General features: G+C 33.3%; 219 protein-coding genes, 3 tRNA genes and 3 pseudogenes. 121 read left to right on the forward strand and 104 right to left on the reverse strand.

Going from position 1 to position 205,459, the window contains the following annotated elements; translation table 11 throughout:
* The 6 genes and pseudogenes from RVY88_RS06120 to RVY88_RS06145 form a co-directional block, all read right to left on the reverse strand.
* A pseudogene (locus tag RVY88_RS06120) lies at positions 1-730 on the reverse strand (chemotaxis protein); the annotation flags it as partial.
* A 342-nt stretch (positions 731-1,072) separates the two neighbouring features.
* Positions 1,073-2,410, reverse strand: a complete 1,338-nt coding sequence (locus RVY88_RS06125) for an anaerobic C4-dicarboxylate transporter (protein ID WP_002850723.1) — start codon at positions 2,408-2,410, stop codon at positions 1,073-1,075.
* A gap of 141 nt (positions 2,411-2,551) precedes the next feature.
* Positions 2,552-3,976 carry an aspartate ammonia-lyase gene (aspA, locus tag RVY88_RS06130; RefSeq protein WP_011732296.1) on the reverse strand — a complete coding sequence of 475 codons (1,425 nt, stop codon included), beginning with the start codon at positions 3,974-3,976 and terminating at the stop codon, positions 2,552-2,554.
* 251 nt (positions 3,977-4,227) lie between these two features.
* Positions 4,228-4,878 (reverse strand): potassium channel family protein, encoded by a 651-nt coding sequence (locus RVY88_RS06135; RefSeq protein ID WP_002850721.1) that lies wholly within the window; start codon positions 4,876-4,878, stop codon positions 4,228-4,230.
* Entirely contained in the window at positions 4,875-6,203 is a 1,329-nt protein-coding gene (locus RVY88_RS06140) for a TrkH family potassium uptake protein (protein WP_162167490.1), read from the reverse strand. The genes RVY88_RS06135 and RVY88_RS06140 overlap by 4 nt, the downstream gene beginning before the upstream one ends.
* The gene (locus RVY88_RS06145) at positions 6,204-7,214 is read right to left on the reverse strand and encodes an AI-2E family transporter (protein ID WP_002850719.1); all 1,011 of its coding nucleotides are present in this window, start codon (positions 7,212-7,214) and stop codon (positions 6,204-6,206) included.
* 147 nt (positions 7,215-7,361) lie between these two features.
* Here RVY88_RS06145 and RVY88_RS06150 point away from each other — a divergent pair, with 147 nt between their 5' ends.
* The 5 genes from RVY88_RS06150 (at position 7,362) to RVY88_RS06170 (ending at position 15,200) form a co-directional block, all read left to right on the forward strand.
* Positions 7,362-8,036, forward strand: a complete 675-nt coding sequence (locus tag RVY88_RS06150; RefSeq protein WP_162167491.1) for a hypothetical protein — start codon at positions 7,362-7,364, stop codon at positions 8,034-8,036.
* 90 nt (positions 8,037-8,126) lie between these two features.
* Positions 8,127-10,112: a motility associated factor glycosyltransferase family protein gene (locus RVY88_RS06155; protein WP_162167492.1), complete on the forward strand. Its 1,986-nt coding sequence runs from the start codon at positions 8,127-8,129 to the stop codon at positions 10,110-10,112.
* 13 nt (positions 10,113-10,125) lie between these two features.
* Positions 10,126-11,691: a class I SAM-dependent methyltransferase gene (locus tag RVY88_RS06160; protein ID WP_162167493.1), complete on the forward strand. Its 1,566-nt coding sequence runs from the start codon at positions 10,126-10,128 to the stop codon at positions 11,689-11,691.
* Positions 11,692-11,888: 197 nt separating this feature from the next.
* Positions 11,889-13,445: a flagellin B gene (locus tag RVY88_RS06165; RefSeq protein ID WP_162167494.1), complete on the forward strand. Its 1,557-nt coding sequence runs from the start codon at positions 11,889-11,891 to the stop codon at positions 13,443-13,445.
* Positions 13,446-13,643: 198 nt separating this feature from the next.
* Positions 13,644-15,200, forward strand: coding sequence for a flagellin B (locus RVY88_RS06170; protein ID WP_317051277.1), 1,557 nt, complete (start codon positions 13,644-13,646; stop codon positions 15,198-15,200).
* Positions 15,201-15,396: 196 nt separating this feature from the next.
* On the opposite strand, the gene pseH is transcribed toward RVY88_RS06170, so the two are convergent.
* The 52 genes from pseH to RVY88_RS06430 form a co-directional block, all read right to left on the reverse strand.
* On the reverse strand, positions 15,397-15,846 hold the full coding sequence (pseH, locus tag RVY88_RS06175; protein ID WP_162167496.1) for a UDP-4-amino-4,6-dideoxy-N-acetyl-beta-L-altrosamine N-acetyltransferase: 450 nt from the start codon (positions 15,844-15,846) through the stop codon (positions 15,397-15,399).
* A 34-nt stretch (positions 15,847-15,880) separates the two neighbouring features.
* Positions 15,881-16,876 carry a UDP-N-acetylglucosamine 4,6-dehydratase (inverting) gene (gene pseB / locus RVY88_RS06180; protein WP_002850705.1) on the reverse strand — a complete coding sequence of 332 codons (996 nt, stop codon included), beginning with the start codon at positions 16,874-16,876 and terminating at the stop codon, positions 15,881-15,883.
* A gap of 40 nt (positions 16,877-16,916) precedes the next feature.
* Entirely contained in the window at positions 16,917-17,660 is a 744-nt protein-coding gene (locus RVY88_RS06185) for a sugar phosphate nucleotidyltransferase (protein WP_002850702.1), read from the reverse strand.
* Entirely contained in the window at positions 17,657-18,241 is a 585-nt protein-coding gene (locus RVY88_RS06190; protein ID WP_002850700.1) for a gamma-glutamyl-gamma-aminobutyrate hydrolase family protein, read from the reverse strand. The genes RVY88_RS06185 and RVY88_RS06190 overlap by 4 nt, the downstream gene beginning before the upstream one ends.
* On the reverse strand, positions 18,238-20,502 hold the full coding sequence (locus tag RVY88_RS06195) for a PEP-utilizing enzyme (RefSeq protein ID WP_162167497.1): 2,265 nt from the start codon (positions 20,500-20,502) through the stop codon (positions 18,238-18,240). The genes RVY88_RS06190 and RVY88_RS06195 overlap by 4 nt, the downstream gene beginning before the upstream one ends.
* Positions 20,499-21,275: a class I SAM-dependent methyltransferase gene (locus RVY88_RS06200; RefSeq protein ID WP_011732288.1), complete on the reverse strand. Its 777-nt coding sequence runs from the start codon at positions 21,273-21,275 to the stop codon at positions 20,499-20,501. Before RVY88_RS06200 ends, RVY88_RS06195 begins: the two co-directional genes overlap by 4 nt.
* Before the next feature lie 125 nt (positions 21,276-21,400).
* Positions 21,401-22,162, reverse strand: coding sequence for a class I SAM-dependent methyltransferase (locus RVY88_RS06205; RefSeq protein ID WP_002850696.1), 762 nt, complete (start codon positions 22,160-22,162; stop codon positions 21,401-21,403).
* 22 nt (positions 22,163-22,184) lie between these two features.
* Positions 22,185-22,718 carry an adenylyl-sulfate kinase gene (locus RVY88_RS06210; RefSeq protein WP_274380338.1) on the reverse strand — a complete coding sequence of 178 codons (534 nt, stop codon included), beginning with the start codon at positions 22,716-22,718 and terminating at the stop codon, positions 22,185-22,187.
* A gap of 6 nt (positions 22,719-22,724) precedes the next feature.
* On the reverse strand, positions 22,725-23,954 hold the full coding sequence (locus RVY88_RS06215) for a hypothetical protein (RefSeq protein WP_317051278.1): 1,230 nt from the start codon (positions 23,952-23,954) through the stop codon (positions 22,725-22,727).
* Positions 23,929-24,096: a hypothetical protein gene (locus RVY88_RS06220; protein ID WP_011732286.1), complete on the reverse strand. Its 168-nt coding sequence runs from the start codon at positions 24,094-24,096 to the stop codon at positions 23,929-23,931. The genes RVY88_RS06215 and RVY88_RS06220 overlap by 26 nt, the downstream gene beginning before the upstream one ends.
* Before the next feature lie 88 nt (positions 24,097-24,184).
* Positions 24,185-25,603 carry a hypothetical protein gene (locus tag RVY88_RS06225; protein WP_162167498.1) on the reverse strand — a complete coding sequence of 473 codons (1,419 nt, stop codon included), beginning with the start codon at positions 25,601-25,603 and terminating at the stop codon, positions 24,185-24,187.
* Positions 25,600-25,749, reverse strand: coding sequence for a hypothetical protein (locus RVY88_RS06230; RefSeq protein ID WP_011732284.1), 150 nt, complete (start codon positions 25,747-25,749; stop codon positions 25,600-25,602). Before RVY88_RS06230 ends, RVY88_RS06225 begins: the two co-directional genes overlap by 4 nt.
* A gap of 10 nt (positions 25,750-25,759) precedes the next feature.
* Complete coding sequence (locus tag RVY88_RS06235; protein ID WP_065844036.1) at positions 25,760-27,157, reverse strand: hypothetical protein; 1,398 nt, start codon at positions 27,155-27,157, stop codon at positions 25,760-25,762.
* On the reverse strand, positions 27,154-28,599 hold the full coding sequence (locus RVY88_RS06240) for a hypothetical protein (RefSeq protein WP_162167499.1): 1,446 nt from the start codon (positions 28,597-28,599) through the stop codon (positions 27,154-27,156). The genes RVY88_RS06235 and RVY88_RS06240 overlap by 4 nt, the downstream gene beginning before the upstream one ends.
* Positions 28,592-29,980: a hypothetical protein gene (locus RVY88_RS06245; RefSeq protein WP_057040818.1), complete on the reverse strand. Its 1,389-nt coding sequence runs from the start codon at positions 29,978-29,980 to the stop codon at positions 28,592-28,594. The genes RVY88_RS06240 and RVY88_RS06245 overlap by 8 nt, the downstream gene beginning before the upstream one ends.
* Complete coding sequence (locus RVY88_RS06250) at positions 29,971-30,624, reverse strand: O-methyltransferase (protein ID WP_162167500.1); 654 nt, start codon at positions 30,622-30,624, stop codon at positions 29,971-29,973. The genes RVY88_RS06245 and RVY88_RS06250 overlap by 10 nt, the downstream gene beginning before the upstream one ends.
* Complete coding sequence (locus RVY88_RS06255) at positions 30,611-31,681, reverse strand: DUF354 domain-containing protein (RefSeq protein WP_038454205.1); 1,071 nt, start codon at positions 31,679-31,681, stop codon at positions 30,611-30,613. Before RVY88_RS06255 ends, RVY88_RS06250 begins: the two co-directional genes overlap by 14 nt.
* Positions 31,678-33,429 (reverse strand): asparagine synthase (glutamine-hydrolyzing), encoded by a 1,752-nt coding sequence (asnB, locus tag RVY88_RS06260; protein ID WP_057040817.1) that lies wholly within the window; start codon positions 33,427-33,429, stop codon positions 31,678-31,680. Before asnB (RVY88_RS06260) ends, RVY88_RS06255 begins: the two co-directional genes overlap by 4 nt.
* The gene (locus tag RVY88_RS06265) at positions 33,417-34,493 is read right to left on the reverse strand and encodes a glycosyltransferase (protein WP_038454200.1); all 1,077 of its coding nucleotides are present in this window, start codon (positions 34,491-34,493) and stop codon (positions 33,417-33,419) included. The genes asnB (RVY88_RS06260) and RVY88_RS06265 overlap by 13 nt, the downstream gene beginning before the upstream one ends.
* Positions 34,490-35,215 carry a methyltransferase domain-containing protein gene (locus RVY88_RS06270; RefSeq protein ID WP_002850681.1) on the reverse strand — a complete coding sequence of 242 codons (726 nt, stop codon included), beginning with the start codon at positions 35,213-35,215 and terminating at the stop codon, positions 34,490-34,492. Before RVY88_RS06270 ends, RVY88_RS06265 begins: the two co-directional genes overlap by 4 nt.
* Positions 35,215-36,669, reverse strand: a complete 1,455-nt coding sequence (locus RVY88_RS06275) for a hypothetical protein (RefSeq protein WP_162167501.1) — start codon at positions 36,667-36,669, stop codon at positions 35,215-35,217. The genes RVY88_RS06270 and RVY88_RS06275 overlap by 1 nt, the downstream gene beginning before the upstream one ends.
* On the reverse strand, positions 36,666-37,772 hold the full coding sequence (locus RVY88_RS06280) for a glycosyltransferase (protein ID WP_317051279.1): 1,107 nt from the start codon (positions 37,770-37,772) through the stop codon (positions 36,666-36,668). The genes RVY88_RS06275 and RVY88_RS06280 overlap by 4 nt, the downstream gene beginning before the upstream one ends.
* Positions 37,769-39,571, reverse strand: a complete 1,803-nt coding sequence (gene asnB, locus RVY88_RS06285) for an asparagine synthase (glutamine-hydrolyzing) (RefSeq protein WP_002850679.1) — start codon at positions 39,569-39,571, stop codon at positions 37,769-37,771. The genes RVY88_RS06280 and asnB (RVY88_RS06285) overlap by 4 nt, the downstream gene beginning before the upstream one ends.
* Complete coding sequence (locus tag RVY88_RS06290) at positions 39,564-39,980, reverse strand: hypothetical protein (protein WP_224727762.1); 417 nt, start codon at positions 39,978-39,980, stop codon at positions 39,564-39,566. The genes asnB (RVY88_RS06285) and RVY88_RS06290 overlap by 8 nt, the downstream gene beginning before the upstream one ends.
* On the reverse strand, positions 39,958-40,428 hold the full coding sequence (locus RVY88_RS06295; protein WP_011732274.1) for a class I SAM-dependent methyltransferase: 471 nt from the start codon (positions 40,426-40,428) through the stop codon (positions 39,958-39,960). Before RVY88_RS06295 ends, RVY88_RS06290 begins: the two co-directional genes overlap by 23 nt.
* Positions 40,425-41,645, reverse strand: coding sequence for a glycosyltransferase family 2 protein (locus RVY88_RS06300; RefSeq protein ID WP_162167503.1), 1,221 nt, complete (start codon positions 41,643-41,645; stop codon positions 40,425-40,427). Before RVY88_RS06300 ends, RVY88_RS06295 begins: the two co-directional genes overlap by 4 nt.
* Positions 41,646-42,545 (reverse strand): glycosyltransferase family 9 protein, encoded by a 900-nt coding sequence (locus RVY88_RS06305; protein WP_162167504.1) that lies wholly within the window; start codon positions 42,543-42,545, stop codon positions 41,646-41,648. It lies immediately after the preceding gene.
* A gap of 93 nt (positions 42,546-42,638) precedes the next feature.
* Entirely contained in the window at positions 42,639-43,634 is a 996-nt protein-coding gene (locus RVY88_RS06310) for a hypothetical protein (RefSeq protein WP_317051280.1), read from the reverse strand.
* Positions 43,606-43,968 carry a hypothetical protein gene (locus RVY88_RS06315; protein WP_057040812.1) on the reverse strand — a complete coding sequence of 121 codons (363 nt, stop codon included), beginning with the start codon at positions 43,966-43,968 and terminating at the stop codon, positions 43,606-43,608. The genes RVY88_RS06310 and RVY88_RS06315 overlap by 29 nt, the downstream gene beginning before the upstream one ends.
* A gap of 16 nt (positions 43,969-43,984) precedes the next feature.
* Positions 43,985-44,674, reverse strand: a complete 690-nt coding sequence (locus tag RVY88_RS06320) for a hypothetical protein (protein ID WP_317051281.1) — start codon at positions 44,672-44,674, stop codon at positions 43,985-43,987.
* A gap of 38 nt (positions 44,675-44,712) precedes the next feature.
* Positions 44,713-45,342: a hypothetical protein gene (locus RVY88_RS06325; RefSeq protein ID WP_317051282.1), complete on the reverse strand. Its 630-nt coding sequence runs from the start codon at positions 45,340-45,342 to the stop codon at positions 44,713-44,715.
* 28 nt (positions 45,343-45,370) lie between these two features.
* Complete coding sequence (locus tag RVY88_RS06330) at positions 45,371-46,105, reverse strand: TylF/MycF/NovP-related O-methyltransferase (protein ID WP_042960477.1); 735 nt, start codon at positions 46,103-46,105, stop codon at positions 45,371-45,373.
* 14 nt (positions 46,106-46,119) lie between these two features.
* The gene (locus tag RVY88_RS06335; protein WP_011732268.1) at positions 46,120-47,229 is read right to left on the reverse strand and encodes an FAD-dependent oxidoreductase; all 1,110 of its coding nucleotides are present in this window, start codon (positions 47,227-47,229) and stop codon (positions 46,120-46,122) included.
* Positions 47,230-48,294 carry a radical SAM protein gene (locus RVY88_RS06340; RefSeq protein WP_011732267.1) on the reverse strand — a complete coding sequence of 355 codons (1,065 nt, stop codon included), beginning with the start codon at positions 48,292-48,294 and terminating at the stop codon, positions 47,230-47,232.
* 3 nt (positions 48,295-48,297) lie between these two features.
* A complete protein-coding gene (locus RVY88_RS06345) occupies positions 48,298-48,984 on the reverse strand; it encodes an SDR family oxidoreductase (protein ID WP_011732266.1) in 687 nt (228 codons plus the stop codon).
* Positions 48,975-50,225: a class I SAM-dependent methyltransferase gene (locus RVY88_RS06350; RefSeq protein WP_162167625.1), complete on the reverse strand. Its 1,251-nt coding sequence runs from the start codon at positions 50,223-50,225 to the stop codon at positions 48,975-48,977. The genes RVY88_RS06345 and RVY88_RS06350 overlap by 10 nt, the downstream gene beginning before the upstream one ends.
* On the reverse strand, positions 50,219-50,692 hold the full coding sequence (locus RVY88_RS06355; RefSeq protein WP_080512725.1) for a WbuC family cupin fold metalloprotein: 474 nt from the start codon (positions 50,690-50,692) through the stop codon (positions 50,219-50,221). Before RVY88_RS06355 ends, RVY88_RS06350 begins: the two co-directional genes overlap by 7 nt.
* On the reverse strand, positions 50,613-51,182 hold the full coding sequence (locus tag RVY88_RS06360) for a sugar nucleotide-binding protein (RefSeq protein ID WP_116967916.1): 570 nt from the start codon (positions 51,180-51,182) through the stop codon (positions 50,613-50,615). Before RVY88_RS06360 ends, RVY88_RS06355 begins: the two co-directional genes overlap by 80 nt.
* Complete coding sequence (locus RVY88_RS06365) at positions 51,163-51,444, reverse strand: NAD-dependent epimerase/dehydratase family protein (RefSeq protein ID WP_011732263.1); 282 nt, start codon at positions 51,442-51,444, stop codon at positions 51,163-51,165. The genes RVY88_RS06360 and RVY88_RS06365 overlap by 20 nt, the downstream gene beginning before the upstream one ends.
* The gene (locus RVY88_RS06370) at positions 51,434-51,868 is read right to left on the reverse strand and encodes a hypothetical protein (RefSeq protein ID WP_052122007.1); all 435 of its coding nucleotides are present in this window, start codon (positions 51,866-51,868) and stop codon (positions 51,434-51,436) included. The genes RVY88_RS06365 and RVY88_RS06370 overlap by 11 nt, the downstream gene beginning before the upstream one ends.
* Complete coding sequence (locus RVY88_RS06375; protein WP_011732261.1) at positions 51,816-52,562, reverse strand: class I SAM-dependent methyltransferase; 747 nt, start codon at positions 52,560-52,562, stop codon at positions 51,816-51,818. Before RVY88_RS06375 ends, RVY88_RS06370 begins: the two co-directional genes overlap by 53 nt.
* Positions 52,562-53,626: a radical SAM protein gene (locus RVY88_RS06380; RefSeq protein ID WP_011732260.1), complete on the reverse strand. Its 1,065-nt coding sequence runs from the start codon at positions 53,624-53,626 to the stop codon at positions 52,562-52,564. The genes RVY88_RS06375 and RVY88_RS06380 overlap by 1 nt, the downstream gene beginning before the upstream one ends.
* Positions 53,623-54,687 carry a radical SAM/SPASM domain-containing protein gene (locus RVY88_RS06385; protein WP_011732259.1) on the reverse strand — a complete coding sequence of 355 codons (1,065 nt, stop codon included), beginning with the start codon at positions 54,685-54,687 and terminating at the stop codon, positions 53,623-53,625. The genes RVY88_RS06380 and RVY88_RS06385 overlap by 4 nt, the downstream gene beginning before the upstream one ends.
* On the reverse strand, positions 54,687-55,391 hold the full coding sequence (locus RVY88_RS06390; RefSeq protein WP_011732258.1) for an O-methyltransferase: 705 nt from the start codon (positions 55,389-55,391) through the stop codon (positions 54,687-54,689). The genes RVY88_RS06385 and RVY88_RS06390 overlap by 1 nt, the downstream gene beginning before the upstream one ends.
* Before the next feature lie 6 nt (positions 55,392-55,397).
* Positions 55,398-56,057 carry a class I SAM-dependent methyltransferase gene (locus tag RVY88_RS06395; RefSeq protein ID WP_011732257.1) on the reverse strand — a complete coding sequence of 220 codons (660 nt, stop codon included), beginning with the start codon at positions 56,055-56,057 and terminating at the stop codon, positions 55,398-55,400.
* Positions 56,054-56,920: a transketolase family protein gene (locus RVY88_RS06400; RefSeq protein ID WP_162167587.1), complete on the reverse strand. Its 867-nt coding sequence runs from the start codon at positions 56,918-56,920 to the stop codon at positions 56,054-56,056. Before RVY88_RS06400 ends, RVY88_RS06395 begins: the two co-directional genes overlap by 4 nt.
* Position 56,921: 1 nt before the next feature.
* On the reverse strand, positions 56,922-57,797 hold the full coding sequence (locus RVY88_RS06405; protein WP_011732255.1) for an FkbM family methyltransferase: 876 nt from the start codon (positions 57,795-57,797) through the stop codon (positions 56,922-56,924).
* Positions 57,794-58,552, reverse strand: coding sequence for a transketolase (locus RVY88_RS06410; protein WP_317051283.1), 759 nt, complete (start codon positions 58,550-58,552; stop codon positions 57,794-57,796). The genes RVY88_RS06405 and RVY88_RS06410 overlap by 4 nt, the downstream gene beginning before the upstream one ends.
* Before the next feature lie 8 nt (positions 58,553-58,560).
* The gene (locus RVY88_RS06415; RefSeq protein WP_011732253.1) at positions 58,561-59,631 is read right to left on the reverse strand and encodes a radical SAM protein; all 1,071 of its coding nucleotides are present in this window, start codon (positions 59,629-59,631) and stop codon (positions 58,561-58,563) included.
* A complete protein-coding gene (locus RVY88_RS06420) occupies positions 59,628-60,560 on the reverse strand; it encodes a radical SAM protein (RefSeq protein ID WP_002850638.1) in 933 nt (310 codons plus the stop codon). Before RVY88_RS06420 ends, RVY88_RS06415 begins: the two co-directional genes overlap by 4 nt.
* On the reverse strand, positions 60,548-62,770 hold the full coding sequence (locus tag RVY88_RS06425) for a hypothetical protein (RefSeq protein ID WP_011732252.1): 2,223 nt from the start codon (positions 62,768-62,770) through the stop codon (positions 60,548-60,550). The genes RVY88_RS06420 and RVY88_RS06425 overlap by 13 nt, the downstream gene beginning before the upstream one ends.
* Positions 62,771-62,838: 68 nt before the next feature.
* Positions 62,839-63,285, reverse strand: a complete 447-nt coding sequence (locus RVY88_RS06430) for a copper chaperone PCu(A)C (protein ID WP_002850636.1) — start codon at positions 63,283-63,285, stop codon at positions 62,839-62,841.
* A 125-nt stretch (positions 63,286-63,410) separates the two neighbouring features.
* Between RVY88_RS06430 and RVY88_RS06435 the strand changes: the two genes are divergently transcribed.
* The 3 genes from RVY88_RS06435 to RVY88_RS06445 are packed head-to-tail and all read left to right on the forward strand — an operon-like array spanning position 63,411 to position 65,658.
* A complete protein-coding gene (locus RVY88_RS06435; RefSeq protein WP_162167586.1) occupies positions 63,411-64,379 on the forward strand; it encodes a murein L,D-transpeptidase family protein in 969 nt (322 codons plus the stop codon).
* A gap of 12 nt (positions 64,380-64,391) precedes the next feature.
* Entirely contained in the window at positions 64,392-64,652 is a 261-nt protein-coding gene (gene cmeU / locus RVY88_RS06440) for a CmeU family protein (RefSeq protein ID WP_002850634.1), read from the forward strand.
* Complete coding sequence (locus RVY88_RS06445; RefSeq protein ID WP_011732250.1) at positions 64,645-65,658, forward strand: alanine racemase; 1,014 nt, start codon at positions 64,645-64,647, stop codon at positions 65,656-65,658. The genes cmeU and RVY88_RS06445 overlap by 8 nt, the downstream gene beginning before the upstream one ends.
* Positions 65,659-65,667: 9 nt before the next feature.
* Here RVY88_RS06445 and htpX read toward each other — a convergent pair whose 3' ends face one another.
* The 5 genes from htpX to ribA are packed head-to-tail and all read right to left on the reverse strand — an operon-like array spanning position 65,668 to position 68,152.
* The gene (gene htpX / locus RVY88_RS06450; protein ID WP_162167585.1) at positions 65,668-66,534 is read right to left on the reverse strand and encodes a zinc metalloprotease HtpX; all 867 of its coding nucleotides are present in this window, start codon (positions 66,532-66,534) and stop codon (positions 65,668-65,670) included.
* Positions 66,534-66,848: a hypothetical protein gene (locus RVY88_RS06455; protein ID WP_002850622.1), complete on the reverse strand. Its 315-nt coding sequence runs from the start codon at positions 66,846-66,848 to the stop codon at positions 66,534-66,536. The genes htpX and RVY88_RS06455 overlap by 1 nt, the downstream gene beginning before the upstream one ends.
* Complete coding sequence (locus RVY88_RS06460; protein WP_011732248.1) at positions 66,845-67,039, reverse strand: PP0621 family protein; 195 nt, start codon at positions 67,037-67,039, stop codon at positions 66,845-66,847. Before RVY88_RS06460 ends, RVY88_RS06455 begins: the two co-directional genes overlap by 4 nt.
* Positions 67,033-67,581 carry a 16S rRNA (guanine(527)-N(7))-methyltransferase RsmG gene (gene rsmG, locus RVY88_RS06465; protein WP_065844177.1) on the reverse strand — a complete coding sequence of 183 codons (549 nt, stop codon included), beginning with the start codon at positions 67,579-67,581 and terminating at the stop codon, positions 67,033-67,035. Before rsmG ends, RVY88_RS06460 begins: the two co-directional genes overlap by 7 nt.
* Positions 67,565-68,152, reverse strand: coding sequence for a GTP cyclohydrolase II (gene ribA, locus RVY88_RS06470; RefSeq protein ID WP_002850616.1), 588 nt, complete (start codon positions 68,150-68,152; stop codon positions 67,565-67,567). The genes rsmG and ribA overlap by 17 nt, the downstream gene beginning before the upstream one ends.
* A gap of 111 nt (positions 68,153-68,263) precedes the next feature.
* Between ribA and hemB the strand changes: the two genes are divergently transcribed.
* From hemB to RVY88_RS06510, 8 genes are read left to right on the forward strand one after another with little or no spacing between them, the layout of a single operon-like run.
* Entirely contained in the window at positions 68,264-69,241 is a 978-nt protein-coding gene (gene hemB, locus RVY88_RS06475) for a porphobilinogen synthase (protein WP_162167584.1), read from the forward strand.
* Positions 69,242-69,249: 8 nt separating this feature from the next.
* On the forward strand, positions 69,250-70,179 hold the full coding sequence (argF, locus tag RVY88_RS06480) for an ornithine carbamoyltransferase (RefSeq protein WP_162167583.1): 930 nt from the start codon (positions 69,250-69,252) through the stop codon (positions 70,177-70,179).
* Entirely contained in the window at positions 70,172-70,609 is a 438-nt protein-coding gene (locus tag RVY88_RS06485; RefSeq protein WP_038454159.1) for a DUF2603 domain-containing protein, read from the forward strand. The genes argF and RVY88_RS06485 overlap by 8 nt, the downstream gene beginning before the upstream one ends.
* Positions 70,609-71,970, forward strand: a complete 1,362-nt coding sequence (hemN, locus tag RVY88_RS06490; protein ID WP_162167582.1) for an oxygen-independent coproporphyrinogen III oxidase — start codon at positions 70,609-70,611, stop codon at positions 71,968-71,970. The genes RVY88_RS06485 and hemN overlap by 1 nt, the downstream gene beginning before the upstream one ends.
* 20 nt (positions 71,971-71,990) lie before the next feature.
* Complete coding sequence (locus tag RVY88_RS06495) at positions 71,991-72,494, forward strand: DUF5718 family protein (protein ID WP_251149095.1); 504 nt, start codon at positions 71,991-71,993, stop codon at positions 72,492-72,494.
* Positions 72,464-72,814, forward strand: coding sequence for a DUF5718 family protein (locus RVY88_RS06500; RefSeq protein WP_251149113.1), 351 nt, complete (start codon positions 72,464-72,466; stop codon positions 72,812-72,814). The genes RVY88_RS06495 and RVY88_RS06500 overlap by 31 nt, the downstream gene beginning before the upstream one ends.
* Complete coding sequence (locus RVY88_RS06505; RefSeq protein WP_162167581.1) at positions 72,811-73,557, forward strand: pyrroline-5-carboxylate reductase; 747 nt, start codon at positions 72,811-72,813, stop codon at positions 73,555-73,557. The genes RVY88_RS06500 and RVY88_RS06505 overlap by 4 nt, the downstream gene beginning before the upstream one ends.
* On the forward strand, positions 73,558-74,820 hold the full coding sequence (locus tag RVY88_RS06510) for a (Fe-S)-binding protein (protein WP_162167580.1): 1,263 nt from the start codon (positions 73,558-73,560) through the stop codon (positions 74,818-74,820).
* A 63-nt stretch (positions 74,821-74,883) separates the two neighbouring features.
* Here the strand turns inward: RVY88_RS06510 and pseC are convergent, their stop codons facing one another.
* Both pseC and dcd read right to left on the reverse strand, forming a co-directional pair.
* Positions 74,884-76,005, reverse strand: coding sequence for a UDP-4-amino-4,6-dideoxy-N-acetyl-beta-L-altrosamine transaminase (gene pseC / locus RVY88_RS06515; protein WP_024305414.1), 1,122 nt, complete (start codon positions 76,003-76,005; stop codon positions 74,884-74,886).
* A gap of 7 nt (positions 76,006-76,012) precedes the next feature.
* Positions 76,013-76,573, reverse strand: a complete 561-nt coding sequence (dcd, locus tag RVY88_RS06520) for a dCTP deaminase (protein ID WP_002850597.1) — start codon at positions 76,571-76,573, stop codon at positions 76,013-76,015.
* Between the two features lie 295 nt (positions 76,574-76,868).
* Between dcd and accB the strand changes: the two genes are divergently transcribed.
* Together accB and RVY88_RS06530 are read left to right on the forward strand one after the other, a co-directional pair.
* Entirely contained in the window at positions 76,869-77,321 is a 453-nt protein-coding gene (accB, locus tag RVY88_RS06525; protein WP_002850595.1) for an acetyl-CoA carboxylase biotin carboxyl carrier protein, read from the forward strand.
* On the forward strand, positions 77,318-78,655 hold the full coding sequence (locus tag RVY88_RS06530) for an acetyl-CoA carboxylase biotin carboxylase subunit (protein ID WP_002850590.1): 1,338 nt from the start codon (positions 77,318-77,320) through the stop codon (positions 78,653-78,655). Before accB ends, RVY88_RS06530 begins: the two co-directional genes overlap by 4 nt.
* A gap of 38 nt (positions 78,656-78,693) precedes the next feature.
* Here the strand turns inward: RVY88_RS06530 and RVY88_RS06535 are convergent, their stop codons facing one another.
* The gene (locus RVY88_RS06535) at positions 78,694-79,521 is read right to left on the reverse strand and encodes a peptidylprolyl isomerase (RefSeq protein WP_002850588.1); all 828 of its coding nucleotides are present in this window, start codon (positions 79,519-79,521) and stop codon (positions 78,694-78,696) included.
* Between the two features lie 73 nt (positions 79,522-79,594).
* Here RVY88_RS06535 and gltX point away from each other — a divergent pair, with 73 nt between their 5' ends.
* The 6 genes and pseudogenes from gltX (at position 79,595) to gdhA (ending at position 86,231) form a co-directional block, all read left to right on the forward strand.
* On the forward strand, positions 79,595-80,977 hold the full coding sequence (gltX, locus tag RVY88_RS06540) for a glutamate--tRNA ligase (protein ID WP_038454139.1): 1,383 nt from the start codon (positions 79,595-79,597) through the stop codon (positions 80,975-80,977).
* Between the two features lie 135 nt (positions 80,978-81,112).
* Positions 81,113-81,544, forward strand: coding sequence for a MarR family winged helix-turn-helix transcriptional regulator (locus RVY88_RS06545; RefSeq protein ID WP_002850584.1), 432 nt, complete (start codon positions 81,113-81,115; stop codon positions 81,542-81,544).
* A 249-nt stretch (positions 81,545-81,793) separates the two neighbouring features.
* Positions 81,794-83,041: a malic enzyme-like NAD(P)-binding protein gene (locus tag RVY88_RS06550; RefSeq protein WP_011732242.1), complete on the forward strand. Its 1,248-nt coding sequence runs from the start codon at positions 81,794-81,796 to the stop codon at positions 83,039-83,041.
* A gap of 397 nt (positions 83,042-83,438) precedes the next feature.
* Positions 83,439-84,068: a uracil phosphoribosyltransferase gene (upp, locus tag RVY88_RS06555; protein ID WP_162167296.1), complete on the forward strand. Its 630-nt coding sequence runs from the start codon at positions 83,439-83,441 to the stop codon at positions 84,066-84,068.
* 7 nt (positions 84,069-84,075) lie between these two features.
* Positions 84,076-84,759: an MqnA/MqnD/SBP family protein gene (locus tag RVY88_RS06560; RefSeq protein ID WP_162167297.1), complete on the forward strand. Its 684-nt coding sequence runs from the start codon at positions 84,076-84,078 to the stop codon at positions 84,757-84,759.
* Between the two features lie 107 nt (positions 84,760-84,866).
* Positions 84,867-86,231, forward strand: a pseudogene (gene gdhA / locus RVY88_RS06565) (NADP-specific glutamate dehydrogenase).
* A 54-nt stretch (positions 86,232-86,285) separates the two neighbouring features.
* Here the strand turns inward: gdhA and pseI are convergent.
* The 10 genes from pseI to selA form a co-directional block, all read right to left on the reverse strand.
* Positions 86,286-87,308: a pseudaminic acid synthase gene (gene pseI, locus RVY88_RS06570; protein ID WP_002850575.1), complete on the reverse strand. Its 1,023-nt coding sequence runs from the start codon at positions 87,306-87,308 to the stop codon at positions 86,286-86,288.
* Entirely contained in the window at positions 87,271-87,957 is a 687-nt protein-coding gene (locus tag RVY88_RS06575; RefSeq protein WP_011732241.1) for a class I SAM-dependent methyltransferase, read from the reverse strand. Before RVY88_RS06575 ends, pseI begins: the two co-directional genes overlap by 38 nt.
* Positions 87,958-87,966: 9 nt before the next feature.
* Positions 87,967-88,650 carry a class I SAM-dependent methyltransferase gene (locus tag RVY88_RS06580; protein WP_046037264.1) on the reverse strand — a complete coding sequence of 228 codons (684 nt, stop codon included), beginning with the start codon at positions 88,648-88,650 and terminating at the stop codon, positions 87,967-87,969.
* The gene (locus tag RVY88_RS06585; RefSeq protein ID WP_162167298.1) at positions 88,647-89,450 is read right to left on the reverse strand and encodes an acetyl-CoA carboxylase biotin carboxylase subunit family protein; all 804 of its coding nucleotides are present in this window, start codon (positions 89,448-89,450) and stop codon (positions 88,647-88,649) included. The genes RVY88_RS06580 and RVY88_RS06585 overlap by 4 nt, the downstream gene beginning before the upstream one ends.
* 10 nt (positions 89,451-89,460) lie before the next feature.
* Positions 89,461-89,850, reverse strand: coding sequence for a hypothetical protein (locus tag RVY88_RS06590; protein WP_025370390.1), 390 nt, complete (start codon positions 89,848-89,850; stop codon positions 89,461-89,463).
* Complete coding sequence (locus tag RVY88_RS06595) at positions 89,847-90,623, reverse strand: TIM barrel protein (protein ID WP_167497346.1); 777 nt, start codon at positions 90,621-90,623, stop codon at positions 89,847-89,849. Before RVY88_RS06595 ends, RVY88_RS06590 begins: the two co-directional genes overlap by 4 nt.
* Positions 90,613-91,290 carry a pseudaminic acid cytidylyltransferase gene (gene pseF, locus RVY88_RS06600; RefSeq protein WP_002850570.1) on the reverse strand — a complete coding sequence of 226 codons (678 nt, stop codon included), beginning with the start codon at positions 91,288-91,290 and terminating at the stop codon, positions 90,613-90,615. The genes RVY88_RS06595 and pseF overlap by 11 nt, the downstream gene beginning before the upstream one ends.
* Before the next feature lie 69 nt (positions 91,291-91,359).
* The gene (locus RVY88_RS06605; RefSeq protein ID WP_162167300.1) at positions 91,360-92,100 is read right to left on the reverse strand and encodes a thioredoxin fold domain-containing protein; all 741 of its coding nucleotides are present in this window, start codon (positions 92,098-92,100) and stop codon (positions 91,360-91,362) included.
* Between the two features lie 45 nt (positions 92,101-92,145).
* The gene (gene selB / locus RVY88_RS06610) at positions 92,146-93,951 is read right to left on the reverse strand and encodes a selenocysteine-specific translation elongation factor (protein WP_065843780.1); all 1,806 of its coding nucleotides are present in this window, start codon (positions 93,949-93,951) and stop codon (positions 92,146-92,148) included.
* A complete protein-coding gene (gene selA / locus RVY88_RS06615; protein ID WP_002850566.1) occupies positions 93,944-95,272 on the reverse strand; it encodes an L-seryl-tRNA(Sec) selenium transferase in 1,329 nt (442 codons plus the stop codon). The genes selB and selA overlap by 8 nt, the downstream gene beginning before the upstream one ends.
* A 131-nt stretch (positions 95,273-95,403) precedes the next feature.
* Between selA and RVY88_RS06620 the strand changes: the two genes are divergently transcribed.
* From RVY88_RS06620 to RVY88_RS06770, 31 genes are all read left to right on the forward strand, one after another.
* Entirely contained in the window at positions 95,404-97,065 is a 1,662-nt protein-coding gene (locus RVY88_RS06620) for a 4Fe-4S dicluster domain-containing protein (protein ID WP_065843779.1), read from the forward strand.
* Positions 97,062-97,739, forward strand: a complete 678-nt coding sequence (locus tag RVY88_RS06625) for a molecular chaperone TorD family protein (RefSeq protein WP_002850562.1) — start codon at positions 97,062-97,064, stop codon at positions 97,737-97,739. The genes RVY88_RS06620 and RVY88_RS06625 overlap by 4 nt, the downstream gene beginning before the upstream one ends.
* A 129-nt stretch (positions 97,740-97,868) precedes the next feature.
* The gene (locus RVY88_RS06630) at positions 97,869-98,072 is read left to right on the forward strand and encodes a twin-arginine translocation signal domain-containing protein (RefSeq protein ID WP_002850560.1); all 204 of its coding nucleotides are present in this window, start codon (positions 97,869-97,871) and stop codon (positions 98,070-98,072) included.
* A 10-nt stretch (positions 98,073-98,082) separates the two neighbouring features.
* Entirely contained in the window at positions 98,083-101,040 is a 2,958-nt protein-coding gene (locus tag RVY88_RS06635) for a formate dehydrogenase subunit alpha (protein WP_080512724.1), read from the forward strand.
* A gap of 14 nt (positions 101,041-101,054) precedes the next feature.
* Positions 101,055-101,609, forward strand: a complete 555-nt coding sequence (fdh3B, locus tag RVY88_RS06640) for a formate dehydrogenase FDH3 subunit beta (RefSeq protein ID WP_002850557.1) — start codon at positions 101,055-101,057, stop codon at positions 101,607-101,609.
* A 408-nt stretch (positions 101,610-102,017) separates the two neighbouring features.
* Complete coding sequence (locus RVY88_RS06645) at positions 102,018-103,052, forward strand: cytochrome-c peroxidase (RefSeq protein WP_038454119.1); 1,035 nt, start codon at positions 102,018-102,020, stop codon at positions 103,050-103,052.
* Positions 103,053-103,260: 208 nt separating this feature from the next.
* Positions 103,261-103,569 carry a 50S ribosomal protein L21 gene (gene rplU, locus RVY88_RS06650; RefSeq protein ID WP_010402549.1) on the forward strand — a complete coding sequence of 103 codons (309 nt, stop codon included), beginning with the start codon at positions 103,261-103,263 and terminating at the stop codon, positions 103,567-103,569.
* 10 nt (positions 103,570-103,579) lie between these two features.
* Positions 103,580-103,837: a 50S ribosomal protein L27 gene (gene rpmA / locus RVY88_RS06655; protein ID WP_002850554.1), complete on the forward strand. Its 258-nt coding sequence runs from the start codon at positions 103,580-103,582 to the stop codon at positions 103,835-103,837.
* 85 nt (positions 103,838-103,922) lie between these two features.
* Entirely contained in the window at positions 103,923-104,957 is a 1,035-nt protein-coding gene (obgE, locus tag RVY88_RS06660) for a GTPase ObgE (RefSeq protein ID WP_002850553.1), read from the forward strand.
* A gap of 165 nt (positions 104,958-105,122) precedes the next feature.
* Positions 105,123-105,887, forward strand: a complete 765-nt coding sequence (proB, locus tag RVY88_RS06665; protein ID WP_002850552.1) for a glutamate 5-kinase — start codon at positions 105,123-105,125, stop codon at positions 105,885-105,887.
* A complete protein-coding gene (gene fmt / locus RVY88_RS06670; protein ID WP_002850551.1) occupies positions 105,884-106,798 on the forward strand; it encodes a methionyl-tRNA formyltransferase in 915 nt (304 codons plus the stop codon). The genes proB and fmt overlap by 4 nt, the downstream gene beginning before the upstream one ends.
* Entirely contained in the window at positions 106,779-107,414 is a 636-nt protein-coding gene (locus RVY88_RS06675) for a biotin--[acetyl-CoA-carboxylase] ligase (protein ID WP_002850550.1), read from the forward strand. Before fmt ends, RVY88_RS06675 begins: the two co-directional genes overlap by 20 nt.
* The gene (locus RVY88_RS06680; RefSeq protein ID WP_002850548.1) at positions 107,411-108,193 is read left to right on the forward strand and encodes a ParA family protein; all 783 of its coding nucleotides are present in this window, start codon (positions 107,411-107,413) and stop codon (positions 108,191-108,193) included. The genes RVY88_RS06675 and RVY88_RS06680 overlap by 4 nt, the downstream gene beginning before the upstream one ends.
* Positions 108,194-108,195: 2 nt before the next feature.
* Positions 108,196-109,041 carry a ParB/RepB/Spo0J family partition protein gene (locus tag RVY88_RS06685; protein WP_162167302.1) on the forward strand — a complete coding sequence of 282 codons (846 nt, stop codon included), beginning with the start codon at positions 108,196-108,198 and terminating at the stop codon, positions 109,039-109,041.
* Between the two features lie 73 nt (positions 109,042-109,114).
* Positions 109,115-109,537 carry a FoF1 ATP synthase subunit B' gene (locus tag RVY88_RS06690; protein WP_002850545.1) on the forward strand — a complete coding sequence of 141 codons (423 nt, stop codon included), beginning with the start codon at positions 109,115-109,117 and terminating at the stop codon, positions 109,535-109,537.
* Positions 109,538-109,546: 9 nt separating this feature from the next.
* Entirely contained in the window at positions 109,547-110,065 is a 519-nt protein-coding gene (locus RVY88_RS06695) for a F0F1 ATP synthase subunit B (RefSeq protein ID WP_002850544.1), read from the forward strand.
* Positions 110,065-110,595 carry a F0F1 ATP synthase subunit delta gene (locus tag RVY88_RS06700; protein WP_162167304.1) on the forward strand — a complete coding sequence of 177 codons (531 nt, stop codon included), beginning with the start codon at positions 110,065-110,067 and terminating at the stop codon, positions 110,593-110,595. Before RVY88_RS06695 ends, RVY88_RS06700 begins: the two co-directional genes overlap by 1 nt.
* 14 nt (positions 110,596-110,609) lie before the next feature.
* A complete protein-coding gene (gene atpA / locus RVY88_RS06705; protein WP_162167305.1) occupies positions 110,610-112,127 on the forward strand; it encodes a F0F1 ATP synthase subunit alpha in 1,518 nt (505 codons plus the stop codon).
* 9 nt (positions 112,128-112,136) lie between these two features.
* Positions 112,137-113,024, forward strand: a complete 888-nt coding sequence (atpG, locus tag RVY88_RS06710) for an ATP synthase F1 subunit gamma (RefSeq protein ID WP_002850541.1) — start codon at positions 112,137-112,139, stop codon at positions 113,022-113,024.
* 17 nt (positions 113,025-113,041) lie between these two features.
* Positions 113,042-114,439, forward strand: a complete 1,398-nt coding sequence (gene atpD / locus RVY88_RS06715; protein ID WP_002850540.1) for a F0F1 ATP synthase subunit beta — start codon at positions 113,042-113,044, stop codon at positions 114,437-114,439.
* Between the two features lie 17 nt (positions 114,440-114,456).
* Entirely contained in the window at positions 114,457-114,846 is a 390-nt protein-coding gene (atpC, locus tag RVY88_RS06720) for an ATP synthase F1 subunit epsilon (RefSeq protein ID WP_002850539.1), read from the forward strand.
* Complete coding sequence (locus RVY88_RS06725; RefSeq protein ID WP_011732235.1) at positions 114,847-115,446, forward strand: MotA/TolQ/ExbB proton channel family protein; 600 nt, start codon at positions 114,847-114,849, stop codon at positions 115,444-115,446.
* The gene (locus RVY88_RS06730; RefSeq protein WP_002850537.1) at positions 115,433-115,825 is read left to right on the forward strand and encodes a biopolymer transporter ExbD; all 393 of its coding nucleotides are present in this window, start codon (positions 115,433-115,435) and stop codon (positions 115,823-115,825) included. Before RVY88_RS06725 ends, RVY88_RS06730 begins: the two co-directional genes overlap by 14 nt.
* Position 115,826: 1 nt before the next feature.
* Positions 115,827-116,639: a TonB C-terminal domain-containing protein gene (locus RVY88_RS06735; RefSeq protein WP_162167306.1), complete on the forward strand. Its 813-nt coding sequence runs from the start codon at positions 115,827-115,829 to the stop codon at positions 116,637-116,639.
* Positions 116,636-117,901: a Tol-Pal system protein TolB gene (tolB, locus tag RVY88_RS06740; protein ID WP_002850531.1), complete on the forward strand. Its 1,266-nt coding sequence runs from the start codon at positions 116,636-116,638 to the stop codon at positions 117,899-117,901. The genes RVY88_RS06735 and tolB overlap by 4 nt, the downstream gene beginning before the upstream one ends.
* An 86-nt stretch (positions 117,902-117,987) precedes the next feature.
* Positions 117,988-118,509, forward strand: coding sequence for an OmpA family protein (locus tag RVY88_RS06745; RefSeq protein ID WP_002850529.1), 522 nt, complete (start codon positions 117,988-117,990; stop codon positions 118,507-118,509).
* Positions 118,510-118,512: 3 nt separating this feature from the next.
* On the forward strand, positions 118,513-119,394 hold the full coding sequence (locus RVY88_RS06750) for a tetratricopeptide repeat protein (protein ID WP_162167307.1): 882 nt from the start codon (positions 118,513-118,515) through the stop codon (positions 119,392-119,394).
* A 20-nt stretch (positions 119,395-119,414) separates the two neighbouring features.
* Positions 119,415-119,987, forward strand: coding sequence for a peptidylprolyl isomerase (locus RVY88_RS06755; RefSeq protein ID WP_162167308.1), 573 nt, complete (start codon positions 119,415-119,417; stop codon positions 119,985-119,987).
* 8 nt (positions 119,988-119,995) lie between these two features.
* The gene (fabD, locus tag RVY88_RS06760) at positions 119,996-120,913 is read left to right on the forward strand and encodes an ACP S-malonyltransferase (protein ID WP_002850523.1); all 918 of its coding nucleotides are present in this window, start codon (positions 119,996-119,998) and stop codon (positions 120,911-120,913) included.
* The gene (locus RVY88_RS06765; RefSeq protein ID WP_162167309.1) at positions 120,910-121,596 is read left to right on the forward strand and encodes a 5'-methylthioadenosine/adenosylhomocysteine nucleosidase; all 687 of its coding nucleotides are present in this window, start codon (positions 120,910-120,912) and stop codon (positions 121,594-121,596) included. The genes fabD and RVY88_RS06765 overlap by 4 nt, the downstream gene beginning before the upstream one ends.
* Positions 121,593-122,345 (forward strand): ATP-binding protein, encoded by a 753-nt coding sequence (locus RVY88_RS06770; protein WP_002850519.1) that lies wholly within the window; start codon positions 121,593-121,595, stop codon positions 122,343-122,345. Before RVY88_RS06765 ends, RVY88_RS06770 begins: the two co-directional genes overlap by 4 nt.
* A 72-nt stretch (positions 122,346-122,417) precedes the next feature.
* Here RVY88_RS06770 and fliY read toward each other — a convergent pair whose 3' ends face one another.
* From fliY to aroQ, 9 genes are read right to left on the reverse strand one after another with little or no spacing between them, the layout of a single operon-like run.
* Positions 122,418-123,248 (reverse strand): flagellar motor switch protein FliY, encoded by an 831-nt coding sequence (fliY, locus tag RVY88_RS06775; protein WP_002850517.1) that lies wholly within the window; start codon positions 123,246-123,248, stop codon positions 122,418-122,420.
* Entirely contained in the window at positions 123,241-124,332 is a 1,092-nt protein-coding gene (gene fliM, locus RVY88_RS06780; RefSeq protein WP_002850515.1) for a flagellar motor switch protein FliM, read from the reverse strand. Before fliM ends, fliY begins: the two co-directional genes overlap by 8 nt.
* The gene (locus tag RVY88_RS06785) at positions 124,332-125,036 is read right to left on the reverse strand and encodes an RNA polymerase sigma factor FliA (RefSeq protein WP_002850513.1); all 705 of its coding nucleotides are present in this window, start codon (positions 125,034-125,036) and stop codon (positions 124,332-124,334) included. Before RVY88_RS06785 ends, fliM begins: the two co-directional genes overlap by 1 nt.
* Complete coding sequence (locus RVY88_RS06790) at positions 125,008-125,358, reverse strand: membrane protein (protein ID WP_002850511.1); 351 nt, start codon at positions 125,356-125,358, stop codon at positions 125,008-125,010. Before RVY88_RS06790 ends, RVY88_RS06785 begins: the two co-directional genes overlap by 29 nt.
* 13 nt (positions 125,359-125,371) lie before the next feature.
* Positions 125,372-126,235 (reverse strand): P-loop NTPase, encoded by an 864-nt coding sequence (locus RVY88_RS06795; RefSeq protein ID WP_011732233.1) that lies wholly within the window; start codon positions 126,233-126,235, stop codon positions 125,372-125,374.
* Entirely contained in the window at positions 126,219-127,526 is a 1,308-nt protein-coding gene (flhF, locus tag RVY88_RS06800) for a flagellar biosynthesis protein FlhF (RefSeq protein WP_010400968.1), read from the reverse strand. The genes RVY88_RS06795 and flhF overlap by 17 nt, the downstream gene beginning before the upstream one ends.
* Positions 127,526-128,017, reverse strand: coding sequence for a 2-amino-4-hydroxy-6-hydroxymethyldihydropteridine diphosphokinase (folK, locus tag RVY88_RS06805; protein WP_002850509.1), 492 nt, complete (start codon positions 128,015-128,017; stop codon positions 127,526-127,528). Before folK ends, flhF begins: the two co-directional genes overlap by 1 nt.
* 3 nt (positions 128,018-128,020) lie before the next feature.
* Positions 128,021-129,043, reverse strand: coding sequence for a M24 family metallopeptidase (locus RVY88_RS06810; protein ID WP_065844760.1), 1,023 nt, complete (start codon positions 129,041-129,043; stop codon positions 128,021-128,023).
* The gene (gene aroQ, locus RVY88_RS06815) at positions 129,036-129,503 is read right to left on the reverse strand and encodes a type II 3-dehydroquinate dehydratase (protein WP_161780550.1); all 468 of its coding nucleotides are present in this window, start codon (positions 129,501-129,503) and stop codon (positions 129,036-129,038) included. The genes RVY88_RS06810 and aroQ overlap by 8 nt, the downstream gene beginning before the upstream one ends.
* Before the next feature lie 100 nt (positions 129,504-129,603).
* Between aroQ and RVY88_RS06820 the strand changes: the two genes are divergently transcribed.
* Genes RVY88_RS06820 through RVY88_RS06830 form a run of 3 tightly spaced genes read left to right on the forward strand, consistent with a single transcriptional unit; the run spans position 129,604 to position 132,317 of the window.
* A complete protein-coding gene (locus RVY88_RS06820) occupies positions 129,604-130,824 on the forward strand; it encodes a metal-dependent hydrolase (RefSeq protein WP_002850503.1) in 1,221 nt (406 codons plus the stop codon).
* The gene (gene sppA, locus RVY88_RS06825) at positions 130,812-131,675 is read left to right on the forward strand and encodes a signal peptide peptidase SppA (protein ID WP_162167310.1); all 864 of its coding nucleotides are present in this window, start codon (positions 130,812-130,814) and stop codon (positions 131,673-131,675) included. Before RVY88_RS06820 ends, sppA begins: the two co-directional genes overlap by 13 nt.
* On the forward strand, positions 131,676-132,317 hold the full coding sequence (locus RVY88_RS06830; protein ID WP_162167311.1) for an MOSC domain-containing protein: 642 nt from the start codon (positions 131,676-131,678) through the stop codon (positions 132,315-132,317). It abuts the gene before it with no gap.
* 27 nt (positions 132,318-132,344) lie between these two features.
* On the opposite strand, the gene bamA is transcribed toward RVY88_RS06830, so the two are convergent.
* A complete protein-coding gene (gene bamA, locus RVY88_RS06835; protein ID WP_317051284.1) occupies positions 132,345-134,618 on the reverse strand; it encodes an outer membrane protein assembly factor BamA in 2,274 nt (757 codons plus the stop codon).
* Between the two features lie 172 nt (positions 134,619-134,790).
* On the opposite strand from bamA, the gene RVY88_RS06840 reads away from it, so the two are divergent.
* The 10 genes from RVY88_RS06840 (at position 134,791) to rimP (ending at position 143,853) form a co-directional block, all read left to right on the forward strand.
* A complete protein-coding gene (locus RVY88_RS06840; protein ID WP_002850498.1) occupies positions 134,791-135,621 on the forward strand; it encodes a prephenate dehydrogenase in 831 nt (276 codons plus the stop codon).
* Positions 135,622-135,681: 60 nt separating this feature from the next.
* Complete coding sequence (locus RVY88_RS06845; protein ID WP_002850497.1) at positions 135,682-137,052, forward strand: M23 family metallopeptidase; 1,371 nt, start codon at positions 135,682-135,684, stop codon at positions 137,050-137,052.
* 54 nt (positions 137,053-137,106) lie between these two features.
* Positions 137,107-138,009 (forward strand): PhzF family isomerase, encoded by a 903-nt coding sequence (locus RVY88_RS06850; RefSeq protein ID WP_162167312.1) that lies wholly within the window; start codon positions 137,107-137,109, stop codon positions 138,007-138,009.
* Between the two features lie 72 nt (positions 138,010-138,081).
* Positions 138,082-138,966: a UDP-3-O-acyl-N-acetylglucosamine deacetylase gene (lpxC, locus tag RVY88_RS06855; protein WP_002850494.1), complete on the forward strand. Its 885-nt coding sequence runs from the start codon at positions 138,082-138,084 to the stop codon at positions 138,964-138,966.
* Between the two features lie 38 nt (positions 138,967-139,004).
* The gene (locus tag RVY88_RS06860; protein ID WP_162167313.1) at positions 139,005-139,409 is read left to right on the forward strand and encodes a glycoprotease; all 405 of its coding nucleotides are present in this window, start codon (positions 139,005-139,007) and stop codon (positions 139,407-139,409) included.
* A gap of 8 nt (positions 139,410-139,417) precedes the next feature.
* Positions 139,418-140,299 carry a homoserine kinase gene (gene thrB, locus RVY88_RS06865; protein ID WP_011732230.1) on the forward strand — a complete coding sequence of 294 codons (882 nt, stop codon included), beginning with the start codon at positions 139,418-139,420 and terminating at the stop codon, positions 140,297-140,299.
* A gap of 24 nt (positions 140,300-140,323) precedes the next feature.
* A complete protein-coding gene (locus RVY88_RS06870) occupies positions 140,324-140,566 on the forward strand; it encodes a DUF448 domain-containing protein (RefSeq protein WP_023385890.1) in 243 nt (80 codons plus the stop codon).
* Entirely contained in the window at positions 140,553-143,069 is a 2,517-nt protein-coding gene (gene infB, locus RVY88_RS06875; RefSeq protein ID WP_162167314.1) for a translation initiation factor IF-2, read from the forward strand. The genes RVY88_RS06870 and infB overlap by 14 nt, the downstream gene beginning before the upstream one ends.
* Positions 143,066-143,434 (forward strand): 30S ribosome-binding factor RbfA, encoded by a 369-nt coding sequence (gene rbfA / locus RVY88_RS06880; protein ID WP_002850488.1) that lies wholly within the window; start codon positions 143,066-143,068, stop codon positions 143,432-143,434. Before infB ends, rbfA begins: the two co-directional genes overlap by 4 nt.
* The gene (gene rimP / locus RVY88_RS06885; RefSeq protein WP_002850487.1) at positions 143,431-143,853 is read left to right on the forward strand and encodes a ribosome maturation factor RimP; all 423 of its coding nucleotides are present in this window, start codon (positions 143,431-143,433) and stop codon (positions 143,851-143,853) included. The genes rbfA and rimP overlap by 4 nt, the downstream gene beginning before the upstream one ends.
* A 1-nt stretch (position 143,854) precedes the next feature.
* Here rimP and RVY88_RS06890 read toward each other — a convergent pair whose 3' ends face one another.
* The gene (locus tag RVY88_RS06890; RefSeq protein WP_034959798.1) at positions 143,855-144,106 is read right to left on the reverse strand and encodes a hypothetical protein; all 252 of its coding nucleotides are present in this window, start codon (positions 144,104-144,106) and stop codon (positions 143,855-143,857) included.
* A gap of 171 nt (positions 144,107-144,277) precedes the next feature.
* Here RVY88_RS06890 and RVY88_RS06895 point away from each other — a divergent pair, with 171 nt between their 5' ends.
* The 7 genes from RVY88_RS06895 (at position 144,278) to RVY88_RS06925 (ending at position 152,636) form a co-directional block, all read left to right on the forward strand.
* Complete coding sequence (locus RVY88_RS06895; RefSeq protein ID WP_002850481.1) at positions 144,278-144,484, forward strand: hypothetical protein; 207 nt, start codon at positions 144,278-144,280, stop codon at positions 144,482-144,484.
* Between the two features lie 56 nt (positions 144,485-144,540).
* Positions 144,541-145,551, forward strand: a complete 1,011-nt coding sequence (ribD, locus tag RVY88_RS06900; protein WP_162167315.1) for a bifunctional diaminohydroxyphosphoribosylaminopyrimidine deaminase/5-amino-6-(5-phosphoribosylamino)uracil reductase RibD — start codon at positions 144,541-144,543, stop codon at positions 145,549-145,551.
* 138 nt (positions 145,552-145,689) lie between these two features.
* The gene (gene gltB, locus RVY88_RS06905; RefSeq protein ID WP_162167316.1) at positions 145,690-150,087 is read left to right on the forward strand and encodes a glutamate synthase large subunit; all 4,398 of its coding nucleotides are present in this window, start codon (positions 145,690-145,692) and stop codon (positions 150,085-150,087) included.
* A 1-nt stretch (position 150,088) separates the two neighbouring features.
* A complete protein-coding gene (locus tag RVY88_RS06910) occupies positions 150,089-151,447 on the forward strand; it encodes a glutamate synthase subunit beta (RefSeq protein ID WP_162167317.1) in 1,359 nt (452 codons plus the stop codon).
* Positions 151,448-151,548: 101 nt separating this feature from the next.
* Positions 151,549-152,076, forward strand: coding sequence for a TIGR00730 family Rossman fold protein (locus RVY88_RS06915; RefSeq protein ID WP_065844158.1), 528 nt, complete (start codon positions 151,549-151,551; stop codon positions 152,074-152,076).
* A 56-nt stretch (positions 152,077-152,132) separates the two neighbouring features.
* Positions 152,133-152,357 (forward strand): hypothetical protein, encoded by a 225-nt coding sequence (locus RVY88_RS06920; RefSeq protein ID WP_025370387.1) that lies wholly within the window; start codon positions 152,133-152,135, stop codon positions 152,355-152,357.
* Between the two features lie 33 nt (positions 152,358-152,390).
* Entirely contained in the window at positions 152,391-152,636 is a 246-nt protein-coding gene (locus RVY88_RS06925; RefSeq protein ID WP_317051285.1) for a hypothetical protein, read from the forward strand.
* Positions 152,637-152,697: 61 nt separating this feature from the next.
* On the opposite strand, the gene RVY88_RS06930 is transcribed toward RVY88_RS06925, so the two are convergent.
* Entirely contained in the window at positions 152,698-153,651 is a 954-nt protein-coding gene (locus RVY88_RS06930) for a formate dehydrogenase subunit gamma (protein WP_002850470.1), read from the reverse strand.
* 272 nt (positions 153,652-153,923) lie between these two features.
* On the opposite strand from RVY88_RS06930, the gene mnmA reads away from it, so the two are divergent.
* Positions 153,924-154,940, forward strand: coding sequence for a tRNA 2-thiouridine(34) synthase MnmA (mnmA, locus tag RVY88_RS06935; protein ID WP_162167319.1), 1,017 nt, complete (start codon positions 153,924-153,926; stop codon positions 154,938-154,940).
* Between the two features lie 140 nt (positions 154,941-155,080).
* Here mnmA and RVY88_RS06940 read toward each other — a convergent pair whose 3' ends face one another.
* From RVY88_RS06940 to RVY88_RS09235, 5 genes are all read right to left on the reverse strand, one after another.
* Positions 155,081-155,413, reverse strand: a complete 333-nt coding sequence (locus RVY88_RS06940; RefSeq protein ID WP_193390782.1) for a hypothetical protein — start codon at positions 155,411-155,413, stop codon at positions 155,081-155,083.
* Positions 155,389-155,619 (reverse strand): prepilin-type N-terminal cleavage/methylation domain-containing protein, encoded by a 231-nt coding sequence (locus RVY88_RS06945; protein ID WP_024305288.1) that lies wholly within the window; start codon positions 155,617-155,619, stop codon positions 155,389-155,391. The genes RVY88_RS06940 and RVY88_RS06945 overlap by 25 nt, the downstream gene beginning before the upstream one ends.
* Positions 155,620-155,641: 22 nt before the next feature.
* The gene (locus tag RVY88_RS06950; RefSeq protein WP_042960327.1) at positions 155,642-156,118 is read right to left on the reverse strand and encodes a hypothetical protein; all 477 of its coding nucleotides are present in this window, start codon (positions 156,116-156,118) and stop codon (positions 155,642-155,644) included.
* A gap of 195 nt (positions 156,119-156,313) precedes the next feature.
* Entirely contained in the window at positions 156,314-156,709 is a 396-nt protein-coding gene (locus tag RVY88_RS06955) for a hypothetical protein (RefSeq protein ID WP_317051286.1), read from the reverse strand.
* Positions 156,654-156,839 (reverse strand): type II secretion system protein, encoded by a 186-nt coding sequence (locus RVY88_RS09235; protein ID WP_410494536.1) that lies wholly within the window; start codon positions 156,837-156,839, stop codon positions 156,654-156,656. The genes RVY88_RS06955 and RVY88_RS09235 overlap by 56 nt, the downstream gene beginning before the upstream one ends.
* A 385-nt stretch (positions 156,840-157,224) precedes the next feature.
* Between RVY88_RS09235 and RVY88_RS06960 the strand changes: the two genes are divergently transcribed.
* Entirely contained in the window at positions 157,225-157,725 is a 501-nt protein-coding gene (locus RVY88_RS06960; protein ID WP_162167640.1) for a type II secretion system protein, read from the forward strand.
* A gap of 114 nt (positions 157,726-157,839) precedes the next feature.
* On the opposite strand, the gene RVY88_RS06965 is transcribed toward RVY88_RS06960, so the two are convergent.
* Both RVY88_RS06965 and RVY88_RS06970 read right to left on the reverse strand, forming a co-directional pair.
* Positions 157,840-159,120 carry a dihydroorotase gene (locus tag RVY88_RS06965; protein WP_057040884.1) on the reverse strand — a complete coding sequence of 427 codons (1,281 nt, stop codon included), beginning with the start codon at positions 159,118-159,120 and terminating at the stop codon, positions 157,840-157,842.
* Positions 159,121-159,123: 3 nt separating this feature from the next.
* Positions 159,124-160,056: an aspartate carbamoyltransferase catalytic subunit gene (locus tag RVY88_RS06970; protein WP_002850456.1), complete on the reverse strand. Its 933-nt coding sequence runs from the start codon at positions 160,054-160,056 to the stop codon at positions 159,124-159,126.
* 111 nt (positions 160,057-160,167) lie between these two features.
* Between RVY88_RS06970 and RVY88_RS06975 the strand changes: the two genes are divergently transcribed.
* From RVY88_RS06975 to RVY88_RS07070, 20 genes and pseudogenes are all read left to right on the forward strand, one after another.
* The gene (locus tag RVY88_RS06975; protein WP_002850454.1) at positions 160,168-161,097 is read left to right on the forward strand and encodes a ribose-phosphate pyrophosphokinase; all 930 of its coding nucleotides are present in this window, start codon (positions 160,168-160,170) and stop codon (positions 161,095-161,097) included.
* A 211-nt stretch (positions 161,098-161,308) separates the two neighbouring features.
* The gene (lepA, locus tag RVY88_RS06980; protein WP_011732221.1) at positions 161,309-163,099 is read left to right on the forward strand and encodes a translation elongation factor 4; all 1,791 of its coding nucleotides are present in this window, start codon (positions 161,309-161,311) and stop codon (positions 163,097-163,099) included.
* Between the two features lie 30 nt (positions 163,100-163,129).
* A complete protein-coding gene (locus RVY88_RS06985; RefSeq protein ID WP_002850445.1) occupies positions 163,130-163,345 on the forward strand; it encodes a tautomerase family protein in 216 nt (71 codons plus the stop codon).
* Positions 163,342-164,013: a hypothetical protein gene (locus RVY88_RS06990; RefSeq protein ID WP_002850443.1), complete on the forward strand. Its 672-nt coding sequence runs from the start codon at positions 163,342-163,344 to the stop codon at positions 164,011-164,013. The genes RVY88_RS06985 and RVY88_RS06990 overlap by 4 nt, the downstream gene beginning before the upstream one ends.
* A 9-nt stretch (positions 164,014-164,022) precedes the next feature.
* Entirely contained in the window at positions 164,023-164,571 is a 549-nt protein-coding gene (locus RVY88_RS06995; protein ID WP_162167519.1) for a YajG family lipoprotein, read from the forward strand.
* Positions 164,571-165,140: a ComF family protein gene (locus RVY88_RS07000; protein WP_011732219.1), complete on the forward strand. Its 570-nt coding sequence runs from the start codon at positions 164,571-164,573 to the stop codon at positions 165,138-165,140. Before RVY88_RS06995 ends, RVY88_RS07000 begins: the two co-directional genes overlap by 1 nt.
* 9 nt (positions 165,141-165,149) lie before the next feature.
* Positions 165,150-166,425 (forward strand): annotated as a pseudogene (locus RVY88_RS07005) (DUF4910 domain-containing protein).
* Entirely contained in the window at positions 166,422-167,906 is a 1,485-nt protein-coding gene (locus RVY88_RS07010; protein ID WP_162167520.1) for an amino acid adenylation domain-containing protein, read from the forward strand. Before RVY88_RS07005 ends, RVY88_RS07010 begins: the two are co-directional and overlap by 4 nt.
* The gene (locus tag RVY88_RS07015; protein ID WP_002850435.1) at positions 167,893-168,630 is read left to right on the forward strand and encodes a GNAT family N-acetyltransferase; all 738 of its coding nucleotides are present in this window, start codon (positions 167,893-167,895) and stop codon (positions 168,628-168,630) included. Before RVY88_RS07010 ends, RVY88_RS07015 begins: the two co-directional genes overlap by 14 nt.
* A gap of 137 nt (positions 168,631-168,767) precedes the next feature.
* Positions 168,768-168,992, forward strand: coding sequence for an acyl carrier protein (locus RVY88_RS07020; protein WP_065843881.1), 225 nt, complete (start codon positions 168,768-168,770; stop codon positions 168,990-168,992).
* Positions 168,989-169,771 carry an AAC(3) family N-acetyltransferase gene (locus RVY88_RS07025; RefSeq protein ID WP_065844744.1) on the forward strand — a complete coding sequence of 261 codons (783 nt, stop codon included), beginning with the start codon at positions 168,989-168,991 and terminating at the stop codon, positions 169,769-169,771. The genes RVY88_RS07020 and RVY88_RS07025 overlap by 4 nt, the downstream gene beginning before the upstream one ends.
* Before the next feature lie 114 nt (positions 169,772-169,885).
* On the forward strand, positions 169,886-172,474 hold the full coding sequence (gyrA, locus tag RVY88_RS07030) for a DNA gyrase subunit A (protein ID WP_162167521.1): 2,589 nt from the start codon (positions 169,886-169,888) through the stop codon (positions 172,472-172,474).
* A gap of 41 nt (positions 172,475-172,515) precedes the next feature.
* A complete protein-coding gene (locus tag RVY88_RS07035) occupies positions 172,516-173,001 on the forward strand; it encodes an LPP20 family lipoprotein (protein ID WP_002850428.1) in 486 nt (161 codons plus the stop codon).
* Positions 172,977-173,366, forward strand: coding sequence for a hypothetical protein (locus RVY88_RS07040; RefSeq protein WP_162167522.1), 390 nt, complete (start codon positions 172,977-172,979; stop codon positions 173,364-173,366). Before RVY88_RS07035 ends, RVY88_RS07040 begins: the two co-directional genes overlap by 25 nt.
* Before the next feature lie 4 nt (positions 173,367-173,370).
* Positions 173,371-174,513, forward strand: coding sequence for a sigma-54-dependent transcriptional regulator (locus tag RVY88_RS07045; protein ID WP_011732213.1), 1,143 nt, complete (start codon positions 173,371-173,373; stop codon positions 174,511-174,513).
* A gap of 64 nt (positions 174,514-174,577) precedes the next feature.
* A complete protein-coding gene (locus RVY88_RS07050) occupies positions 174,578-175,612 on the forward strand; it encodes an aspartate-semialdehyde dehydrogenase (RefSeq protein WP_011732212.1) in 1,035 nt (344 codons plus the stop codon).
* Between the two features lie 74 nt (positions 175,613-175,686).
* On the forward strand, positions 175,687-176,196 hold the full coding sequence (locus tag RVY88_RS07055) for a YqhA family protein (protein ID WP_162167523.1): 510 nt from the start codon (positions 175,687-175,689) through the stop codon (positions 176,194-176,196).
* A 20-nt stretch (positions 176,197-176,216) separates the two neighbouring features.
* Positions 176,217-177,248: a uroporphyrinogen decarboxylase gene (gene hemE / locus RVY88_RS07060; RefSeq protein WP_162167524.1), complete on the forward strand. Its 1,032-nt coding sequence runs from the start codon at positions 176,217-176,219 to the stop codon at positions 177,246-177,248.
* Positions 177,245-178,171, forward strand: coding sequence for a radical SAM protein (locus tag RVY88_RS07065; protein WP_162167525.1), 927 nt, complete (start codon positions 177,245-177,247; stop codon positions 178,169-178,171). The genes hemE and RVY88_RS07065 overlap by 4 nt, the downstream gene beginning before the upstream one ends.
* Positions 178,172-178,372: 201 nt before the next feature.
* Positions 178,373-178,447, forward strand: a tRNA-Asn gene (locus RVY88_RS07070).
* 160 nt (positions 178,448-178,607) lie between these two features.
* Here RVY88_RS07070 and RVY88_RS07075 read toward each other — a convergent pair.
* Positions 178,608-178,682, reverse strand: a tRNA-Met gene (locus tag RVY88_RS07075).
* Between the two features lie 12 nt (positions 178,683-178,694).
* Positions 178,695-178,769: transfer RNA gene (locus tag RVY88_RS07080), tRNA-Gln, on the reverse strand.
* A gap of 432 nt (positions 178,770-179,201) precedes the next feature.
* Between RVY88_RS07080 and RVY88_RS07085 the strand changes: the two genes are divergently transcribed.
* The gene (locus RVY88_RS07085) at positions 179,202-179,909 is read left to right on the forward strand and encodes a hypothetical protein (RefSeq protein ID WP_002850417.1); all 708 of its coding nucleotides are present in this window, start codon (positions 179,202-179,204) and stop codon (positions 179,907-179,909) included.
* A 91-nt stretch (positions 179,910-180,000) separates the two neighbouring features.
* Here the strand turns inward: RVY88_RS07085 and RVY88_RS07090 are convergent, their stop codons facing one another.
* From RVY88_RS07090 to mnmG, 4 genes are all read right to left on the reverse strand, one after another.
* Complete coding sequence (locus tag RVY88_RS07090; RefSeq protein WP_162167526.1) at positions 180,001-181,026, reverse strand: c-type cytochrome; 1,026 nt, start codon at positions 181,024-181,026, stop codon at positions 180,001-180,003.
* A complete protein-coding gene (locus tag RVY88_RS07095) occupies positions 181,023-182,270 on the reverse strand; it encodes a cytochrome b (RefSeq protein WP_002850415.1) in 1,248 nt (415 codons plus the stop codon). The genes RVY88_RS07090 and RVY88_RS07095 overlap by 4 nt, the downstream gene beginning before the upstream one ends.
* Before the next feature lie 10 nt (positions 182,271-182,280).
* Complete coding sequence (petA, locus tag RVY88_RS07100) at positions 182,281-182,787, reverse strand: ubiquinol-cytochrome c reductase iron-sulfur subunit (RefSeq protein WP_162167527.1); 507 nt, start codon at positions 182,785-182,787, stop codon at positions 182,281-182,283.
* 384 nt (positions 182,788-183,171) lie between these two features.
* Positions 183,172-185,037 carry a tRNA uridine-5-carboxymethylaminomethyl(34) synthesis enzyme MnmG gene (gene mnmG, locus RVY88_RS07105; RefSeq protein WP_162167528.1) on the reverse strand — a complete coding sequence of 622 codons (1,866 nt, stop codon included), beginning with the start codon at positions 185,035-185,037 and terminating at the stop codon, positions 183,172-183,174.
* Positions 185,038-185,139: 102 nt separating this feature from the next.
* On the opposite strand from mnmG, the gene RVY88_RS07110 reads away from it, so the two are divergent.
* The 6 genes from RVY88_RS07110 (at position 185,140) to RVY88_RS07135 (ending at position 189,294) form a co-directional block, all read left to right on the forward strand.
* Complete coding sequence (locus RVY88_RS07110; protein WP_002850409.1) at positions 185,140-185,763, forward strand: riboflavin synthase; 624 nt, start codon at positions 185,140-185,142, stop codon at positions 185,761-185,763.
* Positions 185,747-186,436: a peptidoglycan editing factor PgeF gene (pgeF, locus tag RVY88_RS07115; protein WP_002850407.1), complete on the forward strand. Its 690-nt coding sequence runs from the start codon at positions 185,747-185,749 to the stop codon at positions 186,434-186,436. Before RVY88_RS07110 ends, pgeF begins: the two co-directional genes overlap by 17 nt.
* The gene (locus RVY88_RS07120) at positions 186,433-186,654 is read left to right on the forward strand and encodes a hypothetical protein (protein WP_002850405.1); all 222 of its coding nucleotides are present in this window, start codon (positions 186,433-186,435) and stop codon (positions 186,652-186,654) included. Before pgeF ends, RVY88_RS07120 begins: the two co-directional genes overlap by 4 nt.
* A 152-nt stretch (positions 186,655-186,806) precedes the next feature.
* Entirely contained in the window at positions 186,807-187,583 is a 777-nt protein-coding gene (gene rpsB, locus RVY88_RS07125) for a 30S ribosomal protein S2 (RefSeq protein WP_162167529.1), read from the forward strand.
* Positions 187,583-188,647: a translation elongation factor Ts gene (gene tsf, locus RVY88_RS07130; protein ID WP_011732208.1), complete on the forward strand. Its 1,065-nt coding sequence runs from the start codon at positions 187,583-187,585 to the stop codon at positions 188,645-188,647. The genes rpsB and tsf overlap by 1 nt, the downstream gene beginning before the upstream one ends.
* Positions 188,648-188,649: 2 nt before the next feature.
* Entirely contained in the window at positions 188,650-189,294 is a 645-nt protein-coding gene (locus tag RVY88_RS07135) for an ABC transporter ATP-binding protein (RefSeq protein ID WP_002850398.1), read from the forward strand.
* Between the two features lie 36 nt (positions 189,295-189,330).
* Here RVY88_RS07135 and RVY88_RS07140 read toward each other — a convergent pair whose 3' ends face one another.
* Positions 189,331-191,397 carry a TonB-dependent receptor gene (locus RVY88_RS07140; RefSeq protein WP_162167530.1) on the reverse strand — a complete coding sequence of 689 codons (2,067 nt, stop codon included), beginning with the start codon at positions 191,395-191,397 and terminating at the stop codon, positions 189,331-189,333.
* Between the two features lie 187 nt (positions 191,398-191,584).
* Between RVY88_RS07140 and fliR the strand changes: the two genes are divergently transcribed.
* From fliR to argS, 5 genes are all read left to right on the forward strand, one after another.
* A complete protein-coding gene (fliR, locus tag RVY88_RS07145) occupies positions 191,585-192,358 on the forward strand; it encodes a flagellar biosynthetic protein FliR (RefSeq protein ID WP_162167531.1) in 774 nt (257 codons plus the stop codon).
* A 63-nt stretch (positions 192,359-192,421) separates the two neighbouring features.
* On the forward strand, positions 192,422-194,095 hold the full coding sequence (locus RVY88_RS07150; protein ID WP_162167532.1) for a hypothetical protein: 1,674 nt from the start codon (positions 192,422-192,424) through the stop codon (positions 194,093-194,095).
* On the forward strand, positions 194,092-194,703 hold the full coding sequence (gmk, locus tag RVY88_RS07155; protein ID WP_011732205.1) for a guanylate kinase: 612 nt from the start codon (positions 194,092-194,094) through the stop codon (positions 194,701-194,703). Before RVY88_RS07150 ends, gmk begins: the two co-directional genes overlap by 4 nt.
* Before the next feature lie 43 nt (positions 194,704-194,746).
* The gene (gene tatA, locus RVY88_RS07160; protein WP_002850316.1) at positions 194,747-194,962 is read left to right on the forward strand and encodes a twin-arginine translocase TatA/TatE family subunit; all 216 of its coding nucleotides are present in this window, start codon (positions 194,747-194,749) and stop codon (positions 194,960-194,962) included.
* Positions 194,962-196,557 (forward strand): arginine--tRNA ligase, encoded by a 1,596-nt coding sequence (gene argS / locus RVY88_RS07165; RefSeq protein ID WP_038454019.1) that lies wholly within the window; start codon positions 194,962-194,964, stop codon positions 196,555-196,557. Before tatA ends, argS begins: the two co-directional genes overlap by 1 nt.
* Before the next feature lie 314 nt (positions 196,558-196,871).
* On the opposite strand, the gene RVY88_RS07170 is transcribed toward argS, so the two are convergent.
* Positions 196,872-197,579 (reverse strand): helix-turn-helix transcriptional regulator, encoded by a 708-nt coding sequence (locus RVY88_RS07170; protein WP_002850327.1) that lies wholly within the window; start codon positions 197,577-197,579, stop codon positions 196,872-196,874.
* A 160-nt stretch (positions 197,580-197,739) separates the two neighbouring features.
* On the opposite strand from RVY88_RS07170, the gene RVY88_RS07175 reads away from it, so the two are divergent.
* Positions 197,740-197,937: a hypothetical protein gene (locus tag RVY88_RS07175; protein ID WP_002850329.1), complete on the forward strand. Its 198-nt coding sequence runs from the start codon at positions 197,740-197,742 to the stop codon at positions 197,935-197,937.
* Here RVY88_RS07175 and RVY88_RS07180 read toward each other — a convergent pair.
* Positions 197,894-198,094, reverse strand: a complete 201-nt coding sequence (locus RVY88_RS07180) for a hypothetical protein (protein ID WP_025370431.1) — start codon at positions 198,092-198,094, stop codon at positions 197,894-197,896. The two genes, RVY88_RS07175 and RVY88_RS07180, sit on opposite strands and share 44 nt — an antisense overlap.
* Before the next feature lie 106 nt (positions 198,095-198,200).
* Between RVY88_RS07180 and RVY88_RS07185 the strand changes: the two genes are divergently transcribed.
* The 11 genes from RVY88_RS07185 to RVY88_RS07235 form a co-directional block, all read left to right on the forward strand.
* The gene (locus RVY88_RS07185; protein ID WP_164468585.1) at positions 198,201-198,368 is read left to right on the forward strand and encodes a hypothetical protein; all 168 of its coding nucleotides are present in this window, start codon (positions 198,201-198,203) and stop codon (positions 198,366-198,368) included.
* Positions 198,368-200,923: a DDE-type integrase/transposase/recombinase gene (locus RVY88_RS07190; RefSeq protein ID WP_162167557.1), complete on the forward strand. Its 2,556-nt coding sequence runs from the start codon at positions 198,368-198,370 to the stop codon at positions 200,921-200,923. The genes RVY88_RS07185 and RVY88_RS07190 overlap by 1 nt, the downstream gene beginning before the upstream one ends.
* 281 nt (positions 200,924-201,204) lie before the next feature.
* A complete protein-coding gene (locus tag RVY88_RS07195) occupies positions 201,205-202,158 on the forward strand; it encodes an AAA family ATPase (RefSeq protein ID WP_025370434.1) in 954 nt (317 codons plus the stop codon).
* Between the two features lie 96 nt (positions 202,159-202,254).
* A complete protein-coding gene (locus RVY88_RS07200) occupies positions 202,255-202,533 on the forward strand; it encodes a hypothetical protein (RefSeq protein WP_235600132.1) in 279 nt (92 codons plus the stop codon).
* An 83-nt stretch (positions 202,534-202,616) separates the two neighbouring features.
* Complete coding sequence (locus RVY88_RS07205) at positions 202,617-203,030, forward strand: hypothetical protein (RefSeq protein WP_024305396.1); 414 nt, start codon at positions 202,617-202,619, stop codon at positions 203,028-203,030.
* Between the two features lie 55 nt (positions 203,031-203,085).
* Positions 203,086-203,244: a hypothetical protein gene (locus RVY88_RS07210; RefSeq protein WP_010404305.1), complete on the forward strand. Its 159-nt coding sequence runs from the start codon at positions 203,086-203,088 to the stop codon at positions 203,242-203,244.
* Entirely contained in the window at positions 203,232-203,438 is a 207-nt protein-coding gene (locus tag RVY88_RS07215; protein WP_010404198.1) for a hypothetical protein, read from the forward strand. The genes RVY88_RS07210 and RVY88_RS07215 overlap by 13 nt, the downstream gene beginning before the upstream one ends.
* Before the next feature lie 38 nt (positions 203,439-203,476).
* Positions 203,477-203,947 (forward strand): hypothetical protein, encoded by a 471-nt coding sequence (locus RVY88_RS07220; RefSeq protein WP_024305397.1) that lies wholly within the window; start codon positions 203,477-203,479, stop codon positions 203,945-203,947.
* 1 nt (position 203,948) lies between these two features.
* Positions 203,949-204,386: a hypothetical protein gene (locus RVY88_RS07225; RefSeq protein ID WP_002850356.1), complete on the forward strand. Its 438-nt coding sequence runs from the start codon at positions 203,949-203,951 to the stop codon at positions 204,384-204,386.
* Positions 204,383-204,568: a hypothetical protein gene (locus tag RVY88_RS07230; protein WP_002850358.1), complete on the forward strand. Its 186-nt coding sequence runs from the start codon at positions 204,383-204,385 to the stop codon at positions 204,566-204,568. The genes RVY88_RS07225 and RVY88_RS07230 overlap by 4 nt, the downstream gene beginning before the upstream one ends.
* Positions 204,561-205,459, forward strand: an 899-nt coding sequence (locus tag RVY88_RS07235) for a hypothetical protein (protein ID WP_317051287.1), incomplete at its 3' end; no start/stop codon positions are given. The genes RVY88_RS07230 and RVY88_RS07235, both read left to right, overlap by 8 nt.

Below are 205,459 nucleotides of genomic sequence, written 5' to 3' on the forward strand. Positions count from 1 at the left end.
CGTTTATAAGTTTAGCCATAACTCCAAACTCATCATTAGATTTTAAGCTTATAGCTTTAGGATTATCATTTTTATGGTTTAAGAAGTCAAAGAAGTCTTTGAGACCGTTTTCTATGGATTTAATAGCTTTTAGAAGATATGATTTGCTAATTAATAGTATCAAACTTGAAAGTATGATGATAGTGATGATAAATACGGTAAATCCCATAGTAAGTACATTAACATCATTAGCAAAACTATCTGATGTACTTTTATCTCTAATCACCAAACTAGCTAGCTGTTTTTCTAGCAGATCTCTATATTCTCTCCATATAGGCGTTATTTCTTGGACGTCTTCTATGGTAATGTTTTGGTTATTTTTTGCTTTATTTATAGAACTTCTATAAAACGACGTTAATTTGCTAAAAATTTCATCTGTTTGCAGCTTAGTAGTACCTAATAATTTTTTATATTCTTCTCTGTTTGTAACTAGATCATTAACGCTATTTTCTAGTATTGTCAAGGTATTTTTATCTTCAGGAATAATATATAAATTCCTTATATTAAGTCCCGCTCTTTCACCATCGATAATATTTTTATATATTAAAACATATTCGTTCTTGGTCTCTTCTGACTCGTTAAACGATGCATTTACTTTAGAAATAAAAATTTCAACTACGACAAAACATGCGATTAGCATTGCCATTATAATGGCGATAATCGCCATAACCTTACTATTTATAGATTTCAACATACATCCTTTTTTTATTAATTTTTTTAATCTTTATATTTAAAAATAATTATACATATAATATAATTCTATATAAAATTATTAATAATAATTATAACAAAATATTTATAAATATCGCTTAAATATTAAAAATTCGCTATATAGTTAGCATCTGGTAATAAATTTAAAATATCTTGTATTAAATTTATTACCAATTTATTTTTTGGATATATTTTAATAATTATGAATAATTTATAACGTAGTATATATAAAATCGTAATATTTTATTATTTTTAAATTTAGAAAAATGGTGGATAAATTTAATATATTTAGATAGTCCGACTTGTTGTCGGACTAAGAAAATTAAAGCATCATAGGAGCAACGATAAATCCAAGAGCTACTGATATAGCTATGGCTAAAATTCCAGGAACTAAGAAAGCGTGGTTGAATATATATTTTCCTATTCTTGTTGTACCTGTATCGTCCATTTGAACAGCACCTAACAATGTTGGATAAGTAGGGAGGACAAATAGAGCTGAAACTGCTGCAAATGAAGCTACAACGATATAAATTTGACCGCTGTTTTCAGGAGTAATTCCTAGAGCTAAAATAACTGCAGGGATGATCGCTTTTGCGGTTGCTGCTTGAGAATAAAGTAACATTGAAGCAAAAAATAGTGCAACTGAAAGCAAGAACGGATATTTACCGACTAGCTCAGAAGCAAATCCTTTAATTCCTTCAATGTGTCCACTAACAAAAGTATCGCCAAGCCAAGCCACACCAAGTACGCACACGCAAGCTACCATACCTGATTTAAATACGCTTGATTGAACTAAAGTATCTGTTCTAACTTTGCAAATTATAACAATAAGCGTAGCTATAGTAAGCATAAAGCTGATGATAGCGTGATCTCTACCAAGTATAACAGGGTCGATTAATCCTACGTTTTTTGATATAGCAGTTGCATAGAAAACTACTGCTAAAACGCCGATTAAAAATATAGCAACTGAAGTTTTGGCAGATTTTGATATCTCTTTATACTCAGCACCTTTTACTTCTTTGACAAGACCGTCTTTTAATCTTTGTTGATATACGGGATCTTTGTCAAGGTCAAGATTCCAAAATGTACTAACGATAAACGAAGTAATCATACAACCGATGAATGTTGTAGGAATACAAATAGCTAAAAGCATAGGATATGAGCAGCCAAGTGGTTCAAGTACGCCGCTCATAAATACAACCGCAGCCGAAACCGGACTTGCTGTGATAGCGATTTGGCTTGCAACAACTGCTATACTAAGAGGTGCTGCAGGTTTTATATTTTGACCTTTTGCAACTTCAACAATAACTGGTATCATAGAAAATGCAGTGTGACCCGTACCGGCAAATATAGTTAAAAAGTAAGTAACTGTAGGAGCTAAATAGTTGATATATTTTGGATTTTTTCTTAATAATTTCTCAGCTATTTGAACTAAATAATCAAGTCCACCTGCCATTTGCATCGCTGTGATAGCCGCGATAACCGACATAATTATAAGTATAACATCCCATGGAATACTACCTGGCTTCATACCTAAAACAAGGGCTAAAACAACAACGCCAAGACCTCCGGCGTAGCCTATACCCATACCTCCGAGCTTAACACCCAAGAATATCGCTCCAAATAGAACGATAACTTGTAGAATAATCATAATGTCCATAAAAAGATCCTTTTTATTTTTTATGCTTTATGACGACTGTTTAAAGTCACCTAAAGCAACAAATACCAAAATTACTACCTTGCAAAAGCAAGGTAAATTCAATACTTTTAGCGTAAAATCGCTATTTTAAAATTTAAAAAATTAGTTTTTAAATTTGCTTTTATCTTCATTTGTCATATGAGGATTTAGCATATTTTCCGGACGTAAAATATCATCTATTTGATCTTGAGTTAAAAGTCCTCTTTCAAGTGCGATAGATGCTACGCTCTTTCCTGTACTTAAAGCTTCTTTTGCTATGCTAGCACTGTTTTCATAACCGATATATGGGTTAAATGCTGTAACGATACCGATTGAGTTATAAACAAAATCAGAACAAACTTTCTCATTTGCAGTGATGCCGTCAACGCATTTTGTAGCTAGAGTACGGCAAGCTTTTTTAAGCATTGCGATAGAGTTAAACAGACTATAAGCGATAACTGGTTCAAATACGTTTAGTTGAAGTTGTCCGCCTTCGCTAGCTAGAGTTACAGTTACGTCATTACCGATAACTGCGAAACAAACTTGATTTACTACTTCAGGGATAACAGGATTTACTTTGCCTGGCATAATGCTTGAGCCCGGTTGCATTTTTGGTAAGTTTATCTCGTTTAGTCCGCATCTTGGGCCGCTGCTTAAAAGTCTTAAGTCATTACAAATTTTGCTTAGTTTTGTACTAACTCTTTTTAAAACGCCTGAAATTTGAACATAAGCGCCTGTGTCTTGAGTAGCTTCTATAAGGTTACCAGCAGTGATGAATGGACGTTTTGTTACTTCTTGAAGTTTTGTCTCGACTACTTTTGGATAGTCTGGGTGAGAGTTGATACCTGTACCGATAGCTGTTCCGCCTAGGTTTATCTCGCGTACTAAGTTTCTAGCTTCTCTTACACGGTCGATATCTTCGCCAAGCATGATAGCAAAAGTTTTAAACTCTTGACCTAAAGTCATAGGAACTGCGTCTTGAAGTTGAGTTCTGCCCATTTTTAAAACGTCTTTAAACTCTTCTGCTTTTTTTTCAAAGCTGTCTTTTAAGAGATGCATAGCTTCTGTTAATTCACAAAGTCTTTCATAAATAGCAACTCTTAAAGCTGTTGGATAAGCATCGTTTGTACTTTGACTTAAATTTACGTGATCGTTTGGATGGCAGTATTGATACTCGCCTTTTTTGTGTCCCATAAGCTCAAGTGCGATGTTAGCTATAACTTCGTTTGCGTTCATATTTGTACTTGTTCCCGCGCCGCCTTGTATCATATCTACTACAAATTGATTGTTGTATTTTCCACTAGCAACAAGGTCGCAAGCCTCACAAATAGCATTTTTGATCTTTGCATCAAGTAAACCAAGATCGAAGTTTGCAAGTGCTGCTGCTTTTTTAACTTGAGCAAGAGCTACTATAAAATTTGGAAAGTTGCAAATGCGTTCGTGAGTAATATTGAAGTTCTCTACAGCTCTAAATGTTTGAACTCCATAATAAACGTCTTCTGCTATTTCTAGCTCGCCTATGAAGTCGTGTTCTTTTCTTGTACCCATGATATGTCTCCTATATTTTTTTATCAATGACATTATAATGTTGATTGAATGAATTTAATCTTAAATATTAAAAAACATAGTAAAAGCGCGACAGATTCATAGTTATGTATTATTATTTAATGTTTTAAAAGCAGGTTGTTCATAAACTTTAAATATCGAAAATAGGGCTTTTGATAAACAATTTAATATTAAATTTATAAATAAAATCTTAAATATATAACATAAATTCATAATTTAAATTACAAAATTATCTATATATTTGAGACAAATATTTCAAGTTCTTTTGAATTACCAAAAAGCAAAACTACATCATCATTTTTTAAAACTAAAAACTCGCCTATTTCATATTCCCATCTATTTTCTCGTTTAAAGGCTATTATTTTTAGATCTGATTTTGATCTGCTTAAAAGATCGCCGGCGGCTATATTTGCGTATTGCGCGGTAATTTTAAATCTAGCTATTTTCATAGTATTTGTTACGTCTATGACTTCAAATTTAGGATTTAAAGAGAAGCTTTTTACAAGCCTTTTTGCTGCGTCCCTTTCAGGATAAATAACTCTATCCGTGCCTATTTTGGATAGAATTTTGCCGTGAATTAGAGTGTATGCTTTTGCGATAACCTCTTTTACTCCTATTTCTTTTAAAGCCATAACGCTTAGTATAGAAGCTTCTATGTTTTTTCCTATACTTACTATGGCTGTATCTACTTCTGCGATACCTGCGTCTTTTAAAGAATTTATATCGGTAGTGTCGATGATAAATAAATTCTCGCAAATTCCTCTAAATTCTTTTATGCTATCTTCATTTTTATCTACGGCTATGACTTGCTCACCGTTTTCTATAAGTCCTTTTGCCACGTGCGATCCAAATTTACCAAGGCCGATAACAGCGTAAGTTTTCATAATACCACTCCTTCTTCTGGATATTTAATACTATTATTTTTACTTTTTCTAAAAAGAGCCATGCTAAAAACCAACACCCCGACTCTTCCCATAAACATCAAGACTATTATATAAAATTTACCAAAATCACTAAATTTAGCCGATAACGATAAGCTTTCGCCATCTCCGGTGCTTACTCCAACAGTGCCAAATGCAGAGCAAATTTCAAATAATAAAGGCAAAAAATATCTATTTTCTTTATCATCTGTAGTACTTAGTATGATCGTAGAAATAATAATATAAAATACCGCTATAACGAAGATCAAAAATGATTTTTTTACGATATTTTCCGGAATAGTTCTTTGAAATATAACAGTTTCTTTATCTCTTAAAGAGCAGTAAGCATATATAAGAAGCACTGCAACCGTAGTTATCTTTATACCTCCAGCAGTACCTCCTGGAGCTGCTCCTATGATCATCAACAAAGATGAGAAAAATAGACTTTGATCATGCAAAGAGCCAAGATCTATCGTATTAAATCCTGATGTTCTAAGATTTACCGATACAAAAAACGAACTAAGTAGCTTATGAAACCAGTTTAAAGAGCCTATGCTTTTTGAATTTTCCCATTCAAATATCAGCAATACAGCCATACCGAGCAATATGCAAATAATAGTTGCTATTAAAACTATTCTTGTATGTATGCTTATCCTAGAACTCTTTTTATAGTAGTTAAAACACTCGCTAAGCACTAAAAATCCAAGTCCGCCTAGTATAACTAAAAAGCATATTGTGATATTTAGTACAAAATTATCTCTGTACTCTGCAAGATTGTATTCAAATATACTAAATCCGGCATTATTAAACGCTGAAATGGAGTGAAATACTCCTGCCCAAACCGCTTTTTTGAACGGCATATCAAGCATAAAATTTAAAGTAAGAATCACGGCCCCTATGATTTCTATGCAAGCAGTAAAAACAAAAATCTTTTTTAGATATTTTATAATACCTTGCATATTTGGGTAGTCAAGCGACTCTTTTAGCAGCATTTTACCTTTGAAATCAACTTTTTTACCTATAAGTAAAAATAAAAATCCGGCTAAACTCATATAGCCAAAACCGCCTGCTTGTATCAAAGCTAGTATAATCCCTTGTCCGTATCCGCTAAAATCTGTCGCGGTATTTGCAGTTATAAGACCTGTTACGCAGACTGCAGAAGTAGCCGTAAAAAGTAGATCTATAAATGATATAGGTTTTAAACGCATGATATCAAAACTCAGAATTATAGCTCCTATAAAAGCTAAGAGTATGTAGCTTGCTAAAATAGTGCTAAATATTTTATTCACTTACTGCGCCTTATCGCTGAGTAGCACCGCTATAAATTTAGTTTTAGGACTTTCGTTTAGGGCTATTTTTATGCTCATAGTAAGAGGAACTGCCAAAAACATTCCGCCGATACCGAGCAAAAATCCCCAAAAAAGTAGACTTAAAATTACTACAAGAGTTGATATCCCAAGTCCGGCGCCTAGAAATTTCGGCTCTATAAAGTTACCTATGGATATATTTACTACTAAATATATAATACTAAGCCACAATGTATCGCTTAAATCATTTACTAAAAGCGACATTAAAATAGCAGGAATCGCCGCTATAATAGATCCTATAGTAGGAATATAGTTAAATATAAACGCCAAAACAGCCCACAAAGGTGCGTAAGGTACTCCAAAATATACTAAAAACAGCCACAAAATAAGACCAGTAGCGATAGAAGATATGGTTTTTATAGCAAGGTATTTTTTTAAATTTGAAATAAAGCTATTTGCTATATTGTGCATAGACATATGTTTTTTGGCAAAATACTCAACTTTATCTTTAAAAACTTGAGTTTCTACGAGCATAAAAACTACTAGCAAAAAGACCAAAAACGACTTTGTGACTATTTCGCTAGTTTGTCTTAAGATAGTACTTGTTGTAGAAAATATCTTATTTGTATCTATGCTTTCTAACACAAAACTATTTATTTTTATTATTTCATACGAGTTTAGCCATTCTACTGTTTTATCTATAAATATCCTAAATTGCATTTGATACTCAGGCAGTGAGCTGCTAAATCCGTTTAGCGCACTTGATACCACATTTCCCAAAAACCATAAAATTCCTATAAATATAGCTATAAGCAGTATAAATGAGATTGTTCGGCGTATCTTTAATCTTTGCATAAACTCAAGTACGGGCGAAATAGCTATAGCTATAAAAACAGCAAGAAAAAACGGCACTACGATGGCACTTGCTGCTGCAAGACCCGTTGCTATTATTACAAAGCTTGCTATAGATATTAATGTTAGCTGGTATTTCAAATTTTATTCCTTTAAAAATGCAAAAATCCTACCTGCATTTAGCTTAAGAAATAATTAATACATTAAGGCGGCGTTTGTCTATTTTAAAAGCATTACATAAACATTTTTAGATATAATTAGATAAATTGCCATATTATAAGGAATAGCATGAAAGTTCTTAGTTTAGCAAGTATTCTATCATTTCAAGCACCAAATTTGCTAGAAACTTTTAAAAATGATGATATTTTAGTTATTAGTCCATTAGACGATGATATAAACGCTAAGTTTGTTAAGTGCGAGATAGGAAGCCTTAGTTATGTTTTAGCACTTATTTGCAAAGATTTGTTTGACGATGAGTTTTTTGACTCTCTTGATGAGGGTTATTTAAGCGGCGAGAGTAACGTCGGGGAAGAGGAACTCCCTAGTATTTGCGATTTTATAAAAAATTGCAGAGTCATCATCGTTTCGCCAGAGGTTTTAAATAGTATAAATTCTCAACAAATACGAGCTATGTTAAATTTGCTAAGCAGTTCTTTTGGCATTAGAATTATAAATTTAAATGGCGATGATTTGAATTTAGACGGCGTTTTAAATGAATTTGATGAGCTTTCTAATTTTGATGGAGCCGTGATTTTTACTCATTCTAAATTTAATGAGTTTAGAGGCGGAGAGTATTTTAAAGTAGCCGCAAAGTTGCGCGATGGCGATAGCATAACTGTAAAAACGATTAAAAAATATGTAAAAACTCAGTTTAGATTAGATAAAAATATCAAAGGTACGGTTGGATTTTTAGGAAGCGATGGGCTTGATTATTCTTATGAAATTTTAAATATTACAAAATAATTTTCAAAAGATCTGTTTTAAGGAAAAACTATATAGCCGATATAGGGCTTAATATAGCATAAATTTATATACACAAATTTAAGGAAAACTATGAAAGATAAAGAGCTAAATCAAGATGAAAAACAGTTTCTAAAGCTAAACGATAAATTGGCAGGTCAAATCACTGAGCGCAAGGAAATAACAACTTTTGATAGAAATATAGTAGCTATTATGAGTTATAGTCCACGTCTTGCTCAGATGCTTTTTGACCTAAAAGAGAATAAAAAATTCGGCGTATTTATGGGAAAAGATCCTCTTGATATAAATATCATAAATTTGGAAACCAAAAAATATCTTTATGAAAGTCCGGCAAAAGAGGTTGAAGAGAAAATTATTAGTTTTGAAGAGGATCATAGTCGTTATAAAGTTCTTTTCTTCTACGGTATAGGAAATGGAATATTTTTAAAGTCTCTTTTGGGCAATCCGTCTCACACTAGAATTATAGTTTTTGAACCTGAGATTGAGATACTTTTTATAACTCTTAGTCTTATAGATTTTTCTCAAGATATTTACAGTGAACGATTTATAATATTTTATCCCAATCTCGTGAGATTTATAGAGCTTTATACTTTATCTAAATTCGGAGATGTTATGACGAGTTCAAGACTTTATAATCTTCATATCACAAATAACTTTTATAACCAAAGCCATTATGCGAATGATATTATAAAAATAAATAAAGAAATGATAAAAGCGATAAAACAGGTATTTTTAGAACAAGGAAATGATTCTAGAGATACTCTTATAGGAATAAAACATACTACAAAACATATACCTATAGTATTTGATAGTTTTCCTATAAAAAATGTGATAAAAAAAAGAAAATCTAAAGTAAAAACAGCTGTTATAGTAGCTACCGGTCCGTCTCTTTTTAAACAGCTCAAAACTCTTAAAAAAATCGCTCCATACGTAACTATCATATCTATAGATGCTTCTTATCCTATACTTAAAAAGCATGGCATAAAGCCGGATTACGTCTCTTCTATAGAACGCGTAGAGCTTACATCTAAATTTTTTAAAGATCCAGTAAGTGAATTTGATGATGGAATTTTATTTGTTACTGCATCTTTAACGCATGAAAAAACAATTGAAAATTTAAAAGGTAGAGATACTTCTTATGTATTTAGACCTTTGCACTATGAAAAAGGATTTAAGGACGAAACATTTGGCTATATGGGCGGTGGACCAAGTGCAGCTCACTTAGCTTTTGATATAGCCCTTACTTTAAATCATGAAAATATCGTTCTTATAGGTCAAGATTTAGCTTTTGGAGATGATGGAACTAGCCATTCAAAAGGTCATATATTTAGGACAACCGAGATAGACCCATGTGATACAAATGCTGAATTAGCGCCAAAATACGGTGGAGTCGGCGAGGTGATTACGACTACCGTTTGGAATCTTTTTAGAAATTACTTTGAACACTTTATACAATCAGCATCAAGAGCGGCTAAATTTACGGTTTATAATTGTACAGAAGGCGGTGCAAGGATAGTGGGTACAGTGGAAACTCCATTTAATGAAATAGCAGATATAGTTTTAAAAGAGGGTATAAAAAAGAAATTTATTCCAATTTACAAATTAAATGAGATTGCCAAAGAGCGTCATTTAAAGAAAGCTAGAAAACATATATATGCTATTATAAACTATGGAGAAAGATTGCAAAAAAAATCCGAAAAACTATTTTTAAAGATAGCTAAAGAAGTAGAAAAAGCAAAAAAATTAAAAGCAAAAAATCAAGCAGATAAGATAAACTATACAAAAATGCAAAATCTCTCTTTTGCTTTAGACGAGCTTAAAACAAATCTTAATGATGAGATATTTTTATCAGCTTTTTATGGATGTTGCGGAGCAGTACTTTTGCATCAAGAACTGGAATTAACAGTTATTGCAGTTAAAAGAGCTGACACCGAAGAAGAAAAAAAAGATAAGCTTTTTGAATGGATTTCATCTCAAAGCTACTGGTTATTTAGTTTAGCAGGAAATATCAACTTAGAGTTAGAAGAGATTAAAAAATCAGCCAAAGAGTGGCTATAACCAAAGGAATTTAATGATAAACGATCTTATAAAAGCATCTTATGATGAGGTTTTATACCGTTCAAATTCATACAATATGACTTGCATAGATAGGCTTTATGAAGTAGCCAAGATGCATGGACTCTCACCTAGAAATCCAGACAATGCTAGAGTTTTGGAGATCGGCTGCGCATCTGGAGGAAATATCATGGGTCAAGCTATAAATCATCCTAATTCGCACTTTATAGGTATCGATCTAAGCGATGAGCAAGTAAAGATAGGCAAAGAGGCTATTTGCTCAATAGGCATAAAAAATATCGAGCTTATCACTATGGATATCTGTGATCTTATAAGTATTTATAAAGACAAATTGAGTTTTGATTATATTATAGTTCATGGGGTTTATAGTTGGGTGCCAAATGAGGTAAGAGCTGCTATTTTAGAGAGTTCGCGCGAACTTTTAGATGATGATGGCGTTGCGCTTATTAGTTATAATACATATCCTGGTTGGAAGATAAATGAGATAACAAGAGATTTTATGCGTTTTTCAGCTGTAAATTCAGATAAACAAGATAAACTTCAAGCTGCTTTAAACGCTCTTAAATTTGAAAAAGCAGCATATGCTAGTACTAAAATATCTCCCGAACAAACTTATCAGATTCTAACAAGAGAGTTGAAATTAGACACTATAAACCAAATAGAAGAAACTAAAGATAAAGCCTATTTATACCACGAATATCTTGAGATTTTCAATCAGCCGTTTTATCTTAGTGATTTTGTGGCTGATTTAGAGGATTTTTTGCTCTGTTATATAGCAGATATGCAGTTTCACTTCTCATATGATGAATTTGTAAACCAAAGCGTAAAGGAGTATGCTAAATTGGCATATTCCGATCGTATATCAAAAGATCAGATGTTTGATTTTCTAAATTCAACCAAATTTCGCTCATCTCTTATCACAAAGAAGCAAAATGAGTACAAGCTTGTATTTGACGATGATAGTATTTTGAAAAATATATCTGATTTTCATTTGGTGTTAACTTCACAAGCTCCGCAATTAGCAGATAGAGCTAAAGGTCTTAGCCTTGAACCATTTGCAAAGACATTAGTAGAATCTTATCCAGGCAGTATTAGCGTAAAAGATGCCTTAAATCTTGTTGCGCCCAGTGAACTTATAAGGCACATATATGATATTATAGCTGTCACAAATTCTCTCATTGTTTCGCATAAGAGTATCTGTGATATATATTATAAGCCTGGAATTTCAAAGTTAAAAGAGGAATATATTGCGTATATTGGCTATTTTATAAATACTAATAGCGAAGCTTTATCATGCGCTACTCCTATGAATTTTATTTTAGGATTAAACAATATAGAAATGGAAATTTTGTTAATGTTCGATGGTAAAAATAGCCTTAAAGATATAACTAAATTTTTGAGTTCCAAATTTAAAAAGTTGAAATTAGTCCCTACCATAGAAAAAGATGGAATTACAAAAACTTTAAAGGAATCCAAAGAACAAGAACAATACTTTAAAGATGCAGTAGAAGCATTGGCGAAATATGCTAGAACAAACTATTTGCTAGAGAATATTTTATAATAACAATACAATAGCGAGTTTGTAACAATAATATTAATAAGTACATTTTGCCGGTTCTTTTTGTTGCTCGTAGTCGTAAAGCTTTTTACATAAAAATAAAAATTATTTAAAAGCTATAAACTTTTTAAGCCAAAGTGCGATATAGTTATTGAAGTTTTAGCAAGGACGCTAAAAATATTTAACTAAAAGGATTTAAGATGAGTTTTAGAATTAACACCAACATTGCCGCTATGAATGCCCATGCGAATGCAGTAGGAAACAACAGAAATTTATCAGGTTCATTAGGAAAACTTAGTTCAGGTTTAAGAATTCAAACTGCGGCTGATGACGCTTCAGGTATGACTATCGCCGATTCTCTAAGAAGTCAAGCTAATGCATTAGGTCAATCTATAAAAAATGGTAATGATGCTATCGGTATCGTTCAAACAGCAGATAAAGCTATGGATGAGCAGATCAAAATTCTTGATACTATCAAAACCAAAGCTGTACAAGCGGCTCAAGACGGTCAAAATGCAGACTCTAGACGTGCGCTTCAAAGTGACATAACTAGACTTCTTGAAGAGCTAGATAACATAGCAAACACAACTGCGTTTAACGGTCAACAACTACTAAACGGTAGTTTTAGTAATAAAAATTTCCAAATCGGTGCTTACTCAAATGAGACAGTAAAAGTAAGTATAGGTGCGACTAATTCAAATACTATAGGTCATACTAGATTTGAAACAAGCTCTAACGTAGTTTACACAAAAAATCTTGCTATAAGCGGTAATTCAGGTAGCTTTGCTTTCACTTTAAAAGGTATTGACGGTATAGCAGGAGGCGAGTATAAGTTTCAAGCTATAAGTTCTGGAGTATTTGCTTCTCAAGGTCTTGCAGCCGTAGCTAAACAGGTAAATGCTATTGCAGATAAAACAGGCGTAAAAGCTAGTGTAAATAATACACAAGTATTTAATGGAACTAAAGGTGTCGGTATCCAATCTGCAGCCGTAACAGATCTAAAGATAAACGGTGTTTCTATAGGTAATATAAAAGTTTCAAATTTAGATGCTGATAATGTTTTAATCGGTGCTATAAATAAAGTAAAAGAACAAACCGGAGTAGAAGCTAGTAAAGAAAATGGTAAATTGACTCTTACTGCTAGGGATGGTAGAGCTATACAAATTAACGGCGGTAATATATCAAGATTAGGTATAACACAGGCTAAAGGCGGTGCTAACGTATCATTTTTAGGTAAAATTTCATTTACTAGACAAGATGCTAGAGATATAATTATGACTTTTAGTGCTACTGGCGGACAAGCTAATACAAATGGGCTATCTGTTGCATTGTCTGCAAACCATATCAAAGAAGCTAGCGTTAGTTTAAAAACTATAAACGATAGCGTAATTTCAAGTAGTGTTGCAGCTGCTATGGGCTTCTTTCATGCTGGCGAAACTGCAGTAGATCAAAGAAACTCTGGTGTAAGCACTTACGCTGGTGCTCAAGCTATGATGAGCATTGCCGAAGCTGCTAGAAAAACTCTAGATAGCATTAGATCTGACCTGGGTTCTGTGCAAAATCAGCTAGTTAGTACTATAAACAACATTACTGTTACTCAAGTAAATGTTAAGTCGGCAGAAAGTCAAATCAGAGATGTCGATTTCGCTGAAGAGAGCGCAAACTTTTCTAAGTTCAACATCCTTGCTCAAAGCGGTAGTTACGCTATGAGTCAAGCTAACGCTGCGCAACAAAATGTTTTGAGATTGTTACAATAATCTCAAGCATTTCCTTGAAATATTCTTAGACTACTTCGATAGTTTAAGCTTATCTCTTCTAGGGAGGTTTCTCCCTAGATTCTATCAATTATTCTAAACAAGTACTTTTTATACTCTTTTACCGCTCTCGATTATACATATAAATTTTTGGAACGCATTTTGCTTTAATAGTCCAAACTAATTTTAAAAGGACTAAAAATGAGTTTTAGAATAAACACTAATATCGCAGCTATGAATGCTCACACAAATGCTGTGGTAAATGACAGATCTCTATCGGGTTCGCTCGGTAGGCTTAGTTCTGGTCTTAGGATCCAAACTGCGGCTGATGACGCTTCTGGTATGAGTATCGCAGATAGCCTTCGAGCTCAAGCTGCTGGTTTAGGTCAATCTATAAAAAATGCAAATGATGCCATCGGTATCGTTCAAACAGCAGATAAAGCTATGGATGAGCAGATCAAAATTCTTGATACTATCAAAACTAAAGCTATCCAAGCAGCCCAAGACGGTCAAACATCTGATTCAAGACGTGCGCTTCAAAGTGACATAACTAGACTTCTTGAAGAGCTAGATAACATAGCAAATACTACAAGTTTTAACGGTCAGCAACTACTAAACGGTAGTTTTAGCAATAAAGAATTTCAAATCGGTGCATATTCAAATGAAACGGTTAAAGTAAGTGTTGGTGCGACTAATTCAAACACTATAGGTCATACTAGATTTGAAACAAGCTCTAACGTAGTTTATTCAAAAGGTCTTGCACTAAGTGGAAATTCGGGCGGATTTACTTTTACATTAAAAGGTATTGACGGTATAGCAGGAGGCGAGTATAAGTTTCAAACTATAAGTTCTGGAGTATTTGCTTCTCAAGGTCTTGCCGCATTAGCCGCTCAAGTAAATACCGTAGCGGACAAAACAGGCGTAAAAGCTAGTGTAAATAATACACAAGTATTTAATGGAACTAAAGGTGTCGGTATCCAATCTGCAGCCGTAACAGATCTAAAGATAAATGGAGTTCCGATAGGTAATTTGGCTATAAAAAATGGCGATTCTGATAAAGTATTGATCGGTGCTATAAATAAAGTAAAAGAACAAACCGGAGTAGAAGCTAGTCTAGAAAACGGTAAATTGACTCTTACTGCTAGGGATGGTAGAGCTATACAAATTAACGGCGGTAATATATCAAGATTAGGTATAACACAGGCTAAAGGCGGTGCTAACGTATCATTTTTAGGTAAAATTTCATTTACTAGACAAGATGCTAGAGATATAATTATGACTTTTAGTGCTACTGGCGGACAAGCTAATACAAATGGGCTATCTGTTGCATTGTCTGCAAACCATATCAAAGAAGCTAGCGTTAGTTTAAAAACTATAAACGATAGCGTAATTTCAAGTAGTGTTGCAGCTGCTATGGGCTTCTTTCATGCTGGCGAAACTGCAGTAGATCAAAGAAACTCTGGTGTAAGCACTTACGCTGGTGCTCAAGCTATGATGAGCATTGCCGAAGCTGCTAGAAAAACTCTAGATAGCATTAGATCTGACCTGGGTTCTGTGCAAAATCAGCTAGTTAGCACGATAAATAATATTAGCGTTACTCAAGTAAATGTTAAGTCGGCAGAAAGTCAAATCAGAGATGTCGATTTCGCTGAAGAGAGCGCGAATTTCTCTAAATATAATATATTAGCTCAAAGCGGTAGTTACGCTATGAGTCAAGCTAATGCTGTTCAGCAAAATGTACTTAAATTATTACAATAATATAAGTCGTTTTTTGAGAAACTTTTTTAAGTTATTTGAGTAATTTATTTGAAGTATAGCGCATTTGTAGTCTCGTAAATATAACTCTAAAGTGGTATGTAAGTTCATTTTAGGGTTTGAGCATATTAAACTTACAAAACTCATTTAGAATTTCTAAAGTCCTTTTATCCCCATTTTATGGGGATATTTTGGTATTTTAATCTATAATGCGCTTTATATAAAATATCTCTTTATCTTCGTAGTAAATTTCAAAACCAAACTCTTTATATAAATTTATCGCTTTAAGATTATGCTTCAAAACTTTAGCTTTTATGGTTTTTAAATTTAAAGAATAAGCTAGTTTTATCATCTGATTCATTAGAACTTTCCCTACGCTTTTCGTACCTGGAGTTTTGTATAATCCAAACTCTGCTTGATTAGCGCTTATATCTACAAACGATATTACTGCGATAAAACTCTCATCATCGTATATCATAAAATACGCTTTGTCGTTTCTGAATTTCAAAGAACGCACAAAACTCAAGTGTTCATCAAAATTAAAATTGTTTCTTATGCAAAAAGCAGTAGTTTGTGGATCTGTGCGAGCTTTGAAAACAGCTAAAATTTCATCATTATTTAAATTTATAAAGTTTTTAACCCAGATCATAAATAGTCTTTAAGCGCATGTTTAAACAAAAAGTTCATTGTACGCTTTCTAACATCGTGTTTAGCCCATTAGCATCTAGCCACGCTTCATTTTTATCTGAACTATACTCAAACTCATCATCGACTTTTATGCCTTTTTCAAGAATTAAATTTTGACTGAAATTCGGTTCTGTTAAAAATTGTATAGATGGAGTAATCACATAATGATCGCTAAATTCATAAGTCAAGTGAGCATCGTCTTTGCTTATCATAGTTTCATGTAACTTTTCACCAGGCCTTATCCCGATAACTTTGATGTCTAAATTTGGAGCCAAAGCTTTAGCTAAATCGATCATTTTCATAGATGGAATTTTAGGTATAAATAATTCTCCTCCTTGCATTCTCTCAAAGTTTTTCAGTACGAATTTTACGCCATTTTCAAGAGTGATCCAAAATCTAGTCATTCTTGTATCTGTTATGGGGAGTTCTTTTGCGCCGTTCTTTATCAGTTTTTTAAATAACGGCACGACTGAGCCGCGTGATCCAACCACATTTCCGTAACGAACGACACTAAAACGAGTCGGTTTGCTTCCTGCTATGTTATTTGCAGCGATAAATAGTTTGTCACTTGCAAGTTTTGTCGCTCCGTATAAATTTACTGGATTGCAAGCTTTATCTGTACTAAGAGCGATGACTTTTTGAACACCGCATTCAAGGCTCGAGTTTATAACGTTTTGCGCTCCGCTTATGTTTGTTTTGATACATTCCATAGGATTGTACTCAGCTATAGGAACATGTTTCATAGCAGCAGCGTGAATAACGTAATCCACACCGTTCATCGCAGTTTTAAGGCGTTTTTCATCTCTTACGTCTCCGATAAAGTAGCGCATGCATTTTTGACCAAATTCACTTGCCATTTCGTACTGTTTTAGTTCGTCTCGTGAGTAGATTATTATTTTATTTGGTTTGTAATTTTGTAGCAATATTTGCGTATATTTTTTGCCAAAACTTCCGGTTCCGCCAGTTATCAAAATATTTTTGCCATTAAACATTTTTATTCCTTTATTTCATTATATCAAATTTAGAATTAAATTAAAAAATATCTATTTCAAGGTCGGTTTTTTGGTCGATTTCCAGCCAATTTTTAGGAGCAAATATTGCTTTGGCGTTATCAAATTTGTTTATAATTTCTGTTAAAAAAGATGTCATATATATATTTTTCCAATTTTTAGAATCATAATATCTATTTTTATCAAGATTGTCCCAAACGTCAAAAACACTGCTCAAAAAACTTTTGTTAAATTTAAAAAGTCCTATGTACTGAGCATCTATTTTATCTATATGCGTTACTTTTTTACCAAGCTCTTTTATAAATCCATCTTGTATTTCCATACTTTCAGCGTCGCTTAAAGGGTCGCTAAATCTCTGTTTCCAAAGTTCCAGCCAATTTTTATCCACCATAACAGAAAGTTCGTTTTTGCATGCTTTTAAAAGCTCTATAAACTCATAATCATAAATTATATCCGAGTAGCTTATGATTGTATCATCATCCATAAATTCCCTAGCGCAAAACATTGTATAGGTCATATTTGAACTAGCAAAATCCGTATTTTCATAGAGTTTTACTTTTTTAAAATTTGCATTTAAATAGTTTTTCAAAACTTCAAATTTATACCCTCCAACAACAGCTATATCGTTTATTCCGGCTTTTAAAAACGCGTTTAGTTGATAGCTTATAAGAGGCATATTTTTATATTCTACCAAACATTTTGGCCTATCTTTTGTTAGTTCTTCTAATCTGCTACCGAGTCCTGCTGCAAGAATAATCGCTTTCATTTAAGCTCCTTAAATATTTTAAAAATTTCCTTACTAGCCGCACTTAGAGTCTCTTCTCTCTCAAAATGCCACATGGCGCCGATTATTTTTTTATCGTTATTTATAAATGCTTCTACCGTATTGTCGCTACTTGTTGCGAGTATTTCACCGTTTAAGTTATATTCTATAGCCCAGTTGTGATATGAATTTACTTCAAATTTTTTTCCGTTTCGCCATAAAATTTCATGGACTCCTACGTGATTATCTATTTTTTTAAATTTAGCTCCTAATATATTTGCTAAACTTTGAGCACCTTTGCAAATGCCTAAAATAGGTAAATTTAGTTTCAAACACTCATTTAAAACTATTGTTTCAAACTCATCTCTAGCGGCGTTTATATCGTTTGATATCAAGCTATTTAAGTCATTTCCGCCACTTATTATAACTGCGTCAAGCTCTTTTAAATTCGGAGTTTTTCCATATATAAGCAAATTAGTTTTAAAACCGTTTTGTTCCAAAATAGGGCAAAATCTTAAATCTATAGCTTGCATAGTTTCGCCGTAACTGCTTTTTATAAGTTTTGAAATTACGCCTACTTTCATACTATTATTCTTTTATTCAGACAATCTAGCGTTATAATTTTTGCTTTTTTATATATGTTAAATCTATCCTCGCCGACTCCTATCGCCGCGGGTAACCCGAATTCATTTGATCGTACCGCCATATGCGAGTTTGCTCCTCCATAAGCTGTAATCAGGCCGGCTATTCCTTTACTAAATATAAAGTCATATCCGGGATCGGCTGAATTTATACAGACGATTTTACCGTTTAGATCACTATCATTTATTGAAGCGGTCATTGCTTGTACGCTCTTTTGAGTTATAAAATTTGGCTCATTTTCACCTAGAATAAATTCATAAATATCATCTTTATTGCAAATGAGCGGAGGCAAGTTAAGTGATTTTGTTATTTCAAATTCGGCTTTGTTTTTAGCGATGTTTGATAGTATTAGCTCTTTTGCAGATAAACTCTCAAGAGTCGTATAAAATCCAAGCAGTGTTTTTATATCTAAAAATGCAGCATCATCATTGCTAATTCCTAGTTTTAAAGCGTACTGCTTTATCTCATTTAGTGCAAGGCTGAGTGCTTTAGTAAATATAAACTTAGAACTCTCTCTGCTTGTTATAGCAAGAGCTAAGAACTCAAAAAGTTCGTTGGCGTCTATGTTAAATCCATGCTCTTTAAGCAAGGTATTTAGCGGCTTTGTATTTTTTAATTTAAACGGTTTTTTCTTTGAGACATTTTGGTTTGTTATTTTACTGTTTTTTGTAAAATACTCATCAAAACTCTCATCATATCTAGGGCTCGTGATATCATACGTATTTACTCTAAGATGCCCGTAGATTTTTAAAAAATCATCTTTTGTAAGTAAATTTATATCTCTTGCTAGACTGCTGCTTACCGTGCTAAGCGAGTTCAAGAACTCGTTTTTTTCACATTGCGATATAGCTCCTACTCTAGCTATGGAGTTCAAAACAGAAGTTGCTATAAATGCAGCGCGCGCTATACCGGCAAAACTAAGAGTTCCGTATCTTTTGCATTCTTCAATAAGCCAATAAATTTTATCTATACTTGCTAAATTTGAGCTTTTAAGCTCTTTTACTCTTTTGTCTAGTTCATTTATGCGCTCTAAATCTTTGTAAAATCTACTTTTTGGGCTTATTATATCAATCGTAAGATTTTTTAGAGAGTTTTTGATTTTTGTCTTTTCATCTGCCGAGAAATTATCCATATCTTTAAGTTTTTCATCTATATCGAATTCGTATGAGCTTAAAATAACCTCAAATTCGATTTTATCATGGTTTTGCGGACTGTTTTCTAACTTTTTTAACCAGTGATTTACTAGTTTTTCGCCTAGTTTATCGTCTATACTTTTTGGTAAAAATGAGTTAAAGCTAACTCTTGTATCTATATAGCAAAGTCCTGCAAAATCTATCATTAACGGAAATGAACGTAGATTTTTATAGCCGTAACTGTCTCTACCGTATGCCCAGATATTATCAGTGATAAGCTCCTTATAAAGGCTGATAGCAAGGCGTTTTGGGCGGAGTCCTAGGATTTCGGCCGGATTCCAATCTGGCATAATGCCAAAAATAGTTTTATCTCCTAGCAAATGAGGGCGTTTTAAGCTAAGTTTTTCAAATTTTTTAGCTATCATATCATGGATCAAGGTTAAATCATGCAAATTTTTGCTTTCATTTTTGACTATAGGACGTACTTGCAAAAGATAAAGCTCGTTTTTGCTAAAAGCAATTTCGATATCTATAAAAGCGTTATTATATAGATTTTCAAGTTCGTTTATCAAACAGATTATTTTTTTAAATTTAGGATTTTTGCTTACGTGGGATTTTAATATAACGGCCGTTCTAAAAAGTCCGTCGCCGTTTGTTAAATTTTTACTATCGCCGCTCTCATCATAGCTTATAGTGATGTAATTTGCATAGTTTAAAGCGCTCATGCAAACTGCAAAAAATTCTATATTTTCTAGCATCGGCTGGATAAAAATTTCATCATCATCATTTAAATAGCTAGCTACGTCTAAAAGAGCAGTTTTTAAATTTGAAGCAGTAACGCTTTGGAGAGTTTCAAACTCTCCTGCGTGAGACGAGCTGCTGCTATCTTCTAAACAAGATGAACTTCTTACGATTAATTTTGTGTTAAATTTAGATAAAATTTCATTCATAACAAAATCTAAATTTGACATTATATACTTCTTCTTGTAGATTATAAGCGGAAGTATTTTAGCTGATTTTAAAATCGGTTTTAGGATCTCTAAATTTCTAGCTTTGGTTTGAAATTTCATCTTACTTTTGTTACGCTCCAAGCTCTTGTAGTATAGCGTATGTCAAACTCTTTTGGAAGTTCGCTTCTAAGTTTAGAGCAGATGCGTTCAAATAGTTCGCTTCCTTCTTTTGTTTCTAAATCCCAAAAGCTATTTTTTACGCTTTTCCATGCTAAGATATAGTTTTCTATGCTTTGATGAAAGTAGAAGTCTTGCTCTATGTAAAATATATCTTTAAAAAGCTTAGAATGGGCTTCTAAAATCGGTCTTTGATCTTCACGCCTAACTCCGCCGCTATAATCTTTGATAAAGCTTTTTATAATATCTTGCGCTATTTTTTGTATAGGGTCATTTAGATCTCTGTGATTCCACATGGCGCTCATAACTCCGTCTTTTTTTAGGATTCTGTGTGCTTCTTTTAGTGCTATGTTTCTGTCCATAACATTAAAGCTAGATCCAAAAGTAACCCAATCAAATTTATCTTCCATTAGCGTCGTATCGGTGCCGTTTGCTCTTACCCACGTTACATTTGGCAGACGTTGTTCGCCTATACTTCTCATGGCGTCATTTGGTTCTACTGCAGTCACTTTTAGTCCTATTTCATCTAACATAAGACTTAAATTTCCGCTTCCAGCACCGATATCAGCTACGCTCATATTTCCATACCCCCCCCCATTTCGGCACGCATAAAATGCTAAAATATCAATTGCTTGTTTTGCGTAATTTGGTCTATATGAGTAGAATTCTGCGTGTTTTGTATAATCCCAATTTTGTTCTATTAGATCTTTTTGCATATTTTTTCCTTTTTTTTATTTTTATTTGCTTTAAACTATATTTTAAACTCGTCCAAAGCAGACTGTTTTGATATATGCGGAACATAATACCAAGGGCAAATTTGCCTAAATTTTCATTAATTCCGTTATTTAGTACTTTTTGCTAGATAGGCTTTGATAGTGTATTTTACTTTTAATTCATCTAAGCCTGAGATTTTATCTTCTATCATTTTTAATATCTCATTCCACTTAGACCCCCCCCCAGCTTGCGCTTGTATATCATTTACACTTTGCCAAGCTCCTATATAGCGTTCTTTACTCATATTTTCTATATAAGGCATCGCCATGTACATACAATCTTTGAAATCTTTTGTGCTTTGTATAACTTCTATCCAATTTTTACTGTTTTGAGTGCCTGAGCTAACACGATTTAGATTTGGTAGTATATTTTTTATCTCGCACTCTATCTCATCAAAAACGGTTCCTTTTTCTATCTCTCTAGGATTCCATAGCGCACAAAAATATCCATCTTTTTTAAGTACGCGTTTAAACTCAGGAAGACTAAGAGTAGGGTCGGTCCAGTGAAAACTGCTAGCCATAAATAGTATATCTGCGCTATCGTTTTGTAGCTTTGTATCTTCACCGCTTCCTTTTATCCAAGTTACGTTTTCTACGGTTTTTTGTCCTATATCTCTCATCTCATCGTTTGGCTCTACTGCGACTATTTTTGCTTTTGGCGCTAACTCTTTTAAAATAGCAGTTAATTTTCCTGTTCCGGCTCCTACTTCTGCGATACAAAAATCATCTTTGAAATTCGCACATTTTAATATATTTTTGATAAGTTCATAGTTGTAAGCCGGTCTATTGTGATAGAACTTTGCTACTTCGCTAAAATCTCCTTGTTTCAATACTAATCCTTTAATTTAACGGTTAATTATTTTGTAATTTTTCACTTTTTTGACGTTTTAGTAAAGTTAATATTTTATCTAAATTCGCCTGCAAATTTGAAAAATCTGAACTGTCCAGCGTAATATCGGCATTTGGCTCATCATACTTGATATCTACGCCGACTACGTTTTTTATCTGTTTGCTAAGCGCACCGGTATAAAGCCCTTTTTGATCGCGTTTTACTAGTTCCTCAAATTCACATTTTAAATAAATTTCGATATATTTTTCATCTAAGCGTCGGTTGAAATTATAATTTTGCTCAAACATAGAAATAGCAGTGCAGATTACCGTAAATCCTTGTTTTGATAGCGCATTTGCGAGTCTTGCTTTTTGCATTGCGATTTTGATACGAGAATCTTTATCATAATTAACGCTTCCAAATACCTCTCTAAATTCGTCACCATCTATATAAATGGAGTTTTGCAGTCGATTACGCAACTCTTTTGCCAAAGTCGTTTTTCCGCTGCCTGCTAATCCCATTATCCAGATAATCACCGGTTCTCCTTTGTTTTTTATACTATTTTATGGTTTTATTTTATCAAGTATAAACTGAGCAATAGCTTCACTTGAGTGCCCAAGGTTGTAAATTTCACTATTTCTGTAGTTTAAAATACGCTCCTTCCATTCATCTAAATTTAGATTTTCTATGTTTTGTATCAGTTCATCTGCGGTTCTAGATACTATATGCAAGTTTTTATCTGCCAAACTCAGTGTTTTACCATTTATGGTTTCTATTTCAAATTTATCTCCCATTATATCTGTTGGATAAAATAACAAACAAGGTCTAAGCGTGGTAAACGGAAAACTAAATATGGTTGATGAATAGTCCCCTATAGCGCACATAGATTTTTGTAGAGTTTGGTTGGATATTTTTGGATCGGTATCGTAGGTAAAGTTTTTGCGACCTAAAAAGTGGTTTTTTATTTCTAAATTGTCGCTATTGTTTTCAAAGGTCGGGACAGGGCGAAATATAATTTCATATCCTAAATTTAAAAGTTTGTCCATAACTTCAATGATTTTTTCGTACGCTTTAGAATGTCTAAATAGCACCAAAACACACTTTTGAGGATTATTCGGAATGTATGATTTTATCTGTTCATCAATACTCGGATAGCCTAAGTTTAAAAGTTTAGCTTTGCTATTTAGGGCATTAAAGCATTTGTGATCGCTTTTCATCATCGCCACGTAGTAGCAATCCACTGCACTGCCAAAAGTATCTATACTCTCTTGACTCTCTTGTTTTGAGATATCGCAAATTTTATGCGTGAAAATAAAACTTCTAAGCATGGTAAGATGATGCGAAAATACCATTGCAAATGAGTTTTTATGAGTAAAACATACGTTTTGATAGCTTAGATTTACGCTTGAAAGAACGATTTTAAATTTATAGTATTTTAGAGAGTTGGTCGGTATCAAAATGTTTGAAAGCCCCATAAATCCTTTGTCGTTTTTATAATTTTGTATGTAGCTATTTACTATGAAGATATTTACTTTATTTTTTAACAAAATATCAAAAATACTGCCGTAGTGTCTATTTTTAAATAGCGCTGTAGTAAGGATCGCCACGCTATTTTCTAAGTTTATATTTTCAAATTTTAAAAGTTCATCTGCTATAAACTCAAATCCGTCAGCCCATTTTATATTTAGATTTTCTAAATTTGAAATGAGTTTTTTTCTAACGGCTCTAGTCTTATGTGAGCAACTATCGCAAGCCAAAAGAACAGGGCTATTTTGCTCTATACCCCCCCCCATTGTCTTTTATGAATTTTAAATTTGATTCTAAACTCATAGACTCTTTAAAATCATCCAAAAAAGTATATGAATGGCCTAACAGATCAAGATTGTGAGCGAGCATTTTTGAATGTCCGCCGTTTGGATATATGAAATAGTGCATTTGTCTCCTTTAATCTAATAAATTTTTTCTTAGTTTTAACTGCTTTAGATGATAGTTTTGTATGAATTTATAATTTGTGATAGTCGGATCAATTTATCTCCTTTGAGTGATTTAGTATAAATTCAGCTATAAATTCACTGGAATTTCCTAAATTATATACTTCATTTTGTCTATAATCTTTGATTTTTTCTTTCTCTTGTAAATAGTTTTTATCATTTTTCATATTTTCTAAATACAGTATAATTTCATCAAAATTTGTAGCTTTTAGATGCAAATTTTCATCAAAAAAAGTCTTATTGTTTATGCCTTTAGTAAAGTTTTCTTTAGGCATGAATAAAATTGCTTTTCTAAGAGTTGTAAGCGGATAAGTATGAGCCAAGCTAGAGTGATTAGTTATTATCGTAAAAGATATATTAAATGATTTTATTATATTTTCATTTATGTCTAAAATAAAATTTTTATTATTTGGTTTTGGCAATGAATCGTATTCTTCATTTGGATGCGGTCTGTAAATGACTTTATATCCGAGATCAAGTAGCTTACTGATAAGATCGTTTCTAGCTGGAGTTAGAAAATCGTCTATCCGTGGAGCTACTAAAATCCACTCTTTTAAAATCTCATTATCGCTATATTCATCTAGGTTTTTATCAAGGCTAGGATATCCTGCTTGGATTACCTCATAATCTGCTTTTAAGGCATTTTCTACCATAAAATTTTTCTTACATGAACTAAAAATATAGTTTAAATTTTGCTCTTTATAATATTTTTTATAAAATGCTTCATCGCTATACATGCCAAATACAAATGGAGCAGCGTAAATATGTTCCACGCAAAAATATATACTATTCTTATTAGCTTTTATACCGGCAAAAAGAGTTAGCACATTGGGCAAAAAATCTATAAATTCAAAAAGCCTATAAGGAACTGCGATTTCTATATTTCTACCTTCAAATTTCTCTTTATATGGATATATATAGACGATATTTTTATTTATAAGTTTGTTTTCTAGTAAATATGGTATTTTATAAAGATGTTTATTTTGAGCGAAGGAAATCAAATATACCCCCCCCCATATGTTTTTTGGCATATGCTGTTTATAAAACCCATTTAAACGTTTTCCTAATTCTCTTTTTGTATCGCTTATTATTTTATTCCAAATTTCTTTGTAATGCAGTGAAAATTTGTTATAAAATGCATCTATGGCATTAATTACTTTGCAATTTTTTTTCATTATTTCATTCGCACTTGTATTTTTAAATTGAGAAATTAGATTTGCACAATATAACACTCCGTTTTGGTTTTTAATATTTAGATTGTCTACTTTGGATTTTAAATTTGTATATCCGTCCGAAATGCTGATTAAAATTTCATCATTTGTATCCAATTTAAAATCGCTTAATTTGTGATGTTTTACATTATCATCTATAAAGTTATGCTTGATATCAAATATCGTTAAAATTTCCGCTACGCTTTTACCAAAGCCACCGTATGGGTATATATAAATCAAATTTTCTCCTTATTTTTGATAAAATGTTTTGACAATCCTGACATATTTAACATATCATCATACACGTAAACTTCATCAAAAAATTGTTTCATAAATTCGTAGTTATTTTTGCCTATAAATCCATATGCGTATATCAAAATTCTCATTTTATCTCCTTTATAAATTTGTTATAAACTCAGCTATAAATTTGCTCGAGTTTTTTATATTATATATCTCATCATTTCTATAATCTAAAATTTTCTTTTCCCACTCTTCTAAATTTAGATTTTGCACGGCATCTAAAACTTCATTACCCGTCTTTGCTACTATGTGCAATCTATCGTCGTTAAATTTATATATTTTATTATTTATTTTTTCTTCTAAGCATTTTTGTAAAATGGTATCTGGATAAAATAGTATTGCTGGGCGAAGGTTTGTAATCGGCAAAGTATAGGCAAAAGAAGAATAATCAGTTACGATACATATCATTTTGCTCAGTGTGTCCATAGAAAATTTACTCTGCTTTATGCCTTTGTAATTCATATCTATTGTAAAATTTTCTATGTTTTCAAACTCAGAAGCAAAATCTTGAAATTCTTTATGACCGCAGTCTTGAGGATGGGGTCTAAAATGCAGCTTATATCCTAAATTTAATAGTTTTGAAGCAACTGGTTTTAGCAGATGCAAAACTCTTTTGCTTCTAGTTGCAAGAAGAATAGTGTCTGGCGTCTGTTTTTTAATCGCTTCATAGTTTTTTATATTTTCATCAAGAGGCGGATAACCGGCTTTTATAAATTTATTTGTCTCGTATCCATAAAGCTCTTTAAAATAATCCATGGCCATTTGATAATTTGTTTTTGATGAGACGAGTATGTACGGCATATTCTCGTTTATGTTGAATTTAATAGCGCATTTTTTATATTTGCTATTTATATCATCGTATGCTAAATAACCGTTTGGAAATGTGTATGCATGAGCCATTACGATAATCTTATGATTGAGAGAAAGTAAAATTTTACCATCAGAAGTTTTATTAGTTGTAGATAGTATAATCTGCAAGCTGTTAAGATATTTTATATGTTCAAAAGGCATAGCGAATGTATTGTTTAAAGATTTGTTATTATTTAATTCGTCATAGGTAGAAAAAATATAAACGATATTTAATTTGCCCGATATACTGTTAAGATATAAGCTTGAGTATCGTTTGTCTACCCTTCCATACATATGCAAACCAAGAGTTTTATTTTTAGGATTTGTAGCGCTTTTTATATATGAATTTAGCTCATCCATGATATATATAAAACCATCTTCGCATGCCAAACCAAGGTTTTCCACTTTCGTTCTTAGTTTATCTTTTAGCTCTATAGACTCTTGACAAAGTGAGTCACAAGCTAGAAGTATCGGATTACTCATCGACCCCCCCCCATTGTCTTTTATGAATTTTAAATTTGATTCTAAACTCATAGACTCTTTAAAATCATCCAAAAAAGTATATGAATGGCCTAACAGATCAAGATTGTGAGCGAGCATTTTTGAATGTCCGCCGTTTGGATATATGAAATAATGTTTTGTCATCTGTTTTCCTTGATTTTTCGTGTTATAAACTCAGCTATAAATTTGCTCGAGTTTTGGTAATTATACATTTCATCTTTTATATATTTATCTACTAGACTATTATCAAACTCAAAAGCTTTTCTAGCGGATTTAACCATATCTCCATTATATAAAATATGTAGTCTTTTGTCAAAAAAACTGATATCTTCATATTTTTGCGTCTGTTGTACGCATAAAATAACTGGATTTTTAAACGTTATCGCATACGTATAAGATAGACTCGAAGTATCGCTAAAACAGCAAAAAGTACTATTGGTGAGAGGATTTACGACATTTTTGTTATCGTCATAAAAGAAGTTTGGATGATTTTCTAATTCTTTTTTTAAATTTAAAAACTCTTTGTCAAAAATTTGAGCAGGATGAGGTCGCAAAATAACTTGAAATTTATTTAATAATTTTTCTACCTGCACTTTAAATGTATATAAAAATTCTGTATTATTTATAGCCAAGAGTATTTTATTTTTTGGATCTTGAGTTTTTGAATTTAAGTTGGGTAATAGATCAAACATAGGATATCCGGCTTTTAAACATCGATTTTTAAAAGCAGTTTTTAGAATTTTATAGTTAGATTTTGTGCTTGCGCAGACAATCAGATTGTTATTTCTAGCTAGTTTGTTAAAAAAATGTTCATCAAGAGGTCGTTTTCTCTGCGCCAAACTAGCAATCGGGTATATAAAAGCATGTGGAACTATGAGCTTTTTATGTGAACTTTTCAGTGACATACAAACCGTGTGGGTAGATATGAAAATTTTGCAGATATTCGTATTTAACATATAGTAAAACGGTGCTATAATCGGGTTTAAATTTTTAAACATACCCCCCCCCGAAGCGTCATTTTCATCTACAAAATAAGCTATTTTCAACCCGTTTTGTTTCATAAATTTATCTATATTGCCAAGATGTTTCGAGTTCGCAAACGAGCTTAAAAAATATATGACGTCCGGTTTTTCGCCTAGCATTTTTATATAGTAGCTGCTTAGTTTTGAGACCAAGCTTTCTAAGTTTGCATCTAGCATTTTATATGCATTTGATCTATTTTTAAAAAACGAGATAAAAAATAGGGCAAGTCGTAAAACGCTTGATTTCAGCAGATAATTAATATCATTTAGCTCATTTAAATTTAAAATTTTATTAAAAAATGAGCTTATAAATGTTGTAAAATCATATCTTTTAAAGCCTTTTGCATTATCAAAAAGCTTTTTAAAAAGAACTTTATCAAAACAAGATATCAATATAAAGCTGTTTTTATTAGGTGAGATTTTACTTATCTCGTGACCTGGTATATTGTCATCCAAAATACTTATAAATTCAGCTTTTAAACCATATTTATCTATAAGCTCAGTGAGTATATATTTAGCATAAAAAGCATCTTCATTGTTTGGATAGATGTAAATTTTATTCAATAGTTAAACCTTCTATCTCTTTTGCGATTGCTTCTGAGCTTTTTCCAAGATTATAAATTACCGTTTTTAGATAGTTTTTTATCTTTTTGGTATCGGCATATTTTGCTTCTTGAACGGCTTTTAATCCAGTATCTAGATCATACGCTATTAAATGCAAATTTTTATTATAAAATGGATTGCTTGATTTTAAGTAATATTTTTTTGGATCAAAGATTAAAGCTGGTCTATTTGTGGCAAATGCGAATGTAAATAGCATCGATCCATAATCGCTAATTAGTAAAAAACAGTTTAGTAATTCATCCATATCTACAACGTCTTTACGGTCTATTATAAAATTAGTATATTTTTTAAATTTTGATATAAAATTTGTATTTAGATTATTACTAATGTGTTGTGGTTTGGGTCGGAATATTATAGTTTCGTTGTTGTCTAATAGACTTTTTATGAGAGGCTCTATGCTTTCATATATAAGCGCATTGTTATCTATGCTTAAAAATATATTTTTAGGATTTTTCGGTATATTTTTTATCTGAGATAATTTACAATCCAAACTCGGATACCCAACTTTAGCTAGTTTAACCTTGTATTTATCAAGCCCGTACTTTTTTAAATATTCTAAAGCTATAGTGCTGCTGATGCTTAATGTACATTCAAGTTTTTTAAAACATTCCGGGTTCATTCCGCTCAAAAAAGCATGACTGATAAAGAACTTTTTTGAGTTACCTCTTGTAAATACTCCTGCACTTGGCGTTACAAAAACTTTACAAATCGATAAATGATGCAGTATATGCCACGGCAAACAAACTTTAGGATTTAAACTTTTGTACTCATCCGGACAGCTTCCATCAATGCTGCTTATGCAGTAAATTATTTTTAAATTTAATTTATTTATATTGTCAGCGATACCATAAGTATGGCTTTTGTAATCTCTTTTGTGATATAAAATTCCCACGTCAAATATCTTTTTACCCATTTTATTTATGTAGTGGCTGTTTATTTTATTTAAGGCATTATCGCAAATATGCATAAGTTTTTTAAATTTAGGCTTTTTGGGCTGGAAAATTTCACTAAAGAATAGGCTTATTTGTAGGGCTTTATTAAACGCTAAATCCTCATCTTTATAGTCATCTATATTATCTTTTTTAAGGGTACTTAAGAGAAGTTTTATTGTAAATAGATGCGCATTTTTCAAATTTATATTTTTCAAATTCGGTTTTTTATCTATATATAGTATAAAAGCTGTTTTATCTATAATTTCACTAGATTTATTTATATATCCCAGCAATATTATATTATTATAAATATCGCTAAGCCATTTTAAGACATAATGTAGATTTTGTTCATAATATCCGTTTTTGTAGATATAGACTTTTATAGCCATATAATCCCTATTTTACCGTCATCTTTACTATTTTTATTTTGTTTTATAACATCCCATGCTCTAGTCATATTTCTATTATAATTTATATCATCGAATGCTATTACTGAGCCTTCATTCATAAATGGTAAAATTTGTTCAAAATACCCTATAGTAGCATTTTTATCGTGATGACCATCTATAAATGCAAAGTCTATTTTGTCTATTTTTAGAAGCAGTTTAGGCAAAGTGTCGCTAAATTTACCTACAACTATTTTTATATCGTTAAATTTAAAAAAATCAAAGTTTTCTTTAGCAAAATTCGCTAAGTTCAGATCTCCTTCAAGAGTATAAATACTTGCTTTATTAAACGCAGCTTTAAATAAAATACTAGAAAATCCAAGACAGCATCCAAGCTCCAAAATGATCTTTGGTTTTAAATCTCTAATTGTGTCAAAAAGCAGTTTTGCATTCTCATTTTTTACACCGATATATGCAAAATCTTTTAGTGTTTTTGTGCATTTCACACCTATATCCATCATTTCAGGACTTCTATTTTCATCTCTTGCCCCGGCACCATAATCATTAAACACAAACTCATCGGCGCGAACAAAAAGCTCGTCTCTCCTAGCATTTATTTGTTGCAAAATATCTTCAAATAGAGTCATCTAAAATAGCCTTTGAAATTTGATCTATATTGAATTGCATATCACCAAATATCGCCTTAGATGTTTCATTTCTTTTAGACGTTATGCTAAGTGCGATATTTACTAGTTCATTTACCGAATCCGCTTTTTGCATAAGACCCTTATCCATCAGCCATTTATCGTAGTGGCTTATAAAACTTCTAGTTGATATCGTAGGCGTTCCAAAGTAGCAGCTTTCTGAGTTAAGTGTTCCGCCTCCGCCTATGAAAAGATCACTAAATGCCAGCAGATGCTGAACTTCTATCTTTTTATCGATCACGCAAGCATACGGAAACATATCTTTTAAAGGCAGACTTTCGTAACGGGGAATTATAATTATATTTGCATTTATTTTATCTTTTATACTATCTAATCCGTCATAAAGTATAGGAAATTTTGCTTTTACATATGATGCTTTAAACTCCTCTTCTCTTACTACGATAGTTGGTAAATTTATATCAAGTCCATGCGAATTTAAAAAATTATCAAAAAATTCTCTATCTGGCTTAAAATCTTTTAACCACGCTACGACATCTAAAAACGGATATTCAAAAATCTGTTTATCCTCAAGCCCAAATCGCAAAAATATCTCGTTTGGTACCATAAATGGACGAAATGCACGATTTGATAGAGGTAAAGTAAGACGAGCTTGAGGAAGAGCTTTTGTAAAGTCTGTGTTATAGTCAGATAGCGGAATATCATAAAAATTTATTATCGGAATACCAAGCCCAAATGCTACGCGGTTAGCATCTACGCTACAAAGGCAGACTAATTTTTCTATATTTTTCTCTGCTATAAACTCCATAAGTTCATTTTGCCTATTTAAACTAGCTTTTAGTTTTCCATGCAGACTTTCACCACCAAAGCCTCCTCGATTTGTGAATTTAATACCATGCAGCCTTAAAAGTGCCGCTACTTCATCATATCCCAAACTTTCTCTAGCGGTGATTAATACTTCGCGCCCCATGCTTTCAAATTTTTTTATAAGCGGTTTAAAAAACATAACCGATTTTGGAGTAACAAGATCAAACCATATCATATTTTGTACCTTTTTTTTAGCCAAATAGCAAGATGTAAAAGTGTCCATAAATGCTGTTTAAATCTACCGCCAATGGCTTTTTGGTAGAGTATTTTAACAAAATCTTCATTAAATAAAGGTATAAATTTATTTATGCTTAAAATTTCATTTACTATATTATCACCCATTTCGTCTATTACCCACTCTATAAATGGAGAGCTAAAACCTTTTTTCTTGCGTTCTATAGTCTCTTTTGGAAGATAATTGTATGCGATAGATTTTAGAATTTCTTTATTTGTTGTTTTAAATTTGATCCTATCTGGTATGCTAAGACTAAATTTGACTAAGTTTATATCGAGAAACGGTGAGCGAATTTCAAGAGAATTTGCCATGCTGGCTCGATCGATTTTAGTAGTTAAAACCTCACTAACCCATATTTTAAAATCAATATAACTCATCTGTTTTAGACCATCATAGCCGTTTTTATAATAAGAAAGTTGTTCGTAAATAGTTTGATTTTTCAACAAGTTTTCTTTTTGGTATTTCGTAAAAACCTCTCCGGCTGAGCCGTAAATAGGCAAGTTTAACTCTTTTCTGCGCAGGTATTCATAATCTTTACTGATAAGCGGATAACTCTCTTTGTTGAGATTTTTTTGGTAAAACTCAAGAACTCTAAAATATAGATCATATCCCATAAAACACTCATCGCTACCCTCGCCACTCAATGCTACTTTGTATCCATTTTCATGTATTTTTTTGCTCAAAAAATATGTCGGGATAGTCGCAGAGTCAGCCAAAGGCTCATCAACAAAATCGTAAAATTTCTCAAATATATCAAAAAAATCTTTTTTCCCAAGCTCGATTCTATGATGATTAGAACCTATATATTTGGCTACGTTATTTGCCCAGCTTGTCTCATCGTAAGTCTTGTACTCATTAAATCCAAGGCTAAATGTATCAAAATTATTGCCGTACTCTTTTGCATATAGAGCACATAGAAGTGAGCTATCAAGTCCTCCTGAGAGCAAAAACGATACAGGAACATCACTTCTAAGTCGAATTTCAAGTGAAGTTTTAAGTAAATTTAAAACTTTATTTTTAGCTTCATCAAAATTTATATTTTGCGTTTTAATGTCATCTAACGTTTCAAATTTATAACTATTTAACTCGCCGTTTTTGTATGTAAATGCGCTTCCTGCTTCTATCTTAAATATATTTTTATAAAAAGTTTGTGTTTTAGTTGGACTCATAAAACTAAGATAGCTATCAATCGCATCCAAATTTGGCTCCGGAGTAAAATCAAGCAGTTCTAAAATAGCATTTATACGGCTGGAAAATATAAAATTCCCGCCATAATTATAATAAAACAGAGGTTTTTTACCGAATGTATCTCTGGCACCAAAAAAGCTATTATCGCGCTCATCGTATATCACAAAAGCAAACATTCCATTTAGTTTATTTAAAAATCCTTTTCCATACTTTTGATACATATGAAGCAAGATTTGCGTATCGCTTGTAATACTTATATTTTCACTATTTGCCAATTCTTTGTAGTTGTAAATTTCACCGTTAAAAACTATGGTTAAGTTATCTTTTTTCATCGGCTGAGATCCGCAAGAGCTAAGGTCGATTATACTAAGTCTTGTGTGACCTAAAGTAGCATTTTTTGCTCTGTAAATTCCGCTGTTATCAGGACCTCTGTCTTTGAGTAAATTCAGAGCCTTTTGCAAGTTTTTGTTTTTAGAATTTATACCGATTATTCCGCACATTTTAAGACTTTGGCTATTAAATTTTCGTATTGTTGCATTGTAGTTTTTATATCGAATTCCTTTACTTTTTCCCACTGTTTAGTTTCTAAATCGTTTAAAATTTGAGGCGAGTTTAAAATTTCTTTTAATTTTAATGATAATGCAGCTATATCGCCTTTTTTTATCAAATCATTTTTATCAAATATCTCATCTGCGCCGTCATAATCATACGCCAAAACGGCTTTTTTTGCAGCCATTATCTCTAAAACCGAGTTTGAAAATCCTTCATAATAGCTTGGCATTATCGCCATTTTGCACTCATTTATGTAGTCTTTTGGGTTGATAAAACCTGTTAATTTCACTCTGTTTTCTAAATTTAGACTTTGGATTAAGCTTTGCAGCTCTAGCTTTAGTACACCGTCACCTATTATAAAAAGGTCCTCTTTTATATCGTCTTTTATGAGTGAGTAAGCTTTTATAAGATCTTTTTGACCTTTTTGAGGATGTAGACGACCTAAGTTTATGATGAAGTTCTTCTTAGGATTGTTTATTTTTGGATTTATAGTAATTCCATTGTAAATATGATAAGCTTTTATACCTAAATCCATCAACTCTTTTTGTATAAATTTGCTTACGCATATGACATAATCGGCATTTGAATAGAGATTTTTTATATTTTTTATATAGAAATTTTTATCTAAAAGATGAATTTTGTTGTCATAATTACCTGAAAAACTAACTCTCGAAGAGATAACCTTTTTGCATTTAAATTTAGTTTTTAAAGCGATTATATTATTATAATCCTCAAATGATATAAGCAAATCCGGTTTTAATTTTGATAGTATTTTATCAAGTTCATTGGTTCTGTATTCAATAAGCCACTGCCCGATACTAGACTTATTAATATCTATTTTTACGCTATTTATCTTTAAAATATTTTCAAATTTATAAAATTCGTCTTTGTCGCTTTCGCATAAAATAATAACTATTTTAAATATATTTTTAAAATGATTCGCTAATGTTATAACCGATTTTTGAACGCCTCCAGCACTTAGATTTTGCGTAAATATAGCTACGGTTCTCATATGCCGCAAACCGCATAAATTTCGGCCGAATTTCTTGGAAGCAGTGAGCTAAGTGAGCTTAAGGCATCTTTAAATTCCGGCTTAAATGCTGTAAGTTGAGAATCGGTAAGCGGTTTTAGCTGTACTCCTTCCATACTGATTAGTTTTAACCCTGATTTTAAAATATCGCTTTTTAAAGTATCAAAGTCATACACTTTTTCATGGCCGCTTGAAATATCGTTTTCATTGAATTCATAAGGAGAATTTAAAAAACCCATTTTTACACCGATTAGCCTATGTAAGGAAAGCGCATTTGGAACTACAATGTGTAAAAATCCATCCGAACTTAGCCAATTTTTAATGATAGATAGCAGCTCACTACCATCTTTTATATGTTCTAAACTATCAGTGAGTAGTATATCGCTATATAAATTTTGCGGCTTGAAATCTTGCCAAAGAGATTTTATAAATTTAGCTTTTTTAAGATACGGATCTTCTTCTATCAGATGTGAAATTTTGTCATTCATATCCACTATATCGAGATTTTCACTCCATCTAGCCAAGATCGCCGATGTAGCAGCTCCGTCACTGCCTAGCTCTAGAACATTTTTGCCCTTGAAGTTTTTTAGTATCATTTCATAGGCGTATTTTTTTGTACGTAAGTACTCGCAGTAGGCGGGTCTTGAGCTATGTTTTTTCATATATTCGGTGATGCAAATTTCTAAAATTTCTCTTTTATCCACTACTTTTCCTTTAACTTTTCTAATATAAAATTCGCTATAAACTCACTTGAATGCCCGAGATTATAAACACTTTTATCACGGTAAATTTCTAAACTTTTTTCATTGCTACTTTGCATAAGATCCGCTATATTTTCCACTAAGCTCTCTTTAGTAAAGCATTCTATTTGATAAGAAGTATCTGGCCAGCTCACGCTATACCCCCCCCCATTAAAATATCTGCCAAATGGAGCAAAAATAACACTTTTTCTAAGATATGTTAGAGAAAAAGTGTGAGATATGCTAGATAGATCGCTTACTAAAACTTTTGTTTTGTTTAGAATATCGTAATTTGTCATATCGTCTATTAACAGATTAAATTTTAATTTTAATTTATTCAGCTTTTGCATCATATTATGATTTTTATAGTATGCGTGATATCGGAGCGCAACTTTTAAATTTCGCTTTTTGAGATCATTTAAAATCCATTCCAGGTCGCTATGATTTAATAAATCATCTAAAAAACTATAAGCGAATAGAACTATATCTGCATTTTTGCTTGTTTTTTTATTTGCAATATTAAAATCAAGACTAGGATATCCGGCTTTTACTACTTTTTGTAATTGGTCAAAACTATCATTTAAATTATCTTTTAAAATCTCATTTTCCAAATTTGAGCTAATAAATATATAATCCAAATCTCTAAAATATACGTTTTGTATATACTGTTTATAGCTATCGTTACTTCTGAAAAATCTAGTTGCTACTAAAAATGGGTGAAAAGAGTGTGGTAAAAATGCTACAGTACTTTTATAAGTGCGAAAACTAGGGTAGTTGAGAGTAAGTATAAAGTCGCTATTTGATACTAGTTCAGTAAGTACGCTAGGCACTATTAGACCGTTTTTTATGGAGTCTTTATTTGTTTCGTAATCTTTTTGCGAGTTAAATATATATAAAATATCTATGAATTTATTATCAATATTTCCTAGATGCTTGTTTTTTTTGCTAAAGCATAAATTTATACTTAGTTTTCTTTTTGGTAAAGGAGATTTGAAAGATTTAAATTTGGAGTCAAAACTTGTATGTAAAATCGTCAATATTTGATTATTTAAAAACATTGAGTAAGTTATGTAAAACTCGTCAAATAGTGTTATAACAGGATTTGGCTTGAGTTTGATAATGTTTTGCTCTTCTATAAACTCAAGCTTCGTATTTTTAAGATTATTTGCTATAAATTTGGCAAAATACAAAAAAGCGTTTTCGTAGTTTGTTATACCACATTTTTTTACGTTTTTTTCTAAAATATCATATATTTCACCATTGCAAATTAATAAAAGATTATCTTTTATATTTTTTTGCATAGATATTAAGCTAGTTTTTGGATCGCTATCATCAATAGCTGTAAACTCAAACTCAAATTCTTTCAGCATTGAAATTAATTTTTTAGTGTAGTAACCGTTGGGATATATATAGATCATTTAAATATTCCTAACAGTGTTTTTTCAAAGTTTTCTATACTAAATTTAGTTAAATTAGGATTAAATTTAGTAGAGTTTTCATTTAATTTTCTTATAGAGTTGCTAAGAGATGTTATATCTTTACACGGCACATAGCAGGCATCTAAATTGTAAATTTCTCTATTTTGCGGGATATCGCTAAGAATAGCTGGAACACCAAGCGCGTAGCTTTCTAAAACGGAGTTTGATGAGCCTTCAAATAGACTTGTTTGAATGAAAAATTTTGCATTTGCAAGATATGTTATTACGTTTTTTTTGTATCCTAAAAATTCTATATTCGCTCCTTTGGCTAGTTCTAATAGAGAATTTTTCAGATCGCCTTCTCCAAGAATTATCAATTTTAGGTCTTTACAGTTTGCTTTTTTAAATGCTTTTATCATAGTTTCGTAGTCTTTTTCTTTGCTTAATCTTCCTACTGCTAAAGCGTAATTTTTATTTAAATTTAGATTGTTTTCTATATGTTTTGGTAATATTATAGGATTATTGAGTAATAATGGGTTTTTTATCCCAAATTCAAGTAGTTCTTTTTGACATTCGATACTGTTTGCTACTACTTTATCTGCTCTAGAAAGGCTGAGTTTAGCTAAGTCTAAATTTAGCTCTTTCAAAGCAAAGCTTTGAGATATGAAAGAGAGCTTGTTACGCACAAAACAGATCAGTTTTTGGTCTGTTTTGTGCGTAACAAGCTCTCTTGACTCAAGAGCTTGCTTCGCATTTGCGTTTTTGCTAACGCAAAAACAGTTTAGTTCAATAGCCAATGCAACATAATAAGTTGTGATAAAATCTATAAATGTACAAACTATATCAAATTCACGCATCAAATTTCTTAATTTTTCTAATATAATAAATGAGTTCGGAAGTAGTTTATCATCTTCATTTAATACGTAATGCACTCTAAACTCGCTAAAATCAAGCTCTTCATTTGATCGTTTGAGTACTATTAGTTCAGTTTCAAATCCATTTTTTTTAAGTGTTTGCATAGCGATTTTTAGTACTTTTTGAGCGCCGCCTCCACCTTTTATAAGGTCGATTACAAATAGCACTTTTTTGCCGTTTTTTATCATATGTTCCACCTTTTTTTCCACATCAAAAATAGTAAAATATGCCAAATTTTAGCAAAATTTACTCTCTTTTTATCTCTAAAATCTTGAACTAAATTTAAAATATATTGCTTATCAAAAAAATCTTGATTTGTTAAATATTCATCTAAAAGATATCCCAAATCAGTATGAAACCACTCTTCAATAGGAAGAGCAAATCCCATTTTTGGTCTCATTACAAGCTCTTTTGGAAGATGTTTTAAAAGATATGCTTTAAATAAAGCTTTATTTTTACGTAAATTAGGATCTGCTTTTATCATAAAATCCACAAATTTATAGCTCAAAAGCGGCTCTCTCACTTCTAAGCTCACGCTCATTGCCGCGCGATCGGTTTTAACAAAAATATCATCACTTAAATATGTTGAAATATCACTAAAACTCATACTTTCATATTCATTTTCTAGTTCAAACTCACTTAGGTTGGGTTCATTTGAAATTCCTAAAAGTTTTGCTTCGTCATTTTTAAAATGTCTAAATTCAAGAGCATATAATTCCATGAATTTATTGGTTTTAAAACTATCTTTAATACGGTAATATCTGTCCACACCTAATGTTTTTGAATTTAACTCAAATGCTTTTTTTAAAAGAGGGTAGGGCAAATTTAAAAATATATGTTTTAAAAACGAGAATTTTTTATAAAATTTATATCGTTGATAATTTAAATCATACCTTGCATAGCCAAAGTTTATCTCATCTCCGCCATCGCTAGATAGCGCAACCTTTGATAAACTCCTTGCTTTTTGGCATAAAAATAGAGTAGGTATCGCCGAACTATCTCCAAAAGGCTCATCATATACGCTTGGTAGTTGTAAAATTATATCTTTGGCGATTTTTGGAGTAAGAGTGTAATTTATGTGCTCCAAACCTAAGTTTTTTGCAACTGCGGCAGCATAATCGCTCTCATTGAATTTATCGGATTCAAATCCTATTGAAATAGTTTTAAACTTAAATCCGTTTTTAGCCAACACCGTAGCCGTAACACTACTATCAAGACCACCGCTTAAAAATGAGCTAAACTCGACGTCGCTTATTGTTCGTGATATGATGCTGTTTTCTAGTTCATTTTCAAATTTAGTTAAATCGACACTTTTTTTAGTATTGAATTTAGATCGCAAGTCGTAGTATTTTGTGATTTTTAACTCTTTTTTTACGTTGGAAAACTCTAAGAAATGTGCAGGGGGCAGCTTTTTTATAAATTTAAAAATACTTTGTTCGCCTGGCATATATCCTGAGTTTAGATAGTGTGAGAAAGCTGTTTGATCTATACTTTTATCAAAGTTATCGTAAGCAAAAAATGCTTTTAACTCACTTGCAAATATAAATTTATCATCTTTAAAATAGTAATAAAGAGGTTTCACGCCTAGTCTGTCTCTAGCTAGAAATATGCTTTTTTCAAATTTGTCATAAATACAAAATGCAAACATTCCATCAAGTTTATCTAAGCAACTTTTACCCCATTTGCTATATGCTGCTAGCAAAACCAATGTGTCGCTGTTTTTAAATTTATCATCTAATTCAAGATCTCGCGCGATCTCTTTGTAATTGTAAATTTCTCCGTTAAAACAGAGTACGAAACGCTCATTTTGCACCGGTTGATCTGCATTATGGCTAAGGTCTATTATGGCTAATCTATTATGAGAAAGTGCAAAATTTTGATCAAAATAAAACCTAGCTTCATTTTCACCGCCATTTCTTAAGGCATAGGCAATTTGTTTGATCTTGTCTTTTAAATCTGTAGCAAAACCGCCCGCTATTCTACACATTTTTACTCTTAAATACAAACTCATTGCAGCCGGTTCCTACTTGTTTTAGATACACAAAATATTTATAAAAAAAGCTTTTTGGATAGATCGGCTCACGGTATTTTGTAGGAGCAAATTTTGTGCATTCAAAACCTAGTTTACCCCAAAAATCATTAATTTCATTAGCAGTTGCGGGCTCATAAGGATATCCGCCCAACCAGTCGATAACATCTGTAATTTTATGCATTCCTCTGCTTTTGTCTTTCATATTTAGTCCGCGTCCTTTTCTGATATCTTCAAATGTTAAAAATATCGTATAAGCGCTTACCATAAGGAATTTCATAATTATATTCGTACTATTATAAAATTTTTTTATTTTTAACCAAAAAGGACTAGCTTCTGTTTTATTATAAATTGCTATGTATGCCATACCCCCCCCCTAATTTGGCTAAGTTTGCAGCATTTAACATAGCCGAGTTTAGATCATCGGTATGATGTAAAACTCCCCATGAATATACTATAATTTGTTCATTTTTTAATGCTAATTCTAAATTTTTTAAAAAATTTAAATCCAAAATGGAGCCTTGTAAAATATCCCAATTTGTGCTATCGGGAGCAAATTTTTGCTTACATAAATTTGCTGCTTGTACTGAGTTAAGGTCCATGTCAAAACTTATAACTTTTTTTGCCCCCAACCTTAATGCGCAAAGTGAAAACAGACCGCTTCCGCATCCGATATCTATAAAAATTTTATTTTTAAATTCGCTATTAGAAATAAATTTAGTTAGTGAATTTGATGCGTTTTGGATAATATCCTCATTTAATATATATTTTACATATCTAAGCCAGTTTTTTCCAAATGAAAACGTTTTTTTCATAGTGAATCATCCTTTTCGTGCAGAGTTAAAACTTTGCCTTTGTATGGTTGCAGATTGTTTATTAAATCGCTCATGAGTTTCGGTTTTCCGGTAGCTATAAATACAAAATCCGGCTCTAAACCGCTTTTCAAAAATTCAGCGCAACTCATGGAATTAGCGTCATCTATAAATCCCAAGCACTCCAAACCTTGTTTTATAAACTGCTCTTTTATCTGTTTCCCCCATTCGTTTTGGCAGTATATCATAAATGTTTTTGAGTTTTTTATAATGTCATTTCTTTCCTCGTATGTGTATAATTTTGAGTTTAATTTATGATATGTTTCGTCAAATGAGGGTTGAAATTCTAAAGCAAATTCATTTGCTACTTTTTTTGCATTTTGCATAAAATTATCTGTATCTTTAAAATCAATTAAAATTTTATCTAGTACATCTTTGCTTGAATAATTTGTAAGACCTGTTAAAAATTGACTTTTATCTTCAAAAATTTGATTCCAAAATCTTATAAAATCATTTTTATTAAAAATATTATTATATATGGCATTTTTCATACATAAACTAGCTATTGCAATAATCCAATTAAATATGTTTGTATATTTTCTTCTATTTCCCGCATGAGATTCAAATATGTATTTTGCGCCGTTTGCATATCCAAATGTTGCAAATCTATAATATTTATGATATGGTACCTCGCAAACTTCTCCGTTTTGTATCTTATAAAAGTCGTTTCTTATATAAAAATCCGTTTTTACTACTATGCTTACCTTGAGTTTTAAAAAATTTATATCATCTGCTTGTAAATTTGAAAAGAAATTTTTACTATAAGTATTTGGCTCATAAGTAACGATTCCACCATAACTATAGGCAGAATCAACGGATATGATATCTGGATCAAATTTAATTAACTTCGAGCATCTGAACAAAAAATTATCGCTTATATAATCATCATCTGCTATACCTATTATATAATCATATTTGTGTAATTTATTTTTTACAATAAAATTCATCAATATAACACCTTGGGAATGGTTCTTTTCAAATCTTATATATTTAAATCTGCTATCTTTGGTATATTCTTTGACTATTTCACTTGTATCATCGTTAGAGCAGTCATCTAAAATTAAAACTTCGTATTGAGTAAATGTTTGAGCTAATATGCTATTTAAACATCGTTTTAGAACACCGGATCTGTTATAAGTAGAAACTAAAATGGAGAACATTTACATACCTTTATTTATTATATCTATAATTTTATATAAATTTATATTTTCCATGCAAAATTTATCTTCATCGCATAATTTTTTATAGCATGGCATTAATGGGCATTTGTATTCTGGTAAAATAACTGTACATCCGCTATAAAAAAATATATCTTTATATCCTGTAGGCCCAAACAGAGCTATTACTCTTTTGTCTAATGCCATAGCTATGTGCATTCCAAGGCTATCTTGCGTTATGATAGTTTCGCATGAGTTTATCCATTCAATATACTCTTTTAAATTTTCTTTTCCTTCTTGCCAGGAAAAATTTATATTTAGCTTATTAAGAATATTTGCTAATTCATTCCATTTTATTAAACTCATAGCTTTTGTCGGCCATTTACTACCTACTAAATAATTAAGCCCAACTTCGTGCAAAATACCATTTTTTGGTTTATAACCAAGATTATACTTTTGGTTTTGCCATTTTAAACCAAGCATATCAAATATAAGTTCCTGCCAAACTCTGCAGCTACCGCTTTCTTTTATATATTTTAAAATTTTATCGTTTTTCGGACTTATATTTAAGCAGTTATTTTCTTTGATAAATCCAACTATTTGTTTAGATTTTATACGTTTTAGCAGCTCAAAAATTTCATCGAATTTCTCCAAATTTATAACCACATCAAACTCGCCGCTAAATTTATCATTATAAATTATTGTTTCACTTAAAAATTTAGCGCCGTTTATAAGCGTAAAAGCCTCTTGGCTAGTTAGCCAACTGATCTTTGCATTATTATATTTTTGATGCAGAGCTTCTATGATAGGAGTTGCTCTTAGCACGTCTCCTAAACTAACCACGCGCGAATTGTCGTCTATAAATGTTTCTGAGTACCCAAGCTTTATGATAAGAATTTTCATAAGCTTACTTTATGTGTTAATTTTTTTTCCATATATTAGTATACTTTAATTTCAATTAAAAATTTATAGTATATCGTTCAATAGATATATTTTTTAATGTTTTAGTCTGATTATTTCATCTATAAAATTTGCTATTTTTTTAGACGTACTGTCTTGAGAGTCTATATCGTTATAAATATTTTTGGATCTAAAAGACGATATATCGCTTTTAAAGATATCTTGATTATTGTATATTTTTTTTATTAATTCAATACATTCGCTTGGATTTTTGGCATGAATTTGAATAGGATTTCTTACAATTTCATCAATATTTTGATAAAAATTAGACTCATCATCTATATATATGATAGCTGGTTTTAGCGTTGTAAGCGGAAATGTGTGAGCCATGGAACTCACATCTGATATTATAGTCGTAACTTTTGATTTTAGTTCATTTGAGAATTTTACAGTACTATCAAATATAAAATTTCTATCATTTTCATACTTATTTTTAATATATATTGAAATACTATGTTCTTTTAAAACAGGATGAGGTCTAAAATATACCTCTATATCTTTTTGCAAAAGAGCGTCTATAAGTTTGATAATGGAATTTGGATTTTCATATGTAATGATGTTGAACGATAATAATACGACTTTTTTCTCTGTTTTTTTGAAATCTCCGTAAGATAATATGCTTTGTTCTAGACTCGGATTTCCAAACTTAAGTAGCTTGTGTGACATATCTTCGCTTCCAAATATCTCTTTTGAGAGATTTTGTATATAATCATAGTCTTGTTTTGATGAAATGACTATAAAGTCGGAGTTCATAATATACCTAAATGATTGTAATTTGTACAATTTTAAGTTTATGAATTTATTATCATATAAAGAGATAGTGTGTTCTATAAAAATAGTAGTTACATCCGGAGAAAATATTTCAGCATTTTCTTGTATGGCTATGCTAAATGAATTTAGATATTTAAATATCTCTCTTTCATAAAGCCACACTACCCATTCGTTTTGTATTTGATCTTTTGAGTCGTTAATTTGTTGTTCGCTAGAAGCAAAGAAAAATAGCTTATACCCCCCCCCTACGTAAATAAGCAAGTACATTTCCTCGGTGTTTATTTCCGGCAGGACCTGCTAATATTACCCCGATATTTTTATTCATAGGGCTAATTGCAAGTATAAATTTATTTAAAATATCAGCCGCAAATTTTATTCCATTTGTATATTTCAAATCAAATTTAGTGCATTTTTTTGCTATATCAAAGTAGTATTTTTGCGATGATATGAGAACTATTCCATCTTGCATTTCTTTATGGTTGTTCTTTACAAATTCATCATTTACTTCTATAAATTCTTTATCAAAACCTGTTTTTTCAAGTATTCTTTTTATATCTTGTCCAACTTTACCGTTTGGGTATATGTAATGTTTCATATATTTTTTGTTCTCTTTAATTTGAAAATTTATCTTTAAATTTATAAACTATTTCTTGCTTTGAATATATTTTTTTATTTTTTTTCTGCTTCCATAATGAAATTCTTTCTAGGCTATCTTCATCATAATTTGTTAAAGTATTATAATAATTTTCTTTATTATAATACTTTTTAAATAACGGATGACCATTTTTTACAAAAGCTGCATTTGACTTAGTAAATGGCATGCTAACTAATTCATTTATAGTGTGATACTTTAATCCTGATTTTTTGCATTGTTCAATACCGCTTTTTATTATATTTTTGTCATATGATGTTATAAAAACAGCTCTGTTATCTTTTATGCTAGATATTTTGCTATATATCTCATTCTTATCATCGCAAATAATATAGTTATTGAAGTAGGTACTAAATATTTGACTATGATTCCCACCCGGATATAGAGCTATTTTATCATATTTTTGTTTTATTTTATCTGCTATATCGTCTTTTATTTGGTTGATATCAAAATGCCAAGGATGTACTATAAATAAAGGTGAAAACCCATGATTATACAAAGCTTCAAATGCTATATTTGTATCTCGCAAGACTGTACCCCCGAAGCATTGCACAAAGAATATACCATCATTTTTTAGAATATTGTTTATAATACTTAAATAATCATTAAGTGCTCTAGTTGAAAATTCAACTAGGTTGGCATTTGACATAACCATATCGAATTCCTCTTTTTTAGAGTAAACTTTAGCTAGTTTCCAGTATGGAAAATGGCTGACCCCCCCCCAATATTTTTTATTTCTACGTAGTCTTTATTTGTTTCGTTTAAACTGGAGAAATAGTTATTGTTTTGCTTTTCAAACACTTCTTCTTTAAATTTATCTTTAAATAAATAAAAATTTATAGCACTTTGAAGTATATAGAAGCTTTCGCAAGCTTCAATTTGAGTATAGTTTTCTAAATTATGAGCAAAAAAACTAAATGCTCCTGCTCCACTGCCAATTTCCAGTAAACTTTTTAAATTTGGATCTAAATTAAATAACTTCTTTTTTATACTAAATGCACTTATCATAGTATCAAGGGGTAAAAAGTGATCTTTTTGTGGATAGGCATTTCTTTGATAATCAATATGTGATTTTAATGCATGTAAAAACTCATTTAACTCATCTTCGTTAAATCCTCCAAATTCTTGCATATATTCATCAAAAAGCGAATCATTCATTGAGTCCATCATCATATAGGTTTGTTGAAAATTATTTATTCTAACTGGAAAACCGGTTTTTTCAAATACATCTAAATTGTTTGTTTCATATATCATCCAGTTTGGGCAATTTGTTTTTGCAGCATTCTCTTGTTCTCTATAATAACCTATATCTAGCATTTTTACATCCTTTAATCTATTTTTTGAGCTATGAAGCTAGTCGAAGCTGAATTAAATTTTCTCCACTCTTCAAATTGCCATTCGACCCCCCCCCGCTTATTTGTTCTTTGAATTCTTCAAAGGCTTTTCTTTGTCCTTTATTTGGATTTGCTCTATATAAATCCCAATCATCAAATGCTATAATTGTGCCGTCTTGAAGAAAATTAGATTGCGCTATAAAATTAAGCACTGTTTTTGAGCTAGTATAAAGGTCGCAATCTATATAAATAAGACTTGCTTTTACATCTTTATGTTTTAAATCTAACAAAAGCTCATTATTTAAACTATCTTCATAAAATCCTTTTATAGTTTGAATTTTATCTATAAATAATCCATGCTTATTTATAAGTTCCCAAAATTTTTCTTCAGATGTAGTTAAATCTCCTTTTTTGAATTGTACTCCAAGTTTGTCTATACCGTTCACTTCCGGCAGGCCTTCAAAACTATCAAAGGCAAAAAATCTCATAAATTCATAATTTTTTCTTCTTGCTTCGCTTAGTACCATTCTAAAAGTTCTTGCTTTATGGCAACCAAATTCTAGATAATCACCTTTTATTTCATTTGCACTCATAAAGTCAAAAGCGGTTGCAAAAAATTCACTTCTTCCTTTTTGTCTAATTTCATTGTTGTTGTAGTTGATTTCTGCTTGTTTGTCCCAGCTTGAAAAATCTGTTTGATAGTATTTTTCGTATATACCATCAGCATCTTTTTTAAATTCATTCATTTTTTTATCCTTTTTCAAATTTGATTCATAATTTCTTTTATATCTTTTAGTATCCAGTACATATCTTTATATTTATATTCTCCAAGTCTACCTATGCTATAAACATCTTTTGGTATAAGATTTTTGTATCTATACGCTCTCTCTACCTCTGCTTTTGTTGGATATGGATATAGTCTATTTGAGTTTGATGGTATCTCTATTCCTATTAGAGTATCTTTCGATTTATAACCGGTTAGAGTTTTATATTCAACTATCCTAGTATATGGCTCGTCTCCGGCATAATATAAAAAGTAGTATCCTTCAGGAGTTATTCTTTCAACAGGTAATAATATCTTCATAAAGTCTCTACCCATGTACTTCAATTCTCCGTAGTGATATTCAAATAAATCATCTAACGATATAGTTGAAATTATTATATCTGCATTATACTTTTGCTCGTCTATCCATATAGTTTTATTTTCTAAATCGAATTTAGATATTTTTGTATTGAGTTGTACTTTAACGCCATACACGCATTTATCAAAATATATATTATATCCATCTAGATTGGTTGGGTATGCGTTATAAATAGCTCCGCTAAAATAATCTCCAGGTTTATTTCTTAAAGGTTCTTTTTTTACCGAAAAACATAAATCTTCATCTAGCTCCGTATTGTTTTTTATATTCCACATTTTTTTTGAATAGCTATTTACAAACATATTGTATAGTGTATTACCTATAGAATTTTCCCAGTATTCTTCTAAATTTTTTGGTTTAGCTTTAGTGTTTCTTTCTTTAAGTTCTCTATAAATTCGTTCTTTATTTTTAAATGTGTCGATATCGCTTTTAACTGGTGGATAATTATAAAAACTATTTTCTCCATAAGGTGTGGTTAATACCTGATGAGTAAGTTGCCTAAGATCTAAAAAACCTTTAAAATAATCAATCGCCCATCCGTCATTTATGTCTATAAGTAAGTGATGAGGTCCAAATGTGTAAGGATGCCCTTTGTAAAAATGAGTTCTTATCCCGGCTCCTAACTCATTGCTAGCTTCAAATATCGTTACATCAAATCCTTTATTTTTCAAAAAATATGCAGCAGTACACCCTGCAAATCCTCCGCCTATTATAATAGCCTTTTTCATTTAATCTCCATAACAATTTTTACAAATATCTGGTATATTTCCATCAAGATGCATTTTTCGAAATTCCATTAACCCCCCCCCATTAAACCAAATCTCATTAAAATTATCTATATGCCCATATTTGTAAACAGACGGATCGCATATAGTGCAACATGGAACAATAAATTTATCACTGCTTAATAAGAACCGTTCAAATGGCCAAAAACAAGGATTTGTTTTATTAAATCTAGCAGTGGCATACCAAAAGGTAAGCTCTATCCCTATCTTATTTGCGTATAAATCTAATTCGTTTAACCATTCTTGTGTTACTTTGTTTACTTTTTGAGCACTTGCAAATTTATTAAGTTCATCATAACCTTCCCATCCTCTTAGTTCGATACTTAGAGTAATTCTTTTAAATCCAAGATCTTTGGCTAACCTGATAAGATCTTTAGATTGATGGAAATTTCTATTTTGTAAAACTGACCACATCCTAGTTTTTAAATTTGAAGTAGCTTCGTTTGCATATTCATTTAGCAAAATACAGTTTTTTGTAACTCTATCAAATTTCCCACCTATTCTTATAGCTTCAAATATTTCTGCATTGGCTCCATCGATACTAATTTGCAGCTCTCCTACATTTGCATCTATAATTCTTTTATAATTATCATTTTTATGTAATAAGCTGCCATTGCTAGTTGTTCTTACCCAAATATATCTATCGCTTGCATATTTCACCATATCTGTGAAATATTTGTCTAAAAATGGTTCTCCAACTCCTTGAATTTTTATTTCTATTAACCCGTATTGTTCATTTATAAATTTTTTATATTCACCAAAGTCTAAATCATTTGCTCTGCCTTTATAGCTTGTATATGTTGAAGCCATGCAATGTGAGCATCTAAAATTACACCTGCTAACATTTTCTATATCAGCTTTTATCGGCATAAAATCAGGTTTTATAGATCTTTTATTCTTTAAATATTTTTTATAATTTTCATATCTTTTAGGATATGTTTTAAATCCATTTTGTAACATAGTGTCATATTGCACTTGATCTGCTAATGGAACTTTAAATTTAAGCATTGTCTACCTTTTTATCAATGTTTCTATTTCTAGTAAATTTACTCCGGCATCAATCTTTATAACTTCACCATTTATAAAAGGTGCATTAAGCAGCCAAAGAATCGCTTCTGCAATATCAGATGCTTCTGGCATTTTTTGTAGAGGATATATCTGCTCATACTGTTTGACTAATTTTGGGTTATTTTTATAAAACTCCATGTTTTCTGGTTTAATTGTTACTGTTGGAGAAACCGCATTTACTCGTATTTTATCAAGATTTACAGCATAGTATCTAACTAAGCTTTCAACACCGGCTTTTGCTACGTGATACTCTACGCCTTGAGTTTTGGTCACTAATCTAGCTGCACTTGAACTAACCATAACTATGCTTTTTGTTAGTTTATTTTTTATGCATTCAATGGTGTTTATGATAGTTTTTATGTTTAATGTTATTTCTTTATCCAAGTTAGGCTCACCGCGATATTTCTGAGAGAATACCAAATGATCTATGGTCTTATATTCAGTTATTTTTAAATTTAGCTTCATCAAAAAATCATCTTCATTTAAAAAATCAACACTTACAAAGTCTGATTTTATATCATAAGGATTAGTTCTAGCAAAAAGTACTATTTTATATCCTTTTTCTATCGCTTTTTTGCAAAAAACAGAACCGATACCTTTGCTAGCTCCAAATGCAAATATTATAGGCATATTTTATCTATCCTCAAGTCTTTTAAATTTATATTATAAATTGTACCGCCATTTTCTAAAAATTTTTTATTTTTTTGTTTTATAGGCTCACAAAAACGCCATGCAAAATTTATCACATTTTTTACCCCTGATTGCAGTAAAAACTCGCTTGATTTTACTTCTATGGCGCGGCTAGGACTAAATTTTCCTATCTTAAGTTCATTGTCATCTATGAGATAATCTATCTTTTCTCCAAGCTCAAACTGTTCACACATCATAATACAACCCATGCTTGCCCCATATACACAAAGTTTTTCTTCTGATTTTATTTTAGTTGCTAAATTTTGTACTACAAGCTTAAATTTATTTAATCTATTTGTAAAATTTATAAATAGACTTTTATCTAAAAATAGCTTTTTTTCATTATTTAAGATATTTTCTAAATCAGAGGTATTTTTAAATTTAGCATTTTTTTTGCATATATAAACCCTTAAACTACCCCCTTTTGAATTATTGATGCTTGATTTGAAAACTCTAAGTCCATGCATTGCAGACAAGTTATTGATGGATGTAAGAGTAAGATAACTAATATGCTCGTGATAAATTGTATCAATAAGATTGTTTTGCAAAACAGACAAAGCATAGGATGTTTCTACGACAAATACACCATTATCATTTAATAATTCATTTACTGCTTGCATAATTGAATTGATATCCGGAATATTAGCAAATACGTTATTTGCTAATATTATATCTGCACTTTTATATTCTTGTATAATTTGTTTAGCAAGTTCATATGTAAAGAAGTTATTTATAGTATTTATACCTCGGCTATTTGCTAAATTCGCAGCAGGTGTTGCTGGATCTATACCCAATACTTCGAATTTTTTATTTTTAAACGCTTCTAGCATAAATCCTTCATTGCTTCCTATCTCAACTACAAAACCTTTATCGATATCGGCTTCTTCTATAATTTCTTTGGTAGATTTTATAAAATGTTCTTTAAGTCCAATTGAGACACTTGTCTTATATAAGTAATTTTCTGTATAAATTTCATTTGGTTCTATGATTTGGCTTAATTGTATTTGACTGCATTTATGGCAAAAGCAAAGATCTACATTCAAAAGCTCATGTTTTTTTGATAGTTGCTTATCTTTACAAAAGGCATCACCTAATGGGCTTTTTTTTAACTCTAATACTTTTTTTACTAGACTTGAGCAAATTCTGCAATTTTTTATATCATAAATTATATTTTTTACCATGATAATTCTACCTTATTTTCTTTTATATATGGTCCATTTCTCATCTCTATAAATACAGCTAAATCACTCTTCATAATAAATTTATAGAATTTATTTTTTGGAATTCTGATACTAAAATTATATTTTCCCAATATAAATGATTTTTCTAAATTTAGATCATTGTCATACAAATTAAACTCAATCTCACCTTCTATTATGGTATATATAGAAGTTTGATTTTTAAATTTTTTACACTTTATATCTTTTTTGCTTGGGTGACAAATAAGCATATACTGAAGTATATCGTCACTTGAGCTAAAAAGATTTAATCTTGCCGTTGTTTTATTGTTTAATGCATATGTTTTTAAATTTTCTATATCGTCTTTATTGATAATTCCGCTATCCCCACTAAAAAAAGATGGAGTTAGAGCTTTTTGGTCTTGTTCGAAGTTTATAAAATCTTTCATATCTATTTTGTAACCATTCATCTATACTTTGTTCGCTACTAAGTGGACAAAATCCATATTTTATAGCAGCTTTTGATAAATTCAGGCTAAAAAAACTGTTTTTACCTAAGTCTTTTAAATTAGATTTTGAGTTTGTTTTTTGTTTTAAGTATTCTATAAATTCATAAATACTTAAATTGCCGCTGCTACCTAAATTTATAATATCAAAACCATCATATAGTTTAATATTGAAAATAAAATCAAACAGAGAATTTATACTAATAAAATTATTAAATTTATTTTGCATATTAAATGCGGTAATATCTCTGTTATGTATAGCACTATTTAGCCACTTAAATAGGAAGCTTCCATTATCAGATACACTTAAAACCGTAGGTAGTCTCAAGCATAAAACTCTTTTTATTCCGCTTTGTCTTAACATTTCCTCACCTATAAGTTTACTAATCCCATATATATTTGGGTTGTATAGAGGTGAGTTTTCATCTATCTCATTATACCCCCCCCCTGCCATAAACTGACACAGCTGAGAAAAAAATAAAATTTTCTATTTTATTTTTATTTGCGTAATTAATTACTTTATTTAGATACCTTATGTTTGAATTTATAATTTTTTTATTTTTATTGATATTTGAACAAGCAGCCATATGAATTATGGTTTTTGATGTTGTTTCGATGCTGAAATCTAATTCAAAATAATCTCGATTAAATATTTTTTTAGTATATAAATTTATGAGATCTGCTCCTATTTTTCCTCGTAAACCACTAAATATCATACGCTTTCCTAAAACTAACATATTGCTGACCTCTACCCCAGCTAGTGCGAAAATTTTCAGCATTTGATAGGTCTTTCCAGTCGAAATCTTTATTAAGAAGTTCTAGCACTTCATTTATACATTTTATAAAACTTGTTGGTAAATCGGCATTATTGTTGCATATTTTAGTTAATATTTCGACTATTTTATCAATTTTGCATTCTCCTAATTTATAAATCTTAATAGCCCGTCTAAATTCAAGCAGCTCTTTTTGCAACCGGTTATTTTTATCAGTTTCTCTATCAAAATCACCCCAAGATGTATCAAGTAAAATATGTTTTTTTCTATCAAATTTATTTTTAAATTCATTTTTGTAAGAGTAATTTATATCCTTATACCAGCTTAAATTCGAAACCAGACAAGGATTTACCGCAATTAGCTCCATACCCCCCCCCGTTTGTGATTTTATCAATAATTTTTATATAGTTTTTTATACTTAAAAATTTATTATCGTTTACTGGATTTAGCACTACATCGCTTACCCAGTCCTCTATAGGTCTAGATGCAAATTTTAAAGAACTTAAATGTGATTTAAAAGCTTTACAAAGAATTTTTACTCTTTCATCAAAATACTCTAAATTTCGAATTAAAATAAAACCTGTGATTCTTCTTAGGTCTTCGTAAAAATGAGAAAACTCATCTATGCAAGTAGTTACTAAAATACCATCTTTTTTTACAAGTTTTATCAAAGAAGATAGTATATCTTTAGAATTATTAAGGCTTGGTAAAAAGCCTTCTGCTATAACAAAATCATATTTTTTACTACTTACAAAGTTCTCTATAAAGTCATCATAAAGCCTAAATTTATAACCATTTAGATTTTGACTTATCTCTTTTCTGCCTTTATCGTTTGGTTCTACTAAATCCAAATTTGCTCCCCATTTGCAAAAACAAATACTATTAAATCCGCTTCCTGGACCCACTTCTAAAACATCTCTATTTTTAAATAATCTTTTATCTATTCCTAGCATTTGATATAAATTCGCTCTTCTTTTTAAATGTAGATTTATATCACTTAAATCTTGCGATACTGGAGATATATTATGCTCTTTGTAAAACTGAGTAAATTCATTTTCCACTATACAAACTCCATATAATCTTTATCATCTTTTAGATATTCAAGCAAGATCTTGTTTTTTTCATTTGATACGCAGTGATGATTGCATACTTTACACGGCTTGATTTTGTAAAAACTACTTTTGTCTGCACTCCATGCCTCTTTAAAGCTTCTATTTTTTATGCTAAATAATAGTCCGCTATCAAGATTATAAGCCTTATCTTGGCATGCATATACGTTTTGATCTGCTCCTATAACCATAAGAATTTGCAGCATTGGGCACCAGTCGTAATCTTTTTTAAATTTAGTATCTAAAAGGTGGTATGAATTGTAAATTTCAAAGTTGCCGTCGGTTAAATTCATAGACTTATATATCTCTTTTTGAACATTATCAAATATTTTACTATGATATTCATTATTTTTAGCAGCATCATTTGATACTATGCAAGGACTTAATTTCACGCTTCTTACTCCTATATCTTTAAATAAGTGTAAAACATCATATATATGAGAGTAGTTTTTGTCGTCTATGATAAAACTAACCCCTAACATACACCCCCCCCCTAACTTACTAAACTCGCTCATATTTTTAATTACTTTACTAAACTCTCCGACTTTTACATTTCTATATTTTGCATAACTCTCATCATCAAATCCGTCTATGCTTACTCTCAACCAAGTTCCGAATTTAGAAAATAGATTTGCTATATCTCCATTTAGTTTTGAACCGTTTGTTAGGCTTGCAAATTTGATATTTGTTTTGCTTAATTTTTCTAAAGTTTCAGTCATATATCTATAAGATAGAGGCTCTCCACCTCCGCTAAAAGTTATACTTTTTACACCCATACTATCAAGATCATCTATTATTTCAAACATCTTATCTTTTGGTATATAGTCTTTAACTATCATATCTTTTCCGAGTTGAAGATTGCTAGCTTTATATGCACAGTACCAACAATCATGATTGCAAGCATTGGTAGGTTTGATTCTTACTTGAAGAGGAGGCAATATCTCATCCGTATTCAAAGAGTCAATCTTTTTTGGATAGTGGAACATTTTGTATTTACTATAAATAATATTTTTCATACAAACTCCAAGTGTTTTTTGTCTATATTTAAGTATTCAAGTAGTATTTTATTTTTTTCATCCACCACGCAGTGATGGTTGCAGTCTTTACAAGGTCTTATTCTAAAAAACTGTTTTTTATCTTTGAACCAACCATATTTAAAACCTTGATTTTTTATGCTAAATAATAGTCCAGTATCAAGATTGTAAGCTTTATCGTGACATGCATATACGTTTTGATCTGCTCCTATAACCGGGCAGATTTGGAGATACGGGCACCATTCATAGTTTTTATTAAAAGTTTCTAATTGCAAGTGATATGAGTCAAAAATTTGACAGCTATCATCGCTATATTTTGTTGTTATATTTTTGCAAAGTTGTTTTGTTTGATCAAAAAACTCACTGTGATATTCATTTGTAAGCTTTGACTCATTGTGGGTTATGCAAGGGCTTAGTTTTATGCTTCTTACTCCTATATCTTTAAAAAGTTTAACCATATTTTCTAAATGTTTTGAGTTTTGTTTGTCTATTATGATAGACACTCCTAATAAACATTTTCCACCTAACTTACTAAACTCGCTCATATTTTTAATTACTTTACTAAACTCTCCGACTTTTACATTTCTATATTTTGCATAACTCTCATCATCAAATCCGTCTATGCTTACTCTCAACCAAGTTCCGAATTTAGAAAATAGATTTGCTATATCTCCATTTAGTTTTGAACCGTTTGTTAGGCTTGCAAATTTGATATTTGTTTTGCTTAATTTTTCTAAAGTTTCAGTCATATATCTATAAGATAGAGGCTCTCCACCTCCGCTAAAAGTTATACTTTTTACACCCATACTATCAAGATCATCTATTATTTCAAACATCTTATCTTTTGGTATATAGTCTTTAACTATCATATCTTTTCCGAGTTGAAGATTGCTAGCTTTATATGCACAGTACCAACAATCATGATTGCAAGCATTGGTAGGTTTGATTCTTACTTGAAGAGGAGGCAATATCTCATCCGTATTCAAAGAGTCAATCTTTTTTGGATAGTGGAACATTTTGTATTTTGTATATAATAAACCCATTAATTTACTCTCATAGCTAAAAAGATACCATATTGCAAAGGTAAAAGCATAGTAATAAAATCTTTGTCATTTTTGATATAATCTAAAAATTTTTTTACTCCAATGCCTTTTGGTGTCACTGGTTTGATATTCAAAATATCGCCCATAAAATATGCATCATCAAGCATTAGCACCCCCCCCCTGTTTAGTTTTTGCTTTACAATTTTAAAATATTCTTTATAGTTTTCTTTATTTCCGTCTAAAAAAATGAAGTCGTAGTTATTTCCTATTTTATTTGAATTTAAAATTTCTATCGCATCTCCATTTATTAAATTTATATTTTTAACTTCTGATTTTTCAATATTACGCTTAGCTATATTATAGAATTTATCGTATTTTTCTATAGTATCAACCTGTCCGCTTACAAACTTAGCTATGTTTATAGTACTAGCTCCTACAAATGTACCTATCTCAAGTGCGTTGTTTGCGTTTATCATTTTTAGTATAAATTCTTGCAATTTTCTTTCTAAACAGTCGCTTCCCATATATTGCTGTCCTGGAAATTCGGTCGGAAATTCAAATTCAAAATCTTTATTTTCAGTATTAGAATATTTGCAAGCTATATCATATATTTTTTTATCTACTATTTTTTTATCTTCATTATAAAGTTCTAGCATTACGTCTTGACTGGGATACATTCTTTCAAAAAAATCAAATTCTTTCATAAATTCCTACTCAAAATATATAAATTCATAATCGCCATTATAGCCGAATTCTTTAAATAGCCATTCCCACTCGTCTTTGCTAAAAAAGCTTTGACAAGTTAGCGCCCAGCATTCAAGATTAAAAAGTTCTTTTTCATTTCGGTAACTTTCTACTACTATAAATTTATTTTTTGCGACTAAATTTATGTTTTGTAGCGCATTTTTAAGATCGTAAATTTTAAGATTATGCAAAGTTGTCAACGAAATAGCAAGATCAAATTCTTCTTGTTTAAAAGGAAAATCATCTTTTGCATCATGGTAAAATAAACAGTCTTTTACCTCTTCTTTTGCATTTTTTAATGCGTATTTTGATATATCAAATCCGGTAATTTGTAAATTTGGAAGCAGCTTTTTTAACTCATATAATAAAAATGCTTTTCCGCATCCAACATCAAGCACTTTATCTGAATCTTTTAATCCGTAAATTTCTATTAATTTTTTAGCTACTGCTTCCCACCTACCATCGTATTTGTAGCCTCCATAGCCAAATTTTCTATCTCCATCCCAAAAATCAGCTTCAAATTCTTTAGCTTTTATCATACAATTTACTTTATCATCGCACATTCTAGGAAGATATTCTCTACTGGTTTTTTTATGTAAATTTGTGAAAATATCAAGTTCTTTCATATATTCTCCTTTATTTGCTTTTCTATAGCGCTTTTGTCCAAACCATATAATTTTCTTAAGAATTTTCTATCTCCTATGTCATGAATATAATGGTTTTTCAGTCCTATTGAATGAATTTTTTTATCTATTTTGCTTTGCAAAAATGTAGCTAGACCTCCAAATTTAAAATGCTCTTCGACTACAAAAATATTTCTAAATTTAGATATTTGATCTATAATATTCTTATTTGCAGAGTTTATAAAAGGTGCGGTTGCAACGCTTACATTAGAGATACCCAAGCATTCATTTACTATGCTTCCGTGCGCTATTATCAGATCTTCTCCGCCGATTTGAATAAAATTTAAATCTGTTATATCTATATTATTTTTATGTATTTCTACCTCGCCAGATTTTTCTATTCTTATATAGCTTGGATTTTTTGATTTTAGAGCATTTTCAAATGCTAATTTTGCCTCAAGAGGACTAGCTGGCGAGTATATATCTAAATTCGGTAAAGATAATGCAAGAGCTATATCCTCAACGCTATAGTGCGTCATACCAGATGGAGCGTATGTTATCCCGGCTCCAGTACCTACTAAAATCACGGGCAATTCTTGATAACAAATATCGTTTCTTACTTGCTCGAAAGGACGCATTATCACAAATGGAGCTATATTATAATATACTACTTTTTTCCTGCTTAGTGCCATTCCAGCAGCCATTCCTACGCATAATGCTTCATTTATCCCGGGATTTATAAATTGATTAGGAAGCTCTTTTTGATATTCATCCCATACGCCAAGCCCAGCATCTCCGCTTATTAGAAAAAAATCTTTATTTTTGGTGGCGTATTTATAAATTTCATTTGCTAATGTATTTCTCATTTTAGCACTTCTTAAATATAAAATTACCGGAATTTTTATTATGCATAAGTTCTGACATTTCTTTTTCTTTTAGTTTAAAATTATTTTTCTTTAACAGCTCTATGGCTTCTTTATGTTCATTAAAATCTAAATCTAGTTCTATATATATTTCATCTATATTATTTATATTATTAATTAATCCTTCCAGAATGATTTTTTCATTTCCATCCACATCAATTTTAACTTTAGTTGGTTTTTTTATATTAAATATTTTTATAATGTCATCAATTGAAAAACTAGCTTGTTTTGATATAAATGAATCTTTTTGATCTATTTTATATATGCTTTGTCTTCCTAAATTATTAAGTGCTCCGCTTTTTGTCATTTCTCTAACATATAAATTTAGAATTTCAGTTTTATTGTGGATTGGAAATGGGAAAATAATTGATTTATCTAAAAGATTATTTAGATATAAGTTATAGTATAAGTCGCTTATATTATTAAATTCTGCTTCAAAACAGTATATGGGTATATTTTTTTTAATTCCAATATATACGCTGTAGGTACCTACATTTGCTCCTATATCATAAAATACATCATTTTCATTAAAGCTATTTAGCCATTTTATCATCATTTGCTCTTCGCTTAAAATTGTTTTAGCTCTCCACAGAGATCTTCCATGAGGAGTTATAAATTTGGCTCTATATCCATCCCCTATATCCACACTAATCGTTGCGTCTATAAGCTTTTGTCTAACTTCAATGCCAAATCTGTTATTTGATTTTAGTCTGAAAAAAGAGATAAAAATATCAATAAGTTTTCTTAAAATAATTACAGGATAATTTGGTTTATAGCCATATTCTATGTGTTTTCTAGGGGTTGTATTAAATATATTCATATGATATCCTTAATTGAATTTAAAATATCATCCGTAACAATGTAATAATGCCATTTTAGTTCATTTTCCATAAATTCTACGCCTTTTCCTTTGATAGTTTTGCATACTATGCAAAGCGGCTTATCTGTTTTTATGCTCATGGCCTTTTGCAAAGCTTGTACATCATGGCCATCTACTATGACGCATTCCCAGCCAAAACTCTCCCATTTTTTATCTATGGGCTCAAAACTTGTTATTTCCCTAGCTCTACCATATCCTTGAAGATTGTTATAATCTATCAAAACACAAAGATTATTTAAATTTAGTTTAGGAGCCAGCATCGCTGCTTCCCAAATGCTACCTTCTTGCGTTTCTCCATCTCCGATTAAAACATATACTTTTCGATTTTCATTTTTTATGCTCATTGCCATTCCTACTGACATAGGAAGTGCATGCCCAAGGCTTCCTGCCGAGATCTCCACATACGGGCTACTAAATCTATCTGTGTGCGCAGGTAATGTACCGTTATTTTGATAATATCCTAGTATTTCTTCATTGCTCATAAATCCTTTTGCATTTAAAGTAGCGTAAAGAGCCATTGCCGCGTGCGCTTTTGAGAGTAAGAAAATATCTCTTTGTTCATAGTTTTCAAGTTTTAAAATTTTAAAATACAACGTATATAAAATATCAACGCAAGATAGAGCCGAGCCTATATGCGGACTTTTGGCTCTATTTGCCATTTTAAGTATATTTTTTCTTATCTCTGCTTGAGTCATAATAGTTCCTAAATAAAATTTATGTGCTTCACATCGGGATTTAAAATCTCATTTAAAAATTCATTGATAGAATTCGGTCTACAATTTGGCGGGCATTGTTTTGCATTTAGCTTATTTTCTAATAGATGTTTCACGATTCTTCTTTTATCTGATTTCCATATCGCTTCAAAACTTTGTTCATTTATATTTCCATAAACAAACTCTTTTTTATCCCAATATGGCAAGCAACTAGCCAAATCTCCAGCTGAGTTTAACACGGTTATAAAGCTGCATCCGTAGCAGTGAGAGTAGTCTCTTTGACCGTATTTAAAAAAAGCGTTTTGCCTAAAAATCACTTTAAAATCATCACTCTCATAACTTTTAGCTTCATTTATAAGTGTTTCAAGCTGATCTGTTTCAAATTTAGAGTTATTTTTATATAGTTGATTTTCATTTTGTAACACAAACGGTTTTACGCTAATGTAATCCACGCCGCACTCTTTCATAGTTTTTACTGCATTAATAAGAGAGTTTTTATTTTCTTTTAAAAGAACGAACTGAGATCCAAGATCAACTTTCAAGTTCTGCTCTTTTCTGTAATCATTCGCAAATTTGATATTTTCTACCACTTTTTCAAAATCACTTGATTTTTTGTGCGAAGTATGAATTTTAGAGTAAGTTTGACTATCTCCGGCGTTAAATGAAAACCTTAAAAAAGTTAAATTCGGAAGCAGTTTTTTAGCCAGATCGGCTTTTAAAAGTGCTGCGTTACTAAACATTCCGCAGTCGATGCCGCACTGTTTTGCGTGAGCCACCATTTTATCTATGTCATTATGTATCAAAGGCTCGCCTTCACCTGCAAATAGCATGGATTTTAACCCGGCTTTTGCTACTTCTGTGGTAAATTTGATAAAATTATCGGTATCGAGTTTTCTATTTGGATAAGCTATATAATCATACGCACAAAATAGACATCTGTGATTGCATGATCCGCACGGACTTACTTCCATATAAATGGGCGCACAATCCCCTGTTTGTTTAAATTCTAAAACTCTATCTAAATGGTGGTGGAGCTTGTGTGCGTCGAGGCTAAATTTCATAAATTTAAAGCTCCTTTAAAATCGCTGTTTTCGAGTAAAATCCGCTCTTTTTCGTTTAATTCTCTGATATTTTTTATCTCAACAGACGTATGACCGAAATTCTGAAATCTATTTGTTTTGACTTTGATATCGCATGGATTGCAGTGTCCATAAACTATGCAAGGTCTGTAAATATCTTCAAATTTATAGTTTGGATCACTTATATCTGCTACTTCGGCTCTTTTTTCATAGAGATCTGAGTGGCAGCGATATACTAGACCTGCTGGGCTGATTAGTAATTCTGTTGTTTTGCAATCACAGTATTTATTAACATTTCCGCTTATAGCTTCTGGAAATTTATAGCTTCCGTGCCACTTTTGCCCATCAAATCCAAGATACTCTTTAACTCTAAAATCAATTCCTAAATCTTTGCATTTTTTCATTACTTCTTCTATATGAGATTTATTCTGAGGGGTTAAAACAGAGTAAATTCCTACGTAAAATCCTGCATCTTTCATCTTATCATGTTTTTTTATAAGCGTATTTATGTCATTTTGATTTGGGTGATAGCTTACTCTTATGGCTGCATATTTCGCATCGCGTGTAAATTTTGAAGGATTTATACGTCTTATAAACTCATCCTCGTCAAACATAAAGTTTGTAAGCAGATCTAGTTTAAATTTATCGTCTATACCATTTACAAGTTCGTAAAAGTACGGATACAAAGTTGGTTCGCCGCCTTGAAGAGTAAGTGGTAAATCATCACTTTTTATATCTAAGCGGTTTATGAAATTTAGCCAAATATCTGGTTTTATAACGCCCCTAACAACACTTTTTCTACTAGCTCCGTTCTCATTTAAATTTATACAATACGGACATTTTAAGTTGCAAGACAGCGTTAAAAACAGAGCTATGTAATTATAATGATCTGGTATGGTTATTTTTTGCATATTATATTCTCAAAATCCTTAAGTATATTTTTACTAGTAATCTCTTTACAAGCATTTAGATAAACCGAGTTGAACTTTTTTAACTGAGCTCTTACTTTTTGGTTTTTTATTAGCATAGTTGCTTTTTTTATGTATTCATTTGTATTAAACGCCGTAAAATATCCATATATATGGTCGTTTTCATTTATGAGACAAATATCTTTATTTTGTAATATCCAAGTGCATATTTCATAATCCCTCTCATACCAAGCGTTTTCTTTGAAAAACGGCTTATATATGAAAAATTTACCATCATACCCTATTATTTTTCCATCTTCTATACGCACTCTAACATCATATGCCGATTTATCGCCTATTATAGATTTTGCTTTTAAAATGCTATCTTTTATCGGTTTATCATTTAAAATTATATAGTACGGATCAGAGATAAACTCATCATAGCCTTCGGTCTGTTTATCAAAATCCTCTATGTTTTCTATATAAACTAGCAGCTTTGAGCTGTCGTATTTGATTTGTTTAATGTTTTCATCATCTATATCAAAGATTTGCGGCTCATAATATCCTAATATAGCACCGCCTTTTGACATATACTCATTTGCGCTTTCGCCTTGAACGTGGGGTGGAAATGTATTTAGCCAAAGATCTATTATGTGACCATAAATATGCGGATTTATCATCCCTGTAAAGTAAAATCTATCTAAAACTCCAAATTCATCTAATTTTGCTTTTATTCGATTGATATTTCCGCCGTCTCCACAAGCTAAATATATAGCTTTTGGATTTTGTTTTAAAATTTCACTTATTGAGTGAAGATAACGATCATCGTCTATCTTTACTAGTCTGCTAATTACGCCTAAAATGAAAGCATCTTTTGGATATTTACTTCGTTCATTTATGATCAATTGCTGGTCGATAGGGGGATTGTAGAATTTATTATCCATAGGCACGCTTATAATTTTATATTCGCTAGTAGGCTGAAAGTGACTGACTTTTAAATCGATCGATTTGATATCATATTCTGTATTTCCATGTGACCAGTATATCTGCTTTTTAGCAGATCTTGTTACAAATAAAAACTCAGCTAGAGGATTGCTCCCGGTAAAATCTATCAAAATATCTATTTCGTCTCTTATTATTTTATCTCTAATCAAAAGTGATTTTTCTAAATATGAATAGTAAAATCCTTGAGCTCTAAACTGTTCAAAAGAAGGAGCTTCGACTTTCACCCCTAAATTCAAAAGTTCTTGAACCGTATAATCATCGTCTAAAGCTTTTTCGGTCGTCGAAAACGAGTATATATAAATTTGATATTTTTTTCTAAAATCATCATTTTGCATAAGTGCTTTTATAAGTGAATATTCAACTTTATACGGTGAGTTTGCAACTATACGATCTTTTAAAAATCCTATGCGTTTTTTAGTATGTCTTTTTGTATGGTACGTCGGTATATTTACATGATTTAAAAATCTTTGATACATAGATTCAAGAGGAACTATGATATCATTTTGTATGTTTCCGCCGCCTTGATTGGTATTTGAATAAAAATGTATCATACTAAGTGTTATGTGCATAGCTTTTTCATATTTATCGTTTTGGACAAAATAGTTGAAAATTTTTAGCATAAGATCATATATTTTTATAATTTGTCTATTTACAAATACGTTTGTAAATTTCCAAAATATTATGAGATTATTATTTAAAATATTTCTTTGCTGAGCATTATCAAGCTTTAGATAGTAATCGGGATCAAAAAGCTTTTTGCATACGTCATAATACAACTCAAAACTAATATCTTTGCAGTATTTTTCAAAAAATTCAAGATAGTTGGCTAAATTTGGAATCTCAGAGCAATTAAGCAATGCAAAGTTCAGTATATAGTATTCCATAGCCTCTTTTGTCTTAGAGTTTAGTATCAAACAAGTTGTTTTTAAATGCACCAATAGAAGTTTTTGATTTATGTCATCACAAGAATCAAGGTAGTTGTCGGCTGTTTTTATATAGTTTTCAAACTCTTTTTTATCTTCTAAATTTAAGTCTTTAAAAACTTTTATAAGCCAAAGATACTCTTTTGGAGGCAGATCGTTTTTATTTAAAACAAAGTCGTAAAATGCGTTTCTAAGTTCCAAAAGCTCATCACGGCTCAACTTTGGTATATCTCCAGAAGCTATTTTTTTGACTAAAATATCTATATCAATCTTACTTTTGAACAAAGTTATCCTCAATGATTATTAATTTAAAGTAAAAGCCCTAAATTAGGGCTAAATTTTGTAATAGCGGCTTACATCGACCCTTGAGGTTTCATCATGGGTGCTAGTTTTTTGACCTCGACGTCTTTTAGGTCTATTTTACTAGAGTCACTAAACTCAAGAGTTAAATCGACTTTATCTGTGATTTCTAAAGGTTTATTTATATCAATTAGCATTATATGAAGTCCGCCTGGTTTTAATTCAACGCTGCTGTTTGCAGGGATATCTATTTTTGGAATTCTAACCATTTTTTTCATTCCGTTTTCATTTAAATGAGTATGAATTTCGAAAACCTTACTCGCATTGCTGTTTCCAGATACTAAAGATACATCTTTGTTTGTGTTATTTTTGATAACCATAAATGCGGCGCTGGTTTTAGCATTTGGAGGTGTAGCCTTTACGAAAGGAGACTCTATATCGATGTTTGCAGCTAAACATAGCGAACTTAGTAAAGCGCATGAAAGAGTAAATTTAAACACTGTAAATCCTTTATGGTTTAATGTAACAAAGATTGTATAGCAATTTTGATAAAAGATAACTGAAAATTTAAAAATCTTAGGCTATAATAACGCCTTAAAAATACTAAAAATTAAGGGTCAAAACATTGAAAAAGTTTCTAATTTTTGTTTTGTGTTTTTTGAGTTTTTTATATTCAAAAGACCTCGAAAAAATCTATTTAGAAAGTGGTATCGAAGCGGTACAAAAAGCTATAGAGGCAAATTTGCAAAGTAAAGATTATTGGCAAAAACATTTAAGCCAAATGGACTTAAAGTATGGCTATTACGATAGTGATATATTTATCGTAGTTGTGGATAAAAAGGCGAAAAACTTCTATTTAAACGAGTATAAAGATGGAAAGTTGGACTCTAAAGCAGATCATAAAGTTTTAACTGGTCTCATGGGCGATAAGCTTTTAGAAGGAGATCTAAAAACTCCGGTTGGAGTATATGAGATAACAAGGCGTTTTGTGCCTGAAGATACTTATTATGGACCAGTTGCGTTCAATCTTTCATATCCAAATCTTTTTGATAAGCTACGAGATAGAACTGGCGGGGGTATCTGGATACATGGATTTCCTCTAAATGGAAATATTAGAGAAGACGTATATAAAACAAAAGGCTGTGTTGTAATGCCAAATGACTTGCTGTTAAATTTAGAAAGCATTTTAAAGGATAATGGCGGTATGGTTTTGATAAATGAAAGCGGTATTTTAGAAGCTAAAAATGAAGATATAGCTCTTATATTTGCAGAATTATTTAAATGGAAAGAGGCTTGGACAAATAGTGATATCAATAGATATCTTAGTTTTTATGATAAGAAATTTAAAAGATACGACGGAGTAGGTTTTGATAAATTTAAAGAGATGAAAAAAAATATTTTTTCTAGAAAAGAGAACAAATTTATACAATTTACTAAATTTAGTATAACTCCGTATCCTACGATCGATGATGAGAATATTTTTAGAGTTAGTTTTATGGAGAAATATCGTGCTTCGGCTTATAAATTTGATGGTATTAAAACTCTTTATGTTAAACTAGATGGCGGCAAGATGAAAATCTTAGTAGAGCAATAATAAGGAAAAATTATGCAAAATACAGACGTTACGGAAGAAGAAAAAGAGTTTATAAAATCTCAGATTGAAGAGCTTTTAAAGGCCAGAGACGGTTTTTTTGAAGTTTTAGATGCAAACGTACCGAAAAAAGGAAATACAAACGTTTTTGATTTTGACGCTTGCAAAGATAAGAGTTTAAAAGAGCTTTATGCTAAGTTCTACTCATATGACTACTCTATAAGAAAAATACTTCCTTATATTTATAAAAGATTTGGCGTAAATTTCAGTGTCTAAGATAGTTTTGAGCAAAACAGCTTATATCCATAATTTAACCCAAATTTCAAGTAAAATAGGATCAAAAGATCGAATTATAGCGGTTTTAAAAGATGATGCTTATGGGCACGGAGCTGTTTTGATGGCAGGTATAGCAAGTGGTTTTGGTATAAAATGGGCTTGCGTGAAAAGCATAGACGAAGCTATAGAAATATCCCCCTTTTTTAAAAATATTATTATTTTATCTCATATACCAAACGGTAAGGAGAATGACGAGTTTATTTATGCTATAAATGATCTTAGCGGTTTAGATGTTATAAAAAGCGGAATTAGCGTTCATCTTGCTATTGACACTATGATGCACAGAAACGGTATTGGCATCGACGAGATTGAAACTGCTTTTAATATAGCAAAAAACCGTTCTATAAGAATATGCGGCGCTTATACTCATTTTAGAAGTAGCGACGAGATAAGCGGAGATTACTACGTACAAAAAGCTAATTTTTTAAAAGCTAAGATCAAACTTAAATCATTATTTAAAAAAAATGGCGTTGATAAACCTATGTTTCATTCGCATAATTCAGCCGCCATCGAAAGAACAAACGGTTTTGACGATGAGTTTGTACGCGCCGGTATAGTTCAGTTTGGTTATTCACAGTTTGATGAGAGTTTAAATTTAAAAAAAGTTTTGAGTCTCTGGGCGGATAGAATCAGCAAAAGAGTATTAAAAGCAGGTCAAAGCGTAGGCTATGGCGGAGCTTTCACGGCTAAAAAAGATATAAATATCGCAACGTATGATTTAGGATACGGAGATGGACTTTTAAGATATAACGGTAAGGGCGATCTGCACTTAGCAAACGGTGAAAAAATACTTGGCAAAATGTCTATGGATAGCTTTAGTTGCGCTGATTCGGGTGATCAGATATGTGTTTTTGATGATGCTAGAGTATGGGCTAAGTTTTTCGATACGATAAGTTATGATATTTTAGTTAAGTTAAGTTCAAAGATTAAGAGAGTTGTTGTTTGATTTTTGAACTTAACTATTAAAATATCTGTAAGCCGCGCTTTGTGAGCGTTCTTTTAAATTTAAAAGCCTATCTATCCTCTGTTTTGTAGATGGATGTGTACGGAATAAATTTGAAATACCGCTTTTTACGGAACTAAATGGATTTATGATAAACATATGCGCTGTTTGTTCATCCGCGTTTTTTAATACGCTTTTTGAGGCGTAACCTTCTAGTTTTGAAAGAGCGTTGACAAGATAAATAGGGTCTGTTAAATTAGCTGAAAATCTATCTGCTTCAAATTCTCTTGAGCGAGATATGCTCATTTGTATTATTGTAGCGGCTAATGGCATAATTATGGCTAAAATTATTACTATAACAATATTTGCTTTATTTTCGTTTTTATTTAGTCCGACTCCGAAATGAGCAAAATTTGCTAAAATTGCTATAGCTCCGGCAAAAATAGCTACTATAGATCCAGTAAGTATATCATAATGTCTTATATGACCTAGTTCATGAGCGATTACCGCTTTTATCTCATTTTCATCAAGTAAATTTAAAAGTCCGTTTGTTAAAGCTACCGCCGAGTTATGCGGGTTTCTGCCAGTAGCAAACGCATTTGGAGTATTATCCGATATAATATATATTTTTGGTATAGGAATATTTGCTTTTTTACATAACTTACTTACTATCTTATAAAGCGTGTTTGAGGGCTCTACAAGCTGAGCGTTATAATGTTTTAATATAAGTTTATCACTATAAAAATAGCTAAAAAAATTAAGACCTAAGGCTATTAGAAATGCTATGATCATTCCATTCAAACCACCTATATATCCTCCCACGCTTATAAATAGCAACATTAAAATAACCATTAAACTAACAGTTTTTAAAAGCTCCATCAAAATCCTCTTATTACACTTTTATATATGCTAGCGTCTATTCTAGCGTCTATAGCAGCTTCTAACTCAAAGTCGTCACATATCAAAACTGCTATTTTAGAATCAAATATATAGTCATTTGCTAGTGCTTGTAATTGTCTTGCAAAATTCAAATTATCGCAAACTATAAATTTAACTCCGTTGGCGTTGGCAAAAATAGCCTCTTTTTTTGATTTTACCCTTAAAAAATCCGGCTTTTTTTGCAAACTGTAACCGCTAAAATCCTCTAAAACAACCTCATCATAAGGTACGAACTCACTGCCAAAAACTATCATTTTAGACACTCCTTGCAAATATATTTTCCATTTCTTAACACGGTTTCATTTATACTTACAAATGTATTGCACTTATCGCATTCAACGAAGTTTTCGCTACTGTTTGAAGTTTTATTTTTTCTAAATTTAGGAAGTATAAAAAAGTATATCGCGGCTATAATAAGAGCAAATATTATGATTTTTCCTAGCATTTTACACCTTTTAAAAATAGATAATTTCTTTTTCCGGAGCTTATTATACTATTTTTGCATTTTAAATTTGAGATTTCTTCTTTAGCTCCGTCTCCTTTATATAATAAAAATGTTGTATTTTCGTCGTAAAATCCCCTGCAAATTTCTATAAGAAATAGAGTTTTACTAAGTGCTCTTGAAGTTATAAGATCAGCTTTTATTTTTTGACAAGACTCTATTTTGGAGGGATGAACGGTTATGTTTTTTAAATTTAAAGCTGCGCCTACGTATGATAAAAAGCTTGATTTTTTCGCGATCGGCTCATAGAGATGAAATTCGCTGGAATTTAAAATCAAACTTAAAAAAATAGCCGGAAATCCGGCTCCACTACCTACGTCAATTACAATTTTTGGATTAAAATCCAAAAACTCGAGAGGTTTTATACTATCTTCTACGACAGGTTTTATATCGCGGTAATTTGTAAGACTATGTATTTTATTAAATTGTTTTAAAATAATTTCAAATTCGCTTACTTTATTCCAAAAATTATCTGGTAAATTCATCTAACATATGCCCCATCTGCTCTTTTTTCACCTTTAAATAATCTTTATTAAATTCATTAGATTCTATCTCTATGGGAATTCTTTTTTCTATATTTACGCAAGTAAGACTAGCTAGTTTTAGAGGATTATTGGTGAGTAAATTTATACTTTTTATACCAAAATCTTTTAGTATAAAATCTACTATTTCGTACGTTCTTTCATCGGCTTTAAAGCCTAATTGATGATTTGCTTCTATTGTATCAAGTCCATTATCTTGCAAAGCGTAAGCATTTACTTTATTTAAAAGCCCTATATTTCTACCTTCTTGACGTAGATAAATTACCATTCCTCCGTGTTTGTTTATATATTTTAAACTAGCTTCTAGTTGGTCGCGGCAGTCGCATTTTAAACTTCCTATAGCGTCTCCGGTTAAGCATTCTGAGTGAATTCTGACATTTACTGTCTTTGTTACGTCTAAATTCGGAGAAAATATAGTCAAATGCTCTTTGCAGCAGCCTTCTTTGTATGATTTTATTTGAAATTTGCCAAATCTGCTAGGTAGGTTTGCGATATTTGATTTTATTATTTCCATAATTGTTTTCCTTTGGAGTAAAGTTTATCAAAAATCTTTAAATTTTAAAGAAATAGATATATTTTTAATTAACTTAAATTTAGATATAATTGCTCAAAATAAGGAGTTAATATGTTTAAAAGATATAGAAGACTTAGGATAAATCCGGCTATTCGTGATATGGTAAGAGAAAATAAATTAAATATAGAAGATTTTATATATCCACTTTTTGTAGTTGAGGGAAGCGGTGTAAAAAAAGAGATAAGCTCAATGCCAGGCGTATTTCAGCTAAGTATTGATGAAATTTTAAAAGAGTGTGAAGAAGTCGTAAACTTAGGTATCAAATCCATACTTTTGTTCGGCATTCCAAATTTAAAAGATAGTATAGGTAGTGACGCGCTTGATGAAAATGGACTTATAGCAAGATCTTTAAGAGCTATAAAAGCTAAATTTCCGAATTTAGTTATTGTGACTGATCTTTGCTTTTGCGAATATACGGATCACGGACATTGTGGTATACTTGATCATGTTCATGAAACAGTCGATAATGACGCTACGCTTGAGATCTCCGCTAGACAAGCTTTAATTCATGCAAGAGCAGGCGCAGATATGATAGCTCCAAGCGGTATGATGGACGGCATCATAGAAACTTTAAGAAACGCGCTTGATGAAAATGGATACGAAAATCTTCCGATTATGGCGTATTCGACTAAATTTGCTTCTGCGTATTACGGACCGTTTCGCGACGTAGCCCAGAGTTCGCCAAGCTTTGGAGATAGAAAAAGTTACCAAATGGACTGTGCAAACCGCTTTGAAGCCATAAACGAAAGTCTTGAAGATGAAGCACAAGGTGCAGATATTTTGATGGTAAAACCGGCTTTGGCTTATCTTGATATCATTAGAGATATAAAAGAAAGAACTCTTCTTCCTCTTTGCGTTTATAATGTAAGTGGTGAGTACGCTATGTTAAAAGCATCCGCAAAAGCTGGAGTAATAGACTATGAAAGAGTTATGATAGAAACTATGATGAGCTTTAAAAGAGCCGGTGCGGATTTGATCATTAGCTATCACGCAAAAGAGGTAGCAGAGTTTTTAAAAAGAGAAAAATAAGGATTTATATGAGACATTTTTTGACACTTAACGACTTAGATAAAAATGAAATCTTAGATATTTTAAGTTTAGCAAAAGATATAAAAAAAGAGGCAAAAAGTAGAAATTATATCTCATATCTCAAAGACCAAACTTTAGCCATGATATTTCAAAAAAGCTCGACAAGGACGAGAGTTAGCTTTGAAGTAGGCATTCATCAATTAGGCGGCAAAGGATTATTTCTAAGCAGTCGCGATATACAGTTAGGGCGCGGAGAACCTGTCAAAGATACGGCTAGAGTTCTTGGGAGAATGGTAGATATGATAATGGCTAGAGTTTATAAGCAAAGCGATCTCGAAGAACTTGCTAAATTTAGCGGAGTGCCTGTTATAAACGGTCTTAGCGATGATTTTCATCCTGTTCAGCTTATGTCTGATCTGCTTACTTTAAGCGAGCTTGGATTAAATTTACAAACTATGAAAGTAGCGTATGTGGGAGATGGAAATAATATGACCAACTCATGGCTCATGGCTGCATCTAAGCTTGGATTTGAGCTTAGAGTAGCAACTCCAAAAGGCTATGAAGTGCCACAGTGGGTTTTAGACATCGCTAAACAAAACTCCAAAATAAGCTGTGCGAATTTGATTATCACAGATAATCCTAAAGCAGCAATTAGCGGCGCAGACGTCGTCACGACCGATACTTGGGTCTCTATGGGACAAGAGGATGAAAAAGAAAAGCGCATTAATGATTTTGCAGGATACTGCGTTGATGATGATATGATGAGCTTAGCGGCCAAAGATGCTAAATTTTTACACTGTTTGCCTGCTTACCGCGGATATGAAGTTAGTGAAGCGGTTTTCGAAGCTCACGCGGGGGAAATTTTTAGCGAGGCTGAAAACCGTTTGCACGCCCAAAAAGCTGTTATGGTCTGGTGTGATAGGAAGAGATATGAATAATGAGCGTTTAGATAACATAAGCAACTCTCTTGGCATCTCAAAAAGGAAAAGAACGCTTTTCGAGTTAGAACAGATAAGCGATAATGAGATGAAGTTGATTATTAAAAACGGTAAGTTAAATTTATCTGTTCCTTGGTTTGGTATGAGTGGAAATACTCCTTGTGCTCTTGTTCCAGCAGGACTTTTCGAGGCCATCATAAATACGCTTAAAAATGCGCAAAAAGAAAATTTTGAGCTAAAACTAGAAAAATCTATTTGGCAGCATATTCCAGTTGATTTCGGTGATGTTTGGAGCGTGGCCATAGATGAGATAAAAAAGTCTAAATTTAAAAAAGAGCCAAATTTAGATAGAGTTGTAAAAAAGATTAAAAAAGAGCATCCAAATTTATTTGTAGATATGCAAAGTTTGATACAAAGTAAGGAAAATTGATGGTAGATTTTGAAGCGTTTGTACAGTATTCAAAGCCTGGACCTAGATATACTAGCTATCCAACAGCACTTGAGTTTAGCGATAATTTCAACTATGATGAATATATTAAACGTTTAAAAAACGGTGATAAAAATAGAAAATTATCTTTGTATTTTCATCTTCCGTTTTGTCGCTCAGCCTGTTATTTTTGTGGTTGTAACGTAATTTATACGAGTAAAAGTGATAAAATGAGCAGATATCTTGATTATTTAAGTAAAGAGTTAGAGATATTAAGCGAAGTTTTAGATACTAAGCGTCAAGTAACTCAGATGCATTTTGGCGGCGGAACGCCTACTTTTTACAGTGCAGATGAGCTTGATAGACTTATAAAAGAGATAAAAAAACATTTTAAGAATTGGAGTGATGATGCTGAGATAAGCTGTGAGATTGATCCGAGATTTTTAAATGAAGATCAACTCGATGTTTTAGTGGGTCATGGATTTAACAGAGTAAGTTTCGGCGTGCAAGATTTTGATGAAAAAGTTCAAACCGAAATCCATAGAATCCAGCCATTTGAAATGACTAAAAATGCTGTAGATATGGCAAGATCCAAAGGTATTACCAGTATAAATACCGATTTGATTTACGGTCTTCCTTATCAGAGTTTAGAGAGTTTTAAAAAGACTTTAGAGCTTGGTGTTAGTCTAAATCCCGATAGGTTTGCGGTATTTAACTATGCTCACGTACCTTGGATTAAAAAAAGTATGAGAAAATTTGATGAAGCTACTCTTCCAAATCCAAAAATAAAACTAGAAATTTTAAAATATACGATGGAGTTTCTAACTTCAAACGGATATAAAATGATAGGTATGGATCATTACGCAAAAGAGGATGATGAGTTGTTTAAGGCTTTAGAAAACGGCAGTTTACATAGGAATTTTCAAGGATATACAACTAAAGGCGGAGCAGATCTTATCGGTATAGGTTTGACTAGCATAGGCGAGGGCGATGATTTTTACGCGCAAAATTATAAAGATATGGTTTCTTACGAAAAAGCCATAGACGACAACAAACTTCCAAATTCAAAAGGAGTTTTGTTAAATAACGAAGATAAGCTTAGGAAAGCCGTTATAATGGATTTGATGGCAAATTTTGCACTTGATATAAAAAAGATCGAATCTAAATTTAATATTAAATTCTTTGAGCATTTCAAAAATGAGTTGAACGATCTTGAAGAGTTAAAAGACTTTGTTGAAATTTCGAATGATAAAATAAAGATAAATGAAACCGGAACACTGCTTATAAGGAACATTGCTATGTGTTTTGATGAGTATATGGTTAAATTTAAAGGTATAAAAAATAGCTTTTCAAAGACAGTGTAATTTTAAATTTAGGGATGATAATGAGAGATTTTTTAGGTTTTGGGATAGCCGGAAATTTTGCTTTGCATTTAGAACAAGCAGGCGAGTTTAAGGATTTTGTAGATATTAAAACAGAAGAAAAGTACGCTCCAAAAGGTATTTTTCCATTTTATAGTCCAAAATCCTCCAACCATCTTAAAAATTACTGTTTCGATAATGTAAATTTAGTTCTTCCAAATGAGTCTAGTTTAAATGTTCAAGCAGAGCCTGAAATAGCTCTTAAATGTGAGATAGAGTACGAAAATGGTAGTGTGAAAACCATAAAACCGCTTGCATTTATGGCATTTAACGATGCTTCTGTAAGAAACGACAAAAATGCTACAAAAATATCTCAAAAGAAAAACTTTTCAAGCGGCTCAAAAGGCTTTGGAAATGAGATAGTTATAGATAAATTTGATAAAACAGGAGTTTGCGAACGCTACTCTTTAGTATCTTTTTTGCGTAGCGAAGATGGATTTTTAGATATGGAGAGTGTGCTAAATTAAGCGGTTATAGCTACTTTTATGAAAAATTATTAAACTGGATGAAAAAGATTTTTAATACCCAAAAAGATTTTGCCGTACTTGAGGATTTAAGTAAAATTTTAAAGCAAAACGGATACAAAAAAGACGTCATTATCACTATTGGAGCTACAAGATATGAGCCTAAAGGTGAAAATCGCTTTTTAAAACGAGGAGATGAGATCTATATAGTGGCTTTTGATCATAATAAGCATAGTTTAGAAGATATAACCGAGTTAGCCAAAACAGACAGTGATTTTTCTAAATTTAGTGATATTTCAGTTTTAAAACAGGTTGTAAAATGAAAATATATATTTTAGGTGGTGGAAATATGGGAACCGCCATGGCTTATGGACTAAAAAATAGCGGCTTTGACGTTATTATAGTATGTAGAGACAAAGAAAAACTTGCGAATTTTAAAAAAATCGGATTTGGCGCAGAGATTTATGGCAAGAGTTATGATATAAAAGATAAAAATATAATACTTGCAGTAAAGCCTTACGCTCTATCTAGTGTTTCTAATTTACTTAGCGGCGAGGCAGAAATCTGCATAAGCGTACTAGCTAGAACCGGTATTGAAATGTTAAATAGTTCTATAAAAGCTAAAAATTACGCTGTTTGTTTGCCAAATATCGCGGCTAAGTTTAATTCCAGCGTAACTCCGTTTATAAGTGATGGCGATGATAATACGATAGTAGAAATATTAAATGGTTTTGGAAAATGCGTAAAGCTTGAAACTAAAAATGAGCTAGACGCTGCTAGTGTGCTTGCGGGTTGCGCTCCTGCTTATCTTGCGCTCGTAGCCGAAGCTTTAAGCAACGCTGGAGTTTTAGAAGGCCTTAAAAAAGATGATGCAAATTTTCTTGTGAGCGGACTTTTTGATGGATTTGCCAAGCTTTTAAAAAGTTCTCATCCGGCACTGATAAAAGAGTCTGTTTGTTCTCCGGCAGGAACTACCATAGAAGGCGTAGCAAAACTTGAAGAATGCGGTGTTAGACACGCATTTTTACAAGCTGTAAAAGCAAGTGCGAAAAAGCAAAGAAGTTAAATGCAAAAGTATAATTTTAATACCGTTTCAGACGCATGCGTTAAGTGTGGTAAATGTAAACCAAATTGCACTATTTTCAAGATTAGCGGTGATGAAGTTAGAAGTCCTCGTGGTTTTTTGGATCTTCTTGGAGCTTATAATAGAGGTGAGCTTGAATTAGATAAAAATGCAAAAGATATATTTGAAAGCTGCTTTTTATGTACAAATTGCGTAAGTGAATGTCCTAGTAGCCTTGCAACCGATACTATGATTGAAAATGTAAGGTGGGATATCGCGCTCAAATTTGGAATAGCATGGTACAAAAGACTGTTTTTTTGGCTTTTAAGACATAGAAAAGTTATGGATATTTGTGCTAGTCTTGGTTATGTTTTTCAAAGCTGCGCTTTTAAAGTAAATAACGGTGAAATGCGCCCTAGAATGAGTTTTCCTATGGTTAAAAAAGAGCGTCTTTTACCGACTGCTAGTAAAAAGAGCTTTTTAAATTCGCATCCTGAGTTTATAAATAACGGAGGAGAAAAAGCCGTTGGAATTTTTATAGGATGTATGGGAAATTATGCATATATCGGTATCGGCGAGGGATTATTAAAAATTTGTAAAACACTAAATTTAAATGCTCATTTAATGAAAGATCAAAGTTGCTGTGCGGCTCCGGCGTATTTTACCGGGGATTTTAACACGGTTGAGGTTTTGGCTAAAAAAAATATCATGTACTTTGAAAAGGTACTTGAAAAAGTAGATGCGATCATTATCCCTGAAGCCACCTGTAGTGCTATGATAAAAGTAGATTATGAACATTTTTTTGCAAATAATAAAGAGTGGAGAGAGCGTGCAAAAAACGTGAGCAAAAAGATATTTTTGGCTACCGAGTATTTTGAGAAATATACGAATTTGGGAGAAATTTTAAGTAAAATAGGCTTAAATTCAAACAAGCAAACTATAACTTATCACGATCCTTGTCACGCTAAAAAAATGCAAGGAGTTTTTAGAGAACCAAGAGCGTTGCTAAGTAAAATTTATAATATCAAAGAGATGAATGATACTACAAGTTGCTGCGGATTTGGCGGTGTGACTATGCAAAGTGAGAAATATCATCTTAGCCGCGCGGCCGGACTTAGTAGAGCAGAAACGATAAGTGCGACTAAAGCGCAATGTGTTAGCGCAGAATGCAGTGCTTGTAAAATGCAGCTAAATAATGCGCTTCATCTTCGCAGTTCGGATATGAGATGTGAAAATCCTATCGAACTGATAGCAAAGGTTCTGTAAAGAAAGACTAAATTTACTCAAATTATCATTTAAATTTGAGTAAATTTGATATCGAAGCAGGGATTAAAACTTACACCCTTTATACTTTACTAAAATTTCATTTAGATTTTCTACCACGAATTTAGCGTCTTCTATACTCATTAGTTGATGACAAGGCAAGCTTAGCTCAGCTCTATAAAAATCCTCCGCATTTGGCAAACTTATCTCTGCGTAAAGATTTTTGTAAAAGCTAAATTTATAAGTCGGTTTATAATGCACTTGTACGCCGATACCTTTTGCATGAAGTTCTTCGTAAATACTCTGTTTATCGCACCAAAAATCTCTAAAAAGCAAGACCGGATAGAGATGATGAGAACTTTTTACACCTTTGGGTATTTTTATAGTGCTTAAATACGGACTTTTTTTAAATGCTTCATCGTAAAATTTGGCTATCTCATCACGTTTTGCTATAAAAATATCCAACTTTTTCATTTGCGAAGCACCTAAAGCACACGCGACATCGCTTAAACGGTAGTTATAACCAAGAGTTATCATATCTGAGTTCCAAGCTGTTTTTTTGATAATTCCGTGAGAGCGGATCAATCTAGCCTTAGCGGCGATCTCTTCATCGTCGGTTAAAAGCGCGCCGCCCTCAAGCGTGGTTATCGGTTTGATAGCATGGAAACTAAATACGCTAGCGTCTGCGAATGTGCCGACTTTTTTACCATTTATGCTACTTCCAAGAGCGTGAGAAGCATCATCTAGTATCTTAAGACCGTGTTTTTGGGCTATCAAATTTAATGCGTCTATATCTACTGGAAGTCCACCAAAATCAACCGGAGTTATAACTTTTGTTTTTGGAGTTATGAGTTTTTCTACGCTTTTTGGATCGATATTTCCATTTGGTAATATGTCGGCAAATTTAACTTTCGCACCGCACATCAAAGCCGTGTTTGCAGTAGCCGCAAACGTAATAGGAGTCGTGATGACTTCATCGTTACTTTCAAGATTAAACGCTAGATATCCTGCGTGTAAAGCAGAAGTAGCCGAGTTCATCGCTACTGCGAATTTAGCTCCGGTGTAATCACAAAGCGCTTTTTCAAACTCATCTACTTTCTTACCGCAAGTTATGATATCGCTTTTTAAAGCCTCACTGACTGCTTTTATATCATCATCGTCTATGCTTTGTCTGCTGTAAGTCATCATTTTTCCTTTACTTTAGTATGCGCGGTAAGGTTATGCCTTCTTGATCTTGATATTTACCTTTTTTATCGGCGTAACTTGTTTCACACGGTTCATCACCTTGTAAAAATAGAACTTGCGCTATGCCTTCATTTGCGTAAATTTTCGCAGGTAGAGGAGTGGTGTTTGAGATTTCTATAGTGATGTGGCCGTTAAATCCTGGTTCAAATGGAGTAACATTTACTATTATTCCGCATCTTGCGTATGTTGATTTTCCAAGACAGATCGCTAGAACGTCGTGAGGCATTTTGAAGTATTCAACTGTTCTTGCAAGTGCAAATGAGTTTGGCGGGACTATGCATATGTCTCCGATAAAATCAACTACGTTTTTTTCATCGAAGTTTTTTGGATCTACAACAGTACCGCCTATATTTGTGAAAATTTTAAACTCACAACCGACTCTTATATCGTATCCGTAACTAGAAAGTCCGTAGCTAACGACACCTTTACCTATATTTTCTTCACAAAACGGCTCTATCATTTGGTTTTCTATACTCTGTTCGCGTATCCATTTATCGCTTTTTAGTCCCATAATTACTCCTGATTTAAATTTATAAATTATATCATATTGTCATAAAGATGGATTTAAACATTTATTAAATTTTTAGGATATATTTTTTAAATTTATATTTTACAAATATATAAAATTGGATTATAATTAGATTAAATACCGTAAAAAGCTATAAATTATGTAACTTTTTGAGGATTTGTAATTGTTTTATTGTAATTTAATTAAATTTGAATTAGATATTTTTTTAAATTTGTACCAAATCTTTACATAAATTTGCTAAAATGCTATGTTTTGAATAATTTATAGGAGAATTCTTATGACAAGAGATGAAATTAAAGAGCTTATGACTTTCTTTGATGAGACTAACATCAATAGAATTAAGATAAAAGATAAAGAATTTGAGATTGAACTTGAAAAATATGAACCAGAAGCAACTCCGGCTCCAGTTGTTTGTCCTCCGGCACCTGCTCCGACTCCGATAAACGTGAATGTGGTAAATGAAAAAGGTTCTAGCAGTCAAAATTTGAGCGGAGATACTATAAACTCTCCTATGGTAGGAACATTTTATGTAGCTCCAAGCCCTGGAGCAGCAGCTTTCGTAAAACCGGGTCAAACTATAAGAAAAGGTGATTGCATAGGTATTATAGAAGCTATGAAAATTATGAATGAGATAGAAGCCGAGTTTGACTGTCGTATTATAAAATCTCTAATAGCAGACGGTCAGCCAGTAGAGTTTGGTATGGCTTTGTTCGAGGTTGAAAAAATATGAGAGAAATAAAACGAATTCTCATCGCAAATCGTGGGGAAATAGCTTTAAGAGCTCTTAGAACAATACAAGAAATGGGAAAAGAAGCTATAGTAATACATTCTACCGCAGATAAAGACGCGCTTTATGTAAAATATGCAGACGCTTCTATTTGTATAGGAAATCCAAGAAGCACCGATAGTTATTTAAATATACCAGCTATCATCACAGCATGCGAAATCAGCGAAGCTGATGCTATATTTCCGGGATATGGATTTTTGAGTGAAAATCAAAATTTTGTTGAAATTTGCTCTAAACATAATATCAAATTTATAGGTCCTAGCGTAGCGGCTATGGCTCTTATGAGCGATAAAAGCAAAGCTAAGCAAGTTATGATGAGAGCTGGAATTCCAGTAGTTCCAGGAAGTGATGGTTCCATACAAGACATAGATGCGGCAAAGAAACTAGCTCGTGAAATCGGATATCCTATTATAGTGAAAGCTGCTGCTGGCGGAGGCGGTCGCGGAATGCGCGTGGTTGAGCGTGAAGAGGATCTAGAAAAAAGTTTTTGGTCTGCCGAGAGTGAGGCTATGAGTGCATTTGGCGATGGTACTATGTATATGGAAAAGTATATCTCAAATCCACGTCACATTGAAGTTCAAGTCTTAGGTGATGAGCATGGAAATGTAGTTCATATAGGCGAACGCGATTGTTCTATGCAAAGACGTCATCAAAAACTTATCGAAGAGAGTCCTGCCGTAATTTTAGATGATAAAACTAGAGCTAATTTGCATGAAACCGCAGTTAAAGCTACTAAAGCTATAGGTTACGCTGGAGCTGGGACATTCGAGTTTTTGTACGACCAAAAAGATAATAAATTTTATTTTATCGAAATGAATACTAGACTTCAAGTCGAACACTGCGTAAGTGAGATGTGTAGTGGGCTAGATCTTATAGAGTGGATGATACGTATCGCTCAAGGTGAGAAGTTGCTTAGTCAAGATGAGATCAAACTAAGAGGACATGCTATAGAGTGTCGTATAACAGCCGAAGATCCAAAAAGCTTTACTCCAAATCCGGGAAAAGTGACAAAATACATAGCTCCTGGAGGCAGAAATGTTCGTATGGATAGTCATATTTATGAAGGTTATAGCGTTCCACCATACTATGATAGTATGATAGGAAAATTAATCGTTCATGATAAAGATAGAAACAGAGCAATAGCTAAAATGAAAGTAGCTCTTGATGAAATGGTTATACAGGGCATTAAAACCACAAAAGATTTTCATCTTCATATGATGAATAATAGCGATTTTATAAATAACCTTTATGATACGAATTATCTATCTAAGCATTAAAATTTAAATTTGGTATCAAAATTTGATACCAAATTTATCTATCTTTTTATAATTTCTATGTTTGCTTTTACTCTTAGTTTATTAAAATAATCGGCTACCGCTATCTCTTGTTCTTGACTTGCCATAGCTGCTACGACTTCTTTTTCTATACTGTTAAAATCAGGCAGATAAGATCCTTCTTTTGAATATACATAAAACATCTCAAATCCATCTGCTGTTTGAAATATAGGCGTGAAAGAGCCCTTTTTTGTGTTTAAAAGTATATATCGTAATTGTGGATTTAACTCTTTTGACTCTAATACCACATTTTCTATGCTTACTCCTGGCTGTACGCTCATAGGATTTTTCGATATTTCATTGAGGCTTTGCCTATTGTTTGTTAAATATTTTGTAACAGATATTTTTTCAAATTGTACAAACATTTTCGGATTTGCTTCGTAAAATCTTCTAGCATTCTCAGGAGTTATATTTTGACTAGGATTATTTAGTATTCTAGCGTATAGTTTTTCTTTTTTAATACCGGTTTTAATATCGTTTTTAAAGTCTTCACTGCTAATGCCTCTTGACTCGATAACGTTTTTAAATGTGGTTACGTCTATGCCATTTGCTTGTGCTAATGCTGCTATCTTTTCGTCTGCTTCGTAATTATCGGCACTTATCCCAAGAGTTCGTATCTGTGCATCTTCTAATCTCTCTCTTATAAGTACGCTTAAAGCATCGTTTGGAGATATATTCATCTTAGTCATCACTTGCTGAATTTCATAGTCTGTTATAGGCTCATTTTCTACTATGGCAACTAGACCATTTACGTACTCTGCGTGTAATATACCGAGTAAAAAAACAGTTAGAAAAACGATTTTTTTCATAAATAAAACCTTTATTAAAGCAAATTTGAGTTAAAATTATACCCAAATTTAATAAATTAGGAATAAAACAGTTATGCTTACAACTAGATTTGCTCCAAGTCCGACTGGTTTTTTACATGTCGGAGGTCTTAGAACCGCGCTTTATAGCTATCTTTATGCTAGAAAAAACGGAGGTAAATTCGTACTTCGTATCGAAGATACGGATCTAAAAAGAAACTCTGAAGAAGCGGTAATTGCTATAAGAGAAGCATTTAACTGGTGCGGACTAGATTATGATGGTGAAGTAACTTACCAATCAAAAAGATTTGACATATATAAAGAGTATATAAAGAAGCTTTTAGATGAAGGCAAAGCATATAAATGTTATATGACAAAAGTAGAACTTGATGAGCTAAGAGCCGCGCAAGAAGCTAAAAAAGAGCGTCCAAAATATGATGGCAGATATAGGGATTTTACCGGCACTCCGCCAGCAGGCATCGAACCAGTTATCCGTATCAAAGCGCCTCTTAACGGAACTATAGAGTTTAAAGACGGTATAAAAGGCGACGTGAAGTTTAACTGCGCCGATATACTTGATGATTTTATCATAGCAAGAAGCGATGGTACGCCGACTTATAATTTTTGTGTGGTGATAGATGATGCTTTGATGGGAATTACTCATGTTATAAGAGGAGATGATCATCTTAGCAATACCCCAAAACAGATCATACTTTATGAAGCGCTCGGATTTAACTTGCCTGAATTTTTTCACGTGGCTATGATAAACGGAAGTGATGGTTCAAAACTATCTAAAAGACACGGCGCAACCGATGTTATGGAGTATAAAAGTATGGGTTATCTCCCTGAAGCGCTTTTGAATTTCCTTGTACGTTTAGGCTGGAGCCATGGCGATGATGAGATCTTTTCTATGAGTGATATGTTAAAATACTTTGATCCGCACGATATAAATAAGTCTGCTTCTACGTATAACCTTACAAAACTCGATTGGCTAAATGCGCACTATATAAAAACTCTGCCTTATGAGCGTTTGGCTGATGATATGAAGTTTTTCGGTATCGATTTTAGAGCGTTTGATAAAGGAGAGCTACTTTTAAATTCGCTTAGAGAGAGAAGTAAGACTTTAGTGGAGCTTAAAAACTCAGCTTTAAATATTATAAATTCACCCGAAACTTACGATGAAAAAGCTGTTGCTAAATTTATAAATACTGAATCAAAAGAGCTTTTAAAAGAGTACGCCGCTAACCTAGAAGATAAGAATATCTCAGCTAAAGATTGTGAAGATATTACCATAGCATTTTTAGAAAAGCGCGATAAAAAGCTAAAAGACATAGCGCAGCCTATTCGTATCGCCATAACAGGCAGCGCAGTTAGTCCTAGTATATTTGAAGTTATAGAGGTGATAGGTATAAAAGAGCTAAAATCTAGAATAGCCGCTCTTTTAGAAAAATTAGATTAAGCTTAAAATTAAAGATATATTTTGCTAATATAAATTTAGATTTTAAATTTAAGTTTGGTTCTGATTTCTTTGTTTTTAAAGATATCAAATTTAATATATTCGTATATTCAAATAAATAAAAAAGTTGGATTTAATATGGTAAATTATCTCGGTGCTTGTCTGTTTTTTAGCTCTCAAGCCTTTTCAAGAATTTCTGAAGAGATTGCAAAAGAGTATTTTATGCCGACAACTCTTTCACCATCTCACGCTTATTTGCTGCATGCTATAGTTCTTAGCGAAGGCATAAGTCCTAGCAAGTTGGCTAGTATAATGTGTTTGTCTCCATCTACTGTAACAAGACTTGTTGATAAACTAGTTTATAGAGGTCTTGTTGAGCGTGAATTTATAGGAAAAACTTCGAATTTAAAAGCTACAAAAAGCGGAGTGGAGTTAAAAGATATTATAGAACAATCTATGCAAAAATTAAATTCTAAATTTATAGAAATTTTTGGCGAACAGAAAATAGAGAGTTTAAATTTATATTTTAAAGAGTTTATTTTAAAATTAAATTCAAAAGAAAATTTATAAATATTGTATTTATATTTTTTTATTTAATCTTATAAATGTATAAAATTATCAAATTTATTTTTTAAATTTAAATATATATTATAATAATTTGTTAGCCTAAATTTTCAGGTTTTATCTTGTAAAATTACAAAAAGTAACACAAAATTTAAATTTTCAGATATTAAATTCAGATTTAATTATAATTCATGCTAATTTAGTTATAATCCGTAAATTACAAAATTTATCAAAGATAAAATTAAGGAAGTGAAGATGGATTTAAGACAAAGGGCTTTGGACTACCACGAAGGTGGCAAAATAGAAATAAATGTTAAAAAACCTTGTAAAACTGCAGATGACTTAAGCGTGGCTTATAGTCCAGGAGTTGCAGAGCCTTGCAAAGAGATAGAAGCGGATAACGAATTAGCTTATAGATATACGAATAAAGGCAACCTTGTTGCAGTTATCACAGATAGTACAGCCGTGCTAGGTCTTGGAGATATAGGCGCTGTTGCTGGAAAGCCTGTTATGGAAGGTAAATCCGTTTTATTTAAAAAATTCGCAAACGTGGATGCGTTTGATATCGAGCTTGATGAGCACGATCCAGACAAGATAGTTGAGATCTGCAAAGCTCTTGCTCCAACATTTGGCGGTATAAATTTAGAAGATATCGGCGCACCAAAATGTTTTTACATAGAGAAAAAACTTCAAGAGAGCGTAAATATCCCAGTTATGCACGATGATCAGCACGGAACTGCTATTATAACGACTGCAGGACTTATCAATGCTCTAAAAATCACAGGCAAAAAAGTTGGCGAGATAAAAGTCGTAGTTAGCGGAAGCGGCGCGGCTGGAATCGCATGCGCGAAAATGTATAGAAATCTTGGTGTAAAACATATCGTAATGTTAGATAGCAAAGGCGTTATACATACTAAAAGAGAAAATTTAACTCCTGAAAAAGCTGATTTTGCTATAGATACGGACGCTAGAACTTTAGCTGATGCGATGAGAGGTGCTGATATGTTCCTCGGTCTTTCAAAAGCCGGTGTTTTAAGCAAAGATATGGTTGCTAGCATGGCATCAAATCCTATAATATTTGCCTTAGCAAATCCAACTCCTGAGATCATGCCTGAAATCGCTCACTCCGTAAGAGATGATATAATGATGGGAACAGGAAGAAGCGACTATCCAAATCAAGTAAATAATGTTTTGGGATTTCCGTTTATATTTCGCGGTGCGCTAGACGTGAGAGCTACAAAAATTACTGAAAATATGAAAATAGCGGCAGCGCATGCTTTAGCCGAGCTCGCCGAAGAATACGTACCAGATAGCGTTTTAGAAGCTTATGGCGAAAAAGATATTAAATTTAGTAAAGATTACATTATACCAAAACCATTTGATCCTAGAGTTCTTTTGGTGGTAGCCCCGGCAGTTGCCGAAGCAGCCGTAAAAGACGGAGTTACTTTGGTTAAAGATTTTGATAAATCGGCTTATATAGAAAAGCTTAAAAAATTATTTTAATTAAGTAAATTTGATAATAGCTATCTTAAAAATAGGTAGCTATTTTTAATATTTGTATATCCAAAATAGAGTAAAAATTTTATTACGAATCCGAATAAAACTAAATTAAAATTACTCAACCGGTGCAAACTAGCACCAAAAATGATCTAAAAATTATAAATAAACTACTCAAAAATTCAAAAAATAGATTTTTCGATATAAATTTAGTTTTTCTAAATGTTCTTTATAATATGTAGATGAACTAGATTTCTAAATTTTCAATTATTCTTTACTTTCTATATGATTTAGTATAAATTTTCTTAAATTATTCATTTGCTAAATTGCGTTTGAAATTGTCAAATTAAGTAAATTTACAGTATAATTCAGGCAAGAAAGTAAAAACAATAAAGGAAAAAGAATGCAAAATATAAGGCTAATATCGCATCCTCTTATTGAACATAAACTTACCATTTTAAGAGACAAAAATACCGATCCGTTTCAGTTTAGAATGTTAATTGATGAGATAACTTATCTAATGCTTTTTGAGGCAAGTAGGGATTTTGAGTTAAAAGATACTGAGGTTATAACTCCAGTTGCGACTACAAAATCAAAAAAATTAGCTCAGAAAATAATGATATGTCCGATTCTAAGAGCTGCTCTTGGTATGCTTGGTAGCGTATTTAAACTACTTCCTGATGCTAGCGTAGGATTTTTAGGATTTCAAAGAGATGAAAAAACATTAAAAGCAGAGTTTTACTATGCAAAACTTCCAAAAGATCATGCCGAACGCATTGCAATAGTTATAGATCCTATGTTTGCTACAGGCGGTACTGCTATAGACGCGGTTCGATTTTTAAAAGAAAAAGGTGTGAAAAATATTAAATTCATATCTATTTTAGCGGCTCCTGAAGGGCTTAATAGATTTAGCGAAGTCTATCCCGATGTTGAAGTTTATACAGCTGCGATCGATAGAGGCTTAAATGAAAAAGGTTATATAATTCCGGGTCTTGGAGATGCTGGAGATAGAGTTTTTAACACTGTTTATTAGGAAAAATATGGTTTTTGGCAAAATTGATTATCTAAATTTACTTCCGTTTCATGTGTTTTTGAAGTCTTATCCTCTACAAAACGCTGCTAAAAAAAGTATTGAATTTAAAAAAGGCGTACCTAGCAAATTATGCAAAGATCTCTATTATAGGCGTATAGATGCGGCTGTTATCTCAAGTATAGAAAGCAGACGAAGCAAATATAAAGTGCTTGATTTTGGAATTTGCGCGAAAAAAGATGTGAAATCGGTCTTAGTCCGTAAAAATACAAAAAGAAGTTTAGATCCGGCATCAATGAGCTCAAATATGTTAAGTCGAATTTTAAAACTAGATGGAGAGGTTATAATAGGAGACAATGCACTTATAGAGTATTTGAAGTGTGGAGAAGACGAGTTTTACGATATGGGCAAGATCTGGAATCAAAGAACTGGCTTACCGTTCGTATTTGGCAGATTTACTTATATAAAAAATAAAAATAGCTATAAAAAAATTATTAAAATTTTTTTAAATAGAAATATAAAGATACCAAAATATATTCTTGATAATTATGTAATTAGCAGAGGCGTGAAATCTAATGATATCATATGGTATCTTAAATTTATAAGCTACAAAATAGGTGTAAAAGAGAAAAAATCTCTTAAAATATTCTTAAATAAAGCCAGAAATCTTAAATTTAATCCAAACAGTGTTTAAATTCGTAACATTATTGAAAAAATAATTGGTATAAATTCTAAAGTTAAACGAAGCTTTAAATATTTTTTTATATAATAGATTACAAATTTTTAATATAGGAGCTGTAAATGGGAGTGCACGAATACATCAATCACACACTTGAACACATCAAAAAAACAAGTCCGGGGCAAAATACGTTTTTACAAGCCGCGACCGAAGTTTTACATAGTCTTGAACCTCTTCTTAGCGCAGAAGATAAGTATCTAAAACATAAAATCATAGATCGTATCGTAATGCCGGAGAGAACAACGATGTTTAGAGTAACTTATATGAATGATAAGAATGAGCCGTGTTCTCACTTTGGTTATCGTGTTGAATTCAACTCAGCTCTTGGACCTTATAAAGGTGGTTTAAGATTTCATCCATCAGTTTGCTTAGATATAATTAAATTTCTTGGTTTTGAGCAAATTTTGAAAAATTCGCTTACTGGGCTTAATATGGGCGGAGGAAAAGGCGGAGCTAATTTCGATCCAAAAAGGGAAAAGCGACGGCGAAATAATGAGGTTTTGTCAATCGTTTATGAATGAACTTTATAAGCTAATAGGCGACGTAAAAGACGTACCTGCTGGCGATATCGGAGTAGGCGGTCGCGAGATCGGATATATGTTTGGTCAATATAAAAAATTAACAAATCGATTTGATGGAGCCCTTACTGGCAAAGGTTTGAGCTGGGGCGGAAGCCTTGCTAGAACAGAAGCTACTGGATACGGTTCTGTTTATTTTGCGAATGAAATGTTAAAAAAATCAGGCGGTTCTTTAGAAGGTAAAAAATGCTCAGTTAGCGGAGCAGGAAATGTTGCTATATATACTGTAGAAAAGCTGTATGAATTTGGAGCGCTTCCTATTACTGTTAGTGATTCAACCGGATTTGTTTACGACAAAGATGGAATCGATACTCAGCTTTTAAAACGCTTAAAAGAGGTAGAGAGAAAAGGTCTTAGCGACTATACTGATTTTAGAAAAATGCGGTATTTACTCCAGTGAAAGCATATAAAGAAGGTACAAACGGTGTTTGGAGCGTACCTTGCGACGCAGCTTTTCCTAGTGCTACTCAAAACGAACTTCATTTGGTGGATATAAAAACTCTTTATAATAACGGTTATCGCTTGGTTTGCGAGGGTGCAAATATGCCTAGCACTCTTGATGCTATAGATTTTATGATTAGCAAAAAAGACTTTTTATTTGGTCCTGCTAAAGCGGCGAACGCAGGTGGCGTTGCTACTAGCGGTTTAGAGATGGCTCAAAATGCAAGTATGCAAAAATGGAGTTTTGAAGAGGTCGATAAAAAACTACATGATATAATGAGAAATATATTTAATGAGAGTTACGATACATCAGTAGAGTTCGGAGATGTCGGAAACCTTGTTCTTGGAGCAAATATAGCAGGATTTAGAAAAGTTGCTGACGCTATGATAGATCAAGGATATGTTTAATAGATATCTAAATTTGGCTGATATTCAGCCAAATTTTTCCTCGGCTTCATAAGTTTATCTTATATCGTCTAAGCTTAAAGGATATCCGAATTCCAGATCTTTCTTTGCTGTTTTTCCTAAAATTTCATCATAAAATTTAGGATGAAGTCCGTTATTCGGGCGTATTGAGCGGATATTTTGCGGCGTTAAAATTTCACCCTTTTTAATACGTTCTACTACAAAAAGCGATCTAGCGCTTCTTCTATTTCTTTCATTTATACTATAATCCACGCTTCCAAGAGCCTTATAAGTATTTCTAACTGCGCTACTCATAGCTTTAAACTCATCTTTATTTAAAGAAAATCCACTATCCTCTCCGCCTAAAGCGCGGTCTATAGTAAAGTGTTTTTCTATCATGCTAGCTCCTAACGCGACTGCTGTTATCGGGACTTCTAAGCTCATAGAATGATCGCTGAGCCCGACTTTTACGCCCATAGGGGAAAATCTCTTAAGCATATCTTTTATAGTGATTAGATTCATATCTTCTATCTTTGCAGGATAGCTTGAAGTGCATTTAAGTATAGTTATGTCATTGTTTCCTACGCTTTTGCAAGCATCTATTGCTTCATAAATTTCTTCTAGGCTTGAAATTCCGGCTGAGATTATCATAGGTTTTTTAAATTTAGCGGCGTATCTTATGAGCGGATAATCTATCGCTTCAAAAGAGGCTATCTTATACATAGGAACGTTAATGCTCTCTAAAAAATCCACTGCACTATAATCAAACGGAGTTGAGAAAAAGTCTATCCCGATCTCATCGGCGTACGCTTTTAGCTCGCTTTGCCACTCCCAAGGAGTGTATGCTTTTTTGTATAGATCATATAAGCTTTGTCCTGCCCAAAGACCGCCTTCTTGAGTCATAAATATCTCATCTTTGCAATCTATCGTGATAGTATCGGCCGTGTAGGTTTGCACTTTTAGGGCGTCGGCTCCGGCGTCTTTTGCCGCTTTTATGATTTTAAAAGCTAAGTTTTTATCTCCGCAGTGATTAGCAGACATTTCAGCTATTATGTACGGCCTCTGTGATGTAGAATTCATTTTGTATATCTCCGTTGTTTTGTGAGAAAGTCTCTTTGTCTATACTTGATATTTTCAAATCGGCTTTTTCAAATAGATCTTTAATCATATCTAGAGTATAAAACGTATATAATAGATCTTTATGAGACTCTTTCGTTACTTTATAAACATTCGGTTCTAAATTTATAGCGTCATTTTTCAAACTATCGTTTTGAGTCCTAAAATTTACTAAAATTTTACCGTTTTTATTTAGATGATTTTTAAACTCGCTTAGCAAATTTACTACGATATTTGGGGTAAATAGATGCAAAACTCCCCAAGAGAGTATCGCGTCTACTTTGGTGCCACCGATTATATCTTTTAAGCTTTTATTTTTATTATTTAAAAGTATGAGCCTACCCCCCCCCATTTCTACGCACTCATTTAGTCTTGCAAAAGCTACTTCAAGAGGCTTTTGGTTGATATCTACGCCGATTATTTTCTTTACTCCGGCTCTATTTAAGCATTCAAGATGTCTTCCTGTAGCGCACCCAAAATCAAGCGCACTTTGAAATTTATTTTTAAAAATAAAACGCACGACATGCTCGTTTGGATATATTAAATCGCCATTTAAAACAAGTTCTTCCCATTTTGCTAAATTTGTTTCGTAATCTTTAAAACTATTTTTCATTAAATTTCCTTAAACCTTTTTAGCTTCGATAATATGCCATGAATTTATTATATTACCATCATTTGTACTAAATTCTTCATAATCTTTGCTGGTTATTTTTAAGCCGACACTCTCATAAATTTTTTCTATTTCATCTAAATTTGGGAAGTAATAAAGCATTCCTTTGTGAGACTCTTCATCTATGATAAACGTATCTCCATCTATCTCTTTTCCTCTTTTATATAAAGAGTCTTTTCTGGTTCTCCAGTTGGCAAATATGCTTCCGCCTTCATTTAAAATAGACGCAAACTGTTTAATGAAATTTGAAGTTATCTCTCTTGCGTTTAGATGTGTTATACCCCAGCAAACTACGCAATCAACTTTTTCTCCGCCTAATATCTCGTTTAAATTTAAAACTTCTCCGCTTTGAAATACTTCGCATTTTACGCCGTTTTCATTACAGCGATTTTTAGCTATTTGTAAAACGGATTTATTATAATCCACGCCGATTATATGAGGAATCTTTGCTTTGCTCATCATTTCAAGGTGTCTTCCATCGCCGCACCCAAAGTCTAAAACGGTTTTAAACGACCTTCTGTTTGCAAAAACATATCTTGTAAGGTATTCGTTCGGATATAATAAATATCCAGTAGATACGTGTTCTCCCCACAGTTTGTAAGCATTTTCTTGAGCTTGTTTTACACTTTCGTTCATTTTATCTCCTTTTTAAATTTTTTTATAAGAGCGTCCGTATTTGTTAGACACTCTTGCTTGTTGCTAGCTACTATGATGGCATATCCTCTATTCATAATGCTTGCACCGTTTATCACTTTGGCTAAGATTCCATTTATGTTGCACTCATATTTTACAATTCCAAGCTTGTTTTTTAAAATTTCGAAATTAGGCGGAACAACTCTACCTTCAAAATCAAAATACCTGATAATCGCATGTTTTGTAAATTTAGGCTCAAAACTAAAGGGTTTGCCTAAAATCATATTTATCCACTCTTTAGTCATATTTACGCCAGTTGATATCTCTACGAACGTACTTGAGAGATAGTGACCGCTTGGACGTGGAGCTAGCTCTATGATGAACGGCTCTCCTTCAGGCGTTATGATGAGATCCGCGTTTATAAGGCAGTTTTTTAAATTTAGCCTAGTAGCGACTCGCTGCATATAGCGTGTGACTTCCAAAATCTCCGGAGCACTCAAATTTCCTATGCTTTGCCGATAAGGAAGCGGCGTAAGGAGTTTTTCTCTTATAAGTATGTGAATATATTTTCCATTTATCACTGCCCCACTTAGTCCATATTCCGTCCCCTCTACTAATGTTTCAGCTAAAAAATCTTCTTTGCTTAAGTCTATTTTTGCTAAAGCATTTTTGAATTCATGTTGATCTTTTACCGCTATGACGTCTCTGCTTCCGCTTCCAAATCGCGGTTTAATGATAAGTGGAAATTTAAGTACTCTTAAATCTAAATTCGGAGTGATCAAATGACATTCTATAGGTCTCAAATCCCCTTCCTCACTTGGAGGGAATACCCCCCCCCATAGTTTCGTTAGTTAGATTTCTTAATTTTTTATGAAATAGAAGTTTATCCGTGCATAAATCAGCGGCTTTGTAGCTAACACCGCCTAGTTTGTAGTAGTCATTTATACTTCCGGTCGTTATCAAGTATCTACCGATGGGAACCGGTAAAATCGTTATAGGCTCGTACCCCCCCCCCGTAAGTTTTTCTATGATGTTTTTTGGATCTCTTATATCAACTACGTAAGATACGTCGGCAAGCCTTAGTCCGATTGCGTCTTTATTTCCATCAAAAGCTACGACTTTAAGTCCGGCTTTTTTGGCTTCATTGATGGCAAAAACACTCTCGCTACTAGCACCTATTACTAGAGCGACTTTTTGGTTCATTTTAACTCCTTTATAAATTTAGAATCTTTTATAAAATCATCTAAATTTTCTTTGCTATCTTTTATGGTTTCTATAGCAAGAAATTTATCTTTATCTATGATAGAGTGGATTTTTTTAAAATCAATATTTCCATCTCCAAAATGCAAATGCGCGTCATAAATGCTTGTGCTATCGTTATCGCTTATATGATATACAAGCGGATTTAAAGAGTTAAATTTGGCAATGTACTCGTAAATACCCAGTTTTTGATAGTTTGCGCTTACTAGGGCGTGACCGATATCAAGGCAAAATCCATGTCCTGTTTGGTCTATTATTTTTTTTATCATTTCAAAAGTTGAACCGATGCAAAATGCGTTTGGAGCGTTATCCATAGGTACTACGTAAGGCTTGTTTTCTATTATAAATTTAAAATCTTTTATACTATTTATCTGTCTTATACTTTCATCAACATTGCCGCCGATACCAGGATGAAAAACAGTGTAAATAGCGTCAAGCTCAAGGCTATAAGCACGAGCGAGTTCTACTAGTTTTAAATTTGAACTAAATTTATCTTTATTTGAAAAATCTAAACCGCTGCTAAAATGCGGAGCATGAATAGCAAATGGAATACCGAATTTAAGTTTTAGATCCGCCCAAATTTTGATTTTGTTAAGAGAGTTTGGCACTGAGTAAAGCTCGATATAGTCATAAACTCCACTTTCATAAAGATTTGCCGCACTATTTATATAATTTTCATTCAAAGACCATAGTTTAAGACCGATTTTATAAGCCATGTAACACCTTGTATTTAAGCTCTGCCATTTTCCAATCGTCCATAGTATCGATATCTTGTGTAACATTTTCACTTAAGATGAATGGTACTCTATCATCAGAGTTTAGCGCGTTTGCTTTATAAAAATAGAACATTCCGGCGTCATGATACGTTGGTTTTAGATCTTGAGATCTTTTATTTGCGTTAAGCGGTTCGCGGTATTTTAAAAAACCTTTTTCATCTACTATAAAAGCTCTTTGCACGGGAAATGAAAATTTGACTACTGGAGTTAATTTGCTCGCATTTGTAGATACGAATGTTTCATACGCTTCTTTTAAAAGTTCGCCGCTTATAAACGGTGCGCAAGGATAAATGCAGCATATATTTTCGATAAGAGTTCCTAGTTTGGCGTATTGGCTTAGTACTTCTTCTATAACGTCGTTTGTAGTAGCAAAGTCATCCGCTGTTTTGGTACTTCGCAAAAACGGAACTTTTGCGCCTAAATTTTTAGAGATACTAGCTATCTCTTCATCTTCGGTTGAAACCATAATCTCATCAAAAATTCCGGCATTTATAGCGGCATTTATAGCGTAATATATCATAGGTTTTCCCATAAAATCTTTGATATTTTTACGCGGAATTCTTTTGCTTCCGCCGCGCGCTGTTATAATAGCTATATTGTTTATCAAGTTTTGTTCCTTGAGAATTTTATCTGCAATGATAGCATAAATTTAGGATAGGGCTTTATAAGCCCCATGTTATTTTAGATCGCTCTCGTCGATCATTGCAGGTACGCCTCTTATAGCACCTGTTTCAAAGTATTTCATTATATTTGCTTGTTCTGTTTTTACTTGATCGGCAGTTATATTAGTTGGAGCGGATGCGTCTTTGGCATAGTATTTTCTTAGAATTTTTATCTTTATGGCATCGTCTTTTACGCCTTTTACCTCTTTATATATCGCGATTGATTTTTTTATCGCATCTTCGCCGTGGCTAGGAATTGGAGCCATGATAACTTTTAAATTTGATTCTTCTAAATCTTTTTCAATTCTGTCAAGTTCGATTCTGCAATATGGACAGTCCGGATCGGTAAATAAGTATTTTGTAGGTTTTTTAGGGTCATTTCCTAGATTGATAATTTTTGATTTATCAAGATTTTTTATAAGTGCTGCTAATTTGCTATAAGCTTCGCCCATAGAGGCTTTTTCTTGTATATCGTTAAATTTACCTAGATAAGATACTCTTTTATTTACGTCTATGATATCTGGAAATACATATTTGCCATCTGTAAATAAAACTTGTTTTTGGCTCTGTTTTCCATCTGTGATATTTACTATAATTTGGTCGAAATTTGTACCTTCAAGCTTTGATTTTGACTCTATTTTTACTTGCAAACCCTCATTTGAAGCAGCTTTAAAGAGATCTAAAATCTCCGCATCGTTTATAGCAAACATGGAAGTAGCCGCTATTAGAGAACTTATAATTAAAACATTTTTCATCTGTTACCTTAAAATATAAAATTTCAAACATTATAGGCGTTGTTTTTAAACAAAAAGCCTATCGTTTTCAAATTTCTTGATATCGGCAAATTTATCAAGATATTCTAAATACGCCAACGCATATTTTCTACTTAAATTTAGATGATTTTTAGCGCTGGTTATGTTTACTTTACCTTCATTTTTTATTATATCTCTTAGCATATTTATCACTTTATTTAATGCATTTGAGCTTATAAAAAGGTTGTGTTCTAGTCTTACTACTTTTTTTGCTTTTGTGAGCTTTTTTAGAGCCGCGTCTCCTACTATTTTATCGATATCAAGCTCATCATATATGTTATACGGTGCTTTTGGAGTAATATATCCTTTTTCTAAAATATCATAAATTTTACTTTCTACCGTTGTATTTAATTCATCGAAATTAGTTCCGAATTTAGTATAAATACTTCCGTTTTTTTGGACTATTTTATTTGTTTCTAGCTCATTTAAAACAGCTTCTATAAAATCCGTACTTGCCCAAGACAGCTTTGTATTTATGCTAGATGGAGAGAACATGGCGTCTTTGTTTTTGTTTATTATAAATTTGATAAATTCTTTAACATCGCTATAGCCGTCATTTGTGTAGATACAAGCCGCTTTTTTATCCACAAAAACATTTTTTAAATTTGAAGCTATATCTAGTGCCGTGCTTGTACTCATTCCAAATCTTTGCAAAGACGATATAAGTCCAAAACCATGTCTATGTGATCTGCTTAAAATCTCAAAAGCTTGTACGAAATCCATATTATTGAGCGCTGAAAGTAGATCTGACTTAACATCTTTTTTAAGAGGTTCGCTTACTGGATTTAGAACAAATCCGCCGCCTATAACTCTGCTATTTTTCAGTAAAATAAACGGCTCGTTAAACTCTAAAAACATCATTTTATTAAATTTAAATGTAAAAAAATTGTCTTTTAAAAGAGCGGCTTTTGCATTGACTTGTTTAGATCCGACGCAAAAAACGACTTCGCTATTGTGAGTCAAATCTCCGCTCACAAAACAATCAGCTTCAAAAAATCCTCTCCAAAATCCCTTTTTGCTTAAAATTTGCCCTTTTTTTAAAGCGTAAGTTTTATCTCCGCTTAAGTTTAACGCGGCTCTATTTGGAGCTTCTACCGTCTTTGCGCTCCTAGAATGAACCTCTAAATTTCTTAATATAAAACTTTCATTTAAATCCAAGTTTAAAATTTGCTCCCCGACTTTTAGAGTGCCTTTTAATACGCCTCCTGTGACGACCGTGCCATGACCTTTTACTTGAAAAACTCTGTCTATGTAGTAGCGAAAAACAGAGTCTTGATCATGCGTTTTTCTTTGGATCGTAAAAAGATAATTTTTTAGCGCATCTATGCTGTTTTTATCTTTTATACTGACGAAAAAACTTCTTAAAATTTCTAAATTCGAGAAATCTTTTATAAAATCCAATACACTGTTTTTGACTTCTAATTGCTCATTTTTACCTACCAAATCACATTTTGAAAATACTAAAATTATATTTTTTACATTTAGTAAATTTAATATTTCTATATGCTCTTTTGTTTGTGGCTTAAGTCCTTCGTTGGCTGCTATTACGAGCATACAAGCGTCAAATTGAAATGCTCCGCTTATCATAGTTTTGACTAAATTTTCATGACCAGGAACATCGATAAATGCTATATTTTTAATTCCGTTATTTAAATTTGAAAAACTAAGATCTATCGTAATACCGCGTTTTATCTCGTCTGATGTTTTGTCGCCTTCATAGCCGTTTAAAGCTTTGATAAGTGCTGTTTTTCCGTGATCTATATGACCTGAGGTTCCTATTATTATGCTATTCATCACTCATTCCGTTTATAATTTTTATGATGTTTTCTATATCATTTTCAAAAATAGAACGAAAATCAAGCAAAAACTCCGCGTTTTCAATTCTGCCTATGATTCCGTATTTTCTAAATTTAAACTCATTTTTGTTTGCGTTTCCTTTGAAAAATAACCCGATTGATGGATAGCTTTTATTTGGCATTGTTCCTCCGCCGACAAAAGTTTTAGTCTCTTTTATGCTAGCTTCTAGTTTGATGTTTTCTAAAACTTTCTTAGCTTGTACTTCTAGTTCGCTTAGTGTTTTATAAATTTGATTTATAGGTTTTATGAGATGAAAATCTTTGTTTAAGTACGCTTTTATCGTTTCATTTAACATGCTAAGCACCATTTTATCGACTCTTAACATTCTTAAAATTTGATTGTTTTTAAGCTTATTTATAAGCTCTTTTTTACCAAGTATTATGCCGCATTGCACACTGCCAAAAAGCTTATCACCGCTAAAACTTATTATATCAACTCCACTTTGTATCAGTTTTTTTACGTTTGGCTCATCTTTACTTAGAGAATACGGAAGCGTATTTACATATCCGCTACCAAGATCGTAATAGTTTAGAATTCCTCTTTTTTGGGTTAATTTCGCGATATCATTTATAGAAACTTCGCTGGAGAACCCGACTATATCATAGTTTGATTTATGTACTTTTAAGATCATGGCGGTGTTTTCATTTATGGAGTTTTCATAATCGCTTAGATGGGTTTTGTTTGTAGTGCCAATCTCTTTTAATATAGCTCCGCTGTTTTTCATTACTTCTGGTACTCTGAAACTTCCACCGATTTCTACTAATTCACCGCGACTAACCAGTACTTCTTTCTCGTCGGCAAAACTATTTAATATGAGAAAAACCGCGGCTGCGTTATTATTTACTATAAGAGCGTCTTCGCAACCAAATAGCAGTTTTAAAAGATAGCTTGTATATGCGTATCTATCGCCTCTTTTTCCGCTGCTTAAGCCGTATTCTAAATTTGAGTATGAAGTCATAAGATGAGTTGCTTGTTTAATTAAATCTTCGCTGATAGGACTCCTGCCAAGGTTGGTATGTATTATAACTCCAGTTGCGTTTATAAGCGGTTTTGGCTCGATATTTTGAAACTTGGCGTATGCGTTTTTTATCAAATTTATAACATCTTGCTCTGATATAGTTTCATTTTGATTTTTACTTCTTATCTCTTCTAATACTGATTTAGAGATGTCTAAAAGTGCTGGTTTAAAATAGTTTTGAAACTCTTTTAGATTTGGAATTTTATCTATTTTTGGAAGTTTATTCATAGCTTTTCTCATTTAAATTTAAACTCAGTATATCATTTTTTAGTTTTGATTTTCCTTTTAAGTTAATTATTAGTTATAAATAATCAGCCTAAATTTATACAAATGATTATAAAATGAGTATAATATTTTAATCAAGGAAAATTATGCAAGAGTTTGCATTTTTATATGACAATAGCGAAGAAATAGTTCTTGACGATAGTATAAAAACTCTAAATTTGCCAAATGATGAAGAGTTTTTAGTTTCTAATTCAAAGTCCTTAAATGCTCAGATATATGCTCCGGAGATAAATTTTTATCTAAATAATACCAAAGAGAATATGCTATTAAAAGCTAAAAACTCATTGAAGCTTTATGAAGCTAGAGCTACCGCGTTTGATTTTGCTTTAGACGCTGATTTATCAAAGAGCGTCGGTAAAAATATTTTACTAATTAGCGATGAGTTGGAGTTATCTGTAAAAAAGCTGGAAAATGCAGGATTTAAGGTAATTTGCTTAAATCATAATGAAGTTAAGTTTTTATATGGAGAGATAGGTGAATTAGTAGCTATAGTACTGCAAAAAGATGGTGAGTTTGAGATAGAGTTTGATATTTTGTTAGTCAGAAATGCTAAAGATTATATGCTAAAACAGAGCGGTTGTTTTGAGATCGACGGTTTAGAAGATTATGAGATTTTAAATCTTGCAAATAAAGTAAGTCCCGTGTTTAATTATAAAAAAATAATTGCTTATGACGCTCAAACCTGTCAATACAAAAGTAGAAGAACAAAGCATTGCGCTAAATGTGTAGATGCCTGTCCTACCGTTGCTATAATGAAAGATGATGAGATAAAAGAACTTGAGTTCTCAGATATCGACTGCATAGCTTGCGGAGTCTGTATAAGCGTCTGTCCGAGCGGATCGCTTGAGTATAATTCGATGCCAAGAAATGGATTTTATGAAGTTGCTAAAATATATGCGGATAAAATAGTTTTGGCGTTTGAGGAGTGTTTGGATATCTCAAATTTAAGTATAAATTTAAAAGAAAACATACTTCCTTTTCCTCTAAAATCAGTAAATTTTTTAGATCAGTCTTATCTTTTGACTCTGCTTCAAACAACAGGCGCCACCGTGGTTTTATATGCAAAACAGATAACAAGCGGCACAAAAGAGAGTCTTGAGCTGGTTAATGAAATTTATGAAAAAATATATGGAACTAAAGGCATAGAAGTAGCAAATGACGAAGAGAGTTTAAAAATAGCTTTGGATAGAGCGTCATTTATATCAAATAGTAAATATGATCTCAATGAGACAAATCTTAGCAAAAGAGAAATTTTTTCTAAAAGAGTTTTACATATGTTAAATGGTAAAAACCATGGTAAAACAGGCTGTGGTGAGTTAGTAAGATATGGAAGAATCGTTGTAAATGAAAGCAGCTGTACTCTTTGTTTATCGTGTGTGGGAGCTTGTAATGTTGGAGCGTTATATGCTGATAAGAGCGATAATTCGCTTAAATTTAACGCGTCTATTTGTACTACTTGCGGGTATTGCGAGACTAGCTGTGCCGAAAAAGATACGTTAACGGTCATAAGAGACGGAATGAGTCTTGAGCCGAGCTATTTTGAGTATAAAACTTTGGCTAAAGATGAGTTATTTAAATGCGCGGAATGCGGCAAAGAATTTGCAACCGTGAAATCCGTTAAAAAGATAGCTTCCATGCTTGAGCCTGTATTTAACGGAAATGATTTGAAGATTAGGACGCTTTATTGTTGCGCTGATTGTAAAGCAAAACTTATGATGATGAGTGATTTAGAAAAGGAAGATTTATGAGCGATTTAGATATTGGAAGAAGTTATTATTATGAATTTTTATCTTATCCGCTATTTTACAGTGAAGATAAAAAACGTTATGAAGAGTTTATAGAACAAGCCATTTACCTTGCTAAAAGTCCTATAGATCCATCAAATGATGTTGATTTTGCAAATATTATTAAATTTAGTTTTGATGAGTTTAAAAAAGAGCAAAATTCTGTTTTATTTGATCTTAGTTATACAAACATTCCTCTAAGTGCTAGCTTTTATGATGAGGGAAGAGATGATGGCAATAAGCGTTTGAAAGTTATAGAAATCTTAAAAAGAAGCAATTTTAGAAGAGATACGAATAAGTGCAGCTGCTCTGAGGATTATTTGGGCTTTATTTTCAAGTTAATGGCTACAATATTAAAAAATAATTTAGCTCTCTCAAGAGAGCTTTTTGAAACTTTGATAAATGACTTTTCTGATGAGTTTGCGAAGATGACAAAAGAACATGAAGCTGCAGATTTTTTTAGATCTTATGCTAATATTTATATAAATTTTATTAGTCTTGAACGTGCTATTTTAGGATTTAAAGCTCCTAAATTTGAAAAAAGTATAGCCGAAGAGTCTTTACATAAAAAACCATTTCAAACTAAAATGGCAACTCCAAAAAGCAAGGTTATGTGGGACGAATTTACTAAGATATAAATTTATATATTTTGAAACTTAAATAAATTTAAATTATTAGTATTAACTTATTATTCGATTTTGATACTCTTTAAAGTAGAATAAAACAAATAAGTAAAATATATTTTACTTATGATACAAGGAGTTGCTTTGAAAAACAGAAGAGAATTTCTTAAAAAAGCTTTGCAAGTAGGTGCAATAGCTGGTGTAGGAGTAGCCGCCACAGGAGCTTTTGCTTCTAAAGAATACAACGAATCAAATCAAAATGGCGTTGTAAGCGGTAAAACAAAGAAAAAAGAGGTGCTTTACTACAAAAGTGAAGCTTGGGAAAAATTTTACAAAATAGCGTATTGAAAGGCTTAAAATGAGTGAAGCTCACATAGGTAGACGCTCATTCTTAAAGCTTGCTGCTCTTGGTGCTGGAAGCACTATGGCGTTTGGTAAAGAGAATGAGACATTAAGAACCGCTACAAACGAAGAGATAAAAAACCCATTTCCCGGCTCAAAAAAAGTTCGCACTATCTGTACTATATGTTCAGCTGGTTGTGGTATAGAAGCTGAGGTAAAAGATGGCGTTTGGATAAGACAAGATATGGCGATAGATCATCCTATATCTCAAGGTAGCCATTGCTGTAAGGGTATTGATCAAATAGATCTTACGAAGTCAAAACAGCGTGTAAAGTACCCGATGAAAAAAGTAAATGGTAAATGGGAAAGAATCAGCTGGGAAACTGCTATCAATGAGATCGGCGATAAGCTTCTTGAGATTAGAAAAGAAGACGGACCAGACTGTGTTGAGTTTTTGGGTTCGGCTAAATTTAGCAATGAGCAAGCATTTTACTTTAGAAAATTTGCAGCTTTTTGGGGAACGAATAATATAGATCACGTAGCACGTATTTGACATAGCGCAACAGTGGCCGGTGTGGCCAATACTTGGGGTTATGGCGCGATGACGAATCACTTTGGCGATGTGACAGCAAATTCAAAAGCAATACTTTTGATCGGAGCAAACTCGGCAGTTGCAAATCCTATTGGCTTTAAGCATATGCTTCAAGCAAAAGATAGAAATAACTGCAAACTTATCGTAGTTGATCCTGTTTATACAAAATCTGCCGCAAAGGCTGATTATTTCGTAAGACTTAGACCAGGAACAGATATAGCATTTGCTTATGGAATGCTTCATTTAATATTTAAAAACGGCTGGGAGGATAAGGAGTTTATAAAAACTCGCTCTTACGCAGTTGATGAGATAAGAAAAGAAGCCGAGCATTGGACTCCGCAAGAGACTGAGAATGTTACTGGAATTCCAGCAGAGCAGCTCATAGAGATAACTAGAGTTTTTGCTACGACAAAACCCGCGACTTTAGCATGGGCTTTAGGCGTAACTCAGCACTCGGTGGGAAGTTCAAATACTAGAATTTATGCACTTTTGCAACTGATATTAGGAAACGTAGGCAAAGCCGGTGGCGGATGCAATATTATCCGTGGTCACGATAATGTTCAAGGTGCGACCGATATGAACAACCTTGCGGATTCTCTTCCTGGGTATTATGGCTTGGGCGATGCTGCATGGAAACATTTCTGTAAAGGTTGGGGGCAAGATTATGATAAATTTATAAAACGTTTTGCAACTAGCGTAAAAGAACCTAGAGAAAAGTTAGGTGATGATGTTGAGGGAACTAAATTTAAAGAGTATTTTTATCATGATCCAAAAACCCCAGAAGATAGAAACTGGAGAAACGAAAAAGGTTACTCTCTTTCAAAATGGTGGCAAGGTGTTTTAAAAGAAGAAAATACATTTTCAAGCGGAAATTTAAGAGTTCTTTGGGTGCAAGGCACTGGTATCACTTCTATGGCTCACCTTACTAAGATAAAAGAGGCTATAGATAAGCTTGATATGCTTGTTGTCGTAGAACCGTTTGTAAATGAAGTCGCAATTTTGAGCGATAGAAAAGATGGAGTATATATATTGCCTGCTGCAACTCAGTTTGAAAGTAGCGGATATGTTAGTGCCACAAATCGTTCAGCTCAGTGGAGAAGTCAAGTTATACCTCCGATTTACGAGTCAAAAGAAGATCAAGAAGTAATGATGCTTTTTGCTAAAAAATTCGGTTTTTATGATGAGTACGTAAAAGGTATGATGATGGATGTTGTAGACGGAGAGCTTAAAAAAGTAAAAGATAGCTTCGTATGGCCTGATGATGCTACAAACGAGATAGCAAGAACTACTCAAAGTATCGGCAACAACGGTCGTACTGCAGATCGCCTCAAAAAGCATCAAGAAAACTGGATAAATTTTGATCCAGACACTCTTATGGGAAAACCGGGCAGTCCTGTAGCAGGTGAGTATTACGGTCTTCCATGGCCTTGTTGGAATAAAAATCATCCTGGAAGTCCAGTGCTTTATGACGTGACAAAACCTGTATGGAAAGGCGGTATGGGATTTAGAAACCGTTTTGGACTTGAGCATAATGGCGTAAGTCAATTAGCAGATGATTCTATAACTATTCCTGGCTCAAAAGTAAAAGGCGGATATCCGCAAATTACCAAAGATAACATAGAAAAAGTTTTGGGTATTACTTTGAGCGAAGAAGAAAAAGCTAAAATGGGTAGCGGTTGGAATATGGATTATAGTGGTATAATTGCTAAAAAATGCGAAGAAGCGGGCGTAAGCCCTTGCGGAAATGCAAAAGCAAGAGCTATAGTGTGGGAATTTATAGATCAGTATCCAAAGCATAGAGAGCCGATCCACTCTCCGCGCAAAGATTTAGTTGAAAAATATCCTACTTTCGGTGATCAAGCTAAAAATTTCAGAGTTTCTACTAAATTCGAAAGCGAGCAAAAAGCTCAAGATTGGAGTAAAGATTTTCCAACTATTATAAGCTCAATGCGTTTAGTAAATTTAAGTGGTGCCGGTATGATAGAAAGAACTAGTAAATATTTAGCTCATATAACGCCAGAAATGTTTGCTCACGTAAATCCGGAACTTGCTTTGAAATATGGCATACAAGATGGAGAAATGATGTGGATACATAGTCCCCAAGGTACAAAGATAAAAGTAAAATGCATCCATTCTCATAGTGTAACACCTGATAGAATTTGTCTTCCGTATAACTTTGCTGGAGTTATGCAAGGAGTAGATCTAAGTGCTAGATATCCGGAGGGTACTAAGCCATATACTATAGGCGAGAGCTCAAATACTATCACTAATTATGGATTTGACATCGTTACTCAAATTTCCGAGTTTAATGCCGGACTTTGTAGATTAGAGCGTGCAAGTGATCAAAGTACATTTAAAACAGCGTTTTTCGATGAAAAATGAGCTAAGGAGATAGTATGGCAAGAATGAAATTTTATGTAGATAAAAATAGGTGTATAAGCTGTTTTGCTTGTCAAGTTGCTTGTAGTTCGGCTCATGAAGTTCCAGTCGGAATAAATCGCCGAAAAGTTATCACGGTAAATGACGGCATAGAAGGAAAAGAGGTATCAAGTACGATTGCTTGTCAGCACTGTACTGATGCACCTTGTGCTCAAGTTTGTCCAGTGAGCTGCTTTTACATAAGAGCCGATGGAATAGTTCTTCATGATAAGAATAAATGTATAGGCTGTGGATACTGCTTATATGCTTGTCCATTTGGTGCTCCTCAATTTCCACGCGACGGTGCTTTTGGTATCAAAGGTGAGATGGATAAATGCACAATGTGTGCTGGAGGTCCTGAGGAGACAAACAGTGAAGCCGAGCGTCATCTCTACGGTCAAAACCGAATTGCCGAAGGCAAGGTACCTATGTGTGCCGCAGTTTGTTCTACAAACGCTCTTTTGGTCGGCGATGCAACTGAGGTTTCAAATATTTATCGCAAAAGAGTACTTATAAAAAATGCAAATATTTGATTAAATTTATAGAATTTGCCAGATTAACTTTTGTTAATAACTGGCAATTCTATTAATATTTTCTTATATTAAAACTACTATGTAATACAATATTTCAAATTTACCATCAGATTGATTTCTAAATTTAATAAATTTATCGTAAAAATATTTTAAATTTAGTATTTTTTGTAATTTCTGTTAATATTAGAAAATTTAATTATATAAAATTTACTTTCTATTAAATTGCCGATAATAGTTTAGTAAAAGATAAAAAATATCTTAAAATTCATAAGTAAAAATTATAATAGTAGAAAAAACGGCTAGTTATACTTAGCTGATAATATTTTAAATTCAATAAAATTTATTTCAATTTAATTTTAGTTACTATAACATTTGAGTTATATTTTATCGCTTAAAGGAGACGAACATATGAAAGGTTCATTTTTAGTTTTAAGTTCTTTATTGGTTGCAAGCTCAATGTTTGCTATTAGTGATGCTGATTTATTAAAAGAAGCAAAAAATGCAGGATTGGTAGCTTTGCCATCTGATCAAAAACAAGTTGATGCTATGCTTAAAGAGATAGGCGTTGAACCAAATAAATATACAGACGCTAAAGCAGAATTAGGTAAAAAGTTATATCTTGAGCCGCGTTTGTCAAAAAGCGGTATCATTAGCTGTAATACATGCCATAACCTAGGGCTTGGCGGTACTGATGGCATAGCTGCTGCGGTTGGTCATAAATGGACTGTAAACCCACATCATTTAAACTCTCCAACTGTTTATAACTCAGTATTAAACACAACTCAATTTTGGGATGGTCGTGCTATGACTTTAGTTGATCAAGCAAAAGGACCAATCGAAGCTGAGCCAGAGATGGCTACTCCAGCGGCACTTGCAGTTGAAAGAATTGCATCTTTACCTGAGTATGTAGCTGAGTTTAAAAAGATATATGGCGATAGCGGCGTAACTTTTGATAATATAGCTGATTCTATAGCTAGTTTTGAAAGAACTCTTCTTACTCCATCAAGATTCGACAAATTTATAAAAGGCGATACAAAAGCTTTAACAAAAGCTGAAAAAGCTGGTCTTAAATTATTCTTAGATAAAGGCTGTTCTGCTTGCCATACAGGAGTAAATCTTGGTGGTTCTATGCAAGCATTTGAAGTAGCTGGAAAATATCAATTCGCAAACATAGGCGACTTCAAAGGTGATGCAAACGGTATGGTTAAAACTCCTACTTTAAGAAATGTAGCAGAAACTGCTCCATATTTTCACAATGGTGCTATATGGAAACTTGAGGACGCTGTTAAAACTATGGGTAGCGTTCAACTTGGTATAGAGATAACTGATGCAGAAGCAACTAGTATAGTTACATTCTTAAACGCTTTAACTGGTGACAAACCAAAAGTTGTTTATCCAATGTTCCCAAAAAGCACAGAAAAAACTCCAAAACCTGAGCTATAATTTTTTAAGTCCCATTTAAAATGGGACTTCTTACACTTTATCACAACATATTTTATATTTACAATCCATATCTTGCATAAATTCAACTAAATTTTATATAAATTTGAGTATAATCCACATTCCATAGCCAAATCAGCTCCCAAAATTTTCTATATTTTTTAATCTTAGAAATGCTTTTTGGTCTACCAAATTTATAAAGGATAGTTTGATGTACGCTATTATCAAACACGGCGGAAAACAGTATAAAGTTAGCGAAGGCGACTTCCTAAATTTAGATCATTTTGAAGCCGAAGCAAAGTCAAATGTCGAAATTGACGAAGTTTTAGCAGTCAATGACGGTAGTTTAAAGGTAGGTGCGCCATTTATAAAGGGTGCAAAAGTTGTCTTAGAAGTAGTCGGCGAAGGCAAAGATAAAAAAGTTGTTATCTATAAAAAACGCAGACGTAAAGACTCAAAATTAAAACGCGGTTTTAGAAGACAATATACTCGCGTTAAAGTTACAAGTATAAAAGCCTAAGGAGTAAAGTATGGCACATAAAAAAGGTCAAGGTTCAACCCAAAATAACCGTGATAGTATAGGTCGTCGCTTAGGTGTTAAAAAATTCGGTGGCGAGTTTGTAAGAGCTGGAAATATTATTATTCGTCAAAGAGGGACTGCAACTCATCCGGGAAATAACGTAGGTATCGGAAGAGATCATACTATATTTGCCCTTGTTGACGGTTTTGTTAAATTTGAAAGAAAAGACAAAGATAGAAAAAAAGTTTCTGTCTATCCAGCGGCTTAATTCATAGCCCTTTTTTGGGCTATTTCTCCTATTTTAATTTCAGCAATTTTTTATTATAATTTCTCCTAAATATAAGGATAATCATATGTTTGTAGATAGTGCAAGTTTTAGTGTAAGTAGCGGTAAAGGCGGTCCGGGATGTGCTAGTTTTCGCCGTGAAAAACATGTTCCGCTAGGCGGACCTGATGGCGGAGATGGCGGAAACGGCGGAGATGTTTATTTTATAGTAGATAACAATACTCACACTCTAGCCAACTACAAAGGCAAAAGAGCTATGAAAGCTGCAAACGGCGTACCCGGGCTTCCTAGAAATATGACAGGAAAAAAAGGAGATAATCTCGAGCTTATAGTTCCTCCAGGAACTGCAGTTTATGACGCCGATAGTAATGAGCTTTTGCTTGATTTGATTAGCGAAGGACAAAAAGAGTTATTTCTGAGCGGCGGAAAAGGTGGACTTGGAAACGTTCATTTTAAAACAAGCGTAAATCAAGCTCCGACTAAAGCTCAACCAGGACTTCCAGGCGAGACAAGAAACATACGTTTAGAGCTAAAACTCATAGCAGACGTAGGGCTTGTAGGATTTCCAAATGTTGGCAAATCAACTCTCATCTCAAGTATATCAAACGCAAAACCACAGATCGCAAATTATGAATTTACAACTCTCACGCCAAAACTAGGACTTGTAGAAGTTGATGAGTTCAGTGGATTTATCATGGCAGATATTCCGGGCATCATAGAAGGCGCAAGCGACGGAAAAGGACTTGGAATACAGTTTTTAAAACATATAGAAAGAACAAAAGTCTTGCTTTATATGATAGATTTGGCAAATTATCGTTCGCTTAAAGAGCAGTTTGAAACCCTAAAAAGTGAAGTTTTGAAGTTTTCGCCGAATTTGGCAAAAAGAGATTTTGCTATAGCTTTAACAAGGCTTGATGCTGCAGTAGACGCTGATGAAAAGATAGAAGAGTTTTTAAATGAATTTAAATTTGATAAAAAACAAGATATTTATGAATACGACCGCCAAAAGCCGTTTTTCGTACTTCCTATATCAAGCGTCGCCGGAGATGGCTTAAAAGAGCTTAAATTCGGACTTTTGGAAATTTTAAAAGGCGAAAATTAATTTCAGTCGTTAGATATCTCAAAAATCATTAAAGTGTCTTGTCAAAAGTGCGACAAAGACACTTCTTCAAATACCTTAATCTTATCTATCTACGTCAATATCTGAGTTTAAGTAGCAAAATAGTATAATCATCAAATTTATTTTAAATTTAAAGGCGATTTCTTTATGAAAAGAGTGGTTATAAAAGTAGGCTCTCACGTGATCAGCGACGAGCATAGTATAAGCGAAAAAAGAGTAGCTAGTTTATGCGAATTTTTATATGATTTAAGCTTAAAATATGAAGTGATTTTGGTAAGTTCTGGTGCTATAAGTACGGGTCAAACAAAGCTTGATATCCCAAGAACTACTGTTGTTAATAAGCAAATTCTCTCTGCTATAGGACAACCGTATTTAATGGAAATTTATAGTAGGGCTTTGGCTAAATTTGGTAAACAAGCTGCTCAGCTTTTACTTAGTGCTGGCGACTTTGACTCGAGAAAAAAGACAAATCACGCACTAAATGTTATAAATGGTCTTTTGAAAAACGGTATCATACCTATCGTAAATGAAAATGATGCTATCGCTATCAGCGAGATAGTTTATGGTGATAACGATAGACTTTCAAGTGCCGTTTCGTTTTATTTTAACGCCGATTTGCTAGTTATATTAAGCGATATCGATGGTTATTACGATAGCGATCCAAGAGAAAATAAAAACGCAAAAATCCGTCATCTAGTCACTAATTTAAGCGATGAAGAGCTAAATAGAACTAGCGATACTGGAAGCAAGCATGGTACAGGCGGCATTACAACAAAGCTTTTGGCCGCTAAGTTTTTGATGGACAATAAAAAAGATATGTTTTTAGCTAGCGGATTTGATCTTAGTGATGCAAGAGCATTTTTACTAGACAATAATCAAATAGGCGGTACGATATTCAAAGGCGAACAATGAAAAATATAGTTTTTATGGGGACTCCTGATTATGCTAGCGTCATTTTAGAAGCTATCTTAAAAAATGGCGGTTATAACGTAGTTGCAGTATTTACGCAGCCTGATCGCCCAGTAGGAAGAAAGGCAATCTTAACTCCTCCAGAGGTAAAAAAAACAGTTTTGCAAAGTGGGCTTGATATTCCTATTTTTCAACCTTTAAATTTAAAAGATAGTAGCACGGTAAATGATATTAAGGCTTTAAAACCTAATTTTATCGTAGTTGCGGCTTACGGGCAAATTTTACCAAAAGATATTTTAGATATTGCGCCTTGTATAAACTTGCACGCTTCATTACTCCCCAAATTTAGAGGTGCAAGTCCTATCCAAGAAGCGATTTTACGTGGTGAATTGCTTAGTGGTGTAACTGCTATGAGAATGGGAGTGGGGCTTGATGATGGAGATATACTCGGCTTTAGCGTGATCGAAATACCCAATTTAAAATCAAGCCAACTTTTTTGTGAGTTAGCAAAAATGGCTGCAAAACTTACTATAAAAATTTTAAATGAATTTGAAAGTATATCTCCTATAGCTCAATTTCATGCTTTAAGTTCTAAGTGCGGCAAAGTCCATAAAGAAGATGGTCTAATAGATATTAAGCTTCAAACTCCAAAAATCATAGAATCTAAATTTAGAGCATACTATCCATGGCCGGGATTATATCTTGAAAACGGAGTTAAAATTTGGGATATGGAGATTTCAAATTTAAAAGGCGAAAATGGATATGTGTTAAGTATAGATTACGACGGTTTTACGATCGGAGTAAATGGCGGTAGTATAAAGATAAAATCCCTTCAAGAATCCGGAAAAAAAATGGTAAATGCAAAAGACTATATAAATGGTAAAAGGTTAGGTGTTGGTAGTAAGTTTTGTTGATGAGTGTAGTTCTACTCAAGAAGATCTTATAGCGTCATTAAGACTCGGTGTTATAACTCCTCCTTATACTTTAGTCGCTTCTAGGCAGACTAAAGGAGTTGGAAGTAGGGGAAATAGATGGGAAAGTATGGACGGAAATTTATATTTTAGTTTCTGCATAGATAGTTCTAGTTTGACTTCTGATCTGCCTTCAAGCTCTGCTAGTATATATTTTGCTTTTTTAATGAATGAGTATTTAAAGAGTTGTGGATCGAAAATATGGCTTAAATGGCCAAACGATTTTTATCTCGATGATAAAAAGATAGGAGGAGTTATAACAACTAAGATAAAAAGCGTTTATATATGCGGAATGGGTATAAATTTAAAAACATCTCCACGGTATTCAAACGTACTTGATATAGACCATGGAGCTACTCAGATAGTAGATGGATTTTTAAAATCTTTAGAACTTAATCCTTCATGGAAGCAAATTTTTAGCAAATATTTGTTAGAATTCGAAAAATCAAAAATATTTAGTGCTCACGTCGACGGTGAGCTTATGAGCCTTGAGAATTCTGTTTTGTTGGACGATGGCTCGATAATAATAAATAACAAAAAGGTATATTCTTTAAGATGAGTGAAGTTATAACCATTGCCAACCAAAAAGGTGGCGTAGGAAAGACGACAACTGCTGTAAATTTGGCTGCATCTTTGGCTGTAGCTGAGAAAAAGGTACTTCTTGTAGATATCGACCCTCAAGCTAATGCTACAACCGGTCTTGGTTTTAGCAGAAGCGATTATGAGTTTAATATATATCATGTATTAACAGGTAGAAAAAAATTAAGCGAAATTATTCTTAAAACAGAGATTAACACCTTGCATCTTGCGCCATCAAATATAGGATTAGTAGGTATCGAACAAGAATTCAATGAGCAAAACAGAGACTACAAAGCTATTTTAAGAAATAAAATTTCCGAACTTAGAGACGACTACGATTTTTTAATCATAGATAGCCCGCCAGCTCTCGGAAGTCTTACAATAAATGCTCTTAGCGCGAGTGATAGCGTTATCATACCTATACAGTGCGAGTTTTATGCTATGGAAGGGTTAGCTCAGATATTAAATACGGTAAAAGTTATTAAAAAGTCTATAAATCCTAAATTAACTATAAAAGGTTTTTTGCCCACTATGTATAGTGCACAAAATAATCTATCTAAAGAGACAGTTGCTGATTTAAAGAAGCATTTTGAAAATAAATTATTTAAAGTTGCAGACTCCGAAGAGGGATTTGTTATCATCCCAAGAAATGTAAAGCTTGCCGAAAGTCCTAGTTTCGGCAAACCGGTAATTCTTTATGATATCAAATCAAGCGGAAGTATAGCTTATCAGAATTTAGCTTATTCGATAATGGGGTAAAAATGGCTTTAGGAAGAGGACTTAGTGCGATACTTGAAGATGTAGAAAATGCGTATGACAAAGAGTTAAATAGGGATCTTATATCAGATATTGATATAGATAAAATAATTCCAAATCCATTCCAGCCAAGAAAGCATTTCGATCAAGAATCTCTTAGCGAACTTAGTGCAAGCATAAAAAAACATGGCTTAATCCAGCCTATTATAGTTATAAAAAAAGGAAACGGATATACTCTTATAGCCGGCGAGAGAAGGCTTAGAGCTACAAAACTTTTAGGCAAAGATAGTATAAAAGCTATAGTAGCAAATTTAGAAGATCAAAATCTAAGAGAGTTAGCTTTAATAGAAAATATTCAAAGAGAAAATTTAAGTCCTATTGAGTTGGCAAATTCATATAAAGAGCTTATAGAAGAGTATAAAATTACTCAAGAAGCACTATCTAATATTATAAAAAAAAGTCGTACAGTTATCACAAATACTCTTCGTTTGCTTAGCTTAGATGAATCCACAAAACGTCTTATAGAAGACGGTAAATTGACTCAGGGCCATGCGAAAGTTATAGTAGGACTTGATAAAGATGATGAAAAAATGGTTGTTGATACTATAGTCGGTCAAAGATTAAATGTAAGAGATACTGAAAATTTGATAAAAAGAATAAAAAACAAAGCAGACAAATCCTCAAATTTAGTATCTATGCAACAAAATTATAATGAGAATTTAAATATTTTAAAGGATACGTTTTTAAATTTGGGATATGAATGTAAAATTAATGGCAAAAAAATGATATTAAATTTCGCTGACGTGGAAAAAATTCAAAATTTAATTCAAGTAATTCAAAAAATTCAGTAAAATTTAGCCTTTATTGTTGTAAAATATTCAACTATTATTTATGTCTGTGAATGAAATTTACTAAGGAGAATTAATGCTACAAATTGACCTGCCGCTTTTGCTTATTACGGTTGTGATCTTTCTAGGGCTGATTTTTGTTTTAAACTCTATATTATATAAACCTCTTCTTAAATTTATTGATGATAGAAATAGATCAATAAAACAAGATGAAGATAGTGTTAGCAAAAATGCAAATGATGCTAGCGCGTATAAAGCCGAGATTGAGAGAATCATTCTTGATGCTAGAGCTGAAGCAAATGCAAAAAAACAAGCTGCTTTAGCTAGAGCAAAAGAGGAAGCCGCAAAAAAAATAGAAGCTAAAAAAGCGACTATAGAGTCTGAATATGAGATTTTTGCAGCTGGATTGGCTGCTAAAAAAAGCGAACTAAGAAATATGCTTTTAGAAAAACTCCCTGAATTTAAAAATAGCCTGGCCGGCTCATTGTCAAAGATATAGGAGATTGTTATGAATATTAAAATTTTATTGCTGTTATTAGCTCCGATCTTTGTTTTTGGTGCGACTGCTAGTGGTGCAGAGCGTGATTATGATATAGTTGCTAGAACTATAAACTTTGTTATATTTGCCGGTATTTTATACTATTTGATAGCCGAGCCGGTTAAAAAAGCTTATAAAGGTAGAATAAATTCGATAGCTGCTAGACTTGATGCTATACAAGATAAACTAAGAGCTTCAAAAGCGCAAAAAGATGAAGTTTTAAAAAAAGTTGAAGATGCAAAAAACAGTGCGAGCGGTCTATTAGAGTCTACGGACAAAGAGATAGAAATTCTAATATCAAAAATAGAAAAAGATACTCAAAATGAACTTTTGTTACTTCAAAAAAGCTATGAAGAACAAAAAGATTTTGAAGAAAGAAAGATTGTTAGATCCGTAGTCGGTGAAATTCTAGATGAAGTTTTTGCCGAAGATACCCTAAAAATCGATCAAAGCGAATTTGTAAATTTAGTACTTAAAAAGGTAAGCTGATGAAAGAAGTAGTGGCTAAAAAGTATGTAAAAGCGCTTATTTTAAGTTTAAGCTCAGATGAATTTGATAAATTGGGCAATGAACTTAAAGATATATCAAATGCTTTTTTACTCCCAAAACTTAAAGTAATAATTGATTCTCCAGATATCAGTTCTAAACAAAAAGCTGATTTTTTATTTTCTTTATTAGATAATGCTTCTAATAAAATTCATAATTTTTTATTACTTTTAGCAGAGAGAAAAAGACTCGGTTTGATCCCGGGGATTTCAAAAGAATTTGAGTATCAACAAGCCGTAAGAGACTGCAAATTTAGCGGTCTAATCTCTGGTAATTTTGAGCTAAGCGCTGCTCAAAAAACTGAGCTTGAAGAGAGATTTTCTAAGAAATTTGGTGCAAAAATAGAATTTGAAAACATAAAAAATAACTATAACGGTATCAAAATAGAGCTAGATGACCTTGGTGTGGAAGTTAGTTTTTCTATTGATAGATTAAAGGCTCAAATGAGCGAATATATTTTAAAAGCAATTTAATAAGGAGTAAAAGCGTGAGTGTAAAATTAAAAGCTGATGAGATTAGCGGTATCATCAAAGAGCGCATCGAAAATTACAACTTAAGCGTTGATATTGAAGAAACTGGTAAAGTAATATCAGTCGCTGATGGTGTTGCAAACGTTTATGGACTAAAAAATGTTATGGCCGGTGAGATGGTTGAGTTTGAGACCGGTGAAAAAGGTATGGCGTTAAATCTTGAAGAGAGTAGTGTCGGTATAGTCGTTCTTGGTAAATCAAGCTCCATAAAAGAAGGTAGTAGCGTAAAAAGACTTGGAAAGCTTCTTCGCGTTCCAGTGGGCGACGCTTTAATAGGACGCGTCGTAAATGCTCTAGGCGAGCCTATAGATGCAAAAGGAGCTATAGAAGCTACAGAGACAAGATTTATTGAAGAAAAAGCAAAAGGTATTATGGCTAGAAAATCTGTTCATGAGCCGCTTCAAACAGGTATTAAAGCTATAGACGGTTTGGTTCCGATCGGCCGTGGTCAAAGAGAGCTTATTATCGGTGATCGTCAAACAGGTAAGACAACAGTTGCTATAGATACTATTATCAACCAAAAAGGTCAAGACGTAATCTGTATTTATGTGGCTATAGGTCAAAAGCAATCAACAGTAGCTCAAGTTGTTAAAAAACTTGAAGAGTACGGTGCTATGGACTATACTATAGTAGTTAATGCAAGTGCAAGCGATGCTCCGGCGTTACAATATCTTGCTCCATATGCAGGTGTAACAATGGGTGAATATTTCCGTGATAACTCACGCCATGCTCTTATTATTTATGATGATCTAAGCAAGCACGCTGTAGCTTACCGTGAAATGTCATTGATTTTAAGAAGACCGCCGGGTCGTGAAGCATATCCAGGAGATGTTTTCTATCTGCACTCAAGACTGCTTGAGAGAGCTAGTAAGCTAAGTGATAAACTAGGAGCGGGAAGTCTTACGGCTCTACCTATTATCGAGACTCAAGCAGGTGACGTTTCAGCGTATATTCCTACAAATGTTATTTCTATAACTGATGGTCAAATTTTCTTGGAAAGCGACTTGTTTAACTCAGGTATTCGTCCTGCTATTAACGTTGGTTTGTCTGTTAGTCGTGTCGGCGGATCAGCCCAGATAAAAGCTATCAAAAAAGTTTCTGGAACACTAAGGCTTGATCTTGCTCAGTATCGCGAACTTCAAGCTTTTGCTCAGTTCGCAAGCGATCTTGATGAGAGTAGTAGAAAACAACTTGAGCGCGGACAAAGAATGGTCGAAGTGTTAAAGCAACCTCCTTATAGCCCGCTCCCTGTAGAAAATCAAGTTATCATAATCTACGCAGGTAGTCAAGGATATCTTGATGATATTCCAGTATCTGCAGTTACTAAATTCGAAGCTGAATTATATCCGTATATAGAGGCTAAGTATCCTGAAATTTTTGAGCAAATTAGAAATAAAAAAGCTCTTGATAAAGATATCGAAGAAGCACTAAGCAAAGCATTGAATGAATTTAAAGCAACGTTTAGCGCTGAATAAGGCTAAGATATGTCAAATTTAAAAGATATAAAAAGAAAAATTAAGAGTGTTCAAAACACGCAAAAAACTACAAAAGCAATGAAGCTAGTTTCTACTGCAAAGCTTAAAAAAGCAGAAGAAGCTGCTCGTCATTCTCGTGTTTATGCTCTTAAAATTAATGAAGTTTTGAGCGAGATAGCTTATAAAATAAATCAATTTAAGATCGTAGGCAAAGACGATAAGTTTTTTGACTTAAAAGCCTCTATAAACAAAGTTGATATTATTTTTGTTACTGCAGATAAAGGACTTTGTGGAGGATTTAATATTTCTACTATAAAAACTATAAGAAATATGATAGAAGAGTATAAATCAAAAAAAATCAAAGTCAGACTAAGAGCAGTTGGTAAAAAAGGTATAGAATTCTTTAATTTTCAAGGTGTAGAAATTCTAGAAAGTTATAAAGGAATCAGCTCTGCACCTACTTATGATAAAGCAAAAGGCGTTATAGCTTCAGCGATCAGTGATTTTGTAGCAGGAGCTACCGATAAGGTTATTTTGGTTCATAATGGTTATAAAAATATGATCTCTCAAGAGATAAGAATAAACACTATAGTTCCTGTAGAAACCCCGTCGATAGAAAATGTTGAGCACTCTAGTTCCCTTATGGAGATTGAACCAGAAAATGATGAGAAGATATTAGAAGAGTTGATGAAAAAATATTTTGAGTATAGTATGTATTATGCTCTAATAGACTCTTTAGCAGCTGAACATAGCGCTAGAATGCAGGCTATGGATAATGCTACAAACAACGCAAAAGCAAGAGTTAAAGAGCTTCAGCTTGCTTATAATAAGGCAAGACAAGAGAGCATTACGACAGAGCTTATAGAGATTATAAGCGGTGTCGAGAGTATGAAGTAAATTTAGAAGGAGAGATAATGAAAGGTATTATTAGCCAAGTTATGGGTCCTGTAGTTGATGTTGATTTCAAAGACTACTTGCCTAAGATTAACGAAGCTATTGAAGTAAATTTTACAGTAGAAGGCAACACGCATAAACTTATTTTAGAGACTGCTGCACACCTTGGAGATAATCGTGTAAGAACTATCGCTATGGATATGAGCGAAGGACTTACAAGAGGGTTAGATGCTATAGCGCTTGGGTCGCCTATCAGTGTTCCTGTTGGAGAAAAAGTTTTAGGAAGAATATTCAACGTAATTGGTGATCTTATAGACGAAGGCGAAGAAGAAAAATTTGATAAAAAATGGTCGATTCATAGAGATCCGCCGGCATTTGAAGATCAAAGCACAAAAAGTGAAATTTTTGAAACAGGTATAAAAGTCGTAGATCTTTTGGCTCCTTATGCAAAAGGCGGTAAAGTTGGACTATTTGGCGGTGCCGGCGTTGGTAAAACAGTTATCATTATGGAACTTATCCACAACGTTGCATTCAAACACAGCGGCTATTCGGTATTTGCCGGTGTCGGTGAAAGAACAAGAGAGGGTAACGATCTTTATAATGAAATGAAAGAATCCGGCGTTTTGGATAAAGTTGCCTTATGTTATGGACAAATGAATGAACCGCCGGGTGCAAGAAACCGTATAGCGCTTACTGGTCTTACAATGGCTGAGTATTTTCGTGACGAGATGGGACTAGATGTTCTTATGTTTATTGATAACATCTTCCGTTTCTCACAATCAGGCTCAGAGATGTCGGCTCTTCTTGGACGTATCCCAAGTGCGGTTGGTTATCAACCAACGTTAGCTAGCGAAATGGGAAGACTTCAAGAAAGAATCACATCAACTAAAAAAGGTTCGATTACATCTGTTCAAGCCGTATATGTACCGGCTGATGACCTTACAGACCCGGCACCTGCGACAGTTTTTGCACACCTTGATGCAACAACGGTTCTTAACCGCGCCATTGCCGAAAAAGGTATCTACCCGGCGGTCGATCCGCTTGATTCAACTTCAAGAATGCTAGATCCTCAAATTTTAGGTGAAGAGCATTACAAGATTGCTCGTGGCGTTCAAGCCGTGCTTCAAAAATACAAAGATTTGCAAGATATTATCGCAATTCTTGGTATGGATGAGCTTAGCGAAGAAGATAAACTTACAGTTGATAGAGCTAGAAAGATAGAAAAATACCTATCTCAACCGTTCTTTGTTGCAGAGGTTTTTACAGGTAGTCCTGGTAAGTATGTAAGCCTTGAAGAGACAATTGCCGGCTTTAAAGGTATCTTAGAAGGCAAATACGATCAATTACCAGAAAATGCGTTCTATATGGTAGGAAATATTGATGAGGCGATCGCAAAAGCTGAAAAAATGAGAGCATAAGCTAAAAAGGAAGCGATATGAATACAATACATTTAGAAATAGTAACTCCTGAGGGGCTTATATTTTCAAATGATGCTAAAATGGTAGTACTTCCTGGTAGTGAAGGCGAGTTCGGTGTGCTTCCTGGGCATGCCTCACTTGTTTCGCTTTTAAAAATCGGTGTTGTAGATATAGAAAATGTTGATGGGACTCACGACGCTGTTGCCATAGACTGGGGTTATGTTAAAATAGATGAAAATAAAGTAATCGTTTTAGTCGATGGTGCCGTGTATGTAGCTGGAAATAGCGAAAGTGAGATTGCTCAGTCTATTGAAAATGCAAAAACTCTTGTTAAACGTATGAGCGATGGTAATGGTATATTAGCCACAGCTTTAGCAAGAATCGAAAATGCTGCGAGGGCAAGATAAGTGCTTGGTTTTTTAGATCTTCTTCTAAACTATTTATCAAAAAGCAGTTTAGTGACAATCATCGTTTTAAGCTGGTTGTCGCTATACTTTGTTATTAGTTTTACAATACTTTTTTCAAGATATATCGGACTTAACAACTGGATAAAAAAAGAACAAGTTGCTCTTGAGTCTATTTTAATGGGAACAAAATCCGATCTTGTTGATTCATCACTTAAAAAGTGTGCGTCTGGCAGAATTACAAAAGAAAAATTAGACGTTTGCATTAGTTTGGCTGAAGCAAACGCTACAAGTGGTCTTACTATGTTATCAATTATAGCTTCTACATCGCCGTTCATAGGTCTGTTTGGAACGGTTATAAGTATACTTGAAACTTTTGCAGGACTTGGTCAAGGTGGTGGAAGTAGCTCGCTTAGTGTGATTGCGCCAGCTATCTCAGAAGCTTTGGTTGCTACTGGATGTGGCATATTTGTGGCCATCCCGGCTTATAGTTTTAATCTTCTTATAAAGAGAAAAGCATATGAAATTATCAGCATCATAAGAAGAGAAGCAAATATTTTAGTTAGTATAAAAGAAGATTATAGCCAAAATGATAAATTTTGATGAAAATCCAGAGCTAAATATTACTCCTCTGGTTGATATTATGCTAGTTTTATTAGCTATACTTATGGTTACAACTCCGGCTATCGTCTATGAAGAGCAAATAACACTTCCTGATGGTTCAAAAAGCAAAGCAGTATCCCAAAATTTAAAAACTCTTACTGTAAGAATAGACGCTCAAAGAAAAGTCTATATAAATCAAAGCGTAATGAGCTTACCAGAATTAGGCGATAATTTAATTCTTATCTCTCAAAAGTACGATAAAAACTCCCCGGTATACATAAAAGCCGATAAAAGACTAATTTATGATGATGTAATGTATGTCTTAAAAACTATGAAAAATGCCGGATTTACTAAAGTTGCACTTGAAACCAACGGATAAAATGTCAAGAAAAATCGGTGCAAAATATCCTACTTTAAACTCTTTTGTAGTAGCGATTTTTATCTATGTTTGTATAATTATATCTTTATTTTATAAAATTTATACAGCAGAAGACCCAAAAAAATATACAAATCAGCAAGATGCTTTTATGGATGTATTTGTAGTGCAAACCGAGGTTGCAGATACTATAACCGCTCCAAAAAAAGCAGAAGAAAAAATAGAAGCTAAGTTAACAGAAGAAAAAGAGCAAGAAGAAGTAACAAAAACTACAAATAAGCAGAATCCAAAACCAGTAGAGGAGCCAAAACCAACTCCTGTATTAGATCCAAAACCCGCTCCTAGCGTAAATTTAAATGAGCTTTTTAGCGATGTAAAAGTAGAACAACCAACCCCAAAACCAAAAGAACAAGCTGTTCAAAGCAATAAAAAGAGCGATAAAAAAACAAGTTCATCATCAAAAAGTGCTACTGATATATTAAATGCTTTACAAAAAGATATCACTGCAAAAGCACCTCCGGCCGGCATGACTGGAGAATATAATAAATTTATGGGTGATATTACAGAAATTATTCAAAGAAAATGGGTATCATACAAAGCTGATACAAATAACGATGCTAAGGTTCAAATTTTCATAGATAAATTTGGAAAGTTTAGTTACAATATCATCTCCTTGTCGTACAACAAGGAATTTAACAGCAAGGTAAAAGAATTTTTAGAGAGACTTAAAGAGACTCAGTTTCCTACGCCTCCTACAAATACTACAACTTCTGTTGCTTTAACATTAAGAGATCAAATTGATACGGAGATACAATGAGAAAATTGTTTTTGCTAATTGCCTTTTGTATAGGGCTTAGTGCGGCGGATGCGACTATAGAGGTCGTTAACAAAGGATTAGTTTTACCTAGAATAGTAGTTCAAGATGCGACTACGAACTTTGCTAATAACACACTTAAAAATAGATTTTTTAAGCTAATGATAGGAGATTTAAAAGTAGGTTCATCTTTTGAAGTAATTGAAGATTATTATACTAGTAGTTATGATGGAGATTTCAGAACAAATTTAGCTAATGACAAAAATCCAGAACTTATACTAAGATACGCTCTTGGGGTAGAGGGAAATGGATTAACTCTAAAAGTTAAGTTGTTAAATGCGAAAAACGGCAGTGTGAGATTTGAAGGTACTTTTAGTCAAGCAGAACTTGCCAAATTCCCGTTTTTAGCACATAAAAGCATTGCTACGATAGCTAGAAATTTAAATTTATCTCCTATTGATTGGATGGATAAATCTATTATAATTTCACAATACACATCTCCTGGCAAAAGTAATATTATAGTTGCCGATTATACTTTAACATATCAAAAAGTAATTCTTAGCGGCGGGTTAAATATATTTCCTAAATGGGCAAACAAAGATCAAAGTGCATTTTACTATACAACGTATATAAATTTAGTTCCTACTTTGTATAAATATGATTTAGCTACTGGTAAAAAAACTAAAATTACGCAAAGCGGAGGTATGTTAGTCGCATCTGATGTTAGCAGCGATGGAACTAAAGTTTTACTAACTATGGCGCCAGACGATCAAAGCGATATCTATATTTATGATACTACAACTAAAAAAAAGAGTAGAATAACTGATTTTAAAGGTATTGATGTTAATGGAAATTTTGTAGATAATGATACAAGAGTTGTATTTGTAAGCGATAGATTAGGTTATCCAAATATATTTGCAACTAGTATCAATGGTGGTGCAGTAGAACAAATGGTATTTCACGGTAAAAATAATAACTCCGTAAGTACATATCAAAATTACGTTGTTTATTCAAGTAGAGAGAGCGTTGGCGATTACTCTGCTAAAACATTTAATCTATATCTAATCTCTACAAAAAGTGACTATATAAGACAGCTTACATCAGGAGGAGTAAATACTTATCCTAGGTTTTCAAGTGATGGAGGAAGCATTGTATTTATTAAAAATGCTGGCAACGAGAGTGCCGTAGGCATAATCCGTGTTAATGAAAATAAGAGCTTCCAATTTCCATTAAGAATAGGTAAATTGCAATCAATAGATTGGTAATTTTTTTGGAATTTTTTAAATTTAAATGACGCAAAAATTGTAAAATATGATATAATTGCGACAAAATTTTTATTCAAAGGTAGGAAATGAAAAATTTAGTTTTAGTTTCAGCTGTTGCTGCTGCTTTATTCATAGCTGGTTGTAGTTCAAAATCACCAGAAGTAGATATGAATGCAGATGCAAACAAAATGTCAAACAATAATGGTATGTCAAATACTGACACAATGAGCGATGCAGAGAGATTAAATGCTCTAATGAATCAAATTCAAAGCCAAGTTAAAAATGTTTATTTTGATTTTGATAAATTTAATATACGCCCTGATATGCAAGGTGTTGTTGGTACAAATGCTTCATTATTTAACCAAAATGGTGCAGATAGCCTAAGAATTATGGTTGAAGGAAACTGTGACGAGTGGGGTAGTGATGAGTATAACTACGCTCTAGGCGTAAAAAGAGCTAAAACTGCTAAAGATGCTTTAGTAGCTCAAGGCGTAAGTGCAGATAGAATCGAGATTACAAGCAATGGCGAGAGCAAACCTGTATGTACTGAAAGAACAAAAGCTTGCGACGCTCAAAATCGTCGTGATGAGTTCAAAATTCTTCCATAATTTATGAGAAGAGATCTTTTTATAGCAGCCTTTTTATGGGCTGCATCTTCTTTATTCGCTGAAATTTCAGTATTTGATGCAGGTAATTTAAATCAAGATAATCCGTATGGACTTACAGATAATGAAAAGATTCTACTAAAAAACAAAGAAAAAGTTGAAAAATTAAACCAAAATATCGGCTCAGTTCAGTCTGATATAAATGTAGCACAAGAGAATATCGAAGGCTTAAGAAGTATCTTAGATGGCTTAAATCAGACAAATTTAAAACTAGAAAACAGAGCCACCGATCTAGAAAACAGAGTAAATTCTATAGATCTAAATCTTACAAAAGAGATTACAGAGTTAAAAAGTATAGTAAAACAAAATAAAACTATACAAGATGAAAATTATAAAAAAATAACTAAAGCCATATCTGAGCTAAGCGCATTGATAGATTCGGTAGTTGCAAATCAAGCAGCGGAAAAAAATAGTAGTTCCACTATAAAAGATAACAAGATCGAAGATACGAAATCGGTAACTAAATTTGATGATATGAATCTCGCAGATGTCTTAAAAGACGCCGATACTTCTTATAATAATAAAGAGTATTTAAAAGCTAGTGAAGCATATGCTTTTTTAGTAAAGAAAAAGCATAAACCTGCTTATTCAAATTTTATGCTTGGCGAGATAGAATACGCAAATAAAAACTATAAAGATGCTATACCGTACTACCAAAAAAGTGTTGAACTGAGTCAGAAAGGCACTTATATGCCAAAACTTTTGTATCATACCGCAATTAGTTTTGATAAAATAGGCGATACAAAAAATGCTAATAAATTTTATAATGCATTGAGACAAGCATATCCAGATAGTAAAGAAGCAAAAGCTTCACCGGTACGTAAATAATTCAACCTTAGGAGAAAATAATGTCAAAAGTAATAAAAATGTTTTATGAGCTTAAAGATGCAAAAACAGGTGAGCTTTTGGAGTCAAATATAGATGCACAAGAAATCGCATTTGTTACAGGGAAAAATCAAGTTTTAGAAGCTTTGGAAAACGGAGTTATAAATCTTAAATTAGGCGAAAATGCTACCGTACGCATACCTGCTAGCGAAGGTTTAGGTGAATATGATGATAGCGCTCTTCAAGTACTTCCAAAAGAACAATTTGCAGGAATAGAGTTAAATGAAGGTATGGAGCTCTTTGGCGAGGGCGAAGACGGAAGCACTGTTAGAGTTACTGTAAAATCAATCAGCGATAATGATGTTACTGTGGATTTTAATCATCCATATGCCGGTAAAGACCTTGAGTTTAATGTAAAAATTACTGAAAATAGAGACGCTGATGCAGATGAAGAGCTAACTGGCGTAGTTGTTATGCCTCACGTTTGCGGTTGTGGCGGAGGAAGTCATCATCATGATCACGATGGCGAAGGATGTTGTGGTGGAGGTCATCATGATGAGCATGGCGGCGGATGCTGCGGAAAACATCATCATTAAGAGTATATATGATGAGCGATGTTGCCTTTTTATTTCCCGGTCAAGGCTCTCAAAATTTTGGTATGGGGGCTGAAATTTATGAAAATTTCAAAGCCGCAAAAGATCTTTTAGATAGCGCTAGTGATTTTTGTAAGATTGATTTCAAAGAACTTATGTTTAAAGAAAATGATCGCTTAAGTATATCTGAATTTACTCAGCCTGCTATTGTTTTAAATTCTTTTATGTGTTTTCTTGCTTTCAAAGAAAATATCGATATCAATGCTAAATTTACATTCGGTCACTCGCTGGGCGAGTTTTCTGCTATTAGCGTTAGCGGCGGTTTTGATATGCTAAATGCTATAAACCTTGTTCATCTAAGAGGTAAATTTATGAGCGAAGCTTGTCAAGGTAAAAATGCCGGAATGATGGTTATCCTCGGTTTAAATGATGATATCGTAAAAGGTATTTGCGAAAAATCATCAAAAAGCGTTTGGGCTGCAAATTATAACTGCGATGGACAAATAGTCGTAGCCGGAGTAAAAAGCGATCTTATAGAGCTTGAGCCAGTATTTAAAGAAGCCGGTGCTAAAAGAGCTATGCTTTTAGATATGAGCGTAGCTAGTCACTGTCCGCTTCTTGATAGTGCTAGTATTAAACTTTATGATGAGCTTAAATCTATTATAAAAGATGAGTTTTCTCCTGTTATATCAAATGTTACAGCTAAAGTTTATACTAGTAAAACTGAAGCTTTGGAGCTCCTAAAACTTCAGCTAGTAAAACCTGTTTTGTATAAACAAAGTATTAAAAACTATGAAAACGATGTTGATTGTTTTATAGAGTTTGGTTCTAGCGTACTAAAAGGACTAAACAAAAAAATAACATCAAAACCTACTTATAGCATTTCAAATTTAAGCTCTTTAGAAGAGAGTTTGAAGGAGTTGGCATGAAAATAGCAATTCTTGGCGCTATGCCTGAAGAGATCGCTCTGCTTTTAAATAAGCTGCAAAATTACGAAACACTAAAATATGGCAAAAACGAGTTTTATCTAGCTAAATATAAAAATCACGAGCTTGTTATTGCTTATTCAAAGATAGGTAAAGTAAACTCTACCTTGACTGCTACTTTGATGATTGAAAAATTCGGTTGTGAAATACTGTTATTTACAGGAGTTGCCGGAGCATTAAATGAAAAATTAAAGATAGGCGATATCCTTTATGCTACAAGTACTGTTCAGCATGATCTCGATATAAGCGCGTTTGGTCATCCTTACGGTTATGTTCCTGGTATAAACGTGTATGAAAAAACAGATGAAAAACTAAATAATATAGCAAAAAAAGTTGCTGCTAACAACGGCGTAAATCTTGTTAGTGGAGTTATAGCTAGCGGAGACCAATTTATATGTGATCCTATAAAAAAAGAGTGGATCAAATCTACTTTTGATGCTGATGCCGTGGAGATGGAAGGTGCTAGCGTGGGTCAAGTATGCGCTACTCTTGATATCCCATATTTTTTGATGAGAGCCATAAGCGATGAAGCAGGCGGCGGTGCTGAGATCGACTTTGATAAGTTTGTAGTAGAAGTTGCAAATACGTCTGCTAAATTCGTACTTGATATGGTTGAGTATTTATGATAGATCTGAGTAAAAAACTCATTCGTCAAGTAGGTCAAACAAACGCCAAATATAAGATGTTTGAGAAAAACGATAAAATACTTCTTGGGCTAAGCGGCGGTAAAGATAGCTTGGCTTTAGCTCATATACTAAAGCATTTTCAAAACGTTACTCCCGATAAATTTGAGTTTGAAGCCGTAACGCTTAGTTATGGTATGGGTGAGGACTATGCATATTTAACTGCTCATTGCGAGAAACATGGCATAAAACATAGCGTTATCGATAGCTCTATATTTGAAATAAGCAAAGATAAAATCAGGAAAAATTCGAGTTTCTGTAGCTTTTTTAGTCGTATGAGACGCGGATATCTTTATACTTATGCGCTTGAACACGGTTTTAATAAACTAGCGATCGCTCATCATCTTGATGATGCGGCAGAGAGTTTTTTTATGAATTTTACTTATAACGGCGCTTTAAGAACGCTTGCTCCAAAATACAGAGCAAAAAACGGACTAGTGCTGATACGACCTCTCATAAATGTTAGAGAGCGTCAGCTTAGAGATAATGCTACTAAAAACAATCTTTTTGTGATAGGCGATGAAGCGTGTCCCGCAATGAGATTTGACGTGAAAATGCCTCATGCAAGGCATGAAACAAAACAGCTTTTAGCAGGGCTTGAAAAAGAAAATCCAAAACTATTTACCAGCTTACAAGCTGCGTTTGAAAATATACATAGAGATACGTTTTTTGATTTGAACGAGCAGCTGTAATAGTCTTTAAATTTAAATATATTTAGTGCGATTTCTATTATATCGGATTAATAAATTTATTAAATTTAGGAACTATTTTAATTGCTCTAGTCTCTCTTTTTTAGTTCCTATCTCAGTGATCTGAACTCCAAAGTTTCCATCTACTATAACAACTTCACCAAGAGCGACTTGCTTATCTCCTATCAGCACCTCTAAAGGATCATTTGCTAGTTGATTTAGCTCTATAACCGATCCTATATCCATAGATAAAACATCTTTTAGTAGCATTTTTTTAGATCCTATTCTAACTCTTATAGGGAGTCTCACATCCATGATAAGACCGATATTTTTTATTTCTTCTGTTATATCTGCTTTTAGATGCGGTATCTCTTTTGTATGTTTTTCATCTGATTTATTGAAGTATTTGTTGAATGCAAAATCAATAACTAAGCCGATATGTTCATTTATATCACCCATTGTAACGGGACATAAAAATAGTTTTTCATATGAACTTAAATCTAGAATTTGATTTTCATCTAGGTAGACTACTTTTTGAATTTCAAAGCTTAGTTTTGGCATATCTTTAGCAGCCGTTAAACTAGTAGAAATTGCACTTAAAATATTAGAAAATATCTCTTTGCTAGCATCTAGTTCATCGTCGCCTATATTTAAGTTTTTAGTAGGTTCTTCTTCACCTAACATAAGATCATTTATGGCAGTTATTAGAAGTGGAGTAGCTATGAAGATTATCTTGCCGTTTATATCTCCGCTGACGTTGATATTTGCTACTACTATAGGCGTTTGAATACCGTTTTGAGTCGCAGCGTCAAACTCAGCTGTTTCACCTATTGCCGGTGAGTTTCCTGTAAGTCCTTCTATAGTGGCTTTGCATTCATTTTTAAATATATCTAAAAATCTATTCATCGTCCTCTTCTTCCTCTGTTTCTTCAGTTTCTTCTTGATATGCCATAAGCTTTGCTTTGCGCTCTTCTTCATACTGTTCTAAGATATTTTTTATTTCATCTTTATCTGTTTTTATAAGCTCTTCTATTTTTATAGATTTTCTAAATCTATGAAGTCCGATTTGAGCTAAAAATACATCTTTTTTATCTATACAAACTATAGCTTTGTCATCAGCGCTTTTATCGAGCCTTAGTATATCACCTTCTTGTAAATTTAAAAACTCGTTTACACTTATAACGGTTCTTCCAAGTATAGCTTCATAAAGAACTTCAGCGCGCCCTATCAATGTTTTTAGCTCTTTGTTTCTACTTTTTTTAGCGCTTGTTTCTCCTAGCATTATATCACGGTTTGCAAGGCGACTAAGGATTGGTTCAAGATAAATAACTGGATAACATATATTTATCATACCGCTAGAGTTTCCGATTATAATCTCCATAACAACCATAATGACAATCTCATTTTGACTTACGATTTGTACGACGTTCGGGCTAGATTCTTTGGCTTCTACGTTTGGATACATATCAGTTATCATCGACCAACTCTCTTTTAAGCGTTGCATCATTATGCGAAGTATCGCATCAAGTAGGTTTATCTCGATATCGGTCAACTCTCTATTGCTTTCAAAACCGTCCCCGTTTCCGCCTAAAAGACGATCTATCATAGGAAAAGCAATACTTGGATTTATCTCCAAAACACAATTTCCATCAAGTGGTTTTATTGAAAATACGTTGAAACTAGTCGGACTTGGCAAGCTCATCAAAAACTCTCCATAAGTCATTTGATCAACCGAGTGAAGTCTAATTTCTACTATACTTCTCATTATACTAGAAATTTGAGAAGCCAAATTTCTAGCTAACTTATCGTGAATTCCTTTGATAGCTCTTAGTTGTTCTTTGCTGACACGGTTAGGTCTTTTGAAGTCATAGATTACTACTTGTTTTTGATCTTCTGGGTGCGGAGTAGTATCTACTACTGCCGCATCGCCGTCTTCATCTACGACTTGAAGTAGGGCATCAATCTCTTCTTGACTTAAAATATCTGCCATTAAAAGCCTAGCCTTTCTCTAATTTTTGTAATGAGTCTTTTATGAATTTGACTAATTCTAGATTCGGTAATACCTAAAATATCGCTAATCTCTTTTAAACTTAGTTCCTCATAGTAGTAAAGTTGTATTATCATCTGTTCTCGTTCGCCAAATTCGTTTAAAACGTCCGTGATCTTTTGTATGAGTTCGTCTTTTTCTATTTTGCTTTCGGTATCTGATTCGCTAAGAAGCTGAGATTGTTCATCTATGGGGAATGTAGCGGATACATCACTAAGATTTCTAGCCTCTCTTATCTTTGCTTCATCTTCACCTAAAATCTTTGCTAAATAAGCATCGTCAGGTTCGCACTCAAATTTATTAAAATACTCGTTTATAGCGTTGTCTATATCTTTTACTAGTTTTCTATTTCCTCTACTAAGAAAATCAAGACCTCTTAAATAATCGATCATAGAACCATAAACTCTTTGTTTTACATATCCCCAGAAGCTATCGTTCTGCTCTTTATCGTATGTTCTTGATAGTTTTACCATAGCAGTAGCGCCTACGCTTATTAGATCATTTACTTCTATGGAGCTAGGAAGTCTGGATTTAAGTCTAAAAGCCATAGCTCTAAGAGCAGGCATATATGATAAAACGAGTTCATCTTGGCTTTTTTTTATCTCTTTTTGATAAGCGTCAAGCTGCTTTTGCTTTAACTCGTTCATGTTTTTTACCTGATTTTTTTAGTATGATGTTTTCATTTGTTTTTTGTATCGCACCTTCTAGTTTCTTTTCCCTTAAAGCTAATTCCGCTATTAGATAGTCATTTACTTCTTCATACCTGTCTTTGTTGAAATACCTTCGACCTATTCTATTTGCATCAACATAGTTCATGATAACTATATGAATAACCAAATAGAAGAAAAATGTAATTAGTAAAGTATATAAAATAAGCTCCATAGGTTCATTAGTTTTTACAACTACAAACATAAGACCTATGAAAAATCCACAAACAGTGAAAAAAGCTATAAAGTTTTCTGCTCTCACATAATTACCTTAATTAAAATTGTTCTACAAGACGTTTAAAAAATCCACCAAAGCTTCTATCTTCTTTATCGTCAAGCACTTTTCGTTCCAACTTATAAAGCAGCCTACTAGCAGCTTTTTTGAGTTGTATACTAGGACTGATATGTGGCACATCATCGCTAAAAAGCGTCCTTTGTTTTATACTTTTAGATACCAGTTTATCGGCTTCTAAATATCCTAGTAGTTCTAGATCTAGTTCACTTTTTATATTTGTTTTGGCTACTTTTTTTATATTTTCATATATTCTGATAGCTTCATTTTCATTTTTGACCATATTTAATATCATAAATATATCTTTTTTCATCTTTGATGTTACTTTTATTGTTGCGTAAGCATCAGTTATAGCAGCTGGATCAGGAACCGTCACAACTATAATCTCATCGCACGCTTCTAAAAACACCTGAGTACTAGCTCCTATACCAGCTCCGGTATCTATTATCATAAAATCAATACCGTTTAGTATGCTAGCTTCTGAGATAAACTTTTCTAGCACGAACTGATCATTAAATTTAAATATATCATCACCGCTTTCACCTGGAATTAATATAAGATTATCTTTTACTTTGACTAAGATATCTGATAGTTCGCATTCGCCCTTTAGTACGTTTAAAAGATTTTTTTGAATTTTTACATTTAAGATGACGTCTAAATTCGCAAGACCTATATCTGCATCAAAAAGAGCTACTTTGTATCCGTTTTTTGCTAAAATATTTGCTAAATTTGCACTTATAGTTGATTTACCGACTCCGCCTTTGCCGCTTGTTACGGCTATAAAGTGAGTTGATTTTTTTATTTTGTTTGATATCATAAGCTCTCTTAACTTATCTGCTTGATCCATCTTCATCTCCTTTATTAAAGCCATCTAAAACACACTGAACTAAAAACTCGCTTTTTGCCTCCATTATGTCATCTGGAACGTTTTGTCCGGTTGAGAAGAAGCTAACTGGAGTATTCGTGTCATATACTAGTGAAAAAACATTTCCAAAGATTTTTGTTTCATCAAATTTAGTTATGATTAACGTATCGATATCTAAAAATGAGAAATTATTGTAAATTTCAATCAAATCTTCAATTTTTGAACCTGCCGATAAAACTAAATTCACATCTATTTTTGTTCCACATCCTTTTAAAAAGCCGTTTAATTTTATTAGTTTATCTTTGTCGTATTGACTGCTTCCCATAGTATCTATAAGAATAAGATCACAGCTTGCTAAACTCTTTAATGCTGATTTAAAATCCTCTAGTTCTATAGCGTCAAGTATCGGTATACTCATTATCTTAGCATACTGAAATAGCTGCTCTACTGCTCCTAATCTATATGTGTCAAGAGTTATAATGCCTGTTTTATATCTTATATCTCCTGAATGAGCAAATTTATAAGCTAGTTTTGAAAGAGTCGTGGTTTTACCGACTCCTGTTGGTCCTACAAACATCATAATTCTTTGCTTTTTGCTTTCTAAACTTTCGCTTCTGCAAGGCAACATATTTCTAAGAAGCGAGTAAAAATATCTTTTTACCGCAGATGGATTGTTTTTCATAGAAGCGGGCATATTTTGTATAGTGGTTTGCATAATGGCTTTTAGATGCTCGTTTTTCATACCGCTTTGTTTTGCTAATTTATATATGGTAGAAAATTCAGGCGGTATAGTGATATCGCCTCTAGCTTCAGCTTTATCATCCCATATCATATCTGCTATCATAGATATTTTGTCATTTAGTTTATTTACCTGTTTTGCTACGTCATCTATTTTTTTATTGTACTCTTCATTTTCGGTTTGATTTTGGATCGAGATATCTGGCAAACTTGCTACTTTGCTTATCTCTTTAGCTGCTTTTGATATATTTAAAAGTACGCTTTCATCTATACTAGGAGGGGCTAAAGGAGGTTTTTCGTAAGCCTTTGTGTACGCCGATATCTGCTGTTTTATCTCTTTTATACTCTCTTTTGTAGGAGATTTTGTCTCTTCTTCAACGCTTACTAAAATCTCATAAACAGGTTTTTTGTTCAGAGTTTTTGGCTGAATTTGCTTTGTGGTGACTAACATAGCACTCTCACCGCACTCTTCTTTCGCCTTTTTAAGAGCTTCTATAGCGCTTTCTCCAGTGAAAGTTTTAAGTACTGTGGCCATCATATTCCTTTCATTAGTCCAATTGGGATTATCACGCTAATTCTCTCTTTAGCCCCGATATGTGGAACTGTGAGTTTAGCTGATTTTCTTACTTTTTTACTAAAATATAAAATATCAAGATCAAGTGTTCGTGGTGCATTTTTAAATGGTCTTTGTCTTTTAAATTTAAACTCATAATATTGCATTATCTTAAGTATCTGCGTTGCATATAGCGACGATTTTATCATTATTACGGCATTTAGATAGTCCTGCGACTCATATCCAAAAGCTTTATTTTTTAGTATGGGCGAACACTCTTTGATAAAAAAACGTCTATCTTTTTTTAAATTTAGTAAAAAAGTTTCAAAACGTTTTTTTGTATTTCCTATATTTCCGCCAAGACCTATAAAGGCTGTATATTTAAATTTAATCTCTTTATCAAGCCTGTTAAATAACGGAAAAAACTTAGATCTCATAATACACTTTGCGTCATCTAAATATATAGTTTGCATCGTTTATAAAACTTCGCATCCATCTTTTGTTACTACAACAACATCTTCGGTTCTTATGCCAAACTCGTTTTCTATATAAATTCCTGGTTCCACGCTAAATACCATTCCTTCTTCTAAGATAGTTTGACTATTTTTGCTGATTATAGGAAGTTCGTGTATATCAAGACCGACTCCATGTCCTGTTGAGTGAAAAAACTCTTTTTCATATCCAAACTTAGCTATATAATCCCTAGCGGCTCTATCTACTTCATAAGCTGCTATACCGGGTTTTACCGCTTTTATAGCCTCTGCTTGAGCCTCTTTTACTATGTTAAAAATCTCATCTTTTTTGCTATCTTTAAATTTTTGATTTTTATCAAATTTAAAACCGTTTTCAAAATTTATAGTTCTTGTTCTATCTGAACAATATCTTTTAAATTTAACTCCGGCATCTACTAATAGCAGATCTCCTTTTTGCAATCTCAGTTTTGTAGGCATGGCGTGAGCCTTTGCCGCGTTGGAATTTATAGCGGTTATAGGCTCAAAACTAAGCCCTAATTTTCCGCTGTCTTTTAAGATATTTTGTGTGTGAAAATTTATTTCTTCTTCACTCAAATTTAAGTTTTTATTTAAAAAATTTGCAAGTTCATCGAATTTGCAAGCCCCCGTTCGCGCAGCATTTCTTAAAATATCTATCTCGAAATCTTTTTTTATCATGCGTTTTATCTGCGAGAAGTTTGGCTTTGCTATGAAGTTTATATCTAAATTCGAGCTAAGAGCGCTATATTGCATAAAAGTAAAATCATTTGGGTTGAAGTATAAATTTTTTACGCCAAGTTTTCTTAAAAGTAGCCTAGCTTCTTTTATGAGAGAACTTTGTATCTCTATCACTTGAGCGTTTTTTATATTTTGTCTGGCTTCTATTGAATAACGCGCATCGGTGATGAAAAAGTTTTCACCGCAAATACTTATATATATCTCATTATCGCAGCTATAGCCGCATTCATAAAATACGGCATTTTCATCTTTTAAGATAAAATTACGCATTTTGCTGTCTAGCTCTTACTGCTTTTATTTGTTCAAAAATTTGAAGCATCCCCATCATTGCTAAATGATAACCTACTGGACCAAAGCCTATTATTTGTCCTGCGCAAACTGGTGCTATTAAGCTTTTTTGTCGGAATTCCTCTCTTTGATATACGTTGCTTATATGTACTTCTATAACAGGAAGTTTCACCGCAGAAATAGCATCTCTAATAGCTATAGATGAGTGCGTATAAGCAGCCGGATTTATAATTATACCGTCAAATTCACCAAGACATTCTTGAATTTTATCTACTATTTCGCCCTCAAAGTTGCTTTGAAAAAACTCGATTTCTACTCCGGCTTGATCGGCAACTGTTTTCATCTGTTCATGAATATTTTCCATTGACATTGAGCCGTAGATATTTGTTTCGCGTTTGCCTAACATATTGATATTTGGACCTTGTATAACCATAATTTTCATTTGAGCATCCATTTACAATCCTTAAAAAATATTTTAACTACGATTGTACAGAAATATTGCTAAATTTTTGCTATAATTGCCTTCTTTTAAGAGGTAAAAGATGAAAATCATAAAAGCAAAATATATATTAACTTGTAACGATAATTTTGATATTTTAGAAGATAGCGCTATAGCTTTTGATGAGCATATAAAACAAATATCTAGCTTTGATAATCTTATAAAAATTTATCCGGATGCTCAAATAATGGATTTTAAAGATGATATAGCAATGCCTGCGTTTATAAATCCGCACGTTCATCTTGAGTTTAGTTCAAATGTTTCAAGTCTTGATTATGGTGATTTTATAGTTTGGCTAAAAAGTGTGATAAAAACTAGAGATAATCTTAGCGAGCAAGCCAAAAATAAGATAATCAAAAATGCTATAACGACTATGCTAAAAAGCGGTATTAGTACGATAGGAGAGATTTCTAGTTTTGGAAATGAAGCCGAAATTTGCGCCGATTCTGGGGCGAGATTTATATTTTTTAATGAAATTTTGGGATCAAATAGCGAGAATTTATCCGACAATTGGGATAAATTTATAACCAAATTTAATAATAGTTTGAAATTTAAAAGTGATAAATTTATCCCCGCCGTTTCTATACATTCGCCATACTCTACTCATCCTAAACTAGCTAAAAGAGTTCTTGATCTAGCAAGACAAAATAATCTTTTAGTATCAACCCATTTTTTAGAAAGTGAACATGAAAAAAGATGGCTTGAAAATGGCGACGGAGAGTTTAAAATATGGCTTGGAAATTTTAGTAAAGACGTGAAGCCTTTTTATACTCCAAAGAGTTTTTTAAACTATTTTGATGGCATTCGTACTCTATTTACTCACTGCGTTTTTGCAGACGAGTATTTCGAGTATTTTGATAAAAATCTCCACTGCATAACTACTTGTCCTGTTTCAAACAGATTGTTGTCAAATAAGTTAAATTTAAAAAAAGTTTTTGATAGTAACATAAGTCTAAATATCGCAACCGACGGACTTAGCTCAAATATAAGTTTAAATTTCTTTGATGAGCTTAGAGCGGCGCTTTTTACTCATAGTGATTTTGATCTTTTGGAGCTGTCAAAGATACTTTTATTTAGCTCGACAAATGCGGTTGCTAAGAGTTTGGGTTTGGAGCTTGGTGTTATAAAAAGCGGTAAAATCGCTGATATATCTATTATCAAAGGTATAAGTGTGAATTCTAAAGAACAGCTTGTTTTGGAGATTTTGCTTCATACTAAATTTGTAAAAAAACTATATATAAAGGGAAATGAATGTCTGTTTTAAAATTTATATTTTCAAAAATCGGAGCTATTTTTAAATTTGTTAATGAATATTTTAAGAGTTTTGTATTTTTATTAATTGTTATTTTGATTATTGTAAATAGTGGAAAAAGCGAGATCGCAAATTTAACCGAGATAAGCTTAAAAGGTGCTATAATCGATGAAAGCGAGATACTTAGTCAAATTTATGAAGCTAAAAACGATAGTTTTATCAAAGGTGTTTTGTTAAATATAGATAGTCCAGGAGGCTCAATGGCTCCTAGCGTACAGATAAGCGACGCTATAAAAGATTTGGCGAGTATAAAACCAGTTATTGCATATGCTATTGGTACAATGGCAAGCGGAAGCTACTATTCGTCTATTTGGGCAAATAAAATATATGCAAATCGCGGTAGTTTTATAGGTTCGATCGGAGTTATCGTACAATCACCAAATGTTGAAGAACTTGCTAAAAAATTAGGCGTAAGCACTCAAACTATAAAAGCCGGAAAATATAAAGAAGCAGGAACATTTATAAGAGGCTGGAATGAAGATGAAAAAAACGAGCTTCAATCTTTAGTAAATAGAAGTTACGAGATGTTCTATACGGATGTAGCTATGGCTAGAAATCTTGATATTGATAAAAAAGATATTTGGGCAAATGCCAGAGTATTTTTAGCTCCCGATGCTAAAAGCGTCGGGCTAATTGATGACGTAAAAAGCTATTTTGAGGTTAAAAGTGAACTAGAACTATTAAGCGGTGTTGCTAGTCCAAGCTGGAAACAACAGCCTATTATGGATAAATTTATCTCAAATTTAGCAAAAGAGAGTACAAACTTAGCTTTAAAAATGTTATTTGTCAACGAGGCTAGATAGATGACGCTTCATTCTTTATATACCGGAAAGATAAAAACGATTACCGGAGCCGGAACTTATTTTGAAACCGGTATGTTAAAAGAGCCTGTTTGCGAAGAGATATATTGTGATAAATTAGGGTTTAAGGGTGATGAGATAAAAGATACAAAGCATCACGGCGGTTTAGAAAAAACGGTTTTTGCAAATAGTTTGCAAAACTACGTGATATGGTCTAAATACTTAGAAAAAGATATGCAAAAAGGTTTTATGGGTGAAAATCTTTGTATAGACGGTATGCACGAAAGCAATGTTTGTATAGGCGATATACATAAAATAGGAACTCTTGTTTTGCAAGTTTCTCAGCCAATAAAGCCATGTTTTAAACTCTCAGGAGTTTGGGATAATAAAAGTTTTACGAAATATATATTTGAAACCGGTCTTACTGGGTGGTACTACCGCGTTTTAGAAACGGGAAGTTGTAAAGCCGGAGATGAGGTCATAATAGTGCAATTTGAATTAAATATGCTATTTTATTCTCCAAAAGATAATCTAAACTTAGTATCTAAATTTGAAAAAGTAACTACCATAACCAGCGGTTGGGATATAGCTATAAAGCAGAGATTAAAAGGAATTTATGATAGCTCATATATGAGCGGAATTTAACCAATTATCTGGTTAAATTCAAAAATACTAAAATCTTCTTCCTATAGAGAATTCGAAACTACTTGTGTCATCTCCTGGTTTGTCATTGAGAGGTCGAGTGTAAAATATTTGAAGCGGACCTATAGGTGTTAGCCATTCTATACCAACACCTGTGCTATAACGCTTGATCTCATTTAAACTATCATCGCCTATCATACCGTAATCAAAAAATACAAGTCCACGCATTTTAAGACGATCTATAATAGGAAAGCTTACTTCGACTGAGTTACTAAACGATATTTTACCGCCGGTTTCTATATCTTTACAAGCATTTATGACGCTGCCATCGCTTCTTTTTGGATTGCATATATGTTTTTTTGGAGTTACGCTTCTATTTTTATATCCTCTTACGCTTCGTATGCCGCCTAAAAATAATTTTTCGTTTATAGGTAGTTTAGCTTCGTCGCTATTCCATAAGTATCCAAATGCCGCTTTATATCTTAAGATAAGATCATAATCTATATAGTCGCTTAATCCAAGATAGTAATTAAAACTAGTTTTATTTTTAACAAACTCTATATCTCCGCCTGCTCCTGCGTATTCAAAGCTAGTAGATGCTATTATACCGCTTCTTGGGATATAATAATCATCCGTGTTATTAAATGTTATACCAGGAATTATCGAGCTTTTTATATTTGTTCCGTTTAGATATCCGGCGTCTCTATAAAACTCATCAAGTCCAGTGATTTTGCTGTGTTCTATCTGATATGTTAAAAATGCGTTTGTATATCTTCCTATTTTTCTGCCGCCCGTTAAACTAAAGCCGTAATTTTTCTCATTATACTCGTTCCAGTCATAATCGTTTGCATAAATATTTCCGCCAAGGCTATATGCAGAGTCCATAACGCGAGGGTTTGTAAGTCCTATATTTCCGCTTAAAGTATCATCGCTTTTATCTACGCTCACGCTACCTTTATATCCGCTACCAAATACGTTTGTATCGCTTATCCCGGCATTTAATAATAAACCATCGCTAGTACCGTATCCTATACCGCCCGTGACGCTTCCTGTTGATGTCTCTTTAACTACAACTTCTAGATCGACTTGTTCTTTATTTACTCTATTTTCTTTTATTTCTACATCTTCAAAATAACTACTTCTTTTAAGTGCATTTTTTGAGTCGATTAGATCCGTTTTATTATATAAATTTCCTTCTGTTAAGTACAATTCGCGTCTGACAACCCTATCGACTGTTCTATCATTTCCAGATATGATAACGTTTCTTATACATACTTTATCGTTTGGTACTACTTGATATGTAATATCTACTGTGTGATCAATCTCATTTTTTTGTGTTTGAGGATAGACTTTTACATAAGCGTATCCTTTATCTGCGACTATATTTTCAAGATCACTTATATCTTTTCTGAGCCACGCTGAGTTTAGTCTGTCTCCTTTTGATAGTTTAAATTTTTTAATAATGTTTTCATTATCAAGTTCAAGTTCGCTAGGAGCGTCTATAGTTATATCATTTACGTTATAAGGTTCGCCCTCTTCTATGTAATAAGTAAGATCTGCCGTATAGTTATCAAAATATGTATTTAGATACGCATCTGAAATCGAAGCGTCTAAATAACCTTTTTTAAGATACTCTTCTTTTATTTTTCCAGAGTCTGTAGGGAGATCGTAAATTTTAACTTTTCCATCATTTCTTCCCCACATCCAGCCCATGAATTCACGTTGTTTATTTGATACCGCGGGTTCAACATCTGAGTAATCAAGTACTTTTGAGCCTACTAAATTTACATTTTGTATTATAATGTTTTCGCCTCTATTTACGGTCATTATTATATGAAGTGAGCTATCATTGCCATTCAATGGGATCTTTTCAACATCGACGACTGTATCAAAATATCCTTTTGTTTCGTAAAACTGTCTTATTCTATCTTTTGCGTTATTTATACTTAGTTCGTCATACATCTGACCTTTTTTTACACTAAGTATGCTATCTATAGCTTTTTTATCATTTGTAACAACGCCTTGTATATCAAGCCTCGCAATGATAGGTTTTTCTTTTAAGGTTACTACTACATTTCCATCGGTTTCTTCTATATAAATATCTTTGAAATAACCTTGTTTGTATAAATTTAAAATAGCTTTATTTGAGTTTTTTTCTGTTAGCTCATCTCCTATTTTTAGTCCTGAAATATCGTTTGCAACTTCATTTGAGAGATGCATAAGCCCTTTGTAGGTCACTGATTTTATAGTTACAGCATTTAATGCTCCAGCCACCGCTAAACTCAAAAATAATATTTTTTTCATATAATGTTACCTAATGCAAAGTGTGATTGGCTATAGTATCATAATTATTTTTAACATATTATTAAATTTAAACACGTTACGTTTTCTAAATTTATCGGTCAAATTTAATGGAAATTGCTAGAACTTTGATTAAATTTAAAGTATAATAATCCACAAAAAATAAGGAATTTATATGAACGTAGGCATAATAGGTCTAGGACTTATCGGAGGTTCTTTAGGTCTTGCTTTAAGAGATATGAAACTTATAACAAAAGTAAGCGGATATGATCTTAATAAAGAAAACGAGAGTGACGCTTTGAAGCTCGGTTTAGTCGATGAGATAATAGGCTTTGAAGAGATGAAAAAGAGATGCGATATGATATTTTTGGCTATTCCTGTGGAGGCCATTATCAAAATACTTCAAAATTTAAAAGATATACCAAAAAGTACGACTATAATAGATCTTGGTTCAACCAAAGTAGAGATATTAAAATCATGTCCGGATGAGATAAAAGAGAACTTTGTGGCTGCTCATCCTATGGCAGGAACTGAAAACTCAGGACCTAAAGCGGCATTTAAAACTCTTTTAAACGGTGCCGTAGTTGTCGTATGCGATGATAAAAATGCAGGTGAAAATCACGTAAAAAGAGCAGTTGAGATACTATCTCACGCAGGTATGAAGATAGTTTTTATGGATTCAAAAAGCCATGACCATCATGTAGGAATTATATCTCATCTTCCTCATATCATCAGTTACAGTCTTGTAAGCTCAACTTTAAAAGAAGAGGATAAAAGAAATATATTGCTTCTTGCTGGAGGTAGTTTTAGCGGAATGGCTCGTATAGCAAAGTCAAGTCCGCAAATGTGGTCAGATATATTTAAGCAAAATAAATCCAACGTGTTAAACGCGATAAATTCTTTTAAAAAAGAGCTTGAAATTTGTGAGAATATGATAGAAAACGATCAGTGGGATGAACTAAAAGCGTGGATGCAAACTGCTAGAGGATTGAGAGATATTTTATAGTTAAATTCAAAATATTTTGATATAATCACGATCTAAAAAATATATTAATAAGGTAGCATGATGAGAAAAAATTCAGGTTTTAAAATTATTATTATAGGTATTATTATAATTTTGTCTATATTTATAGTGGTAAGTATTTCAAATTTAAATATACTTGAGAAAGAACCTCCTAACATAGCTTTGGAAAATGAAACTCATTGGAATTTAAAAGCTCCTATTCCTCTTAAAATCACAGATAATGCAGGTATTAAATTTATAAAAATAGTTTTAAACGACGGTTCTGCGAGTCAAGTTCTGTTATCTAAAGAGTTTAATGATAGCCAAACAGAAGTAAATTTAAACATAGCTTTTCCTAAAAATGCTATATTTGATGAGAAAAAAACTTATACTTTAATAGTGGAAGCGATAGATACTAGCAAATGGAATTTTTTTGGCGGAAATAAATCCGTGAAAAATTCAAAACTTTTAGTAGATACAAAAAGACCAGAGATATATATACTAAACCAGTCTTATAAGATATCAAAAGGCGGCGCGGCAGCTGTAGTATTTAGGGCTAGTGATGATAATATAAAAGATGTATATATACAGACTAACTACGGTAAAAAATTTAAAGTCACACCGTTTTACAAAGACGGTTATTATTCATCTTTAGTAGCGTGGCCTAGTTCTGAAAATGAGTTTAGCGCAGATGTAGTGGCTGAAGATATGGCCGGAAATAAAAGCAATATGCGCATAAGATACTTTTTGCAAGACAGAAAGTATAAAATCTCAAAAATAGCTTTGAACGATAGATTTTTAGATGGTAAAATACTAGATCTTGCAAATCAATATGCAACAGATCCTAATGCTATGGATAAGCTTGCTAGATTTAAATTCGTAAATGAAACGCTTAGAATTTCAAATGAGAAAAAAATAGCGGAAATCACGTCAAAAGTGCCTGAAAAATCAATGAATGGCTTTTATATAGATCCTTTTTATCCTCTTAGAAACGGAGCGGCGGTAGCTAGTTTCGGAGATCATCGTTTTTATACTTATGGTGGAAATGACGTAAGCGAAAGTTGGCATTTAGGTCTTGACTTAGCTAGCACAGCAGGAGCCAAAATAGCAACTAGCAATCCTTCGGTAGTAGTATTTAACGAAGAAAACGGCATATACGGTCAAAATATAATTTTATACCACGGATTTGGGCTTTATACTTTGTATGGTCACTGTAATAGCACAAATGTAAATGTTGGAGAGCAACTAAGCGTAGATGCTTTTATAGGAACTACCGGAACTACCGGACTTGCTCTTGGGGATCACTTGCATTTTGGAGTTTTAGTTCAAGGTATAGAAGTTAGACCTGAGGAATGGATGGATAATAAATGGATGAAAGATAACGTATACGATGTTCTCGAGCTTTCAAAAAAGGTTATTGATAAGAAAATTTGAAGTGATTTGATTTAAATCAGTAAATTTATAGTGGTAAATTTAATAAGGAGCCAAATGAAAAAATACCGCATTTATCAAGTCGATTCATTTACTACTCAAAAGCTTTATGGTAATCCGGCTGGAGTAGTAACAAACGCCGATGGACTTAACGATGAGCAGATGCAGCGCATAGCAAGAGAGCTAAATAACTCAGAAACGGCGTTTATCTTATCTCCTAAAGACGCGAGTCATGATGTTTGGGTACGCTTTTTTACTCCGACAAGTGAAGTTCCTATATGCGGTCACGCTACTATAGCCGCTCATTACGCTAGAGCTATAGAGCTCGGACTAGATTCTACTAAAGTAGTGCAAAAAACAGGCGCCGGAAATCTTCTTGTAGATATAAACAGATGCGGCAATGATTATTCTATAGTGATGACTCAAGGCGAGATCAAAATCGGCGAACCATTTTCTTGGCAGATCGTACAAAAGCTTACCGAAGCGCTTGGTATCAAGAGCGATGATTTAAACTCAAAATGTCCGGTTTGCATCGCATCTACCGGACATTCAAAAGTAATGATAGCTATCAACTCAAACTCTGTTTTACACTCTTTAAAACCGAATTTCGAACTTTTAATATCACTTAGTAAAGAGATAGGTTGTAACGGGTATTATGTTTTTACGCTAGATCAAAATGCTGAAATTCTAGTGCACGGACGTATGTTTGCTCCTGCTATAGGTATAAATGAAGATCCAGTAACTGGAAATGCAAACGGACCTTTAGGGGCGTACCTTGTGCATTATGAACTTTTTGGCAACAGTGATTTGCGAAGTTTTAAATTCAAAGCAACGCAAGGCGAAGCGATAGGACGCACAGGCGTGATGGAAGTAAATGTAACTAAAGAAGGCACGAGACCGACTCTTGTACAGATAACAGGAAGAGCGGTAATTGTTTTTAGCGCTGAGCTTGAGGTTTAAGTTTTGAGCCGATATTTACCAATTTTTAACCGATTTTTGATATAATCGGTCTAGATTACTTAAGGATTAAATTTGAAACAAACAACAATATCAAAAAAGGTTGAGGGCGTAGGTATAGGACTTCACAAGGGTGAGCCTATAAAACTAATACTTGAACCATTAGAAGCAAATATGGGTATAGTTTTTTATAGAAGTGATTTGGGAAGTAGTTTTAAAGCCGAGCCAAAAAATGTTATAAATACGCAAATGGCTACCGTAGTAGGAAATGAAAAAGGTTCCGTATCTACAATAGAACATCTTTTAAGTGCTATAAATAGTTACGGAATTGATAATATAAGAATAGTTCTAGACGCAAACGAAGTTCCTGTGATGGACGGAAGTGCGATAAGTTTTTGTATGATGCTAGATGAAGCCGGAGTCATCGAACTAGAAGCCGATAAAAAGGTAATAGTAGTAAAAAAAGAAGTTGAAGTGAGGGATGGGGATAAATATGTAAAAGTCACTCCTAGTAAAAATCCTAAATTTAACTATACTATCAAATTTGAAAATCCTATTATCGGTAAGCAGAGTTATACTTTTGAATTTAGTAAAGAAAATTTTTTAAATGAGATAGCGCGCGCTAGAACATTTGGATTTTTAAAAGATGTTCAAAAACTAAATTCAATGGGCTTAGCACTTGGCGGAAGTCTGGATAATGCAGTAGTTATCGACGATAGCCGTATTTTAAATCCAGAAGGATTGCGGTTTGAAAATGAGTTTGTAAGACATAAAATACTAGATGCTATCGGTGATATAAGCTTACTTGGAGCGCCTATGGTCGGAGATTATGAGGCTTACGCAGGAAGTCATGACTTAAATCACAAGCTCACTGTAGCTCTTTTAAGCGACGAAAAGAACTATGAAATGGTAACATTAGATGAGCAAAAAGCCAAAGAGTATGCAAAGGCTTTTGCATAAAAAAAGTTGATATTTTAGTAGCAGCGCTCTCATCGCCGTTGCTTATTGGTATATATGAAAACGATACTCTTATAAAAGAGCTTTGTAGCGATCAAAAAGCTAGTGAATCTTTAATAGCATTTTTAGATGAAATCAGTTCAGAGTTTGTAATATCGAGCATAACTTACGCAAATACTCCTGGAAGCTTTATGGGTCTTAAGGTAAGTTATGTGATATTAAAAATATTTTGTATAGCCAAAAATATCGGTTTTTGGGCTGTTAGCGGATTTGAACTAAATGACTTTGGCGCTATACGCGCAAATAAAAATTTAAGTTTTGTATATAGCAAAGATGGTATTAGTTTGCAAAAAATAGAACAAACAGATTTTAAACTCCCAAATAATTTATCAAATTTAAATAAAAAGTGTGATACTCTTCCGGAGTATATTATAGATGCAATTTAGGAGAGAATTTGAAAATACTAACGCCAGCCACAAGTGCGAATTTAGGACCGGGATTTGATTCATTAGGACTTTCGCTTAAACTATACAATGAAGTTACTATAACAAAGCAAAATTTTACGTCAGTTTGCATAAGCGGCGAAGGAAGCGATAAAATAGGGCTAAAAAAAAATAATACATTTGTAAATATTTTCAACGAAACCATGCTTTATCTTACCGGCAAGACGCCGAATTTTAGATTTAATTTTATAAATAATATTCCGTTTTCTAGAGGTCTTGGAAGTAGCTCATCGGTAATAGTAGGAGCTATAGCTTCTGCTTATCATATGGCTGGATTTAAAGTAGATAGAGCTTTGGTATTAAATCAAGCTTTAAAATACGAAAGTCATCCGGATAATATCTCTCCGGCGGTATGGGGAGGTTTTACGTCAAATATCGTGCATAAAGGCACAGTATATACGCAAAAAGCTGATATTAGTAGCGATTTAAGAGCCGTTGTAGTTATACCAGACAAGCCTACTAGCACAAAACAATCAAGAGGAAAACTACCAAAAACATACCCTATGGCCGATGTAATCAGCAATGTCTCTCACGCGGCTTTTCTTACTGCTTGTTTTATAAAACAAGATTATGAGAATTTAAGATTAGCAAGTATAGATAAAATGCACGAAATCAGACGTATGCATGGACTTAAAGAGCTTTTTAGGGTAAGAGAGATAGCTTATTTAAGCGGTGCTTTGATGAGCAATCTTTCTGGTAGCGGATCTAGTTTTTTAAATTTAGCACATAAAGATAGAGCTCAAACTTTAAGAGATATATTGCAATTAGAATTCCCGGAGTTTAAAGTAGAAATCTACGAACTTGATAATAACGGTTTTATATTGCAAAGCTAAAAATAAAGAAAATTAAGATATAATATGAACAAATTTCATAAACCAATAAGAATGTGCGTGGTTTGCAAAGGCAGATTTTTTCAAAATGAGCTTTTTAAATTTGCTTGTGTAAATGGTGAAATACAAATAAACTCAAAAAATACAAGGTCATTTTATCTATGCAAAACCTGTATCCAAAAAGACAAAAAAGACCTCAAAAAACCACTCTCACGGTTTAGTAAAAATAGTGTAAACTTAAAGGAGATACTCGCCGATGGCAAACATTAGAATCCATGAAATAGCAAAAGAACTTGGCTATTCCAATAAAGAAATTTTAGAAAAAGCAAAGGAGTTAGGATTTAAGGTTACAACTTCATCTAGCGCAGTAACTCCAGAAGATGCAGCACAACTCTATGATTATGTCCAATCAGGTAAAAAACCAGAATCGCCGGAGAAAAAAGATATAAAACAAAATACTCAAAAAGAAGCTCCAGAGACACAAACGCAGCAAAAACCTATAGAGCAAGAGGTGGAAACCAAACAAAATATTGATAGTACGCCAATCAAAGTAGAGCCAAAACAAGAGAGTTTGGCCAGTTCTACTTTATCTAAAAGGCGAGGCTTAGTTATAGTAAAAAAGAAAAAAGTGGAAGTTCAACCTATACAAAAACAGCAGTCTGAACCTATAAATAAAGGTTTAGAGGCGATTTTTGGCAGCAGTGATGAAAATCTAAAAAAGAAGAAAAAAGAGAAAAAACCTATTATAGCTACTAAAAAAGAGAACTCGGCTAAGATAGACTTGTTATCCGCAATTAGTTTTAGCGATGATATATCTATAGATGATGAAGATGTTGTTGTATTGCCAGATCTTACTGTAAAACCTATAGAGATTGAACGTCAAAATACGGTTAAAAAGCAGATAAATGTTTATAAAACATCTCAAAATAATAGTTTTAGTTTTGAGGGCGGAATACAAAGAAACAGTAGAAAAAAACATAAAAAAGTCGTAAAAGACAAAGATAATGAAGATATAAGTAGCGTTGATATCCCAAAAGAGATTCGTCTTTATGAATTTGCCGATAAGATAAAAAAATCTTCAAGCGAAGTGATAGCAAAGCTATTTATACTAGGAAAAATGACTACTAAAAATGATTTTTTGGAAGAAGATGAGATAGAAATACTAGGCGCCGAGTTTGGTATAGAAGTCAATATAGTGGATACTAAAGAAGATTTTGACTATGTAAAAGCATATGAAGATGAAATTTTAGAAGATAATAGCGTATCAAGAGCTCCGGTTGTTACTATAATGGGTCACGTAGATCACGGTAAAACTAGTTTGCTTGATTATATAAGAAACTCGCGCGTAGCTAGCGGTGAGGCCGGTGGTATCACTCAACACGTCGGCGCTTATATGGTAGAAAAAAGCGGTAAAAATATAACCTTTATAGATACTCCTGGGCATGAAGCTTTTACCGCTATGAGAGCAAGAGGAGCTAGTGTTACTGATATAGTTATTATAGTTGTAGCTGCCGATGATGGTGTAAAACCTCAAACTAAAGAAGCTATAAATCATGCAAAAGCCGCAGGAGTGCCTATCATTATAGCTATAAATAAAATGGATAAAGAAAGCGCTAATCCAGATCTTGTAAAAACAGGACTTGCCGAGCTTGATATTCTTCCTACCGAATGGGGCGGCGGCTATGAGTTTGTGCCTATTTCGGCTAAGACCGGAATTGGGATCGAAGATTTACTAGAAATAGTTCTACTTCAAGCCGAACTTTTGGAACTTAAAGCAAATCCCGATAGAGAAGCAAAAGCGACTATTATAGAAAGTTCACTTCAAAAAGGTCGCGGACCAGTAGTAACTGCTATAGTTGAGAACGGGACGCTAAGAGTAGGAGATACTATCGTTGCTGGTGTGGCTTATGGCAAAGTAAGAGCGTTGCAAGATGACAAGGGAAATAGTTTAAAATCTATAAAACCTGGTGAATGCGGTGTCATCATAGGACTTAGCGAAGTTCCAGATGCGGGAGAAACGTTGATAAGCGTAAAAACAGATAAAGAAGCTCGTGAATATGCTCAGAAAAAATATGATTATTTAAGACAAAAAGAGCTTAGTAAATCCACAAAAGTAACTATAGATGAGCTAAGCGCTAAGATAGCAGAAGGCGAGTTAAAAAGCCTTCCAGTTATCATAAAAGCCGATGTTCAAGGTTCACTAGAAGCCATAAAAGCAAGCCTTGAAAAATTAAAAAATGATGAGATAAAAGTAGATATAATTCACTCTGGAGTAGGCGGAATCAGCCAAAGCGACATAACTTTAGCAAGTGCAAGTTCAAACTGTGTTATTTTAGGCTTTAATATAAGACCAACTGGAGACGTAAAAGAAAAAGCTAAAGAGCGTTCTGTTGAGATAAAAACTTACAATGTTATATATAATTTAATTGATGATGTAAAAGCTCTGCTTAGTGGTCTTATGAGTCCTATTATAAGCGAAGAAGAGCTTGGTCAAGCCGTCATTCGTCAAGTTATTAATGTGCCAAAAATAGGACAAATCGCAGGTTGTATGGTGACTGATGGAAGTATAAATAGAGGTGCTAAGATACGTGTAATCCGTGACGGAGTTGTTGTGTTTGAAGGAAATGTAAGCTCATTAAAACGTTTTAAAGATGATGTAAAAGAAGTAGCAAAAGGGTATGAGTGCGGAGTCGGTATCGAAGGATATAACGATATGAGAGAAGGCGACTATATAGAAAGTTACAAAGAAGTAGAAAGCAAGGTTGAGTTATGAATGCAGCCGAAGTAAAGCGCCTAAGAACAGAAAGCGTGCTAAAAGAGCTTATTCCAGAAGCACTAAGCAGCTTAGATGATATCTATTTAAAAGGGCTTTGCGTAACTGATGTAGAGTGTAAAAAAGGCAGATATGATGCTTTTGTATATCTTGATAAAATGATGCTTGACGACAAAGAGCAATCTTACGTTTTAGAGCATTTAAAAAGAGTAAGTAAGCATATACAAAATCACTGTATGAGTGCCGAAGGTTGGTATAAAGCTCCAAATTTTCATTTCAAATTTGATGATAGGCTAGAGTATCAAAATCATATTGATAAGCTATTTAGTAAGGTTTCTGATGAGCTTGATAAGGGTAAAAAATGACGGATTTATCAAATTTAGTATCGCAATGCGGAGTTGATCTGTATGATGCAGAAGTCGTAAATGAAAATGGTAGAGTTATATATAGAGTTTATATAACGAAAAACGGTGGTGTAAGTTTAGAAGAGTGCGAAGCAGTTAGTAAGCTTCTTTCTCCTATTTACGATGTAATGCCGCCAGTAAGCGGAGAGTGGATTTTAGAGGTTTCAAGCCCTGGGCTTGAGAGAAAACTTAGTAAAATAGAACATTTTACGCTTAGTATAGGCGAATTTGCTAAAATTATACTAAATGATAAGACCGAGATTAAAGGTAAGATAGTATCCGTAAAAGATGATAATATATGTATAAATATCAAAAATAATGAATCAATTGAAGTCAAATTTGAAAATATAAAGAAGGCTAAAACCTATATGGAGTGGTAGTTTACCACTCAACTTTTTGCCATGAATTTTTCTCTGCATAAAGAGTGTTTATATCGTAAAAAAAGCAGTTTGGGTGGTAAACCTTTTCCATAATTTCATTTTCTATATTTTTTTCGTTTATTTTCATGTATTTTATTACTTTATAGATGATTCCGCTATTCCTTACTATGTATGGTAAAGTGCTAAATTTGTCTTGAATCATAAAGTATCTTTTTTCTCCACAGATACTTTCGCAATATATTATGTACTCCATAATTTTGCACCTTTTTTCTAGTCTCAATTTTTTATAAATATATACATTTGTCTATTAAAATAAAACATAGTAATATTTCTATAGATTTATTATAATATATAGTAATATTTTCTTTGTTGCAAAAGATGGTAATTTTTGATAAATTTTGTTTTTATATTTCAAGGAACGATTATGGAAAGAAAGCTAAGCAAAAGAGATATGGCAGGTATCCTTAAAATTGATGTAAAAACTTTATATAATTGGAAGAAAAACAAACCAGAGCTCTATCGTATAGTTATGCTTGGATTTAAATTCGACGAACTTTTATGGTTAAGTAAGCAGAATTTTGAAGAGATGCAAAAATTAGCTAGAGAGAATCAAAACTACCGTTTAAGGTAGCTTTTAATTGCAAATTGACTATAATAAGGAATTGATTTTATAAAAGAAAGATTAAGATGTGTAATGAATATTATATGAATATAGCTATAAATAAAGCATGGGAGTTTCAGTTTCTTACGTATCCTAATCCTGCCGTGGGATGTGTTATAACAGGTAAAAATGGTGAAATTTTATCGATAAATGCTCATGAAAAAGCAGGAATGCCGCATGCTGAATTAAACGCTATAAAATATGCTTTAGAGATGAAAAATCCGGCTTTTAAGCAAGATTTTGACGAGATAAAAGATACAAACGAACTTTATAATTTCATAATGCAAAATCATTCAAATTTACTAAATGGATCAACTGCTTATGTGACGCTTGAACCTTGCTCACATCAAGGACGTACTCCGCCTTGTGCGAATTTGTTAAAAGAGCTTGGTTTTAAGCAAGTTATTATAGGGGCAATTGATAGTAGCGAAAATGCAAAAGGCGGTGAGCAAATTTTAAAAAATAGCGGTATAAAGACCAAAATAGGAGTTTGCAAAGAGAAAGCAGATGAACTTTTAGAGCCTTTTTTGGCTTGGAGTTTGGGAAATTTTAGTTTTTTTAAGATCGCTTTAACACAAAACGGTATTGCAAGCGGTGGAGTTATCTCAAATTTACAAAGTCGCACTCATTCCCATAAGCTTAGATCATTAGTAGATATGCTTGTTATAGGAGGGAATACCGTAAGAACAGATCGTCCTTTACTAGATACAAGACTTGTAAAAAACGGTAAAAATCCGGATATTCTTTTATACTCAAAAGAGTCTAAGTTTGACACGACAATTCCTCTTTTTAATATTTTAGATAGAAGAGTTATAGTTTCAAATTCGTTAGATGCGGTATTTGAGCGTAAATTTGTTATGTTTGAAGGCGGAGAAAATTCGCTTTTAAATTTAGATAAAAGAGTAAAATGGCTTTTGATTTATCGTTCAAACGAGTTTAAAATAGGCAAGGCTATCAGTTTGAATTTAAAAATTAAGATTATGCATACTTCTAAATTTGAAAATGATGAACTTTTATGGTGTAAAATATTAGATTAATTTTATTAAAATTTAAGCTAAAATATATTATATAAAGTAGTATTTTATCTATTAAAAGCCTTATTTACCATATTTATAATATCTTAAGTAAAATTTTTATATAATAGCGCAATTTTCTATTTAAAAAAGGTCGAAAATATGGATAGATTATACTCATATAAAGATAATTGCGGTTTTGGTTTGCTTGCAAATTTACATAATGTTTCTAGCTATCAAAATACAATTGATGCCATAACGGCTCTTGAGCGAATGATGCATAGAGGCGCTATAGCGAGTGATGGCAAGAGTGGAGATGGCTGTGGTCTGCTTTTTTCGATGCCTACTTCATTCATGAAAAAGGCTGCTAAAGAGTGCGGCGTTCTACTTCCTGAACAGTTTGGCGTAGCTATGGTTTTTTTAAAAACCGACGAGCATATGGAAAAATTTGAGGAAATATGTCTGAAAAACGACTTAAAAGTTATTTTAAAAAGAGATGTTCCTATAGATGAAAGTGCATTAGGAGAGCTTGCTTTAGAGACTTTACCGCGTATAGTTCAGTTTTTTATCACCCCTAATAGCATAATTGCTAAAAAATATTTTAGCTCTTTGCTCTACCTTGCAAGACGTGAAATTCAAAAATACTTTAAAGAAGATGATGATTTTTATGTCTGTTCATGCTCGGATAAAGTTATAGTTTATAAAGGTCTTATAATGCCTACTTATATAAAGACCTTTTTTAAAGATTTGAGCGATCAAGAGTTTTGCAGTAGTTTTGCGCTTTTTCATCAAAGATTTTCTACAAATACACTTCCTAAATGGCGTCTAGCTCAACCATTTAGAACAATAGCTCATAACGGAGAGATAAACTCAATTTCTGCAAACAGAACAAATTTAACTATCCAAGAAAAATGCTTAAAAAGCCATAAATTTACAAATGATGAGTTAAATATGATGATTCCTATCACTGGAGACGATAGAAGTGACAGTGCTAGTTTAGATAATATGTTTGAGTTTCTTATACAAAATGACGTGGATTTTTTTAAAGCCGTTAGATTAGTTCTTCCTGCTCCATGGCAAAATAGTCCATATACGGACTCAAAAATACGTTCATTTTACGAATATACGAGCCCAAATTTTGCTCCATGGGATGGACCTGCGGCAGTATCGTTTACAAACGGTAGATTTATCGCTTGTTGTTTAGATAGAAACGGACTCAGACCCGCAAAATATATCATCACAAAAGATTCAAGAGTCTTGATTTCTAGTGAGTACGGCGTTCTTGATATAGATGAGAGCAATATACTTGAGCGAGGACGCCTACAAAGCGGTCAAATGATAGGTCTTGATCTAAAATACGGTAAGGTTATGAAAAACGATGAGATAAATGATTATATCAAAAATAGCCAAGATTATACAAAATGGTTAAATGATAATATGGTTCATTTAGAAGAATTCGTAGAGATCGTTTTTGAGAAGTTAAGCGATTATAAGTTAGACAATCTTCACGCTTTGCAAAGAAATTTTAGTATAACAAACGAGTTTAAAGAGATGATTTTATCTCCTATGATTACAAGCGGCAAAGAAGCAACCGGCTCTATGGGTGATGATACGAGTTTGGCTGCATTTAGTGACTCTCAAAGAAGATTTAGCGACTTTTTTAAACAGAAATTTGCCCAAGTAACAAACCCTCCTATAGATCCACTTCGTGAGATGGTTGTAATGAGTTTAAACGTAACTTTCGGTGAGTTTAGAAACTTTTTAGAAGAGAGTGAATTTCATGCAAAACGTATCAAAACAACATCTCCGATTTTAATGCAGGATAAATTTGAAGTTTTGAAAAGTTTCGGAGATGAAAATAGTCCTAAATTTCAAAGCGAGTTTAAAAATCAAACATTTAGTACACTGTTTAGCGAAAACTTAAAAGGTAGCCTAGAAGATCTTGTTTATGATGTTATAAATGCTATAAAGAACGGAGTTCATATTGTTTTGCTTGATGATAGAGGAGTAGATAGTTCTAACGCTTCTATGCCTATGGCTATGGCAGTAGGTAGAGTTCATCAAGCTCTTATAGAAGAGGGACTTCGCCATAACGTGACTATTATAGCAGTTAGCGGTGAGATATTAGACTCTCATAGCTGTGCTATGATGATAGGATACGGAGCAAGCGCAGTATATCCGTATCTTCTTTTTGCGAGTGCTTATGAGATTTTGAAAGACAAGGATGAGACGCAGATAAAATCAGGTTTAAAAAATATCCATCATGCTTTAAACACCGGACTTTTGAAGATAATGTCGAAAATGGGTATATCGACTGTAGGAAGCTATAAAAACTCAGCTTTATTTGATGTCTTAGGTCTTAGTCAAACCGTAGTTAATGAATGTTTTGCAGCTTCTAGCGTGCTTATACCAGGACTTGAATATGACGATATAGAAAAAAGAATTTTAAAATATCATAAATCCGCTTTTAATTTTGGTGATCACCTTATACCTTTGAATTTAGGCGGATTTTACAAATACCTTGATAGAGATGAGTTTCATGACTATACGCCATTTATAATAAATCAAATTCATAAAACCAGCATAACGGGCGATATGAATGATTTTTCTAAAATCAGAGATGCCATAAAAGGTCGCGGACTTAGAATGGTTAGAGATTTTCTTGATATAAAAAGCGATAAAGAGCCTATAAGCGTAGATGAAGTGGAGCCTGCAAGTAGTATATTAAAACGTTTCAATTCAGCTGCTATGAGTTTAGGTTCGATAAGTCCAGAAGCGCATGAAGCTCTAGCTTTAGCTATGAATAAACTAGGAGCTATGAGCAACTCAGGTGAGGGAGGAGAATCCAATCAGAGATTAAAAAGTCCTGCTAATTCACAGATAAAGCAGATTGCAAGCGGAAGATTTGGCGTAACTCCGGAGTATTTAGCTAGTGCTACCGAAATTCAAATAAAATTAGCTCAAGGTGCAAAACCAGGAGAGGGCGGACAACTTCCAGGATATAAAGTAACGGAACTTATAGCAACTCTGCGTTATACGACGCCAGGGGTTACTCTTATAAGTCCTCCTCCTCATCACGATATCTATAGCATCGAGGATTTAGCTCAGCTTATTTTTGATTTAAAGCAAGTAAATCCAAAAGCTACTATCGCAGTAAAACTAGTTTCAAGTGCTGGAGTAGGTACTATAGCAGCTGGAGTTGCTAAATGTTACGCTGATAAAATAATTATAAGCGGAGGAGATGGAGGTACCGGAGCTGCTGGTTGGAGTAGCATCAAATTTACCGGAAATCCGTGGGAATTAGGTCTTATAGAAGCACATAATGCTTTGAAAGTAAATAATCTAAGAAGCAGCGTTCATCTTCAAACAGACGGCGGATTAAAGATCGGTCAAGATATCATAAAGGCTGCGTTATTAGGAGCCGAAAGCTATGCTTTTGGAACTTTGGCTTTGGTTATTTTAGGCTGTAAAGTATTAAAAATATGCCATTTAAATCGCTGTACCGAAGGAGTTGCTACTCAAGATCCGGCTTTAAGGGGTAAATTTAGCGGAAGCGTAGATAGAGTCGTGAATTATTTTACTTTATTGGCTGAAGATGTTAGGCTTGAGTTGGCAAAAATGGGATATAAAAGTTTAGATGATATAATAGGTAGAAATGAGCTTTTAAGTCCGGTAGAGAGTAAATTTGATATGAGCGAACTTCTAAGGGTTATTGATGGAGATAATAAAAGTAGCGGCAAACCAAATAATCCTTTTGATAAGAATGAATTTGAAAAAAGCGTATTAAAAGAAGTTTATAAAACTATACAAAATCCTGATGAAAAGATAGTCGTCGATAAGCAAATTTGTAACCAAAATAGAAGTTTTGGCGCTCTTATAAGCGGCGAGATAGCAAAATATTACGGTAATGAAGGCTTTGTTAGCCAGACTATCAGGATAAATTTAAACGGTATAGCCGGACAGAGTTTAGGAGCATTTTTGGCTAGCGGAGTAGCTTTGTATCTAAAAGGCAGTGCAAATGATTATGTAGGCAAAGGAATGAACGGAGGACGCATAGTTATAAGCCCAAATGATCCAAATAACTATTTTGCCGTAGCCGGAAATACCTGTCTTTACGGCGCTACTGGAGGCAAGCTTTTTGCTAGTGGAATCGTAGGAGAAAGATTTTGTGTGCGAAACTCGGGAGCTACTGCGGTAGTAGAGGGCGTTGGCGATCATGCTTGCGAGTATATGACGGGCGGAGTCGTAGCTATACTCGGAAACACCGGTATAAACTTTGGAGCAGGAATGACCGGCGGAATTGCCTTTGTATGGGATGAAAAAAGAGAGTTTATAGATAAATTAAATCAAGAATTAGTCATTGCTTTACGTATAGATACTGATGAAATGGACGAAGCAAGGCACTTTTTAAAGCGTCTCATTAGAGCTTATTATAACGAGACAAAAAGTGTTAGAGCCAAATATATTTTAGATAATTTCAGAGATTCTATAAGAGAATTTTGGATGGTAAAGCCAAAAGATATGACTAAACTTCCATTAAATCCAGCCGACGGAGATTAAAATGCAAGGATTTACAAATTTAACAAGATTAAAAACCATAAAAAGAGATAAGGGTGAAAGAAGCACGGACTTTAAAGAAATTTATCAAATTTTTAGCCTTCAAAGTGCAAAGGAGCAGTCTAGTCGCTGTGTGCAGTGTGCAAATCCATTTTGTCATAATGCTTGTCCTTTACATAACTACATACCGTTTTGGCTTTTAAATACGGCTAATTTAAATTTAGAAATGGCTTTTAAGCTTAGCAATGAAACAAATCCATTTCCTGAAATCACAGGTAGAGTATGTCCGCAAGATAGACTTTGTGAAGGAGCCTGTACTTTAAATGATAATTTCGGTGCTATTACCATAGGATCTATAGAAACATTTATCACAGAATCAGGACTTAATAGCGGTTTTAACCCATTTGGCGATATAGTATTTACTGATAAAAAAGTTGCTATTATAGGTTCAGGTCCTGCTGGATTAAGCGTTGCTACATATCTTATAAGAAACGGCGTAAGAGTTGAAATTTATGAAGCAAATCATAGAGCCGGAGGACTTTTAGCATATGGAATTCCCGGATTCAAGATAGAAAAAAGTGTTATAGAACGTCGTATAAATATACTAAAAACCGCAGGTTGCGTGATTCATACGAATAGCTTTGTAGACGACTTTAAATTTGAAAGTTTGATGAGTGAGTTTGACGCTGTTGTTTTAGCTTACGGTGCAAGAACGGGGCGCGCCGTAGGACTTGCAAACGAAAAAGCTAAAGGTGTTTATAACGCTCTTGATTTTTTAACTATTTTACAAAAAGAACAGTACAAAGAGAGTGACACGAGTATAGACTTAAACGGTAAAAAAGTAGTTGTTATAGGTGGTGGAGATACGGCTATGGATTGTTTAAGAAGTGCTATAAGAAAAGGCGCACTTAGCGCAACTTGCGTATATAGAAGAGATCTTGCTAGTATGCCAGGAAGTAAAAAAGAGTTTGTAAATGCTACTGAAGAGGGAGCAAATTTTATATTTAATGCCGCTCCAAAAGATATCGTAGTAAATGATGAAAACAAAGTTATTGCTCTAAATATATCAAAAACACTTACTAAAGATGGTAAAGTCGAGCTTTTAAAGGGAGGAGAAACAATTATAAACGCCGATATAATTATACTCGCTTTAGGATTTGATGTAGAAAATTTAAGCTTTTTAAGCGCAAACGGTATTGAGTTTGATAAAAAAGGTAGGGTTGCTACAGATAAAGAGTTCAGAACTAGTAAAAGCGGTGTTTATGCATGTGGAGACTGTAATAGAGGAAGCGATCTTGTCGTTACCGCAGCCGCAGATGCAAAACACTGTGCAAAAACTATACTAAAAGATCTTGGTTTATAAAAAACTCAAATTTACCCGCTAAATGCTTATTTTTTAGCGGGATTCATTTAATTTATCATTTTTAAATTCGGTATAATTATGCAAAAAATAGGGGAAGTATTTTGGAATTTGTAACTATTTTTGGGTCGGCTAGACTTGATAGCGGTAGTAAATTTTATAAAATAGCGTTTGAGCTAGGCAAAAAATTATCACAAGCGGGATACGGTGTAGTAACAGGCGGCGGCGGAGGTATCATGGAAGCCGCAAATAAAGGAGCTTTTTTAAGCGGCGGCGTGAGCGTAGGTATAAATATTATACTACCTTTTGAGCAAAAACTCAATCCGTACTGCACGGAGTCGAAAACCATTGATAATTTATCAAAAAGAAAAGATATGCTTATAGAAAAAAGTTCCGCATTTATTTTGATGCCGGGTGGATTTGGAACGCTTGATGAGATTTTTGAAGTTATTACTTTGGCTCAAACAGGACTTAGAAAACATAAAATAGTGTTTTGTTGTAAAGAGTTTTGGCAGCCTCTTTTAGACTTTTTTGATAATACTCTCGCAGCTGAAAAACTAATTACCGATGATCACTCTGTTTATGCTGTTATAGATGATTTTGATGAGATAATCAGGTATTTGAAAGATTAATTACTCTTTATTTATATGATTTTGGTATATTTATACCAATATTTTAAGGAAATGTTATGAATATGCTATTTAGATTTTTAGGTAGTGATAATATCGCTTTTAGAGAGCTATTTTTTACTGATGCAAAAATTGATATAGAAGTTATAAGAGACGATGAGAGTGGTTTTGTAGCTCAAAAAGCGATATACGACTGTAATAAAAAAATTCAGATACTTCGGGCAATTACGTTGAGAACTGTGAGCTTGTGTTTGTACCCGTATATACTCAAAAAGTCAGAGTAAAAATTCAAGGTTGCATAGAACAGAGTTTTAACTTTGAAGTTATGCTTCCTTTTGATTCTACTCATTTCAAGATACTTGCAAAGTATAGTTCGGAGTATAGAGCCGACAAGTCAAGATAACGATGAAGGATACTATATAAGCTTATTTGAGATAATTCAAAATTTAATGAAGTCTTCAAGGCTCATCATAAATTACTGGTCTGGAGAGTTTGAAGGTTCAGAGATATCCGGGCAAAAACTTCATATTATGACCGATAGTAATAATATATATTTGAATTAATACAACTTAAAATCATCTTAAGCTAGCTCATAACTAGCTTAATAAATTTATCTTTGAGAAATTATTTCAAATTTGAATGATATGCTTCAAATTTAGATGGCTTTATGAGACCCTTGTTTACAAGTTCTTGATACCAGTAATGGTGCAATATATAAACCTCTTCTTCCTCTTTATATCCTGTTATGATCGAGTGTATAGCGCCTTTTATAGCAAATGCAGCCATATAGATATGAACTAGTAAAAACACGGCACATACTATGCCAAGAACATTATGAATTATAGCGCTTAGTCTTAAAATTTCTATCTGAGTTAGTCCAAATGTGCTGGTTAAAATCGGGGTATTGAAATCCAAAAAGTACATAGCCGCACCGGTTAATATCATAACAAAACCGCCACCCACTGCTACCCAAAACCATGATTTTTGTCCTGCGTTAAACTTTCCTGCAGGAACGGGATGTTTTTCTTTTGAAAGATATCCGCCGACTATCATCATCCATTTTATATCATAAATAGACGGAAGCATTCTTTTACCCCACATTAAAAGCATAGGAACAATGCTAATAGCAAATAAAATAGTAGCTAGACCGTGTAAATTTTTTACCAATCTTACGAAAAATCCTCCGCCAAAACTATCTCCCCACATCATTATAATTCCTGTCGGTACTAAAACTATCCAAGATAATGCTGCTATAAGATGGATTACGCGTACGTATTTTGAAAAAGCGTATATTTTTCCGCCGTGATGGTCAAAATGTTTTGGACCTACTACCATATAATGAGCTAAAAATGCAAAAATCACAGATAGCATTGCTATTGCCACGCCATAAGAGAAGTACTCGTTACCTTGCAAATATGTCCATAATGATCCAAATCCGCTATCGTATCTAGTGATATTTGCTATGCGATCATCTCCCCAGATAGCGCTCATTTGCTGGTTTGTTCCTTCTAGCTGATTTATTATATCTTTACTCATCAGCGGCAAAGAACAGGCAAATAATAAAAGAAATTTTCTCATCAAAAATCCTTGATCAAATTTTGATTTATTCTACATTAAATTTACTTATAATTCACTTGCTGTTATGTTTAGTTTTAGAAATTAATAATTTTATCAAAATATATTTTAATAATGGCAAAAATGCCGCTTTTGCTACTTTCGCCTTGAATTTTATAAATAACTATTTTAGTATATTTTTAAATTTAGTTTATCGAATTTTTATTTACTATAAATTTTATTAAATAAAGATATGTATAATATAGCCCAAAAATAGAATAGATTAAGGAATAAATTTGAAAGTTCTAGTCGCATTAAGTGGAGGAGTAGATAGCTCAATGAGTGCAAAATATCTACTAGAAGCGGGATATAGTGTAGTAGGTTGCTATATGAAGTTGCACTCAAAACCCGGTTACCATGAAGAAAATATAAGAAAAGTTAAGAAAGTAGGTGAGTTTTTAGGCATAGAAACTCATATTTTAGACTTAGAAGAAGAGTTCAATGCTAAAGTTTATGAGCCTTTTGTGAATGCTTATAAAGAGGGTCTTACGCCAAATCCCTGCGCACATTGTAATAAAAATATCAAATTCGGAGCATTATGGAAATTCGCTCAGACTTTAGGTTGCGATAAAATGGCAACGGGGCATTATGCGCGCATAGAAGACGGTCTCATAAAAGTTGCTAGCGATCTTAGCAAAGATCAAAGCTACTTTTTGGCAAATATCTCTCCTAAAATCCTACCTTATATCATATTTCCTCTTGGAGATAAATTTAAAGTAGATATAAAGGCCGCAGCTGCGCAAATGCCACAAATTGCCGAGCTTGCGAGCCAAAAAGAGAGTAGCGAGATATGTTTTGTGGAAACTACTTATATAGATATTTTAAACAAACATTTCAATACTCTAATGCCAGGAGTAGTAAGAGACGTAAGCGGAAAAGTAGTAGGCAAGCATGATGGATATATGCGTTATACTATAGGAAAAAGGAAAGGATTTAGTGTAGACGGAGCTCACTCGCCTCACTATGTTTTAAAGATAGACGCGGCTAAAAACGAGATCGTAGTAGGTCTTAAAGATGAGCTTTCAAGTTTTTCATTCACAACTACGAATTTTAACAACTTCACGGACAAAAACGAACTTGAATGCTTTGTAAAGATACGTTACAGAAGCACTCCTATACCTTGTTTAGTAAGTAAGCTTGATGATGGAGCAACAGTAAAGTTAAAAGATAACGCAGGCGGAGTCGCAAGCGGTCAATTAGCCGTATTTTACGATGAATTTGATAGAGTATTAGCCAGCGGATTTATAAGATAATCCGCATCTAATAATTTTATAATAAACGCCCTTAGTATAAAGAGCGTTTATTTAATTTAATGTTTGATTATAAATCGATATATTTATAACTAATCAAACAATCTTAAATGAGTAAAAAGATGATTTCGTCTTTTATAAATTTATTTTCTAAATACTCTTGAGTTGCCGACTGTAACACCGTTTTGTATCCATTCTTTTATCGTTGGATGTGCAAAGAAAGCTGTGCAAAATGATACGTATTGATTGTATATATTTGATAGCGGTTGTTGTTTGAATCTTATCAAGCCGTTGCTGTTATCTGCATTTGGTATGAGACATTGACCCCAAATGTACTCTTCGTTACTCCAAAATTCTTTATTGTATTTATAATCATCTTTTCCTACTATTGCTTCATCATCTCCTATTTGTGTTTTATCGCCTTCCCATTTTCTAACCATATTCCAAAAGTTTATAGCAGCGCTATCGTCTTGCACCCCCCCCCAGAGTTTGAGGTTGCGAATTTACCGTTTATAGTATAGTAAGCAGATACTTTGTTTATGTGCATTTTCATATTTATTACTGCTTTGGCGACCTTGGCATCGACTTTTGTAGCTACTAGTTTAGGTATCGCCAAAGACGCTAAAACGCCTAAGATGATCATCACCATCACAATTTCTATAATCGTAAAAGCTTTTTTCATGTATTTTCCTTATTTTGTTTGTTTAAAATACTTTGCCGTCTATGAGCGGTATTTCGTTTTTGTATGTGCCGTCTGTTTTATTATCGTCGTCGCTTAGTTTTAGCCATTCTTGCAACATTTGTGAGTTTTGTACGTTTTGACAAAATTCATTTTGCGTATCTGTTTTAGCGATATATATCCTAGCAGGTTTGTCGTTTTGTGAGTTTAGAGGTTTGATATATATGCATTTGTCCCATCTTTCGCTACTTCTTTGCGAGACTTGAGCATATGTAGTAGAGATATTTTTTAATACGAGATTTGTTTGATTAGCATCTTTTGTGTTAGGAAATGAACCGTTTCTTATGTAGTACATAGTTATCTCATTTAACACTTGTTTTATCTCAAATACCGTTTTGGTTATAGCGGCTCGGTTATTTTCGCCGGTGACTCGCGGTAAAAAAACGAAAACAAATATTATCACCGCTGCAATCAGAATAAATATTTCAATTATCCTTGTCATAACTTGCCTTTTTTTGCATTTGGAACAATCTATTTTTAGATATTTTTATATTTATCTGTTTTTGAATTTGTATTTTAGCATTAGTGAGAATTTATTACATTTTTGGTTTAGTAAAAATTTGCGGTAATGTAAATTACCGCATTCTGCTTTACAAATTTATTTCGGCATTCATACGCCGCAAACAGATTTCTATAGCTATTTATAAATTCCCGAACCACCTATAATTATACCTGTTGTTTTACCTAACTCTATCCAATCCTTAACCGCAGGAACTAATCTAACGGTATTACAATAAGATGTTGCGTCAGCTTTAGCTGCTATAACGATATTTCCGTTAGTATTATTTGGAGTTATAGATATACAAGCAACCCATTTATCAGGTGCATTTCCGGTTCTTCTTAAAACCGCATTTAAAGTACTAGATAAATTAGATAAACCTTTATCTGTTGCAGAATAAGTAGCGCCGGTTATATCTACACCGTCTGTTTTTATTATCGCATCAGCTCCTGTTCCAGTAACTTCTGCCTTTGCCCATTTACCGTTTATAGTATAATAAGCCGCTACTTGAGTTATCACGTCTTTTATCTCCATAGCCGCCTTTGTAGCACTTGCATCGTCCTAATATTCCTAATATAACAATAACGAACACTAGTTCAATCATAGTGAAACCTTTTTCATAGGTCGCTCCTTTTTTTAAATTTTTGTTATGTTTTATATACATCTATATAAAAACTTTCGGTAGTTTATTATTTTTTAAATTAAACAAATATTAAATTTATATGAGTTAAATTAAAAAAAGAGATTAATTGATGAAAAAAGTTTAAAAGTTAAATTTAATATTCATTTGTATGATAATTAAATAAATCCAGACTTATATAAGCAAAGTTTTGTGTTTTGCTGGATTGTCAAATTTGGTTGTTCTTCAGTTCTAATGTTTATGCCTCGCAGTGACAAATTTTTTTGTCACTGCGAACGCTCCTAAAACAGATGGTAGAATTTATTCTTAAATTTTAACCCGCACTCTTCGGAAAAATTATAAAGAGAAGTTTTGAGAGATTTTTTAATTACTACCAAAAGATAAGATTGATAAATTTGGATAATCGACTATGATTGAACTAGTGTTCGTTATTGTTATATTAGGAATATTAGCAGGTATCGCTATACCTAGACTAGCAGCAACTAGAGACGATGCAAGTGCTACAAAGGCGGCTATGGAGATAAAAGACGTGATAACTCAAGTAGCGGCTTATTATACTATAAACGGTAAATGGGCAAAGGCAGAAGTTACTGGAACAGGAGCTGATGCGATAATAAAAACAGACGGTGTAGATATAACCGGCGCTACTTATTCTGCAACAGATAAAGGTTTATCTAATTTATCTAGTACTTTAAATGCGGTTTTAAGAAGAACCGGAAATGCACCTGATAAATGGGTTGCTTGTATATCTATAACTCCAAATAATACTAACGGAAATATCGTTATAGCAGCTAAAGCTGACGCAACATCTTATTGTAATACCGTTAGATTAGTTCCTGCGGTTAAGGATTGGATAGAGTTAGGTAAAACAACAGGTATAATTATAGGTGGTTCGGGAATTTATAAATAGCTATAGAAATCTGTTTGCGGCGTATGAAGTGAAATTTATAGCGAAGCAAAAAGGTTTATCTTGTAAAATTAGATTATTTCGCTTCGCTAACAGCGTTGTAACGCGGATCTAGGCTTATCCTACGACGTTTGGAAAGTCAAATACGACTTTGCCTGATTTGATAGTCACTACGCTAGCGCCTTTTAGCTTTTTGCCAAGCAGTGGAGAGTTTTTCGACTTTGATTTGTTTAAATTCTCGTCATAAATATACTCTAAATCAGGATCTATGATAGCGATATCAGCTAAAAATCCCTCTTTAACCTCGCCTTTGTTTTTTAAATTTAGTATTTTTGCAGGGTTGAAGCTCGTGAGTTTTACCATTTGTTCGTAATCTATGACGCCCTCACGAACTAAATTTAAAGTAAGCGGAACAAGCGTTTGAAGTCCTAAAATTCCAAATGGAGCTTTGTCGAATTCCAAAAATTTCTCATCGGTGTGATGCGGGGCGTGGTCTGTGCAGATAACGTCTATAAGCCCGTTTTTAAGCCCGTTTCTCATGGCTTCTACGTCGTTATTCGTACGAAGCGGCGGAGACATTTTGAAATTCGTATCGTAATTTATAAGCTCATCTTCGCTAAAGGTAAAATGGTGCGGTGTGACTTCGCAAGTGATATTTACCCCTTCATTTTTGGCTTGTTCTATGAGCTTTAGGGAGTATGCGCTACTTACGTGTGCGACGTGTATATGACCGCCTGTGAGTTTTGCTAAAAGCATATCTCGTGAGATCATTATCTCTTCTTGCTCTCTTGGCATACCTTTTATACCTAAAAGCATAGACATTTTTCCTTCATTCATATGACCGCCGCGACAAAGCGAGCAGTCTTGAGAGTGATTTATGATGAAACTTTTGTGAAATGCAGAGTAAAGAAGAGCGGCTCTCATAACATCGCTTGAGCTAACAGGAAGTCCGTCATCGCTAAATGCGACGCAACCAGCTTCGCTCATATCTCCCATCTCGGTTATACCTTTACCTTCCATGCCTTTTGTGATGGCTCCGATAGGAAGTAGGTCTATAAGCCCTCGTTTTTTAGCTTTTGCTATCATATCGCGGGTTACGACGGCGTTGTCATTTACCGGATTTGTATTTGCCATAGGACAAGCTGTGGTTACGCCCCCGGCGACTGCGCTCATACTTCCTGTTATGATATCGTCTTTGTACTCAAGTCCCGGATCTCTAAAATGTACGTGCATATCGATGAGTCCTGGCATTACTAGTTTATTTGTGGCGTCTATGACAAGATCGGCTTTTGGCTCTTCTGCGGTTATGGATTTGATCATCTCGCCGTCTATCAAAATGTTTGCTTTTAGTGTGCCGTTTTGATTTATGATAGTTCCGTTTTTTATAAGTGTTGTCATAGTTTAAGCCTTAAATTTATTTTGATAAATGGTTTTTAAAACCGCCATTCTTATAGCTACGCCGTTTTCTACTTGGTCAAGTATGCTTGAAAATCTAGCGTCGTCAGCCACGTCCGAGTTTATCTCAACGCCTCTGTTTATAGGTCCCGGGTGTAAAATTATGACATCGTCTTTAGCTTTTTGCATACGAGTTTTAGTAAGTCCGAAATACTTACTGTACTCTCTAATGCTTGGAAACGCTACTTCGCCATCACTCCTTTCGAGCTGAATTCTAAGCATGATGATAGCGTCGCTTCCCATAACCGCTTCGTCCATATCTTTGCATATATGACAGCCGAAAACTTCAGCGTTTTGCATAAACATAGGAGGTCCAAAAAGTTTTACTTTTATACCTAAGGTTTGCATAGCGTATATGTTTGATCTAGCAACTCTTGAGTGAAATATATCGCCTATTATAGTGACGCTAAGACCTGAAAAACTACCTTTTGCCTCGTATATCGTAAGAAGATCAAGAAGTGCTTGAGTCGGATGTTCATTGCAGCCATCCCCCGCATTTACCACGCACGATGGAGTATTTTTTGTTACAAATTTAGCCGCTCCTGAACTATAGTGGCGAACTATGAAAATATCTGTTTTCATAGCTTCTATGTTGTGTATTGTGTCGATGAGAGTTTCACCTTTGTTCGTGCTAGAAGTGCTTGAACTAAAGTTTATCGCGTCGGCTCCTAATCTTTTTGCCGCTATTTCAAAACTAGTTCTTGTGCGAGTCGAGTTTTCAAAAAACGCATTTACGACCGTGACGCCTTTTAAAATAGGGTCTTTTTTTACAGGTTCTAAATTTAGAGCTTTGTAATCTTTGGCTAAACTTAAAATGGAAAAAATATCATCTTTGGATAGGTCTTTTGTGGAGATCAGATCTTTTTTTACGTAGGACATTAGAGACTCCTTGAGGCTTTAAATTTGCAATTTTACAAAAAAGTAGCTTAATTTCTAAATTTAAGCAACAATAAGTTAAAATTGTAGCTAAATTTTTTGCGAAGGTATGTGATGCGAGGTTATAAAATTTTTTCTGGTACGGCAAATGTCGAGTTTTCCAAAATGGTGGCTAAATACTTAGGAATTCCTCTAAGCGAAGCTAGTATAAAGCGTTTTAGCGACGGTGAAATAAGCGTACAAATCGGCGAAAGCGTGCGCGGTAAAGACGTATTTGTTATCCAGCCGACTTGTGCTCCGGCAAATATAAATTTGATGGAGCTTCTTATATTAACTGATGCTTTAAAAAGAAGTAGTGCAAGTTCGATAACTGCCGTTGTGCCGTATTTTGGATATGCAAGGCAAGATAGAAAAGCAGCTCCGAGAGTTCCGATAACGGCAAAACTTGTGGCAAATATGATGCAAACCGCAGGAATCGACAGAGTCGTAACTATGGATCTTCATGCAGGACAAATTCAAGGATTTTTTGATATTCCGGTTGATAATTTATATGGCACGATAGTGTTTATGGACTATGTTAAGAGTAAAAATTTAAAAAACCCTATAGTCGCAAGTCCGGATGTCGGCGGTGTAGCGCGTGCTAGAGCTTTAGCAAAAACTATGAATTTGGATATGGTTATAGTGGATAAACGTCGTGAAAAAGCAAATGAAAGCGAAGTTATGAACGTTATCGGCGATGTGAGCGGTAAAGATGTCATTTTGATAGATGATATGATAGATACCGCAGGAACTATCGTAAAAGCCGCAGAGATATTTAAGAAAAAAGGCGCTACTAGCGTTATGGCTTTTTGCACTCATCCGGTTTTATCTGGTCCTGCATATGAGAGATTAGTAAACGGATCTTTAGATGAGCTTGTAGTAACCGATACGATACCTTTAAAAGAGCATCCAAGCTGTATAAAAGTGCTCAGCGTAGCACCGCTTTTTGGAGAAGTGATAAGGCGTGTTTATCATGATGAGAGCGTCAATAGCTTATTTTCTTAGTATAATTTTTGCGATAAATCGATGAGTTTTGATTTATCGCTTGGCAGACTTTTTGTCTAGCCTTTGCTCTAAAATCTACAATAACATCGATTTTTCATCAAAAATATTTTAGTTTTTTATATCGCTTATTTATATAGGGCGTTTTTAAATTTAATCAAAAATCCAGCTAAAATTTGATAATATCTCTCTACAAAATTTACTCAGGAATTTTATGAATAACATACGAAATTTTAGCATTATAGCGCATATCGACCACGGTAAAAGCACATTAGCAGATCGCATTATCAGTGAATGCGGAGCGGTAGATAGTCGCGTGATGAGCGCTCAAGTTATGGATACTATGGATATAGAAAAAGAGCGCGGTATCACTATAAAAGCTCAAAGCGTAAGGCTAACTTATAAGCTTGAGGGGCAAATTTATATATTAAATTTGATAGATACTCCAGGACACGTCGATTTCAGCTATGAAGTTTCACGCTCTTTAGCAAGCTGCGAGGGAGCTTTGTTGGTTGTAGATGCAAGCCAGGGCGTCGAAGCTCAGACTATAGCAAACGTTTATATCGCGCTTGAAAACAACCTTGAGATAATTCCGGTTATAAATAAAATCGATCTCCCAGCAGCTGAACCGCAGAGAGTCAAAAACGAGATAGAGCATATCATCGGGCTTGATTGCAGTGAAGCTATAGAAGTGAGCGCAAAAACAGGAGTCGGCATAAAAGAGCTGATAGAAACTATAATTCGTAAAATCCCACCGCCAAAACCGGGTGAAAACAATCCGTTTAAATCTCTCATTTACGATAGCTGGTTTGATAATTATTTAGGAGCTTTGGCTCTTGTGAGAGTTTACGATGGTGCCGTAAAAAAAGGCGATGAAGTTTATGTTATGGGAACGGATAAAAAACATACTGTTCTTGATCTGATGTATCCAAATCCGATAGCTCCGATAAAAACAAACGAACTAAAAACCGGTGAAGTAGGTATCATAGTTTTAGGTCTTAAAAACGTAAGCGACGTAAGCGTCGGCGATACGATAACCTTAGCTAAAAATAGAGCTTTGGAAGCGATCGGAGGATTTGAGAAAGCAAAACCGTTTGTATTTGCCGGACTTTATCCTATAGATACGGATAAATTTGAAGATCTAAGAGACGCTTTAGACAAGCTTAAGTTAAACGATAGTTCTATAAGCTATGAGCCTGAGACTTCGGCGGCTTTGGGCTTTGGTTTTCGCGTGGGATTTTTAGGTTTGCTCCATATGGAAGTCGTAAAAGAGAGACTTGAGCGTGAGTTTGGATTAGATCTGATAGCTACTGCTCCGACCGTGACTTACGAAGTCGTGCAGACTGATGGCGTGAGCGTAGAAATTCAAAATCCTAGCGAACTACCTCCGGTAAATAAAATAGAGTTCATAAAAGAGCCTTACGTAAAGGCTACTATCATCACGCCGAGCGAGTTTTTAGGAAACATTATCACACTGCTTAATAACCGCCGAGCCGTTCAAACTAAGATGGATTATATCACTACTACAAGAGTTTTGCTTGAGTATGATATACCGATGAACGAGATAGTTATGGATTTTTACGATAAATTAAAAAGCGCGACAAAAGGTTACGCTAGTTTTGATTATGAACCAAGTGATTATAGGGTTGGAGATTTGGTTAAACTCGATATAAAAGTAGCAGGTGAAGCAGTCGATGCTCTTTCTATCATCGTGCCTGAAGAAAAAGCAATGAGCAAGGGCAGGGATTTTGTAAAAACCATGAAAGAGTTGGTTCCAAGACAGCTTTTTGAAGTTGCTATACAAGCAAGCATCGGAAATAAGGTTATAGCTAGAGAAACGGTAAAATCTATGGGTAAGAACGTAACGGCAAAGTGTTACGGCGGCGATATAACCCGTAAAAGAAAACTGCTTGAAAAACAAAAAGAGGGTAAAAAACGTATGAAAGCCATAGGTAAGGTAACGCTTCCGCAAGAGGCGTTTTTAAGTGTTTTAAAAATAGATTAAAATAGAACGAAATTTGCTTTAAGGAAAAATATGCCATACGTAAATATAAAAGTGACAAAAGAAAACGGTGAGCCGACAGTAGCTCAAAAAGAGGAACTCATAAAAGGCGTGACCGAGCTATTGCACACTGTTTTAGGTAGAAATAGAGCAAGTACGGTCGTGATCATCGATGAGATAGAAACTGAAAATTACGGTCTTGGCGGTGAAAGTATAAAAATAAAAAGAAAGAGAGAGGAAAAGAGATGAAAGGATTTTTGTTTGCGCTATTTGCCGCGCTATTTTTTATAGGTTGTTCTAACAAAGCCGTTTTGGATCCGTATACAGATACGAGTGCGGCGAAGTCGTATGAGACTATTATGAAGATAACTCTTAATTGTGAGCCGTGCGCAGATACAAACTATGAAACAACAATCAACGGATATACTTATAGAAGCGACGTAGCGATAAATTGCTGCACAAATTTGCGTAAGATCGATGCCGGAGCCGGCCTTAAAAAAGTGTACTTGCATAATATTTCAGATTTAAGAGAAAATAGTAAGGTCATTAAAGCAAACGGAAAAGCGTATAGTTTAAATAAAAGACTCGATACGTTGTTTTATCTAGCTATGAAAGAGGAGCTTACAAATAGAGGAATTTTAGTAGTAGATACGGAAACTTCGCCATATACTCTTAGGGTGGATTTTGGTTTTACCGATTTTAAAGGTGTTTATAGTCCAGGCGCTAGTCAGCTAAACTCAAGACTTCAAGGTATTTTGCGCATCAAAAATATAAATTACGACAAACGCATACAGATAAATACAAGGCAGAGCGTAAGCGGCTTAAATGCAAATGATGTGAGTGATTTTGGTTTATATATGGATTTGCTTGTAAAACAAGCCGTAAATAAAGCAGCTGAGCAGATTAGTAAATTTTAAGGATATAATATGATAAAATGGGCTTTTATTTTTAGTTGTTTGATTTTATTTGTCGGTTGTTCCAACACAAATTCAGTTTTAACACTATCTCCTTATGAAGCAAAGGGAGTAAATGTCCGTTCAAATTCAAATATTATTATAAATAGTATCCTTGATAAAAGGAAAAATCAGAGTGTAGTGGCTACTATTACCGATAAAAAAGGCACGGTAAGTGAGTATATCACACTAGGAAATAATCTAACTAATTGGTTTAGCGATGCTTTGATAAAAGAGCTTAAGAAAAACGGAGCCGTATTTGGCGGTGATGATGCAAAAGTCGTAGATATCACTATTACTGAACTTAAAGCAAATTTAAGCGGATATTCAAAAGACAATATGCAAGGTACAAGTGAAATTTACATTAAAATTTATAAAGACGGCGTTACGACGACAAAGCGCATAGCTCAACCTCAGACCGAATTTGTTCCTATAGCAACTGGCGGTGCTTTTGAACCGTTTATTAAAACTCTTTTAGACGATATGATAGCTAGAACGGCTAAAGCTATCTTGGCAAATTAATGCGATGTCTCAAATGCGGCTCATTTACGTTTAAATTTATATGTAAAAACTGCAAGAGAGTTTTAAGTGAATTTGAGAGTGGATGTAGAGATATTGACGGATTTAAAGTGTATAGTTTTTACAAATATGACGATATAAAGTCTCTTATCCACTCTAAACACCGCATGCACGGGCATTTTGTATTTCGCGAGTTAGCAAAGCTTAGTTTTTCTAAATTCGCAGATACTTTTAAATTTGATAGTAATGTAAATGTCGTTTCAATAGACGATCAAATCAGTAGCGGATACTCTCACACCGCAGTTCTTGCTCACGCTATGAAAAGGGAATTTTTAAAGCCGATATATGGTGCATTAAGAGCTACAAACAAAGTAAAATATTCGGGAAAAACTCTTGAGTTTAGAAAAAACAATCCGCGAAATTTCAAACTTTTAAAAGAAGTTAACAATCCAGTAATTTTAGTAGACGACATCATAACGACCGGATCTAGTATGAAAGAAGCTAAAAATTTACTTCTTAGTTGTGGTAAATTGCCGCTTTTCGGATTAGTTTTGGCTGACGCTAGAGAATAAAGGATAAAAATGTACGAACTTGCAAAAAAGCTATTTAATATCCCAAGAAGTATAACCGGAGACGGTTTTAGGCGTAGTTTGGATATCTTAAATTTAGCTGCTGGGGGGGGGTATAACGAAATTTAGTATCCCAAGTGGTACTAAATGTTTTGATTGGATAGTTCCTGCTGAATGGATAGTAAGGGACGCCTATATCGTCGCTCCTAGCGGCGAAAAGATCTGCGAATTTAAAAAACATAATCTTCATTTACTAAACTACAGCGCGCCGGTGCATAAAACACTGAGTCTAAAGGAGCTCCAGTCTCACTTGTATTCTCTCCCGCATTTGCCAGATGCCATACCTTATGTTACTAGTTATTATGAAAAAAGATGGGGATTTTGTATCGGTCATAATCAAAGGACATCCCTAAAAGACGGGATTTATGAAGTTTTTATAGATACCGAGTTTAATTCAAAGGGAGAACTAAATTACGGTGAAATTTTAGTGCCAGCCTCATCTTGCTCAAAAGATGAAATTCTAATCTCTACTTATCTTTGTCATCCGCAAATGGCAAACAACGAGCTAAGCGGACCCGTAGTTTTAACTGAGCTGATAAAATGGGTAAAAACTCTAAAAAATAGAGAGTTTAATTACCGTTTTATCATAGTTCCTGAGACTATCGGATCGATTTGTTATATCAGTAAACATTATGAAGCTTTAAAACAAAATGTAAAAGCTGGATTTGTGCTTAGTTGCATAGGAGACGAGAGAGCTTACAGCGTGGTTTTAAGTCCTGATGAGGATAGTTTAAGCGATAAAGCCGCACTTCATACGGTTAAATTTCTTAGTAAAAATCCACAAATTTACTCATTTTTATATCGTGGAAGTGATGAGAGACAGTTTAATACTCCTGATTTAAATTTAGGTATCGTAACACTTTGTAGGAGTAAATTCGGTGAATACAAAGAGTATCATACGAGCTTAGATGATCTTAGTCTTATAACTAAAAAAGGGCTTGAGGAAGGCCTTCTTTATGCTAAAAATATGATTTTAAATTTAGAAATAAACAAAACCTACCGACTAAATACGACTTGTGAACCAAATTTAGGTTCGCGCGGACTGATATCTACTATAAATAAAGGTGCGTATCCAAGCGATATGACGTTAATACGTGATTTTTTAGCGTATTGTAACGGTAAAAGAAGCGTTATAGACATAGCTGATAAACTCGGCGTAGAAGCTAAAAGCTTAAAAGATTCGGTAGAAAATTTGCTTAAATTTGAGCTTATAAAGGAAGTAAGATGATAAGAAATGTTTGTGATTTTTTAGATATTTCAGTAGCAAAAAATCCTTTCAAAAAAGCATTTGTGTTTGGAGATGAGAGTATAACTTACGCTAAATTTGATGAGATCGCGGATAGATTAGCCAGTGAAATTTTAAAGTTAAATTTAAAAAATGAAGCGGTTTTAATAATTTTGCCAAAGTGTATTTGGACTTTGGTTTCGTTTTTTGCAGTGGCAAAAAGCAGGAATTTCTATACTTTACTAGATATCTCAACGCCGCTTGAGCGCATAGATCAAGTTATAAAAATCCTAAAGCCAAAAGTTATCATCACGCAAAAGGATTTTAAATTCGATTTTGTGAATACGGTAAAGATATTTTGCGAGGATTTTAGTAAGTTTAGCGTGAATAAAAGTGCGCTAAAAGAGTCTAGAAACGCCCATATAGATACAAATTTACTCTATGTATTTTTCACTAGTGGAAGCACTGGAGTGCCAAAAGGAGTAAGTATAAGCCATAAAAGTGTGATTGATTATACTTTTTGGGTTTGCGAGACTTTTGAGCTGAACTCAAGAGAAACCATAGCAAATCAAACACCGTTTTACTTTGATAACTCTATTTTGGATATTTTTTCTTGCGTTAAAAGCGGTGCTACTTTGCACATTTTGCCGACTTCTATTTTTGCTTTTCCAAATAAAGTATTAAGCTATTTAGAAGAGCATAGTGTTAGTTTGATTTTTTGGGTGCCTTCGGTGCTTACGTATTTTGCAAACGTGAATGCGCTCCAAAATTTCAAACTTGAGCATCTTAAAAAAGTACTGTTTTGCGGAGAGATAATGCCAAATAAACAGTTAAATATCTGGCGCAAAGCTCTTCCTCGCACTCTTTTTGCAAATCTTTACGGACCGACTGAGATAACAGATGTTTGTGCTTTTTATGTTTGCGATAGAAGTTTTGGCGACGATGAACCGCTTCCTATAGGAAAAGCTTGTCAAAATACCGAGCTTTTGGTTTTTGATGATGAACTGAATTTGATAAAAGAGCCGTTTATTAAGGGCGAACTCTATGTTAGAGGGACGAGTCTTAGCCTAGGATACTTTGCAAATAAACAAAAGACAAAAGAAGCTTTTATCCAAAATCCTCTACATGATAATTATCAAGATATCCTTTATAAAACAGGCGATATAGTGGCTTTTAACGAGCGCGGCGAACTGATTTGTTATGGTAGGAGAGATAATCAGATAAAATTTATGGGACACAGAATAGAGCTTGAAGAGATCGAGATCGCGGCTAACTCTCACTTGCAGGTTTTAAACTCCGTTTGTATATTTAAACAAGGCGAGATAGCCCTTTTTTACGAGGCGAAAGAGAAGTTAAATTTGAAAAGTTATCTTTTAGAAAAATTACCGAATTATATGGTGCCAAAAAGATTCATTTTAGTGGATAAATTTGTGCTAAATCCAAACGGTAAAATCGATAGAAAAGTGCTTTATGAGCTTATTTAACGAGTTTTTAAATTCGTATAACAATGGATTTAAGTTTAGCAATAGCGCGCTTAGCATAGATAGTATCAAAAATAAATTAGAGCAAAATATTGCTTGTTTAAAGCGGAGTGAAGATAACTTTTTTCTAATGCAAAACGGTTTTATCACGTATTTTATAAACGATATAACAAGTTTTGATATGCAAGGAACTTATATAAAACTTATACGTAAAACGCCTATTTGTGAGCTTGAAAATAGATTTTTGAGTATCAATAAATTTAGCGTTTTTGATAAATATATTGGTATGAGCTTAAAAAATAGCGGTTTTAGTTTTCAAAGTTATGATGAGGTTAAAAAAGCTTTGCTTGATGATATCGATGAGATTTACGGCTTTTTTATAAATTATTTTGATAAAGAGTATCTTTTTATAAGCAAAACCGAACTTAGAAATAGAATACAAGAGGGTCAAGTACTTCTCATAAAACAAAATAATAAAATAATAGGCGGTTTGATATATTTTTTAAATTTGAACTCGGCTCATTTGGATTTTATAGCAGTTAGTAAGGAATTTAGGCGAAGCGGTACTGGACGTAAATTGATGAGTTGTTTTTTGGGATTAAACGCTGGGTATTTCAAACTGTTCGTAAGAGATACGAATATAAAAGCCATAGAGTTGTATAAAAATTTCGGTTTTGAGTTTAATGCTATAAAAATTTCGTTTTATAGGAGGAAAAATGGGATTTAAAAACGTATTTTTCGTAGGTAAAAATCGCCTCTGTTTTTAGATGATTTTATAGATATTTTGTATTATGAGATAGGGGACGGATTTATAAATTTGAGTTTGGGAAACGATCAAAAATTAAATATTATAAAGGAGCAAAAATGAATGAGATCAAAGAACTTTTTAATCAAATAGGCAGAGATGACGTAAATGAGAGTATGGAGGGGCTTTTAAGCGGTGGAATTATCGATAGCATGGACATAATGGCTCTTGTCGCGGCGATCGAAAAAACGTACAAAAAACCATTACGCGCAGAGTTTATAACAAATGATAGTTTTGAGAGCTTTGCTAGTTTAAAAGATATGATAAATAAAGCGATGAGATGAAAGCTATCTTAGAAGCAAACGGAAAGCTTGTTTATGAAAGAGATTTTTTAGGGGCTTTGAAGCAAATCGGTATAAAAAGTGGCGACTCTGTTTGCGTTCATACCGAGCTTTTTACTCTTGGGAAACCGCTTTTACCAAAAGATGAGTTTTTGAGAGTTTTATTACACTGTTTTTATGAAGTTATCTGTAAAAATGGAACTCTTATTATGCCTACATTTACATATAGTTTTTGTAAAAATCAAATTTATGATAAGTTAAACTCAAGGAGCACTATGGGCGTTTTGACTGAATTTTTTAGGCAACAAAACGGTGTTGTTCGTACAAATGATCCGATTTTTTCTTTTGCAATTAGTGGAGATAATCAAGACGCTTTTTTAAACGATACGAAAAGTTGTTTCGGCAAAAATTCAGTCTATGACGTGCTTAAAAGGATGGATGGAAAAATAGTGCTTTTTGGTACTCAAAAACTCGGCTATACATTTACTCATTACATAGAAGAGCAAGCAGAGGTGAGCTATAGATATTTTAAAGAGTTTAGCGGTATTTTAAAAGATGAAAATAAGAATATAAATTATAAAAGTATATTTTATTACGTTAGAGATCTTACTAAGAATAGCGATTTAAGTGTAGATAAAATAGTAAATTTATTACAAAAATCCGGTAATTTTTTAGAATGCGAGTTCGGATCTTCTACTATAACTGCGATTAACGCAAAAGACTATTTTAACGAAGTTCTAAAAGTTTTAAAAATAAATGAAACCTCGCTTTTAAAACAGTAAAAGCTTATTTTAATTTTTTTATGCAAATAATGTTTGTAAATTTAAAAATTGTCTATTTAGCAAGTTTTTATCAAATTTTAGCTACAATCGTTGTAGCTATTTTTAAGGATAAAAATGGAAGAAAATATTTTCAGTTCAAATCAAGATATCGACGCTATAGACGTTGAAGACTCTATAAAAGCAAGCTACCTAGATTACTCTATGAGCGTTATAATAGGTCGTGCTTTGCCAGATGCAAGAGACGGTTTAAAACCGGTTCATCGTCGCATACTTTATGCTATGAACGATCTTGGCGTAGGTAGTCGCAGCCCATATAAAAAGTCTGCTCGTATAGTAGGTGATGTTATCGGTAAGTATCACCCGCACGGCGATACTGCGGTATATGACGCTTTAGTTAGAATGGCTCAGAACTTTTCTATGAGAGTTCCTGCAGTAGATGGTCAAGGAAACTTTGGCTCAGTCGATGGCGATGGCGCAGCCGCTATGCGTTATACCGAAGCTAGAATGACGGTTTTGGCAGAGGAACTTTTAAGAGATTTAGATAAAGATACGGTTGATTTTATACCAAATTATGATGATAGTTTAAGCGAACCAGATGTTTTACCCGCGCGCGTACCGAATTTGTTGTTAAATGGATCGAGCGGTATTGCTGTTGGTATGGCGACAAATATCCCTCCACATAGTTTAGATGAGCTAGTAAATGGATTACTCACTCTTTTAGACGATAAAGAAGTTGGTTTAGAGGATATTATGACTCATATAAAGGGTCCTGATTTTCCAACCGGCGGTATAATTTTTGGAAAAAAGGGTATTATCGAAGCTTATAAAACAGGTCGAGGACGTATCAAACTAAGAGCTAAAACTCATATTGAAAAAAAACCAAATAAAGATGTTATAGTAGTCGATGAACTTCCATATCAAGTAAATAAAGCCAAGCTCCATGCAGATATAGCCGATCTTGTAAAAGAGAAGCTCATCGATGGTATAAGCGAAGTAAGGGATGAGAGCGATAGAGACGGAATTCGTCTTGTTATAGAGCTAAAGCGCGATGCTATGAGTGAGATCGTGTTAAATAATTTATTTAAATCTACTCAAATGGAAGTTACTTTTGGCGTTATAATGCTTGCTATAAATAATAAAGAGCCAAAAGTATTTTCTCTTTTGGAGCTTTTAAAGCTGTTTTTAAATCATAGAAAAACAGTTATCATCAGGCGTACTATTTTTGAACTTCAAAAAGCAAGAGCAAGAGCTCATATTTTAGAAGGTTTAAAAATAGCGCTTGATAATATAGACGCGGTTATCAATCTGATAAAAACCAGCGCCGATACAAACTCTGCAAGAGACGGTTTGATGGCTAAATTCGGACTTTCTGAACTTCAAAGCAATGCTATTCTTGATATGAGGCTTAGTAAGTTAACAGGACTTGAGAGAGAAAAATTAGAAGCCGAACTAAAAGAGATTTTAGAGCTTATAGAACAACTAGACGCAATATTAAAAAGCGAAACTTTGATAGAAAATATAATAAGAGACGAGCTTTTAGAAATCAAATCTAAATTTAAATGTCCGCGCATCACCGACATAGTCGATGATTATGATGATATAGACGTAGAAGACTTGATACCAAATGAAAATATGGTAGTTACCATAACTCACCGCGGATATATAAAACGCGTTCCTAGTAAGAGCTATGAAAAGCAAAAACGCGGTGGCAAAGGCAAGGTTGCAGTAACTACGTATGATGATGATTTTATAGAGAGTTTCTTTACTTGCATGAGTCATGATACGCTTATGTTTGTGACTGATCGCGGTCAGCTTTACTGGCTTAAAGTTTATAAAATTCCAGAAGGCAGCCGAACCGCAAAGGGAAAAGCGGTTGTAAATCTTATATCGCTTCAAGCAGACGAAAAGATAAAAGCTATCATACCTACAACGGATTTTGATGAGAGCAAATCTTTAGCTTTCTTCACTAAAAACGGTATAGTAAAACGTACGAATTTAAGTGAGTTTAAAAATATTCGTTCAATAGGCGTGAAAGCTATAAATTTAGATGATAATGATGAGCTTGTGACTGTTGTAATCGCTAATAGCGAGCCTGATGAGAGCTATGATTATAGCTTTGAAGATGGCGAAGGTGTTTCAAATTTGCAAACCATAAGCGAAGATAACTCCGAAAACAGTCTTGAGAGCGGAAAAATGCTATTTGCTGTTACTAAAAAAGGTATGTGTATCAAATTTGCTTTAAATAAAGTAAGACAGATAGGAAGAGTTAGCCGTGGCGTAACCGCTATAAGATTTAAAGAGAATTTAGATGAAGTTGTTGGAGCAGTCGTTATAGAAAATGATTCTCAAGAAATTTTAAGCGTGAGCCAAAAAGGTATAGGAAAACGCACAACGGCTGATGAGTATAGATTGCAAAGTCGCGGAGGTAAAGGCGTCATTTGTATGAAATTAACTCCAAAAACAAAAGATCTTGTTGGTGTAGTAATGGTAGATGAAGAGATGGATCTTATGGCGCTAACATCAAGCGGCAAGATGATAAGAGTAGATATGCAAAGCATCAGAAAAGCAGGGCGTAATACAAGCGGAGTCATAGTCGTAAATGTAGATGGCGATGAGGTTGTAAGTATAGCAAGATGCCCTAAAGAAGAGAGCGATGATGACGATATTGTTGCAGATGATACTCAAGAACAAGATATGGAATAAGTTTTGCTTAGAATACATAATTTAAATTTAAGGTAATAAATATGAAATCATTAATTTTTGCATTACTAGTAGTCGGTGTTTTCGTAGGTTGCGCCGCATTTACTCCAGAGCCTAAAACACAAGATGTTGTGGTTCAAAAAGTAGATAAAGACGACCTAAGAGAAATAATCAAAAACGATAAAATGTTAGCCGGTATGGAGATAAATCCAGAGGCTATTTTTTCAGCAGTCGGCGAGGGAATTCCTCCTATAGATACAGTTAGTCCTGCTCAAGCTAGAGCTCTTGCTAAACGCTCAGCAGTAGCAGATGCCTATAGACAGCTTGCGAGTAAACTTTATGGAGTTAAGATAAACGCTAAAGATACTGTAAAAGATGCTATGCTAAGAGACTCTGTTATAGAAACAAGGGTGACTGGTCTTATCAAAAATGCTGCTATTATAAATCAAGATTTCAAAGACGGACTTTTCCGTGTTGAGATGGAACTTAAGATAGATAAAGACAAGTGGCAAGAGCTTTTTGCTTACTAGTTATTTCTACACTTTTGTTTGGTGGTGAGGAGTTCATATTTTGGGCTAAATACTCATCATCAAACAGCCTTATAAAATACCAAAATATATCTATTTCAAAAGCTATGGTTCTTAGCAAAGAAAAAGGTAGTAAAATATGCGATATACAATCTTCTAAATTTAACAACGAAACTACTTTAAAATATCTCAAACGCCATCAGGAGCAGCTTTTTGAATGTTTTATAAATCAAAAAGTTTTGTTAAAAGATAGCTCTAAATTTAAAGGAAATAGTGCAAACTTAAAAACTAGCGTTACGCTTGTACCAGTGCGGTTTATAGTGGAATTTAAGCCTCTTGGTGCTACAATAAGCAAAATAAATAGGTGAGATAATGAATGTTGTAATTGTCGAAGATGATATAAATATGAGAAAATCATTGGAAATCGCACTTGGCGATTACGATGAGTTCAATATAAAAAGTTATAAAAGCGCGACTGAGGCACTGAAAAAACTTGAAGATAACACGGATATCATAGTTACAGATATAAATATGCCAGGAATTGATGGACTTGAGTTTATAAAAGAGCTTGGCGGTAAATTTGATGTTATTATAATGACCGGAAACGCAACTTTAAATAGAGCTATACAAAGCGTTAGACTCGGAGTCAAAGATTTTCTTACAAAACCTTTTGATGTAGAAACTTTAGTAACTGCTATAAAAAGAACAAAAACATTAAGCTCAAAACAATCTATAAAACAAGACTCTGCAGCCGTTCAAGAAGGTAGTTTTTTATCAACATCTCCAAATTTACAAAAAGCATTAAATATAGCTAAAAGAGCGGCAATAACGGATGTGAGTGTTATGATAATGGGAGAAAGCGGCGTCGGAAAAGAGTTGTTTTCTAAATTTATCCATGAAAACTCAAAGCGAAAAAACGAGCCTTTTATGGCTATAAATATGGCAGCAATTCCTGAAAATCTCCTTGAAAGTGAGCTATACGGTTATGAAAAAGGTGCATTTACCGATGCAACCGCTACTAAAAAAGGATTATTTGAGTTAGCAAACGGAGGAACTCTTTTTTTAGATGAAATCGGTGAAATGCCGCTAAATTTACAGCCAAAATTATTAAGAGCTATCCAAGAACGCGAAATCGTACGAGTAGGCGCTAGTAAGCCTATCAAAATTGATGTTCGAATCATATCTGCGACAAATGCAAATTTAGAAAAAAAGGTAAAAGAAGGCGAGTTTAGAGAGGATCTTTTTTATAGGTTAAATACAGTTCCGCTTTTTGTGCCTCCTTTGCGCGAAAGAAAAGATGAAATTTTAGGTATAGCAAACAGTGTTTTACAAAGAGTTTGTATTGGATACGAACTAGGCGAAAAGTCATTTAGTGATGAGGCTATGAGTGAGCTTTTGAGTTATGATTATCCAGGAAATATAAGAGAGCTTATCAGCATAGTCGAAAGAGCTGCTATATTAAGCGAACAAACAAATATATCAAAAGACGATCTATTTATATATGCAAAGAGATAATTTTACTGAATTTAAAGTAAATTTTTGTTAAAATAATAGCCTAAATTTCAGATTAAGGCTTAAAATGAAAAAGTATAGCGTAGCAGTAGTCGGTGCGACAGGTGCTGTTGGAGAAGAAATATTTAGAGTGCTTGAAGAGGTTGATTTTCCTGTTGGAAATTTACTTCCTTTAGCTAGTAGCAGAAGTGCCGGAAATATCGCAGAATTCAGAGGCAAAGGCTATGAAATAGTTCAGCTTACCGACAGCGTTTTTGAAGAAAACGAGATTGATATAGCATTTTTTAGTGCAGGAGGAAGTATATCAGCTCATTTTGCACCTCTAGCAGCTGCAAGCGGCGCTGTTGTTATAGATAATACAAGCCATTTTAGAATGGATCCAGAAGTACCTTTAGTAGTCCCAGAATGCAATCCCGAAGATATAAATTTATGGACAAACAAAGGCATAATAGCAAATCCAAACTGTTCTACTATACAGATGGTACAAGTCTTAAAACCTCTTGATGATCTATTTGGTATAGAAAGAGTCGATGTAAGCACATATCAAGCTACAAGTGGAGCTGGAAAAAAAGGTATGGAAGAGTTGATTCTTCAAATGCAGAAGTTTTTTGAATTTAAGTTAGATGAGTGTGAGCCAAGCGCATTTAAACATCAAATAGCACTAAATGTTATACCACATATCGACGTATTTTTAGACAATGACTATACAAAAGAAGAGATGAAAATGGTCAATGAAACACAAAAGATATTGCATAAAAATATAGAAGTAAGCGCCACTTGTGTTCGTGTTCCGGTACTTAGGAGCCATAGCGAGAGCATAACTATCAAATTTAAGACAGATATCAACGTAGAAAAAGCCTTAAATGTTCTAAAAAATGCTCCTAGCATAGTAATTCAAGATGATCCAGCAAATAATCTTTATCCGATGCCGATCCTAGCTAGCGATACAAATGAAACATACGTCGGCAGGATCAGAAAAGATAATTATAGAGATGATATACTGCATCTTTGGTGCGTTGCTGATCAGATACGTGTCGGTGCAGCTACAAACGCAGTGAGAATAGCTCAAAAATGGTGTCAAATACAAGAATTAAACCATTAGCTAAAAAATAGATTAAATTTAATATTTAATCTATTTCCATATAATTATTTTTTAAATTTATATTAAGGTTTTTAATGCTTGAAAAATTTTTTGAAATGATGCTTTGGAAGTCGCGTTACGTGACTATTTTGCCCGTCATCTTTGGATTAATCGGTTCTTTCGTTATGTTTATAGTAGCTAGTTATGATATTATAAAAGTTATAATTTATGCATGGCAATACCTTATTTTGGGCGATCACAGTATAGATCTACATAGCGATGCAGTAGGTCTTATTATAGGTGCGATTGATTTGTATTTGATGGCGCTAGTATTTTTTATATTTAGTTTTGGAATTTATGAACTTTTCATCAGCGAAATAGATAGTATAAAAAACTCAAAACAAGCCAGAGTTTTAGAGGTGCATAGTTTAGATCAGTTAAAAGATAAGATCGGCAAAGTTATAGTTATGGTTTTAGTAGTAAATTTTTTTCAAAGAGTGCTGCACGCTAAATTCTCAGCTCCACTTGAGATGGTTTATCTAGCGGTTTCTATTTTGGCTTTATGTCTTGGACTATATTTTTTACATAAAAGTTCAAGCTATTAAATTTTTATAAAGGATAATATATGATTTTTATAGATGCATGTTTTGGTAAGCCTACGCCTTATACGCCTATTTGGATGATGCGTCAAGCAGGAAGATACCTACCTGAATATATGGCTGTGAGAGACGCTGCAGGCGATTTTCTATCTCTTTGTAAAGATTATAAAAAAGCAAGTGAAGTAACTTTACAGCCAGTTGATATTTTGGGTGTTGATGCTGCTATAATGTTTAGTGATATCTTAGTAGTTCCTCTTGAAATGGGAATGGAGCTTAAATTTATAAAAGGCGAAGGTCCTGTTTTTGAAAATCCTATTTTATCAATGGATAGTTTAGATAAGCTTAGTGTTGAAAAGGCGGTGAAAAATTTAAGTTATGTTTATGATACTATAAAGCTTACTCGGGAGAAATTGAGTTCAGATAAAGCTCTTATAGGATTTTGCGGAGCTCCTTGGACGATAGCTACATATATGATAGAAGGCGGCAGTACAAAAACGTATAATATTAGTAAAAAGATGCTTTATGATAATCCTCAATTTCTGCATGCTATACTTCGTAAAGTTACAAATGTGCTAAAACTTTATTTAGAAGAACAGATAAAAGCCGGAGTAAATGCGGTTCAGATATTTGATAGTTGGGCTAGCGCACTTGAGCAAAACGCATATCTTGAGTTTGGTTTTAGTTATATAAATGAGCTGGTTGATTACATAAAATCTCAATATCCCGATATACCAGTTATCGTATTTCCAAAAGGTATAAGCGGATTTTTAAATAAGATTGGCGGTAAATTTGATGTATTTGGAGTTGATTGGAGTACTCCTCTTAAAATGGCTAAAGAAACTTTAGGATCTCGTTACGTATTGCAAGGAAATATGGAGCCTACAAGACTTTATAGCAAAGACGCTATAGACGATGGAGTAGATGAAATTTTAAGTATTATGAGAGGTCATAGGCATATTTTTAATCTTGGTCATGGGATACTTCCGGATGTGCCTGTTGAAAATGCAAAATATTTTATAAAATCCGTTCAAGAAAAATCAGCAAAATACTGTAAATGAGCTACGATAAAAAATCTTACAAATATATATTTGGTCCAGTAAGCAGTAGACGCTTTGGCAGTTCTCTTGGAATCGACCTTAGTCCGGATAAAAAATGCTGTAATTTTGACTGCCTTTATTGTGAATTAGAACGAGCTAAGGCAGTTACAAAGATAGAAAATCCACCTTCCGTAAAAGATATAATCGTTGAGTTAAAAGAGGCTCTGATCGAGTTTAAAAATGTAGAAGTAATAACTCTAACCGCAAATGGCGAACCTAGTTTATATCCAAATTTAAAAGAGTTGGTAGAGCAGGTAAACAGAGTAAAATATACTCAAAAATCGCTTATTTTAAGCAACGGAACCGCTGTTTTGGATAAGGATAAATTTGAAGCTATTTTGGATTTGGATATTGTGAAATTAAGTCTTGATAGTGCCGTGCAGCGCACTTTTCGCCGTATCGACAGAGGTATAGATAAGATAGATATCTCAAATTTAGTATCAAAAATGTCTGATTTTAGAAGAGTTTTTTTAGGAAAACTTGTCATGGAAGTGCTCGTAGTAGAAGGTTTTAATGATACTAAAGATGAGTTTTTAGCCTTGAATGAAGCGTTTAAAATTATCCGCCCCGATAGAGTCGATATCAGCACTATAGATAGACCTCCCGCTCATAATGCAAAAGGCGTTAGCACTGCTATTTTGCACGAGTTATCTAGCTTTATAACTTCTACACCTATAGCTCTTGCTAGCAGAAAAGGACTTGCCGATAAGCTTGATTTTAACCTTGATGAGCTAAGAAAGCTTTTAAAACTTCGCCCTCAAAGTAAATTCGATATAGAAAATAATTTTACTCAAAGCTCAAAGCTTGTATTGCAAAAACTAATTAAAAATGGAGAGATAAAAGAGTTTGATTTAGCCGGATCCGCTTTTTATAAAATTAAGTAGAGACTATTTTTTAGCTTAAATTTCGGTTTTTTGCATTGTGTATTTTATTGATTTTTAAATTTATGTTATTTTATATTTTTGACTCATTTGACTCAAAAATATAAATTTTTAAGTTTACTAAGTTAAATTTAGTGCTTTTTTATTGACAAAAATAGAACTTTTAGGTATAATTTCAATTCTTTTTTAATAATACATTTTTATTCCGGATTAGCTCAGCGGTAGAGTAGTCGGCTGTTAACCGATTGGTCGCTGGTTCGAATCCAGCATCCGGAGCCACTCTATTTTTCATTTCTAATAATATTAAAATAATTTAGTATAAATTACACACATAAAATTAAAATTTTAATAGCCTTGTAAATTTTATTTCAAATTCTGGAAATTTATGTTGAGTGATATAAATAGGGTTAATTATTGAAATGATGATTTTATAGATTTTTGGTTGCGAGAGAAGGACTTGAACCTCCGACCTTCGGGTTATGAGCCCGACGAGCTACCACTGCTCTATCTCGCGACAAATAGAAGTTGGATGGGGTAAGAGGATTCGAACCTCTGAATGACTGGACCAAAACCAGTTGCCTTACCGCTTGGCTATACCCCAACCTCAAAATGAGCCGCTATTATATAATTTTTTTGCTTTTTTGTCAAGGTTTTTTTGTGAATATACATAATTTTATAAGTAAAATGAGCTGGATTTAAAATTATGGGTTTTTAGATATATTAAAAAAATAAGATTAGCGTAATAATATTAAAATATTAGATATATATAACCAAATTCATAAAAAGCATTATAGTCAAATGCGTATTGTATGCATATATAAAATAATTAAAATTAAACTTAAAATTTATAGTTTTTAATATATAATTGTATTTATATAGGACTAAATATGAATATATGGGATAGCAATTTATAAATTTAAATTTAATTAGTTACGTAAATACACATTTTATTATAATATTATAACTTTTATGTTAAATAAACACTTTTTTTCTAATTATCTGCTACTATGTAAAAAATCATAAAGGATTTATGATGATTGTGTTAAAAATTTTATTGCAACTTAAGAGCGGTTTTCATCTGAGAAAAATGCCTGATTTTTTATTTAAAAATGTTAATTTGCCTCTTTTAAATAATGATGAGATTCCAAAATTTACTTATAACGAAGAGATAAATCCATATAGTTTTGGTTTTTTATATCCTTTAAAATTTAAAACAAAACTCTATGAAGCTGGAGATTTGTATAATTTAAATATAAAATGCAATTCAGATAGCGTTGCAAACCATATAAAGCAGGTGCTTACAAAAAATCTTAATAACGGTTTTGTTCTCATAGATATAGAAAAAAAGTTTATAAATAGATCATCTTATATACATAGTATCTATACGGCTAGTCCTGCGGTTTTTGCATTTTCAAATTTAGAAAATCAGTTTTGGACTATGAAAAATTCAAATTTAGATACCCTTAAAACTCTTTGTATCGATGATTTGGTCAAGAAGTTAAAACATTTTGAGTCAAAAAATATAACCGCTAATTTAAATGATATATTATCGATAGAAATTTTATCAAATAAACCTCTTGTCTTTGAACATGAAAAACATACTGTTTTTTCTCACAAGATGAAGATATATTTTTCGCAAAGTAGTAGCGCCGGCGAGCTTTCAAAAGCTGCTATGAAATACTCAATAGGAGACAAAAACTATCTTGGATTTGGGTATTGCGTACGAGGTATGAGTGATTGATTTTGATATTTTAAATTTATAGATTAGATAAATTAATTTTCGGTAGTGTTAAATTTAAGAGTGAATTTTGCCCTTTTTAGGGGCAAAATTCTTAATGGAGTTTAGACCAAATTTTCTTTTTCCAAAGTAGAGCAAATCCACCTAGTATCAAGAAATATATCATTATATATATACCTATACTTTCGCGTTCTGCTTTTTTGCTATCTCCAGCTTCGTTCATATATGCCATAACTTGCTGTTGAGCTTCTTTATTTAGTCCTACACGAGGCATTGAAGTACCAGGCAACATCTTTTGAGTGTCATTAATAAGGTTATTTAGATAATCCACGCTTCTTGATCTTATATACATAGAAAGATCAGGAGGGGTTGTACCTAAATATGTTTGTATGCTCTGTTTATTGCCATTTGTAAATATGTTTGTATATTTCATATCATGACATCTTGCACAAGCATTTACAAATACATCTCTATCGCTCATCTCTTTTGGAGCTATACTTTTAAAGTAAGCCACAAGGTCGGCTATTTCTTGATTCAGATCGCCGCCAGCACCCATAAACGGAGTCATAGGAAATGGTTGCTCATCGCTAAATTTATGGCTTAGTTTCAGTGCTAATACCGGATCTTTTATAAGTGCGGCTAGGAATTTTCCATCATATAGATATCCTATATCGCTAAGATCTGGAGGCGCTACTCCAAAACTTTCACTAGCTGTTTTGTCATCCATAGGAGCCGGCATATTTGCGGATTTTATCCCGTGACATGCATTACACCCGGCAGCAGCGATTAGTTCTTCTCCTGTTTTAGCACTGCCTTTTGCTAGATCAATAGAGTTTATATCCGCCCAGAAGTTGCTGTATTTTTCTAAATTTGCTTTAGCAGAGTCTAGTACTTTTTGCGCTGATTCTATGGCTTCTGGATTATTTCTTGATTTTGCAGTTTCTAGTGCAGCCTCAGCTTTAGCAACATCAACTTTTGCTAATCCTATATCTTCAGCAGCAAAATCGAAATTTGCAGGTTCTACATGCGGGTTCATAACTGAATGTGCATAAGGCTCAACTCCCCAGTAGATTACGCCAGTGACTATAACTACTACAATAAACGCCTTTAACTCTTTCATTTATTCCCCTTTCTTTCCATAATAGTAACAATAGGAAGTACTACTAAAAGCAATAGTAAATACGCTATAGAAGAGAAAAATCCTATCCAAGCATTAAATCCCGTTGGAGGAAGTTTTCCGTATACTGTTAGGATTATTAGGTCGATTATTAGCAGCCAAAACCATATAAAAAAGCCTTTTCTTTTATGTGCTGGAGCAACAACATCGCTTCTATCATAAAGAGGCATAAAAAATAGTGAAATACCAGCAAATGAAAATGCAAGCAATCCTATATCAGCAGCTTTTAAAGGTCCAATATCAAAGAAAAACCCACGTAAAATTTCATATTGCCATAAGAAATACCACTCAGGATATATATGAGGTGGAGTTTTTGCAGCGTTTGCCGGATCGAAATTTATAGGATCCATAGCAAAGCCGAAGTGGAAGCTTACTAAGTAGAAAAAGAATATCATAAAAAATGATATATACATAAAATCTTTACTTAAAAAATCTGGCCAAAATGCTATAACTTTTGATTCTTTTTTATTTCCATTTAGATATTTTTCTGCTTCAAGTTCAAAATCTATCTCTTCGCCTTCTAAGTTATTTACGTGAGGTATTCTTAAAGTATAAAAGTGGATAGCTATAACCATTATGATGACTATAGGAAGCAAACATACGTGCAGCATAAAAAATCTAGTAAGCGTAGGATCGCTAACCGCGTAATCGCCTCTTATCCATTCTACAACAGCGTCTCCAATGATCGGAATACCGCCAAATAGCTGAGTGATAACTTGCGCAGCCCAGTAACTCATTTGACCCCAAGGAAGCATATATCCGCTAAATGCTTCAGCTGAGAATATAAGGAAAAGCAACATTCCGCTTATCCATATCATCTCACGCCCTTTTTTATAAGAACCGTAATAAATTCCAACAAATGCGTGGATATAAAGAATTAAAAATATAACCGAAGCCGCTACTGCGTGCATATGACGCCATAGCCAACCATACTCAACTTCTTTCATGATAGTATAATTTACGCTATCAAATGCTAAATTTGCATCTGGTTTATAGTACATAACTAGCAGAAGTCCGGTTATAAATAATATAGTAAATAGTACCGTGAGTATAACACCCATAGCCCAAAGAAAATTTATATTTTTCGGAATCCAATACTGACCAGCAAGAACATTCCATAATTTCGTAATTGCGATTCTTTGATCAAACCAATCGCGAACGCTTGTAGCTTTTGTAATATGTGCCATTTTATCCCCCTTACGCTAAGCCGACAAGTTTCTTGTATTCAGGACCTTCTTCGCCTAAAACAAGTTTTGTGCCGTCTATTTTAAATGGCGGGATATCTAATGGACGAGGTGGCGGTCCAAAAGTATTAACTCCGCTTGAGTCAAACTCTCCACCGTGGCACGCACATTTAAATATCTTATCGCTCGCGCTCCAGCTAGGAATACAGCCAAGGTGTGTGCAAAGCCCTATAGCCAACATATATTTATCTTCCCCGATAACTACATCTCTAGCCGGGTTTGCTTTCATCTGTGCATCTTTTTTGATGATGAAAATCGGTTTTTTACGCCACTCGACTTGACGGAACTCTCCGGCTTGCATAGGGCTTAAATCTACAATCGTAAATCCAGCTGCTTTTACGCTAGGAAGCGGATCCCAAGTCTTTTTCATACCAACAAGAGCAAAGACACCGCCTACTGCAGCAACGGCACCAAATGCCATGCCGATGAAATCCCGTCTTTCTTGCTTGTCTACAGACATTTCTTTCCTTTCAATTTGATTGATATATATTTTTTAATCAAATTTAAAAATATTTGATGAGTAAGTGGAGAGCTTAAATTTAAGTTTTTTATTTAGCATAATAGTTTGCTAAATAAAGAAGCGAAAACCACTTGACAACTTGTAATTTTATCATTTTAAAATTAAAAATTTATTTAACCGTATTAATTCACTCTTTTATGGGTATAAATTTATTATTCAATATTTTTTGTATTATTGTGAAGTTTTGTCTTTTTTATCAAAAAATGCGGTACAAGATGTTCATAATCTAAAAATAGCCAATAGAGTGAATTTGTTTAATCTAGGTCAAAAAAGATTTTTGCATACCATAACTCCTATAATCTAGGATATAGAAATCATACTAATTTACTTTGTTTTTTGACAATGATATTTTATGGCAATATGCAAAATATCTATGGCGACCGGAGTTATACCGCTGATGTTCGAAGCCGCCGCAAGTGTCGGCGGAGCAAATTTATTTAGTTTTTCTACGACTTCGTTGCTTAGTCCACTTATGCTTTTGAACTCAAGACTCTTAGGAATTTTAATATCCAAAAGTCCTTTCATTTTTTCAACTTCTATTTGTTGTTGAGCTATATAATGATAGTATTTTGCCTCTGTTAATATCTGATTTAGCGATTTGTCATCTAAATTTAAGAAAAACTCGTTTAATTTGCGTAATTTTTCTATTGTAAAAGATTTTCTAGCGGCTATCTTTTGAAGTGGAACTTTTTCATTTATAATATCCTCATCTATGCTAGCTAGAAACTCTAAATTTTCCTTGTTTGGACTCATATCTTTTGTTAATAAGATCTCCATTCCTTTTTCTAAATTCGATTTTAACTTAAGCATCTCTTCGAAAGCCTCTTTTGGTAGCAATCCTACGTTGTAGCCATATTTGCTAAGTCTTAAGTTTGCGTTATCTTCTCTTAAAAGCAAACGATACTCGGCGCGACTAGTAAACATTCTATAAGGCTCTTTTGTGCCTTTTGTAACTAGATCATCTATAAGAACGCCGATATAACTCTCATCTCGTCGCAAGATCAGCGGCTCTCTCGTTTTTAAATTTAAAGCCGCATTTATACCTGCCATAAGTCCTTGAGCGGCCGCTTCTTCGTATCCGGTAGTTCCGTTTATCTGACCGGCTAGATAAAGACCGTTTATTTTTTTTGTTTCAAGAGTATGTTTGAGCTCTGTCGGAGAGACATAATCATACTCTATAGCATATCCGTGACGGACTATTTTGGCATTTTGAAAACCTTTTACTGAGCGAAGCATTTCGACTTGAGCATCATATGGTAAACTAGTTGAAAAACCATTTATATAGTATTCTGTAGCTTCTCGTGTTTGAGGTTCGATAAAAAGATGATGGCGCTCCCTATCTCCAAATCTATTTATTTTATCTTCGATACTTGGACAATATCTTGGACCTATACCTTCAATCTGACCTGTAAATAGCGGTGCTCTATCAAAATTCGAACGTATTATTTCATGAGTTTTCTCGTTCGTATAGGCGATGTAGCAAGGTAGTTGGGTTTTATTAAATTCTTTTGTACGAAAACTAAATGGAGTTGGATCTTGATCTCCATCTTGTCTTTCAAGTACGCTAAAATCAATACTTTTTGCTAAAACTCTAGGACAAGTTCCAGTTTTTAGCCTGCCCATTTCTAAATTTAAACTTTTTAGAGATGCGGAAAGAGATTTGCTGCTTAGTTCTCCGACGCGTCCGGCTTCAAGTCTATTGAATCCAACATGGATAAGTCCGTTTAAGAAAGTTCCTGTTGTTATGATGAGTTTTTTTGTGCCGTAGTTATTATCAAGGTGGGTTTTTACGCCGATTATGTTGTTATCTTTTGTTAAAATCTCTGTTGCGATCTCTTGAGTAACCTCTAAATTTGGAGTATTTAACAAAAGATTTCTCATATAAACTCTATATCTATCCATATCGATTTGCGCTCTGCTTCCGCGCACGGCCGGACCTTTGCTCTCATTTAAAAGACGAAACTGAATTCCGCAAGCATCTGTAGTAAGCCCCATTTGACCGCCGAGCGCGTCTATCTCTTTTACTAAATGACCTTTTGCAAGACCTCCTATTGCAGGGTTGCAGCTAGCAGCTCCGATTTGCTCGGCTAGTATGGTTATAAGCAGAGTTTTAGCACCCATTTTTGCAGCTGCTAAAGAAGCTTCTATACCAGCGTGTCCGCCGCCTACAACTATTACATCATAATTCATAATTTCAAACCTTGTTATTTGTTGGAGTCAGGGATTGTATCAAATTTAGAGTAAAAAAAGTATAAATTTCGTATAATTGCTACATTAAATTTAGGATAAATTATGTTTAATGGATTGATCAGAGAGATAGCTGAGGTTATTAAATTTGATGGAAAAACATTAGCTCTTAAAGCGAACTATAAGCCAAATTTAGGAGATAGCATTGCCGTAAACGGAGCTTGTTTGAGTGTGACTAGCGTGAGCGAAACCGGATTTAGCGTAGAGCTTAGTAGCGAAAGTAAAGAGCATTTGGCACTGCAAAACTATAGAGGAAAAGTACATATAGAGCCTGCTATGAAACTATCTCATAGGGTTGATGGACATCTTATGCAAGGTCACATTGATGCCGTTGGAGAGATAATAAAAATTGAAACATTGCAAAGCGGAACGAATTTCTACATAAAACTTCCCTCAAACGTTATGCATCTTGTTTCAAACAAAGGCAGTATAGCAGTTGATGGCGTGAGTCTTACGATAAATGAAGTTTTTAAAGATAGTATAAGGCTTACGATTATTCCATTAAGCTTGAAAGATAGTCTTTTTGGCGAGTTTAAAGTCGGTCGTAAAGTAAATGTAGAAACCGATCTTTTGGCTCGTTATGCAGATAGAATTTTATCTATGAAAGATAAAAAAAACAGTGGCGATTTATCGTGGCAAGAGGCGGATTTTTATGCTAGTTTGTATTGATGGTAATGATGTTTTAGCCGGATTTAGCACCAAAGATGGTGGTGTTTCAAGCGGCATTTATGAAAGTTTGAATTTGGCTACTCATGTAGGCGATGATATAAAAAACGTGTTTGAAAACAGAGAAATTTTAAAACAAAAAATCGGTGCGAAAAAGCTTATTTTTATGGATCAAATTCACTCTGATATAGTTTGTGAGATATCTAGCATTGATGATGAAATTTCTCCTTGTGATGCTATTATTACTAAGCTGAAAAATGTGGCATTATGCACTATTACGGCTGATTGTTCGCCTGTTCTTGTTTATGATAAATTCACAAAAAAGATAGCTGCTATCCACGCAGGTAGAGCCGGAGTAGTCTCACACATAGTTTCAAAAACTATCAAAAAAATGGGTTCGGAATCACTAAATTTAAAAGTGATAATCGGTGCAAATATAAGCGGAAATTGTTACGATATAGGGGATTTGGATTTGGGAGAGTTTAACAAATTTAAAAATAAAACTAAATTTGATATGAATGCAGCATTAAAATACGAACTTGATAGTTTGGGCGTGAGAGATTATGAGTTTAGCGGGATTTGCACCCATTGCGACGAGAGATTTTTTTCATATAGAAAAGACGGCGTAACCGGTAGATTTTGTGGATTTATAATGCTTAAGGATGGATTATCATGATAAGTGCGTACAAAGAGTTTAAACAAGAAGATCTAGAGTTATACAATATATCTTTAAACGCGAAAAAATTCAGTGTGGATTTTACCTCAAATATGCGGATTTTAGAGATTTTATTTGCTCCAAGAGAGATTATTATAGATGAGTCAAATTTAGAAAAAATAGCTGAAATTTTTACTGCTTTAGAAGAGATAAGAGATAATTCTCAGCTAAGCAAGTAGCTCTAAATTTAAACTAATTTTTATGAAATAATAAGCTTGATTTAGATAAAATACGAACTTCATTTCACATGTGCTAATCCTTTTTTAGTTGTGGTAAAAACGCCACTAAGGAGCACAGAGGAAGAAACTAAATATTTTTTAAGGAGAAACTCATGGTTACTATGAGAGATTTATTAGAGTGTGGTGTGCATTTTGGCCACCAAACAAGACGCTGGAATCCAAAGATGAAAAAGTTCATTTTTGGTGAGAGAAAAGGTATTTATATAATTGACCTTCAAAAGACTATAAGATACTTTAGATATACATATAACATTGTTAGAGACGCTGCAGCTGAGGGTAAAACCGTATTATTCGTAGGAACTAAGAAGCAAGCGGGCGTTGCTATAAAAGAATACGCCGAAAAATGCGGAATGCCATATGTAAATCACAGATGGCTTGGCGGTATGATGACAAATTTTGGAACAATTAAACAATCAATAAGAAAATTAGAAGTTATAGAAGCCATGGAAGAAGACGGCTCTATAAATTTACTTACTAAAAAAGAAGCTTTGATGCTAAGACGCAAAAAAGAGAAGCTTTTAGCAACTTTAGGCGGTATTAGAAATATGAAAAGCCTGCCTGATATGGTTTTTGTTATAGATACCGTAAAAGAGAAAATTGCAGTTGCTGAAGCAAATAAATTAAGAATGCCGGTCGTTGCTCCTATAGATACTAACTGCGATCCTGATATAGTTGATTTTCCAATTCCGGGAAATGATGATGCTATAAGAAGCGTTCAGCTATTTTGTCAAGAGATGGCTGAGGCTATAAACGAAGGAAAAGCTTTGAGAGACCAAGACGAAGCAGAGCAAGTAGAGCCAGTAGGTCAAGAGGAAAAAGACGAAGTAGTAGCTGAGGCTATGAGCGAAGCTGACTTTGAGGAGCAATAATGGAAATAAGTGCAAGTATGGTAAAAGAGCTTCGTGAAAGTACCGGAGCCGGTATGATGGACTGCAAAAAAGCGCTTCAAGAATCAAACGGAGATATGCAAAAAGCAGTTGATATATTAAGAGAAAAAGGTCTTGGCAAAGCGGCTAAAAAAGCTGATCGTTTAGCGAGCGAAGGACTTGTCAGCGTAGTCGTAAGTGAGAATAATAAAACTGCAACTATAACTGAGATCAACTCAGAAACGGATTTCGTAGCTAAAAATGCGACTTTTGTTGATTTAGTTAAAAACACTACCATTCATGTTCAAACAAACTCTATAAATACGGTTGAAGAGCTAAAAGAGAGTTCTATTAATGGTGTTAAATTTGAAGAGTATTTTCAAAGCCAAATCGCAACTATCGGCGAGAATTTGGTTGTAAGAAGATTTGAAACTATAAAAGCAGCAAAAGGTGGCATCGTAGCTGGATATATCCATTCAAATAGTCGTGTTGGTGTTTTAATAGGCGCAGCTTGCGACAGCGAAGAAACAGCAGCGAAAATTCATGATTTTTTAAGAAATCTTTGTATGCACGCAGCTGCTATGAAACCTCAAGTTATAAGCTACAAGGAGTTTGATGCCGATTTTGTAGAAAAAGAGTATCTAGCACTTAAAGGCGAGCTTGAAAAAGAGAATGAAGAGTTGGTTCGTCTTAAAAAACCGCTTCACAAAATTCCTGAGTTTGCCAGTCGCGCTCAATTAACAGATGATATCATAGCAAAAGCAACTGAGAATTTAAAAGCGGAGCTTAAAAAACAAGGCAAACCTGAGGCTATCTGGGATAAAATTTTACCCGGACAAATCGATAGATATATAGCAGATAATACTCAACTTGATCAACGCCTTACTCTTTTAGGACAGTTTTACGTAATGGATGATAAAAAAACAGTAGAGCAAGCCATTGCGGATGAGGCTAAAAAAGTAGGCGGAAAAGTAGAAATCGTAAGCTATGTTCGCTTTGAAGTAGGTGAAGGTTTAGAGAAAAAAAGTGAAGATTTTGCAGCTGAAGTAGCAGCTCAAATGGCTTAATAATGCTAAAAGCGGTAAATTTATCTCATAAATTTGATTATCCGCTTTTTAATGATTTAAATTTAGAAATTTTTCCTTCTACCACGACAGCCATAACCGGCGTGAGCGGTAGCGGGAAATCTACTATCTTGCACATTCTTTCCACACTTTTAAAGCCTGTTGGCGGTGAAGTTATATATAATGAAAAATCGATTTATAATATAAATGAAAGTGAACTTTTAAAAATTAGAAGGCTTGATTTTGGGATAATTTTTCAAGCACATTATCTTTTTAAAGGTTTTAACGCTTATGAAAATATCGAACTTGCAAATATCTTAAGTGGACATAAAATCGACACCGAGCTTTTAGAAAAATTAAAAATAGACCACGTGATAAACCAAAAAATCGGCGAACTTAGCGGCGGACAGCAGCAACGAGTTAGCATAGCAAGAGTTATGAGCAAAAAACCGCGTATCATATTTGCAGACGAGCCAACTGGAAATTTGGATAAAAATACGGCAAACGAAGTTATGAATGTTATATTTGATTATGTTAAAAATGAAAATGCGGCTTTGGTGTTAGTAACTCATGATGAAAGCCTTGCAAGCAGATGTGATGATATTTTTTTGCTGCAAGACTTTAAATTAAATAGGGTTTGTTCATATTGAAATACTTATCAAATATCATATATATCGGTAAAATAACTAAAATTTATAAGATATATTTGCCATAAAATTTCTAGGTGTACCGGGCATTGCCGAACTTCTCCAGTATTTTTTATCAAATAAATTCTGCACGGCGAAGCTTAAATTTAGATTTTTATAGTTATAGCCGACTAGAGCATCATATCTAGTAAAACCATCTAAATTTATCTCTTTTCCATCGCTGCTATAATAAAATTTTTTAGACGAATGTACTGCGCCAATCTCCGCATATAGATCTTTGATAGGTATGTATCTTATAAATACATTTGTATTAAAATTCCCTGTTCCACTTAGGTGACGACCTTCGTTTAAAGGATTTTGTTTATCTTTTTTTACTCTAGCTTTCATAAAACTAACCGAGCTTCTTATATAAACATTGTCTGATATTTTACCGATCGCACTAAATTCCACGCCTTTAGACTGTTCTTTACCTCTAATTGCGTATGTGAACGGATCATTTATCGGATCTGGTCTATATCTTATGTTGTAATGCTCTAGCACATAAGTTGATAGAGTTGTACTTATAGAGTTATTTAACCAGTCGCTTTTTATACCTACTTCATATTGCTGTGAGTTTTCAGGTTTTGTATTAAATCCTTTTGGATCAGTTGTGGTAGATATACCAACATAACCATTGCCTCCATATGGAGAAAAACTTTTATTATACGCGGCGTAAGCTGTGTGCTGAGAATTTATATCATAAACTAATCCATAATTATAGCTGAAATTGTCTCCTTTATACTCATTGCTTTTATTCTTGATATCTTTTGAACTAAATTTATACTCGTCTAGCCTACCTCCTAAAGCAAATTTTAAACTATCTGTGATATAAAATAACTCTTGCACAAATACTCCGTGATTCGTGGCTTTATGCTTGTTGCTAATGCTTGCTGCTGGAGTATTTATCCTGCCCCAACTTATTCGCGGACTAAATGGATCTATATTTTGATTTCTTTTTATACCAATTAGCGGCTCTCTTTTTTCTATTTGGAAATCATAGCCTAAAAGTAGTTTATTTCTTTTTCCAAATGTGTCAAAGTCGAAATTTGCGCTAATTGAATTTAAAAACGTGCTATTATCTGTATTTTGCCAAGCATAACTTTGAGATAAAAGTTTAGTTTTTGGGTCGTATTTACCACCAAAATAGTGATCAAAGCTTTGATTAGCTTTTCTGTAAGCCAAAACCCATTCAATATACATTTTGTCGCTAAAATCATAATTCAGTTTTGATCTATACATTTGCAGTCTATCTTCTACAATGTCCCCTTGCCTAGCAAAAGTTTTTTTGTAGTCTATACCCATTTGTTCATACACGTCTTTGGTCGGTCCTCTATCTGGAACTCTTTTTGCGTAATCATAAGTATATTCCAAAAGGTGGCTAAAATTATCTTTATAATAGATAATACTAGGCGATATCATTTTACTTTTTTCTTCTATATAATCTCTATAAGAGTTGCTATCTCTTAGATCTCCAACCACTCTGGCTGCAAAATTTTCATTGAATACATGATTCATGTCTAGTCCAAAGTATCTATTATCGTATGATCCATAACCTACGGTGGCCAAGCTTTTAGAGTTAAAATTTGCCACTTTGCTTACCATATTTATGACTCCACCGCCCGCACCTCTTCCATATAATACGGAATTGGGTCCTTTTAATATCTCTATCCTCTCGATATTTGCCGTACTTCTTCTAACTTGTCCGCTATCTCTAACACCGTCTCTATAGATATCTCCGGCATCTGCGTTGAAGCCTCTGACAAAAATGTTGTCTGCTCTCATATCATAAGTCGTGTCTATCCCTGCAGTCCCTTCAAGGATCGAGCTAAGGTCGTTTTGTCCATAACTTTTATTTCTACTGATATCTAATATATCTATAGTTTGAGGCGTCTCTTTTAATAACAAGTCTGTTCTGCTTCCTTGAGCTCTATCGTAGCCTACGTAACCTTTTAGAGTATCGACGTCTGACTTACTTTCTATCTTAGTGGGTGGCAATGTTGCATTGTATTCATTATTTGCAAATATAACCACCACCGCTAAAATACTAAAAAATACGAATTTTTTCATTATTTATATCCTGATTATGAATTTCAAAATACAATATTATTGTATCAGAAATATATAAAATTATTATTAAAATAATTTATATTATTAAACTATATTAACTGTGCAAGAATGTAATTATCTTTAAAAATAATATTAAATTTAGACCAATTTAAGTAAAATATCAATCATAAAATCAAAAAGTTTGGATATGGAATTTGTAAATTATCTAGGTCAAAATAACGTAGTTGCATTTTTTTTGCTTCTTGTAAGAACAGGTGCGCTTATGGTTTTTTTCCCGTTTTTTAACCATATGCAAATTCCTGTCATTATAAAAGCGGCTCTTTCGTTTATGTTTGCTATATTTTTATTTCCTCTTGCTCATGCGCCGGTCGGTCTTGAAAATTTGAGTGTAGAATATCTGATTTTAGAAACATTTTCGGAGTTGATGTTTGGTATGTGTGCCGGAGTGCTTCTAATGCTTGTATTTGGTGCTTTACAGCTAGCTGGAGGACAAATTTCTATGATTATGGGATTTTCTATGGCAAGCGTGATCGATCCGCAAAGCGGAGTTAATATGCCTCTCATCTCAAATATGCTAAATTTTATCGTATTATTAGCATTTTTACTTTTTGATGGTCACCATATAGTGCTACAATTTATAGCTTATTCACTACAATTTATCCCTTTAGGCGGCTTTTATCCCGACGAAAATATAGTGAAATACACTGCAAAAGGCGTGATAAATTTATTTTTATTTGGATTTATCATATCGTTTCCTATATTAGCTTTATCATTGTTAGCCGATCTTATTTTTGGAATGCTTATGAAAACTATGCCTCAGTTCAATCTTCTTGTAGTCGGTTTTCCTATCAAAATCGCAATTGCTTTTGTAGTTATTATGGCTATTATTTCAGCTATGGTTAAGTTATTTACATCGCTTATGATGCAAGTTTTAAATGATTTGCCTGGTTTATTTTTTTAAATAAAGCTATTAATAATGAAAAATAGCGTAAAATATTGAAAAAAGATTCCATAAGGAGCTATAATGAAAGTTGTTTTACTTAATGATAATCCAGCAGTGTCGCGCCTAGTAAATGTAAGCCTTGCAAAACTCGGTTATGAGTTTATAGAGGTTGCAGATACCGATAGTATTAATGGCGTGGATTATGATCTACTTATTTGCGATAGCGCTCTTTTTGATGAAAATAGTAACTACTCTTTATATGCAAAAGATATTTTATACCTAGTCCCTAGAAATTATGAAAATATATCAGGAAAAAATGTACTTGAGAAACCGTTTTTGCCAACTGACTTTATTGATGTTGTAGAAAATATATTAAAAAAACCTCTGCCTTATATGGGCGATAAAACAGATGATTCAAATTTAAATAATCATAAAAAAGATATAAATGATGAAGATAATGTAAAACTTGGAAATGAATTTGGAGAGCTAAGAGATATAGATGATATAGATTTTAGTAAACATTTAAATGATGAATTGCTTGATGCAAATAATTTGGATAGTGAATTACTTGATAATCTTGATCATGCAGATGATCATAAAAATTTAGACGAACAGCCAATAGACGAAGAAATTGATACTAATGAATTTGTCGATGATTTAGCTTTTCAAACCAATGAACAAGACGCAGATAACGAACAAAAAAATAGCGCACAAGACGATGAAATCATGCCATCTAGCGAAGATTACGAAGTAGAAGATAGCATTAAAGAGATCACTCAAGATGAATTAAAAGATGCTATAAAAGAGACCGGAGATACGCAAAATATAGATAATATATCTAGCTTTGATGATGATTTGAATTTTAAAAATGACGTTATAGACGAGATGAATAATGAATCAAATTTAGAAGATGACGTTAGTGAGAATGCGAATTTAGATAATGATGAAAAAGAAGAATTTACTGAGATAAAAAGCGATGAGCTCGATGAGCTTAGTAGTATGATAGAAGAGATCGATAATATGCCTATAGATGATATAGATAAAGCGGAAAATGAAGATGAATATATGAATTTAGATGAGCAACCAAGTGACATAACAAGCATAGACAAAGTTCTAAAAGAGATCGATAATGTAGACGTAGCCGATAACTTAGACGAAATGCAAAACATTACTGAAATAGAAAATCAAAGTGAAAATTCAGATGGCGATTTAGAGGAATTTACAGACGATATTATTGAGACTGAAAATTCAGATAAAAATATGGACGCAATACAAAACAGCGTTGAAACCGATAAAATAGATGAAAATTCAATTAATAGTTTAGATGAAATTACAAGTCATAGTGATGAAGTGAATGTTTTGGAAAATGAAATATCGGTTAACGAGTCTGATAATGATGAACTTGAAGATATAAATGAGAATACTATAGTAGATGAGGCATCTTTACAAAATGACGCTGTGCATGATAAAGATTTAAGCCAAGAATCAGTTAGCATTAACAGTCATGAAGCTACAAATATAGATGAGATAAGCGAAAAAGATATCAAAACGGCATTAAATGAAGAAATAAGCCGAAGTTCAGATGATGTTAAAGAAGCGCCGGTATCTAAAATTATTGATGATAGCGAGCTAAAAAGTGAATTAGCTAAGAAAATCAGTGAACAGATAACGGAGTCTTTAAACTCAAGTACTATAAAAGATGCATTAAAAGATATAAATATAAAGATAAATATAAGTTTTGAGGAAAAGGCGTGAGCGGACAAATTTTGATAATAAGCGGACCTAGTGGAAGTGGCAAAAGTACGCTGCTAAGTAAGCTTATGCGAGATTTTGATAATATATATTTCTCGATCTCAAGCACCACAAGATCTATAAGAGATGGCGAAAAAGATGGAGTGAATTATCATTATATAAGTGAAGATGAGTTTAAAACCGGTATAGAAACAGCTAAATTTTTAGAATGGGCTTATGTGCATAAAAATTACTATGGAACTAGCCTTGAACCGGTTGAAAAAGCTTTAAAAGATGGAAAAATAGTAATTTTTGATATCGATGTTCAAGGATTTCATTTGGCTATGAAAAAGTATCGCGAGATCATAACATCGGTTTTTGTAACTACAAAAGATAGAAATGAGCTAAAAAGACGTCTTGAGATCAGAGATGCTGATTTAAAAGATGCTATAGAAAATAGACTATTTAATGCTGCAACCGAGATGGGACACATAAACGAGTATGATTATCTGATTATCAATGATGATCTTGATAGGTCATATTCTAGTTTAAAATCCATCTTTGAAACTATGAGCGTAAAAACAAAAAATTATGATATAAACGCCGTGATAGACAGCTGGAACGTTTGCTAAATTTATAAATTTGTGTTAAAATATTTAAAATTAAGGAGATAATATGGGTAGTTTTAGTATGGGACATTGGCTGATAGTTCTTGCCATTATAGTGTTATTATTTGGCGCTAAAAAGATACCAGAGCTTGCAAAAGGCGTTGGAAAAGGTATTAAAACATTTAAAAAAGAGATGGAGGATGAAACTCCGGTAGAAAAAATAGAGAAAGCAGATAGCGAAACCCAAAGTACAAAACAAAACGAAACAACAAAGAACGTTTGATGAAAAACAGTGTTAAGAGCGAAATTTATAGAGTTTTGGGGCGTGATTTTATCCTTGAGAAGCCAAAGGATAAAAATCTTGCTCATTACGCAACTCCTTTCGCATTTTCTCTTGCTAAAGAGTTCAAAAAATCACCCGCAATTATAGCTTCCCAGCTTGCACTTAAATTTGAAAATCATGAACTTTTTGACGTTTTTAGTATAAACGGATATTTAAATTTTAAATTAAAAGGTGAGTTTTTAAATTCTCTTGCAAATAACGCTTTGAGTCTTGCAGAGAGTTTTGGAAGCAAAAAACCCCAGAGTCAAAAAGATATTTTTATCGAATATATCAGCGCAAATCCGACCGGACCTCTTCATATCGGACACGTAAGAGGAGCAGTGTACGGCGATACGTTAGCTAGAGTAGCAAGGCACATTGGACTTGATGTTTTTACTGAGTACTATATAAATGACGCAGGAAATCAGATAGATTTGCTTGGGATTTCTATAAGTCTTTTTGCGCGCGAAGCCTTGTTCAATGAAAATGTACAGTATCCAGATAAATACTACAGAGGTGAATATATCGAAGATATTGCTAAGCTTGCTCTTGGTAAATTTGGAAAAGATATCTTTTATGACGAGAGTAGAAATCTCGAACTTGCGGAATTCGGTAAAGATGAAGTTTTGAAGATTATCAAAAAAGATCTGCAAGACGTTGGCATTTTTATAGAGAGTTGGGCTAGTGAAAAATCACTTTATGATGAGCTTGAAGGAACGATAAAAAAGCTTGCCTCAAGCGGACAGATGTATGAAAAAGACCAAACTACTTATATAGCTTCAACTATGCTTGGAGATGATAGCGATAGAGTTGTTATAAGAAGTGACGGCAGACCTACTTATTTAGCTGGAGATATAGTTTATCATGATGCTAAATTTAAAAAAGGATATAAACATTATATTAATATTTGGGGTGCTGATCACCACGGATACATAGCTCGCATTAAAGCAGCTATAAATTTTCTTGGATATGACGAGAGTAGACTTGAAGTAATTTTAATGCAGATGGTGAGTTTGTTAAAAGAAGGCAAACCGTTTAAGATGAGCAAACGAGCTGGAACTAGTGTACTTATGAGCGATATATTAAGCGAGATAGGAAGCGACGCTCTTAGATTCATATTTATCTCAAAAGCAAATACAAGTAGCCTTGAGTTTGATATAGACGAACTCAAAAAAGAAGATAGCTCAAATCCTATATTTTACATAAATTACGCTCATGCAAGAGTAAATCAAGTATTCGCAAAAGCAAGTAAGCTTCCAAATGACGTGGTAGGTGCCGATCTCTCAAATTTAGATGAGAGTGGTAAAAATTTACTTTTTGAAGCACTTATTTTGCCTGAAGTACTAGAAGACGCCGTTACTTCAAGATCGCTTCATAAAATACCTGAATACCTAAAATCTTTAAGTGCTAGTTTTCATAAGTTTTATAATGAAAACAGAGTAGTAGGAAGTAAAAACGAAGATGAACTTTTAAAGCTATTTAGCGTGGTCGCTCTTAGCATCAAAGTAGCTTTAAATTTGATCGGTATTAAAGCAAAAGATAAGATGGAACATTGAGTTTATATATAGCAGCTAGCTTACTTTGAAGAGCGGTTGCTATGCCTATAAACTCAGAATCTTCTTGTTTTTTTGTGTGAAAAATAATGCTTAAATCTCTTGTGAATTTGATATTTTTGATTTTTATCTGATATTGTAAAGAGTTATTTAAAATCTAACTGATATAAAAATAGCTTAAAGATTGATTTTAGCGATATTTGAGGGTATTTTTAGCAAAATCAAACTAATGAATTTAGCTTTACACTTCTTTACATTTTCTTTCCATAAACTTTACAAAGTTTTTAAAAACCATTTAAAAGCCCATTAAATCGCTTTTAAATCCTAGAAGTATGAGCTACTACTCTTCCTATTATTTTGCAATTTATTAAATCTGTTGCTTCTATCTTAATAGGTTCATACTTTGGGTTATCGCTAATGAGCGTAAGAGATTTTGTGACTGGATTTTTATCTACTCTTTTGACAAAAATATCGCCATCATAGTTTATCACATATATACACCCACTAATAACGCTTTGTTCATTATCGTAAGGATTTATATATAATAGTTCCCCGCCGTTTATAGTAGGCTCCATGCTATCACCTTTTGCGTTTATAATATGTAGGTTATTTAAAGAACCAGTAATCTTTAAAAATACACGCAAAAAATTTATATCAAAACTCATGACAATAGGAGTTTCATCATAATTTATAATTCCAGATCCTGCACTAGCGTAAGTATCTTCAAAATAAGGTATATTTATAATATCTTGTGACTTTTTAAGGTTTGAAGTGTTTAAAGGCTTATTGCTGGACAAATTTTGGGATTGCTTGACATATTTATTATTTTTGCTGGACATATTGCTGGACATAAAATTATAATTTAAAATATTAGATATTTTTTGTAAATCTTCACTTGATATTTTGGTTATTTCATTTTCGTAGTTATACATAGTTTTTATACTAACACCTATCATATCGGCTAATTCTACTCTTGATATATCTTTTTCTATTCTTATTGCCTTTATCTGATTGCCGTATCCCATTTTTTACCTTATTAATGTAAAATATTTCCGTTTTATATTGACAACGGTAAAATTTTACTGTATAATTTCAATGTTTGTTTAGAAAATTGTATCACAAAAAGATAAATTTAACAAATGCTATTTAAATTTTTATTGTTAAACCAAATTTTAAGGAGATAAAATGAGTAAGTTAAAAGAGCTAGAAGTGGGGCAGCGTCAAGAAAGAGACGCTTTAATAGCTAAGATGTTTTTAGAAGAAGATGCTACAGAGGTGTTTAAGAGAGAAAAGAGACAACTACAAGGGTACGATTTGACCCCTGTAGTTGTGATTTTGTCTAGCGAGATTCGCAAACTTCGTCAATCATCTCGAGTGCTGTAATATACCTATTTGTGATATATTCTACACTATCTTGAGGCAGTGAGTGTGGCTCTAATGATTTTTTAGAGGATATTTGGATTGCTTCGTTAAAGCATCCAAATTCTTCTAAAATTTTTATAGCTAGTTGCTCTTTAGCGTTTTGGCTTAAAGTTTCCATTTTAATGACTCCTTTCTATAAGATTTGTTGGCAGTATAATTATACCAAAGGGGTCTTTAAAGTGGAATATTGGTTTAACAATAAAAATTTAAATAAAGGAGTAAAAGTGGGTAAAAGAGTAACGCCTATAGCAAAGTCTGTAAAGCAAAAAACTAAATATGATTTAAAAGATTATTGCCAGATGCGTGGTCTGTCTCTTAGTAGCTTGTATAAGGGCTATATAAGCAAAAAAGCGGCAAAAATCTTAAAAAAAGATGGGATAAAAGTAGCGTAATGTGGGTAGATAGTAAGACTGCGGCTGATGTGTTTGGAGTAAAATATGATGCACTTGTTAAGTCTGTAAAAAGAGCAGAAAAACAAGGCAAAAAATTTTGCACTATAAACGGTAAAATTTTACCGTTTAAACGTATAAATGGTAGCCGTGGTGGCTCAAGCGGCAAAATCCTCCAAATTTGGCTAGATGAGCAAAGCGAAAATAAACTTATAAGTAAAGGATATAACATTGAAGATATCAGCGATACTAGAACTAGCAGAGCATTTGCAAAGCAAGGGCTTTGTTGTAACCTTGCTAGCACACAGTGGCAAGGTGAGCATAAGAGCAGTAAGGCTTGGCAAGAAGACACTGCAAAAGAGACAAGCCTTGAGCCAAAAAGCAGTGAGGGTAGCGTAAATGATGAAAAATATAATAAGACTAGCTATGAAACGCAAGAAGAGAGCCTGGATAAAAGCAGCCAAAACAGAACTATCGCAGATAGAGAGTCTGTGATAGGAGCAGATATTAGGGAAAATAGAGCTAATAAGGCAAATTTGGTGATAGATAAATGGGGGAAGAGTGATGGCAAAAATAGTATTAGTGGCAATTTTTGCAATATTCATAATATGGGCGGTTTTGCTGTGGATATCGATAATAGTGGCGTTTGTGTGGGCGTCACAAGTGATAATAGAAGAGAGATTTCAAAGGACATTAATGATAAAGAAAATAAAGCAAATTTACAAGAGATACGAAACCCACATATATCTAGCGGCAAACGTGATAATGCTGATAATAGCGTGGATGAGTTTCAAAGCTATGCTATAGAGCAAAAAAATAGCTTAGCAGAGCTTTTTGATGATATGAATATAAATGATGATAAAAAAGCAGATGCATTTCTAAAAGCCAAAGTAGTAAAGCTTTGGCTAAAGGCTCGTGATAGAAAAGTAAAAATAGATGCGTTTTTGCAATACATAAACATAAACAATATGTATGGCAAAAGAGTATCAAAAGGGCAAATTTACGACTGGGCTAAAAAATACGCAAATGGCGGCATAAAAGGGCTAGTTGATGAGCGTGGTGGCAACAGACCACTTCTTGTGGAGTTATTAGGATATAAAGAAAAAGTAGATGAGCTAATCTTATCAAGTCAAGGCAAGATAAACTCATATAATGTCTATAATAGACTTCATCACCACTTTGTAAGCTTAGGGCTTTTAAGCCATGATGAGTTCATCGGCAAACAAAAAGAGATAGTAGCCTACGACTCTATAAATAGATATGTAAACAAGTGGAAAAAAGAGAATCCAACTACGGTTCTATACATAGAAAAAGGCTATGACGGAGCGGTGAATTCAAAACTAGCCGGAGTTGGCAAAGCTGACTGGAAAGCAGACTTTGCAAATGAGTATGTAGAGATAGACGCTACAACGCTTGATCTGTTTGCTAAGAAGATCAACCTTGATCTTGCTAGTGCGATATGGAAGATGAATAAAGAAGCGTTTAGAGACTTTGATGAGTGCTGCGAGAGAGTAAAAGAGAACCAAAAACGCTACACAGTAGTTGGTCTCATAGATGTGCATAGTGGCGTTTGCTCATACGTGATAGGAAAAAGCGAAAATATCTATACAGTTAAACGCTGCTTGGCCAAATATATATCTAAATTTGGTAAGCCTCTTAGAGTAGTAGGCGATAACGGAAAGGCGTTTAAAAGTAACGAAATGGCTGGCACGTTTGAGAGCTTGGATATAGAATACCTTGCTGTTAGGGCGTATAGTGGATGGTTAAAACCATATATAGAGAGAAGCTGGAGAAGTTTTCAAGATAACTTCAGTCAAAATATAGCTGGATTTATAGGGCACTCTGTAGAGCAAAGACAAGCCATTGAGTTTGGATTTTCTAAGATGGAAAGACGTCTTAAAAAAGGTGAGCAAACTAATCTAAAAAGAATGCTGCTTATAAACGACCTTGAAAAGCTAATGGATGACTATATAGATGAGTTTATAAATCGTAGGTGGCTTGATAGGCTAGGCTCTAGCCCACTTGAAGCATATAAGAGTGACGAAGATAAAATAGAGAGGTTATCAAGCACTCTAAAAGTCTATAAAAAAGGCATCATGCATGATAATGCCTACTACATCTGCGCTAAGAGCTTTGAATATGATGAAGTTAAGATAGTTCCAAATATAAACAATGTAGATGAAGTATATATCTGGAGCACCATTGGCGAGTTCATCGGTGTGGGAACTAGGCTAAATAATACAGAGGGAGTAAGTGCAGAGATAGCTAAAGAAGCAAGGGCTTTTACTAAAAAGAAAATTGATAAGGTAAGAAAAGCAGCAAACGCAGCAGCTGCCATAAATCAAGATAGTTTTATAGAGCACGTGGAATATGTAAAAAATGCAAGGGCTTTGGAGGTAGGAAGTGCGGCACTTGAATATGAAGATGAGCTAGGAGCTTTGGTAAAGACTGAACATAAAAGAGCTAAAAGCTTAAGAGTTATAAATGAATTACTTGTGCCTACTAAACCTAAAAAACAAGTAGAGATAAGCTGGGAAGGAATGGTTAAGAAGAAATAATTTAAAGGCGTTTAAAGACATTTTTTAAAAGCGTTTAAATAGTGTATAAATCGTATTTAAAAGCTTTTAAAAAGCGTTTTTAAAGCTAGGTAGGGTGAGCCGAACTCTTGCTGGTATTTTTAGAGCGTAATTTTGTGTGAAATTCTAAACAAAAAACGTGTTTTTTAACTTGTCATTGTCAAAAGCTTTAACCTTTTTTGGTGGTGGCAAATGCTCTCCTTATTAGAGCCACTACCGCACCGCTACCAAAAAGGGTTAAACCTAAAAATAAGGAGACAAAAATGAGTAAATTTGAAGATATTAGGAATGAGCTTAGTTCATATCTAACAGATAAAGAGGTAAGCGCTTCAGCTCTTGCAAGAAGTATCGGAGTAAGTCCTGGGGCTATAAGTCAGTTTAAAAAAGGCGAGTATAAAGGCGATAATGAAGGACTTGCTAAAAAGATAAAAGCCTATCTAAATAGCCAAAACGCTAAGAAAAATGCCCCAGTTCAAACAGTAGAGTTTAGAGAAGATGTCTTTAAAGGCTTAGATTATCAAATGAGTAATTTTGCGATAAACGAAGCTGCAAATGAGCGTGAAATAGCGCTGATTTATGGGGCAGCTGGGACTGGCAAAACTACAATCTTAAAAGAGTATGTAAAAGCTAATCCAAATGCAGTATTTGTCGAAGCTACGCCACATACTAGCGCAAAAAGCCTACTTGATGACCTTGCTGAAGTACTTAAGATAAGTGTTCCACTAAGTCTAAATGGCAAACTAAAAGCGATCGCTAAACATTTAAGTGGTTGTGAAAGGATACTGCTTATTGATGAAGCTGAGCATCTGCCACTTAAGGCACTTGAAGATTTACGTCGCATACACGACTTTAGCCGTACACCTTTGGTGCTTGTAGGCACCGAGATTTTGCTGCAAAACCTAATGGGTAGAAACAAAGAACTTCGCCAACTCTACAGCCGTATCGGCTCAAAGTGGATTATGAAAGGTCTTAGCAAAGAAGAGTGTAAAGAGTATTTTTCATCGCCAAAGCCTTTTGCTAATAAGTTAGCCAAAGGCGGCGGTTTTACTAAAGATGGCTATGCAAACTGCGGTGAGCTGATATATGAGTGGTGCGGCGGTAATTTTAGAAGTAGTGCAAAGCTTTATAAAAAGGCTTTAAAACTAAGCGAATACTATAAGGTGCCACTTGATAAAGAAGTCATTGCAAAAGCCTCTGAAATGGTTGTTTTAGCTTAGCTTTTTAAAAACACATAGTAATAAGGAGAAGAATGAAAAGAACGATGAGACTAGTATATGTAGCATCACCATACGCTAGTATAAGCGTCGCAAGAGATGAAAGCCAAAGAAAATTTTTTTGCTAAACAGATAGCTTTACATAGTTGTAAAAAGGTCTTAAAAGCTGGATATGAGCCTATAAGCCCGGTTTTAGCTTTTTGCGATGTATTTGATGAGAGCGATAGAGAGCGAGTGATGAATGCTTGTCTTGAGCTACTGTCAAACTGCTCATATATATACTATGCAAAAAGCGTCTATAGTAAAGATAGCGCCGGAATGAAGGCCGAGAAAAGATATGCCAGGGAGCTTGGTATAACTGAGCTTGAATTTGAATAAAAAGGAGAAAATATGGCAAGTATCCATAAAAAGTTGGCTAATAAGCCTAAAAAAGATAAACAAAAGAGAGGAAAGGATAAAAAATGCTAGTAAAAATAGGAAAAAATGAGACAAAAATACACGATAAAAGCTTAGAAACCGCAGTTGATGAGTTTGCTTATCTAAAACGCAAGATAGATAGCCTAAATGATGAGCTTAAAGCGTATAAGGATGTCATTGCAAATAAGGCAAATGAGCTTTTAGGTGATAGTGACGCTCTTAGCATAGGCTTTGAAAGCATTAGTGGAAACAGACTTAAAGTAAGTCTAGGCTGGGACGTAAAAGTAAAAGACGCTGATACTTTAGCCCTGCTTTTAGGAGATAAGTTTTCTTTGCTTATAAAAGAAGAGAAAATTTATAAGCCTGAAAAACGGCTAAAAGAGTTAGCCCTTAATGATGATGGCTTAAAAGAGTGCCTAGAGATAAAGGGAAAAGCAGCGAGTATTAGCCTGATATAAGGTTTATAGAGTGGTTAGCTTAACCACTCAATTAAGTCTTATCTCAAGGAGAAAAATGAAATATTATAAAATATGTAAAAAATGTAAATGCGTGGAACCTGCTACTTATAGTAGATGTCCAGCTTGTGGGTATAGGCTCTCTATTTTGGAGATACAGAGCAAAGACGTCACAAAAGATAATAAAAATAAAAAGGAGCTTAAATGTGTTATATGATGGAAAAAGAGATAGAAAAAGAAAAAAAATCAAAAAGATTGTCTGATCTAGCTGAGATTCTAAGCGATCTTGATGAGATGATAGATGAGTTATGTGAAGCTATAGAAGTGGAGGATGAAGAAGAGATATATAAAAGCGCCAAAGAGCTTGTTGAGTATTATATTAAGACAAAAAAGAAGCTAAATTTAGACTAATTTACAAAGGCTTTAAATTGTTTTTAAAGCCTTGATAAATGAGTTTTTGGAGTATAAAAATGGATTATGAACTTGGCAATATAAGGCCTAAGCTTGATAGGCATAAGCTAGGTCTTGGATTAGTAAAAACAGGACTAAAAGAGAGCTTGCATAAATTTATAAAAAATGTGATATGTGAAGATGAAAAACTAACAATAGTCTTTAGCCACAATATGGCAAAATTTGAGTTTGAGCAAAGCAAAGAACAGTTTTTGGAGTCCGCAAGAGCTTATTACAAGACACACGCCAAAGAGTTTTTACATTTAAACTTTGTACCAAAACGCATAGAATCAAAAGTGGATTATGAGAAAGATGAACCTTCTAAATACGATCCGTTTGCTATCCCAACTCCGCTAAATCCGCCCACAAAAAAGGCAACGCCTGAATTTTTAAACAGAGCAACAAATCCAGCAGTGCATGCAGGATTTGAGCGCATAAGAGAGATAATCAAAAATCGACAAGGAGGATAAAATGACTGAAAAGCAAGCTATACTAAGAAAGCAGTTACTTAGCAAAATTCACACCACAAAACGCTACAAAGAGCTAAAAGAAAATGATGCGTGGGAGATGTTTTTAGATTGTCATTTTAGGTGCAGTACAAGCGCGGAGCTAAGTATAAAGGAGCTTTATGCTTGCCTAGATCTTTTGCACGGAAAGCTAATTGCGATTGAGGAGATAGATGCTAAAGGCAGGGAGCTTATAGCAAGAGCTAAAAAGCAGCTTAGTACGCTTAGGCAAGTAGATAGATTAAAAGCGGCTATGAGTGATCTGGGTTGGAATGAGAGCCAGCTCAAAATGTTTATTATAAAAAAACTAAAGATAATCGCAGACCCTTTTAAGCTAAATGTTAAAAACACAAGCAAAATTATCTATATTTTAGATAAAATTGCGAAAGATGGTAAAAAATGATATGCCCGTTTTGTGCCAACGATAAAACAAGAGTGGTAGCAACCATAAAAGGCTTGGAAAATAGACGCTTCCGCTATTGTTTTAAATGTAAAAAAACGTTTGAAACAAACGAAACCGTTCTTATAAAAGAGCGTGATTGGCAAGAGCTAAAGGAATATAAAGAGGAGATAAAAGATGTATGATAAAGATCTACTTACAAGACTGCTTAAGAGCAAAATAGCAAAGACAAAAAGCAAAGATGAGATTATAGATGAGCTTTTAATGGGACTTAGCAAGCAAAACGCTAAGTCATTAAAAGCAGCATTAGATGAGCTATTTCTAATGATTTATGATAACTATGATAATGCAAACTTAAAAATCTTAGTAGAAAACAAGATAAACGCACTAGAGATAAGCGTCCCGAATATAAACTTCGAGACGATATACGAGAGCTTAGCTAGTAGTGCTGGGGCTAAATTTGCGTTTGATGAAATAGATATAAAATCGCTAGAGACGATGCGAAAAAACTTCTACTGGATGAAAAATGATTACAACGAAAAAATAAGCAATGATCTAAAAGCTATCACGGCCAAAGTCTTTAATGGCGAGATAACAAGAGCAAACATGGCAGAGACCTTAAAAGAGAAGTTTAAAGGCGTGCTAAGTGCAAATACTAGCTATTTTGAAGGAGTGAGCGACCACATTATAAGTCAGGCTCAAAACATAGCTAGAGTAAATCAGTCTAGTAAATACGGAGTAAAGCATTACAAAGTATTAGCTAGGATAGATAGCCGTACAAGCGATATCTGTAGAAGTATGAATGGACGTATAATCCCAGCCTCGCATATAGAAGCTCAAAGCAACAATATCCAAAACGCTAAAGATATAAACGAGAAAAAAGCAGCTGCTATTTGGAGAAATGAGCCTTTTTTTGGTAAAATACTCCCTAGTAACTTCGGGCTTCCACCATATCATTTTCGTTGTAGAACCGAGCTAGTACCGGTGTGGATAAATGAAGAAGAGATTGATGGAGTAAAGATGAAAAATACAAGCCCGCTTAGCAAAGATGAAGTAGTAAAGCATATAGATAAAAC

This window comes from Campylobacter sp. TJR-1 (assembly GCF_032840035.1).
Lineage (GTDB): Bacteria > Campylobacterota > Campylobacteria > Campylobacterales > Campylobacteraceae > Campylobacter > Campylobacter fetus.

Excerpts from the sequence above, each read along its gene's own strand:
- RVY88_RS06330 (WP_042960477.1), bottom strand. The coding sequence starts at position 46,105 with ATGAATGAATTTAAAAAAGATGCTGATGGTATATACGAAAAATACTAT.
- RVY88_RS06415 (WP_011732253.1), bottom strand. The coding sequence starts at position 59,631 with ATGAAATTTAGCCTCGACGCACACAAGCTCCACCACCATTTAGATAGA.
- RVY88_RS06755 (WP_162167308.1), top strand. The coding sequence starts at position 119,415 with ATGTCAAAAGTAATAAAAATGTTTTATGAGCTTAAAGATGCAAAAACA.
- RVY88_RS06410 (WP_317051283.1), bottom strand. The coding sequence starts at position 58,552 with ATGACTCAAGCAGAGATAAGAAAAAATATACTTAAAATGGCAAATAGA.
- RVY88_RS06575 (WP_011732241.1), bottom strand. The coding sequence starts at position 87,957 with ATGAAAAATAGTTTTAAAGATTACGAAACAAATTTAGCAAAATGGGAA.
- RVY88_RS06460 (WP_011732248.1), bottom strand. The coding sequence starts at position 67,039 with ATGCTAGGAAAAATCATAATATTTGCTCTTATTATAGCCGCGATATAC.
- bamA (WP_317051284.1), bottom strand. The coding sequence starts at position 134,618 with ATGAAAAAAATATTATTTTTGAGTTTAGCGGTGGCTGGAGCATTAAAT.
- RVY88_RS07000 (WP_011732219.1), top strand. The coding sequence starts at position 164,571 with ATGCGATGTCTCAAATGCGGCTCATTTACGTTTAAATTTATATGTAAA.
- RVY88_RS07135 (WP_002850398.1), top strand. The coding sequence starts at position 188,650 with ATGCTAAAAGCGGTAAATTTATCTCATAAATTTGATTATCCGCTTTTT.
- RVY88_RS07110 (WP_002850409.1), top strand. The coding sequence starts at position 185,140 with ATGTTTAATGGATTGATCAGAGAGATAGCTGAGGTTATTAAATTTGAT.
- RVY88_RS06275 (WP_162167501.1), bottom strand. The coding sequence starts at position 36,669 with ATGATCTATATATATCCCAACGGTTACTACACTAAAAAATTAATTTCA.
- RVY88_RS07225 (WP_002850356.1), top strand. The coding sequence starts at position 203,949 with ATGACTGAAAAGCAAGCTATACTAAGAAAGCAGTTACTTAGCAAAATT.
- petA (WP_162167527.1), bottom strand. The coding sequence starts at position 182,787 with ATGTCTGTAGACAAGCAAGAAAGACGGGATTTCATCGGCATGGCATTT.
- selB (WP_065843780.1), bottom strand. The coding sequence starts at position 93,951 with ATGAATAGCATAATAATAGGAACCTCAGGTCATATAGATCACGGAAAA.
- gltX (WP_038454139.1), top strand. The coding sequence starts at position 79,595 with ATGCTTACAACTAGATTTGCTCCAAGTCCGACTGGTTTTTTACATGTC.
- mnmG (WP_162167528.1), bottom strand. The coding sequence starts at position 185,037 with ATGAATTATGATGTAATAGTTGTAGGCGGCGGACACGCTGGTATAGAA.
- RVY88_RS07065 (WP_162167525.1), top strand. The coding sequence starts at position 177,245 with ATGAGCTACGATAAAAAATCTTACAAATATATATTTGGTCCAGTAAGC.
- RVY88_RS06975 (WP_002850454.1), top strand. The coding sequence starts at position 160,168 with ATGCGAGGTTATAAAATTTTTTCTGGTACGGCAAATGTCGAGTTTTCC.
- RVY88_RS07020 (WP_065843881.1), top strand. The coding sequence starts at position 168,768 with ATGAATGAGATCAAAGAACTTTTTAATCAAATAGGCAGAGATGACGTA.
- RVY88_RS07035 (WP_002850428.1), top strand. The coding sequence starts at position 172,516 with ATGAAATCATTAATTTTTGCATTACTAGTAGTCGGTGTTTTCGTAGGT.
- RVY88_RS07205 (WP_024305396.1), top strand. The coding sequence starts at position 202,617 with ATGCTAGTAAAAATAGGAAAAAATGAGACAAAAATACACGATAAAAGC.
- RVY88_RS06845 (WP_002850497.1), top strand. The coding sequence starts at position 135,682 with ATGAGAAAAAATTCAGGTTTTAAAATTATTATTATAGGTATTATTATA.
- RVY88_RS06215 (WP_317051278.1), bottom strand. The coding sequence starts at position 23,954 with ATGGGGGGGGGTATAGAGCAAAATAGCCCTGTTCTTTTGGCTTGCGAT.
- RVY88_RS06325 (WP_317051282.1), bottom strand. The coding sequence starts at position 45,342 with ATGCTAGATATAGGTTATTATAGAGAACAAGAGAATGCTGCAAAAACA.
- argF (WP_162167583.1), top strand. The coding sequence starts at position 69,250 with ATGAGACATTTTTTGACACTTAACGACTTAGATAAAAATGAAATCTTA.
- RVY88_RS06320 (WP_317051281.1), bottom strand. The coding sequence starts at position 44,674 with ATGTCAAATGCCAACCTAGTTGAATTTTCAACTAGAGCACTTAATGAT.
- asnB (WP_002850679.1), bottom strand. The coding sequence starts at position 39,571 with ATGTGTAGAATAGCGGGCGGTTTTGCTACAGATTTAAAAGACAAGATC.
- lepA (WP_011732221.1), top strand. The coding sequence starts at position 161,309 with ATGAATAACATACGAAATTTTAGCATTATAGCGCATATCGACCACGGT.
- RVY88_RS07010 (WP_162167520.1), top strand. The coding sequence starts at position 166,422 with ATGATAAGAAATGTTTGTGATTTTTTAGATATTTCAGTAGCAAAAAAT.
- pseC (WP_024305414.1), bottom strand. The coding sequence starts at position 76,005 with ATGATGACTTACAGCAGACAAAGCATAGACGATGATGATATAAAAGCA.
- aspA (WP_011732296.1), bottom strand. The coding sequence starts at position 3,976 with ATGGGTACAAGAAAAGAACACGACTTCATAGGCGAGCTAGAAATAGCA.
- folK (WP_002850509.1), bottom strand. The coding sequence starts at position 128,017 with ATGCAAACTATATATTTAGATGACGCAAAGTGTATTATGAGATCTAAG.
- RVY88_RS06550 (WP_011732242.1), top strand. The coding sequence starts at position 81,794 with ATGGATTTAAGACAAAGGGCTTTGGACTACCACGAAGGTGGCAAAATA.
- infB (WP_162167314.1), top strand. The coding sequence starts at position 140,553 with ATGGCAAACATTAGAATCCATGAAATAGCAAAAGAACTTGGCTATTCC.
- ribD (WP_162167315.1), top strand. The coding sequence starts at position 144,541 with ATGTGTAATGAATATTATATGAATATAGCTATAAATAAAGCATGGGAG.
- fabD (WP_002850523.1), top strand. The coding sequence starts at position 119,996 with ATGATGAGCGATGTTGCCTTTTTATTTCCCGGTCAAGGCTCTCAAAAT.
- RVY88_RS06745 (WP_002850529.1), top strand. The coding sequence starts at position 117,988 with ATGAAAAATTTAGTTTTAGTTTCAGCTGTTGCTGCTGCTTTATTCATA.
- RVY88_RS06135 (WP_002850721.1), bottom strand. The coding sequence starts at position 4,878 with ATGAAAACTTACGCTGTTATCGGCCTTGGTAAATTTGGATCGCACGTG.
- RVY88_RS07055 (WP_162167523.1), top strand. The coding sequence starts at position 175,687 with ATGCTTGAAAAATTTTTTGAAATGATGCTTTGGAAGTCGCGTTACGTG.
- RVY88_RS06455 (WP_002850622.1), bottom strand. The coding sequence starts at position 66,848 with ATGATAGTTTTTGGCAGTGAGTTCGTACCTTATGATGAGGTTGTTTTA.
- dcd (WP_002850597.1), bottom strand. The coding sequence starts at position 76,573 with ATGGGACTAAAAAGCGATAAATGGATACGCGAACAGAGTATAGAAAAC.
- RVY88_RS06560 (WP_162167297.1), top strand. The coding sequence starts at position 84,076 with ATGGTTTTTGGCAAAATTGATTATCTAAATTTACTTCCGTTTCATGTG.
- RVY88_RS06920 (WP_025370387.1), top strand. The coding sequence starts at position 152,133 with ATGAATATGCTATTTAGATTTTTAGGTAGTGATAATATCGCTTTTAGA.
- upp (WP_162167296.1), top strand. The coding sequence starts at position 83,439 with ATGCAAAATATAAGGCTAATATCGCATCCTCTTATTGAACATAAACTT.
- rplU (WP_010402549.1), top strand. The coding sequence starts at position 103,261 with ATGTACGCTATTATCAAACACGGCGGAAAACAGTATAAAGTTAGCGAA.
- atpG (WP_002850541.1), top strand. The coding sequence starts at position 112,137 with ATGTCAAATTTAAAAGATATAAAAAGAAAAATTAAGAGTGTTCAAAAC.
- RVY88_RS06530 (WP_002850590.1), top strand. The coding sequence starts at position 77,318 with ATGAGAGAAATAAAACGAATTCTCATCGCAAATCGTGGGGAAATAGCT.
- RVY88_RS06345 (WP_011732266.1), bottom strand. The coding sequence starts at position 48,984 with ATGCCTATAATATTTGCATTTGGAGCTAGCAAAGGTATCGGTTCTGTT.
- RVY88_RS06340 (WP_011732267.1), bottom strand. The coding sequence starts at position 48,294 with ATGCTTAAATTTAAAGTTCCATTAGCAGATCAAGTGCAATATGACACT.
- RVY88_RS07045 (WP_011732213.1), top strand. The coding sequence starts at position 173,371 with ATGAATGTTGTAATTGTCGAAGATGATATAAATATGAGAAAATCATTG.
- RVY88_RS06315 (WP_057040812.1), bottom strand. The coding sequence starts at position 43,968 with ATGAAACATTACATATACCCAAACGGTAAAGTTGGACAAGATATAAAA.
- pgeF (WP_002850407.1), top strand. The coding sequence starts at position 185,747 with ATGCTAGTTTGTATTGATGGTAATGATGTTTTAGCCGGATTTAGCACC.
- gyrA (WP_162167521.1), top strand. The coding sequence starts at position 169,886 with ATGGAAGAAAATATTTTCAGTTCAAATCAAGATATCGACGCTATAGAC.
- RVY88_RS07215 (WP_010404198.1), top strand. The coding sequence starts at position 203,232 with ATGTGTTATATGATGGAAAAAGAGATAGAAAAAGAAAAAAAATCAAAA.
- RVY88_RS07200 (WP_235600132.1), top strand. The coding sequence starts at position 202,255 with ATGAAAGCCAAAGAAAATTTTTTTGCTAAACAGATAGCTTTACATAGT.
- RVY88_RS06165 (WP_162167494.1), top strand. The coding sequence starts at position 11,889 with ATGAGTTTTAGAATTAACACCAACATTGCCGCTATGAATGCCCATGCG.
- RVY88_RS06290 (WP_224727762.1), bottom strand. The coding sequence starts at position 39,980 with ATGGCATACATAGCAATTTATAATAAAACAGAAGCTAGTCCTTTTTGG.
- RVY88_RS06580 (WP_046037264.1), bottom strand. The coding sequence starts at position 88,650 with ATGAACGAAAGTGTAAAACAAGCTCAAGAAAATGCTTACAAACTGTGG.
- RVY88_RS06360 (WP_116967916.1), bottom strand. The coding sequence starts at position 51,182 with ATGGCAGGGGGGGGGTATAATGAGATAGATGAAAACTCACCTCTATAC.
- sppA (WP_162167310.1), top strand. The coding sequence starts at position 130,812 with ATGTCTGTTTTAAAATTTATATTTTCAAAAATCGGAGCTATTTTTAAA.
- RVY88_RS06355 (WP_080512725.1), bottom strand. The coding sequence starts at position 50,692 with ATGAATGGTTACAAAATAGATATGAAAGATTTTATAAACTTCGAACAA.
- RVY88_RS06300 (WP_162167503.1), bottom strand. The coding sequence starts at position 41,645 with ATGTTCTCCATTTTAGTTTCTACTTATAACAGATCCGGTGTTCTAAAA.
- hemE (WP_162167524.1), top strand. The coding sequence starts at position 176,217 with ATGATTTTTATAGATGCATGTTTTGGTAAGCCTACGCCTTATACGCCT.
- fliM (WP_002850515.1), bottom strand. The coding sequence starts at position 124,332 with ATGGCAGATATTTTAAGTCAAGAAGAGATTGATGCCCTACTTCAAGTC.
- RVY88_RS06990 (WP_002850443.1), top strand. The coding sequence starts at position 163,342 with ATGAAAGGATTTTTGTTTGCGCTATTTGCCGCGCTATTTTTTATAGGT.
- RVY88_RS06820 (WP_002850503.1), top strand. The coding sequence starts at position 129,604 with ATGAAAATCATAAAAGCAAAATATATATTAACTTGTAACGATAATTTT.
- rbfA (WP_002850488.1), top strand. The coding sequence starts at position 143,066 with ATGAATGCAGCCGAAGTAAAGCGCCTAAGAACAGAAAGCGTGCTAAAA.
- RVY88_RS06965 (WP_057040884.1), bottom strand. The coding sequence starts at position 159,120 with ATGACAACACTTATAAAAAACGGAACTATCATAAATCAAAACGGCACA.
- RVY88_RS06930 (WP_002850470.1), bottom strand. The coding sequence starts at position 153,651 with ATGAGAAAATTTCTTTTATTATTTGCCTGTTCTTTGCCGCTGATGAGT.
- RVY88_RS06595 (WP_167497346.1), bottom strand. The coding sequence starts at position 90,623 with ATGGCTTATAAAATCGGTCTTAAACTATGGTCTTTGAATGAAAATTAT.
- RVY88_RS07195 (WP_025370434.1), top strand. The coding sequence starts at position 201,205 with ATGAGTAAATTTGAAGATATTAGGAATGAGCTTAGTTCATATCTAACA.
- proB (WP_002850552.1), top strand. The coding sequence starts at position 105,123 with ATGAAAAGAGTGGTTATAAAAGTAGGCTCTCACGTGATCAGCGACGAG.
- RVY88_RS06895 (WP_002850481.1), top strand. The coding sequence starts at position 144,278 with ATGGAAAGAAAGCTAAGCAAAAGAGATATGGCAGGTATCCTTAAAATT.
- RVY88_RS07050 (WP_011732212.1), top strand. The coding sequence starts at position 174,578 with ATGAAAAAGTATAGCGTAGCAGTAGTCGGTGCGACAGGTGCTGTTGGA.
- RVY88_RS06280 (WP_317051279.1), bottom strand. The coding sequence starts at position 37,772 with ATGATAAAAAACGGCAAAAAAGTGCTATTTGTAATCGACCTTATAAAA.
- RVY88_RS06950 (WP_042960327.1), bottom strand. The coding sequence starts at position 156,118 with ATGACAAGGATAATTGAAATATTTATTCTGATTGCAGCGGTGATAATA.
- atpC (WP_002850539.1), top strand. The coding sequence starts at position 114,457 with ATGAATACAATACATTTAGAAATAGTAACTCCTGAGGGGCTTATATTT.
- RVY88_RS06840 (WP_002850498.1), top strand. The coding sequence starts at position 134,791 with ATGAACGTAGGCATAATAGGTCTAGGACTTATCGGAGGTTCTTTAGGT.
- hemN (WP_162167582.1), top strand. The coding sequence starts at position 70,609 with ATGGTAGATTTTGAAGCGTTTGTACAGTATTCAAAGCCTGGACCTAGA.
- RVY88_RS06810 (WP_065844760.1), bottom strand. The coding sequence starts at position 129,043 with ATGCGTAATTTTATCTTAAAAGATGAAAATGCCGTATTTTATGAATGC.
- RVY88_RS07095 (WP_002850415.1), bottom strand. The coding sequence starts at position 182,270 with ATGGCACATATTACAAAAGCTACAAGCGTTCGCGATTGGTTTGATCAA.
- rpsB (WP_162167529.1), top strand. The coding sequence starts at position 186,807 with ATGGTTACTATGAGAGATTTATTAGAGTGTGGTGTGCATTTTGGCCAC.
- RVY88_RS07230 (WP_002850358.1), top strand. The coding sequence starts at position 204,383 with ATGATATGCCCGTTTTGTGCCAACGATAAAACAAGAGTGGTAGCAACC.
- RVY88_RS06160 (WP_162167493.1), top strand. The coding sequence starts at position 10,126 with ATGATAAACGATCTTATAAAAGCATCTTATGATGAGGTTTTATACCGT.
- RVY88_RS06735 (WP_162167306.1), top strand. The coding sequence starts at position 115,827 with ATGTCAAGAAAAATCGGTGCAAAATATCCTACTTTAAACTCTTTTGTA.
- asnB (WP_057040817.1), bottom strand. The coding sequence starts at position 33,429 with ATGTGCGGAATAATCGGTATAAATTCTAAAAACAAAAACTTGCAAAAG.
- RVY88_RS06770 (WP_002850519.1), top strand. The coding sequence starts at position 121,593 with ATGATAGATCTGAGTAAAAAACTCATTCGTCAAGTAGGTCAAACAAAC.
- RVY88_RS06265 (WP_038454200.1), bottom strand. The coding sequence starts at position 34,493 with ATGAGAACCGTAGCTATATTTACGCAAAATCTAAGTGCTGGAGGCGTT.
- RVY88_RS06545 (WP_002850584.1), top strand. The coding sequence starts at position 81,113 with ATGGTAAATTATCTCGGTGCTTGTCTGTTTTTTAGCTCTCAAGCCTTT.
- rimP (WP_002850487.1), top strand. The coding sequence starts at position 143,431 with ATGACGGATTTATCAAATTTAGTATCGCAATGCGGAGTTGATCTGTAT.
- RVY88_RS06985 (WP_002850445.1), top strand. The coding sequence starts at position 163,130 with ATGCCATACGTAAATATAAAAGTGACAAAAGAAAACGGTGAGCCGACA.
- RVY88_RS06510 (WP_162167580.1), top strand. The coding sequence starts at position 73,558 with ATGCAAAAGTATAATTTTAATACCGTTTCAGACGCATGCGTTAAGTGT.
- RVY88_RS06365 (WP_011732263.1), bottom strand. The coding sequence starts at position 51,444 with ATGATATTTAGTGGTTTACGAGGAAAAATAGGAGCAGATCTCATAAAT.
- htpX (WP_162167585.1), bottom strand. The coding sequence starts at position 66,534 with ATGGAGCTTTTAAAAACTGTTAGTTTAATGGTTATTTTAATGTTGCTA.
- RVY88_RS06305 (WP_162167504.1), bottom strand. The coding sequence starts at position 42,545 with ATGAAAATTCTTATCATAAAGCTTGGGTACTCAGAAACATTTATAGAC.
- hemB (WP_162167584.1), top strand. The coding sequence starts at position 68,264 with ATGTTTAAAAGATATAGAAGACTTAGGATAAATCCGGCTATTCGTGAT.
- RVY88_RS07210 (WP_010404305.1), top strand. The coding sequence starts at position 203,086 with ATGAAATATTATAAAATATGTAAAAAATGTAAATGCGTGGAACCTGCT.
- RVY88_RS07175 (WP_002850329.1), top strand. The coding sequence starts at position 197,740 with ATGAGTAAGTTAAAAGAGCTAGAAGTGGGGCAGCGTCAAGAAAGAGAC.
- fliR (WP_162167531.1), top strand. The coding sequence starts at position 191,585 with ATGGAATTTGTAAATTATCTAGGTCAAAATAACGTAGTTGCATTTTTT.
- flhF (WP_010400968.1), bottom strand. The coding sequence starts at position 127,526 with ATGGCCACAGTACTTAAAACTTTCACTGGAGAAAGCGCTATAGAAGCT.
- RVY88_RS06350 (WP_162167625.1), bottom strand. The coding sequence starts at position 50,225 with ATGGTAAAAAATATAATTTATGATATAAAAAATTGCAGAATTTGCTCA.
- RVY88_RS06390 (WP_011732258.1), bottom strand. The coding sequence starts at position 55,391 with ATGAAAGAATTTGATTTTTTTGAAAGAATGTATCCCAGTCAAGACGTA.
- RVY88_RS06750 (WP_162167307.1), top strand. The coding sequence starts at position 118,513 with ATGAGAAGAGATCTTTTTATAGCAGCCTTTTTATGGGCTGCATCTTCT.
- RVY88_RS06385 (WP_011732259.1), bottom strand. The coding sequence starts at position 54,687 with ATGGGTTTATTATATACAAAATACAAAATGTTCCACTATCCAAAAAAG.
- RVY88_RS07085 (WP_002850417.1), top strand. The coding sequence starts at position 179,202 with ATGATTGTGTTAAAAATTTTATTGCAACTTAAGAGCGGTTTTCATCTG.
- RVY88_RS06620 (WP_065843779.1), top strand. The coding sequence starts at position 95,404 with ATGCAAGAGTTTGCATTTTTATATGACAATAGCGAAGAAATAGTTCTT.
- RVY88_RS06185 (WP_002850702.1), bottom strand. The coding sequence starts at position 17,660 with ATGAAAGCGATTATTCTTGCAGCAGGACTCGGTAGCAGATTAGAAGAA.
- RVY88_RS06370 (WP_052122007.1), bottom strand. The coding sequence starts at position 51,868 with ATGGAGCTAATTGCGGTAAATCCTTGTCTGGTTTCGAATTTAAGCTGG.
- RVY88_RS06625 (WP_002850562.1), top strand. The coding sequence starts at position 97,062 with ATGAGCGATTTAGATATTGGAAGAAGTTATTATTATGAATTTTTATCT.
- rsmG (WP_065844177.1), bottom strand. The coding sequence starts at position 67,581 with ATGAATTTACCAGATAATTTTTGGAATAAAGTAAGCGAATTTGAAATT.
- RVY88_RS06870 (WP_023385890.1), top strand. The coding sequence starts at position 140,324 with ATGAACAAATTTCATAAACCAATAAGAATGTGCGTGGTTTGCAAAGGC.
- RVY88_RS06170 (WP_317051277.1), top strand. The coding sequence starts at position 13,644 with ATGAGTTTTAGAATAAACACTAATATCGCAGCTATGAATGCTCACACA.
- RVY88_RS09235 (WP_410494536.1), bottom strand. The coding sequence starts at position 156,839 with ATGTATATAAAACATAACAAAAATTTAAAAAAAGGAGCGACCTATGAA.
- RVY88_RS07015 (WP_002850435.1), top strand. The coding sequence starts at position 167,893 with ATGAGCTTATTTAACGAGTTTTTAAATTCGTATAACAATGGATTTAAG.
- RVY88_RS06485 (WP_038454159.1), top strand. The coding sequence starts at position 70,172 with ATGAATAATGAGCGTTTAGATAACATAAGCAACTCTCTTGGCATCTCA.
- fliY (WP_002850517.1), bottom strand. The coding sequence starts at position 123,248 with ATGAATAGATTTTTAGATATATTTAAAAATGAATGCAAAGCCACTATA.
- fmt (WP_002850551.1), top strand. The coding sequence starts at position 105,884 with ATGAAAAATATAGTTTTTATGGGGACTCCTGATTATGCTAGCGTCATT.
- rpmA (WP_002850554.1), top strand. The coding sequence starts at position 103,580 with ATGGCACATAAAAAAGGTCAAGGTTCAACCCAAAATAACCGTGATAGT.
- RVY88_RS06830 (WP_162167311.1), top strand. The coding sequence starts at position 131,676 with ATGACGCTTCATTCTTTATATACCGGAAAGATAAAAACGATTACCGGA.
- selA (WP_002850566.1), bottom strand. The coding sequence starts at position 95,272 with ATGAGAAAAGCTATGAATAAACTTCCAAAAATAGATAAAATTCCAAAT.
- RVY88_RS06235 (WP_065844036.1), bottom strand. The coding sequence starts at position 27,157 with ATGACAAAACATTATTTCATATATCCAAACGGCGGACATTCAAAAATG.
- tolB (WP_002850531.1), top strand. The coding sequence starts at position 116,636 with ATGAGAAAATTGTTTTTGCTAATTGCCTTTTGTATAGGGCTTAGTGCG.
- RVY88_RS06190 (WP_002850700.1), bottom strand. The coding sequence starts at position 18,241 with ATGAAAGTAGGCGTAATTTCAAAACTTATAAAAAGCAGTTACGGCGAA.
- ribA (WP_002850616.1), bottom strand. The coding sequence starts at position 68,152 with ATGGAAATAATAAAATCAAATATCGCAAACCTACCTAGCAGATTTGGC.
- argS (WP_038454019.1), top strand. The coding sequence starts at position 194,962 with ATGAAAAACAGTGTTAAGAGCGAAATTTATAGAGTTTTGGGGCGTGAT.
- RVY88_RS06155 (WP_162167492.1), top strand. The coding sequence starts at position 8,127 with ATGAAAGATAAAGAGCTAAATCAAGATGAAAAACAGTTTCTAAAGCTA.
- RVY88_RS07150 (WP_162167532.1), top strand. The coding sequence starts at position 192,422 with ATGAAAGTTGTTTTACTTAATGATAATCCAGCAGTGTCGCGCCTAGTA.
- RVY88_RS07190 (WP_162167557.1), top strand. The coding sequence starts at position 198,368 with ATGTGGGTAGATAGTAAGACTGCGGCTGATGTGTTTGGAGTAAAATAT.
- RVY88_RS06850 (WP_162167312.1), top strand. The coding sequence starts at position 137,107 with ATGAAAAAATACCGCATTTATCAAGTCGATTCATTTACTACTCAAAAG.
- RVY88_RS06955 (WP_317051286.1), bottom strand. The coding sequence starts at position 156,709 with ATGGAGATAAAAGACGTGATAACTCAAGTAGCGGCTTATTATACTATA.
- RVY88_RS06495 (WP_251149095.1), top strand. The coding sequence starts at position 71,991 with ATGAGAGATTTTTTAGGTTTTGGGATAGCCGGAAATTTTGCTTTGCAT.
- RVY88_RS07220 (WP_024305397.1), top strand. The coding sequence starts at position 203,477 with ATGAGTTTTTGGAGTATAAAAATGGATTATGAACTTGGCAATATAAGG.
- RVY88_RS06730 (WP_002850537.1), top strand. The coding sequence starts at position 115,433 with ATGATAAATTTTGATGAAAATCCAGAGCTAAATATTACTCCTCTGGTT.
- gltB (WP_162167316.1), top strand. The coding sequence starts at position 145,690 with ATGGATAGATTATACTCATATAAAGATAATTGCGGTTTTGGTTTGCTT.
- RVY88_RS06995 (WP_162167519.1), top strand. The coding sequence starts at position 164,023 with ATGATAAAATGGGCTTTTATTTTTAGTTGTTTGATTTTATTTGTCGGT.
- RVY88_RS06250 (WP_162167500.1), bottom strand. The coding sequence starts at position 30,624 with ATGACTCTATTTGAAGATATTTTGCAACAAATAAATGCTAGGAGAGAC.
- obgE (WP_002850553.1), top strand. The coding sequence starts at position 103,923 with ATGTTTGTAGATAGTGCAAGTTTTAGTGTAAGTAGCGGTAAAGGCGGT.
- RVY88_RS06680 (WP_002850548.1), top strand. The coding sequence starts at position 107,411 with ATGAGTGAAGTTATAACCATTGCCAACCAAAAAGGTGGCGTAGGAAAG.
- RVY88_RS06695 (WP_002850544.1), top strand. The coding sequence starts at position 109,547 with ATGAATATTAAAATTTTATTGCTGTTATTAGCTCCGATCTTTGTTTTT.
- RVY88_RS06395 (WP_011732257.1), bottom strand. The coding sequence starts at position 56,057 with ATGAAAGAACTTGATATTTTCACAAATTTACATAAAAAAACCAGTAGA.
- RVY88_RS06535 (WP_002850588.1), bottom strand. The coding sequence starts at position 79,521 with ATGAAAAAAATCGTTTTTCTAACTGTTTTTTTACTCGGTATATTACAC.
- aroQ (WP_161780550.1), bottom strand. The coding sequence starts at position 129,503 with ATGAAAATTATGGTTATACAAGGTCCAAATATCAATATGTTAGGCAAA.
- RVY88_RS06945 (WP_024305288.1), bottom strand. The coding sequence starts at position 155,619 with ATGAAAAAAGCTTTTACGATTATAGAAATTGTGATGGTGATGATCATC.
- RVY88_RS06970 (WP_002850456.1), bottom strand. The coding sequence starts at position 160,056 with ATGTCCTACGTAAAAAAAGATCTGATCTCCACAAAAGACCTATCCAAA.
- RVY88_RS06125 (WP_002850723.1), bottom strand. The coding sequence starts at position 2,410 with ATGGACATTATGATTATTCTACAAGTTATCGTTCTATTTGGAGCGATA.
- pseB (WP_002850705.1), bottom strand. The coding sequence starts at position 16,876 with ATGTTTAATGGCAAAAATATTTTGATAACTGGCGGAACCGGAAGTTTT.
- RVY88_RS06255 (WP_038454205.1), bottom strand. The coding sequence starts at position 31,681 with ATGATATGGTTTGATCTTGTTACTCCAAAATCGGTTATGTTTTTTAAA.
- RVY88_RS07090 (WP_162167526.1), bottom strand. The coding sequence starts at position 181,026 with ATGAAAGAGTTAAAGGCGTTTATTGTAGTAGTTATAGTCACTGGCGTA.
- RVY88_RS06795 (WP_011732233.1), bottom strand. The coding sequence starts at position 126,235 with ATGGATCAAGCAGATAAGTTAAGAGAGCTTATGATATCAAACAAAATA.
- RVY88_RS06685 (WP_162167302.1), top strand. The coding sequence starts at position 108,196 with ATGGCTTTAGGAAGAGGACTTAGTGCGATACTTGAAGATGTAGAAAAT.
- RVY88_RS06645 (WP_038454119.1), top strand. The coding sequence starts at position 102,018 with ATGAAAGGTTCATTTTTAGTTTTAAGTTCTTTATTGGTTGCAAGCTCA.
- RVY88_RS06765 (WP_162167309.1), top strand. The coding sequence starts at position 120,910 with ATGAAAATAGCAATTCTTGGCGCTATGCCTGAAGAGATCGCTCTGCTT.
- RVY88_RS07170 (WP_002850327.1), bottom strand. The coding sequence starts at position 197,579 with ATGGGATACGGCAATCAGATAAAGGCAATAAGAATAGAAAAAGATATA.
- atpD (WP_002850540.1), top strand. The coding sequence starts at position 113,042 with ATGAAAGGTATTATTAGCCAAGTTATGGGTCCTGTAGTTGATGTTGAT.
- RVY88_RS06890 (WP_034959798.1), bottom strand. The coding sequence starts at position 144,106 with ATGGAGTACATAATATATTGCGAAAGTATCTGTGGAGAAAAAAGATAC.
- accB (WP_002850595.1), top strand. The coding sequence starts at position 76,869 with ATGACAAGAGATGAAATTAAAGAGCTTATGACTTTCTTTGATGAGACT.
- RVY88_RS06420 (WP_002850638.1), bottom strand. The coding sequence starts at position 60,560 with ATGCAAAAAATAACCATACCAGATCATTATAATTACATAGCTCTGTTT.
- RVY88_RS06405 (WP_011732255.1), bottom strand. The coding sequence starts at position 57,797 with ATGAATATATTTAATACAACCCCTAGAAAACACATAGAATATGGCTAT.
- fdh3B (WP_002850557.1), top strand. The coding sequence starts at position 101,055 with ATGGCAAGAATGAAATTTTATGTAGATAAAAATAGGTGTATAAGCTGT.
- RVY88_RS06960 (WP_162167640.1), top strand. The coding sequence starts at position 157,225 with ATGATTGAACTAGTGTTCGTTATTGTTATATTAGGAATATTAGCAGGT.
- RVY88_RS06590 (WP_025370390.1), bottom strand. The coding sequence starts at position 89,850 with ATGAACCAAAAAGTCGCTCTAGTAATAGGTGCTAGTAGCGAGAGTGTT.
- RVY88_RS06690 (WP_002850545.1), top strand. The coding sequence starts at position 109,115 with ATGCTACAAATTGACCTGCCGCTTTTGCTTATTACGGTTGTGATCTTT.
- RVY88_RS06150 (WP_162167491.1), top strand. The coding sequence starts at position 7,362 with ATGAAAGTTCTTAGTTTAGCAAGTATTCTATCATTTCAAGCACCAAAT.
- RVY88_RS06505 (WP_162167581.1), top strand. The coding sequence starts at position 72,811 with ATGAAAATATATATTTTAGGTGGTGGAAATATGGGAACCGCCATGGCT.
- tsf (WP_011732208.1), top strand. The coding sequence starts at position 187,583 with ATGGAAATAAGTGCAAGTATGGTAAAAGAGCTTCGTGAAAGTACCGGA.
- RVY88_RS07180 (WP_025370431.1), bottom strand. The coding sequence starts at position 198,094 with ATGGAAACTTTAAGCCAAAACGCTAAAGAGCAACTAGCTATAAAAATT.
- RVY88_RS06785 (WP_002850513.1), bottom strand. The coding sequence starts at position 125,036 with ATGAACGAGTTAAAGCAAAAGCAGCTTGACGCTTATCAAAAAGAGATA.
- RVY88_RS06910 (WP_162167317.1), top strand. The coding sequence starts at position 150,089 with ATGCAAGGATTTACAAATTTAACAAGATTAAAAACCATAAAAAGAGAT.
- RVY88_RS07025 (WP_065844744.1), top strand. The coding sequence starts at position 168,989 with ATGAAAGCTATCTTAGAAGCAAACGGAAAGCTTGTTTATGAAAGAGAT.
- RVY88_RS06335 (WP_011732268.1), bottom strand. The coding sequence starts at position 47,229 with ATGAAAAAGGCTATTATAATAGGCGGAGGATTTGCAGGGTGTACTGCT.
- RVY88_RS06380 (WP_011732260.1), bottom strand. The coding sequence starts at position 53,626 with ATGAAAAATATTATTTATAGTAAATACAAAATGTTCCACTATCCAAAA.
- RVY88_RS06230 (WP_011732284.1), bottom strand. The coding sequence starts at position 25,749 with ATGAGAATTTTGATATACGCATATGGATTTATAGGCAAAAATAACTAC.
- RVY88_RS06400 (WP_162167587.1), bottom strand. The coding sequence starts at position 56,920 with ATGAGAAATACATTAGCAAATGAAATTTATAAATACGCCACCAAAAAT.
- RVY88_RS06220 (WP_011732286.1), bottom strand. The coding sequence starts at position 24,096 with ATGCACTATTTCATATATCCAAACGGCGGACATTCAAAAATGCTCGCT.
- RVY88_RS06700 (WP_162167304.1), top strand. The coding sequence starts at position 110,065 with ATGAAAGAAGTAGTGGCTAAAAAGTATGTAAAAGCGCTTATTTTAAGT.
- RVY88_RS06295 (WP_011732274.1), bottom strand. The coding sequence starts at position 40,428 with ATGAAAAAAACGTTTTCATTTGGAAAAAACTGGCTTAGATATGTAAAA.
- tatA (WP_002850316.1), top strand. The coding sequence starts at position 194,747 with ATGGGTAGTTTTAGTATGGGACATTGGCTGATAGTTCTTGCCATTATA.
- RVY88_RS06245 (WP_057040818.1), bottom strand. The coding sequence starts at position 29,980 with ATGGCTATAAAAGTCTATATCTACAAAAACGGATATTATGAACAAAAT.
- RVY88_RS07120 (WP_002850405.1), top strand. The coding sequence starts at position 186,433 with ATGATAAGTGCGTACAAAGAGTTTAAACAAGAAGATCTAGAGTTATAC.
- RVY88_RS06200 (WP_011732288.1), bottom strand. The coding sequence starts at position 21,275 with ATGCAAAAAGATCTAATAGAACAAAATTGGGATTATACAAAACACGCA.
- pseH (WP_162167496.1), bottom strand. The coding sequence starts at position 15,846 with ATGATCTGGGTTAAAAACTTTATAAATTTAAATAATGATGAAATTTTA.
- cmeU (WP_002850634.1), top strand. The coding sequence starts at position 64,392 with ATGCAAAATACAGACGTTACGGAAGAAGAAAAAGAGTTTATAAAATCT.
- RVY88_RS06195 (WP_162167497.1), bottom strand. The coding sequence starts at position 20,502 with ATGAAATTTCAAACCAAAGCTAGAAATTTAGAGATCCTAAAACCGATT.
- pseI (WP_002850575.1), bottom strand. The coding sequence starts at position 87,308 with ATGAATTCTACATCACAGAGGCCGTACATAATAGCTGAAATGTCTGCT.
- RVY88_RS06605 (WP_162167300.1), bottom strand. The coding sequence starts at position 92,100 with ATGAAAAATGTTTTAATTATAAGTTCTCTAATAGCGGCTACTTCCATG.
- RVY88_RS07140 (WP_162167530.1), bottom strand. The coding sequence starts at position 191,397 with ATGAAAAAATTCGTATTTTTTAGTATTTTAGCGGTGGTGGTTATATTT.